203 protein-coding genes, 1 tRNA gene, 3 rRNA genes, 3 pseudogenes and 1 riboswitch (2 of these 211 running past the window's edge) are annotated in these 230,686 nt (G+C 70.7%); of the genes and pseudogenes, 62 read left to right on the top strand and 148 right to left on the bottom strand.

What is annotated here, in order from left to right; all coding sequences use genetic code 11:
• The 6 genes from IW249_RS21775 to IW249_RS21750 all read left to right on the top strand — a co-directional run.
• Window positions 1-338, top strand: the 3' portion of a protein-coding gene (locus IW249_RS21775) for an ABC transporter ATP-binding protein (protein WP_196922443.1). It extends 739 nt beyond the left edge of the window; only the last 338 of its 1,077 coding nucleotides appear in the window; its start codon lies off the left edge, out of view; it ends in the stop codon at window positions 336-338.
• A 197-nt stretch (window positions 339-535) separates the two neighbouring features.
• On the top strand, window positions 536-1,996 hold the full coding sequence (locus IW249_RS21770) for an NAD-dependent succinate-semialdehyde dehydrogenase (protein ID WP_196922442.1): 1,461 nt from the start codon (window positions 536-538) through the stop codon (window positions 1,994-1,996).
• Entirely contained in the window at window positions 1,993-2,133 is a 141-nt protein-coding gene (locus IW249_RS21765; RefSeq protein ID WP_196922441.1) for a hypothetical protein, read from the top strand. Before IW249_RS21770 ends, IW249_RS21765 begins: the two co-directional genes overlap by 4 nt.
• A gap of 1 nt (window position 2,134) precedes the next feature.
• Window positions 2,135-3,343, top strand: coding sequence for an iron-containing alcohol dehydrogenase (locus tag IW249_RS21760; RefSeq protein ID WP_196922440.1), 1,209 nt, complete (start codon window positions 2,135-2,137; stop codon window positions 3,341-3,343).
• Window positions 3,344-3,405: 62 nt separating this feature from the next.
• Window positions 3,406-4,191 (top strand): hypothetical protein, encoded by a 786-nt coding sequence (locus tag IW249_RS21755; RefSeq protein ID WP_196922439.1) that lies wholly within the window; start codon window positions 3,406-3,408, stop codon window positions 4,189-4,191.
• A 401-nt stretch (window positions 4,192-4,592) separates the two neighbouring features.
• Complete coding sequence (locus IW249_RS21750) at window positions 4,593-5,297, top strand: hypothetical protein (RefSeq protein ID WP_196922438.1); 705 nt, start codon at window positions 4,593-4,595, stop codon at window positions 5,295-5,297.
• 212 nt (window positions 5,298-5,509) lie between these two features.
• On the opposite strand, the gene IW249_RS21745 is transcribed toward IW249_RS21750, so the two are convergent.
• Complete coding sequence (locus IW249_RS21745) at window positions 5,510-6,049, bottom strand: DinB family protein (RefSeq protein WP_307788663.1); 540 nt, start codon at window positions 6,047-6,049, stop codon at window positions 5,510-5,512.
• Between the two features lie 213 nt (window positions 6,050-6,262).
• Between IW249_RS21745 and IW249_RS21740 the strand changes: the two genes are divergently transcribed.
• Window positions 6,263-6,763, top strand: a complete 501-nt coding sequence (locus tag IW249_RS21740) for a hypothetical protein (RefSeq protein WP_196922437.1) — start codon at window positions 6,263-6,265, stop codon at window positions 6,761-6,763.
• Between the two features lie 506 nt (window positions 6,764-7,269).
• Window positions 7,270-8,259 (top strand): hypothetical protein, encoded by a 990-nt coding sequence (locus tag IW249_RS21735; RefSeq protein WP_196922436.1) that lies wholly within the window; start codon window positions 7,270-7,272, stop codon window positions 8,257-8,259.
• A 104-nt stretch (window positions 8,260-8,363) separates the two neighbouring features.
• Here IW249_RS21735 and IW249_RS21730 read toward each other — a convergent pair whose 3' ends face one another.
• Window positions 8,364-9,290 carry a hypothetical protein gene (locus IW249_RS21730; protein ID WP_196922435.1) on the bottom strand — a complete coding sequence of 309 codons (927 nt, stop codon included), beginning with the start codon at window positions 9,288-9,290 and terminating at the stop codon, window positions 8,364-8,366.
• Between the two features lie 222 nt (window positions 9,291-9,512).
• On the opposite strand from IW249_RS21730, the gene IW249_RS21725 reads away from it, so the two are divergent.
• The gene (locus tag IW249_RS21725; protein ID WP_196922434.1) at window positions 9,513-10,190 is read left to right on the top strand and encodes an SDR family oxidoreductase; all 678 of its coding nucleotides are present in this window, start codon (window positions 9,513-9,515) and stop codon (window positions 10,188-10,190) included.
• A gap of 327 nt (window positions 10,191-10,517) precedes the next feature.
• Here the strand turns inward: IW249_RS21725 and IW249_RS21720 are convergent, their stop codons facing one another.
• Entirely contained in the window at window positions 10,518-11,057 is a 540-nt protein-coding gene (locus IW249_RS21720; protein WP_196922433.1) for a GNAT family N-acetyltransferase, read from the bottom strand.
• Window positions 11,058-11,201: 144 nt separating this feature from the next.
• On the bottom strand, window positions 11,202-12,155 hold the full coding sequence (locus IW249_RS21715) for an EamA family transporter (protein ID WP_196922432.1): 954 nt from the start codon (window positions 12,153-12,155) through the stop codon (window positions 11,202-11,204).
• Window positions 12,156-12,227: 72 nt separating this feature from the next.
• Here IW249_RS21715 and IW249_RS21710 point away from each other — a divergent pair, with 72 nt between their 5' ends.
• Window positions 12,228-13,157, top strand: a complete 930-nt coding sequence (locus IW249_RS21710; RefSeq protein WP_196922431.1) for a LysR family transcriptional regulator — start codon at window positions 12,228-12,230, stop codon at window positions 13,155-13,157.
• Window positions 13,158-13,367: 210 nt separating this feature from the next.
• Here IW249_RS21710 and IW249_RS21705 read toward each other — a convergent pair whose 3' ends face one another.
• The 4 genes and pseudogenes from IW249_RS21705 to IW249_RS21690 all read right to left on the bottom strand — a co-directional run bounded on the left by IW249_RS21705 (window position 13,368) and on the right by IW249_RS21690 (window position 17,348).
• Entirely contained in the window at window positions 13,368-14,237 is an 870-nt protein-coding gene (locus IW249_RS21705; RefSeq protein WP_196922430.1) for an NAD(P)H-binding protein, read from the bottom strand.
• A gap of 421 nt (window positions 14,238-14,658) precedes the next feature.
• A complete protein-coding gene (locus IW249_RS21700) occupies window positions 14,659-15,807 on the bottom strand; it encodes a hypothetical protein (RefSeq protein WP_196922429.1) in 1,149 nt (382 codons plus the stop codon).
• Window positions 15,808-16,224: 417 nt separating this feature from the next.
• Window positions 16,225-16,379: pseudogene (locus tag IW249_RS34795) on the bottom strand (IS256 family transposase); the annotation flags it as partial.
• A 384-nt stretch (window positions 16,380-16,763) separates the two neighbouring features.
• Window positions 16,764-17,348 carry a transglutaminase-like domain-containing protein gene (locus tag IW249_RS21690; protein ID WP_196922428.1) on the bottom strand — a complete coding sequence of 195 codons (585 nt, stop codon included), beginning with the start codon at window positions 17,346-17,348 and terminating at the stop codon, window positions 16,764-16,766.
• Between the two features lie 374 nt (window positions 17,349-17,722).
• Between IW249_RS21690 and IW249_RS21685 the strand changes: the two genes are divergently transcribed.
• The 4 genes and pseudogenes from IW249_RS21685 to IW249_RS35245 all read left to right on the top strand — a co-directional run bounded on the left by IW249_RS21685 (window position 17,723) and on the right by IW249_RS35245 (window position 22,524).
• A complete protein-coding gene (locus IW249_RS21685; protein ID WP_196922427.1) occupies window positions 17,723-18,478 on the top strand; it encodes a formylglycine-generating enzyme family protein in 756 nt (251 codons plus the stop codon).
• Between the two features lie 536 nt (window positions 18,479-19,014).
• Window positions 19,015-19,899: pseudogene (locus IW249_RS35255) on the top strand (HsdM family class I SAM-dependent methyltransferase); the annotation flags it as partial.
• A gap of 133 nt (window positions 19,900-20,032) precedes the next feature.
• Complete coding sequence (locus IW249_RS35250) at window positions 20,033-20,380, top strand: N-6 DNA methylase (protein WP_372433044.1); 348 nt, start codon at window positions 20,033-20,035, stop codon at window positions 20,378-20,380.
• A 1,970-nt stretch (window positions 20,381-22,350) separates the two neighbouring features.
• Entirely contained in the window at window positions 22,351-22,524 is a 174-nt protein-coding gene (locus IW249_RS35245; RefSeq protein ID WP_196922425.1) for a transposase, read from the top strand.
• Window positions 22,525-23,106: 582 nt separating this feature from the next.
• Here IW249_RS35245 and IW249_RS21670 read toward each other — a convergent pair.
• Window positions 23,107-23,469 (bottom strand): VOC family protein, encoded by a 363-nt coding sequence (locus IW249_RS21670; RefSeq protein WP_307788661.1) that lies wholly within the window; start codon window positions 23,467-23,469, stop codon window positions 23,107-23,109.
• A 154-nt stretch (window positions 23,470-23,623) separates the two neighbouring features.
• Between IW249_RS21670 and IW249_RS21665 the strand changes: the two genes are divergently transcribed.
• Window positions 23,624-23,887 carry a hypothetical protein gene (locus tag IW249_RS21665; RefSeq protein ID WP_196922423.1) on the top strand — a complete coding sequence of 88 codons (264 nt, stop codon included), beginning with the start codon at window positions 23,624-23,626 and terminating at the stop codon, window positions 23,885-23,887.
• Between the two features lie 128 nt (window positions 23,888-24,015).
• On the opposite strand, the gene IW249_RS21660 is transcribed toward IW249_RS21665, so the two are convergent.
• Complete coding sequence (locus IW249_RS21660; protein ID WP_196922422.1) at window positions 24,016-28,716, bottom strand: outer membrane protein assembly factor BamB family protein; 4,701 nt, start codon at window positions 28,714-28,716, stop codon at window positions 24,016-24,018.
• A 33-nt stretch (window positions 28,717-28,749) separates the two neighbouring features.
• On the bottom strand, window positions 28,750-29,892 hold the full coding sequence (locus IW249_RS21655; RefSeq protein ID WP_196922421.1) for a HupE/UreJ family protein: 1,143 nt from the start codon (window positions 29,890-29,892) through the stop codon (window positions 28,750-28,752).
• A gap of 997 nt (window positions 29,893-30,889) precedes the next feature.
• Between IW249_RS21655 and IW249_RS21650 the strand changes: the two genes are divergently transcribed.
• The gene (locus tag IW249_RS21650; protein ID WP_196922420.1) at window positions 30,890-32,038 is read left to right on the top strand and encodes a TolB-like translocation protein; all 1,149 of its coding nucleotides are present in this window, start codon (window positions 30,890-30,892) and stop codon (window positions 32,036-32,038) included.
• Between the two features lie 613 nt (window positions 32,039-32,651).
• On the opposite strand, the gene IW249_RS21645 is transcribed toward IW249_RS21650, so the two are convergent.
• Entirely contained in the window at window positions 32,652-33,380 is a 729-nt protein-coding gene (locus IW249_RS21645) for a hypothetical protein (protein ID WP_231392605.1), read from the bottom strand.
• 43 nt (window positions 33,381-33,423) lie between these two features.
• On the opposite strand from IW249_RS21645, the gene IW249_RS21640 reads away from it, so the two are divergent.
• A complete protein-coding gene (locus IW249_RS21640) occupies window positions 33,424-34,050 on the top strand; it encodes a TetR/AcrR family transcriptional regulator (RefSeq protein WP_196922419.1) in 627 nt (208 codons plus the stop codon).
• Between the two features lie 242 nt (window positions 34,051-34,292).
• Here IW249_RS21640 and IW249_RS21635 read toward each other — a convergent pair whose 3' ends face one another.
• On the bottom strand, window positions 34,293-34,748 hold the full coding sequence (locus IW249_RS21635) for an anthrone oxygenase family protein (protein WP_196922418.1): 456 nt from the start codon (window positions 34,746-34,748) through the stop codon (window positions 34,293-34,295).
• A gap of 194 nt (window positions 34,749-34,942) precedes the next feature.
• On the opposite strand from IW249_RS21635, the gene IW249_RS21630 reads away from it, so the two are divergent.
• The 5 genes from IW249_RS21630 to IW249_RS21610 all read left to right on the top strand — a co-directional run bounded on the left by IW249_RS21630 (window position 34,943) and on the right by IW249_RS21610 (window position 39,944).
• A complete protein-coding gene (locus IW249_RS21630; protein WP_196922417.1) occupies window positions 34,943-35,563 on the top strand; it encodes a TetR/AcrR family transcriptional regulator in 621 nt (206 codons plus the stop codon).
• Between the two features lie 710 nt (window positions 35,564-36,273).
• Entirely contained in the window at window positions 36,274-36,861 is a 588-nt protein-coding gene (locus tag IW249_RS35050; RefSeq protein ID WP_196922416.1) for a helix-turn-helix transcriptional regulator, read from the top strand.
• Between the two features lie 34 nt (window positions 36,862-36,895).
• Window positions 36,896-37,642 (top strand): SGNH/GDSL hydrolase family protein, encoded by a 747-nt coding sequence (locus tag IW249_RS21620; protein ID WP_196922415.1) that lies wholly within the window; start codon window positions 36,896-36,898, stop codon window positions 37,640-37,642.
• Window positions 37,639-38,316 (top strand): TetR/AcrR family transcriptional regulator, encoded by a 678-nt coding sequence (locus tag IW249_RS21615; protein ID WP_196922414.1) that lies wholly within the window; start codon window positions 37,639-37,641, stop codon window positions 38,314-38,316. Before IW249_RS21620 ends, IW249_RS21615 begins: the two co-directional genes overlap by 4 nt.
• A gap of 638 nt (window positions 38,317-38,954) precedes the next feature.
• Window positions 38,955-39,944, top strand: a complete 990-nt coding sequence (locus IW249_RS21610; RefSeq protein WP_196922413.1) for a hypothetical protein — start codon at window positions 38,955-38,957, stop codon at window positions 39,942-39,944.
• Here IW249_RS21610 and IW249_RS21605 read toward each other — a convergent pair.
• Window positions 39,859-40,824 (bottom strand): GntR family transcriptional regulator, encoded by a 966-nt coding sequence (locus IW249_RS21605; RefSeq protein WP_196922412.1) that lies wholly within the window; start codon window positions 40,822-40,824, stop codon window positions 39,859-39,861. The genes IW249_RS21610 and IW249_RS21605 overlap by 86 nt on opposite strands.
• 137 nt (window positions 40,825-40,961) lie before the next feature.
• Here IW249_RS21605 and IW249_RS21600 point away from each other — a divergent pair, with 137 nt between their 5' ends.
• Window positions 40,962-41,573 (top strand): GNAT family N-acetyltransferase, encoded by a 612-nt coding sequence (locus IW249_RS21600; protein WP_196922411.1) that lies wholly within the window; start codon window positions 40,962-40,964, stop codon window positions 41,571-41,573.
• Between the two features lie 38 nt (window positions 41,574-41,611).
• Window positions 41,612-42,490, top strand: coding sequence for an alpha/beta fold hydrolase (locus IW249_RS21595; protein WP_196922410.1), 879 nt, complete (start codon window positions 41,612-41,614; stop codon window positions 42,488-42,490).
• 422 nt (window positions 42,491-42,912) lie between these two features.
• Here the strand turns inward: IW249_RS21595 and IW249_RS21590 are convergent, their stop codons facing one another.
• Window positions 42,913-43,809, bottom strand: a complete 897-nt coding sequence (locus IW249_RS21590) for a hypothetical protein (protein ID WP_196922409.1) — start codon at window positions 43,807-43,809, stop codon at window positions 42,913-42,915.
• Window positions 43,810-44,223: 414 nt separating this feature from the next.
• Between IW249_RS21590 and IW249_RS21585 the strand changes: the two genes are divergently transcribed.
• A complete protein-coding gene (locus tag IW249_RS21585) occupies window positions 44,224-44,448 on the top strand; it encodes a hypothetical protein (protein WP_196922408.1) in 225 nt (74 codons plus the stop codon).
• Window positions 44,449-44,647: 199 nt separating this feature from the next.
• Here the strand turns inward: IW249_RS21585 and IW249_RS21580 are convergent, their stop codons facing one another.
• Complete coding sequence (locus IW249_RS21580; RefSeq protein ID WP_196922407.1) at window positions 44,648-45,580, bottom strand: hypothetical protein; 933 nt, start codon at window positions 45,578-45,580, stop codon at window positions 44,648-44,650.
• Window positions 45,581-46,533: 953 nt separating this feature from the next.
• On the opposite strand from IW249_RS21580, the gene IW249_RS21575 reads away from it, so the two are divergent.
• Window positions 46,534-46,959 (top strand): DUF6924 domain-containing protein, encoded by a 426-nt coding sequence (locus IW249_RS21575; protein WP_196922406.1) that lies wholly within the window; start codon window positions 46,534-46,536, stop codon window positions 46,957-46,959.
• A 315-nt stretch (window positions 46,960-47,274) separates the two neighbouring features.
• Here the strand turns inward: IW249_RS21575 and IW249_RS21570 are convergent, their stop codons facing one another.
• The 4 genes from IW249_RS21570 to IW249_RS21555 all read right to left on the bottom strand — a co-directional run bounded on the left by IW249_RS21570 (window position 47,275) and on the right by IW249_RS21555 (window position 49,661).
• On the bottom strand, window positions 47,275-47,568 hold the full coding sequence (locus IW249_RS21570) for a hypothetical protein (protein ID WP_196922405.1): 294 nt from the start codon (window positions 47,566-47,568) through the stop codon (window positions 47,275-47,277).
• A gap of 740 nt (window positions 47,569-48,308) precedes the next feature.
• Window positions 48,309-48,896: a hypothetical protein gene (locus tag IW249_RS21565; protein WP_231392603.1), complete on the bottom strand. Its 588-nt coding sequence runs from the start codon at window positions 48,894-48,896 to the stop codon at window positions 48,309-48,311.
• Between the two features lie 175 nt (window positions 48,897-49,071).
• On the bottom strand, window positions 49,072-49,269 hold the full coding sequence (locus tag IW249_RS21560; RefSeq protein WP_196922404.1) for a hypothetical protein: 198 nt from the start codon (window positions 49,267-49,269) through the stop codon (window positions 49,072-49,074).
• Window positions 49,270-49,463: 194 nt separating this feature from the next.
• A complete protein-coding gene (locus tag IW249_RS21555) occupies window positions 49,464-49,661 on the bottom strand; it encodes a hypothetical protein (protein ID WP_196922403.1) in 198 nt (65 codons plus the stop codon).
• Between the two features lie 144 nt (window positions 49,662-49,805).
• Here IW249_RS21555 and IW249_RS21550 point away from each other — a divergent pair.
• Window positions 49,806-50,042 (top strand): annotated as a pseudogene (locus IW249_RS21550) (tyrosine-type recombinase/integrase); the annotation flags it as partial.
• Window positions 50,043-50,308: 266 nt separating this feature from the next.
• Here IW249_RS21550 and IW249_RS21545 read toward each other — a convergent pair.
• Entirely contained in the window at window positions 50,309-50,530 is a 222-nt protein-coding gene (locus IW249_RS21545; RefSeq protein ID WP_196922401.1) for a hypothetical protein, read from the bottom strand.
• Between IW249_RS21545 and IW249_RS21540 the strand changes: the two genes are divergently transcribed.
• The 4 genes from IW249_RS21540 (at window position 50,520) to IW249_RS21525 (ending at window position 56,429) form a co-directional block, all read left to right on the top strand.
• Window positions 50,520-51,665, top strand: a complete 1,146-nt coding sequence (locus tag IW249_RS21540) for an AAA family ATPase (protein ID WP_196922400.1) — start codon at window positions 50,520-50,522, stop codon at window positions 51,663-51,665. The genes IW249_RS21545 and IW249_RS21540 overlap by 11 nt on opposite strands.
• Complete coding sequence (locus IW249_RS21535) at window positions 51,662-52,072, top strand: bpX5 domain-containing protein (protein ID WP_196922399.1); 411 nt, start codon at window positions 51,662-51,664, stop codon at window positions 52,070-52,072. Before IW249_RS21540 ends, IW249_RS21535 begins: the two co-directional genes overlap by 4 nt.
• Window positions 52,073-52,182: 110 nt before the next feature.
• Entirely contained in the window at window positions 52,183-53,736 is a 1,554-nt protein-coding gene (locus IW249_RS21530; protein ID WP_196922398.1) for a hypothetical protein, read from the top strand.
• Window positions 53,733-56,429: a bpX6 domain-containing protein gene (locus tag IW249_RS21525; RefSeq protein ID WP_196922397.1), complete on the top strand. Its 2,697-nt coding sequence runs from the start codon at window positions 53,733-53,735 to the stop codon at window positions 56,427-56,429. The genes IW249_RS21530 and IW249_RS21525 overlap by 4 nt, the downstream gene beginning before the upstream one ends.
• A 73-nt stretch (window positions 56,430-56,502) precedes the next feature.
• Here IW249_RS21525 and IW249_RS21520 read toward each other — a convergent pair whose 3' ends face one another.
• Together IW249_RS21520 and IW249_RS21515 are read right to left on the bottom strand one after the other, a co-directional pair.
• Window positions 56,503-57,141 (bottom strand): hypothetical protein, encoded by a 639-nt coding sequence (locus IW249_RS21520; protein WP_196922396.1) that lies wholly within the window; start codon window positions 57,139-57,141, stop codon window positions 56,503-56,505.
• Between the two features lie 210 nt (window positions 57,142-57,351).
• The gene (locus IW249_RS21515) at window positions 57,352-58,350 is read right to left on the bottom strand and encodes an IS481 family transposase (RefSeq protein ID WP_196922395.1); all 999 of its coding nucleotides are present in this window, start codon (window positions 58,348-58,350) and stop codon (window positions 57,352-57,354) included.
• 118 nt (window positions 58,351-58,468) lie between these two features.
• Between IW249_RS21515 and IW249_RS21510 the strand changes: the two genes are divergently transcribed.
• Together IW249_RS21510 and IW249_RS21505 are read left to right on the top strand one after the other, a co-directional pair.
• Window positions 58,469-59,709 (top strand): IS3 family transposase gene (locus IW249_RS21510; protein ID WP_196922394.1). Its coding sequence is split into 2 segments (ribosomal slippage): window positions 58,469-58,745 and window positions 58,745-59,709, totalling 1,242 coding nucleotides; the frame shifts between segments, so codons are not numbered across the junction.
• Window positions 59,710-60,299: 590 nt separating this feature from the next.
• Window positions 60,300-60,548, top strand: coding sequence for a hypothetical protein (locus IW249_RS21505; protein WP_196922393.1), 249 nt, complete (start codon window positions 60,300-60,302; stop codon window positions 60,546-60,548).
• 51 nt (window positions 60,549-60,599) lie between these two features.
• Here IW249_RS21505 and IW249_RS21500 read toward each other — a convergent pair whose 3' ends face one another.
• The gene (locus IW249_RS21500; protein ID WP_196922392.1) at window positions 60,600-62,552 is read right to left on the bottom strand and encodes a DUF262 domain-containing protein; all 1,953 of its coding nucleotides are present in this window, start codon (window positions 62,550-62,552) and stop codon (window positions 60,600-60,602) included.
• Complete coding sequence (locus IW249_RS21495) at window positions 62,549-62,890, bottom strand: transposase (protein ID WP_196922391.1); 342 nt, start codon at window positions 62,888-62,890, stop codon at window positions 62,549-62,551. Before IW249_RS21495 ends, IW249_RS21500 begins: the two co-directional genes overlap by 4 nt.
• A gap of 232 nt (window positions 62,891-63,122) precedes the next feature.
• On the opposite strand from IW249_RS21495, the gene IW249_RS21490 reads away from it, so the two are divergent.
• Together IW249_RS21490 and IW249_RS21485 are read left to right on the top strand one after the other, a co-directional pair.
• Window positions 63,123-63,596: a hypothetical protein gene (locus IW249_RS21490; RefSeq protein WP_145796082.1), complete on the top strand. Its 474-nt coding sequence runs from the start codon at window positions 63,123-63,125 to the stop codon at window positions 63,594-63,596.
• Window positions 63,593-66,874: a tetratricopeptide repeat protein gene (locus tag IW249_RS21485; protein WP_196922390.1), complete on the top strand. Its 3,282-nt coding sequence runs from the start codon at window positions 63,593-63,595 to the stop codon at window positions 66,872-66,874. The genes IW249_RS21490 and IW249_RS21485 overlap by 4 nt, the downstream gene beginning before the upstream one ends.
• Before the next feature lie 1,343 nt (window positions 66,875-68,217).
• Here IW249_RS21485 and IW249_RS21480 read toward each other — a convergent pair.
• Window positions 68,218-69,597 carry a CbrC family protein gene (locus tag IW249_RS21480; protein WP_196922389.1) on the bottom strand — a complete coding sequence of 460 codons (1,380 nt, stop codon included), beginning with the start codon at window positions 69,595-69,597 and terminating at the stop codon, window positions 68,218-68,220.
• Window positions 69,598-69,695: 98 nt separating this feature from the next.
• Window positions 69,696-70,862 carry a PucR family transcriptional regulator gene (locus IW249_RS21475; RefSeq protein ID WP_196922388.1) on the bottom strand — a complete coding sequence of 389 codons (1,167 nt, stop codon included), beginning with the start codon at window positions 70,860-70,862 and terminating at the stop codon, window positions 69,696-69,698.
• A 315-nt stretch (window positions 70,863-71,177) separates the two neighbouring features.
• Between IW249_RS21475 and IW249_RS21470 the strand changes: the two genes are divergently transcribed.
• The gene (locus IW249_RS21470; protein WP_196922387.1) at window positions 71,178-71,582 is read left to right on the top strand and encodes a hypothetical protein; all 405 of its coding nucleotides are present in this window, start codon (window positions 71,178-71,180) and stop codon (window positions 71,580-71,582) included.
• 53 nt (window positions 71,583-71,635) lie between these two features.
• On the opposite strand, the gene IW249_RS34790 is transcribed toward IW249_RS21470, so the two are convergent.
• The 3 genes from IW249_RS34790 to IW249_RS21460 all read right to left on the bottom strand — a co-directional run bounded on the left by IW249_RS34790 (window position 71,636) and on the right by IW249_RS21460 (window position 73,480).
• The gene (locus IW249_RS34790; protein ID WP_269215519.1) at window positions 71,636-71,770 is read right to left on the bottom strand and encodes a hypothetical protein; all 135 of its coding nucleotides are present in this window, start codon (window positions 71,768-71,770) and stop codon (window positions 71,636-71,638) included.
• Window positions 71,771-71,803: 33 nt separating this feature from the next.
• Window positions 71,804-72,094: a hypothetical protein gene (locus IW249_RS21465; protein WP_196922386.1), complete on the bottom strand. Its 291-nt coding sequence runs from the start codon at window positions 72,092-72,094 to the stop codon at window positions 71,804-71,806.
• 822 nt (window positions 72,095-72,916) lie between these two features.
• Window positions 72,917-73,480, bottom strand: a complete 564-nt coding sequence (locus IW249_RS21460; protein WP_196922385.1) for a TetR/AcrR family transcriptional regulator — start codon at window positions 73,478-73,480, stop codon at window positions 72,917-72,919.
• A 76-nt stretch (window positions 73,481-73,556) separates the two neighbouring features.
• Here IW249_RS21460 and IW249_RS21455 point away from each other — a divergent pair, with 76 nt between their 5' ends.
• Both IW249_RS21455 and IW249_RS21450 read left to right on the top strand, forming a co-directional pair.
• Complete coding sequence (locus IW249_RS21455; RefSeq protein ID WP_196924896.1) at window positions 73,557-74,252, top strand: alpha/beta hydrolase; 696 nt, start codon at window positions 73,557-73,559, stop codon at window positions 74,250-74,252.
• Complete coding sequence (locus IW249_RS21450) at window positions 74,249-74,599, top strand: transposase (protein ID WP_307788658.1); 351 nt, start codon at window positions 74,249-74,251, stop codon at window positions 74,597-74,599. The genes IW249_RS21455 and IW249_RS21450 overlap by 4 nt, the downstream gene beginning before the upstream one ends.
• Here the strand turns inward: IW249_RS21450 and IW249_RS21445 are convergent.
• From IW249_RS21445 to ald, 10 genes are all read right to left on the bottom strand, one after another.
• Window positions 74,587-74,880 (bottom strand): Arm DNA-binding domain-containing protein, encoded by a 294-nt coding sequence (locus IW249_RS21445; protein ID WP_196922384.1) that lies wholly within the window; start codon window positions 74,878-74,880, stop codon window positions 74,587-74,589. The two genes, IW249_RS21450 and IW249_RS21445, sit on opposite strands and share 13 nt — an antisense overlap.
• Before the next feature lie 119 nt (window positions 74,881-74,999).
• Window positions 75,000-75,073: transfer RNA gene (locus IW249_RS21440), tRNA-Pro, on the bottom strand.
• 210 nt (window positions 75,074-75,283) lie between these two features.
• Window positions 75,284-76,687, bottom strand: a complete 1,404-nt coding sequence (gene der, locus IW249_RS21435) for a ribosome biogenesis GTPase Der (protein ID WP_196922383.1) — start codon at window positions 76,685-76,687, stop codon at window positions 75,284-75,286.
• Window positions 76,684-77,364 (bottom strand): (d)CMP kinase, encoded by a 681-nt coding sequence (gene cmk, locus IW249_RS21430; protein WP_196922382.1) that lies wholly within the window; start codon window positions 77,362-77,364, stop codon window positions 76,684-76,686. Before cmk ends, der begins: the two co-directional genes overlap by 4 nt.
• A gap of 195 nt (window positions 77,365-77,559) precedes the next feature.
• Window positions 77,560-78,330 carry a pseudouridine synthase gene (locus tag IW249_RS21425; RefSeq protein ID WP_196922381.1) on the bottom strand — a complete coding sequence of 257 codons (771 nt, stop codon included), beginning with the start codon at window positions 78,328-78,330 and terminating at the stop codon, window positions 77,560-77,562.
• A complete protein-coding gene (scpB, locus tag IW249_RS21420) occupies window positions 78,317-79,222 on the bottom strand; it encodes an SMC-Scp complex subunit ScpB (protein ID WP_196922380.1) in 906 nt (301 codons plus the stop codon). The genes IW249_RS21425 and scpB overlap by 14 nt, the downstream gene beginning before the upstream one ends.
• The gene (locus tag IW249_RS21415; protein ID WP_307788657.1) at window positions 79,215-80,252 is read right to left on the bottom strand and encodes a segregation and condensation protein A; all 1,038 of its coding nucleotides are present in this window, start codon (window positions 80,250-80,252) and stop codon (window positions 79,215-79,217) included. The genes scpB and IW249_RS21415 overlap by 8 nt, the downstream gene beginning before the upstream one ends.
• Before the next feature lie 41 nt (window positions 80,253-80,293).
• On the bottom strand, window positions 80,294-81,217 hold the full coding sequence (locus IW249_RS21410; RefSeq protein WP_030487987.1) for a ParA family protein: 924 nt from the start codon (window positions 81,215-81,217) through the stop codon (window positions 80,294-80,296).
• A gap of 180 nt (window positions 81,218-81,397) precedes the next feature.
• The gene (locus tag IW249_RS21405) at window positions 81,398-82,363 is read right to left on the bottom strand and encodes a site-specific tyrosine recombinase XerD (protein ID WP_196922378.1); all 966 of its coding nucleotides are present in this window, start codon (window positions 82,361-82,363) and stop codon (window positions 81,398-81,400) included.
• A 38-nt stretch (window positions 82,364-82,401) separates the two neighbouring features.
• Window positions 82,402-83,517 carry an alanine dehydrogenase gene (gene ald / locus IW249_RS21400; protein ID WP_196922377.1) on the bottom strand — a complete coding sequence of 372 codons (1,116 nt, stop codon included), beginning with the start codon at window positions 83,515-83,517 and terminating at the stop codon, window positions 82,402-82,404.
• 293 nt (window positions 83,518-83,810) lie between these two features.
• Between ald and IW249_RS21395 the strand changes: the two genes are divergently transcribed.
• Complete coding sequence (locus tag IW249_RS21395) at window positions 83,811-84,086, top strand: TM2 domain-containing protein (protein ID WP_196922376.1); 276 nt, start codon at window positions 83,811-83,813, stop codon at window positions 84,084-84,086.
• Between the two features lie 83 nt (window positions 84,087-84,169).
• Here the strand turns inward: IW249_RS21395 and IW249_RS21390 are convergent, their stop codons facing one another.
• From IW249_RS21390 to recN, 9 genes are all read right to left on the bottom strand, one after another.
• Window positions 84,170-84,775 (bottom strand): NUDIX domain-containing protein, encoded by a 606-nt coding sequence (locus IW249_RS21390; protein ID WP_196922375.1) that lies wholly within the window; start codon window positions 84,773-84,775, stop codon window positions 84,170-84,172.
• A 76-nt stretch (window positions 84,776-84,851) separates the two neighbouring features.
• Window positions 84,852-86,603, bottom strand: a complete 1,752-nt coding sequence (gene pyrG / locus IW249_RS21385) for a CTP synthase (protein ID WP_112697923.1) — start codon at window positions 86,601-86,603, stop codon at window positions 84,852-84,854.
• 163 nt (window positions 86,604-86,766) lie between these two features.
• Entirely contained in the window at window positions 86,767-89,172 is a 2,406-nt protein-coding gene (locus IW249_RS21380) for a hypothetical protein (RefSeq protein WP_231392601.1), read from the bottom strand.
• Window positions 89,172-90,350, bottom strand: coding sequence for a glycosyltransferase family 4 protein (locus tag IW249_RS21375; protein ID WP_372432987.1), 1,179 nt, complete (start codon window positions 90,348-90,350; stop codon window positions 89,172-89,174). Before IW249_RS21375 ends, IW249_RS21380 begins: the two co-directional genes overlap by 1 nt.
• The gene (gene murJ, locus IW249_RS21370) at window positions 90,347-92,029 is read right to left on the bottom strand and encodes a murein biosynthesis integral membrane protein MurJ (RefSeq protein ID WP_196922374.1); all 1,683 of its coding nucleotides are present in this window, start codon (window positions 92,027-92,029) and stop codon (window positions 90,347-90,349) included. Before murJ ends, IW249_RS21375 begins: the two co-directional genes overlap by 4 nt.
• A 1-nt stretch (window position 92,030) precedes the next feature.
• The gene (locus IW249_RS21365; RefSeq protein WP_196922373.1) at window positions 92,031-92,897 is read right to left on the bottom strand and encodes a hypothetical protein; all 867 of its coding nucleotides are present in this window, start codon (window positions 92,895-92,897) and stop codon (window positions 92,031-92,033) included.
• A 67-nt stretch (window positions 92,898-92,964) separates the two neighbouring features.
• On the bottom strand, window positions 92,965-93,906 hold the full coding sequence (locus IW249_RS21360; RefSeq protein WP_196922372.1) for a copper transporter: 942 nt from the start codon (window positions 93,904-93,906) through the stop codon (window positions 92,965-92,967).
• A 27-nt stretch (window positions 93,907-93,933) separates the two neighbouring features.
• On the bottom strand, window positions 93,934-95,112 hold the full coding sequence (gene steA / locus IW249_RS21355; RefSeq protein ID WP_124773929.1) for a putative cytokinetic ring protein SteA: 1,179 nt from the start codon (window positions 95,110-95,112) through the stop codon (window positions 93,934-93,936).
• A 119-nt stretch (window positions 95,113-95,231) separates the two neighbouring features.
• A complete protein-coding gene (gene recN, locus IW249_RS21350) occupies window positions 95,232-96,989 on the bottom strand; it encodes a DNA repair protein RecN (RefSeq protein WP_196922371.1) in 1,758 nt (585 codons plus the stop codon).
• 89 nt (window positions 96,990-97,078) lie between these two features.
• Here recN and IW249_RS21345 point away from each other — a divergent pair, with 89 nt between their 5' ends.
• Window positions 97,079-98,098: a helix-turn-helix domain-containing protein gene (locus IW249_RS21345; RefSeq protein ID WP_196922370.1), complete on the top strand. Its 1,020-nt coding sequence runs from the start codon at window positions 97,079-97,081 to the stop codon at window positions 98,096-98,098.
• An 82-nt stretch (window positions 98,099-98,180) separates the two neighbouring features.
• Here the strand turns inward: IW249_RS21345 and IW249_RS21340 are convergent, their stop codons facing one another.
• From IW249_RS21340 to IW249_RS21320, 5 genes are all read right to left on the bottom strand, one after another.
• Window positions 98,181-101,903 (bottom strand): S8 family serine peptidase, encoded by a 3,723-nt coding sequence (locus IW249_RS21340; RefSeq protein WP_196922369.1) that lies wholly within the window; start codon window positions 101,901-101,903, stop codon window positions 98,181-98,183.
• Between the two features lie 158 nt (window positions 101,904-102,061).
• Window positions 102,062-102,946, bottom strand: a complete 885-nt coding sequence (locus tag IW249_RS21335; RefSeq protein WP_091407282.1) for an NAD kinase — start codon at window positions 102,944-102,946, stop codon at window positions 102,062-102,064.
• 103 nt (window positions 102,947-103,049) lie between these two features.
• Window positions 103,050-103,910 carry a TlyA family RNA methyltransferase gene (locus IW249_RS21330; protein WP_196922368.1) on the bottom strand — a complete coding sequence of 287 codons (861 nt, stop codon included), beginning with the start codon at window positions 103,908-103,910 and terminating at the stop codon, window positions 103,050-103,052.
• Window positions 103,911-103,950: 40 nt separating this feature from the next.
• Window positions 103,951-104,133 (bottom strand): hypothetical protein, encoded by a 183-nt coding sequence (locus tag IW249_RS35045; protein WP_196924894.1) that lies wholly within the window; start codon window positions 104,131-104,133, stop codon window positions 103,951-103,953.
• A gap of 119 nt (window positions 104,134-104,252) precedes the next feature.
• The gene (locus IW249_RS21320) at window positions 104,253-104,840 is read right to left on the bottom strand and encodes a phasin family protein (RefSeq protein WP_196922367.1); all 588 of its coding nucleotides are present in this window, start codon (window positions 104,838-104,840) and stop codon (window positions 104,253-104,255) included.
• Between the two features lie 111 nt (window positions 104,841-104,951).
• Between IW249_RS21320 and IW249_RS21315 the strand changes: the two genes are divergently transcribed.
• Window positions 104,952-105,290 (top strand): SCP2 sterol-binding domain-containing protein, encoded by a 339-nt coding sequence (locus IW249_RS21315; RefSeq protein WP_030334914.1) that lies wholly within the window; start codon window positions 104,952-104,954, stop codon window positions 105,288-105,290.
• A gap of 17 nt (window positions 105,291-105,307) precedes the next feature.
• Here the strand turns inward: IW249_RS21315 and IW249_RS21310 are convergent, their stop codons facing one another.
• Both IW249_RS21310 and IW249_RS21305 read right to left on the bottom strand, forming a co-directional pair.
• Complete coding sequence (locus IW249_RS21310) at window positions 105,308-106,339, bottom strand: HAD-IIA family hydrolase (protein ID WP_196922366.1); 1,032 nt, start codon at window positions 106,337-106,339, stop codon at window positions 105,308-105,310.
• The gene (locus IW249_RS21305) at window positions 106,336-107,331 is read right to left on the bottom strand and encodes a tetratricopeptide repeat protein (RefSeq protein WP_307788656.1); all 996 of its coding nucleotides are present in this window, start codon (window positions 107,329-107,331) and stop codon (window positions 106,336-106,338) included. Before IW249_RS21305 ends, IW249_RS21310 begins: the two co-directional genes overlap by 4 nt.
• On the opposite strand from IW249_RS21305, the gene IW249_RS21300 reads away from it, so the two are divergent.
• On the top strand, window positions 107,320-109,242 hold the full coding sequence (locus IW249_RS21300; protein WP_196925112.1) for a hypothetical protein: 1,923 nt from the start codon (window positions 107,320-107,322) through the stop codon (window positions 109,240-109,242). The genes IW249_RS21305 and IW249_RS21300 overlap by 12 nt on opposite strands.
• Window positions 109,243-109,332: 90 nt before the next feature.
• On the opposite strand, the gene rrf is transcribed toward IW249_RS21300, so the two are convergent.
• From rrf to tyrS, 4 genes are all read right to left on the bottom strand, one after another.
• Window positions 109,333-109,449: ribosomal RNA gene (gene rrf, locus IW249_RS21295) — 5S ribosomal RNA — on the bottom strand.
• Between the two features lie 86 nt (window positions 109,450-109,535).
• A 23S ribosomal RNA gene (locus tag IW249_RS21290) occupies window positions 109,536-112,645 on the bottom strand.
• Between the two features lie 391 nt (window positions 112,646-113,036).
• Window positions 113,037-114,551: ribosomal RNA gene (locus IW249_RS21285) — 16S ribosomal RNA — on the bottom strand.
• The 16S, 23S and 5S rRNA genes sit together here, the layout of an rRNA operon.
• A 641-nt stretch (window positions 114,552-115,192) precedes the next feature.
• The gene (tyrS, locus tag IW249_RS21280) at window positions 115,193-116,485 is read right to left on the bottom strand and encodes a tyrosine--tRNA ligase (RefSeq protein ID WP_196924892.1); all 1,293 of its coding nucleotides are present in this window, start codon (window positions 116,483-116,485) and stop codon (window positions 115,193-115,195) included.
• A gap of 82 nt (window positions 116,486-116,567) precedes the next feature.
• Between tyrS and IW249_RS21275 the strand changes: the two genes are divergently transcribed.
• Entirely contained in the window at window positions 116,568-116,975 is a 408-nt protein-coding gene (locus IW249_RS21275; RefSeq protein ID WP_196924891.1) for a PaaI family thioesterase, read from the top strand.
• Window positions 116,976-116,997: 22 nt separating this feature from the next.
• Here the strand turns inward: IW249_RS21275 and IW249_RS21270 are convergent, their stop codons facing one another.
• The 5 genes from IW249_RS21270 to IW249_RS21250 form a co-directional block, all read right to left on the bottom strand.
• Window positions 116,998-118,335, bottom strand: coding sequence for a hemolysin family protein (locus tag IW249_RS21270; RefSeq protein ID WP_196922365.1), 1,338 nt, complete (start codon window positions 118,333-118,335; stop codon window positions 116,998-117,000).
• Window positions 118,336-118,461: 126 nt separating this feature from the next.
• A complete protein-coding gene (locus IW249_RS21265) occupies window positions 118,462-119,103 on the bottom strand; it encodes a YgjV family protein (RefSeq protein WP_196922364.1) in 642 nt (213 codons plus the stop codon).
• A gap of 9 nt (window positions 119,104-119,112) precedes the next feature.
• Complete coding sequence (locus IW249_RS21260; protein WP_196922363.1) at window positions 119,113-119,613, bottom strand: GNAT family N-acetyltransferase; 501 nt, start codon at window positions 119,611-119,613, stop codon at window positions 119,113-119,115.
• Window positions 119,614-119,659: 46 nt separating this feature from the next.
• Entirely contained in the window at window positions 119,660-121,132 is a 1,473-nt protein-coding gene (locus IW249_RS21255) for a serine hydrolase domain-containing protein (protein WP_196922362.1), read from the bottom strand.
• Between the two features lie 49 nt (window positions 121,133-121,181).
• Window positions 121,182-121,685: an ArsR/SmtB family transcription factor gene (locus IW249_RS21250; RefSeq protein ID WP_231392597.1), complete on the bottom strand. Its 504-nt coding sequence runs from the start codon at window positions 121,683-121,685 to the stop codon at window positions 121,182-121,184.
• 181 nt (window positions 121,686-121,866) lie between these two features.
• Between IW249_RS21250 and IW249_RS21245 the strand changes: the two genes are divergently transcribed.
• The 3 genes from IW249_RS21245 to IW249_RS21235 all read left to right on the top strand — a co-directional run bounded on the left by IW249_RS21245 (window position 121,867) and on the right by IW249_RS21235 (window position 126,416).
• Window positions 121,867-124,458 (top strand): cation-translocating P-type ATPase, encoded by a 2,592-nt coding sequence (locus IW249_RS21245; protein ID WP_307788655.1) that lies wholly within the window; start codon window positions 121,867-121,869, stop codon window positions 124,456-124,458.
• A 96-nt stretch (window positions 124,459-124,554) separates the two neighbouring features.
• A complete protein-coding gene (locus IW249_RS21240; protein WP_196922361.1) occupies window positions 124,555-125,442 on the top strand; it encodes a universal stress protein in 888 nt (295 codons plus the stop codon).
• 101 nt (window positions 125,443-125,543) lie between these two features.
• Window positions 125,544-126,416, top strand: coding sequence for a universal stress protein (locus IW249_RS21235; RefSeq protein ID WP_196922360.1), 873 nt, complete (start codon window positions 125,544-125,546; stop codon window positions 126,414-126,416).
• Between the two features lie 22 nt (window positions 126,417-126,438).
• Here the strand turns inward: IW249_RS21235 and IW249_RS21230 are convergent, their stop codons facing one another.
• From IW249_RS21230 to IW249_RS21210, 5 genes are all read right to left on the bottom strand, one after another.
• On the bottom strand, window positions 126,439-127,074 hold the full coding sequence (locus IW249_RS21230; RefSeq protein ID WP_196922359.1) for an FMN reductase: 636 nt from the start codon (window positions 127,072-127,074) through the stop codon (window positions 126,439-126,441).
• Window positions 127,071-128,213, bottom strand: coding sequence for an LLM class flavin-dependent oxidoreductase (locus IW249_RS21225; RefSeq protein WP_196922358.1), 1,143 nt, complete (start codon window positions 128,211-128,213; stop codon window positions 127,071-127,073). The genes IW249_RS21230 and IW249_RS21225 overlap by 4 nt, the downstream gene beginning before the upstream one ends.
• 164 nt (window positions 128,214-128,377) lie before the next feature.
• A complete protein-coding gene (locus IW249_RS21220; protein WP_196922357.1) occupies window positions 128,378-128,653 on the bottom strand; it encodes a ubiquitin-like small modifier protein 1 in 276 nt (91 codons plus the stop codon).
• Between the two features lie 2 nt (window positions 128,654-128,655).
• Window positions 128,656-129,741, bottom strand: coding sequence for a WD40/YVTN/BNR-like repeat-containing protein (locus IW249_RS21215; RefSeq protein WP_196922356.1), 1,086 nt, complete (start codon window positions 129,739-129,741; stop codon window positions 128,656-128,658).
• Window positions 129,742-129,829: 88 nt separating this feature from the next.
• Window positions 129,830-130,465 carry a DNA-3-methyladenine glycosylase gene (locus tag IW249_RS21210; protein ID WP_196922355.1) on the bottom strand — a complete coding sequence of 212 codons (636 nt, stop codon included), beginning with the start codon at window positions 130,463-130,465 and terminating at the stop codon, window positions 129,830-129,832.
• A 175-nt stretch (window positions 130,466-130,640) separates the two neighbouring features.
• Here IW249_RS21210 and IW249_RS21205 point away from each other — a divergent pair, with 175 nt between their 5' ends.
• The 3 genes from IW249_RS21205 (at window position 130,641) to IW249_RS21195 (ending at window position 132,059) form a co-directional block, all read left to right on the top strand.
• Window positions 130,641-131,096 (top strand): hypothetical protein, encoded by a 456-nt coding sequence (locus IW249_RS21205; RefSeq protein WP_196922354.1) that lies wholly within the window; start codon window positions 130,641-130,643, stop codon window positions 131,094-131,096.
• Between the two features lie 91 nt (window positions 131,097-131,187).
• Window positions 131,188-131,613, top strand: coding sequence for a DNA-binding protein (locus tag IW249_RS21200; RefSeq protein ID WP_196922353.1), 426 nt, complete (start codon window positions 131,188-131,190; stop codon window positions 131,611-131,613).
• Between the two features lie 92 nt (window positions 131,614-131,705).
• Entirely contained in the window at window positions 131,706-132,059 is a 354-nt protein-coding gene (locus tag IW249_RS21195) for an MmcQ/YjbR family DNA-binding protein (RefSeq protein WP_196922352.1), read from the top strand.
• 43 nt (window positions 132,060-132,102) lie between these two features.
• On the opposite strand, the gene argH is transcribed toward IW249_RS21195, so the two are convergent.
• The 17 genes from argH to IW249_RS21110 form a co-directional block, all read right to left on the bottom strand.
• Window positions 132,103-133,566 (bottom strand): argininosuccinate lyase, encoded by a 1,464-nt coding sequence (gene argH, locus IW249_RS21190; protein WP_196924888.1) that lies wholly within the window; start codon window positions 133,564-133,566, stop codon window positions 132,103-132,105.
• Window positions 133,567-133,580: 14 nt separating this feature from the next.
• Window positions 133,581-134,786, bottom strand: coding sequence for an argininosuccinate synthase (locus IW249_RS21185; protein WP_196922351.1), 1,206 nt, complete (start codon window positions 134,784-134,786; stop codon window positions 133,581-133,583).
• Window positions 134,783-135,298 (bottom strand): arginine repressor, encoded by a 516-nt coding sequence (locus IW249_RS21180; protein ID WP_196922350.1) that lies wholly within the window; start codon window positions 135,296-135,298, stop codon window positions 134,783-134,785. Before IW249_RS21180 ends, IW249_RS21185 begins: the two co-directional genes overlap by 4 nt.
• On the bottom strand, window positions 135,295-136,263 hold the full coding sequence (argF, locus tag IW249_RS21175) for an ornithine carbamoyltransferase (protein ID WP_196922349.1): 969 nt from the start codon (window positions 136,261-136,263) through the stop codon (window positions 135,295-135,297). The genes IW249_RS21180 and argF overlap by 4 nt, the downstream gene beginning before the upstream one ends.
• Window positions 136,260-137,537, bottom strand: a complete 1,278-nt coding sequence (locus IW249_RS21170; RefSeq protein WP_196922348.1) for an acetylornithine transaminase — start codon at window positions 137,535-137,537, stop codon at window positions 136,260-136,262. Before IW249_RS21170 ends, argF begins: the two co-directional genes overlap by 4 nt.
• Complete coding sequence (gene argB, locus IW249_RS21165) at window positions 137,534-138,439, bottom strand: acetylglutamate kinase (RefSeq protein ID WP_196922347.1); 906 nt, start codon at window positions 138,437-138,439, stop codon at window positions 137,534-137,536. The genes IW249_RS21170 and argB overlap by 4 nt, the downstream gene beginning before the upstream one ends.
• 114 nt (window positions 138,440-138,553) lie before the next feature.
• Window positions 138,554-139,726, bottom strand: coding sequence for a bifunctional glutamate N-acetyltransferase/amino-acid acetyltransferase ArgJ (gene argJ / locus IW249_RS21160; protein ID WP_196922346.1), 1,173 nt, complete (start codon window positions 139,724-139,726; stop codon window positions 138,554-138,556).
• Entirely contained in the window at window positions 139,723-140,724 is a 1,002-nt protein-coding gene (gene argC / locus IW249_RS21155; protein ID WP_196922345.1) for an N-acetyl-gamma-glutamyl-phosphate reductase, read from the bottom strand. Before argC ends, argJ begins: the two co-directional genes overlap by 4 nt.
• Window positions 140,725-140,911: 187 nt before the next feature.
• A complete protein-coding gene (pheT, locus tag IW249_RS21150; protein WP_196922344.1) occupies window positions 140,912-143,458 on the bottom strand; it encodes a phenylalanine--tRNA ligase subunit beta in 2,547 nt (848 codons plus the stop codon).
• Window positions 143,459-143,498: 40 nt separating this feature from the next.
• Window positions 143,499-144,566, bottom strand: coding sequence for a phenylalanine--tRNA ligase subunit alpha (gene pheS, locus IW249_RS21145; RefSeq protein WP_196922343.1), 1,068 nt, complete (start codon window positions 144,564-144,566; stop codon window positions 143,499-143,501).
• A 218-nt stretch (window positions 144,567-144,784) separates the two neighbouring features.
• Window positions 144,785-145,582, bottom strand: a complete 798-nt coding sequence (locus IW249_RS21140; protein WP_196922342.1) for a TrmH family RNA methyltransferase — start codon at window positions 145,580-145,582, stop codon at window positions 144,785-144,787.
• A gap of 83 nt (window positions 145,583-145,665) precedes the next feature.
• A complete protein-coding gene (rplT, locus tag IW249_RS21135) occupies window positions 145,666-146,058 on the bottom strand; it encodes a 50S ribosomal protein L20 (protein ID WP_091087503.1) in 393 nt (130 codons plus the stop codon).
• Window positions 146,059-146,090: 32 nt separating this feature from the next.
• Entirely contained in the window at window positions 146,091-146,285 is a 195-nt protein-coding gene (gene rpmI, locus IW249_RS21130; RefSeq protein ID WP_007458415.1) for a 50S ribosomal protein L35, read from the bottom strand.
• 20 nt (window positions 146,286-146,305) lie between these two features.
• Window positions 146,306-146,950: a translation initiation factor IF-3 gene (infC, locus tag IW249_RS21125; RefSeq protein ID WP_196922341.1), complete on the bottom strand. Its 645-nt coding sequence runs from the start codon at window positions 146,948-146,950 to the stop codon at window positions 146,306-146,308.
• Between the two features lie 496 nt (window positions 146,951-147,446).
• On the bottom strand, window positions 147,447-147,920 hold the full coding sequence (locus tag IW249_RS21120; RefSeq protein WP_181549307.1) for a PH domain-containing protein: 474 nt from the start codon (window positions 147,918-147,920) through the stop codon (window positions 147,447-147,449).
• A gap of 334 nt (window positions 147,921-148,254) precedes the next feature.
• Window positions 148,255-149,100 (bottom strand): ATP phosphoribosyltransferase, encoded by an 846-nt coding sequence (gene hisG, locus IW249_RS21115; RefSeq protein WP_030488425.1) that lies wholly within the window; start codon window positions 149,098-149,100, stop codon window positions 148,255-148,257.
• A gap of 49 nt (window positions 149,101-149,149) precedes the next feature.
• Entirely contained in the window at window positions 149,150-149,413 is a 264-nt protein-coding gene (locus IW249_RS21110) for a phosphoribosyl-ATP diphosphatase (RefSeq protein WP_030335709.1), read from the bottom strand.
• Window positions 149,414-149,546: 133 nt separating this feature from the next.
• Between IW249_RS21110 and IW249_RS21105 the strand changes: the two genes are divergently transcribed.
• The 3 genes from IW249_RS21105 to IW249_RS21095 are packed head-to-tail and all read left to right on the top strand — an operon-like array spanning window position 149,547 to window position 151,999.
• Window positions 149,547-150,410 carry an ABC transporter substrate-binding protein gene (locus tag IW249_RS21105; protein WP_196922340.1) on the top strand — a complete coding sequence of 288 codons (864 nt, stop codon included), beginning with the start codon at window positions 149,547-149,549 and terminating at the stop codon, window positions 150,408-150,410.
• A complete protein-coding gene (locus IW249_RS21100) occupies window positions 150,407-151,252 on the top strand; it encodes an amino acid ABC transporter permease (protein WP_196922339.1) in 846 nt (281 codons plus the stop codon). Before IW249_RS21105 ends, IW249_RS21100 begins: the two co-directional genes overlap by 4 nt.
• Before the next feature lie 3 nt (window positions 151,253-151,255).
• On the top strand, window positions 151,256-151,999 hold the full coding sequence (locus IW249_RS21095; protein ID WP_307788653.1) for an amino acid ABC transporter ATP-binding protein: 744 nt from the start codon (window positions 151,256-151,258) through the stop codon (window positions 151,997-151,999).
• A 19-nt stretch (window positions 152,000-152,018) separates the two neighbouring features.
• On the opposite strand, the gene ribH is transcribed toward IW249_RS21095, so the two are convergent.
• From ribH to rpe, 7 genes are all read right to left on the bottom strand, one after another.
• Entirely contained in the window at window positions 152,019-152,519 is a 501-nt protein-coding gene (gene ribH, locus IW249_RS21090) for a 6,7-dimethyl-8-ribityllumazine synthase (RefSeq protein ID WP_091401939.1), read from the bottom strand.
• Between the two features lie 2 nt (window positions 152,520-152,521).
• Window positions 152,522-153,787, bottom strand: a complete 1,266-nt coding sequence (locus IW249_RS21085) for a bifunctional 3,4-dihydroxy-2-butanone-4-phosphate synthase/GTP cyclohydrolase II (protein ID WP_196922338.1) — start codon at window positions 153,785-153,787, stop codon at window positions 152,522-152,524.
• Window positions 153,784-154,473, bottom strand: coding sequence for a nicotinamide riboside transporter PnuC (pnuC, locus tag IW249_RS21080; RefSeq protein WP_196922337.1), 690 nt, complete (start codon window positions 154,471-154,473; stop codon window positions 153,784-153,786). Before pnuC ends, IW249_RS21085 begins: the two co-directional genes overlap by 4 nt.
• Window positions 154,473-155,111: a riboflavin synthase gene (locus tag IW249_RS21075; protein ID WP_196922336.1), complete on the bottom strand. Its 639-nt coding sequence runs from the start codon at window positions 155,109-155,111 to the stop codon at window positions 154,473-154,475. The genes pnuC and IW249_RS21075 overlap by 1 nt, the downstream gene beginning before the upstream one ends.
• 1 nt (window position 155,112) lies before the next feature.
• Window positions 155,113-156,174, bottom strand: a complete 1,062-nt coding sequence (gene ribD / locus IW249_RS21070; RefSeq protein WP_196922335.1) for a bifunctional diaminohydroxyphosphoribosylaminopyrimidine deaminase/5-amino-6-(5-phosphoribosylamino)uracil reductase RibD — start codon at window positions 156,172-156,174, stop codon at window positions 155,113-155,115.
• 166 nt (window positions 156,175-156,340) lie between these two features.
• Window positions 156,341-156,511, bottom strand: a riboswitch (FMN riboswitch).
• 78 nt (window positions 156,512-156,589) lie between these two features.
• Entirely contained in the window at window positions 156,590-157,546 is a 957-nt protein-coding gene (locus IW249_RS21065; protein ID WP_196922334.1) for a response regulator, read from the bottom strand.
• Window position 157,547: 1 nt separating this feature from the next.
• Window positions 157,548-158,228, bottom strand: coding sequence for a ribulose-phosphate 3-epimerase (rpe, locus tag IW249_RS21060; protein ID WP_030335689.1), 681 nt, complete (start codon window positions 158,226-158,228; stop codon window positions 157,548-157,550).
• Window positions 158,229-158,481: 253 nt separating this feature from the next.
• On the opposite strand from rpe, the gene IW249_RS21055 reads away from it, so the two are divergent.
• Both IW249_RS21055 and IW249_RS21050 read left to right on the top strand, forming a co-directional pair.
• Entirely contained in the window at window positions 158,482-159,372 is an 891-nt protein-coding gene (locus tag IW249_RS21055; RefSeq protein ID WP_196922333.1) for a septum formation family protein, read from the top strand.
• A gap of 82 nt (window positions 159,373-159,454) precedes the next feature.
• Complete coding sequence (locus tag IW249_RS21050; protein ID WP_196922332.1) at window positions 159,455-160,345, top strand: septum formation family protein; 891 nt, start codon at window positions 159,455-159,457, stop codon at window positions 160,343-160,345.
• A 46-nt stretch (window positions 160,346-160,391) separates the two neighbouring features.
• Here IW249_RS21050 and IW249_RS21045 read toward each other — a convergent pair whose 3' ends face one another.
• The 4 genes from IW249_RS21045 to IW249_RS21030 all read right to left on the bottom strand — a co-directional run bounded on the left by IW249_RS21045 (window position 160,392) and on the right by IW249_RS21030 (window position 165,892).
• Window positions 160,392-161,828 carry an RsmB/NOP family class I SAM-dependent RNA methyltransferase gene (locus IW249_RS21045; protein ID WP_196922331.1) on the bottom strand — a complete coding sequence of 479 codons (1,437 nt, stop codon included), beginning with the start codon at window positions 161,826-161,828 and terminating at the stop codon, window positions 160,392-160,394.
• Window positions 161,825-162,751: a methionyl-tRNA formyltransferase gene (gene fmt / locus IW249_RS21040; protein ID WP_196922330.1), complete on the bottom strand. Its 927-nt coding sequence runs from the start codon at window positions 162,749-162,751 to the stop codon at window positions 161,825-161,827. Before fmt ends, IW249_RS21045 begins: the two co-directional genes overlap by 4 nt.
• A 5-nt stretch (window positions 162,752-162,756) precedes the next feature.
• Window positions 162,757-163,314: a peptide deformylase gene (def, locus tag IW249_RS21035; RefSeq protein ID WP_030335682.1), complete on the bottom strand. Its 558-nt coding sequence runs from the start codon at window positions 163,312-163,314 to the stop codon at window positions 162,757-162,759.
• Between the two features lie 85 nt (window positions 163,315-163,399).
• Window positions 163,400-165,892 (bottom strand): ATP-binding protein, encoded by a 2,493-nt coding sequence (locus IW249_RS21030; protein WP_196922329.1) that lies wholly within the window; start codon window positions 165,890-165,892, stop codon window positions 163,400-163,402.
• 240 nt (window positions 165,893-166,132) lie between these two features.
• On the opposite strand from IW249_RS21030, the gene IW249_RS21025 reads away from it, so the two are divergent.
• Window positions 166,133-167,413, top strand: coding sequence for a chymotrypsin family serine protease (locus IW249_RS21025; protein ID WP_196922328.1), 1,281 nt, complete (start codon window positions 166,133-166,135; stop codon window positions 167,411-167,413).
• A 79-nt stretch (window positions 167,414-167,492) separates the two neighbouring features.
• On the opposite strand, the gene IW249_RS21020 is transcribed toward IW249_RS21025, so the two are convergent.
• The 15 genes from IW249_RS21020 to pyrR form a co-directional block, all read right to left on the bottom strand.
• Entirely contained in the window at window positions 167,493-168,476 is a 984-nt protein-coding gene (locus tag IW249_RS21020) for an AAA family ATPase (RefSeq protein WP_196922327.1), read from the bottom strand.
• Window positions 168,477-168,733: 257 nt separating this feature from the next.
• Window positions 168,734-170,707 carry a primosomal protein N' gene (locus tag IW249_RS21015; RefSeq protein ID WP_196924886.1) on the bottom strand — a complete coding sequence of 658 codons (1,974 nt, stop codon included), beginning with the start codon at window positions 170,705-170,707 and terminating at the stop codon, window positions 168,734-168,736.
• Complete coding sequence (metK, locus tag IW249_RS21010; RefSeq protein ID WP_196922326.1) at window positions 170,704-171,897, bottom strand: methionine adenosyltransferase; 1,194 nt, start codon at window positions 171,895-171,897, stop codon at window positions 170,704-170,706. Before metK ends, IW249_RS21015 begins: the two co-directional genes overlap by 4 nt.
• A gap of 86 nt (window positions 171,898-171,983) precedes the next feature.
• Window positions 171,984-173,192, bottom strand: coding sequence for a bifunctional phosphopantothenoylcysteine decarboxylase/phosphopantothenate--cysteine ligase CoaBC (coaBC, locus tag IW249_RS21005; RefSeq protein ID WP_196922325.1), 1,209 nt, complete (start codon window positions 173,190-173,192; stop codon window positions 171,984-171,986).
• A 14-nt stretch (window positions 173,193-173,206) separates the two neighbouring features.
• A complete protein-coding gene (gene rpoZ, locus IW249_RS21000; RefSeq protein WP_030335666.1) occupies window positions 173,207-173,470 on the bottom strand; it encodes a DNA-directed RNA polymerase subunit omega in 264 nt (87 codons plus the stop codon).
• Window positions 173,471-173,534: 64 nt separating this feature from the next.
• A complete protein-coding gene (locus IW249_RS20995) occupies window positions 173,535-174,068 on the bottom strand; it encodes a nucleoside/nucleotide kinase family protein (RefSeq protein WP_196922324.1) in 534 nt (177 codons plus the stop codon).
• Between the two features lie 25 nt (window positions 174,069-174,093).
• The gene (mihF, locus tag IW249_RS20990) at window positions 174,094-174,411 is read right to left on the bottom strand and encodes an integration host factor, actinobacterial type (protein WP_030335662.1); all 318 of its coding nucleotides are present in this window, start codon (window positions 174,409-174,411) and stop codon (window positions 174,094-174,096) included.
• 178 nt (window positions 174,412-174,589) lie between these two features.
• Complete coding sequence (pyrF, locus tag IW249_RS20985; RefSeq protein ID WP_196922323.1) at window positions 174,590-175,426, bottom strand: orotidine-5'-phosphate decarboxylase; 837 nt, start codon at window positions 175,424-175,426, stop codon at window positions 174,590-174,592.
• A gap of 73 nt (window positions 175,427-175,499) precedes the next feature.
• Window positions 175,500-176,774 carry an adenosylmethionine--8-amino-7-oxononanoate transaminase gene (locus IW249_RS20980; RefSeq protein ID WP_196922322.1) on the bottom strand — a complete coding sequence of 425 codons (1,275 nt, stop codon included), beginning with the start codon at window positions 176,772-176,774 and terminating at the stop codon, window positions 175,500-175,502.
• A gap of 271 nt (window positions 176,775-177,045) precedes the next feature.
• Window positions 177,046-178,092 carry a quinone-dependent dihydroorotate dehydrogenase gene (locus IW249_RS20975; RefSeq protein ID WP_196922321.1) on the bottom strand — a complete coding sequence of 349 codons (1,047 nt, stop codon included), beginning with the start codon at window positions 178,090-178,092 and terminating at the stop codon, window positions 177,046-177,048.
• A complete protein-coding gene (gene carB, locus IW249_RS20970; RefSeq protein WP_196922320.1) occupies window positions 178,089-181,436 on the bottom strand; it encodes a carbamoyl-phosphate synthase large subunit in 3,348 nt (1,115 codons plus the stop codon). Before carB ends, IW249_RS20975 begins: the two co-directional genes overlap by 4 nt.
• Window positions 181,429-182,592: a glutamine-hydrolyzing carbamoyl-phosphate synthase small subunit gene (gene carA / locus IW249_RS20965; RefSeq protein WP_196922319.1), complete on the bottom strand. Its 1,164-nt coding sequence runs from the start codon at window positions 182,590-182,592 to the stop codon at window positions 181,429-181,431. The genes carB and carA overlap by 8 nt, the downstream gene beginning before the upstream one ends.
• Window positions 182,589-183,866, bottom strand: a complete 1,278-nt coding sequence (locus IW249_RS20960) for a dihydroorotase (RefSeq protein ID WP_196922318.1) — start codon at window positions 183,864-183,866, stop codon at window positions 182,589-182,591. Before IW249_RS20960 ends, carA begins: the two co-directional genes overlap by 4 nt.
• Window positions 183,863-184,789: an aspartate carbamoyltransferase catalytic subunit gene (locus IW249_RS20955; protein ID WP_030335650.1), complete on the bottom strand. Its 927-nt coding sequence runs from the start codon at window positions 184,787-184,789 to the stop codon at window positions 183,863-183,865. The genes IW249_RS20960 and IW249_RS20955 overlap by 4 nt, the downstream gene beginning before the upstream one ends.
• Window positions 184,786-185,370 (bottom strand): bifunctional pyr operon transcriptional regulator/uracil phosphoribosyltransferase PyrR, encoded by a 585-nt coding sequence (pyrR, locus tag IW249_RS20950; protein ID WP_196922317.1) that lies wholly within the window; start codon window positions 185,368-185,370, stop codon window positions 184,786-184,788. The genes IW249_RS20955 and pyrR overlap by 4 nt, the downstream gene beginning before the upstream one ends.
• A gap of 288 nt (window positions 185,371-185,658) precedes the next feature.
• On the opposite strand from pyrR, the gene bldD reads away from it, so the two are divergent.
• Window positions 185,659-186,147, top strand: a complete 489-nt coding sequence (gene bldD, locus IW249_RS20945; RefSeq protein ID WP_007458348.1) for a transcriptional regulator BldD — start codon at window positions 185,659-185,661, stop codon at window positions 186,145-186,147.
• 90 nt (window positions 186,148-186,237) lie between these two features.
• On the opposite strand, the gene nusB is transcribed toward bldD, so the two are convergent.
• From nusB to IW249_RS20920, 5 genes are all read right to left on the bottom strand, one after another.
• On the bottom strand, window positions 186,238-186,648 hold the full coding sequence (gene nusB, locus IW249_RS20940; RefSeq protein ID WP_184188983.1) for a transcription antitermination factor NusB: 411 nt from the start codon (window positions 186,646-186,648) through the stop codon (window positions 186,238-186,240).
• Window positions 186,649-186,671: 23 nt separating this feature from the next.
• The gene (gene efp, locus IW249_RS20935; protein ID WP_007458344.1) at window positions 186,672-187,229 is read right to left on the bottom strand and encodes an elongation factor P; all 558 of its coding nucleotides are present in this window, start codon (window positions 187,227-187,229) and stop codon (window positions 186,672-186,674) included.
• 86 nt (window positions 187,230-187,315) lie between these two features.
• On the bottom strand, window positions 187,316-187,741 hold the full coding sequence (aroQ, locus tag IW249_RS20930) for a type II 3-dehydroquinate dehydratase (protein WP_196922316.1): 426 nt from the start codon (window positions 187,739-187,741) through the stop codon (window positions 187,316-187,318).
• Window positions 187,738-188,817, bottom strand: coding sequence for a 3-dehydroquinate synthase (aroB, locus tag IW249_RS20925; protein WP_196922315.1), 1,080 nt, complete (start codon window positions 188,815-188,817; stop codon window positions 187,738-187,740). Before aroB ends, aroQ begins: the two co-directional genes overlap by 4 nt.
• Window positions 188,818-188,827: 10 nt before the next feature.
• Window positions 188,828-189,826 carry a helix-turn-helix transcriptional regulator gene (locus IW249_RS20920; protein ID WP_196922314.1) on the bottom strand — a complete coding sequence of 333 codons (999 nt, stop codon included), beginning with the start codon at window positions 189,824-189,826 and terminating at the stop codon, window positions 188,828-188,830.
• Window positions 189,827-189,905: 79 nt separating this feature from the next.
• On the opposite strand from IW249_RS20920, the gene IW249_RS20915 reads away from it, so the two are divergent.
• Together IW249_RS20915 and IW249_RS20910 are read left to right on the top strand one after the other, a co-directional pair.
• Entirely contained in the window at window positions 189,906-190,634 is a 729-nt protein-coding gene (locus tag IW249_RS20915) for an alpha/beta fold hydrolase (protein ID WP_196922313.1), read from the top strand.
• 367 nt (window positions 190,635-191,001) lie between these two features.
• The gene (locus IW249_RS20910; protein ID WP_196920513.1) at window positions 191,002-192,081 is read left to right on the top strand and encodes an IS110 family RNA-guided transposase; all 1,080 of its coding nucleotides are present in this window, start codon (window positions 191,002-191,004) and stop codon (window positions 192,079-192,081) included.
• A gap of 38 nt (window positions 192,082-192,119) precedes the next feature.
• On the opposite strand, the gene IW249_RS20905 is transcribed toward IW249_RS20910, so the two are convergent.
• The 23 genes from IW249_RS20905 to IW249_RS20795 form a co-directional block, all read right to left on the bottom strand.
• On the bottom strand, window positions 192,120-192,623 hold the full coding sequence (locus IW249_RS20905; RefSeq protein ID WP_196922312.1) for a shikimate kinase: 504 nt from the start codon (window positions 192,621-192,623) through the stop codon (window positions 192,120-192,122).
• Window positions 192,623-193,801 (bottom strand): chorismate synthase, encoded by a 1,179-nt coding sequence (gene aroC / locus IW249_RS20900; protein WP_196922311.1) that lies wholly within the window; start codon window positions 193,799-193,801, stop codon window positions 192,623-192,625. Before aroC ends, IW249_RS20905 begins: the two co-directional genes overlap by 1 nt.
• Window positions 193,802-193,895: 94 nt before the next feature.
• Window positions 193,896-194,819 carry a glycosyltransferase family 2 protein gene (locus tag IW249_RS20895; protein ID WP_196922310.1) on the bottom strand — a complete coding sequence of 308 codons (924 nt, stop codon included), beginning with the start codon at window positions 194,817-194,819 and terminating at the stop codon, window positions 193,896-193,898.
• The gene (locus tag IW249_RS20890; protein WP_196922309.1) at window positions 194,816-195,490 is read right to left on the bottom strand and encodes a glycosyltransferase; all 675 of its coding nucleotides are present in this window, start codon (window positions 195,488-195,490) and stop codon (window positions 194,816-194,818) included. Before IW249_RS20890 ends, IW249_RS20895 begins: the two co-directional genes overlap by 4 nt.
• Window positions 195,487-195,966: a glycosyltransferase family 28 protein gene (locus IW249_RS20885; RefSeq protein ID WP_196922308.1), complete on the bottom strand. Its 480-nt coding sequence runs from the start codon at window positions 195,964-195,966 to the stop codon at window positions 195,487-195,489. The genes IW249_RS20890 and IW249_RS20885 overlap by 4 nt, the downstream gene beginning before the upstream one ends.
• Window positions 195,967-196,180: 214 nt before the next feature.
• Complete coding sequence (locus IW249_RS20880; protein ID WP_196922307.1) at window positions 196,181-197,443, bottom strand: hypothetical protein; 1,263 nt, start codon at window positions 197,441-197,443, stop codon at window positions 196,181-196,183.
• Window positions 197,440-198,342, bottom strand: coding sequence for a sulfotransferase domain-containing protein (locus IW249_RS20875; protein ID WP_196924885.1), 903 nt, complete (start codon window positions 198,340-198,342; stop codon window positions 197,440-197,442). The genes IW249_RS20880 and IW249_RS20875 overlap by 4 nt, the downstream gene beginning before the upstream one ends.
• Window positions 198,343-198,350: 8 nt before the next feature.
• On the bottom strand, window positions 198,351-199,988 hold the full coding sequence (locus IW249_RS20870; RefSeq protein ID WP_307788650.1) for a lipopolysaccharide biosynthesis protein: 1,638 nt from the start codon (window positions 199,986-199,988) through the stop codon (window positions 198,351-198,353).
• Entirely contained in the window at window positions 199,985-201,277 is a 1,293-nt protein-coding gene (locus IW249_RS20865; RefSeq protein WP_307788833.1) for an O-antigen ligase family protein, read from the bottom strand. The genes IW249_RS20870 and IW249_RS20865 overlap by 4 nt, the downstream gene beginning before the upstream one ends.
• A gap of 68 nt (window positions 201,278-201,345) precedes the next feature.
• Window positions 201,346-202,944, bottom strand: coding sequence for a lipopolysaccharide biosynthesis protein (locus IW249_RS20860; protein ID WP_196922306.1), 1,599 nt, complete (start codon window positions 202,942-202,944; stop codon window positions 201,346-201,348).
• Complete coding sequence (locus tag IW249_RS20855) at window positions 202,937-203,455, bottom strand: acyltransferase (RefSeq protein ID WP_181518689.1); 519 nt, start codon at window positions 203,453-203,455, stop codon at window positions 202,937-202,939. The genes IW249_RS20860 and IW249_RS20855 overlap by 8 nt, the downstream gene beginning before the upstream one ends.
• Before the next feature lie 128 nt (window positions 203,456-203,583).
• Window positions 203,584-205,521: a hypothetical protein gene (locus tag IW249_RS20850; protein WP_196922305.1), complete on the bottom strand. Its 1,938-nt coding sequence runs from the start codon at window positions 205,519-205,521 to the stop codon at window positions 203,584-203,586.
• A gap of 221 nt (window positions 205,522-205,742) precedes the next feature.
• Window positions 205,743-207,446: a glycoside hydrolase gene (locus IW249_RS20845; protein ID WP_196922304.1), complete on the bottom strand. Its 1,704-nt coding sequence runs from the start codon at window positions 207,444-207,446 to the stop codon at window positions 205,743-205,745.
• A gap of 283 nt (window positions 207,447-207,729) precedes the next feature.
• Entirely contained in the window at window positions 207,730-208,557 is an 828-nt protein-coding gene (locus IW249_RS20840; RefSeq protein ID WP_196924883.1) for a shikimate dehydrogenase, read from the bottom strand.
• Window positions 208,558-209,015: 458 nt separating this feature from the next.
• A complete protein-coding gene (locus IW249_RS20835) occupies window positions 209,016-209,324 on the bottom strand; it encodes a hypothetical protein (protein ID WP_231392593.1) in 309 nt (102 codons plus the stop codon).
• A 192-nt stretch (window positions 209,325-209,516) separates the two neighbouring features.
• A complete protein-coding gene (gene mltG / locus IW249_RS20830) occupies window positions 209,517-210,710 on the bottom strand; it encodes an endolytic transglycosylase MltG (RefSeq protein WP_196922302.1) in 1,194 nt (397 codons plus the stop codon).
• A complete protein-coding gene (gene ruvX / locus IW249_RS20825) occupies window positions 210,710-211,168 on the bottom strand; it encodes a Holliday junction resolvase RuvX (RefSeq protein ID WP_184184558.1) in 459 nt (152 codons plus the stop codon). Before ruvX ends, mltG begins: the two co-directional genes overlap by 1 nt.
• A 72-nt stretch (window positions 211,169-211,240) precedes the next feature.
• Window positions 211,241-213,919 carry an alanine--tRNA ligase gene (gene alaS / locus IW249_RS20820; protein WP_196922301.1) on the bottom strand — a complete coding sequence of 893 codons (2,679 nt, stop codon included), beginning with the start codon at window positions 213,917-213,919 and terminating at the stop codon, window positions 211,241-211,243.
• Window positions 213,916-214,221 carry a hypothetical protein gene (locus tag IW249_RS20815; protein WP_091401860.1) on the bottom strand — a complete coding sequence of 102 codons (306 nt, stop codon included), beginning with the start codon at window positions 214,219-214,221 and terminating at the stop codon, window positions 213,916-213,918. The genes alaS and IW249_RS20815 overlap by 4 nt, the downstream gene beginning before the upstream one ends.
• A gap of 29 nt (window positions 214,222-214,250) precedes the next feature.
• A complete protein-coding gene (locus IW249_RS20810; protein ID WP_196922300.1) occupies window positions 214,251-214,715 on the bottom strand; it encodes a DUF948 domain-containing protein in 465 nt (154 codons plus the stop codon).
• A gap of 148 nt (window positions 214,716-214,863) precedes the next feature.
• Window positions 214,864-215,583, bottom strand: a complete 720-nt coding sequence (locus tag IW249_RS20805; protein WP_196924882.1) for a hypothetical protein — start codon at window positions 215,581-215,583, stop codon at window positions 214,864-214,866.
• A 2,510-nt stretch (window positions 215,584-218,093) separates the two neighbouring features.
• Window positions 218,094-219,632 carry a replication-associated recombination protein A gene (locus IW249_RS20800; RefSeq protein ID WP_196922299.1) on the bottom strand — a complete coding sequence of 513 codons (1,539 nt, stop codon included), beginning with the start codon at window positions 219,630-219,632 and terminating at the stop codon, window positions 218,094-218,096.
• 74 nt (window positions 219,633-219,706) lie between these two features.
• Window positions 219,707-219,928, bottom strand: a complete 222-nt coding sequence (locus IW249_RS20795) for a hypothetical protein (protein ID WP_030335598.1) — start codon at window positions 219,926-219,928, stop codon at window positions 219,707-219,709.
• Between the two features lie 140 nt (window positions 219,929-220,068).
• On the opposite strand from IW249_RS20795, the gene IW249_RS20790 reads away from it, so the two are divergent.
• Window positions 220,069-220,809 carry a GNAT family N-acetyltransferase gene (locus IW249_RS20790; protein ID WP_196922298.1) on the top strand — a complete coding sequence of 247 codons (741 nt, stop codon included), beginning with the start codon at window positions 220,069-220,071 and terminating at the stop codon, window positions 220,807-220,809.
• Window positions 220,810-220,848: 39 nt separating this feature from the next.
• Here the strand turns inward: IW249_RS20790 and IW249_RS20785 are convergent, their stop codons facing one another.
• From IW249_RS20785 to aspS, 4 genes are all read right to left on the bottom strand, one after another.
• Window positions 220,849-222,135, bottom strand: coding sequence for an MFS transporter (locus IW249_RS20785; RefSeq protein ID WP_196922297.1), 1,287 nt, complete (start codon window positions 222,133-222,135; stop codon window positions 220,849-220,851).
• 175 nt (window positions 222,136-222,310) lie between these two features.
• Window positions 222,311-222,919, bottom strand: coding sequence for an ArsR/SmtB family transcription factor (locus IW249_RS20780; protein WP_196922296.1), 609 nt, complete (start codon window positions 222,917-222,919; stop codon window positions 222,311-222,313).
• Between the two features lie 68 nt (window positions 222,920-222,987).
• The gene (locus IW249_RS20775) at window positions 222,988-223,800 is read right to left on the bottom strand and encodes a sugar nucleotide-binding protein (protein ID WP_196924881.1); all 813 of its coding nucleotides are present in this window, start codon (window positions 223,798-223,800) and stop codon (window positions 222,988-222,990) included.
• A 107-nt stretch (window positions 223,801-223,907) separates the two neighbouring features.
• The gene (aspS, locus tag IW249_RS20770; protein WP_196922295.1) at window positions 223,908-225,713 is read right to left on the bottom strand and encodes an aspartate--tRNA ligase; all 1,806 of its coding nucleotides are present in this window, start codon (window positions 225,711-225,713) and stop codon (window positions 223,908-223,910) included.
• A gap of 154 nt (window positions 225,714-225,867) precedes the next feature.
• Between aspS and IW249_RS20765 the strand changes: the two genes are divergently transcribed.
• Window positions 225,868-226,602 carry a DUF998 domain-containing protein gene (locus tag IW249_RS20765; RefSeq protein WP_196922294.1) on the top strand — a complete coding sequence of 245 codons (735 nt, stop codon included), beginning with the start codon at window positions 225,868-225,870 and terminating at the stop codon, window positions 226,600-226,602.
• A gap of 56 nt (window positions 226,603-226,658) precedes the next feature.
• Window positions 226,659-227,282, top strand: a complete 624-nt coding sequence (locus IW249_RS20760; RefSeq protein WP_196922293.1) for a DUF998 domain-containing protein — start codon at window positions 226,659-226,661, stop codon at window positions 227,280-227,282.
• 86 nt (window positions 227,283-227,368) lie between these two features.
• Here IW249_RS20760 and IW249_RS20755 read toward each other — a convergent pair whose 3' ends face one another.
• The gene (locus IW249_RS20755) at window positions 227,369-228,415 is read right to left on the bottom strand and encodes a S1 family peptidase (RefSeq protein WP_196922292.1); all 1,047 of its coding nucleotides are present in this window, start codon (window positions 228,413-228,415) and stop codon (window positions 227,369-227,371) included.
• Window positions 228,416-228,633: 218 nt separating this feature from the next.
• Window positions 228,634-229,110: a winged helix-turn-helix transcriptional regulator gene (locus IW249_RS20750; RefSeq protein ID WP_196922291.1), complete on the bottom strand. Its 477-nt coding sequence runs from the start codon at window positions 229,108-229,110 to the stop codon at window positions 228,634-228,636.
• A gap of 55 nt (window positions 229,111-229,165) precedes the next feature.
• Here IW249_RS20750 and IW249_RS20745 point away from each other — a divergent pair, with 55 nt between their 5' ends.
• Window positions 229,166-229,705 carry a PaaI family thioesterase gene (locus tag IW249_RS20745; RefSeq protein WP_196922290.1) on the top strand — a complete coding sequence of 180 codons (540 nt, stop codon included), beginning with the start codon at window positions 229,166-229,168 and terminating at the stop codon, window positions 229,703-229,705.
• A gap of 87 nt (window positions 229,706-229,792) precedes the next feature.
• On the opposite strand, the gene IW249_RS20740 is transcribed toward IW249_RS20745, so the two are convergent.
• On the bottom strand, window positions 229,793-230,686 hold the 3' portion of the coding sequence (locus IW249_RS20740; protein WP_181518646.1) for an acyl-ACP desaturase. Its footprint extends 48 nt past the window's final position; 894 of the gene's 942 nt are visible here — the last part of the coding sequence; its start codon lies off the right edge, out of view; its stop codon occupies window positions 229,793-229,795.

Genomic DNA, 230,686 nt, shown 5'->3' with positions numbered 1-230,686 from the left:
AGGGAGATCGTCTGATCGGTGCGGAAGGCTGGACGCTGCCGCGGCCCCGCTGGACCACGGCTGAGGACGGTCGTGCGCTGCTGCTGGGCCTGCGCGCGGAGGACCTGTCCGTCGAGCAGCGTGGGAACGCGTCGTTGTCGGGTGAGCTCTACGGGCTTGAGCCGCTCGGTGACCGGACGGTGGTCGACGTCCGGGTGGGGACGGAGATCCTCAAGGTCAAGGCACGCCCCACCGTCACCGGTACGCCGGGCGAGCAGCTGCATGTCACGGTCGACCTGGATCGTGCGCACCTGTTCGATGCGGGCACCGGGCTGTCGCTGTCCGAGGCTGGGCGGTAAACGAACCGGGCGGCGACGGCACCATGCGCCCGCACGTGGCAATCAAGCCTCGGCGGACCGTCACCAGTGGACACGGCCTGACGACGCTGAGACGGCCGTGGCCCGAGAAGGCGATCGGTGGCGCCCTCCGTTCACGCGCACAGCGCGTTTGTTGAGGCACGCCGGACATCACCAGAAAGATCACAGGAGGCGACGCGATGAGTGACCCGATGAACGTCCTGGCCCCCGAGCACCGGCGGCTCCGGATCGGCGACGCCTGGCGCGACGCCGCAAGCGGAGCCACCTTCGCCGTCGAGGACCCGGCCACCGGCAAGACCATCGCCGAGGTGGCGGACGCCGACGTCGTTGACGGGCTCGCCGCTCTGGACGCTGCGAGCACGGCAATGGCGCAGTGGGCGGCCACCCCGCCGCGGAAACGGTCAGAGTTGTTGACCGCGACGTACCGGGCGTTGACCGAGCGATCCGAGGAGGTCGCCCGGCTGATAACGCTCGAGATGGGCAAGCCGCTCGCCGAGGCTCGGGGTGAGGTGGCCTACGGCGCCGAGTTCTTCCGGTGGTTCGCCGAGGAAGCGGTGCGCGTCGAGGGGCGCTACAGCATTGCTCCCGCGGGTGGATACCGCATCCTCACCGTGCCGAAGCCGGTCGGACCGTGCGTCTTCGTGACGCCCTGGAACTTTCCGTTGGCCATGGGTGCCCGCAAGATCGCTCCTGCGCTGGCCGCGGGCTGCACGACGATCACCAAGCCAGCAGGCCAGACGCCACTCACCATGCTGTTCCTGGCCCGCATCATGGAGGAGGTCGGCGTTCCCCCGGGCGTCGTGAACGTGGTGACCACCAAGCGTTCCGGCGACGTGGTCTCCGCACTGCTGGCCGACAGTCGGACCCGCAAGCTTTCGTTCACCGGGTCGACCGAGGTCGGGCGCGTACTGCTCCGACAGGCTGCCGACAACGTGCTGCGCACCTCCATGGAACTGGGCGGCAACGCGGCCCTGATCGTGTGTGCCGACGCCGACCTGGACGTCGCGGTCGACGGTGCCATGGTGGCCAAGATGCGCAACATCGGGGAGTCCTGCATCGCGGCCAACCGGATCTACGTCGAGGAGCCGGTGCGCGAGGAGTTCACGGCGCGCTTCGCCGAGCGGATGGGCGCGCTTTCGATGGGCCATGGCCTCGACGACGGCGTGAACGTCGGGGCGTTGATCGACGAGGCCTCGGTCACCAAGATCGACGAGCTCGTCGCCGACGCGGTGGATCGCGGCGCCCGGGTCGTGGTGGGCGGTGAGCGTCCGGACGGGCCGGGCCACTTCTACCCGCCTACGGTCCTCGTCGACGTGCCCGAAGACGCGCGGATGCTGGAGGCGGAGATCTTCGGTCCGGTGGCGCCGATCATCTCGTTCACGTCCGACGACGAGGTGATGGCGAAGGCCAACGACACCGAGCACGGCCTGGCCGGATACATCTTCACCCGTGACCTCCAGCGGGCGCTCCGGTTCACCGAAGGGCTGGATACGGGGATGCTCGGCATCAACCGTGGCCTGATCTCGGACCCGTCTGCTCCGTTCGGAGGCGTGAAGCAGTCCGGGATCGGCAAGGAGGGGTCGCACGAGGGCATCCAGGAGTACCTCGACCTCACCTACGTGGCGATCGACCTACCATGACCGGCCTGCTGCTCCGGGCGTCCGGCGTGCGCGCCTGCGTCACCCGGGCGGCCAACCTCGCCGACGCCGTCCCGGTCCCGCAGGTGACCTGGACGTCCGCCCAGCACATCGCCGCCGACGCTCCGGAGAGGCACTGACATGCTTGAGACCGTCCGCGGACCACGCCAGCTGATAGTGGGCGAAGGGGTCGCGCAGAACATCCCACGAGTGGTGGCCGAGAGTGGCTCGCGAGTCCTCATCGTGACCGACCAGGTTCTACTGGGGCAGCCGGGCGTGGCCGGGATCGTGGCCGCGGTGCGGGAGAAGGTCGAGGCCGTCGAGGTGTTTTCCGACGCGACTCCAGACGTGCCACTCGCCGATGTCGCCCTGGCCGTCGCGGTCGCCGCCAAGGTGGACGCCGACGTGATCCTCGCCATCGGGGGCGGCACGGTGATCGACCTCGCGAAAATCGTCGGCGTCATCCGCCGTCACGGCGGGACGCCGCGCGACTACTACGGCGAGTCGAAGGTGCCGGGCCCGACGTTCCCTCTCGTCGCGGTCCCGACGACGTCAGGCACCGGTTCCGAGCTCACACCCGTCTCGGTGTTGACCGACCCGGACCGCGCACTGAAGGTGGGGGTTTCCAGCGTCCACATCGTGCCCGACTTCGCCATCGTCGACCCCGAACTCACCTACACCTGCCCTGCGAGCGTCACCGCCCACTCCGGCATCGACGCGTTTTGTCACGCTGTGGAGAGCTACACCGCGCGAGCCCGGGCCCACGGGCCGCGCGACCCGGTGGAGCAGGTGTTCCTCGGCCGCAACCCGATCACCGACCACTACGCGCTCCTGGCCGCCGAGCGGATCGCCCGTAGCCTGCGTCGTGCTGTCAGGGACGGAGGCGACACTGACGCCCGCGCGGACATGTCCTACGGGTCCATGCTCGCCGGGCTCGCCTTTTCCCACGCGGGCAACGCGGCCCCGCACGCTCTTCAATACCCGATCGGCGCGGCCACGCACACGCCGCACGGCCTGGGCGTCGGGCTGCTACTGCCCTACGCACTCGACGCGGCCAAAGATGCCATCGGCGACCGGTTGGCCATCCTCGCCAGAGTGTGCGGGCTCGACGTGACCGACGCCTCGGATACCGAGGCCGCAGACACGTTCCTCACCTGGCTCGACGGGCTCCTCGCCGACATCGGCATCCCTCCCACATTGGCGGACATCGGCGTGGCGCGCGCCGACCTCCCGCGCTTCGCGGAGATGGCCAGTGGCGTCACCCGCTTGATCCAGAACCATCCGGGCCCGACCGACACCGCCAGTCTGACCGCGATCCTCGAAGCGGCCTGGACCGGGGACCGGACCTGACACGTCCTGACTCCGAGCAGAGATAGTGGCCGGCGGATGGGTCCCGCGAGACTGGGCGCTCGGTGTCGCACGGACCGTTGATTGAAGAGATCACCTGCGGCACCATGATCGCGATGATTAAGCACCTGGACTGGGTTGACCGCTACGTCGCCGGGCAACAAGATCGGGTATGGCATGAGATGCGGCAGCTTGGCAGCCGCGTCCGTGAGCCAGCCTTCGCCCCTGAGGCGCAGGCGGTGTGCGACGAGATGGCGCGCCGGGTCCGGAGCAACATCGAAACCCTGGTCGCGCGTCTGAGCGAGCAGGGCTACCGATTCCACGAGAACGACGACGACCAGACCCCGACGGAGCCATACACGCCACCCGACCCGAAGGCGGAAGAGCTCCTTCACTGGCTGGAACAGCGTCTCGGCCCCCTCCCGATGGTGCTGTCGTCGTGGGTCCGCATCGTGGGCGACGTGTGGCTGGTCGGAACACATCCGCAATGGCCCAGTTCCGCAGCGGCCGACCCGCTCGTGTTGGAGTTGGCGGGTTCCCGCTACCCGAACAGCGACATCCGCGAGTACTTCGCGGAAGAGATCGAGGCGTGGCAGGAAGACCAGGACGAGCCATTCCTACTGCCCGTCGCGCCCGACCACTTCCACAAGGACAACGTCAGCGGCGGTGGCCCCTACGGCATCATCCTCCCCGACGCATCCGCCGACGCGTACTTCGTGGGCGAGGCCCGCATGCCCCTGGTGGCCTACCTGAACTGGACCTTCAGGCACGGCGGCTTTCCCCGACCCACCGCCGACCAAGCACAGTGGCAAGTCATCCACCAGCTGAGAAAAGGCCTCCACCGCCTCTGACGAACGCAGGCGACGCCTTCCCGAGCGCAACCCGAACCACAGACGGCACAAGTGCTGGGTGGCTCCCCGGCGCTTCGTGGCCGCTCGCAGCCATCGGCGCACCAGTTGCCCTGCCCCGCTGATCAGCCCCGCCTCCTCGACTGCACCACCGAGCCTCAGCATCGGTTGTCCAACTCGATAGTGGCTCTCGTTCAAGGCGCAGTTGGCCGATGTGCTGGCTGGTCTGCTTCACGAGGGCGGCGAAGCGGCGGCTGGATTCGGACCGACGACCCTTGACCCCCAGGACGACTCGCCACACGTCCACACACACCGGGGCACCGGCTACTTCCACATAGCTGTGGCGGCCGTTGGCGTCATGCGGGGGTCAGGCTGGGCTCAGAGATCTGTGCCAGAATCGGCCGATGCCCCTGATTCCAGGCCATGAGGACGACCCCTTGGTCGATGGGGCGTACCTGATAGACGAGCCACTTTTCTGGGCGAGCCACTTGTTGCAATGCACCAACGGCGTCGAAGAGCCGCTGTGTGCGGGATTTGGGGTCAGCAAGGCCGACCTGTTGCAGTTTTTCGAACGGGTCAGCGCTGAGCGCCAGTGGCCAGCGCTGTCAGTCCCGCTCCCGGCAGGGCACGTGCTTCATGTCTTGTACCGCAACCTTCCCGGGGAAGGAGGGTACGACTATCTGCTGCACCATCCTGACTGGAAGGCGACGGTTCCCCTGGCAAGGGTCGAAGGTTGCTTCAGGGGGCCCGGACTGTGCTGGCCAGAGTTGCTCGCCGTCGCGCATAAGGCGGCCGAAGCCGGATCGGCGCCGCGCCTTGACCCTCACACTTTCCTTCTGTTGTTGCCGATCATGAGTGACGCGGACCTCCCCTTGGACGCGGACGACGTCCTCGCTGCGATGTTGACCGCCTGCGGCGCCGCTGGAGAGACCGGGGTGCTCGCTCGGATCCTCCTTGAGGAGCAGGGCTGCTGGGGTCCGCAGCACTGGACTCTGACCCCGGCCGGGCGGATCAGCGAGACCAGGTACGCGTTCCGCCGCCCTGGGGCCATGTCGTCAGACATGCTGGCTCAGGTCAGTTTGCTGCTGGAGCCCAGTGGCAACGCCTGACAACCGCGCTGCTGCGGCGGATCTCTGAGGAAGGCCGGGATTCGGGGTGGAGCCCCAGATCTTTGACCGTGTCGTCCACGGGTGTCCGTCGTGATCGTCACCCGGTCTGTCACTCACTGGCTCCGGGCCGCCCCGGTTCTGCTGTCCGCCGTTCCTCACGGTGTGGTTGCATGCTGGGGGCGGTCCTTATGCTGACCCACCGCCCCGGTGGGTCACAGGCCGGTTCGCCCGTCGATGCACTCGCGCAGGAGGTCGGCGTGGCCAGCGTGCCGCGCATACTCCTCGATCACGTGGACAAGCACGTCGCGCGTGGCGTGGCTGCCACCGTCGACCGACACCTCGCGGCCCAGGTCGGCCTCCTCCAGGGCGTCGAGCCATTCGTCCGCCTTGGCGATCTCGGCCTTCCAGGTTGCGAAGGCGTCCTTCACCAGGGCTGGGTCGGAAACCGCGCCCCCGAAGTCCCAATCCGGCTCGTCCTCACGCTGGTAAAGGCGCGGTGCGTCGGTCCGCCCTTGCAGCACACGCTGGAACCAGTCGTTCTCCATCTGAGCCAGGTGGCGGATCAGGCCGAGCAAGCTCAGGGTGCTGGGCGGTACCGAGCGTCGGCCGAGCTGCTCGGCGTCCAGTCCGTCGCACTTCATCTCTACGGTCAGACGGTAGTTGCCGAGGTATTCCCTGTAGGTCGCCTTTTCGCCGACGGGCTGACCGAAGGTCCTGGGGTCGTCCCCGGGGGCGGTCCACAGTTTGCTCACGGCGCCACCCAATCGCGGGCGGAGCGCACCAGTCAAGCGAGTTGCGGTGCCCCAACTTCGACGGCCGCTCTCACAACGCCGCACTGATTCCACCGTGCCATCCCGTCGCAGTCACGACGCGCCTCGCATCCAGCTCCAGGCCCAGGGCTCGGTGCTCGTCGGCCAAATAACTGGTCCCACCCGTTCGACCGGGGCTGGTAGCGTGCGCCGGACATGAAGATCATGGGGGAAACATCGATGAACCGAACTCGACTTGTCCTGACTGGCATGGCCGTTGCGGCGGCGATCGCGATGTCCGGCTGCGATCCGCAGCCCGAATCTGAGAGCACCGCAACCTCGCCGTCCCCGGCAGCCTTGAGCGCCGCCCCGACCAGCGCTGCGGCCACCGCCGCAACCAGCGACGCGGCCACAGTGAAGGCCTGCACCGACATCAAGAAGGACATCAAGGACAACGCGGCCAAGGTCACCAAGGCCGAGAAAATCGGCCCGCCAGCCGGGCATTTCGCGGTCAGCGCCCAATGGGCCGCCGGCTCGGTCGCGATCCTGGCGCACTCGCTGGGCGCCAACGAGGCAGTCACCGCCGCCTCCGAAAAAATCCAGAACGAGATGATGGGCCTGAGCGACGCGTACAACAAGTCCGCCGACGCCAAGCCCAGCAAGAAGACCCTTGAAGCTGCCATCAAGGAGCTGGACACCGCCTGCTCGGCCGCCTGACCGGTTCGACCACGCAATCGGCGGTGACCCTCACCTGGAGGGTCACCGCCGATTCGCATGTCCGTGCGGCCTGGGGCACCTGGGTGAGCCTCTGAAGCAACCCACGGTCAGCCTGCGCGACGCCCAGCGAGCGACCGCGAAGAGCGGCGCGTCCTCCGGCGAGCAGACACGCCACCGGCTCTCCCGCGCCGGCAACCGGCAACCGGGTGCTGCACATCATGACCACCGTCCAACCACGCAACCCCAACCGAAGGACGCGCCTACGTCGACCCGACGAAGACCACCGGCAAGACATCGATGGAGGCGATGCGCGCGCTGAAACGACGCCTGTCCGACATCGTCTACCGGTGCATGATCAGCGACGCGGTGGCCACGGCGGCGGGCTCCACGCGACTTGCACCACTTCGCGCATGGCGGATACAGCGGAATCCCGACGATCCGGCTGAGCCGGGACCGTAGCTGCTCAGCAAGTCAGGACCAGCACGAGGGCCATAAGATTCACTTCTATGGTCCGCACCACGCCTCCGCGTCCCCTGGACATCACCGCGTTATTCCCCGAACTGCGGGAACATTCCACCACGGCTACCCGCCTGCATCCCCGACCTGGCGCTCCGACCGTTACGGATAGCTCCGTCGGCGGACCGCTACTGTGGCCGGCCGACGAGGTATGGCCGGTCTGCGACGACGCCGGGGCGCACGAGCCATGGGGCCTGACGACCCTGGCCGCCCTGCACCGCAGGCGGGAGATCCTCGCGACCGCAGAAGCCCGGGAGCCGTTGCCGGGCGGGGACTTCTTGACTGTGGAGGAGCGGGCCGAGCTCGATGCGGCCGATGCTCTGGACTTAGACGACCTGATCGAGGACCCCATCCCGTTGGTCCCGGTCGCGCAACTGTACCGACGCGATATCCCGGACTACGCCGGTCCGGACGGCACCGACCTGCTCCAGGTGCTGTGGTGCCCGGTGGACCACTCGGACCGGCACTACAGCCCTCGCGTCTTCCTCTACTGGCGCGACAGTTCCGCCGTCGGCCCGCTACTCGAAGCTCCTCCCGAGCCGCCGGTGATCAGCGACATGTACCTGCCGGTTCCGTGCGTGGTGCATCCCGAGCAGGTCCGCGAGTACCAATACTCCGATCTGTTCCCCGATGACCTACGCGAACGGCTCGACGAGTGGGATGACGGCCAAGGCGATAGCCGTCCCCACTACCAGAGCGACTTGTCGCTGGCGCCGGGATGGAAGGTCGGCGGGTACGCGAACTGGTCACTGACCGATCCGTACCCGATGGACTGTGCTGGCTGCGGCACCACGATGACCTTGATTCTCACCGTGGATTCGGGCGACTGGAACGGCATGCATTGCAGCTGGCGCCCGTCCGAGGAGAACCCGACCGCGTCGCCAGACATCGTCGGTGTGCAAATTGGGCGCGGCTACTCGCTGTACGCCTTTCGCTGCCCCGAATCATTCGATCATCCCCCGGCCACGGCTGTGCAGTGACGCGGCCCCTCCCGCCCACCATCCAGTGGGGAGTCGCTCGCCCTCAAGGGCGAGGATCCACAACACCCCACCGGCCCACCCGGGGAACGTTAGTGGACACCGCACTAGGGGTCGACGCAGTACTCCGCGACCGGGGGCGTCCGACGGTTCGCCGACACCACCCTGCCGATCCACTGGAAGGGACTGAGTTGCATCCCCCGGGGCCTGAGCTGGCAGATCCGGCCGCCTGCCAGCTCACTCGGGGCCATGCTCTCCATCCTGGGTGGATAGCCGGTCGAGGCGACGATCGCGTAGCCGTCGTTGACGCTCACCACGAGCACGGAGCGTTCCGTCTTCGTGCCGGCGTCTTCGAGGTTCATCCGCGTCAGACCGTCCACCACACGCCCGACGGCGATCCGGGACAAGCTGTAGCGGGGCCAACCGGACGCGGCTAGCCCTTCCTCGACGACCAGAGCCGCGAGCACGATGGCCGCGACGATCGCGATGCCCCGGCGATGCGGCGCCAGCCGGCGCCGGGCCCAGATCCACCCGAGACTCACCAGGAAGGCGATGAGCTGCAACAGCAGGTAGTTCAACGGAACGAAGATCGCGAAGCCGGCGGCGAGGCCGGCCGCCGCCCAGTTGGTGGCACGGAGGGTCCAGCCCAGCCAGCCGCGTTGCCGGGCGAGGTAGACGAGCGACGCCGCGATGGTCGGCAGGAACAGCGGCAGCAGCAGCGCCATCAGGCCGAGCGGGTTCCCCTCCTGCACGATCGAACGGAGGAGGACGTGCTGACCGGTCAACGACAGCAGGAGCAGCACCAGCAGCAGCGGGAGCGCCGTCAGTACGGCCGGCATCAGGTCGTCGGCCACGCTCGTCCGATCCGGGCCGTAGCTGACGGTACTGCTGCTGACGCTGCTCCTGTTGCTGATGCTGCTGTCGACGTACACGTCACCGGCGGCGTGGACGTGCATCGTCCTGGGCGCGTCGCCGCCCGCCTGAGCCGTGGATCCGGCTCGGCGTCGCCTGCGCCGTGGCCTGGGAGCTGGCATCACGCGAAGGTACCGAGCTTCGCCGGCGCCGTTCCTGTTGTGTCGTCCATGCGATCCATGCCGGGCGGACTCGCCGGCCGGCGGAACAGCCAGCGGGCTTAGGATCGCACGTCGAGCCGGGCCTGATCCACGGCCGGGGTGAGCAGTTCCGCGTCTAGGCTCCTTCGACCTGAGTGGAGTGCCAGGCACCCCTGTGCAAAGATCGACCAGATGGCGAGAACCATGCTGGTCACGGGTGCGACCGGTGGCGTCGGCGCGGCAGTGGTACGGGCCGCGGCCGACCGCGGTTACGATGTGACGGCCGCCGGCCGCAACGACGTGTTGCTCGACCGGTTGTGCGCGAGGACACCGCGGACCAGTCCGGTGCTGCTCGACCTTCAACATCCCGTCGACCTGCCGGCTCCGCTGGTCGAACTGGATCGCCTCGACGCGCTCGTGCATTGCGCCGGCATCGCCGAGGTCGCCAGCGTGGACGAAACCCCGTACGCGTTGTGGCTGGAGACGTTGACTGTCAACGTGGCGGCCGCCGCGGAGATCACGCGGGCGTTGCTGCCCGCGCTACGCAGAGCGGACGGCCACGTCGTGTTCATCAACGCCGCGCCCGGGCTGCACGCGGTGCCACGATGGTCAGCCTACGCGGCAAGCAAGGCTGCGCTGCGCGAGTTGGCCGATTCGCTGCGCGAGGAGGAAGCGCGCCACGGGCTTCGTGTGACCACCGTCTACCCCGGCGGTACGGCGACCGAGTTGCTTCGCAAGGTCCGGGGACAGTTCGGCCGGCCGTTCGATGCAGCCGACTGCATCCGGCCAGAGACGCTGGCGTCGGTAGTGCTGACCGCCCTCGACCTGCGCGACGACGCATACCTACCCGAAGTGTCGGTGCTGCCAGCACCTCGCAAATGATCAGCCGCGCCTGCATCGGGCCGCCGACGACTGCTCGCGCACCCGACTCATCGGCAGTAGTAGCGCACCGTCCCGCCCGCGATCAACTGGCAGTGGAGCAGGGCCGGGCTTGTTGGCACTCTCCGACGCACTGTCATCGACAGATCCGGACGCCTGTACCTCGGGGCACCGAGCACCGAAGGTGACGGCTCGTCGTCTGCCTGTGCGCACGACCAGCGGCCGATCCGTATACATCGAGCCGAAAACCCTTCGCCTTGCTCGACGTGGCACCAGCGCGATGCCGACCGCGAGGCTTTCCGGCATCGGGAGAGACGCCGAACCGGCCGGCTACGGCGTCCAGTCTCGCCGGAGCAGACCGTAGATCACCATATCCACGAAGCCATCGCCGTCGTACTCGCGCTCCCGCTGGGTGCCTTCGTGCGTGAAGCCGCACGTCTCCGCGGTCCGCCTCATGGCCGTATTGCTGGCCAGCGTCTCCAATTCCAGGCGGCGTAGGTTGCGGTTGCGGAAGCCGTACCGGCAGAGCAGCCGGATCACCTCGGTCCCATACCCCTGGCCGCGCGCCTCGGGCAGCAGGGAGATGCCGAGGTGGGCGTACTGATTGAACGCGTTGATCCCCCACAACGTGCCGCCACCGAGGAAAACGCCGTCGGCCACGGTTTCGGCCAGCAGCGAAACCATCGTCTGGCCGTCGGGCGGCTCGGTGACCTGCTTCTCCAGCCGGGCCCGAATCTGGCCGACGTGACGCGGCAGGAATGGCTCGCCGTCTGTGATCAGGTGCAGCTCGGGATCACCGTACAGAAGGAACATGTTCGGCGCGTCGTCGGGCGTGGGCGGACGCAGTCGGACCCGGTCGGTGGCGAACATGCCGCGACGCTAACAGCCGGTATGGAGTTCCACGATCGGATTATGCAGGGTCGCCCGGACCGCGCGGCGTTCCAGAGTCCGCCGTGACGACGACAAACGTGCGCGTTGATGCCGGCGGTCGGTGAGCCGGCATCGGGATCCCGATCAGCGCGCGGAGGTGTCGTAGCTGCGGATTAGGCGGCCGCGGCCGGGACGTACTCGGGGCTTGCGGCCCTCGCTCGCGGCCGTGGTGTTCTTGCCGTCCGCTGTGGAGCGCCGGACCACCAGCGCCAGCCCGGCGAGGATGATGGCGGCCGCGGCAAGCTCGGTCGCGCCGACGGGCTCGTCGAGCAGTAGCCACGCCGCGCTGAGCCCGAAGACCGGCACCAGGAGGCTGAACGGCGCCACCCGCGCGACCGAATACTGGGCGATCAGCCGGTTCCAGATCCCGAAGCCGACGAGTGTCGACACGTACGCGACGTACGCCACTGCTAGCAGCCCGCGCCACGACAGGCCGGTGATCGCATCCAGCACCGCCTGTCCCCCGTCGACCACGCCGGCCAGGCCGAGCAACGGCAACGGCGGCACCAGGCTCGACCAGACCAGCAGCGAGAGCGGCCGCGTCTCGCCGCTGGCCCGCATGACCAGGTTCGCCGTGGCCCAGCTGGCCGCCGCGAACAGAGTCAGCACGAAACCGATCACCGTGGCGTGGCCGCCGCTGCCGATCGCCAGCAAGCCGATCCCGACCGATCCGACCAGCACGCCGGCCACCTGCGCCCGCGCCGGCCGCTCGCCCAGCACCGCCGCCGCCAGCAGCACCGACATCAGGGCCTGTGCCTGCAGCACCAGCGAGGCCAGACCGGCCGACATGCCAGCCGCAAGCGCCGTGAACAGCGCGCCGAACTTCAGGACGCCGAGCACCAGGCCGTAGGCGACCACGTAGCGGAGCCGGGCGCTGGGGCGCGGCACCAGGAAGACCAGCGGCACCGCCGCCGCGACGAAGCGCAGCGCGGTCAGCACGAGCGGCGGCAGGTCGCGCAGGCCCAGCTCGATGGCGACGAAGTTGACGCCCCAGATAGCGGCGACGAGCAGGGCGAGAAGTCGGTGTGATGCTTTCATGCCGGCTACGCTGCCCGAGGCAACGCTTAAGGACCAGTTCAACGTTCTTCATTGTTGCTGTAGCGTGGCTACATGAATCTTGACGTACGCCGGCTCCGCGTGCTGCACGAGGTCGCGCTGCGCGGCAGCGTCACCGCCGCTGCCGCAGCGCTGCACGTCACTCCGTCGGCGGTCTCCCAGCAGCTCGTCCAGCTGTCCCGAGAGGCCGGGCACGAGCTTGTCGAGCGGGCCGGGCGCGGAATCGTCCTCACCCCGGCCGGCCAGGTTCTGGCCAGCCACGCGAAGGACGTGCTGGGCGCGGTGGAGCAGGCGGTGGCCGGACTCGCCGCGCTTCGCCACGGCGTCAGCGGTACGGTGCGGGTCGGCGCGTTCGCGTCCGCAGCCGGCGCGCTGGTGGCACCCGCCGCCGCCCGCCTGCGGGCGAAACACCCGGAGCTGGACGTGCGGGTGATCGAGGCCGAAGACCAGCAGAGCCGCCTCGACCTGCGCTCCGGCACCCTCGACGTAGCGGTGCTGCAGGAGTACGACCACGTGCCCGTGCCACTGGTCGACGACCTGGACCGACATCCGGTCACCACCGACCCGATGCACCTGATCACCCCGGTCGAATGGCGCCGTCGCACCGGCCGGCTGAGCGAGCTGCGTGACATGCCATGGATCGCCAGCGCCGAACACACGCCGTGCCTTCGGTCCACATTGCACGCTTGCCGGCTCGCCGGCTTCGAGCCGGACATCCGGCACCGTGCCGTCGACTTCGCGCTCACGCTGGACCTCGTCGCGGCCGGGCTGGGCGCCGCGCTCGTGCCGGAGCTGGCGCTACGCCACGTGCCACCCGGGGTGCACGTAGAGCCACTGGTCGAGCCGACCATCGAGCGACGCATCTTCGCGGTCACCCGTGCCCTCGGCGGCACACCGCAACGGCCCGCGGTGGACGCCCTCCTGGCCGAGCTGAACAGCCCGCCCGACCTCCCCCACGGACAGCTTCCGCCGATCAGCGCCTGACGTACGTGCTTCGACCCCCGGTCGACGACCATGCGGCCATGAGCAGCGGTGACCCGCGCATTGTCGAGTGCGCGGTAATCGACAGTTGCGGGTGGTCTCGTGATAGCAGTCTCATCGCCTGGCGGCCGGCTGAACAATGTCCGGGCCGCCGGTGTGCGGCGTCGGGAGGTAGCCGGGGTACGCCTGCGGCAGTGCCGCCACGCAGGCCTATCACAGTTGGGTGCGCAGGACGTTGTATGCCCAGGCGGCGAGGGTGGTGGGTGTCGTGGTTCGTATGGTGCGCGGTTGTTCGGGGACGAAATCGTCGCGCAGACCGCTGGACATTCCTATCACGGCGTCGGTGAGGCCTGCCGTCATCCCGCTGGCACGCAGGTTCTCGCGCATGGTTTCGTCGGAATTTCGGTCGGCGGTGCACGGTTGCCCGGTGGCCGCGCTGACGATCTCGGCCGCTTGTGCCCAGGTGAGTTCGGTAGGTCCGTGTACAGCTTGCACGACGCGGCCGGACCATGCCGGCGACAGCAGTCGGGTGACAGCGACCTCGGCGATGTCGCGTGGAGCTACCCACGCCATTGGCTGATCGACGGGCAGGATGATCGGGATTCGTCCGCCGCGGATCGCGTCGAGTTGAAGCAGGAGGTTTGTGAAGAAGAATCCGCAGCGTAGGTGTGCGACGGTGGTGCCGGTGGCGTCCAGGGCGACCTCGGTCGCGGCGAGGCCGTCTATCTCTCCGGCCCCGTGCCGGCGCTCGGCACCGACGCTGCTCTGGAACACGGTCCGGCGGAGCTGGTTCTCGGTGACCGCGCGAACCACGGCGGTGGTGGCCCGGGCATAGTCGCCGAGCGGGTCCTCACTGTCTGTGGTCGGGTCGACCCAGTAGAGGGCGTCCACGCCCCGAGTCGCGGCGACCACGCCGTCCGCGTCGTACAGGTCGACGGCCGCCACGTCGGCTTCGGCTCGCACTGACGGCGGCAGCCGGTCCGGGTGGCGGGCGAGCACCAGCGGCCGTACGCCGGCTCGGATCAGCATGGCAACCACGTGGCGTCCAACGTTGCCGTTCGGAGTGGTGACGGCGATCCGCACAGGGCCCTCCTCAGCGTCGGTAACCGCTGACCACGCTACAGAGGTCGAACGGTTGAGGCTTGATTGATCATGGCGGTTCCGGGTCGAGCGTCATTCCGGTCTGGCCGAGGAACCCGCGAACGGGTCGGCCGACATTGGATGGCCCGCAGCCGGTGCGCAAGGGCCCCGGCGAGGTGGTCGACGCCGCGTACGTCGGAATTGGCCAAGCCTCGTTTCGCGAGTCCCCAGACGCGTTCGGTCGGCCTGAGGTCCGGGGCATAGGGCGATGCTGGATTACGGTCCGCCAGTCCGGAGCGTCGATCAGCGTGCGCGTCGCGCCGCCGACGTGAGTGCAAGTCGGCTGCCTGGTCTCTCGGCACCGCACCGGCTCGCGCGGGTGGTGGCTTGCCCGCGCGAGTCCGGCGCGCACTGGGCTACGCGGTCAGGCGTCGCCGATCGACGACAGTGGGATGCCGAACACGCTGCGCTGCCCGTTGTACTCGGTGAGTGTCCACATCCGCTTGCCCTGCGGCTGGTAGGTCAGGTCCTCGGGTCCTCCCGCTGCGACGCTGGTGTACTGCCGCGAGGTGCCCACGGTGGCGCGGTGGATCCAGGCGGGCTTGCGGTCGAACTCGCTGCTGGTCAGCACGAACTCGTCTCGGTGTGTGATCGCGCCGTTGACGTTCGCCCGTGACGTCACGTACACCGCATCGGAGCTGACCAGGCCATCGGACGCCGCGAGTTTGCCCTTACCGTCGAGGTTCCACCGGACGATCCGCGCGTCGGCGGGTTTCGGCGAGTGGACCCCGTCGCGGTCCTCCTTGTACTCCGCGGTGACGAGCGAGTTCGGCGAACTGCTGCGGTCGAGGCTGATCGAGGAAATGCGCAGCGGCAACCGCGTCGGGTCCGGTTGCGGCGTGTAGTAGCCGACCTGCGGGATCGCGTAGCGGTAGTCTGCCGCGTACGCCTTTCCGCCGATCATCCCGATCCGCTTGTGCGAACGGTCGGGAATTGTGCGCCAGATGTTGTGCAGGTCGAACAGGCGGATCGCATTGGTATCGGCGACGTAGAGCCGGTAGCCGGCCCAGGCGACACCGCCGGCGTGCGACACCGCGGCGTGGAAACTGCCCTTGCGGTCCGGAACGACAAGCAGGACGTGCCGGTACTCGGGCTTGTCCGGGTCGTCGTAGTTGACGAACGTGATCCGGCTGCCCCGGTTGGTGCCGTCGAGGCCCTCGGCGTCGTACCAGGTCGCCGCGATGACGTGATGCTCGCCGAACCGGCCGTCATCGTCGGCGTCCCAGGAACCGGTGAGCCCTTGCGGGATCCACGTGGTGCCTTCGTTGTCCTCGTCGTTCCAACAGAACTGCACCGAGTCCGGGGTCGGCGGCTTGCCGCACGAGGCCTTCGCACTATGGTTCACGTCGCGGATGACATCGACCAGATGCACGTTCGGGATCTTGGCGTTGAGGTCCGCGACCGACTTCGCGAAGGTTTCCGAACGGTCCTCCAGCGTGTAGGTCAGAGTCGACGGCGTGATTTCGGTCGGCTGGAACTCCAGCAGGTTCGTGGTTGCTGCCTGATGGTTCATGAGACCCTCCCTTGCGGGACGGTCGCCGGCCGGACGGCCGGAACGGGAAGGACGGATCGGCTCGCGGGCCGCTGAGCCCCACGGATCCGGCCGCCGCCGGCGACAACTTGCCTACCAGTTCACCGTCTCCTGCTACGACGTTCGATGCGGTATGCGATCGTCGCGACGAGGAGGATGGCGATGATCGAAATGATCCATCCCGCTCGGTCCATGGCTCCACCTCCTTCGCGGGCCGCTTCTTGCACGCCTCAGCCCTAACCGTTACCCCAGGCTGACGGCATCATGCATCGGTGGCCGTGGTTCCTCGCTCGGCGACTCGTCGGCCGTGGTCGGACGCGAGAGCGTCGAGCGAGCGGTGACGATTGACCAAGCCCGTCAACGCCGATCGCAGCGCAGGAAGGCCGGTGCATACAACGACACCGTCTTGGTCAACTGCCTCAGCAGCCCATCCGGCCGGTCAGCGACAGGCCCTGCTCCTTGGCCGCCCGGACCAGCCCGGCGGCGGCCTTCGCCTCCGCCGACGGCTCTGCCCGCTTCTTACGTCCAGTCTGGTCGTTCAGTGCCACGGTCATCACGGCATCCTCTTCACCAGGCACAACGCCCGATGAGTCAGGCCGGAAACACCTTTAGTTCCACAGACCCGTCCGCAGCCGGGCGTGAGTCGATGCCGGGCACCTGCTCCTTGACCTCGCTGCCTGACCTTTCCCGTTGTTACAGAAGGGCTACGGCAAGCGGGCTCCGGGGTGCTGGTCGCGAGCGTCACCGCAGCCAGACCTTCGCCCGCGTGATCCGCAAGATCAGCCCACCTTGACGGGTCCCGAGGCAGGCGTTCGGGACCCGTCTTTGTCACGAGCCCTCTCAGCCGGACGCGCCTCCACGACCCGACGCGGTGCGCGCTCATGCCGAGGAGAGTGTGTTGCCGCGAATTTCCCATGGCCGGCATCCGCTGTCCCGACTCAGGGCGTAGCGGGCAACCCGGCGCGGCACAGTTCAAGAGCGTCTCGAGCACCGCGCAGGGCTGCGATCACGTTGGGCGAGGGTCGCACGTGCACTTCAGGAAAGTTGAGACCGGCCGATCCGTTGCTGATCGGGTAGGCCAGTTGCTCACGCCCGAGCCGGAATTGGGCGTCGATGCCGGTGCGGTTGCCGCGCGGGTCCTGGCGATGCCAGCGGCCCGCGAGGTATACGGCAACGAGGCCGTGCAGGAAGGGCTCTCCCCCGTCGGTCAGCCGTTGGTAGCACAACCCGGCCGGAACGCCGGCGGCCCGGGCCACGGCCACCAGCAGGTGCGACTTGGCATAGCAGAGGCCGACGCCGGCACTGAGCACCTCGCCAGCGGTGACGGTGATCCGCGGATCCTGGGCGTCCACGGAGTGCCGGATCCGGTCGCGAACCCATGCGAAGGCGGCCCGCATGAAGTCGACGTCGTCCGGATGCGCCGCGCGTATTTCACCAGCTAACGCCCGCACTGCCGGATGGTCCACCTCGACGACCATGTCACCGCCCAGGTACTCCATCGGTTCGCCCGCGACCAGTTGCATAGCTGTCCCTTTCCCCGCCGCCTGTTCAGTCGGGTTCGAGGCTGCTCCATCGCGCCATGACCCATCGCGTTACGGTAACGGCGCTATCTCACCGCCGCCCGCTTCGCCTGTCACCCTTAAGACCTGCCCTACTCCCCCAGCCAGAGGGCTCACCGGTCGAGTCGCTGTCCGTGCACAACCGGAGGAGCCTGTTGGAGTCATCTTGGCAACCAACACCTCGAAACCGGGCTTGACCTGGAGTGTTGGGATTGGGTGTGTGTTGGGGTCGACATGACCCTTTGCCCCGATACCGCCCCGCCGATGACACTCAGCGCACGAGAGCTGCGGGTCATCGGGAGAGACCGCTGGGCGGCTGGCTGCTAGCGTTCGCCGCCATGTGGACCGAGGAGATCGTGGCCGGGCGCCCTGCATGGCGGCACATCCCGTCGACGGTCGTGTTTCGGAAGGTTCCGGGCGGCACGTTCCGGATGGGACTGTCCGAGGCGGCGCTGGACGCGGTACGCGCGATCGAGCGCAGCGGTGGGGTCGAGGACACCATCGACCCGTTCCTCGCCAGCGCCAAGGACGCACAGCCGGTACGCGAGGTGCGGGTCGAGCCGTTCCTGCTCGCCCGGCACCCGCTCACCGTGGCGCAGGTCCAGCACTGGCTGCCTGAATACGAAGACGACTACGCCGAGGCGGACACCGGCACGGCCCGGCTCGAAGGCGACCTGGACGACCTGCTCAAGCTGTTGCCGTTCCAGCTGCCCAGCGAGGCGCAGTGGGAATACGCGGCCCGGGCCGGAACCACCACGTTGACGTTCCGCGGTGACGGGAAGCCTGACGAGGACCAACTCCTCGACGACTTCGGCGACGAGACACGGACGGCCGCCAGCGAGAACGCGTTCGGGCTGGCGGCGATGGGATCGGCGAACGAGCTCTGCGCCGACGTGTGGATCCCCGGGTTCGACGGCGCACCGTCAGACGCGCGACCACGGACCGGAGACGGGCCCCGGACCGTACGCGGCGGAGCCGCCGACCTGTACCCGTGGCAGGGCTGTGACGAGTGGCTGCTGCTGCTGTCCGCCACCCGATACGGACACGCCGACTTCACGGCGGTACGCCCAGCCGCACCACTGCCACCTCAGTGAGGGTCGTCCAAGCGGATCCCATCTCGAGCCGGCAAGCAGACCGACGGTAGCCCGAACAGGGCTGCGACGTCACCCGTCGGCCTCACCGCCCGAAGGACCGCTTGGTCCCCAGCAGCACCGTAGCCCGGCCGACACCTACCCGTTCAGGCCCGCCCCGGCGAGAAGCCGAGCCAGGACGTCACCGAGGCCGACATCGAGATGCTAATCGACTGGCCGCTGACGGAGGGTCGGCAACGCCCCGCTCTGGGTCCAACCGCACCGGCAGTGGCTAGGCCAAGCTGCTGTCCGGCACGGTTCCCGGGAACTGGCCCGGAAGGAACTCGCCGTTCGCCAAATTCATCCGTATCAGCGGACATGGCGTCCTCGCCACCACGTCACGGTGAGGCGATAGATAGTGCAGTTGCTCGGCTCATCGGCAGCGATCCTCAGTGGAAGCCCGCGTGAGAATCCGCCAGCGGAAGTGTCGGATCCCGGTGGTGAGACTGTCGGACAAGTCCAGCGATCCACGCTGACACCAGCCACCATGGCGTGCGGCAGTGAGAGACAGCTCGCAGGATCTGGCCAGCCTCATCTGGTCTACCGCCGACCTTCTGCGGGGCCCCTTCCGCGCGAGTGAGTATGGTTCGGTTCTCCTCCCCTTCACCGTGCTCCGCCGCCTCGAGTGCCGCAATCTGCTCGGCGGGCAGAGCCTCGTCTTCCAGGTGCACGCCGCCACCGACCCACTTGAAGCCCTCCGCGCCGCGCACGACCACGCCGCGGCTGAGCTAGCCGACCTGCTGGCCCGGCTCGACCTGCACGCCATCGCCTCGCAACTCGCCGAGGCCGGCCTCCGCCCCTTGGTGATCGCTCGGTTCGCCGCCCTCAACCTCAGCGAGCAGGCCGTCTCCGACGCCGAGATGGGCTCGGTCTTCGACGCGCTGGTCCGCCGTTCCGCCGAGACCACAGCCGACCTTGGGGGAGAGCACTTCACCGCGCCGGATGTGACCGCCCTACTTGCCATGCTGATCGTCGCGCCGGGCGCCGCCCGACTGGCTCGCCACCCCGCCCCGATCCGCGTCTACGACCCGGTCTGCGGAGCCGGCGGCTCCCTCATGGCGCTCTGGGCCGCCGCCGGTCAGCTGAGCCCGGTGGAGTTGTTCGGCCAGGATCTCAACCACGCGTCGTCCGCGCTGACCTCCGCCACCCTGCTGATGCACCGGCTCGACCCCGGCGGCATCGCCCAGGGCGACACTCTCAGCCACGACGCCCATCCCGACGCCACCTTCGACTACACGGTCGCTGCCCCGCCCTTCGGCATGGATTGGAAGAAAGTCCAGGGGGAGGTCAAGAAAGAGGCCGCGCTCGGCGACGCTGGTCGCTTCGGCGCCGGCCTGCCGCGCATCAACGACTCCTCGCTGCTCTTCCTCCAGCACATGCTGGCCAAGATGCGCCCGCCGGAAGACGGCGGCAGCCGCCTCACCGTCCACTTCAACAGCAGCCCCTGTTCAAGGGGCGCCAGGCAGCGGCGAGTCCGAGATCCGCCGTTGGATCCTCGAGAACGACGTTCTCGAAACCGTGGTGGCCCTGCCCGAGCGGCTCCTCTACAACACACGCATCCCGACGTACATCTGGGTTTTGACCAATCGCAAGGAGCCCAGCCGCGCCGGCAACATCATCCTGATGGACTGCCGACAGCACTTCGCGGCGATGCGCCGCTCGATCGCCGACAAGAGCAGATATCTGACGACCGAGCAGATCTCCGAGATCATCGCGATCCGGCGGTCGGCCACCGCGACCGATACCAGCGCGCCCGACATCGCCAAAATCGTGCCGGTCGCCGACTTCCGCTACGAACGGCTCGTCGGCGGCGTCACCCGCGTCGGCTACGAGATCCGCAAGGCCCGGCTACCGCAACGACATTGATTGATGTCTTGACTCTATGCGCCGCCCTGCTCATGATTTACTGCGGCGGTTCAACAGTGAGGGTCAATGTGATGACGCAGGTAGAGCCACCGGCAGGAGGCCCCACATCAGCCGTCACTCTCAGCGAGCCTGGAAAAAATGGCCGACTCGCGCGTGCCAGGTCAGGCACGAGGGATTGGCTGACACGTGGGGCCCATCGGCGGGAATTGAGCATCGCGAGCCTCGGTTCGGTGCTCCTCGCTGTCGCGATGATCTGGCTGATTCCGCCGTACGCGATTCGCGTGATGACTGCCGGCGCCAGGACTGTGCCGATCGCCGACCCGGCCCACACCATCGTCGGTGACGCGGGTGACCCGACGGCCCAAGCATGGCTGGTGGGATGGGGTGGCCACGCTCTCACCCACGGCCTGCGTGGCCTGTGGGATACCAACGCTTTTTATCCCGACAAGTACGGCCTAGCCCTGAACGACAGCCTGCTCGGCTATGCCCCGGCAGGGCTGATAGGCAGCGGTGTAGTCGGCGCCGTACTGCGCTACAACATCCTGTTCGTGCTGGCTTTCGCGCTCGCCTTCCTCGGCGGCTACGCGCTCCTGCGCCAACTTGGCGCGAACAAGGTCGCCGCCGCGGTAGCCGGGGCCGCCCTCGCCTACGCGCCCTGGCGCTACGGCCACGACGGCCATTTGAATATTCTCTCCACCGGTGGTATCACACTGGCCCTGGCGATGCTGGCGCGCGGTCACGGACTCTCGCTCACCCGCGGCTACCTTGCCGAACGAGTCCGGCCGGGATGGGCGTTCGCTGGCTGGCTGGTCGCGGCCTGGCAGGTCAGCCTAGGCTTCGGCGTGGGGCTGGGATTCGTATACGTCCTCGCCGCCCTCTGCCTGATCACACTGACAGCCTGGCTGATCCACCGCCCACGCCTTGGCCGCCGGCTGATCGTCGGTGATCTGATCGGCGGGCTGGTCTTCACCGCGGTGACCGGATACTTCGCGTACGCGTACCAACACGTGCGCGAGCTCAACCCAGCTGTCACCCGGGACTGGGACTACGTTGCGCACTTCTCCCCGACACTGCGCGGACTTCTCGTGGCGCCGCAGTCCTCGCTGCCCTGGGGCACCCTGCACAACGGCGCCCGCACCGCTCTTGGTGGCGTACCGACTGAGAAAGTGCTGCTATGCGGGTATGCACTGTATCTACTGGCCTTCGCCGGCCTGTTCCTATCCCGCTGGTCACCGGTGCAACGGCTTCTGCTGCTGTTTGGGGCGGTCGTCGGAGTGTTGTTCGCGCTGGGCACGAACGGGCCGATCTACCGCCTGCTCTATCTTTACGTGCCCGGGTTCGATGGATCCCGTACACCAGGCCGGTTGATCTTGTGGCCCACTCTCTGCCTGGCCATCCTCGCGGCCGGCCTGGTTACCCACCTGGCCGAGGTGGCTCGCAGGGGCGCCAAGCCGGAATGGTCGGTGGGAGCGGCACGGCTACTGACCGTTCCGTTGCTGGTCCTCGTGCTAGCTGAGGGCCTGCCTGACCTGAACCACCCCCAAACCCCAGCCAAACCGGCCGCGATGGCGCTAGCCTCCGCGCACGCTCCGATCATGGTATTGCCGTCCGACGACGGCAGTGACCTCCACGTCCTACTTTGGTCGACCGACGGTTTTCCCGCCATGGTCAACGGTGCGGCCAGCTACACCACACCCAACCGTCAGGCGACCCGCGACGTTATGACGACCTTCCCCAGCGAGCCGGCCTTGGATCGGTTGCACCAGCTCGGCATCCGCAGCGTCGTCCTGCTGCGCAACCGGGTCCAAGGCACCCCCTACGAACCACTGCTTGACATCCCCGACGTACCCGGCATCACCCGCCATGACGTCGGGCCAGACGTGGTCTACACCATCGACACCAACACCAAGAACCCCTAACGAATCGATGTTGGGCGTGCCCTCGGGACACGAGGACCGTTCTGTCTGAACGTGAGGAGGGGTGAGCAGCCGCCGTGGATCGTCTCGGACGAACTCTGGGCCGAGATCGAACCACTGTTGCCACCCCGACCACCACGCCGGCACCGGTTCCCCGGGCGTAAGCGCCTCGACGACCGCAGAGTGTTGTGCGGAATCCTGTTCATGCTTCACACCGCGATTCCGTGAAGGTTCCTGCCCCAGGAGTTGGGGTTCGGCTTTGGGGAGACCTGCTGGCGCAGGTTGCGGGGCTGGAACGACGCCGGCGCATGGCAACGACTGCACGAGATCCTGCTCGGCAGGCTGCGGGCCACCGATCAGCTGGCATGTCGAGGGCGGTGATCGACGGCTCCCACATCCGGGCGCCCTGGACGTCAGCGCAACACGCCGTCCATGCCGTCGCCGTCCGCGCCCAGACGTCCTCGTCTCCTCTGAGCCAGGTCCCGTGTAAAGGCTCCACCTCGCCGTTGCCCAAATGGCTCGCGCTCGACGAGGAGGGGATTCAATCTCCGATGGACTGCGTTCGGCAGCCCAAGACGCCGTAGAAGCTGATACCGAACATGCGGGACGACGACACGCGACGCATCCTGGATACGTGTCGCGGCAGAGCGTTCGTCGACCGTCGAGACAAGCCTGCAGCGCGCAGACAGCGGCAGAAGAGTGTGTCGACGGCTCCACGCTCTCGCGGCCGCTTGTGATCAGTGTGCAACGACGACGGTGCGTACGACACCATCAGCAGGTCTCGGATGCTCGGTCGAAAGCCTAACCAGATCACACCCGGTAGTACTGCACGACGCAGAACTCGTTGTCCTCCGGGTCGGTCATGACGAGGACTGCGCCCTCTTGGTAGTCATGCCGTTCACCTGTCCACCGCCCGCCCAACATCCCGATCCGATCGACCGCTTCGTCAACGTCGCTAACGGCGATGTCGAGGTGTAGTCGCGTCTTGCCGGCCTTGGGCTCCGGGACCGGCTGGAATGTCAGCACCGGGCCGCCCCCGGCGACAGTGACGCGCCGCCAGCCGGGAAGAGACTCCGTCACGCGTCCTCCAAGCACCACGGACCAGAAGTCAGCCAGTCGCTGCGGATCCCGGCAGTCGACCGTGACTCCGGCAAGTCGGCCCAGTGTTTCCACGACACCGACCATAGCGACGATGTGCAGCCCGCTCCCACTGGGACGCACTCATCTCGGCAGCTCCGGCCGCCCCCCGCGGGCGGCGGCCAGCGTGGCGTCCGCCGCTTCCAGGGCGGCAAGGACCACCTCGGCGTACCGCTGGGTCATCTGCGACGTGATCCGCGAGCTCGACCTGGCACGCGCCGAGCTCGACGCCCTGACGAAGCTCGCCGCCCAGCCCGGCCTGCCGTTCTTCCTCGATACGAACGTCTTCCACACCTGGCAGCGGCCTGACCGCATCGATTGGCTCGCCGTGCTGCGTGGATGGACGGAGACCGCGAGGACGGCACGACTCGTTGTGCCGTTGCGGGCCGTTGACGAGCTCGCAGGGGTACAACGTGATCACCTCCGATACCGGTCCTACCGCGTCCAGCCCTGACAGCGTATGGGCTGCCTAACGGACCGACCCGTCCACCGCCAGGACATGCCGCCAGGATCGTCGGCTCGGCGCACGGGGCCGGCCCGGTTGGATTCCGGGCCGGCCCCGTGTGGTGGGGTGCGTGTGCGTTACGGCGTGGGGACGCCGTCGAGGATTCCCACCGCGTCGGTGCCCGGGGTGACGACCAGTTTGCGAGTGAGGGTGTACGAACCACCCGCCGGCACGTCGACGTTGAACCGACTCATCACCCAGTTGCCCGCGGCGTAGACGTCGAAGGCGCTGGCCGGTGTGCCGTAGACGAGACCGAAGACCTGCGGGTCGGTCCCGGTCATGCCGATGTACGGCTTGCTCGGGGAGTACGCCGCCGTCGCACCCGGCGTCACGATGCCGGCACCCGGGATGACACTGGCCTGGCCGGCCGCGTCGTGGTCCATCGCGTCGCCGGTCCACACGCTGAGGGGAGCCGAGCCGGAGTTGCTCAGCTCCGTCGAGACCGTGGCGAAGTTGTCGCCCGGCTTCAGCGTGTACGTCGTCGTCGCCGTCAGACCCGTGATGCCTTTGACCGGCCCGGAGACCCGGACGACGGCCTTGTCGCCGGTCGCCTGCACGATCTGGACGTCGGTCGCCGCCACCGACCGGTTGTCCCACGCGCTATCGCCGGTCGGCTGGGTCGCCGAGACGTAGGGCAGGTTGATCCAGTCGAACTGGTCGGCCATGCCGCGGACCGCGATGTCGACCGGCTTGCCGCGGGTGCCACCGGAGAGCTGCGAGTCGTTGTAGGCGTCGGCGATCGCCATCGAGAGCTTGTCGTTCTCGAGCATGACGTCGCCGTAGCCCGCCTCGACCAGACCCGAGCCGATCTGCTTGCCGTAGCTCGCCTCGACCGTGACCGGGCTCAGCGCGACGTCGGCGACGCCGCTGCCCACCGCCGGCACGGTGACCGTGCCGGCGGCTGCCTGGTAGCCCAGCTTGGACACCCGGACGTCGTACTGACCGGTCGGGGCCTTGACGAGGTACTTGCCCTGGGCGTCGGTGCTCGTGGTCGCGACCACCGTGCCGGCCTGCTCGAGGGCGACGCGGGCACCGGAGACGGCGGCGCCGCCGGCGGTGATGGCGCCGGACGCACGAGCGGCATCCGGGACAGCTGCGTCGTGCAGGTCGATCTCGTCAGCCCAATTCGCGATGTTGCGCGTGGGGTCGCCACCGGCGGTCGCGTAGTCGGTCAGGTGGTAGAAGCTGAACTGCTTCGTCGCACCGGGCGCCATCGTGGCGTCGTAGTAGAGGCCCTCGACGTAGCCGTATGCACCGACCGCGGTCGGCATGTCCAGTGCCCACGCGAGACCGTGGGCGGCCTGGCCGTTCGTGGTGGCCGCGTCAGCACCGACGTAGACGTAGTTCCCGGTCCAGCCCGAGGTCTTCAGACCCGGGTTGGTACCGCTGAACCCGGGGATCCGGCCGTTGTCGACCGAGCTGTCGGGGTCGATCATGTAGTTGAAGTAGCCTTGGTAGCCCGTCGTGCCGGTGTTGGTCAGCTTGACCGTCATCTTCACGATCGGAGCGTCGGGCAGAGTCTCGTAGCGGACCTGCGCCTTGATGGCCGGGTTCGCCCGGTACTGACCGTCGCCGACCACGGCAGCGCCGTCGACCGCGAGGCCGGGCAGATCGAGCTGGTCGTTCGGCCGGTCCCACGAGTCGGGCGGCGTGAGGCTCGGACGCAGCAGCATCTCGCCCCAGTCGAGGGTCTCGGCGCCGTTGGCGTCGTTGAGCATGAGGTCCGACAGCGCCCCCTGGCCCAGACCGCCGATGCCGTTGTTGCCGGCGGCGTACGGCGTCACGGAGGCCCGGATCTTATTGTTGGCCAGGTAGTAGTACTCCGTGCCCGTGACGACGTCCGTGCGCGTGCTGCCGTTGCCGTAGTCCGGCGCGTACGTCGACGTGCCGGCGGTCGGGTGGATCACCTTGATCAGCTTGAGGTCAGCGGTCGCGTTGCCGGTGGTGCGGACCGTGACGCTGGCCGCCGAGCGGTCGTCGGCGATCAGGCCGCGCTTGGCCGCCGTGACGGTCCAGGTCGACGCCGGCAGACCGATCCGGTACTGGCCCCGGGCGTCAGTGCTGGTTACTGCGGTGTCCTGACCGGTGGCAACGGCGGTGACCTTCGCGCCGGCGATCGGAGCGCCCGTCTCCGGATCGCTGACCGTGCCGGTCACGGTCGCCCAGCGCTGCGCGGACTCGCCGCCCGGCACGTAGGCGTAGAGGTTGCCGTCCCAGGCGCCCGTCACGACGGTGTTGCCGCTGACGGCCGGACCGGCGCCCACCCAGGTGCCGATTTCGTGGCTCCACAGGATCTGGCCGGTGTCGGTGGCCAGGGCGTAGAACCTGCCGTTGTTGGCGCCGACGAAGAGCGTGTCGCCAGCCACGACCGGGCTGGACATGACACCACCGTGGTAGATGTCGCCGGGCAGCGCCCGCTCCCAGAGAACGTTGCCGTTCTGGGCGTCGAGGGCGACGACGGCGCCGCTCGGGAAGCCCATGTAGACGACGCCGTCCTTGACGGCCGCGGCGCTCGGGGTCGAGCCGCTCGAGACGAGCGAGGAGCGCGAGCTCCGGTAGGTCCACAGCGTCGCGCCGGTCTTGGCGTCACGGGCGGCGATGCCGTTGTTGGCGCCGATGAAGACCTTTCCCTCGGCCGCGGTCGGTACGCCGTCCTGCCAGCTGCCGAGCGACTCGGTTCCGGTCCACTTGCGGGCACCGGTGGCCAGGTCGTAGGCGAGCACGCGGTCGGCGGTCTCGTTGCCGACGTACACGGTGCCGTCCATGACGGCGGGCGTACCGTCGCTCATGGTCGCGCCGGACATCGGGGAGGCCCAGATCTGCCGCCCGGTGCGGGTGTCGAGCGCCTTGAGGACGCCCTGGCTGCCGATGCCGAAGCGGGTCTGGTAGGGCCAGAGCACGGTGTGGCCGGAGACGGCCGGCGAGTAGTAGCCGTAGGTGCGCTGGTTGTTCGGGGCCGGTGCCTGCTCGGGCAGGGCCTTCCAGCGCAGCTTGCCGGTCCTCGCGTCGACGGCGTAGAGCTCCGAGCCGAGGGTCGGCGCGAAGATCAAGCCGTCGCCGTAGGCGAGGCTGCCGTGGATCGACTGCGGCACCTCGAAGTTCCACAGCTCCTTGCCGTCCTTGAGCTGGACGGCGTGGATCCGGCTGTTACCGTCTCCGTTCTCGTCGCGGGTGCCTGCGTAGACGACGCCGTCGTGGATGACCGGCGACCCGGTGAGGAAGGTGCCGTCGGTGCGGAAGCTCCAGGCCAGGCGGCGGCCGGCCTCCTGTGCTGGCGCGACACCGGAGTGGGCCTCGTTGCCGTGGTGCTGGTTCCAGTCACCGCCGGCGACCGGCTTGAGCGCCGGCTCGCGGGTGAGGGTGAAGTCCGCCGATTTGGTCCAGGTTTTGCCCGCCGCGTCGACCACCATCACGTCGATGCGGTGCTTACCGACCTTCTGCAGGCTGTTGGGCAGGTTGCTCTGCCAGGTGAACTCGCCGCTGTGGTGCAGCGGCATCCAGTTCTTGGCGCCGTCGATCCGGTAGCGCGCCGAGACCACCTCGTCGCCGGTGTCGTAGGCGTTGACCTGGATGCCCGGGAACTTCGCGGCTGGCACCTTCGAGTCGGGCGCGGGGCTGACGATGGTGAGGTGCTCATTCTCGCCGTACATCCGGAACGGGTTGTCGAAGTCCGGACCGGCCATGTGGATGTAGCGGAAGCCGCGGGGCGCGTTGTCGATTGTGTAGGAGCTCGACACGGTCTGGATGTGCTTGGCGGTCGAGGCGAACGCCGAGTTGTTCTCGACGTGGTTGGAGTGCTCGTGGCCGACCAGAATCAGCTGCGCCTTGTACTGTTCGAGCACGTCACCAAAGGCGTCGTACGTCGATGGCGAGCCGAACGGGACGTTCATCGGCTGGTGGGTGAGGACGACAACTTCAATGTCGTTGCGCGGGTCGCGGTCGAGCGGAACGTTCGCGGCGAGGTCGTCCTTGAGCCAGTTCAGCTCCTCGTCGAACGGCGCCGAGCCGTTGTTCTCGAGCACCACGAAGTGCCGATTGCCGTAGTTGAACGAGTACCACTCCGGACCGACGTTCTTGCGATAGTTGTCGATCTTGGCCGCGTACTCCGACCCGCCCGCGTACTCGTGGTTGCCCACGGCCGGCCACACGCCGACGCCCGACTGCTGGGTACCGCGACGATACGTGTCGAACTGCCCCTGGCTGGCGTCGTTGGTGAGGTCACCACTGACCGCGATGAAGCGCAGGTCCGTGCCCGTAGAGTTGATCTCGCGGATCTGGTCGGGCAGCTGTGCGTTGACGTGCGGGTCGGCGATGTTCGCCCAGGAGAAGTTGTCCCCGTCGGAGAACCGGTCGCGCTCGAGGGCGAAGTCCGCCGCGGGCGTCGCGCCATCGACGAGCTGGCCGAGGTTGGCCCAGAACCTGGGCTCCTTGAACTCGTCGAGGCCGAATTGGTAGCCGCGGGGCTGGGTGGCCCACACGATGTCGGTCGTGCGGCGGTCGGTCGAGATTGTCAGAGAGTAGGTGCCGTCGGCTGCGGTCGTGGTGGCGACGACGCCGTCGGAGACGCGGACGCCGGCCAGACCGGCCTCGCCGTCGTTCCGAACGCCGTCGCCGTTGGCGTCGACGTACACGACGCCACTGACGGTGGCTTCCGGCGGGTCGATCGCGTACGCCACGTATGACGTGAGCGGGCCCGCCACGACGCTGGCGGCGAGCCCCAGCGTCGTGGTGTACAGGACGACGCGCAGGCGCGCGCGTGTCCAGCTGAACGTGGACATCGGGATCCTTCGGATGGGGGTGGGAACGGGGTGTCAGGTCAGGATCGGCGACCGTTCGACGAACCAGACCAGACCGGCACCAGCGACGGCGACGGTCGCCGCGACGGTGCCGAGCGTGAGGACGCGAGCGGCGACCGGCGTGGTCGCCGCCCTGCGCAGGAACAGCAGTCCCGGGAAGGCGAGCCCGATGATCGTCAACTGGACGAGTTCGATGCCGACGTTGAAGGAGACCAGGTCGGCCAGCGTCGAGGCCGACAGCGGGCCGTCAACGCTGATCGCGCCCGCGAAGCCGAGCCCGTGCAGCAGCCCGAAGCCGAAGACCACGGGCAGCCGGTGGCTCGTCCTCGGCGACAGCAGGTTGTCGACCGCGACGAACGCGATCGACAGCGCGATGAGCGGCTCGACGATCCACCCGGGCACGCTGACCCAGCCGACCGCGGCCAGCACCAGGGTCACCGAGTGTGCGACCGTGAAGGCCGTGGCGACCTCGACGACGTCGCGCAGCCGCTTCGCGCCCAGCAGCAGCGCCAGCAGGAACAGCACGTGGTCGAGCCCGAAGAGCAGGTGCTCCGCCCCAAGCCGGACGAACCGCGGGATCTCGCTGAGTAGGTCGGTGCGCCCCACCGTGACGCTGGTGCGGGCACTGTCGAGCAACATCGCACCGCGGCGGCCGCCGATGTCGTAGGCCACCATCGTGGTCGTGTCGTCAATGACGCCGTCGGAGACGCGGAAGATGTCGCTGCGGACGGTCAACGCGCCGGACGCCGGACAGTCGTAGGCGAGCGCGACCCGCACCGCACCGGAGTCGGCAAGTTCAACGCGGGCGTCGTCCTTAGCGGTACACCCGATCGAGCTGCGGCTCAGCCGCAGCCGCTCGCCGACGTACGTCGCCACGTCGCTCGCGTGCGCGTCCAGCGCACTGCGCCGCGCCTCGGTCGGCACCTCGGCGGCCGCGCCGTCCACGCCGACCGCGTCCGGGCTCAGCGCACCGTCGAGGCTCAACAGCCGGGCGAGGACGTCGTACTCCACGTCGACGACAGCCGTGACGCCGTCGCCCTGGCTGCGCAGGTCGACCGCAACCGAGGTCGCGCGGACGTGCGCCTGCACCTGCGCCGGAGCGGCGACGAGGAACACGGCAACAAGGGCGGCGAGGAACGCCAGCAGACGCACAGGCATGCACTTCCGTGGTTGGGGGGAACCGCAGTCGGTCCCCAACCCTGCGGTGCTCGCTCCACACTCGGCAACCCGAGACGACCCAATTCACCGAACCTTCCGCTGCTGATCATCCACCGGCCGAAAGCCGGGCTTCTGAGCGCCGAAAGCCGGGTGCCGAGGTCACGAACGTACGGTCCGCCCGGCCCACTTTCCGTCTGTAGCCAGGCGGGAGGAGCACCGGGTGGACTCGTGAAGTTGAGCGTGACGGGCCGGCTTCTCGTTCGGCCAGGGCTTGTCCGGTCGATCGTGGAACGGTGGCCGCCACCCCGGCCACAGGGCTCGGCCCGTGGCTCTCGGACGAACGTGACACCGGCCTCGGCCATCCGCCGCTAAGCGGCATGACGTGTCGGGGGCATTGATCGATGGCCCCGAATTCGTGTGCCCAGATGCGGCCCAGATCGGTGCGGAGTCCGGTCGACTGCCGCGCACCAAGCTCCAAACACCACTTCATCACTGACGTGGCGGCGCCCCTCGCCGAAACTCCGGCCGGTGGATCGACCGTGCCTCCAGCCAACCACCGCCCGTGGTCGAGAACGACCTGGCGACGCCGCGCCCTCAGCGACGGCAGGGCGATTGGTATTGCTTACTTCCAAACCCAGCTACGACTACGAACGCCGCAGGGAGCATCGAGGTCCCAGACGACTGCACGGCCCACGCCCCTTGACGGCAGCCGCCGGAAGGCTGTTGGCGGGTTGGCGGTAAGCCCTGCGAACACAGCACTTAGGCACTGGCCGACGCACTCGGTGTCACACCGACGATGCTCCTTCGCAGTCACGTTCGCTTCGGTCAGGGCCCGCCGGCTTCACCGCCCGGCTGCGCAAGGTGCTCATCAAGGGCCGAACTCCGCCAAGATCACGATTGGATGTCGGGTCTGACCGGGCCGTTGACCCTCCGGTGCAACTCCCGTGAGCTGTGCGGCGGGCAGGACGCCCGGATCGGGGGAACGACAATGGAAACCATGGCACCGGGACCTGCACCCGTCACGCCGCCGCGACCGCACCGACGCCGGGCATGGCTCGCGATCGCGCTGGCCGGGGCACTGGCCAGCGGGGCCGCCGGAGTGGCAGTCTGGCGGACAACGGCCACCCCGTCACCGGCATCCGCCGAGGTCACTACCCCCGATACGGCCCGGGAACTCTTCGCCGGGCTACCCGACCGACTGCTGCCACCAGCCAACCCGACCGCCCTACCCACCGACCGGGCCGTCGGACGGGGAGCCCTGCTCTACCAGATCAACGATCCCGACAGCTTCACCGCCGGAAGCGGTGGCCTGCCTCGGCTACCGATCTACCTGGTGACCGCCACCGGTGACCAATTCGCCATCGGTACGGTCACCACAGTCGAGTTCAACCACGCGCTCTCCCCGGACGGACGGTGGCTAGCCCAACGCCGAGACCGGCAGTGGTGGATCCGCGACCTCACCGGGACCACCGCCGTCCCGCCCGGGTACGAACTGCGGCAGTGGTCCACCGACGGGCAGGCGCTGCTGCTCGGGCAAACCACCGGCACCAGCGAGACGTACACGGCATTCACCCTGCCCAGCGGGGAGCTGCGCCCGCTGGCGTTACCCGCGATGCCGGCCCGTCGAATGCTGGCATTCCTCGACGGGCGCGAACTGGCCACCGCGGAGTTCAACCTCGGCGCGAACCTCCGACCGCGCCGCCAGCTCACCATCGCCATCCAAGACGTCGACGGCGGCAACGCCCGCTCGGTGTCGATCCCCACCACCCAGCAGGTAGGCCCCGGCGACATCCGCAACGCGGTCGTCCCGATCATCCGCGGCGGAGGCAATCCACCGAGCGTATGGGCTCTGGTCACCCGCCCAGAGCCCACCCCGACCGGCCAGGCGGAACAGACGGACGAAGTAACCCCCTGGACATTGGTCGGAGTAGACCTGCGGTCCGGCCAACCAGCCGGCCGGATCGACCTCGTGATGCCCAAGAATGACCAAGGTGAGCAATTCCTCGGTCTCGCCGGCACCGAAATCCTCCTGCAACGCTGGACCGCCCACGCCGCTGAACTGGTCGCCGTCGACCCCGCCACCGGCCAGCGCCGAGTACTGACCTCACTACCCGACCATGCGCGGCTGACCGTCCCCGGCAACTAGAACTGTTCGAGCCAGCACCAGCACGGCCCAGCGCTCGAGAACAACGAGGGATTCGAACCCACGACAGCCTCATGTCGAGCCTCGTTCAAGGCTTGTCATTGCTTGTCAAAAATAGGCGTTGAGCTGCACAGACACGATCAAATGCTGGTCGCTCCTTGTCACTGATTGTCAACGGCAGACGGGGGTTTTCGGGGGGTAAACGGGGGCCTGGCAGACATGACAGTGCTGGGTCCCACCGCGCCCCACTCCCCCGCCATCGGGGACGTGCCGTCACCAGAAAACAGCGTGCGCCCGCCCGTCGCGACTGGCCTACCCCGGGCAAGGGGTTCGTCTCGGTGGACCGCCACGGACCGATGCCCGACGTGGGATACGCCTTATCGGCGCCATCCCGCTCAGCTGAAGATCAGCCCACCTAGGTCCCGCGCCAGGCGTTCGGCACCCGTCTTTGTCACGAGCCCTCTCAGCCGGACGCGCCTCCACGACCCGACGCGGTGCGCGCTCATGCGATGAGGGATGTCTATGCCTGCGCGCTCTTCGGCGGTTCGACGCGCTGCTGTGCTGGATGGCGACGCTGGCCATTGGGTAGATCGGCCTGCCGATGGCCTGATCGAAATCACTCAACGGGACCGGTGCGTCGGTTATTCGGTATCGCCTGGATGGGAACGGATGTCGGGCGGATCAGGGTGATGCCGTAGGCGACGATCCACACGACCCAGATTAGCCAGCCGACAAGGCCGAGGAGAGCGACCGTACCGGGGTCGTCGATGGCCAGAGGGCTCAGCACGGCCGAGCCGAACTGGAGTGCGGCGGCAAGCAAACCGATCCCGCTGTGCCAGCGGCGGATCAGGCCGGCGCGTCGGCCGCTGATGGACAGGCCGGTCATGGCCAGTGCCAGGAAGGTGCCATTGAAGATGAACAGCGCGTTGTGTAGTGCCCAGAGCCCGGCGATCGTGCTGCTGTCCTGCGCGGTCGTTGACGCGAGCGCGAGCCGGGTGGCCATCACGCCGGTGAAGGTGATGTTCTGCATGATCACCCCGGCGAACCCGACCAGGGACCAGGCTGTGCCTTGCTCGCGGTCGGTTCGCCACAGCACGGAGACCGCGCCGGCGCCGAAGAGGGTGGCCAGCACCCAGGCGATCGGTGCGAGTGCTGACGCGAGGCCGACGGTGTTCTGTTGGGTGGTGAAAAACTGGACAACGTCGTTGGTCTCAGCGCCGGTGTGGGGCAGGCCGGCTGGCACCAGGAAGGCGTTGGTGGAGGCGATCAGGATGGCGAAGCCGAGTCCGGCCAGTCCGGCGATCCGCGAGAACGTCCAGGTGCTTCCGACGCCGAGTTTACGCAACATATATTCAATATAAGGCCCGAAAACTGAAGGAGGCAAGCCATTGACCGCCGAGACAGGTAGGCGGAGGTACGAATCACTGCGCCGGGCGGCGCAAGCGGCAGAGACCAGGGGTGAGATCGCCAGCGCCGCTCGTCGACTGTTCCTCTCCCGGGGCTGGGCGGCGACCACGGTACGTGACGTGGCACGGGAGGCGGGGGTCTCGGTGCCGACCGTCTACGCGGTGTACGGGAACAAGACCGGGCTGATCCAAGCCCTGGCCGATGCGGCAGACATCGCCGCAAATCCATCGCAGTCGCTCGCCGAACTGGAAGGGGCCGAGAACGATCCGGTGCGGCAGCTCGCGGCGATGGCCGGCTACGACCGGCGCCTCTTCGAGCGCGCCGGTGACATCATCGCGCTCGTACGCGAGGCGGGCCGCACCGAGCCCGAGCTGGCGAGCGTCTACCGCGACGGCCGTCAGCGGGGGGACGAAACCAGGATCCAGGTGTTCTCGTCGTGGCCGGGCGGCGTTCTCCGGCAAGGATTGGACATTCCATCGGCCGTCGATATCTACGCGGCGATCTGCAACATCGACGTCTACACCACACTCACCGACGAACGCGGCTGGCAACCCGATCAAGTCGAACGCTGGTGGACCGAGGCCCTGGCCCGCGAACTCCTGACCTGAAGTGTCATGAGGCGCCTCATGACAGGCCGTCCGGGTACGGAAGATTACGAGGTAGACGACGACCACGAAGGCCACGCCACCTCGTCCCACGGGCACCGCGTCCAAAGCCAAGCGGGTACTGGCCGCGACTGACCGTCGGCAAGCCGGTCGCACCTGATCCGGTATCCGCTTCTGTAATCCCTTACACCACAACGGATCCCATCAACTCACTTCACGTGGTCAACGGGTAACCCAACACTCTCTCAGTCGACCGTGGCGACCGAGAGAGCGACGAGCAGGAAGGCCGCGAGATAGGCCCACGAACGGTATCCCTGAAACCACTCCCAGCGGTTACGGCGCTCTTGCCAGCGCTCCGGAGGGAAATCCTTGTCCCAGCGCAGTGTGGACAGGTTGATCGGCACGTTCACGACGACGGTCGTGACGATGCCCGTGGCCCAGGTCGCGGCCGCAACCCAACGCAACACCTCGGGCAACCCCGTCCCATCAGGGCGGGCCGCGTAGCTGATAGCCAGCACGAGCGAGGCCGTCATCAGCACCGGCATCACAATCCCGAAGGTACGCAGCAGACCCTGTTCGACCAGGATGTGGTCGCGCGGCGCCAGACGCTTGACCACCGGATGCACAAAAGCATAGGAGCCGAACTCGGCGCAGGCCGTGAACCCCAGCACGGCGACGGTGGCGAACATCAGCACGTCCATACCCGGTCCTCTCATCGTGCCGGACTGCACAGTGTCACGCCCCATCGGCGAGCTGTGGCGCAGCATCCGCGACGTGACACCGCACACGAGAAAGCACGGCTGGAGCCGATCGCCGCGATCGCCGTTGCTCCCGCCGAGGTGGCCGATCGGCAGCGCATCGCAGAGGTTATTGATTGATTGATAACATGTCAACCATGGGCCAGAAACGAGTCTCCTCGTCCCAGCGACGCGCTTCCGTGCTCGCTGCGGCGATCCGGATCTTCGGCAGCAAGGGCTTCGCCGCAACCACCACGGCAGACATCGCCCGCGAGGCCGCCGTGAGCCAGCCCTACGTGGTGTCCCTGTTCGGCAGCAAAGACGCGCTCATCCGAGCCGCGATCGAGCACGCGCTCGACAGAGTGGTCGAGGTGTTCGAGCAGACGATCGACGACGACGCACCTGGCGACCTCGCACCGCGTATCGGTGTCGCCTACCTTCAACTGTTCAAGGAGCAGGGGTTGCAACTCTGCCTCGCGCACGCCTTCACCGCCGGCACCGATCCGGAGATCGGGCCACTCGCCAGAGACGGCTTCCTCCGCGTCTACCGAGTGCTCGTCAACCGCGGCGATCTCACACCCGAACAAGCCAGTCAGACCCTCGCCGCCGGCATGATGGCCAACGTCATCCTCGGCTTACGTCTGGCCGACGACTATGACCGTGAACCCGCAATACGCGAACTCCTCTCGGCGACCTACCCGAGCAACGTCGAGCTCCTCAGGACCGTCACCAGTGCCTACGATGGCCTCGCCCCTCTACAAGGTGGGGCCGGCGTTTGATCCGCTGGTGGGTCAGGTCAACGGCGGGACGGTCGGACCGTTGGGCTGCAACTGCAGCGCCCAACCCGAAAGCATGGACCATCGCCGACGACTGGTCTGATCATCAAGGCGTTGCACGCACGCACAGCTGAAGGCGAATTCCCGTGGTCGGGTGTGCTTGGCCGCAGGGGCGCGAGACACAGAATGGATGCGGCAATGTGGTCCGAGGGGAGTCGAACCTCCCGTGCGGAATCAGTGCATCGTTCAAGGTGCATGCGCAGATGGATTACGGGCGCGCTGAGCGCCCGATTCGGGGGCATTGCCACCCGACAGCGATTCCGCTTGGCGACCTAGGCAACGATGGCACGGACTTCAGGAAGCGGATCGTGGAATTGAAGTGGTGCTTATCTGGAGACTGGGAGTCAGAGAATAATGGGTCAGCGCTCGACCTCACTCTCGAAGGGCGACCTGGATCGGATTCGTCGCTGCCGGATCAGGTATTGGTTGTTGAAATTGGCCGGCGATCACAGCTACATTACATACGGAAATGGGCCGACGACGTGGCACACGCCTGGATTCTTTGTCGTGTCATCGTGCGCAACACAGTAGCCGGAGGATGGAAAACCGGCTGAGATACAACTGCTCTGAGAGAACTCCCGTCCATAGTCCGCGCCGGCGTCGCCGCGGCCCTGCGTAACGAGCCGGACACCATCCTCGCCGACGACGGCGTGGTGACCACTGTGCACCCGCGCGCGCCCGAGGTGATTGTGATCGACCTGATGCAACGCACGCTCGACGACCGGCCGGACGGCCCGGGCGACGGCACCGCCGAGCCGCACATCGTCGCCCTGTGCTCCGGCGCCGAGCACGCGAGCGCCCTGCAGGCGATCCACCACGGAGTGCGGGCGGTGGTCCACCGGGACGACCCGGTCGGCCACATCGCGATGGCGATCCGGGCGGTCGCCGCCGGCGAGGCGTTCCTGTCCCCGCCGCCCACCCGCTACCTGCTCGAAGGGGTCCGGATCGACCGGCCCGGGCCGCGCCGAAGGCCGGTGGCCGCCAGCCTGAGCCGCCGGGAGCTCGAAGTGATCGCCCTGCTGTGCGACGGCGTCGCCAACCCGGAGATCGCGCGCAGGCTCTCCATCTCGGCGACCACGGTGCGCCCACAGATCCACCACATCGCCACCAAGTTCGGGCTGCGGGACCGCACTCAGGTCGTGGTGTACGTCTTCCGGCACGGGTTGGCGGCACCGGACCCGGGCGAGGGGCCTTCCGTTGCCTCGGTCCGGCCCTGGCTGTTAAGGTCCACTGTGTCATAACGATGTTATTTGCACGGCGAACGAGGTGGTCGGCATGGCGGCGAACCGGTGGTTGCCCCGTTTCCTGCGGCAGATGCCCCGACTGCCCGACGCCGCCGGCGACCATCTCGGCGAAGCCTCCGGCGACGGACCCGTCATCCGGATGGTGATCGTCGGCGACTCGGCCGTCACCGGCGTCGGAGCCGACCACCTGGACGGCGCCCTGGCCGGTCAGCTCGCCACCGCGGTGGCCGGGCTGACTGGCCGGCGCGTCTGCTGGCGGGTACTGGGGCGCACCGGGGCCCGCGCGCGCACCCTCGACACCTACTTCCTGCGGCACCTCAGCGACCCGTGCACGCAGTGGCGCCCCGACCTGGTGGTCGTGTCCATCGGGGTCAACGACGTGACCCGGCTGCTCCCGCCGTGGCTCTGGGAGCGCGACTTGCTCGCCCTGATCGACCGGATCCGCCACCGGCTCGACCGCTCGGTGCCGATCCTGTTCATCCAGCTCCCACCGGTCCGGCAGTTCATCGGGCTGCCGGCGCCGCTGCGGCGGTCGCTGGGCCTGCTGGCCGAGCGGTACAACCGGCGCCTGCGGTTGCTGGCCCGGCGCGACCCCGACGTCTACCGCCTGCCGGCCGATGACCTGCTCGTGCCGCTGGCCGACTTCTTCGCCTCCGACGGCTTCCACCCGTCGCAGATCGGCTACCGGGCCTGGGCCCGGTCGATCGCCTCGCAGATCGCCACCGTCGTGGACCTGCGGGCCGGCCGGTCGCCGGCAACCGCCCGGAGTGGCCGGTGACGCCGGCCCGCCGGACGACGCCGGCCCGCGGGCGGGGCGCCCCGTCGGCCACCGCCGAGGTACGGGAGGCGCTGATGACCGTCGGGTGCCGCCTGCTCAGCTCGGACGGCCCGGCCGCGCTCTCGGCGCGCCGGCTGGCGGCCGAGGTCGGCACCTCCACGATGGCCATCTACACCCATTTCGGGGGTGTCCCCGACCTGGTCGAGGCGATCGTGCAGATGGGGCTCGACCGGCTCGCCGAGCGGCTGGCGGCGGTCCGCCCGACCGACGATCCGGTCACCGATCTGGCCCGCCTCGCCCGGGCGTACCGAGACAGCGCACTGGCCGACCCCCATCTGTACGCCGTCATGCTGGGCGGCGTCGCGCAAGCCCACTTCGGCCTGAAGCCTCGCGATCTCGAACTCGATTCGCTCACCCTCGGCGCCGCCGACGTGCACGTCCGCCGAAGCATCGAGGCGGGCCGGTTCCGGGCCGGCCCGCACTGGGATCTGACCGTCCAGGTCTGGGCGATGATGCACGGTTGGGTGATGTTGGAAATCGCCGGTTACGGGATCGGAGCCAGCGTTGACGACTATCTTCTCCACGTTCTCGTCGGGGCCGGCGACAGCCTTGCCGACGCCACCCGGTCGGTGCGGCGATCGGGTGGCGTCGGCCTGACGGCTGGGCCTAGCTGAGTGAGCGGATCCAGCAGTGGCCGCGGCCTCGGGCGCGCGAACGCTTCATTTTTTCGTCGAGCCGCTGGCTGCCGCCGGGGCCGACCGACGGCGGAGTCCCCGCGCGCACGGGTGATTGTTCCGACATTGAGGTATGCCTGAGCCGTATTCGGCTCCACCGGGTATTCCGGGCCTTCGCTCAGTACCGGACGACGCAGGACCGGCTACCACCGCCTGTACCCGTACGGCAGAATCGGCTAGTGAAGTTCAACTTTGACGTCGGTGTCCAAGAGCGACACGAGGTGACATTCTCGTTCAGCAATTCTGGGGAGGCCTGTCGATCCTGGTAGACGACCAGCCCGTCCGCCAGGAGCTGCGGGTCCTGTCGGCCGAGTTAGTCAAGCGGTACGAGTTTGTGGTCGGCCAGGAGGAACGTCACTCCGTGCTCATCGAGAAGGCGCGCAAGCTTCTCTTCGCCGGCTTCCGGCCGCAGCAGATCAGGGCCTATGTCGACGGGCATCTGGTCGCCGAGCACGCCGCCTGAGCAAGGCCACTTGCCTCCAACACGCCGCCCCCACAGAAGTTGGCGGCTGCAGCACGATGTGTGAGCCGGTTTCGGTGACGGGGGCCATCGGTCGGCGTACACGGGGGCTTGTGCCATGGGTTTTGCAGTCGATGTGGCCGCGCTGCGCGGCCTTCCGCCGTTGTTCGACCGGCTCGGGGATGACGCCCGGGCCGGGTTGACCTACGTCGATTCGAACACTGTGTTGGAGTACGGGCCGGGTTTCATCAACCGGATCAGCGCCAAGCACGAGAACGCCATGCTGGCCATTCGAGACCTTGTCGAGGACGTCGCGAAGTACACGGCGGCCGACACCGGCGGAACGTTGCGGCAGTCGCTCGACTACTACGAACGGACCGACGCTGCGGCCGCTGAGCGATTGGACCAGGCCTTCCGGCGTGACTGGGCGCTGGACCGCTCCGAGTACGCGGGCTTCTACCGGGACACCGCCCTACCGGCGCCGTTCGCCGACCGGACCGACCCGCAGCAGCTCCTGCGCGCTGTACCTGACTACGACAAGGACGACGCGTTCCAGTTCGAGCCGCAACTGTGGGACACGGCCAGCCCCACGTCAGTGAGCCGGGACGTGATCTGGGGCGCCACCTGGCTCGCCGCCAAGCTGGGCATTTGTGACCGCGCCTACGACCCGTACGAATCGCTACTGAAGCCGGTCGCCGGTGACTGGGCCGGGGTGCGGGGCTGTGCGGACGTGTTTGGCAACCTCGCCGCAGCCTTGGCGGGCATGGCAGACAACGTGCGGTGGGGTGCCCTCAGCTCCGAACAGGATTGGCAGGGCAAGGCCGCCACCGCCTTCCAGGCACACCTGGTCGACTCGGCCCGCAAGCTCGACACCGCCGCGGGACCGTTGCTCGCGCTCGCTGCCGAGTACCGCAGGACGGCCGAGGCGATAAGACTACCGACCCCACCCGACCGGGACCGAGAACGCGAAGGCGACCAACAGCATCGGAAGCGGGCCCCTCAGACGACGGTCCGTCGCGCCCTCATGACCGCGCTCGGGCAGCATCCTCCACCAGGGTGGCGAACCCATCGAGATGGCGTGCGAGACCGTACTCGAACAGTCCATTGAGGTCCGACACCGTCTCGGTCGGGATCGTCGACAGCAGTGGGAATCTTCCACTGTCGAGCGTCTGGTTGGCTCGCTTCTGCTGTGCCAGCAACCACCCGTCGAGCGTGACACCGGTCTCCTGCTCCGATTCGACCTCGGCCGCCATGGACAGCGCGACGGTGGCGACCAGTCCGTGGAGCGTGAGCGCCTCGCGGAGCCGTGTCGTCATGGGCAGCCCAAGTCCGTCGAGCGCGCGCAGGATCCACTCGGTGTGCGCCATCATGTTGGGCACAAGCGCCGGACGGGTGAACGAGACGGCTCTGGGCAGCCAGAGGTGTCGCCGGCACAGTTCCCACTGTTGGTGGGCGACGAGTTCGAGCTTCGCCCGCCAGCCGGGTGGTCCTGGGTCGGGTAGTTCGGATTCGCCGAAGACCTCGTCGACCATCTGCGTCACCAGATCGTCCTTGTTCGCCACGTGCCGGTAGAGCGACATCGGGCCGACGCCGAGGTCGACCGCGAGACGTCGCATCGACACTGCGTCGAGTCCCTCGGCGTCGGCGATCGCGATGGCGGCGCGCAGGACGTGCATCCGGCCCAGTGGCTGCTTGAACGCGCGGGCCTGCCGTGGCCACTGCGACGCGGCCGGGCCGACCGGGTGCTTGCGGCGGGCGTCGTTGCTGACCACCGTACCGGAACCGACCGTCGTTTCGACCAGCCCGCTGTCACGGAGAGTCGCCATCGCTCTGGTCGCGGTCGCTACCGCGACGCCCCACCGCTGCGCGATTTGCCGGACGGAGGGTAGCCGGTCCCCCGGCCGCAGGTCGCCGGACAAGATTCGGCCGCGAAGCTCCTCCACGATGCGCCGGTACGGCGGATCCGGGCGCGGCGTCGGCGAAGGCATGACTGCCCTCCGATCTACTGGTGCCGTTGTCGTCCGACTGCAATGTACTAGGTCAATCTTTCTCTGGCTAGTACACTTACTCGGCTTCCCTAGGCGGCAGGGACCCGGTTTTGCCGGAGCGAAGATACGTTGTACGCATGACGAAAGATACACCGTACGCACTCGTGCGGCAGACGGATGTCGCAGACCGGCAGGCGGTTTTGGACGTCCTCACCGAGGCGTTCACGGACGATCCGGTCGCCTGTTGGCTCTTCCCCGCATCGGATGAGCGCGGCCGTCTCCAGTCGTACTTCTACGGTCAACTACTGGATCAGGGCGCCGCCGAGGCATACCTGATCGGTCGTGGCGAGGGTGCCTCGGTATGGCTGGCGTTGCCTGCGGGCCAGGCACCCGACGAGGAACATCCGAACGCGCCCGACATGGACCAGAGCTCGATCTTCGGCGGGAACGGCGTGCGGTTACGGACTCTCGGGCGGGCACTGGCCGAGCGGCATCCCCGTCGCGAACCGCACCTCTACCTCTCGTGCATGGGGGTGGTGGGCGGGCGGCAGGGCGCCGGACTCGGCTCGGCGATGCTGCGCCACCGGTTGGAGCGAGCGGACGCCGACGGGCTCGCCGCGTACCTGGAGGCAAGCTCACCGCGGAGCCGGGCCCTCTACCTGCGACACGGCTTCGCGGACCTCGGCGAACCGGTTCACGTGGCGGACAGCCCACTCCTATGGCCAATGTGGCGCCAACCGAGCCGTTGACCACCCCACCAATTCCACACCGACAAGGGAGAATCTCGATGACGACGAAAGACACCACCGGCGATCGTCGACCGCCGACGCTGGTCTTTGTACACGGCACCAACTCCTCGTCGTACTTCTGCTCGGGACTGATCACCGAACTCACCCTGCGGGGGCACCGGTGCGTGGCCGTCGACCTTCCGGGACACGGGGCTGAAGGGTTCTTCCCCCGCTCGTACCAAGCCCCGCAGGACCTCGAAGGGCTGGCAACCGAGCCGTCGCCCCTCGCCAAGATCACCATCGACGACTACGTCGAGCGCGTCGTGGACGTGGTGCGCCGCGCTCGCCGCCACGGGCCCGTGATCCTGGCCGGCGCCAGCCAGGGCGGCGTCACCGTGAGTAGAGTCGGCAACGCCATCCCCGAACTGCTCGACCGGGTCGTCTACATGGCGGCGTACTGCTGCGTCGACCTGCCGAACTTGGCGGCCTACCTTGCCACGCCAGAGAACAGTGACAGCCTGCTCCCCCTGGTGACCCAGGCAGTGGTCGCCGATCCGACGATCCTGGGGGTGGCCCGAATCAACTGGCGCTCGGCCGACCCTTCGGTGTTCGACGGCATCAAGCAGTGCCTCGCCGGCGACTTCACCGACGAGGCGGTGAGCCGGCTGCTCAACACGCTCGAGCCTGACGAACCCGCCAGCATCCCCCTGGCCGACGCCCGCGGCGAAGCGGGCACGTGGGGCCGGATTCCCCGGACGTACGTGCGCTTCACCCACGACCGGCTGATCCCACCTGCGCTACAGGACCGGTTCATCACCGAGGCCGACCGCCTCACCCCGGACAACCCGACCGACGTACGAAGCATCGCGGCACCCCACGTCGGCCCGTTCGACCGACCCGAACTGGTGGCGATCTTCGCCGAACTCGCCAGCCGCTGACCAGACACACAATTCGGCGTCGCTGAAGCGGGCAGGAATGAGGTATTCAGACACTGGCCCTACTGGTGGGGACTGTTGTCGGCTTGTTGTGTTGTGTTGTGTTGTGTTGTGTTAGCACCGTACTGCGGCTCCGGGGCCTGCGGTCGCACCCGGGCACCGGCCTCATCAATCTCGGCCCGCCGTCCGAGGTGTGCGTCACCGCGACCGATGCCAACGTCCGGGCAGCCTTCCGGTCACTGATCACCCGTGGCTACGTAGCGTGTCGCGGCACACGGACTGAAGGTGTTGGACGGCGTTTCACTCGAACTCACAACGGCGCCGTGCCGACAATCCCGGGTCAGGATCGTCGGCACGGCGTCGTGAGTTCGGACGAGTCCGTCCGAGCACAGCTAGTCTCGGACGAACTCACGGAGGTCCTCCCGCTACTGACCGTAAGCTTTCGCGGTCCAGCCGAGCGAGCCGAGGGAGCCACCCTTGATGTCCGTGCCGACTCCGTCCGTCTTCAGGGCGTCGAAGTGCACGGAGGCCGAACCGGCGGCGGTGATCCCGAGCAGCGGCCGGCCGTTGGGGTGCGCGTCACAGTAGCCCGTGCTGAGGCTGGTGAAGGGCCCCCAGCCGCTCGCCCGCAGTACCTTCGAGGTGATCGTTGTCGGGGTGGCCCGGTTGACTCGCCACTCCTTGAGCTCCCCGTTGGCCTTGGTGCCGATCAGCACGTCCACGGCGGCGCTGCCCGTTCCGCCGCTGCGCTCGTAGGTCAGTGTGTTGACCGCGTCCCAGCCGGTGGTGGTCAGCCTCACCGGCGCGGAGAGCGTGAACACGTCATCCACGTAGGTCTCCGTGTAGCGGTAGAGCGAAGTGCCCGCCACGCGGTAGAGGTACGGCGACGCCGATGCAAGGATGCGGGTATCGGCGAACCCGTTCTTGAAGCGGCTGGCGGTGATCGCCGTGACTCTCCAGGTGCCGTCGACCAACTCGCCCTGGCGGCTCACCTTGTAGAGCCAGCCGTCGGTCGGATGGGCGGCGTACTCGGTGCTGCGGAAGCTGGTGTCGTCACCAGAGGCACCGATCTGCTGATGCGCCGACGGCACCCAGCCAAGGTTGTCGTTGGCGTAGGCCTTGGTGCTGGTCGTCCTGTCGGAGTACACGTAGCTGAGACGCTGCCCATCGGAACGGTACGCCGCGGCGGAGACGCTACAGTCCGCTGGAACGTCACTGAGCGCCGCAGCCGCCGGCCCGGCGGGCACGACGACTCCAGCCACGGCGAGACCGGTCGCGACAACGCTCAGCGCCGTCGCGGCGGCCACGATGGATTTACGCATGAGGCAAGATCCTCCAGTAGTACGACTGTGGGGCGAGGGTCGCCGCGCGCGGGGTGTGGATAAACGGTCCCGCTTGGGCGTCGTGCGTTGCCGCACATCCAGGGCGCACGGGGGTGCTCCCCGATGGGCCAGTCTGGACAGCAGAACGGTACGGCGTGGCCCGTACAATCGCCGTACAACCGGCGTATAGACCCCCCACTCGCCCCCCGTCATCCGAGTGTGGGCCACCTGGTGACAGCGCCGACATTACGTCGACCGGCTCGACCGCCGGCACAAGGTTCGAGCGCCGTTCCCGATGCGGTTGGTGGGACGTTACCTCTGGCGGCTTGATCGTCCAGCAAGACGCTCATGTCTAAATTGGCAAGATCACGATTACAGTCGCAGCGTGTGGGCTCCGTCCGAAGGGGAGTTCCGATGAGCCGCTATTCGATGGACGAGCGCGAGGCATTCGTGGCCATGTCCCGGTTCGTGTGGCAGTTCGCGAACCGCGCCGGGGACGACCTGCTCACGCTCCTGGGAGACATCGGCATCGAGGCAGACGGCGGGACAACGGATCCCGCCGCGTGGAGCGACTGGCTGGCCTGCGTTCGCTCCGTAGTAGACGGCGCAGAAAACCCGGCCAGCGGCTCGGCCGGATAGAGACCAGCCCAGGGAGCATCAACTCCACCAGGAGAAGATTTCTCGACTGGCCCCGACAGCAACGATCACGATCTACGGCTGGAGTACTAGACACCCTCGCCCGTCGAGTCTGGGTCGGTGGTGCGCGAGAGGCGGCCCGCGTTGACGATCGAGTGGCTCACGACCGCATCGATTGTCGGTACCCCAACGGGACGCTGGATCAGATGCCGAGCGCTGCCCGCAGCCGGTGAACGCGATAGACGGCCATGGGGTTGGCGCCCACGTCGTTCCAGGGCCATCGGGTCGCCCGGCCCCGGATCAAGGCAAGGTGTGGCCTGGCTGATTTCCGGTCGCCGATGACGCTGAACCAGGCGGCGGCGTAGTTGTGAGCGAGTATCTCGCCGGGCCGCTCGCAGCTTGCCAGGTTCATCCGGGTCGACGCCTGCCGGGCGCGTTCGAGAGCGTCGATGTCCTTCCGCAGGGGCGTGCCGGTGTTGTCGCGGCGCCAGCGTTCGAAATTTGCGATGTGGATCAACGCGTGAGTCGGGGAACCGATGGGATGGCCGTCGGTCCACTCTCGCGCGCACTGTGCCGTGAAGGCGGCGGAATATCCCCAGTGCGGAGTGACGGACATGACTGCTTGATAGTGCCCGCGAAAGTGGTAGGGACTGCGCTTGGCCAGCTCTTCGCGGCGTTCACCGGTACGCTGCGGGCCGATTTCCAGCCCTCGCGCCAGCTGCAGTAGCCACACCCAGGGCGATGCGTCCGCCGGCGCCAGCGCGGCCGACGCCTGCAGCAACTCCTCGGCACAGTGCAGACCTTGGTGGAAGCTCGACATCTGCTCGGCGCCGGTGTAGCGGGCAAGAGCCCCGCCGCGTAACAGCCAAGCCCGTGCGACTTCCAGCGCGCCCCGCAGCAGGTACGCGGTAGCGTCTGCTCCGAGCGAGGCGATGTACTGCTCGAACTGGGCCGGGACAACGGCCTTCCATCGCCCGATCAAGGTCTGCACGGCAACTTCGACGCGGTCTGACCGATCTTCGTCATCGGATACGCCAGCCTTGATCGCATCCATCAGGCTGGGCCAGTCACCCTTCCGGGCCGCATTACGCACCGCCAGCAAATCAGGTCGGCCGTAAGTGATGTCGAGTGCCATGTCACCTTGCCCCAGATAGATCCACGCCCGGGATCGTGCCACACCGAACGTGGGCCGCCGAGGCCCTACCGGGCTGATTGGGGTTCGACGGGCAGACGCCGCTCGCGAACTCGGGCTTGCCGATTTCCAGTCCACTCCGCCGCCAACCATGATCAACAGCGCGTTCTCCTTCGACGCGAGACACGCACCGACCCAAGCACCCACCGACAGCCCCCGTGATCCTCAACTCGACCGGGTGACCGTAGAGAGCCTGCGAATCCGGTGTGAAGCACCGTTACCAGTTGATTCAACAGAGCGGTCATCGGAGTAGCAAAAGGGCCGATCGTTCACGGTCAGCTACCGCGGCGGCCAGCGTGCGCGAGCGAGTAGGGGTCAACCCGCCCGTCCTGGCGGGTCTCGTTGCCGAACTGTCCATCGGCCCCGACGCTGCGTCAACTGTTCCACCGGCACGGCGGCCGACACCGTCCAGTAACCGTCGAACATTCGCGTCGGCGGACCGCTCGTTGACGCAGATGCGCGGCCGTCCCGCGGCGAAGAAAACAATGCCCTATCTGTCCAAAATCGCCTGCCGTTAAGAAGTCCAGCAGCGAAGAAAACTAAGCCGATGCAGTACGCCTACCAGGCGATTGACCGCAGAGGCAACCAAGATCGGGTCGCAAAACCGCCCGAGTTAAGGGCTCCAGCAGCGCCTCACACGCCACTTCACCGAGCTAGAACAAAAGACTGAGGGTTCCGCAAGTCACTGACCTGCGGAAACCCTCTCGCTGTCGGGACGGCCGGATTCGAACGGACGACCCCTTGACCCCCAGGCAACCAACACGAGGTGCTGACCTGCCGTTCCACATGGGTTGGCCTGCCGAAGCCATCCACCAAGGTCCCTGCTCGTCCGCTGGCGTCTGTCCCGATCGTCACCCGGTTAGTCACCCAACGGAGGGCTAGGGAGGATTGTCATCGTGATCTCTCTACCTCAACCCAACGACCTCACATCGCTGGTGCTCCGTACGGACTTCACCGACGACACTGCCTGGGAAGCCGTGAAGGCGGCCTTGCGCACCTCGGAGGGCGAAGACAGCGCCACCTTCGTCAGCGACCCGAAGTACATGGGCGTGAGCCTCCATGAGCTGGTCGACGCCGACAACGCGGCGAGCTACGAAGATAGGCTGACGTACCTCTTCCTTGCCGACGCGACCACGATGACGGACGTCGAACGCCCGCTTCTCGCACTCGATCTAGCGGACGAGCCCGGCCGCACCTTCCGGGTGCCGCCCCGCTGGTACGCGGACGTCTCGACCAACCTCACCATTGCGAACATGGACTTTGCCGAGTTCGCCAACACCATGGATAGGTCGGACACCTACCGGGGCTTCGACCGGGACTGACGTCCTGATCTGGCGCCTACTTGCAAAGCCGGTGACGGAGATCGAACCACACTGTCAGCTTGGGAGTCGGGTTGAGTCGCCGGCCCCGGCCTGGTGCCCCCTGGTCGTTGAAGCATGTGCGACTCGGCCAAGCTCTGCGACGGACCGCCGCTGGCCGATGTTGACCGCTGCATCGGGCACGGATCGGGCGCGAGCTCAGGTGAGGCTGAGGCTGAGGCTCGAAACCCTACGCCGCGATACGGCGAATGATCGACAGAAATCGGTCCGATTGGCGGCATGACCTCACCTTGATGACGGACTTACACAGCGCAGCCGCTACCACAGGTGGGTAACCTCCTCGCGGCTTCGCTGATCGGCAATCGCGACCCGCACATCCCCGCTGGTGGGCCGCCAAAAGGCCAAGCCGGCCTTGTACATCACGAGATGGATTTCCTGCGGCTCGGCAGTGTCGAAGGTGACTGTCAAGTGGTCGCCCGGCGCGATGAACCGCTCTCCGCCTTCCGGTTCGAAGAACGTGGTGAACCCGGGCGCGTCTTGCGCCGCTTGGAGCTGGACCACCGTGACGTGTCGCTGTCCAAGGCCATCAGCCTTGCCCTGCTTATTGCTCACGAACACATGGTCGCAAACCCCAACCCTTCCACGCGAACACCATGATCACTTCTTAGTGATAGTAGCGAGGCTAAGAGTTCTTCCGTTCTGCCGTCGACCCGCCCTCATGGGAGCAGGTCGCCGTCTGGCCATCACGTCAAGCGGACCTTGACGTCCCGGGGTGACCGGCGACGAGTCGGGGTCGGGGCTGGCGGCGCGCTCCATATGAGGGCAGGCCATCGGCCTGCCCACGACTCCTGCCCGACGGTCGCAGAGGCTCCGAGGTCAAGGGCGGCCCGCAGGGCCGTCGCTTGCGACGCGTAGCGCCCTTGAGCTTGGAGGGGCGGCCCGGCACACTCGCGCCGCCAGCCCCGACCCCGACGGCCGTGACCTGCGGCGCGGACCCAGCGTGCCATTTCCTGCGCCGCGTCGCTCGGGCGCGGCGCGGCGCGGCCGGCTGCCGGCGACGAACCTCCACCACTCCCAGACCGATCCGTCTGCGGCGGCCCCCGGGCTTTCCGCTTTTCCGCGCCAGCCGCCGGGCGTCTTGCGTGGCCGGCGTGGAGCGACAGCGGAGCGACGGACGCGCGCCCAGGCGGCGGCGCGTGCGGCCCGTCAAGGGCCGCCTTGAAGACGTACAGAACTTCTCACCAGTTCGCCGGCAGGCCGCTGTCGTACTCCGCTTGATGCGTGACAAGTTGACTTCAGATGATGCGTGACAACCCGCCGAAGTGCGTCGCTACGTGCCGTGACGTAGGCGGTCAGGCGAACCCGGGGCGGACGATGAGTGTCACGTCGCTGCTGGTTGCGATCACCAGGGTGCGGCCGGACGGAGAGAAGCCGGCGGCGCGCAGCTCGGAGTAGTCGGCGTGGAAAACGTGCCACCAGGTCGTGCCTGGTGGGCCGTTATAGGCACCGCCGTCGGCGGACAACAGGATGCGATGGTTCGGCCACTCGGGCGCCGCCACGTCGATGGTCCAGCCGTCGTCGGTCGTGGCGTGCAGCCCTCCGCCGAACAGCCCGGCGATGTGTACCCGGGTGCCCGCCAGCACGCCGATGCCCGGACAAGCCAGGTCTGGTCCGGACGGTGACGCGTCGTCGGGGTCGGGGTGACGGTCCCGGGCGACCTTCGCACCCGTCGTCGCGTCGATCAGGCCAAAGCCGTCCATCGAGACGACCATCAGCAGGTCGACGCCGGTCTGCGGGTGGACACCGAAGCCGATGCCTTGCAGTCCGCCCACCGGTATGTTGCGCCACGTCTGGTCGAGGTGCCGCCATGGCTCTGGCGGCGCGACGACCGGGGCGGCCAGGAACTTCGCCCGCAGCTGCTGTTGGTAGTCCGAAAGCATCCCGTTGTCCTCCGGCGCCGGAGGCCGGGCGGCCTGCGGCCTTCTATAGATCTGATCGCGCTGAGTGACGGCCTGGCGCTACACGCTGCCATCGGTGTCACGCATCATCTGACGCTGATCCCTAACGGATCAACTGGAGCCCGACATCGCCGGCAGGCCGCATCCCATGCCTAAATCAGCGGCGGTGGGACCCGCACTTCGCGCGCAGCTGTGCTGCCTCGCCACGGGCAGCTTCCGCTTCCGCGCGAGCACCGTTGCGATCCGCCTCGAACAGCAGCACCCGGGCCAGACCGTCCAGCGCCTCAGCCATGGCTTCCCGCCACTCGGCCAGATCGCACGGATCCACAGGATCAGCGGGGCGCATCGAGCGCACTCGGCGAAGCTCCCGCGTGGCGTCCTTCAACAGACCACGACCCAACAAGGGCTTCTCTCGCCGCAACAGCGACCTCCCGCAAGGTCGTGCCAACAACCTAGACCAACCGTCAAGCATGTCCTAGGACGGGTTCGTCAAGCATGTGGTGGGACTAGACACGCGGCAGCCGGCGGCCCTGCTCGCGGATTCGCTGCTCAGGCCGCGTAGACGGCGGTAGCGTCGTCGCTGCGCTTGTTGCGTGCCCACTTCATACAGGACGGGTCGGCGGCTTCGATGGCGCGGACTCGGCTGATCAGCTCGGTCGGTCCGTCCTGGGCTAGGACGTCGAGCACGTCGGGCCAGTCGAGTAGGCCGAACAGGGCCACCAGGCGGGCTGCTCCGTCGGTCAGCACGGCGACTCGTCGGATGCTGTCGAGTGGGACTTCTCCCATGATGGCGTGTCGAGCGGCGGACGGGTCGGACGCCGCCACCCAGTACCCGCCGCAGCCGCAGTACCGCTGTGGCGGCCGATGGTGCCCCTGGGGTGGCTGAGGTCGCGGGTGTCACGGCGCTGGTCGGCCGCGGGCCTCGACCCGCGCGACTGGACTCCTCGCGAACTGCGGCACAGCTTCGTGTCCCTGCTGTCGGACAGCGGCATGAGCCTCGAACAGATTGCGGACCTCTGCGGCCACTCCGGTACGACGGTCACCGAGAGCGTCTACCGGCACCAACTACGGCCGGTGCTCCTGGGCGGCGCAGTCGCCATGGACCGGATCTTCGACGCTGAGGCATAGTCACTCAGTTAGTCATCCAGGTACGACAAAGGGGCCGTCTCGATCTTCCGAGATGGCCCCTCACCTGCGTCGGAACGGCCGGATTCGAACCGACGACCCCTTGACCCCCAGTTCTACAACGATTGTGTCACGGCGTGCCAGAATTTATTCATACGTCCTCCAATCCGGACAGAGCGATATCTCCCCATGACGGCCCCTGACATCCGGTGTCGGGCACGTCGCCACCCACACACCCTCGTCGTTACCGGTCCCGTTACCGCGAACAGTCAAGGACCGTTGGTGCCGCCAGGTTCGGGTGGCTTCGTCGCGAAGACGCAGCCAGGCAGATCGTCACCACCCAGCGCGGTTCTGCAGGACTCCAAGCCCAGCGTGCGCGGCACATCTGGGAACGCCGATCGGAACGCCTCGTCGCACAGCATCTGGCAAAGATTGTGGTACTCGGTGAAGGCTCTGATTTCGTAGACTTCGCCGGTGCAAATGATCTCCATGCAGCCGGCCCCCTTGTCGACGGACGCCGTCGTCCTTCGGGAAGCCATCGCGCGGGCACGAAGCGGTCTTGTCGACCGGGAGGTGGTCGCCGAGGTTGTGGTGCTGTGTGCCGTTGCCGGCGAGCATGTGCTCGTCATCGGTGCACCGGGCACCGCCAAGTCTGAGGCCGTACGGCGAACGGCTGACCAACTCGGCGGCCGGTACTTCGAGTACCTGCTGGGACGGTTCACTGAGCCGAACGAGATTTTCGGCCCGGTCAACCTCCGCCGGCTACGTGAGGGGTCAGTGGAGTTCGAGACCTCGGGCATGCTGCCCGAGGCGGAGGTGGCGTTCCTCGACGAGGTCTTCCTCGGTTCGACGGCGGTCCTCAACACACTGCTGGGGATTCTGAACGAACGAGTGTTTCGGCGCGGATCGACTGTCCTGTCGTGCCCGCTGCGGGTCTGCGTCGGCGCGGCCAACAGCCTGCCCGATGATCCCGCTCTTGCAGCGTTCGCGGACCGGTTTCTGGCTCGCGTCTTCGTCTCTCCGGTCCCGGACGTGCGACTCGACGAGCTGTTGGAGGTTGGGTGGAGCGCGAATTCTCGGCCGTCCGATCCGGCGGGATCGCTGCTACCGGCGTTGGATCGGCTTTCCCAGGCGGCTCGTGAATGTGACCTTAAGGGTGTGCGCGGCCTGCTGGCATCCGCGATCCGTCAGTTGCGCCAAGCGGGCGTACCACTCAGTGACCGCCGGGTGGTGCGTTCGCAGCGCCTGGTGGCCGCTGCGGCGACCCTTGACGGGCGCAGTGCGGCGACCGCTGACGATCTCTGGGTGCTTGCGTTGATCGCGCCGACACTCGACGCTCAAGCCACGGCCCGGGAGGCGCTGTCAAACCTGGTGGCGCAGGGACGAAACGCCAGTCTGGTGTACGCGGCGGAGGAGTTCGCCCGGGGCCAGCAGGCCCGCGCAGCCCGGCTGGTCGAGGCTGGCCGGCGCCTGCTCGACGAGTTGGGCACCGGGCCGCTGACGCATGACGGCCGGCTGCGCTACGAAGCGACGCTACGGGAGATCGACGCGGGGTTCGTCCGGGCTGATGCCCCGCAGGCGCTGCAGGACATGCGCGGCCTCCTGGTCACCGCGATCCAGCGGTGAGCGCGCCTCCGCTGGCCCTGCAGTGGCGTCGGCGCGACACCCCGCTGCCCGCTGCGGCTGTGGCCGCGTCGGGTGCGGTGGTGGCGGAGTTGCGCGCGGACGCGCTGATGCGGGTAACTGCAGGCGCCCACCTGCGTGCCTGCGCCGGCCGGGAGCAGAGCTGGTTGATCGTGCTTGGCGATCGGGCAGAGCTGCCGTGGGCCGACGGGGCCGTCTACCTCGGTTGGGACGATGGTGTGCTGGTACCGACGCTCGCCCAGCCGTGGCCGTGCGCGGATCTCTTGCGCGAGCCGCTGCGCCGCCTCACCGGCCAGCAGACCGGACTGATCGCACTGTTGCCTGGACTGGTCCTGGCCGGTCCGCTGCCGCGGGAACCACTCGACCCCGCACGGCTGGCGCCCTCATGACCGACCACCTGCCCCTCCCGGCAGCGCTGACTCCCTGGGCGCCGGCGTTGTCCGCGTTGACCAGCGATGTGGCACTTGCCATGGGCCCACTGGTACGACAGATCGATGACTTGTTTTCTGTGACGGAGGGCGGCTCGACGGAAGACGGCCAGCCAGACGGGTACGACGGCCTGGCGGCCCGTGGCACCATCGAGCGGCTACTCCCGTCGCAGTTGCTGCTGATGCAGGAGCTACCGGACGAATTCATCCGCCGCGCCGCCGGCGGGGAGCTTCTGTACCTGGCACCGGCCAATCGATCGACTGCGGTGCGTGGACGGGTGGCCGTCCTCGTCGACACCGGCCCAGGGCAGCTTGGTGCCGCCCGGCTGGTCCAGCTCGCCGCGCTCATCGTTCTGCATCGCCGGGCCGCCGGCCAGGGGCGGTCGATGGTGTTCGGAGTGCTGGGTGAACGGCCGGGCAGCTGGCGGGGCGGTGATCTAGGTAAACAGCTCGCCGGTTGGCTGGTCGCCCGCAAAGTTGCCGAACCGAACCCGTCGACCGTATGGGAGTGGAGGGAGCAGCTGGATGCGGCCGATCAAGCCTGGCTGCTGACCGGGCCGCGACTGGCCAGTCACCTGCCCGACAGGAGCCGGGTGCTGGTGAGTAACGAGCAGGAGTGGGGTGTCGACGGAGCGACCGTTGTACGAGTCGTCGTCGGCGAGCGGCATCTCGATCTCCCGTTGCCTCGCGGTGAGGTCGCCCTGCGGGTCCTGCGCGGCACCGGCTTCCGTGACGCCTCCGTCGGTGTCAGCGCCGGCACCGGTCCCCTGCGGATGCCGATGTTCCCGAGCGCCGCGCCGTACCTGATCGCCCGCGGCGACGGGCCCGCTGAGGTCGTCTCGGTCCGGGTGCCAACCGGGCGACCGCGACGACACCAACTGCCCGGTCCAGCGCTGGCCGCCTCCTGGTTCGGTCGCCGGCTCGTGGTCCTGACCTGCGTCGACGAGACGCTACGGGCGGTCGTAACTGGTAAGCCGCTGGGCCGGCTGCAGGAGCTCGCGGTACCACTGGCCGCGATCGGCATGACGGTCAGCGAGGTCGAGGCAGCCACGGAGGGGGCGCTGTCGCCACTCTATTTCCAGGGGGGTGTCCTGCTGTGCCAGCTCGGTGGCAACTGGTGGAGTCTGTCCACCGAGGGCAGCCACCAGCTGTCGTCGTATGTGACGGTTGCCCCCGGCAGGCAGATGGATGACCCGCGCATGGCCTGGCGGGCCGGCACCCACATCGGGGTCACGGGCGTGGCCGGTGGGGCGCGGATCCCCGCTAATGCTCAGGTCGTCCTCGGAGCCGGGACGAGGACGGCCTGGTCGCTGGGCGGCACCGCCTGGCGCATCCACGCTGCGGCCGGTCTCGTCGGCGACGTCACAGTCACGAAGGAGACAACGGTCATCGGCATGGTCGACATCGACGGCCCGCAACTGGTGACGCTGTCGAGCGGCGGACTGATCGTCCGTCTGGTCTCGCCGGCTCGAACCCAGACGCTCACTCGCTGGTCGGGTGGTATCGCCGAGCCGGCTCTGCATCCGAGCGAGCCATGGCTGGCGGTGCCACGCCCGGAAGGGCTGATCGAAGTCGTCGACCTGGCCGCGAACCAAATCCTGCGCACCGTCCGGAGCACCGGATGAGCGCGTTCCGCGGCAGGCTTCCGGCCCGCGCCCTCCTGATCGACGTATGCCTGATCGGGGAGGTCGAGGCGCGCCAGCGGGTCGTCGAGGCCTGGCAGCCCGCTGCCGCACTGTTCGAGCTGCCCGGCGGGACGTGGCTGCTGGAGTTCGACAAGGCGGTCGAGGTGCGCGCGGAACTGGCTCCCGGCCTCGTTCTCGTCGACAGCGGCGGCGTCTTACACCCCAGCGGCACACCCGTCGAGGGCGCCGCGCCTGGCGACGTGCTGATCCCGCGCGCCGGTGCGACGACGCGGGTAAGCCGGGCTGCGCTGACCTTCGTCGACCGGGACTCCTGGACCGACCTGACCGCCCTGCGGATCGAGCCGCTCGCGGCATTGGACGGCCCGGTTGTCGCGGCGGTGGCACCATCGCCCTGGCAGCCGCTTCCACCCGCGCCCGGCTTGCGCGCGGTGGCCGGTGTCGCGCCGCCGCCGCGGCGGATCCGCCGGCTGCTGGCTGCGTCTAACCGTCCGCACCGTCGGATGCGGCTCTCTCCCAGCGCTTCCGGGAAGCTCGCTGCGGTCGGCGCGGCCGTTCTCGTGTATGGGCTTGCCGCGCTCGTCGCAGCGCCGCTCCGGATGCTGGTTATTGGCATCGGCGCGGGCCTGCTATTCGGCCTGAGCAGGGTGATCGCTTCAGGCGCCGCCGCTTCGGCGAACAATGGCTCAACGCAGACTGGCCGCGGCACGTTATCGGGTGGCTGGTGGAACGCGCTGCTCGCTCGACTCGTGCTGACCAGCCGGGCTGCCTGGTTGGCTGTCAGCGCGCAGCAGCGTTACCTACGGCGGCTCGACGCCGCATTCGAGCGTCGTGACTGGGACAAGGCGCTGCGTGAGGCGATCGCTGTTGGTGGTTCCATTGGGCCCCCGACACTTCGGCTTCCCCGACCACGCACCGGGGACCTGGTGCCGCACCCGCAGCTCGAGGGCGGGTCGGCGGTCCCGCTCGGCTTCGGGGCCGAGCAACACCTGCGGACGCTCTACCGGCAGGCGGCCACCGAGCTCGACCGCGCCGGACGCGTCGAGGAATCCGCGTTCGTCCTCGCAGACCTGCTTGGTCTACCACGCGAGGCGGTCGCGGTGCTGGAGCGACACCACAAGTACCGGCTCGCCGCCATGCTCGCCGAGGGACGTGAACTCGATCCGGACCTAGCGGTGAGACTGTGGTGGCGGTCCGGCGATCGCGACCGCGCGCTGCAGGTGGCGCGGGCCCGGGGCGCATTTACCGGAGCCGTCGAGCGACTGACCCGGGTCGACGCAGTGGCGGCCCGACAGTTACGGGCCGAGTGGGTGCGCGCACGGCAGGCCGCCGACGATCATGTCGGTGCCGTTGACGCGGCATGGCCGGACACCGAGCTGCGCCCGCTGGTGGTGACGAACCTCCAAGCCGGCATGGCGCTCAGCGGCCACACCGCGGGGTACCTGTTCGCACACCTCGTAACCTGGCGCCCGACCACCGACACGGTGACCACCGCAAACGCGCTGCTCGACAGTCATGACCACGAGTTGGCGCCGGCCCAACGCGGCTTCCTGGCGGCGCTGTCCGAGCTGCGCTGCGCCGACATGGCACAGGACCGCCGGCTTTGCACCACCGCGCTGCGTCTCATGGTCCGCATTGCGGGAGGTGATCCCCTCGGAGATGCCGACGAGCGCAGGCGGATCGCCGGCAGGCTCCGGCCCCGGGCTGACCGACTGGCCGCCGCCGACCTGCCACCGCTGCCGGCCGGACGAGCGCCCGCCCCGGGCACCCAGATTGACATCACGTCGACCGACGAGGCCGGACAACTACCGATCCATGACGCGGTCCTGCTATCCGGCCGCACCATCCTGACCGCACACGGCGAATTCGGTGTACGCCTGATCGGCCTGGATGGCCGGACCCGCGCCAGCTGGGACACGCCTGCACACCAGCTTGTCGTCGCCGACCACGGTGCCAATGTCCTGCTCGTAGCGCAGCGCGGTCCCTCCTGCGAAATCCGCAGCCTGAACCTGAGCACGCGCCGGCTGCGGCCGCCCGTCGTCATCACCGCGCACCACGTGCTGCCCAGCTACGACGGTGCGTTGCTCACCGTGGTCGACGACGACGGCATCGCATTCATCGACCTGACCGCCGCCACCCCCCGCATCACCTGGCGTGAACTGGACCCCACCAGCGCGGTTATCGACATCGCCCGGAGCCCGACCAGCCTCGCCGCACTGGTCCGGGTCAACCATCAACTGGGCTCCGGCGCAGCCCGCACCGAGGTGTGGCGCTGGGACTTACCCTCACTCATGCTGCGGACGCGCCGAACGGTCCACCTCGACGACCTCGCCAGCGTCGCGCTGCTCGCGTCCTCGACGCTGACGACCACCAGCCACGACGAGCACACCGACACCTACCACGTGGTTGGGCACGGATCAGAGGCCCGGACCGTGGATACGAAGCCGACTCCGTTGGCCAGCGGCGAGACGTCCGCTCTACGCATCGACCGTCCAGACCACACCGCTGTGGAAGTCGTCGACGGCAATCTACGCGTCGTCTTTCCGCCAATTGTCGGCGCGATCGGTATTCGACGCCACGCTAACACCCTCACAGTGTGGGAGCCGAACGGCAGGTTGGTCGTCATCGACCTCACGCTTTGCCAGGCCGTCGCTAGCCTGCGGACCCGTCTCTAGGCGGAAAACTTCACCGGGCCAGGCTCGTCCTGTTCGCTGCGACCATCGCGCTTCCACGATCGGGGCGAGCCCTCTAGATGCCGAACCGCTGGGTGAAGTTGTGGATAAACGTCTCGGTTGGACCCCCCGCGAACACCTGGCGTGCCGCACCAAACTGCGCAAGCATGGCGCGGGCCTTGGGCAGGTCGCCCAACATTGCCAGGCAGACAGCCAGAGGGCCGTACTCGACCTGTGACTTAGGCTGTCCGAGCAGCGTGTCAACCACGGCCGACAACGTCTGATGCCTGGCCAAGAACGGCTCACCGTAAGACCACAAGTCAGCAACCAGTTGGGCAACGGCCTCGTCTACCTGCTCAGGCGACGCGACCCACCAGCGAGACGGCGCGACGTTCGTTGGCTCCTGGCCGCGGATCAAATCGATCATGCTTGCGCCCACCTGGCACACAGTGCCCCTTCGACCATAGAGGCACCTCTGCAACTCCGCAGCGGCGACGTGTTCGACGCCTGCGGTGGAGTCGAGCGAGACAATGTGGCGTCCTGCGAGGTTGACTCCGAAGTGGAAGACAACCCCGTTGAAGGGCTTACGCACAAAGGCAACCTCATCATCGGGCACGAAACGATGACGCCGCCATCCACCTGCTTCCAGCCGGTCGTTCAATCGGTCGGCTACCCGGACCGCAATCGGGGTGGCCGGCTCTGGTCCTGACGTCATCCGGGAATCGTGGCACGCGACGTGATGGCTCTTGCAGCGGCACGGGCGAGGTGCCGACTTGGGGCCGAGAGCCGCGAGCACGCGACCAGGCCACGCCTTCACGTCATCCACAGGACAGGGCATCGGCACCTGCGACCGTCGCCTTACTGAGGCCAGGAGCCGGGCCAACCGGAGATCCTGCTGCGCCGAGGGCTCCTGGGACCGCCCGACCTAGCTGTACTGCCCAGGGACGTTGGTCAACCTGGTGATGGGTGGTTGGCCTTTGGTGGCGGTGTGGGGTCGGTGGTGGTTGTAGTGGTGGAGCCAGGCGGGTAGGGCTGCTCGGCGGGCGTGTTCTGAGCTGTAGAAACGTCGTTTCGCCCAGCCGTCGGTCATGGTGCGGTGGAAGCGTTCGACCTTGCCGTTGGTTTGGGGCCGGTAGGGGCGGGTCTTCTTCGGGCGGATGCCGAGTTGGTGGCAGGCGTCGCGCCAGGCGTGTGATTTGTAGGCCGAGCCGTTGTCGGACAGGACGCGTTCGGTGGTGATGCCTCGCTCGGCGAACCAGGCGACGGCGTTTTGGAGTACGTCGACCGCGGTCAGGGCGGTCTCGTCGTCGCGGATCTCGGCGTAGGCGACGCGGGAGTGATCGTCGATGACGGTGTGCACGAATGCAGTGCCGATGCGCGGGTCGTAGTGGGTGTTGCGGGCGCCGGTGCGGTGCGCGGTGCTTCGCCGATGGCGTTCGCCCTGGGCTCGGCCGACGTAGCGCCAGCCGCCGCCATCGGGGATGTTGCCGTACTTCTTCACGTCGACGTGCAGCATCGCGCCGGGCCGGTCGTGTTCATAGCGGCGGATCGGCTCGCCGGTGGCGCGGTCGATGTGTGTCAGCCGGTTGATCCGGCAGCGGGTCAGAACGGCGTGCACGGTCGAAGCTGGCATGGCCAGCTGGCCGGCGATCTGCACGGGCCCGAGGCGTTGTTTCCACCGCAGGTGCACGATCTTGCGCACCACGGGCTGGGCTGTCCTCGTGGGGCTGTGGTGCGGGCGCGACGACCGGTCATCCATTGCGGCGGGCCCGTGCTCGGCATACCGCACCGCCCAACGTTTCGCAGTCGGCCAGGACACGTCATAACGTTCAGCCGCCCGGGCGACCGGCCAGCCCTCATCAACGATCAGACGCGCCAGGCGCAGACGTGCACGAGGAGTCAAAGCGGCGTTAGCGTGGGACACGAAGGCCTCCTGTTGCCGGAGCGGTTCCTAGACAGCTCCACTCCACAACCGGAGGCCTTCACCTACCTGAACCGCCCCGGCGCTGGTAGAGACCTCTTTTCTTGAGAGGATCCCTGTCATGCCGAAGCAGTACCCGAAGGATCTACGTGATCGTGCGGTGCGTCTGGTTCGTGAGCATCGTGGCGATTACGGCACCGAGTGGGAGGCGATCGGGTCGATCGCTGCGAAGCTCGGGATCGGGTCGGCGGAGACGCTGCGGAAGTGGGTGCGCCAGGCCGAGGTCGACCAGGGGACGCGCCCGGGTGTGACCAGCGAGGAGTCAGTCGAGTTGCGGCGGCTGCGGCGGGAGAACGCCGAGCTGAAACGCGCCAATGAGATCTTGAAAGCCGCGTCGGCTTTCTTCGCGGCCGAGCTCGACCGGCCACACACACGCTCGTGAGGTTCATCGACGAGCACAAGGCCCGCTTCGGCGGAGTCGAGCCGATCTGCCGAGCCCTGACCGGGCACGGGTTGAAGATCGCGGCCAGCACCTACTACAAGGCCAAGGCGGTGCCGCCATCGGCGCGGTCGGTCCAGGACGCCCGGTTGCTCGACGAGATCCGCCGGGTTCACGTGGCAAACTACGGCGTCTACGGCGCCCGGAAGGTGTGGCGGCAGCTGCGCCGTGACGGTGTCGAGGTAGCCCGCTGCACCGTGGAGCGGCTGATGCGCGACGCGGGCCTGCGCGGAGTCGTGCGGGGCAAGAAGATCCGCACCACGGTCGCCGATCCTGGCCATGAACGCGCCGGTGACCTCGTCGCCCGGGACTTTAGCGCCGCAGCACCGAATCGCTGCTGGGTGGCCGACTTCACGCACGTGGCCACCTTCGCCGGCGTCGTCTACGTCGCCTTCGTCGTGGACGTCTACTCCCGAGCGATCGTGGGCTGGTCGGCGGCGACCAACAAACGCACACCCCTCGTCCTCGACGCGGTGGACATGGGCCTGTGGCGCCGCGACCGCGACGGCCGAACCGTGACACGAGGCTTGATCCACCACAGCGACGCCGGTTCGCAGTACACGTCGTTCCGATTCACTACCCACCTCGTCGCAGCCGGCATCGACGCGTCCATCGGCACCGTCGGCGACGCCCTCGACAACGCGCTCATGGAATCCACCATCGGCCTGTACAAGACCGAACTGATCAAGCCCCGCGGGCCGTGGCGCAGCCTCGCCCAGGTCGAACTGGCCACCGCGGAATGGATCGACTGGTACAACCACCACCGCCTCCACTCCGCGATCGGGCACCGCCCGCCCGCGGAGAAAGAATCGATGTTCTACGCTCACCACCTGCCCGACCAGCCGGAGCTGGCCACAGTCTGAGGACTCCACCAGACTCGGGGCGGTTCAACCTACGACATCAGATCGTGTCGTCACACAATCTCGACCAACGTCCCTGGGCAGTACACCTAGCTAGACAGGTGGCAACATCTGCAGCGCTTGACGCGGAATCAAGAACCAAAATGCCGCTCCATCCAGAACGCAGATGAAGCGGCAGGTCAGAGCGTTCTACAGGGCGCACACCGACGGCCAACCACCCACGTGGCTACCGCCAACAATGATCATCCGTTACAGGATGTTACCGCCGTTACCTGAGAAGATCTTCATCTCCCCAGGTCAATCGGTCGGGACGGCCGGATTCGAACCGACGACCCCTTGTTACCAACAGTAACCGGACCAAGCTTGGTGTTGCTTGCCATAAGTGGTCGCTGAGCTGCGGATACACCGACATACGCTCACCGTCCCTTGTCACCCTTCGTCAACGATTGGGCGGGGTTTTCGGGGGGTAAACGGGGGTCCCAAACAGAACCCGCCAGGTCCGATCGCCCTCACTGGGCCCTGCCCCCGTATCGCGCCCGCCTTACGGCATGCGTGCTGACTGCCGCCGGGCGGTCGCCCTTCAGGAGGCGGGAATGAGCCGCGCCGCGATCGGCCAGGATCTGGGAGTGGGCTCCGAATCGGCGAAGGCTCCTCTGCGGGACGGAAAGTTCTACGAAGCCCCGACTCCGATCCCGAACGTCGGCGACTGGCAGCCGACGCGTACGCGGCCCAGCGCCGAGGCATTGCCAAAGACCAGTCCCGGCAGGCGCGGGCTCTCAGCCCCGAAGGCACACGGGTGCTGGAAGGACGCCAACGTTCTGTTCGAGCGCCACGAGGGCTGATGTCGTGTGGATGGCGGGTCCGGCCGCCTTCCGCTGGGAACAGCCGCCGAGTCAGGTCCGGTCGTGGACCGCGTTCGTTGGCACTTCACCCCAGGTCGGTTGGGAAGGTATCGAAGAGCCGCCTGGCTGGGCCGTCTCCCCTGCGTGCGTGCCGACGGAGGGTCCGGTCCACACCTGGCAAATGTGTTCCGTCAGTTCCGCTGCCCGCGCCTCGATATCGGCATCACACCAGAGGTCGGGATGATCCTTGATCAAGTCCTTCGACAGCACCAGCAGGCTGTACTTCTCTAGGAGACTGCGCTTGCCCAAGCCGGCCTCACCACCGGAGGTCATGCCCACAGCCTCCGTGTCCGTCCACGGCCGATTCGACAGGGCGCCGTTGAGGCTTTTCGCCACTAGGGTGAGGTTACCAAGAGTCTGGATGCGGCGGTTACGGTCCGCCGCCTGCTCGGGCGTGAGCCTCGGCTCGGGGTTCCAGTGGGTCTGCCACGACTGGGGCATGACGTGTTCGATCTCAAGCTTGGCCGGAAGCGCGATGTTCTCGTGGTACTTGGTGCGAAGCTTCTTTTCAACCGCCTCTAGGACGACGCGCAAGCGCGTTTGACGGAGGTATCCGTAGAGCTTGAGCGAGGGAAGCTCGGCCTTCATCGTCGCGTCGGTAGGCCACAGACGCGCATCTGCCCGTTGAGTGGCCAAGAAGTTCCGGACGGCGTCGCCCGCCGTGTCGATCGGCGAGCGGTCGAGGAGCTTGAGGATGGAGACCATTGTCTTGTTAACGTCCTTCATGGTCATCCGAAGCAACGTCCGGCGCATGACCCAGCTCTCCAGCGCCCCGAGGGCGATCTCTATCTGCTTCTCGGGCACCTTGTGGTTGTCCGACAACAGCCACAGCAGTAGCGGGCTGGTCGCGGCCAGGCCCATCGTTTCGATGACCCGGGAGTAGAACGATCCCTGGACCGTGTCCTCGGGGAGATTCGCCAAGGCGCGGTAGGTGTCAGCGTCCTTGCGGAATTCGCTCAAAAACTTGTCGGCGTTTTCAGGGCTGGACATGAAGGGCCCGGCGTGCTCAGTGAACACCCGGAATACCTGCTCGGTCTTCACCTCGTCTCGCAACCGCATGGTGAGCCAGTACTGCACGAAGATGTCGATGCGGGAGCGCTGGTGACGGCCTTGGACGATCTCGGCCCGCCACCAGTCATCGTCGAAGTCGACCCAGTGTGTCTCCGACCAGTCCTCGACGTCGGCGCCAGCCTTCACGCCCCGCTGGAACACCCAGTTCTTGATCAGGTCAGCCTTGAGAAGCGGGGTCCCTCGGTCGTTGAGTGTCTCGAAGATCAGTTGGGAGTCGTCGTGGCCCGTCAGATTGATCGCGACGATGTAGAGCCCATCCCTCAGCGTTGCCGACAGCACCGCCGCACGCGCCTGTTCGGATCCCGGCGGGATGTTGCCATCGTCGTCGGGCGTTCCGGTGAGCCAGGCGTGAGCCTCGTTGGAGAAAAACTCGTGTGCAGAGATGATCCGGTGCTCCCCTGCCCAGCCGGGCTTGGGATCCATCGCTTGGGCGAACGCAGGTCGGTCATGCTTGGACGGCCATAGCTTGAAACGCTCGGGCTTGCCCTTGAAGGCCGACGAGCGGTTGAAAATGAGCTCTTCGAGGTCTTCAGCGAGGAGGTCGTGCCCACGCTCGGCGACTGCCGCCTGGACGGCATCGATCATCAGTTGGATCGTGGTCATGCGCTGCTGCCCGTCGATCACCATGTGTCGAGTGACATCCCCGACGACCGGAGGCTTCGACTCGTAGACAACCGCGCCTAAGAAGTGGTGCGGCACTTGTGGCTCAGCGCCGGCGGCGACGACACGACTCTCGGCGACCCGAACCACGTCGGCCCACAGCGGCGCCCACTGATCTTCCTCGTTCCAGACATACGGCCGCTGGAACGGCGGGATCTCGTAGTGCATCTTGCCATCGAACAACTGACGAGGACTCAGCGCGTCTGCCTTCACCGGTGCCACTCCACCCACTCGACCACCACGGGGACAGACGCCATCGTGCCAAAGAGCACCGCGTGCGAAGAAGACCGCGGCTTTTTCAGGATCTCTTTCTCCAGCTCCAACTGGGCGACCTGCCGCCGCAGCCGCACCAGCTCGGCCCGCTCGTCCACGGCCAGGTCGTTGGGCCGGCCGCCGTCGCGATCCTGCCGCATCCGGTCGACCCAGTTGCGCAGCGTCTCGTGGTTGACACCCAGCTCCCGGCCCACGTCACGGATCGTGCGACCGGAGTCGAGCACCAACGCCGCGGCCTGGCGCCGGAACTCCTCGGGGTACTTGCTCTGTCCAGCCACAGCGTTTCCTCCTCCTCGGCAGGATGCCAAGTCAGGAGGTGTCCGGTCTCAGGGGGTCACTTCACCCGCACGCGCCGGAAACCCCAGCCGATCGGCTGGGGTTTCCGGCCTCGGCAGCCGGCACGGCGCGCCGACCGATTCCCGACTCATCCCGGAGCCCGAGCCCGGACCCCGCGTCGCGCAGGCTTGCTAGCGTGGAAATGCCTCGATTCCTTCGGATGAGGAGGAGAACGTGGATCTCGGTTGGCTGGCGGGGTTGGGCGCGTCCGCGGCGGCGGTCCTGGTGCAGGCGGCCGCGACGGACGTGTGGCAGGGGGCACGCTCCGGGTTCGCCCGGCTCCTCGGCCGCGGTGACCCGCGACGGGAGACCGCCGCGGTCCGGCGGCTGGACGCCCTGGCCGCGGAGGTGGAACAAGCCCCGCCCGCCCAGCGTGACCAGGTACGCGCACGGCTGTTGCCGGCCTGGCAGACGCGGCTGTCAGACCTGGTCGAGGAAGACCCGGTCACCGCCGACGGCGTGCGTGACCTGCGTGACGAGTTGGTGACCCGGCTACCCACCGCGCAGCAGCAGTGGATCCAGCACATCACCGCGACAGCCTCCGGCGCGACCGCTCAGGGAGTGATGTTCGGCAGCATAGTCAACCACCCCACCCCGCCGGAAGCTGACCCGAGCGGCCCGGTGCCCGACCCGGGTCAGCCCCGATGACCGTCGACCCCCTCCTCGTCCAGCAGCAGGTTTCCGCCGTCGCCGGCACCGCGTACGGGGTGATCGGCGCCGACCTGCACGTCTTCGGTGACGGGACGCCGCTGTATCTGTTGGAGGAGCACCGCCGGCCCGACCCGCCGGACTGGAGCTGGCTGCGCGAGATGCCCTCCCGGATGCTCAACGCGCACTCCCGCGTGGTCCCGTTCACCGGCCGCGAGTCCGAACGGGACGAGCTGCGCACCTGGCGGGAGACCGGGCCGCGACTGGCGGTGCGCTGGCTGCACGCCCCGGGCGGTCGGGGCAAGACCCGGCTGGCCGGCCACCTCGCCGCCCAGGCCGCCGACGAGGGCTGGAAGGTCGTCACGGCGCTGCCCCACGTGGGCACGCCCAGCGCCCTGCTGGGCAGCCAGGACCTGCGGCCGGACCGCCACCGGGGAGTGCTGCTGATCGTCGACTACGCCGACCGGTACCCGCTGTCCAGCCTGCTCTGGCTGCTGCGCAACGCCCTGCTCCACCGGGCCGACAAACCGGCACGGGTGTTGATGGTGGCACGCAGCGCGTCCACGTGGCCGGCACTGCGCGCCAACCTGGACGATCCCCGCGTCCAGGCCGGCACGTCCGAGCAGTACCTGGCCCCGCTGCCCGACGACGAGGACGCTCGGCGGGCCATGTTCACCGCCGCCCACGACAGCTTCGCCGCCGTCTACGGTCTCTCCGGTCCGGACGCCGTCCCCCGACTCCCCAACCTTGGTCATCCGGAGTTCGGGCTCACCCTCACCGTGCACGTCGCCGCGCTGGTCGCCGTCGACACCCGCGCGACCGGCGCCCAGCCGCCCACCCAGGTCACGTTGCTGACCCGCTACCTGCTCGACCGCGAACGTCAACACTGGACCCGGCTGTACGAGGGCCGCGCCCGCGGGCTGAACCACGGCACGCCCGACGATGTCATGGCCCGTACCGTCTTCACCGCCGCCCTCGCCGGCCCGCTCCCGCACCCCGAGGCCGCAGGGCTCCTGCGCCGCGTCGAGCGGGAACTGCCCGCCGAACGGATCATCAGCGACCACAGCCACTGCTACCCGGCCGCCGACCCCCATCGGGCCACCGTGCTCGAACCGCTGTACCCGGACCGGCTGGCCGAGGACTTCATCGCTCACACCCTGCCCGGCTCCGATCACCCGGCCGACCCGTGGGCCCCCACCCGGCTGCACGACCTGCTGCACGAGCAACCGTCACCAGCCTCGGACAGCCCCCGGCCGCCGGCGACAGCCGCGACGTACACCGCGCGGGCGGTCACCTTCCTGACCGCCGCCGCGGCCCGCTGGCCCCACCTCGGGCCCGCCCACCTGTTCCCACTCCTGCGCGACCGGCCACAGCTCGCGATCATCGCCGGCAGCGCCACCCTCAGCACCCTGGCCGGCATGACCGACGTCGACGTCACCGCGCTGGAAGCGGTCGAGGCGCTGCTGCCCGGCGACCGACACGTCGACCTCGACGTCGGCGCCGCCGCGGTCGTCGACGTCCTCATCACGCGCCGGCTCACCAAGTCCGACGATCCGGCGGAACAGGCCCGCCTGCACGCCACCCGCTCCTGGCGACTGGCCAACGCGGGCCGCTACGCCGACGCCCTGGCACCCATCTCCGAAGCCGTGGCGATCCGCCGGCGACTGGCCGACGCCGACCCCGCCACCCACCTGCCCGCCCTGGCGAGATCGCTGCACAACCTCGGGCAGGTGCTGTCCGAACTGGGCCGGCCGGAAGAGGCCCTCGCCCACAGCCAGGAAGCCGGGGACACATATCGCCGGCTGGCCCGGTCCGATCCCGCCACCTACCTGTCGCACCTGTCGAGAACCCTGCACAACCTCGGCACGGTGCAGGGCAGCCTGGGCCGGTGGGACGAGGCCCTGGACCACGCCCAGGAGGCGGTGACCATCGGCCGGCTGTTGGCCGACATTGACCCGACCGGCTACCTCCCCGACCTCCCCGGGCTGTTGAACAACGCCATCAAGCTCCTGGCGGAGCTAGGCCGCCACGCGGCGACACTCGCGCTCGCCGAGGAGGCCGTGACCATCGGCCGCCGTCTGACCGACACCGACCGCGCCGCCCACGGGCCCGAACTCGCCCGATCGTTGCAGAACCTCGGGAACAGCCTGGTCCACCTGCACCGGCCCGAGGAGGCCCTCGCCCACAGCCAGGAAGCCGCGGACACGTTCCGACAACTGGCCGACGCCAACCCGACCGCGTACCTGCCTGAACTCGCCAGGTCGTTGACCGCGCTCGGCAACACCCTGGTCGAACTGGGCCGGCCGACGGCGGCCCTCGCCCCCAGCCAGGAAGCCGCGGAGGTGTTCCGACAACTGGCCGACACCAAACCGACCGCGTACCTGCCCGAACTCGCCAGGTCGCTGAACGCCCTCGGTCAGGTCCACGCCGCGCTGGGTCGGTGGACGGAGGCCCTCGCACTCTGCGGGGAAGCCGCGGCCATCGGCCGACGGCTGGTCGAGGCCGGCGCCGCCGCCTACCTGGGGCACTTCGCGAAGCAGGTGGGCAACCTCGGTCTGGCGCAGACGGAGCTGGGCCGGCAGGAACAGGCCCTCGTCCACCTTCAGGAAGCCGTGGACGCGCACCGACGGCTCGCCGCGGCCAACCCCACCGCGCACCGGGGAGACCTCGGCAAGGCGCTGCACAACCTCGGCCTGGTGTGGGACAGGCTGGGCCAGCCGGAGCGGGCCCTGGCCTGCGCCGAGGAAGCCGTGTCCATCGCCCGGCAACTGGCCCGGGCCGAGCCCGCCAGCCACCTGCCCGACCTAGCCCAGTCGCTGAACAACCTCGCCGGCTTCCTGGCCCTGGTGGGGCGCGGCGAGGAGGCCATCGGGTTCGCCGAGGAAGCCGTGGCCGTCACCCGAAAGCTGGCCGGCGCACCTCCCACCGCGTACCTACCCGAACTGGCGCAGTCACTGAACAACGTGGGTGTCTACCTGTCGATGGTGGACCGGCACGAAGACGCTCTCGCCGCCTGCCGGGAAGCCGCGGACCTGTACCGGCACCTGGCCGAAGCCGACCCGGCCGTCTACCTGCCCGCCACCGCGCAGGCGCTGTGCAACCTCAGTCTCCGGCTGACCGAGCTGGGACGGCGCACGGAGGCCCTGGCTCCGGCCGAGGAGTCGGTCGGCATCTACCGGGAGTTGGCCCGCACGAATCCGGCGATCCAGCGGGATCGCCGGTTCTCGATGGCGCTGATGGTGTACGCCCGGGCGAGGAGCGGAGCCCGGCCCGGATGACCTCCCCGCACACCACCGTCCGCCGCGCAGACCTCCGTCATCCGCCGGCAACCGCGGCGGACGGCCCCCGGTCAGCTCGACGCCGGTGAGCGCGCGCCATCTAAGCTGGGCCGCGGCGTTCGCTCGCTGCAGTGCGCTGCGGCCGAGCTCGTCGCGACGCGCCTTCCGCGGCGCCGACCCGGCATCAAGCGCTCAGGGAAACGAGTGACTTGAACCCAAGACAACCTCATGTCGAGCCTCGTTCAGGTCTTGTCATTACTTGTCAAAACCCCTTGTTACCGACAGTGATCGGCCGAAGCTTGTCATTGCCTGCCGAAAGTGAGCGCTGAGCTGCGGAAACATCGACGGACGTTCATCGCTACTTGTCACGCTTCGTCAACGACTGGGCGAGTTTATCGGGGGGTAAACCGGGGGTCCCCACACAGAATCCCGCCAAGGTCTGATCGCTCCTCTGGTCCTGTCACCGTGTCGCGCCCGCCTCACGGCATGGGCGCTGACCGAATCTGTGGCAGCCCTTCCGCCGTCAGCGCGACCGTCACCGGAACCTCACGTGGCAGCGCATTCTCGATGCTGTCCCGCAACGACCGGTGCACAGGGCATTCGCACGACGACTGCAGCGGATCCGAACACTGGGCAAGAGCAGCCGTCAACCGTTGGACCCCGTCGGCGGCGACCGGCCAGGACCAGTCCATGTCCCACGGCTCCTCCCAGGGCTGGTGGAAGCAATCATGATCGAAGTACACGAGAAGGCCAGCCCCACACCGCGGGCAGGCGAACAGGCTCCTCCAGCGATAGTTGACCTGATGCCCGGGAGCACCGTGCGGCACGCCCCAACTGCCGATACGAACAACGGTGCGCTGGTCCGCTCGACACCCGACGCAGATGCGCATGGCTAACCCTCCTCCACCATCCGGCGACATCCACCGCAGCAGAGATCGACGCGACCGCCAACGCCGTCAACCAGCACCGCACAGCGTGTCAAGAAAGGCAAGACATCGACGCGATCATGCACCGATACGGGTACCAGTAGCGGGTGGTCGAAATGATGGCTAACCCGCCTCGATCACGTACGTCCTGTTCACCTTTCGGGAGAATCGGGCCTCGACTCCATGACCGCTTGCCGGGGGTGGTGGGCACGGCTCACGCTGACGCATCTTCAACAGTTTGTTGACGGCCCGCCCATCTGGAGCATGGCCCTGACACGCTCGGCCCCCAGCACAGCCGTGACGGTCCTCTGCTGTCGGAGTGAACTTAGACCAAGCGGGGGGTGCGGCTCCTCGATCCCAACGCGGTGCGTGCCCATGTCGAAGCGAGTGCGTCCGTGTCTCGGCGTGGGGGTGCGGTTAACCGATATCCCAGGACGCGAGGTGAGTCCCGCATCGCAGGCATTGGAACAGATACGCGGTTGGCTCGCCGTGGCGGTCGAGCCGGTGGAGGAACTCCTCGCCTTCCTCGGGTGACCAGCCGAGTCGCCGGTGGCTCGCGCGAAGCATGTTCAGCGCGCTCGGATGAGGTTCGAGATCGGGGTAGCCGGCCGGGCCGAGAAAAGCCGCGCCATCACCGCAGTGGTAGAGCCATGATTCCTGCTGCCAACCGGTGAAGCCGGGGGTCCGGCGAGTGATCTCCTCGACGATGTGCAGCGGCACGCCGTCGGGTACGTCGACTGCGTCGCTGAACTCGGCAGGCATCTCCAGGATGTCGCTGCCATCCGTCGCGGGGGCAACGCCGCCGAGCGCCCTGGAAGCCGCACCCGAGTAGATGCAGTGCAGGCAGAGACTGTCGGGTTGCCTGCCGTAGATTGGTCCCTTGTAGCGTGTTTGCCGTAGCTGACCGCAGACGCTGCATTCGTGCTGAATTCGGACCGCCGAGCCCGTTGCCAAGGGATCAGGGTGGTAACGAAATACCGGCTCGGTCACCGGCCCATCATGCCAACTAATGGCTCCAGCCCGACGACGACTGTTGCTTCCTAGTGCCTCTCGCTCGACCTCAGGCAGAACTGGAGCACGGTCGATCCGACGAGTGCGATGCCCTTCGGCTCGATCGGTTGCTACTGCCGAATTCCTTAGAAGGCGTTTCACATCTGTGTCAGTCGGGCGGGTTGAACGTGCGGCGTTGTTGGCGGGTGGCGGATGCGCCTCGGGTGAGGCGGTGCAGCATGCCGCCGATGACCGCCAGCGGATCATTGCCTCTGACGTGCCGGGATGGGTTTCGTAGTCGCGGGCCAGGCGGCGGTGGGCGGTGCGCCAGGCCAGGGTCCGCTCCACGACCCAGCGGCGGGGGTGCACGACGAAGCCTCGCTGGTTAGCGGGTTTGCGGACGATCTCCAGGGTGGTGCGCAGCAGGTCCCGGGTCCAGTCCACCAGGCGGCCGGCGAAGCCGGTGTTGCCGATGATGTACCGGATCGGGGTGGCCGCGTAGGTAGCGAGCAGGGCCCCTTTGGCGCCGTCGCGGTCCTGCCAGGAGGCGGCCAGGACCCAGACGGTGACCAGCAGGCCGAGGGTGTCGGTGACGATGAACCGCTCGCGGCCGTTGATCTTCTTGCCGGCGTCGTAGCCGCGGGTGGCGCGGGGCACGGTGTCCGCGCCCTTGACGCTCTGCGAGTCGATGATCCCCGCCGTCGGCTCCGGCTGCGGGCCATGCGCCAAGCGCACCTGCTCGCGCAACTCGGTCAGGATCCGCTCGGTCACACCCCGCTCGTCCAGCCGCTTGAAGTGCGCGTACACCGTCTGTGCATGATCAGCTCGCGACAGGTTTCGATGCGTTTCGGTATCAAGCTGAGCTAAATCAGTATGAAGAACATGGAGCTCACTCGGCTGCTGATCTAGCCGGCGAGGATCCGGGCGACGGCGGTGCTCAGCACGCGTACGCCGCGGGTCGAGCCCGCCTCCAGCCCGGTCAGGTCGCGCACCCGGGTCAGGCGGTAGTCGAGCGTGCGCGGGTGGATGCACAGCGCGGCCGCGGTGTCGAGCCGGTTCATGTCGTGTTGGTAGTAGGCGTCCAGCGTGGCGACCAGGTCGGGGCCGGCGTCGAGTTGCGCCGCCACCACCTGGAGCCACTGCCCGACCTCCGCCAGTCGGGCGGCGCCCAGCTCGGCGAAGACGTCGGTGACCGTGTAGGCGTGGCGCGGCACGGCCCGCACCGGTGCGACCTCGCTGACCTGCCGGGCCAGCGCCACGGCGTCGCCGAACGCGCGCACCCGCCCAGGCGCGGTGCCGGCCGCGCACGGCCGGCCGGTCATCGAGGCCACGTCGCGGGCCAGCGCGAGCCCGCGCTCGACCGCCGGCTGCCGGCCGCCCGGTGAGCTGGGGATCAGCGCGACCACCTCGTGCGGCTCCGGCCAGCTCAGCGGCATCCAGTGCGTCTTCAGCAGCGCGCCGGCGAACTCGTCCCGCGCCGCCTGGTCCGGCCCGGGCGACCCGCCGGCCACCCGGACCACCGTCGCGACGACGTGGTCGGGGACCGGCATGTGCAGGCTGCGCGCCAGGTCGGTCGCGCTGTCGTCGCCGGCCAGCAGCATCACCGTCAGCAGCCGCACCTGGGCGGCGGTCGCCAGCGTGCGCCGCTGCCCCTCGATCCAGCCCCGGGTGTACGCGCCCTGGGCGGCCAGTCCCGCGGGAGCCAGCCAGGCGAGCGTGTGCATCGTCGCGGCGATGTCGTTCGGGCCGGCCGCCTCGTACACCTCGCGCAGCGTCAGCCGGGTGTGCACGAGCAGCACCTGCCGCTGCGCGGTCAGGGTGAGTCCCTTCTCGCCGCGCTGGCGGCCCATCGCGGCCATCAGGTCCAGATCCTGCACGTGGAACGGCGCGCTGTCCGCCGCGAGGTCGACCGTGCGCTGACGGAGGAAGACCGCGAAATCGAGCATCTCCGACCGCACCCGCGGCATGGCCGCGAGGTTGCGGTATTCCAGCAGCTCCTCCTGGTAGGCGTCCACCGCCCGGCGGGCGTTGTCGGCCACTCGCTGCCGCCAGAGGCTGAACAGACCGCCCATGCCGGTCAACGGTAATCGATGCGTTCCGGCCACTCCGCCCGGTTGACGCGGACCGGACAGCCTTGCGGACATTCGCAAGAACCGGGGTACGCCGGCGACCCGGTTCTCGCAATATCACGAAGACCCGGCCACCGGCACCTTGGAACGCTTCGCCATGGACGTCGGACGACGGCCCGGCCGGGTCGGGCGCGACCAGGTACGCGCCCCGGCATCCGCAGATCGCACAGCAATCGAGAGGTGGTTCTGGTTATGACATGGCGTAGTCGACCCTCCGCCGGAGCACGATCCGGCATTCTCCGCGCATCCAGTCTGCTGTTGGCCGCGACGGCGATGCTCGCCGCGTTCATGGCCGCACCATCCGCGGCGGTCGCGGCACCCGCGCCGAGCGGCGACGCGGCTGTCGCCGCCATCGGAGCCGAGCGGGCATCGGCGAGCTCCGCCGGCACGTTGAGCGTCACGACGTCGACGGCGGCCGCCGCCTCACCGGCGAAGGGCGGCGGTTTCTCGGTGATGTCGGGCTCCTGCCCGTACGCCGGGCAGTACGTCGACCCGTGGCTGATCGTGTTCCAGGGCTGCACCCTCACCGGCCAGCCGACGACCGCGGTCAGCGCCCGGTGCTCCAACGGGGCCACCCTGGGCCCCGTGCACGTGCCGCCCGGCGTCTACGACATCTATGTCGACTGCTACCCGGCGTTCTTCAGCTCGCTCGCGTTCATCTGATCGGCCCACCCGGCACGGATCCCGTTGCGGGATCCGTGCCGGCGGTGCCGGTCTCAGGGCAGCGCGTCCAGGTGCGGGCCGACCGTGTTGGCGAAGCGGTTGCCGTTCGTCACGTCCCAGTTGACCGACCAGGTCATCGCGCCGCGCGGGCAGACGCGGCGGCCGACCTCGTCACGTGTGAAGGTCAACAACCGCTGTTTCCGCCGGTCGACCGGCGGCTCTCATTTGACACCCAGCCTGCGGGCGAACTCCTGCCCCCTCGCGTTGGCTTCCGCAACGTGTGCGGCCAATTGCTGCGGGGTACGTGACGGCAGCACGATCGAGCACCAAGCGGGTGGCACCGCCTGCAACTGCCAGCCCAGCTGGTCGGCGAGCTGGGGGGCCTCGGCGCGGACCCGGAGCAAGGAGGCGCTCATATCGCGGCGTACGAGGCGCTGCAGCGGCCTGTCGTAGAGGTCCTCACCTTGGTCAGGAAGACGGGCGTCGGATAGACCGACTTCCTTGACGCTCAACTTGTCGTGGAGTTTTTCTTCGGCCCAGAGCCGGTCCCAGGCATGGGTGGGCGTGATAGCCGAAGGCTGAGGGGCCCGAGTGATGGCCGAAGGTTGAGGCGAAGCTGATGCTGGACTGGCCACCGAGGACATGACGGGTGCGGCAGGGTGCTCCGCAGCCGAAGAGCTGTACCCGGTCAGGACTACCGCACAAACAAGCACGGCGGATCCGGTTTCGTGGTAGCGGGGCAGCTCATGTCTGGTCGCTCTTGTCTCTGCCCGTTCGTCTCGATGGCTTGGCGTACCCCACATTCAGCCAAGCTTCCTTGATGATCGGTGAGCCGTAGCTGGAGCAGGGTTCCGGTGGCGTGAATATCGCTATCCGCTGTTCGGTACGGACGTCTGCCATGGTGGCGCTGGGAGGCAGGCTGTCTAACGGTGGAAGCTCACGAATTTGCTGCTTGACGTCGGTGGAGGCAAGCAATGCCTCACGACCGCATCGAGGACTCGCTCCGCCAACTCGTCCGATGTGGCCCGGCGTCCTCCATCGATCTCGTAGCGACCGCAGAGCACGAGGTCGCGCATCTTGTCATGGGGCGCCGGGGCCAGCTGTCCACTGACATTAGTGAGCCATTTTCATCGTGCGGAGCGGTTCGTTTCGACGTGGTGCAGGACCCAGGGCCCCGGCAAAGTCGTTAGGTGAGTGGTCGACGACGATGTCGACCAACTTGTCGCTGCGGGCCATGGCCGGCTGGGCTTGCACCTCCGCCCGAAATCCCGACTCGGGGGGGTCCGCGTAGCCCTCTGTCGGCGTACGGGTTGGTGTCCCCAGCTGGGTACGGATCAACGGTTGGGGACGATCTGTTGATCGAGTGTGCTGAGGAAACCGGAGAACGCCCTATCTGTTCGGGTGCTGTCGGCAGTGGCATCGAGGTCCATGAGGAGACCGCGAATGACCGCGAGGACGAGGGTAGCGAGCTCTGGCCGATCGATGCTGCTCAAGCCTTTTTCGAGCGGCCCGAGCCAGTTAGTCGTCGCCATCCGGCGAAAATCGGGCAATAGTTGCTGCGCGGCGCTTTCCCGCCACTGCCCGAACATTCCCAAGTAAGGCTGCCCTTCGGGACCGGTTATGAACCTCCAGGCGTTCGCCAGCGTGGCGGTGTAGGGCTGATCGGGTCGTACGCGCAGCAGGTCACCGAAAGTGATGAGCTGGCGTTGCCGCGCGTGCTCAAGAACGGCGCGCAGGAGAACGTCGCGGGTGCCGAAATGATAGATCAGCATGCGGGTGGAGGTGCCTGCGGCGGAGGCCAGTGGTTCGAGCCTGTCGGGCAGGCCGTGCTCGAGCGCGTAGTCGGTGCACGCGTCGAGCAGCCGCTTCTTGATCTCGGGTTGAGGTCGCCGTCCCACCGGCACACTTTTTCACGTAACTGCCGATACGTCTACTGTGGGTGGGACGGCAGTAACAGTGAACGCGGAGGTGGCGATGAGGGTCGTATTCGTGCACGGGGCGTGCGTGCGGGATGGCTGGTGGTGGTGGCACCGCATGACCGGATTGCTGGAGGAGCGGGGGGTGGCGAGCGTGGCCCCGGCGCTCCCGAGTTGCGGAGAGGCCGGCGCGCCGGGAGGTGCCGGTGGCCCGGGGTTGACCGAAGACGTCGGCGCCGTGCGGCAGGTGCTGCAGGACAGCGACGAGCCGACCATCGTGGTCGCTCACAGCTATGGCGGCATCGTGACGGCGGCGGCGGCCGCGGGCGTTGGATCGGTGCGCCACCTGCTGCTGATCTCCAGCTACCTGCCTGAGGTTGGGCAGAGCTTGTCAGACTTCGGCGACGGCACCCCCGCACCATTCCTCAACATCGACACCAACGCCGGGACGTTCGGAGTCCGCCCCGAGCTGCTTGTGGGCACATTCCTGCAGGACTGCGACGATGACGCCCAGTCCCAGGCGGCTGATCATCTCGCCCGTCAGAGCGTGCAGGTGATCGGGGAGCCGGTCGGGGCGGCCGCATGGAAGGACGTGCCCTCGACGTACCTCGTGTGCACCCGAGACGCAGGCACCCCGGTCCGATTGCAGCGCGAGTTCGCTCGCCGGGCCGGCCGTGTCGTCGAGCTCGACGCGGGCCACCACCCGTTCCTGTCTCAGCCCGTCGCGGTCCGCGACCTGCTGCTGAGACTGTGAGCCGCACATTGAAGAGTGAACTGTTCGACGCGATCGTCGACGACGCTCTGCGACGCGGCCGACAAAGGCCCGTCCCGTTCCTCGACTACGACCTGGAGATCCGCACCGTCATCTGCTCTACGAACGCGATCGAATCGTTGAACGCCCGCTACCGGCGGGCGATCAAGGCTCGCGGCCACTTCCCGAACGAGCTGGCCGCGTTGAAGTGTCTGTATCTGGTGACCCGGTCCGTGGACCCCACCGGAGCAGGCAGAACCCGATGGACGATGCGCTGGAAACCCGCCTTGAACGCCTCCGCCATCACCTTCAGCGACCGCTTCCCAGCCGCTGGAACCTACACCACGTAGCAGCGCATGATGTCCCGGTAGTTGCTGAGCGTCGTCTCCTGGACGTCCAGTTCGCGCTCGTTGAGCCAGCTCTCCAACTCGGCAGCGACGGTGCCGTCGGCCCCGAGGCCTGCTCCGCCGTAGGCGGCTTGTGCGTCCTGCTCCGCCTTGAGGGCAGCGGCCTGATTGGGGAACCCCTGCCGCTTGTGCTGGCGGCGCCGCCCGTTCACGTCGGGCGGGAGGTCGATGATGAAGAACCAGCGGGTCTGGCCGTTGGCGAGGCGGTAGTTGTAGACAGCCATGAGGCTGCACCTCCGCAGTAACGGGATCGAGGGATGCAACCCACGTTAAGCGATCTCCGTTACCGCCAGCGTTACCGCAAGACCACACATGATCTTCTATATCCGCTGGTGAATACCAGTCGGGACGGCCGGATTCGAACCGACGACCCCTTGACCCCCAGTCAAGTGCGCTACCAAGCTGCGCCACGTCCCGCCCCCGCGTGGTTTCCCCCGCGGCAGCCGGTACAGCTTAGCGCAGCAGCTCTGAGTCGTCCGCACAGGCCCCACCGGCATCGCGAGGTAGCCGAACCATCCCACAACGAGCTACCGCACACTCCCCAAAGCGTCCTAGGAGGGTGGGGTTGGACAGGGAAATGCCGGATGGGCGGGGTCGCCCATCCGGCATCAGGAGTGCTGGACCGCGTCAGCCGTGCGCCTTGCCTCTGCCGCCGGGGCCGAGCTTCTTACGCGGGCGGACCGAGATCTCGATCGGGCTGCCCTCGTACCCGAATTCCTCGCGGAGCTTGCGCTCGACGAAGCGCTGGTAGCCGGCGTCCAGCGGGCCGGTGGTGAAGAGCACGAACCGTGGCGGCGCCACACCGGCCTGCGTCGCGAACAGGATCCGCGGCGCCCGCCCACCACGTACCGGGTGGGGGGTGGCCTGCACCAGCGCGGTCAGCCACTGGTTGAGGTGCGCGGTCGGCACGCGGGTTTCCCAGCTGGCCAACGCCTTGTTCAGGGCGGGGGCCAGCTTGTCCACGGCACGGCCGGTCATCGCCGACAGGTTCAGCCGGATCGCCCAGGGGATGCGGCGCAACTCCCGGTCGATCTCCTTGTCCAGGTAGTACCGACGGTCGGCGTCGACCAGGTCCCACTTGTTGAACGCGATGACCAGCGCCCGGCCCGACTCGGTCACCATCGACAGGATCCGCTGGTCCTGCTCGCTGATCGGCTCGCTGGAGTCCAGCAGCACCACGGCCACCTCGGCGGCCTCGATCGCGCCGGCGGTACGCAGGCTGGCGTAGTACTCGGTGCCGCTGGCCTTGCCGACCCGCTTGCGCAGTCCGGCGGTGTCCACCAGCTGCCAGGTCTGACCGCCGATCTCGACAAGGCTGTCCACCGGGTCCACAGTGGTGCCCGCCACCGAGTCGACGACCGCCCGCTCCTCACCGGAGAACCGGTTGAGCAGGCTGGACTTGCCGACGTTCGGCCGGCCGACCAGCGCCACCCGGCGCGGCCCGCGCGGACGGTTCTCCACGATCGCCGGTGCCTCCGGCAGCGCGGCGAGGATGGCGTCCAGCAGGTCGCCGGAGCCGCGTCCGTGCAGCGCGGACACCGGGAACGGCTCACCGAGACCGAGCGACCACAGCGAGGTGGCCTCCATCTCGATGGAGTTGTTGTCGGCCTTGTTGGCCACCAGGATCACCGGCTTGGCGCTGCGCCGCAGCATCTTCACCGCTGCCTCGTCGACGTCGGTGGAGCCCACCATCGCGTCGACCACGAAGAGCACCACGTCGGCGGTGACGACCGCCGTCTCGGCCTGCGCGGCGATGGCCGCGGCCCGGTCCTTCGCGTCCGGTTCCCAACCGCCGGTGTCCACCACTGTGAACGCCCGGCCGTTCCACTGCGCGTCGTACGGGACCCGGTCGCGGGTCACGCCAGGAACGTCCTCGACGACCGCCTGCCGGCGGCCGATGATCCGGTTGACCAGGGTCGACTTGCCCACGTTGGGGCGGCCGACCACAGCCACCACCGGCTGCGGGCCGCTCGGTTCCTCGACGACGAGTTCGGGCTCACGAAGCTCGACCCACCCTGCACCCTCGCTCATGCCACGCCCCGCTCGGTGAGCAGGTCGCGCATCCGCGCCACGACCTCGTCGATGCCCAGCTCGGTGGTGTCCAGCACCACCGCGTCGGGCGCCTGGGCCAGCGGGTTGACCTTGCGGGTCGAGTCGAGACGGTCCCGCCGCGCCAGGTCGGCGGCCGTGGCCGCCACGTCGGCGGCGTCCTCGGCGCTGCGCCGGGCTGCACGGGCCGCCTCGGAGGCGGTCAGGAAGACCTTCAGGTCGGCGTCCGGCGCCACGATCGAGCCGATGTCACGACCCTCGACCACCATCCGACCAGCGTTGGCGATCATCTCGCGCTGCCGGGTGACGAGCAGCTCACGAACAGCCGGCACGGCGGCGACGGCGGAAACCGCGCCGGTCACCTCGGCGCCACGGATCTCCGCGTCCACGCCCACACCGTCGACGGTCACGGCGTACCCCTGCGGGTGGGTGCCGATGCGCAGGTTGACCTCGCCGGCGACCTTCGCCACCGACGCGCTGTCGGTGAGGTCCACGCCGGAGCGCAGCACGGCCCACGTGATCGCCCGGTACATCGCCCCGGTGTCGAGGTATCGCGCACCGATGCTCGCGGCGAGCCGCCGCGACACGGTGGACTTACCCGACCCGGACGGCCCGTCCACAGCGACCACACATCGCCCGAACCGTACGTTTTCCTCCACCGTGTCCTCCTCAGCCCGTACCTCACGGATCGCCCGGTGAGCTGGCGCCGCAAGCGGTTGTCAATCGTCATCAATCATGCCCGGGTGCGTTGACGAACCCGCGCGCGACGCCGCCGGAGGCGACCCACGCCACCCGGGCGGCCGCGTCCCGGCCATCGGTGGAGCCTACCGGCTGCCGTACCCCGAACTCGGGGGTCAGTCACCCACCGCGTTGAACAGGGCGGCGACCTCGGCGTTGGTCAACCGCCGGAGCCGTCCGGTCCGCAGTTCACCGAGCCGGATAGGACCGATCGAGGTACGCACCAGCCGGGTGACCGGGTGGCCGACCTCGTCCATCAGCCGTCGGACGATGTGCTTGCGGCCCTCGTGCAGACTCAGCTCCACCTGGGCGGATTTGCCCAGAGTGTCCACCACCTTGAACGAGTCGACCTTGACCGGCCCGTCCTCCAACTCGACGCCGGCCAACAGGCGCTTGCTCAGGTTGCGTGGGATCGGCCCGACCACCTCGGCGAGGTAGGTCTTCAGCACCTCGTACGAGGGGTGCATGAGCTTGTGCGCGAGGGTGCCGTCGTTGGTGAGCAGCAGCAGGCCCTCACTGTCCGCGTCGAGCCGCCCCACGTGGTAGACCCGCTGCTCCAGCCGGGCGCCGATGAAGTCGGCCAGCTCGTTGCGTCCCTTGTCGTCCGCCATGGAGGTGACCACCCCACGCGGCTTGTTCATCGCCACGTAGACCAGGCGGATGTCGACCTGGAGGCGCTCACCGTCCACGTGGATCACGGAGGTGGCCGGGTCGACCTTGTCGCCGAGCTTGGCGACCCGCCCGTCCACGGTGACCCGGCGGCGGAAGATCAGGTCCTCACAGGCGCGCCGGGAACCCACGCCGGCGGCGGCGAGCACCTTCTGCAGGCGCTCAGCCCCCTCGTAGACGGGCGCGTCGGGTTTCGGGGAACGGTTATCGGGTCGCATCAGCAAGCTCTTCTACGTCGTCGGGCAGGAAGGGTGCGAGGGGCGGCAGCTCGTCGACGGTGTTCAGCCCGAGCTTCTCCAGGAACAGCGTGGTGGTCTTGTACAGGAACGCCCCGCTGTCCGTTTCGGTGCCGCACTCCTCGATGAGGCCGCGGGTGACCAGCGTACGGATGACCCCGTCGCAGTTCACACCCCGGATGGCTGAGATTCGCGAACGGGTCACCGGCTGCTTGTACGCAACCACGGCGAGCGTCTCCAACGCCGCCTGGGTCAGTCGTACGGACTGCCCGTCCAACACGAACCGCTCGACGTACGTAGCGTATTCCGGCCGGGTGTACAGCCGCCACCCACCGGCCGCCCGGCGCAGCTCGAACCCGTGCCCTGCCGTTGTGTAACCGGCAGCGATCTCGTCGAGCATCGGCCCGACCCGCTCGGCCGGCTGCTCCAGCACCTGGGCCAGCACCAGCTCGCTGACCGGCTCGTCGACGACCAGCAGGATCGCCTCCAACGCGCCGCGCAGCTCGGTGTCGGACAGCTCGGGCGCGGGCTCCGGCGCAGCCGTCACCCGCCGCCGCCCCGCCTGCTGCCGCCGGGGTACGTCCCCAGCGTCACCCGACTCCCCCGCCGTGCCCTTCGTCACCCCACCGAGGTCCGGCCCCGCCGAGGTCACCTCCTCCGAGGCCGCCTCCTCCGAGGTCGAGGCTGCTTCCTCCGAGGCCACCTCGACATGCTGTGGCTCATCGGCACCAGGTTCTTCGGTGTCCGGTGGTGCGGCTGACTCGTCCAGTGGCGTGGGGGTGTCCTCGGTGGCGGGCGGGCGGGGGCGGTCCCACGGGGGCACCCAGGCGGCAGCCTGGTCGGCCAGCGAGTCCCGGCGTTGCTCGTCAGTCATCCCGCGCACCCTCCGTCATTCCCGTCCCATCCGGCCCGCCGGCCTCCCCCACCGGCTCAGAGCCGGGCTCCACCGACGCAGGCTCGGGCCCCGCCGCCGGCTCAGACCCAGCCCCCGCCGGCTCAGCCCCCGGCGGCTCAGGCCCACCAGGCCCCGGCGGCTCCAGGTCGGCCGGGGTGCCGGCGTACTCGTCGACGTGCAGCTCGGTGTCGCCGTCGGCCGGGCCGGTCCAGCGCACTGTGAGCTCCTCCAGTGCCTGCTCCTGAACGAAGGAGACGAGGCCCTCCCGGTACAGCTCCAGCAGGGCGAGGAACCGGGCCACCACCTCCAGGGTGGCCTCGCAGTCGGCGCAGAGCAGCGAGAACGTGGCGGTGCCGGCCCGGCGCAGCCGGGCGGCGAGGATGGCCGCGTGTTCCCGGACACTGACCCGCACCATGTGCACGTGGGCGATGGAGACCTCCGGCACCGGCTTCGGGGTCATCGCCTTCACTGCCAGCTTCAGCAGCCGCTGGGGGCCGATGCCGAGCACCAGGTCGGGTAGCGCCTCGGCGTAGCGGGGTTCCAGGCTGACCGCGCGCGGGTAGCGCCGGCCGCCGACGGCCTCCAGCTCGGCGATGTGCGCCGCCGCCTCCTTGTACGCCTTGTACTGCAACAGCCGGGCGAAGAGCAGGTCCCGTGCCTCCAGCAGGGCGAGGTCGGCTTCGTCCTCCACCTCGGCGGCGGGCAGCAGTCGGGCCGCCTTCAGGTCGAGCAGGGTCGCGGCGATCAGCAGGAACTCGCTGGCCTCGTCCAGGTCCCAGTCGTCGCCCATCGCCCTGATGTAGGCGATGAACTCGTCGGTGACCGTGTGCAGGGCCACCTCGGTGACGTCGAGTTTGTGCTTGCCGATCAGTTGCAGCAGCAGGTCGAACGGGCCGGTGAAGTTGGCCAGTCGAACAGTGAAGCCACTGGCAGTGGGATCGACGGGCGGCACACCGTCGACCACTGCCGCGTCGGCGGTCTCGGGCGGGTCGAGGGGTGGCGCGGTCACCGGACGACCGTAGTCCACGAGTCGGGCACCGGGCGTTCCGGCTACCGCTCCGACTGGGCGGCGATCACCTCGCGGGCCAGTTGACGGTAGTTACGTGCCCCGGAGGAGGCCGGGTCCATCGTCGTGATGGGGGCACCGGCCACGGTGGACTCGGGGAACTTCACCGTCTTGGTGATGACGGTCTGGTAGACCTTGTCGCCGAACGCTTCCACCACCCGCTGGAGGACCTGGCGGCAGTGCGTGGTGCGGCTGTCGTACATGGTGGCGAGGATGCCTTCGAGTTCCAGGTCGAAGTTGAGCCGCTCGCGCACCTTGTCGATGGTGTCCAGCAGCAGTGCCACACCGCGCAGGCTGAAGAACTCGCACTCCAGCGGGATGAGCACGCCGTGTGCGACGGTCAGCGCGTTGATCGCCAGCAGGCCGAGCGACGGCTGACAGTCGATCAGGATGTAGTCGTACTCCTTGCGCACCGTGCGCAGGACCCGGGCCAGGGCCATCTCCCGGGCGACCTCGTTGACGAGCTGGATCTCGGCGGCGGAGAGGTCGATGTTGGCCGGCAGCAGGTGCAGGCCCGCCACGTCGGTCTTGATGACGACGTCCTCGGCGATGATGTCGTCCTGCATGAGCAGGTTGTAGATGGACAGGTCGAGGTTGTGCGGGTTGACGCCCAGGCCCACCGAGAGCGCGCCCTGCGGGTCGAAGTCGACCAGCAGCACCTTGCGGCCGTACTCGGCGAGCGCCGCGCCCAGGTTGATGGTGGTGGTCGTCTTGCCGACGCCACCCTTCTGGTTGGCCATCGCGATGATGCGCGCGGGGCCGTGCCGATCGGTGGGCATCGGCTCGGGAATGGGCTTACGCATCGTGTAGGCAGCCGGGTCCGCAGGACCCAGGTCCGCGCCGAGCGTGGCCTGCTGCTCGCGGAGCTCCGACGTCCAGGTCTCGGCACGGTCACCGTTGCCAGCCATGTGCTCGTTGCCCCCTCCCGACGACCCCACCCGGCGTCGGAGCCGTCCGACGTCCTTCGCGGCGCCGCTGCGCACCCCGGTCGTGTCGCCCCAGGAGGTCCGCGCCGATGCCGACTGTACGCCACCGACCAGCAGGGGGTTCGGCACCGGCCCGGCGTGTCGGCGTCGACAGCGACCGGTTCAGCCCAGGGCGCGCGGATGCGCGGTGGCGTACACCTCGCGCAACCGCTCCACGGTGACCAACGTGTAGACCTGGGTGGTGGTCACCGACGCGTGGCCGAGCAGTTCCTGGACCACCCGGACGTCGGCGCCGCCGTCGAGCAGGTGGGTGGCGTACGAGTGGCGCAGGGTGTGCGGGGAGACGGCGGCGGGCCCGTCGACGGGCAGCCCGGCCCGGTCGGCGGCGCGGCGCAAGATGCCCCAGGCGCCCTGGCGGGACAGCGCGCCGCCCCGGGCGTTGAGGAACACCGCCGGGGTGCCCCGGCCGGCGGCGGCCAGCCCGGGGCGCGCCCGGACCAGGTAGGCGCGGACCGCGTCGACGGCGTACCCGCCGATGGGCACCAGCCGCACCCGGCCGCCCTTGCCGCGCAGCAGCACCGTGCCCTCGTCGGTGTCGAGGTCGTCCACGGCGGCGCCGACCGCCTCGGAGATGCGCGCGCCGGTGCCGTACAGGAACTCCAGCAGCGCCCTGTCGCGCAGCGCGAGGGGCGCGTCGTCGCCGGTCGCGGTGATCGGAGCGGCCGTCTCCAGCAGCCGGACCACGTCGTCGACCGGAAGCGCCCGGGGCAGCCGCCGGGGCGGCGTGGGCGGGCGGACGTCGCGGCTCGGATCGGCGCCGGCCAACCCCTCGCGCAGCGCGAAGCGGTGCAGGCCGCGTACCGCGCTGGCCGCGCGGGCGGCGGAGGACACCGCCAGCGGCGGGTGGACGTCGTCGCCGGCGCGCAGCCGCGCCAGGTGCGACTCGACGAGGCCGGCGCCGACCGACGCGAGGTCGGTGACGCCGGCCTCGGCCAGGGTCGCGAGATAGCGGTCCAGATCCCGACGGTACGAGGCGAGCGTGTTCGCGGAGAGGCCACGTTCGACGGTCAGGTGGTCGAGGTAACCGCGAACGGCACGGCGCAGCGCCGGCGTGGGTGGAGCACCCACGCCGGCGGTGTCCGTGCCGCCGGTCAGCCCGCCACCGTTCAGGCCAGCGCGTCGGCCAGCGGGAGCACGTCCATGCCGTGCGCCTCGGCCACCGGGCCGTAGGTGACCTGACCGGCGTGGGTGTTGAGGCCCAGCGCCAGCGCCGGGTCGTTGCGCAGCGCCTCGCGCCAGCCCTGGTTGGCCAGTTCAAGGGCGTACGGCAGGGTGACGTTGGTCAGCGCGTAGGTGCTGGTGTTCGGCACCGCGCCGGGCATGTTCGCGACGCAGTAGAAGATCGACTCGTGCACCTTGTAGACCGGGTCGGCGTGCGTGGTGGGGCGCGAGTCCTCGAAGCAGCCGCCCTGGTCGATGGCGATGTCGACAAGCACGCTGCCCGGCTTCATCCGGGAGACCAGCTCGTTGGAGATCAGTGTCGGGGCCTTCGCGCCGGGCACCAGCACCGCGCCGATGACCAGGTCGGCGTCGAGCACGGCCCGCTCGACCTCGTACGCGTTGGAGGCGACGGTCTGCAGGTGGCCCCGGTAGATCGCGTCGGCCTGCCGCAGCCGGGCGACGTTCTTGTCCAGCAGCAGCACCTCGGACTGCAGGCCCAGCGCGATCGCGGCGGCGTTCATGCCGGAGACGCCGGCGCCGATGACCACGGTCTTGGCCGCGTACACGCCGGAGACACCGCCGGGCAGCACACCACGCCCACCGCCGGTGCGCATCATGTAGAAGGCGCCCACCTGCGGGGCGAGCCGGCCGGCGACCTCGGACATCGGGGCGAGCAGCGGCAGCGACCGGTCGGGCAGCTCGACGGTCTCGTAGGCGATGCCGGTGACCCGGCGGTCGATCAGCGCGTCGGTGCACTCCTTGGAGGCGGCCAGGTGCAGGTAGGTGAAGAGCACCTGCCCCTCGCGCATCCGGTGGTACTCCTCGGCGATCGGCTCCTTGACCTTGAGCACCAGTTCGGCGGTCTCCCACACCTCGTCGGCGGTGGCGAGGATCGTCGCGCCGGCGGTGGCGAACTCCTCGTCGGTGATGCTGGAGCCAACCCCGGCGCCGGACTCGACGAAGACCTGGTGGCCACTGCGGGTGAACTCGTTGACGCCCGCTGGCGTGATCGCCACGCGGTACTCGTGGTTCTTGACCTCGCGTGGGATTCCGACCTTCACGATGCAGACACCTCTCTTCGGGGCTGCTCTCCCCCGACTGCTCGGTGCCGCGACGGCCCCTTTGCCATCGCGGTACACCGGTCCCGCGGCGGCAGTCTAGGCGCGCCCGGCGCCGCCGCGAGCCAGCACAGTGGCATCCGGTGCCCGGGTGTCCTGACGAAGTGTCAGGGCACCGCCGGGATTCGGCGATCGCGCATCACCCTCAGCCGACAGGACAGTGTTTCACCATTATCGTCCCATCTGCCGGGTGGCGGTGCGGACAGCCGGCGAGTGGATCACTAATGTGTCCGCCCATGACCACTCCTCCTTACCAGCCCGGTTACCCCCAGCCGGGGTACCCACAGGGCGTCTCCGACAAGAGCAAGATCGTCGCGGGCATCCTCGGCATCCTGCTCGGCACCTTCGGTGCCGGTCGGTTCTACACCGGACACACCAAGATCGCCGTTCTCCAGCTCGTCGTGAGCGTGGTGACCTGCGGCGTCGGCGCTCTCTGGGGCGTCATCGACGGCATCCTCATCCTGGTCAACGGCGGTACGGACGCGCAGGGCCGTCCGCTGCGCGACTCCTAGACCAGACAGCGAAAGGGGCCCCGCGGTTGACCGCGGGGCCCCTTTGGCGCGTACTCCCCCACCGGCTGGACCGGCGGCGACGCTCAGCGCGGCAGCGGCGCGTCCGCCCGGCGCAGCTGCGTGAAGCCGGTGTCCCGGGCGCGGGCCGCGGCCAGCAGCCCGGCCACCGCGGCCGCGTTGGTGACCTCACCGGCCAGGACCATGGCGACCGCCTCGTCCAGGTCGATCCGGACGACCTGGAGGTCGGCCTCCTCGTCGTGGCGCTCGTGCCGCTCGTCGGCCGGCACGTCGCCGAGGTCGCGGGCCAGGAACACCCGGACGATCTCGTTGGTGAACCCCGGCGAGCTGTGCAGGTCCACCAGCACGTCGACCCGCCCGGCGGTGAGGTCGGCCTCCTCGGCCAGCTCCCGCAGCGCCGCGGCCGGCAACTCCTCGCCGGAGACGTCCATCAGGCCGGCCGGCAGCTCCCACAGGTGCCGGCCGACCGCGTGCCGGTACTGCCGGATCAGCACCACCTGGCCGGCGTCGTCGAGCGCCACCACGGCCACCGCCCCCACGTGCCGGACGAGGTCACGCAGCCCGGTGCCGCCGCCCGGCATGGTCACCTCCTCGGTGACCACGTCGAAGATCCGCCCCCGGTACCGCTCCTGCCGGGAACGCACCTCGTAGCGGTGCTCGACGGCGCTCACGCCGTCGACTCGCTACGCTCGACGACGGCGCGAGACGCCACGCTGCTGAGCCTGCTGGTTCGCTCGCTGCGCTCGCTCACGAGGCCGACGACGCCTTGGTCGCGGCGCCGTTGCGGGCGGCCTTGCGCGTCGTCGGGGCCTCCGCCGCCGCGTCCAGGTCGACCGGCAGCTGGTCGGCCTGCGAGTACGCCACCGCGGCCTTGACGAACGAGGCGAACAGCGGGTGCGGACGGGTCGGACGGCTCTTCAACTCGGGGTGCGCCTGGGTGGCCACGAAGAACGGGTGCAGGCTCCGGTCCAGCTCGATGAACTCGACCAGCCGGCCGTCCGGCGACGTGCCGGAGATGTGCAGGCCCGCCTTCGTCAGCGCGTCCCGGTAGGCGTTGTTCACCTCGTACCGGTGCCGGTGCCGCTCGCTGATCTCGGTGCTGCCGTACGCCTCGGCGACGATCGAGCCCTCGGTCAGCGTCGCCGGGTACGCGCCCAGCCGCATGGTGCCGCCCAGGTCGCCCCGGCCGGCGACGATGTCCTCCTGGTCGGCCATCGTGGCGATGACCGGGTGGGCCGCCTGCTCGTCGAACTCCAACGAGTTGGCGCCGTCCAGGTCGGCCAGGTGCCGGGCCACCTCGATGGTCATGCACTGCAGGCCGAGGCAGAGGCCGAGCAGCGGGATGCCGGCCTCGCGGGCGTACCGGGCGGTGCCGATCTTGCCCTCGATGCCGCGTACGCCGAAGCCGCCGGGGATGAGGATGCCGTCCACGCCGGCCAACGCCGCCGCGGCGCCGGCCGGGGTGACGCACTCGTCGCTGGGCACCCAGCGCAGCTGCACCCGGGCCCGGTGGCCGAAGCCCGCCGCCCGGATCGCCTCACTGACCGACAGGTACGCGTCGGGCAGGTCGACGTACTTGCCGACCACCGCGACGGTGACCGTGTGCCGGGGGCGGTGCACCCGCTCCAGCAGGTCGTCCCAGCTGGCCCAGTCCACGTCCCGGAAGGAGAGGCCGAGCCGGCGCACCACGTACGCGTCGAGCCCCTCCCGGTGCAGCACCTTCGGGATGTCGTAGATGCTCGGGGCGTCCGGGGCGGCGACGACCGCCTCGGCGTCCACGTCGCAGTAGAGCGACAGCTTCTCCTTGAGCTTCACCGGGATCTCCCGGTCGCAGCGGAGCACAATCGCGTCCGGCTGGATACCGATGTTGCGCAGCTGCGCCACCGAGTGCTGGGTCGGCTTGGTCTTCAGCTCACCCGACGGCGCCAGGTACGGCACCAGCGAGACGTGCAGGTAGAAACAGTTGTCGCGGCCCAGGTCGTGGCGGACCTGACGGATCGCCTCCAGGAACGGCAGCGACTCGATGTCGCCGACCGTGCCACCGACCTCGGTGATCACCACGTCGGGGAGCTGGCCGTCCTCGTCCGGGTCGGCCATCGCCAGGATCCGCGACTTGATCTCGTTGGTGATGTGCGGGATGACCTGGACGGTGTCGCCCAGGTACTCGCCGCGCCGCTCCTTGGCGATCACGTCGGAGTAGATCTGGCCGGTGGTGACGTTCGCCTTGCCGGACAGCGCCCGGTCGAGGAACCGCTCGTAGTGCCCGACGTCGAGGTCGGTCTCGGCGCCGTCCTCGGTGACGAAGACCTCACCGTGCTGGAACGGGTTCATCGTCCCCGGGTCGACGTTCAGGTAGGGGTCGAGCTTCTGCATCACCACGCGCAGCCCGCGCGCGGTCAGCAGGTTGCCGAGGCTGGAGGCGGTGAGGCCCTTACCCAGCGAGGAGGCGACGCCCCCGGTGACGAAAATGTGCCTGGTCGTCCGTGCTGATGGGGCCAAGGCCTGCTCCCGTGTCGTCTGTCGCGGTCATGCAGACCGCCGTGCTTGATCAGCAAAGTGATCACGCGATCCACGGGATTCGACGGTAACACCTCCCGGGCGGGTACCCGCAGGCCGCACCCCGGCTGCGACACCTCCGGGCCATCCAGACGAGGTCCGGCGCTCAGGGCGCGGCAACCTCCGTCGATGACCGGGAGACCTGCCGGGGCGGTACGGGCACCGTCGGCGCGGAGTCCGGAGTCGACCCGCTCGCGGTCGGGTCGACCGGCTCGTCGGCGTCCTCACGGCGGTCGCCCGGAGGGTCCGACGCCGGTTGGGTGACCTTCGCCGGCACGCTCGCGGGCGGGCCGCTGATCGGGCGGGGGTGCACCGCGCCCAGTGGCCCACCACCGCCGGACGGGCCGTCACCCCCACCGACCGGGCCGACCCCGCCGGGCCCGGAGTCGTCGTCGGCGCGGGGGCGGCCCGTTGCCGGCCGGGTCCGGTCCGCGGCGTGCCCGAGCACCCGCAGCGACGCCAGGGCGGCCATCGGCACCACCAGGGCGGCGGCAGCGCCCATCAGGTCCAGTGCCGCGCCGTCGAGCACGCCACCGAGCACCGCGGCGACCACGGTGCCGGCCAGCGCGGCCCGGACCGCCGGGTAGATGCCGAACAGCCGCATCAGGCCACCCCACGGCTGCAACAGGGCGAACCACACCAGCAACCCGCCGGCCAGCGCCAGCACGGTCAGCGGACTGTTGACCAACGTCTCGAAGTTCTCCGTGCTGGACCGGTGCACGGCGAACCCGCCGGTGCCGTCACCGAGCGCGGAGAGGAACCGGCCCAGGCTGCCCCGCTCCCCCGGAGGGCGCCGCAGGTCCACCACGGCGAACCCGATGCCGACCGCCAGCGCGGCCATGGTGGCCCAGGCCAGCCGGCTGATCGTCAACCAGCCGCCGGCACTGATCACGGCGGCGACGCTCACCCCCGCGGTGAGCGCGATCGCGCCGACCGGGTCGGCACCCAGGTACGGGCTGCCGACCACCACCACGGCGAGACCACCCACCGCCACCATCACCGCCGGCCGCCAGCCCCGGTGCACCCGTTGGGCGAACCAGCCGCCGGTGAGCAACGCGCCGGCGAGGAACACCCCCAACCCCACAGTGCTCAGCCCGGCGTACCGGCCGCCCTGCAACGCGGAGTAGCCGACCACGCCGTTGAGCTGGAGGCGGGCCCCGGTGAGCACGTCCAGCCCGACCACGAGCGTGGTGAGGCCGGCCACCGCGCCGAGGGGTCCCAGGGTGCCCGCGTACCCGGGGGCGAACCGCACCGCCGCGGTGCCGGCGGCCACCAGCAGCGCTGTCACCCCGGCGAAGATCCACCCGGGGTGCTCACCGCGCCACCAGGGCACCGCGTCGGCCAGCAGCGCCGCCGGCACCGTCAACGCCGCGGCGACCAGCAGCAGCTCCACCACCGCCACGACCCGCCCGGAGACGGGCGTCGGGCCGGCCGGGCCGGCGTGCGGACGGGCCCGGCGCAGCAGCGGCAGGATGGCGAGCGCCAGCAGCACCTGCACCCCGGCGAGCAGCGCGAAGAACACACCGGAGACGGAGCGCTGGGCCGCCGCCTCCCGGTCGGCGTTCGCCGGAGCGTCGATGGCCTCGGCCAGGTCGGCCGGACGGCCGCCGGTGCTGATCGCCGGACGGCCGAGGAAGAGCCGCTCCGGCATGGGCCGGCCCAACGCGGCGAGGGCGGTCGGCGCGAGGTCGACAAGTTGCAGGTACCCGTCTCGGCCGGTGCTGGCCGAGGTGAGCCACCCCCGCTCCCAGCCCGGCCCGTCGGCGACCGCCACGTGCAGCCGTGCCGGCTGGGTGGTGTCGGAGATCCCCGCGACCAGCACCAACGACCTCGGCGGTCGCGCCGCCAGCACCCGGGCCAGCTCGGCGTCCGCCGCGCGGGCCTCCTCGGCGCGGGTCGCCGGATCCTCCCCCTCGACAGTGCCGAGGTCGACGATGCTCAGCACACACGAGCCGAGCAGCGGCCGCGGGTCGGCCGGCAGCCCGGACGCGTACCGGTCGACGCGGCCGAACGGTCGGGCGGCGGCCACCGCCGCGCCCGGGCCCACGGCGACGGAGCACCGCACCGACTCGGACAACGAGCCGGGCATTGCGCCCCAGGGCAGTCGCTGCTGGTTGTACTGGACCACGCTCTCCTGGTCGGGCAGGTTCGCGCCGATGCCGTCCGGCTGTTCGACAGTCACCCCCGCCGACGGGCAACCGTCGACCGACCGGCTGCCGTTCCACGCGGCGAAGCTGCCCGCGCCGAGGGTCAACCAGCCGTCCACCGGGCAGGTGGGCCGGTGCGCGGAACGCACCGACAGGGAGCCGATCGACCCGTCCTGGGCCATCCGCCACAGCGTCGGGGTGCTCTGCGGATCCACGTCCTCCCAGCGCAGCCCGGCGATCCCGGCGAGCACCACGAAGTCGGCGGTGCGTTGCGGTGTGCCCTGGGGTGGGCGGGCGGCGAGCGCGGTGACGCCCAGCGCCACCACGAGCACTGTCAACAGGGCGGGGGCGATTCGGCGCAACATCACCGGTGTCCCGTTCTCGGGGCGTCGGAGCCCGGGGCGGTCGCCGGGCCACCGGGATCCCCGGCCAGCTCGACGTAGAGGGCGACGAGCGTGGCGACGGTGTCCTCCTCGGTCGGCCAGGTCGCCGCCCGTTCGGCGCCACGCCGGCCCAGCTCCGCCCGCGCCGCCGGGTCGTCCAGCAACGCGCGTACGGCCGCGTCGACAGCGTCCACGTCACCGGCGGGCACCCACGTGGCGGCGTCGCCGACCAGCTCCGGGAGGCCGCCCACCTGAGTGGCCACCAGCGGCACACCGGCGCGCAGCGCCTCCTGGGCGAAGAGCTGCCGCGCCTCCCAGTCGCTGGTCACCACCGCCAGGTCGGCGCCGGCGAGGAGGTCGGCCACGTCGGTGCGGTGCCCCAGCAGGGTCACCGGGGCACGGGCCGCCGAGGTCCGCGCGGCGAGCGGCAGATACGCCGGCCCACTGCCCGCGATCACCACGACCGGCGGCGGGGTACGCGTACGCCAGCGGGCCGCCGCGTCGATCAGCACGTCGTAACGCTTCTGCGGGTGCAGCCGGCCGACCGAGAGGATCAGCGGCTGGTCCGGGCGGACACCGAACTCGGCGCGTACCGCCGCCGGGCGTCGACGCGGCGCGGGCAGCGTCGGCGCGGCGACCGGGGCGAGCCGGGCGTCGGCGGCGCCCACCTCGGCGGCCCGTCGCACCAGGTCCGAGGAAGCCCCGAGCGCCACCCGGACGCCCCGGGCCACCACCCGTTCGACGAGCCGGGACACCCCGCCCCGCAGCCCTCCCGCGAGCACCGCGTTGTGCCAGGTGACGACCAGCGGGGCGGTCGGACGGGCCAGCACGGCGACCAACCCGGCCCGCAGGCCGTGCGCGTGCACCACGTCGACGTGAGCGGCGGCGAGCACCCGACGCAGCGCGAGCACCGCCCGGGCGTCGGCCGGAGTCGGGCTGGCCGGGATCTCCACCGGCGCGAACCGGGCACCGACACCGGTGAAGTCGAACTGTTCCTGTGTGGCGGCCGGCCCGCACACCAGGACGGTGGCGCCGCCCGCGACGAGGCCACGGGCCACCGAGCGGACGTGCTGGCCGACCCCACCGGTGCTGGACGCGAGCACCAACGCGACGGTGCCCGACCACCCGGCGGGCAGAGCTGGATCATGTCCCGCGCTCACTGGCCCACCGTCTCCTTCCCGTCGCCCCGCTGCGGGGAGCCCGTGTCCGGCGGCGCACCGCCGGACGACCCCCGCCGGCCCAGACGCCGCACCGCCCCGGCGAGCAGTGGCGCTACGTCCCGCCGGTCGACGAACCAGACCACGGCGAGGAACACCACCCCAACCAGAACCCCGGACAGCATGCCCTGACCCAACGCCGCCGCGATCGTCGGGGTGCCGTCGTCCGACCCGTTGAGCCAACGGGTGAGGCCCAGCCCGGCGAGCCCGGCGAGCACTCCGGCGAGGCCACCGGCCGCCCCGGCCCGGGCCGCACCCGCGAGGGCGGGGCGGCCGGCGCCGCACCGCACCGCCACGAGCAGCAACGCGCCGAGCACCAGCATCCCCACCGAGTTGGCGGACGTCACCGCGAGCACCCGGTCGGCGGTGGGCAGCAGCACCGTCAACGGCACCGCCACGGCCGGAACGGCCAGCCAGCCGAGGGTGATCGCCACCGTCGCCGACCGGGTGTCGCCGCGCGCGTACAGCGCCCGGGACAGCACCGCGAACAGGCCGTAGCCGAGCAGTCCCGGCGCGAACCCGCTGATGGCCGCCGCGGTGGACGCCGGATTGTCCGGGTAGAAGAGGGCGGCGATCGGCTGCGCGGTACCGATCAACGCCGCGACGCCCAGGCAGCTGAAGAGCAGCACGCCCCGCGTCGCGCCGGACAGGGTCCGTCGGTAACCGTCCTCGTCCCCGGCGGCGCTGGCGGCGGCCAGGGTGGGATAGGACGCCACCGCCAACGGCACGGCGAGGACCGCCCACGGCAGCAGATAGATCGCCTGGGCCAGGTTGAACACCTGCGGGGAGCCGGTGGGGCCCCCGGAGACCCGGTTCAGGACCACCAGGAGCGCGATCTGCTGTGCCGCCACCGTCACCGCGCCGGCCGTGGCGAGCCCGCCGATCCGCGCCCGCGCGTCGGCGGTGAAGGCGTACCCGAACCGGGGCCGCAGCCGCAGCCGCCGCAGCGGGATCAGCAGCGAGAGCGACAGCACGACCACGCCCAGCGTGGTGCCGCCGGAGAGGAGCAGTTCGCCGCTGCGGCCCACCTGGGCCACCGACACGCCCCGCCCCTGGGCGGCGCCGAAGGCCACGTAGACGACGACCACTGTGAGGCTGGACAGCAGCGGCGCGATGACCGGCCAGGCGAAGCGTCGGTGTGCCTGCAGGACGCCGGTGAGCACGATGCCGATCCCGTAGAGCGGCAACTGCGGGGCGAACACGCGCAGCATCCGGGCGCCGGCGGCGAGTTCCGCCGCCGATCGTCCCTCGCTGATCAGCGAGATGATCGGGTCGGCGAACAGGACGACGAGCACGGCGAGGGGAACCAGCAGGCTCACCGTCCAGGTGAGCAGGGCGCCGGTGGTGGCCGCCACCGCCCGCCGGTCCTCGGCCGCGACTGCCCCGGCCAGCAGGGGCACGACCAGGCTGGCCAACGCCCCGCCCGCGACGATCTCGAAGACGATGTTCGGCACCGTGTTCGCGATGACGTACATGCCGCCGAGGTCGCTCTGCTCGACCACCCAGGTGAACACGGCGGTGCGGCCGAACCCGGCGAGTCGGCTGGCCACGGTGAGGACGGCGATGAGCGCGGCTGCCCCGGCCAGCCGGCCGGCGCCGGCGAGGGGTGCCGGTCTGGTCACGTCAGTCGGCGCGTCGGCCCAGTGCGTCGAGTTCGCGCAGCCCCGGGGTCCGCTGGATCACCGCCGTGAAGCTGACCTTCTCGCTGGCGGCGGTGAGCCCGGCGAGGACGGCGAGCAGACCGGCCCGGCCGAGCGGGCCGGTACGGGCGGCGAGCGCGACGCCGAGCAGCGCCCCGAGCGCGTTCGCGCCACTGTCGCCGAGCATCACGTCCTCGGCCAGGTCGTCGCGGAGCAGGCCGGCGGCGGCGCCGGCCGCGCCCGCGGCGATTCCGCCCTGCGGGCCACCGGTCAGCGGCGCGGCGAGCAGCAGCCCGGACTTGAGGGCGCGGCCCGGCCGCAGGTCGAGCAGATTCAGCAGGTTGGCCGTGCCGGCGATCACGCCGGCGCCGAGCAGCACGTCGACACCCCGACCGAACGCGCCGTGCCGCTGCCGGCGCGGGTGCGCGGCGACCCGGGGGTCGGCGGCGAGCAGCGCGGCGGCGCCCAGCCCGGCGGCACCCACCCCGACGACCTTGACCAGACCGGCGGTGACCCGCCCCTCGCGCAGCGCGGCGAGGTGCCCGGCGAAGCCCTTGGCCGCCTTCTGCTCCGGCCGCGCGCCGACCACGTCGTCGTACAGGCCGACGCTGCCCGCGCCGAGACCGGCGACCAGGGCGGCTCCACCGGCCGCGCCGCCGGTGGCACCGAACGCGCCAGCGGCAGCCGCGCCGGCGGCCAGCGCCGGCCCGGCGGCCAGGCTCACCGTGCGGCCACGGAAGTTGGTGCGCTCCAACGCGGGCCCGGCCGGCGAGGTGCGTGCCTCACGCAGCGCGTACCGGGCCGCCGCGGCTCCCGCGCCGGCGATCAGCAGCCGGCCCAGCGCGCTCACGCCGCCACCTCGCTGGCGCGGCAACACGCCACCTGGTCGGATCCGGACACGGGGGTACGTCGTTCGCTCACTGGGGCAGTCTAGGCAGCAGCGACGGGGCATTGTCGCCGACGCCGTACTGCCCTGCCTTCTTCTCGGTGAGTTGCTGCACCAGGGCGAGGGTGGTGACCACCTGGCCCTGCACGGTGTTGGCGTTGTCGACCGTGGAGATGGTCTGGGCGAGCACCGGGTCGCCGCGCACCACGCCGACCAGGTTGCCGCCGACGGAACCGTTGCCGGCCACCACGATCGACCCGGTGCGGTCGAACTGTTCGGCGATCTTGACGACCGACTCGTCCCGCTTGTCGGAGTCCTTGTCGACGTACGGCTGACCGCTGACCACGACGACCGCCTCCGCCGAGGCGGTGACCTTGTTGCTGTCGGTGGTCAGGTAGCCGGCGTTGTTGTAGGCGGCGAGCACCGCCCGCCGGTCGGCGTCGCTCACCGGCGTGACGCCCTGGGCACGGTCCAGCAGGACGCTGGCCAGCAGCGCGCTGGAGGTCTCCACGCCGTGCCCGTTGCCCGGCAGGCCGGTGGTCTGCGCGGTCGGGCGGGCCGCGGTGACGGCCAACTCCAGCAGGTTGGAGTTGTTGTCCGGGTTGATGAACTTGTCCTGCAGGTCGACCTGGCCGGTGATGGTGGCCCCGGCCAGCTGGAGCTTCTTCAGCACGCCCTCGGTGTGGTCACGCCCGTTGGGCAGGCTGAGCACCACGACCCGACGCCCGGCGAGGGTGCCGGGCAGGACGACCTGGGAGATCTCCTCGGCGAACTCCTCTTCCAGCGCGAGTTGCTTCTCCATGTTGCTGACCGTCTGGCGCCAGTGTTGGTTGTCCTTGCGCAGCCCGGTGACCTGCCCCTCGAGCGAGTCGGCGACCGGGCCGTTGAGGGCGGCTGTGCCGACCACCAGACCGATCGCCAGAGCCAGGAAGACCGCGGTGAGGGACACCACGTGGTAGCGGAAGTTGATCACGCTTGCAGCCTCTTGATCGGTCGGGAACTAGAAGAGCCGGTACAGCTGGAACACGAAATTGTCCCACCACTCGGCGACGACGCCCAGGTACGCCTTCCCGACGGTTGACACGGCCACCGCGGACGCCATCGCCGCGATCGCCGACAGCACCAGCAGCAGCAGCGACGAGCCGGAGATGCTCTGCCGGTAGAGCCGGCTCACCCCCTTGGCGTCGACCAGCTTGCCGCCGACCTTCAGCCGGGTCAGGAACGTCGAGGCCATCCCGCCACGGCCCTTGTCGAGGAACTCGACGAGGGTGGCATGGGTGCCGACCGCAACAAGCAGCGAGGCACCCTTCTCGTCGGCGAGAAGCATGGCCAGGTCCTCGCTGGTCGCCGCCGCCGGGAAGGTGATCGCCGGCACACCGAGGCCGTTGACCCGGGGCAGGCCGGGCGCGCGCCCGTCCGGGTACGCGTGCACGATCACCTCGGCGCCGCAGCGCAGCACGTCGTCGGTGACCGAATCCATGTCCCCGATGATCATGTCCGGGGTGTAGCCGGCCTCGACCAGGGCGTCCGCGCCGCCGTCGACGCCGATGAGCACCGGCTTGAACTCCCGGATGTACGGGCGCAGCACATCCAGGTCGGCCTTGTAGTCGTAGCCGCGCACCACGATCAGGCAGTGCCGACCCTGGATCTGGGTCTCGATGTCCGGCACCCCGACACCGTCGAGCAGCAGGTCGCGTTCCTGGCGCAGGTAGTCCATCGTGTTGGCGGCGAACGCCTCCAACTGCACCGACAGGCCCTCCCGGGCGTCGGCCATCGCCTTGCCGACCGACTCGGCGTCCTGGAGGCTGCCGTGCGCCACCGGCTCGTCACCGGCGAAGACAGTGTTGCCCTCGATGCGCACCTGGTCGCCCTCGCGGATCCGCTCGAAGACGCCCTCACCCAGGTCGTCGAGGAGCGGAATGCCGGCGGCGATCAACACCTCCGGGCCGAGGTTCGGGTAACGACCGGAGACCGAGGGCTTGGCGTTGAGCACCGCCGCGACCCCGACGGCGACGAGCGAGTCGGCCGCCACCCGGTCCAGGTCGACGTGGTCGATGACCGCGATGTCACCGGGGCGCAGCCGACCGACCAGGCGTTTCGTCCGGCGGTCAAGGCGCGCGGTGCCGAGGACTCTGCCCGGTTCGGAGTTCCGGTTCCGGCGCAACGTGGGTAGACGCATCGTGACCATCCTGGCATGTGAGGCAGGCTTTTCTGTCGCGACATGCCTGAGCAGGGCCGCCTACCCAGGGAAGCACACACCGGCACAAGCCGGTGTGCTTGCGCTCACAATACGCGGCGTCACAACCGCCTTTCCTTGGCGGCCACTGCCAGAAGCTCCTCGGCATGGGCGATACCCAGATCTGAATCGGGCAAACCCGCCAGCATGCGCGCCAACTCCCGGGCCCGCTCGGTGTCCTCCACCACCCGCACCCCGCTGGTCGTCACCGCACCGCCGGTGTCCTTCGCCACCACCAGGTGCCGGTCGGCGAACGCGGCCACCTGCGGCAGGTGTGTGACCACCAACACCTGGTGGCTGCGGGCCAGCCGGGCCAACCGGCGGCCGATCTCCACCGCCGCCTGACCCCCGACCCCCGCGTCGACCTCGTCGAAGACCAACGTGGGCGGGCCACCCGAGCCGGCGAACACGACCTCGATGGCGAGCATCACCCGGGACAGCTCACCGCCGGAGGCACCGCGCTGCAACGGCAGCGACGGCGCGCCCGGGTGGGCCAGCAACCGCAGCTCCACCTCGTCACCGCCGTCCGCTGTGACACCCACCTCGACGCCGTTGACCGCCAACGTCGGCTCGGCGCGCCCGGCCGGACGGGGCAGCACCGCCACCTCGATCCGCGCGTGCGGCATGGCCAACCCGGCCAGCTCGACGGTGACCTGGTCGGCGAAGCGGACCGCCGCCTCCTGCCGGGAGGTGGACACCCGCCCGGCGAGGTCGGCCACCTCGACGGCGAGGCGCTGGCCCTCCCGCTCCAACTCGTCGAGCACGTCGTCGGACATGTCCAGGTCGGACAGTCGGGTGCGCGCCCGGTCGGCCCAGGCGATCACCCCGTCGACGTCGTCGGCGTACTTACGGGTCAACGCGCGCAGCGCCGCCCGCCGCTCGTAGACGTGCTGCAACCGGGCCGGGTCGGCGTCCAACGTCGCCAGGTACGCCGACAGCTCCGCGGACACGTCGGTGACCAGCGTGGCCGCCTCCTCCAGGCGGGCCGCCAGCTCACCGAGCGCCGGATCGGTGCCGGACTGCGCCTCCAGGGTCCGCCGGGCGGTGCCGAGCAGCGCCGCCGCGTCCGGTGTCTCGTCGGAGGCCTCCACGCCACCGGCCACGCACTGCTGGGCGATCTGCGCGGCCGTGCGCAGGCCCTCGGCGTGCTCCAGCCGCTGCGCCTCGGTCTTCAGCTCGTCGTCCTCACCGGGCTGCGGATCGACCCGGGTGATCTCGTCGAGGCCCAACCGCAGCAGGTCGGCCTCCTGGTTACGCTCGCGGGCGTTGCGCCGCCGGTCGGCCAGGTCGTCGACGACCCGACGCCATCCCGTGTACGCCTCGCGCAACGCGTCGAGCAGCTTCTCGTGCGCGGGGCCGGCGAACCGGTCCAGCGCGGCCCGCTGCTCGGCCGGGCGCAGCAGCCGCAGCTGGTCGGACTGGCCGTGCACGGCGACCGCCTGCTCGCCGACCTCACCGAGCATCGACACCGGCATGCTCCGGCCGCCGACGTGCGCGCGCGAGCGCCCCTCCACCGTCACCGTGCGGCTCAGCAGCACCGAGCCGTCCTCGTCGGGTTCGCCACCGGCCTCGATGATCCGCGCGTGCACGGCGTCGCCGACCCGCCCGTGCAGCCGCAGCCGCCCCTCCACCACCGCCCGGCCGGGTTGGGCGCGGACCCGCCCGGCGTCGGCCCGGCCGCCGAAGAGCAGGCCGAGGCCGGTGACCACCATCGTCTTGCCCGCACCGGTCTCGCCGGTGATGACGTTCATGCCGCCGGTCAACGGCAGCGTGGTGTCTTCGATGACGCCCAGTCCGGTGATGCGCAGCTCTTCCAGCACAGCCACCGACAGTAGACGCGAGGCCCGACACTTGACCAGCCGACGGGCCCGGGTACGGCCCGTACCCGGCCGACGTACAGTTCTGCCCCGTGTGGGACGTGATCGGCCTGACCTCGGCTGAGGAGGAGCTCTACCGCTGCCTGCTCCAGCTCACCACGGCCCGCATCGACGAGTTGGCCGTTCGCCTGCACCGGCCCCGTGAGCAGGTCGTCGCCCAGGTCGAGGCGTTGCGCGGCAAGGGCCTCGTACAGCCCACCGACAACGACCCGGACGCCCCGCTGCGCCCGACCGCCCCGGACGTCGCCCTCGGCGGGACGCTGCTGCGCCGCCAGGAGGACCTGGAGTCGGCCCGCCGACTGGTCACCCAGTTGGCCGAGGAGTACCGCTCCGGGCTGCGCCGACACCACGTCGACCACCTGGTGGAGGTGATCACCGGCGCCCGGGTTCTTCGCGACCGCCTACGCGATCTGCAGAACTCGGCGCGGACCGAGGTGCTCTGGTTCTGCCGGGCCAATCCCCTGGCCATGGCCGGCCCGGAGAACGTCGAGGAGTTCGACGCGCTGGCCCGTGGGGTGAACTACCGGGCCATCTACGAACGGGACCTGCTGCTGGAGCCGGGCGCGTTGGCCGACCTGGCCAAGGGGGTCGCCGCCGGTGAGCAGGCCCGCGTCCTGGACCGGCTGCCGGTCCGACTGGCCATCGTGGACGCCCGCACGGCCATCTGCCCGTTGGTGCCGGACCGCGACGGCGGCGAACCGAGCGCCGCCGTGATCGGCCGCAGCCAACTGCTCGACGCCCTGCTCGCCCTCTTCGAAAGTCACTGGCGGGTGGCAACCCGGCTGCGGCTGGACGACCCGCTCGCCGTCGCGACGCCGGAGGCGCGACGGCCGGAGCCGGAGAACCAGCCGGGCGACGGTTACCAGCCCGACGCCGACGAGGCCCGGTTGCTGTCGCTGTTCGTGGCGGGCGTACCGGACAAGTCCATCGCCTCCCAGCTCGGGGTGAGCCGGCGCACCGTGCAACGACGGATCGCCGACCTGATGGCCGCCGCCGGCGTGGACACCCGGCCCGGGTTGGCGTTCCAGGTGGCCCGCCGCGGCTGGCTCTGACGCGGAGAGGGTCCGCCGTCGACCGACGGCGGACCCCCTCAACCGCAAGGGCGGGACGGCCGGGCCGTCCCGCCATGCCCGATCAGCGCAGCCCGTACGCCTGGAGCACCGTCTGGTCGACGGTGTTCCCGGCCCGGTCGGCGGCGTGCACCCGCAGCGACACCGTTCCGCGCCCCGCCGGCACGGTAGCGGTGTACCGGGTGCCCGACCCCGTGGTCGGCGCGTTGCGCCAGGTGACGCCCCCGTCGAAGGAGACCTGCACCCGGACGCTGGCGCCGGTCGGCGCCGGCACTCCGGCCGGCTGCCGCAGGGTCAGCCCGAGCTGGTGCGACCGGTTGCCGCGTACCGTGCCGAGCAGGTCGGCCGGCACCCGGTAGTCGACCTGGAGCAGCGACAACGGCGTGGCGGCGTCGCCCGCCGGTCGGGCCGAGGTGAACTCCCAGGCCGTGTCGGTCCGCGTGCCGTAGCGCCACTCGTCCGAGGAGCGCTGGGTGGTCACGTCCAGGCGGTAGCGGGCCGCCCCGGCGGTGGTGGGCACGGGCGCCCAGCCGTCGGAGAGGTCCGCGATCTGCTGCCCGTCGCGGCTGACCCGCGCCGCGACGGTGTCCGACTCCTCGCTCTCGCCGGCCACGCTGTAGTGGCCCTGCGCGTCGACGAATTCGGCCACCCGCAGATCCAGGTTGTCACCGGTGCGCGTGGGCACCGGCGCACCGCTGGCCGGAACGGCCGGGCGGATCACCGGCGCGTGCCAGGTCTCGGTCACCCGGTCGTCGGCGGCGTAGCGGCGGGGCTGCTCGGTCAGACCACCGGCCAACTGCCCCCACTGCATGAACATCTGCTTGTGCAGCACCCGATGCTGCCACCAGTTGTCGCCGGCGCTGACGAACTCCTGACGGGTGGTGCCGTTGCGGACCATGCGCTGGTCGTCGTTCCAGGCGTACTCCTGCCACGGACGCCAGCCGAACCGCTCCTCGGTTGCCCAGCCCGCACCCACGTCGCCGTAGCTCGCGGTCACCTCGGCGGTGTTCTTCGAGGTCACCGCGTGCACGACACGCTCCGGCACCCGACCCTTCGACACCTGCCACACGTCGTACAGGTAGGGGCTGTCCACGGTCAGCGTCAGGTCCAGCGTCGCCCGGCCCCTGCGCGCTGCCGCGATCAGCCGCTGCCCGTCGTCGTACGCCACTGCCATCGACGGGATCGGCAGCCGCTCTCCGGTGGGCCGCCAGACCGTCCACGCGCTCTGGTCCTCCGGCCGGACGATCAGGACCGCGGCGGCGCCGGCTGCCGCGGCGGCGGTCACCTGCTCCTCCTCGGAGCGGTTCGGGTCGGCGCTGAGCAGCACGGCGGCGCCCCGCACCCGGGTCAGCTCGGCGGGGGTGCCGGTGCCGGCCCAGACCAGCGGCAGCTTCCGCCGACCGGTCGGCGCCGGTGACGTGCCCAGCAGGTTGATGTCCGACGGACCGGACACCCCGCTGATCGTCGCGTCCACCATGGGCGCGACGAGCTGCCACCGTGAGGCGAACTCGAACTCGCCCCGGCGCACCTGGCGGGTCGGCGTCACGTTGACCTGCTGAACGGTGCTGTAGGCCATCACACCGTGGTCAATCTGCCGGCCGTTGCCCAGAACCCGGTGCACGTAGTAGCTGAGCGTGGCCCGCTGCTCGCTGGGCTTCGGCGTCTCGATCCGCACCGGCGTGCCCTTACGCGCGTCGAGCACCACGGTGATATCCCGGTCGACGGTCACCTCCGGCTCGATGATCTGCGTCATCTGCTCGTCCAGGGGGACGCCGTGCGTGAGCAGCGCGGTCAGCACGTACGGGCCCTCCTCGACCTGCAGGGTGCCCTCGCCACCCCACATGCCCCAGAAGTCCGACTCGGGCTGCTCACCGAAGACGGTCAACCCCGGCGAGAGGCCCGGCTGACCCTCCCGGTCGAGCAGCTTGATGGTGAGTTGGTGCACAGGACCGCTGACGGTGAGCCCGACCGGGGTGCGCACGGCGACGCCGTCCGTGCCGGTCGCCACCAGCCAGCCACCGTGCGGGCCCCGGCCCAACTTCGCCGGGTCGGCGCGCAGCGGCACGGCCACGCTGCCGCCCGCCGGCACTGTCACCTCGCCGGAGGTCACGGCGACCCCGTCGGGCTCGGCCGCTCCGGTGTCCAGGTTGCGGAGTTCCAGGGCCAGCCGCAGTGTCTGCGCGGTCTTCGTGCCGTTGGTGTACGTCACGGTCCGCTCGACCGCGGTACCGCCGGTGGAGATCCGGCCGAAGTCCGCGGTGGCCGAGGCGTACACCTGCTGCCCGAGCGCCCGCGCCACGTCGACCCGACCGCCACCCTGCTCGAAGACGGTGAGTGCCGGGTTCGCCTTCGTGGTGCTGACAAGCGCGTCCTTGAGTTTCGCGGCGGGCCAGTCTGGGTGTTCCTGGGCGAGGATCGCCGCCGCTCCAGCCACGTGCGGAGTGGCCATCGACGTGCCCGACGCGGTCGTGTAGGCGTCGTCCACCGGCGTACCCATTGTGGTGCCGGCGGCCCGCGCGGCGACAATGCCGACGCCCGGCGCGGTGATCTCGGGCTTGAGGCCGTTGTCGCCGAGGCGCGGGCCCCGGCTGGAGAACTCCGCCAGGTTGTCGGCGCGGTCCACCGCGCCGACGGTGAGCGCCGCCGCGGCCGCGCCGGGCGCGCCGACGGTACGCGCGGCGCCCGAGTTGCCGGCGGCGACCACGAAGAGCGCGCCGGTCTCGGCGGTCAGGTCGTTCACCGCCTGGCTCATCGGGTCGGTGCCGTCGGTGGGGTCGCCACCGAGGCTCATGCTGACCACCTTCGCGCCGGAGTGGGCGGCCCACTCCATGCCCGCGATGATGGACGAGCTGAAGCCGGAGCCACCGTCGTCGAGCACCTTGCCGACCAGCAGCTGCGCACCCGGGGCGACGCCCTTGCGTCTCCCGTCGGACGCCGCCCCGCTGCCGGCGATGGTGGCGGCCACGTGGGTGCCGTGGCCGTGCCCGTCACGGGCGCTGCCGCTGCCGGAGAAGTCCTGCGCCTCAGCGATTCGACCGGCCAGGTCGGGGTGGGTGGCGTCGACACCGGTGTCGAGCACCGCCACCTTCACGCCGGCACCGTCCCGCCCGGCGGCCCAGGCGGTCGGGGCGCCGATCTGCGGCACGCTGTGCTCCAGCGTCGGGCGGACCCGCCCGTCCAGCCAGACACGGGCGATGCCAGCACCCAGCCGGGGCGCGGCGGCAGTCGTGGTCCGGCTGGCCGGCGTACCGGCGAGCGTGGTCCACAGGCCCCCGAGGGCGCCCTTGCCGACCCGCAGCGCGGCGCCGTTGATGCTCTCCAGCGGCCGGGCGTCAGTGGCACCGGCAAGCGGCTTGACCCGCCCGGCCGCCTGCTCCTGGTAGCGAACGATCAGCGGCAACGCGCCCTGCGCAGCGTCGCCGTATCCGTCGGCGGCCAACTCCTGCACGTCGAACAGGTTGGCGTCGAGGACCCCGCTCGAGACGTAGGGCAGGGCGTCGCTGGGCAGCACCCGCAGCCGGCCGTCGACCTCCAGGGTCTGGAAGATGACCCGCTCGCGCCCGGGTCCCGGACGGACGGTGGCGGCGACCCGGCCCGGCGCCGCGGGCGCGAGCTCGACCTGGTCGCCGGTGATCAGGGTGACGCGGACGGGTGCCGCGTGCGGGGTGGGCGTGCCCGATGTGGGGCCGGTGGGCCGGGCGGGCGGGTCGGCGGACGCCGGTGCGGCGACGCCGACCACCAACGCGCCGATCGCGCCGACGGCGAGCCAGCGTGGGGACCAGTGCATGCGATGCGCTCCTCTACTCCTCCAGGCCCGCCATCCGTAGATGAGGGCCGATCGGAGTCTGCGTCGGAGCGTGTCACCAGGTCACTAGTCGCCCGCCGCCGCAGCGGCGACATGTCGTCAGGTGGACAACTCACATCCACCGACTGTGTGCGCCACGGTCACCGGCGGCTGCCGCGCCACCCGTGCACGGGGAGGCCGAACTTGGCCACCAGCCGGTCGGTGAACGGGCGGGGGCGCAGCCGCACGATGCGTACCGGCAGGGCGCCCCGTCGCACCGTCACCCGCGCGCCGGGTGGCAGGTCGTAGACGCGCCGGCCGTCGCAGGAGAGCACGGCGAGGGTGGTGAACGGGTCCACGGTGATCACGAAGGTGGACGTCGGGGCCGTGACCAGCGGGCGGCTGAACAGCGCGTGCGCGCTGATCGGCACCAGCAGCAGCGCTTCCACCTCCGGCCAGACCACCGGGCCGCCACCGGAGAACGCGTACGCGGTGGAGCCGGTGGGGGTGGCGCAGACGACACCGTCGCAGCCGTAGCGCGACAGTGGCCGCCCGTCCACGTCGACGAGAAGCTCGAGCATCTGGGCCCGCTCGCCCTTCTCGATGCTGATCTCGTTGAGCGCCCAGGACTCGATGGTCGGCCCACCGTCGAACTCGGCGGTGACGTCCAGTGTGAGCCGCTCGTCGACCGTGTAGTTGCGGCCGACGACGTCCCGGACCGCGGTGTCCAGGTCGTCGATCTCCGCCTCCGCCAGGAAGCCCACCTTGCCGAGGTTGATGCCGAGCAGCGGCGCCTTCGCGGGCCGGGCCAGCTCGGCGGCGCGCAGAAAGGTGCCGTCTCCACCGAGCGCGAAGACGATCTCGGCGCCCTCGGCGGCCTGCGGGCCGGCGACCGGCACCACGCCGGGCAGGTCGAGGTCGTCGGCCTCGTCGGCGACCACCCGTACCTCGAAACCCGCGTCGATCAGGTCGGCGGCGACCGACCGGGCGTGTTCCGTGCTGCGCCGACGGCCGGTGTGCGTCACCAGCAGCGCGGTCCGGCTCATCGCGCCACCGGCCCACGCCGGAGCGGGCGGCGTCGCGCCAGCGGCGCCTCGGCGCGCCCGCCTGTCAGCGCGCGGCCCGTTGTGACGTCCTCGCTGCGCGTGTTCACCCTGCGACCTCCTCCGCCGCCACGTCCGGCACGTCGCCGGCCGTCGTCGAGCCGTCCGGCCCGGCCGCCACCACGGCCCGCACCCGCTGCGGGTCGGCCGCTGGTGCGCCCCGGCGCAACCATACGAAGAACTCCACGTTGCCGCTCGGCCCGGGCAGCGGGCTGGCCGCCACGTCGGCCAGCCCGAGGCCGAGCCGCTCGGCCGTCGCGGCCACGTCCAGCACCGCTTCGGCGCGCAACTCCGGATCGCGGACCACACCGCCGGCGCCGACCCGGTCCTTGCCGACCTCGAACTGCGGCTTGACCATCAGCGCCAGGTCACCGTCGTCGCGGGTGCAGCCGGCCAGCGCCGGCAGCACCAACCGCAGCGAGATGAACGACAGGTCGGCGACAGTGAGGTCGACCGGGCCACCGATCGCGTCGGCGTCGAGGGTACGGACGTTGGTGCGCTCCAGGACGCGGACCCGCTCGTTCGTGCGCAGCGGCCAGGCGAGCTGCCCGTAGCCGACGTCCACGGCCACCACCTCGGCCGCGTCGGCGCGCAGCAGCACGTCGGTGAACCCACCGGTCGACGCTCCCGCGTCCAGGCAACGCCGCCCGGCGACGTGCAGCCCACCGGGGGCGAACGCGGCCAGCGCGCCGGCGAGCTTGTGCCCGCCCCGGGAGACGTACTCCTCGGCCGGGTCCGCGCCGGTCACCAGGAGCGGGTCGGCGGGGTCGACCATCGCGGCCGCCTTACGGGCGACCACGCCCCGCAGTTGGACCCGGCCGGCCTCCACCAACGCGGCGGCCTGCTCACGGGAGCGGGCCAGACCGCGGCGGACGAGTTCGGCGTCCAGCCGGTTACGACGTGCCATGCGTGTGGTTCTCCGGTCTGCTCAGGCCTGGTCGTCCCGCTCAGGTCTGGTCGATGGTGGCGAGGGTTTCCCGCAGCGTCTCGTAGGCCGCCTCGTACTGGGCGATCTGGTCGGCCGGAGCAAGTGTCGCCGCGTTGGCGAGGGACTGCACGGCGGCGTCCACCGCCGGATGCCGCGCTTCATCGTCCCCGAGGTCCGGTGGCGGCCCGGGGCGGGCACCCACCGGCGGGCCAGGCCGGGGCGGGCCGCCGGCCTGGGGGCCGGGGCGGGCCGGGAACGAGCTGCCGGCCGGCGGACCGGGCCGGGCCGGGAAGGACCCGCCGGGCGGTGGACCGGGCCGGGTCATTCGGCGTCGTCCGACCGCGGCTTGCGGACCGCCTTCTTGGCGGGCATCACGGCCGGCGTCGGGACGTCCTCGTCGGCGGTCCGGCTGATCGTCGCCGGCGGCTTCCTGGCAATGGCCTTCTTGGCGACCGCCTTCTTCGCCACGGCCTTCTTCGCCACCGGCGCGGAGACCGGGGCACCGGCCGAGGAGTCGGACGGCACGAGCCCGGCGTCGGGCCGCGCGGCGACGGTCGGATCGGGTTGCGGCGTCGGGCCGGCGGTCGGCCCGCCGGCCGGCTCGGCGGACCGCGCCTCCCGTAGCTGCCGTTCCAGGTCGTGCACCCGCCGGGTCAGCTCGGCGACCTCGTCGGCGGTGGCCAGCCCGACCGCACCGAGGGCCCGGTCGACCTCGAAACGGACCAGCTTGGTCAGCGCCTCCCGGTTGGCGGCGCCGGTGGTGACAAGCTCCTCGCCGAGGGCCTGGAGTTGGGCGGCGGTCGCACCGCCGGAGCCGACCAGGCGACGAGCCACGTCCTGGGCCTTCTTCCGGGGCGCCTCCGCAAGGCCCATGGCCAGCTCGAGGTAGGCGCGCCACGCGTCCTGCATGCCTGAGTCCTTCCACGGGGCGGGGTGTGCAGGTGTCACGCTACCGGGCACCCCGGACCAACCCGTGCGGTACGGTGCCGAGGACGGCGTGGCGATCAGCGAGGGGGAGATGTGGCCAGCGTGGACGAGTGCCGGCAGGCGTTGCAGGAGCTGGCCGCCCGGTTGGATCGCAACGCCGAGACAGTACGCGAACGAATCGACCTGGACCGCACGTTGGCCTGCCGGATCACCGACCTGGACACCGCGTTCCACGGCCGGATCACCGGTGGTCGGCTGGTCGAGCTGACCGACGGCGACGACCCCAAGGCCAAGATCGCGCTGAGCACGTCCAGCGACGACCTGCTCGCCCTGGTCCGAGGCGACCTGGACGTCACCAACGCGGTGACCTCCCGCCGGGTGTCGATCAAGGCCAACCCGTTCGACCTGCTCAAGTTGCGCAAGCTGCTCTGACTGTGAGGCTGGCCGGGTCACGCCGCCGCGGTCAGACCGAAACTCTCCAACGCGTGGGCCGCGTCCGGGCCCACCGGGCGGATCTTCGGCAGCGCCGGCACCGTCGCCGACCAGGCCACCGCGCAGAGCGCGGCCAGGGCGTCCAGCGGTCGGCCGGCCCCGGCCAGCTCCAGCGTGCCGTCCCGGTCGGTCACGGACCAGCCGCCAGCGTCCGCCGGGCCCGGGACCCGCACCGCGGCAGCCGGGTCGAAGAGCCCCGCCAGGTCCCTCGCCACGTACGTGGGACGGCGCCGCGGCTCGGCGGCCAGCAGCTCCGGTACGCCGCTGACGCCGGTGAGCACGAGCAGGCTGTCCAGCCTCGCCCGGCGGGCGCCCTCGATGTCGGTGTCCAGCCGGTCACCCACCACCAGGCTCCGCCCGCCACCACTGCGCCGAGCGGCCGTCTCGAACAACGCCGACTCCGGCTTGCCGACCACCACGTCGGGGTCCCGCTCCAGCGCCGTCCGCAGCACGGCGACCAGCGAACCGTTGCCGGGCAGTGGTCCCCGCCCACTGGGCAGGGTGCGATCGGTGTTGGTGGCGATCCAGATCGCACCCGCCCGCACCGCGATCGACGCCTCGGCCAACTCGGCCCAGCCGACCTGCGGGCCGTACCCCTGCACCACCGCCGCCGGCTTCTCGTCGGCCTGGGTGACCGGGGTGAGACCGACAGCGCGCAGCTCCGCGCGCAGCGCCTCCGCACCGACCACCAGCACCGACGCGCCGGCGGGCAGCCGGTCGCGCAGCAACTCGGCCGAGGCGGCGGCGGAGGTGAGGACCTCCTCCGGCCGGGCCGGCACACCCATCCCGGTCAGCAGGTCAGCGACCTCGCTGGACCGGCGGGACGCGTTGTTGGTGGCATACGCCACCGCCCGTCCCTCGGCGTGCAGCCGGGCCACCGCCTCGACGGCGCCGGGGATCGGCCGGTCGATCAGGTAGATCACGCCGTCCAGATCGAAGACGACCAGGGTGTACCCGTCGACCAGCCGCTCCCCCACGCCCGCGCTCACCGCTGCGTCGAACCCGACTCGTCGTCCCGGACCGGCACGGTCCCGTCGGCGTCCGCCGCGTCGACGTCCGACGTCACGCCGCTGTCGCCAGCGGTGTCCACGTCGGCGTTGCCGCTCTCGGTGGGGTGACGGTCCTCGTCCTCGCCGTCGAAGCCTTCGTCGTCGACGGGACGGCCGACAGCGGCGTCCTCCTCGTCGTCGTCGAAGTCCTCGTCATCGTCATCGTCGTCGTCGTCGTCATCGTCGTCGTCGTCGACATCATCGTCGTCATCGTCATCGTCATCGTCGTCGTCGTCGTCGACATCGTCATCGTCGTCGTCGTCGTCGGTCAGGTCGGCGTCGGGTCGGGCCGGCACCGCGCCAGGAGTGCCCGGGCCTGCGGCGATCTCCTCGGCGGCCTCGTCCTCGTCGTCACCCTCGATGACCACGCCGTCGAGCTCGAGCAGGCGCTCGGCGGCGTCCGTCTCGCCCTCGGTGTCCACGTCGGCAGCGCGGGAGAACCATTCGCGGGCCTCCTCACGCCGACCCACCGCGAGCAGCGCGTCGGCGTACGCGTACCGCAGCCGGGCCGTCCACGGCACTGTGGCTTCGCTGGTGAGGTCCGGGACCTGGAGCATCGCGACCGCAGCGTCCTTCTGCCCGAGGTCGCCCCGCGCGCCGGCAGCGACGATCAGCAGCTCGATCGCCACGGCCTGGTCCAGCTTCTCCCGATCCGCGCCACGGAACAGGTCGATGGCCCGCTCCGGCCGGCCGAGGGCCCGCTCGCAGTCCGCGAGTACGGCCAGGTGGCTCTGCAACCCGCTCATCCGGTGGTACGTGCGCAGCTCGGCGATCGCCGACTGCCACTCCCCCGCGTGGTACGCGGCCAGACCGACCGCCTCGCGGACAGCGGAGATGCGCGACGCGAGCCGCCGGGCGGCCAGCGCGTGCGCCAACGCCTCGGCCGGGTCCTCGTCGATCAGCTGCCCGGTGGCGACCAGGTGTCGGGCCACCGTCTCGGCGACCGGCTTGTTCAGCGAGAGCAGCTCAGCGCGGACGTCCTTGTCGAGGTCGGTCGCGACGATGTCGTCCGGCAGCGCCGGGGCCGAACTACGCCCGCCCTCGAACGACTCGGAGCCACCCGCCCGGTCGTCGCGACGGAACTCCCCCTCGCGACGCGGCCGCTCGTCGGCCCGGAAACCCCCGGTGCGCTCTCCACCCCGGTGGCCGCCCTCGCGGTCACCGCCACGGAAACCACCCTCACGGGGAGCGCTGGAACGCGAACCATCCCGGTCGCCACCACGGAAGCCGCCCTCACGGCGGTCGCCGCCCCGGAAGCCGCCCTCGCGGGGAGCGCCCGAGCGCGAACCGTCGCGGTCGCCGCCCCGGAAGCCGCCCTCGCGGGGGGCGCTGGAACGCGAGCTGTCGCGGTCGCCGCCACGGAAACCACCCTCACGGCGGTCGCCGCCACGGAAGCCACCGTCGCGGTCACCACCACGGAAGCCACCCTCGCGCGGCGGGCCGGAGCGAGTGCGGTCGCCACCCTGGTAACCGCCCTCACGACGGTCACCCCCACGGAAACCACCCTCACGGTCACCACCGCGGAAGCCACCCTCGTGGGGAGCACCCGAGCGCGAACCGTCGCGGTCCCCACCGCGGAAGCCACCCTCGCGGGGGGCGCTGGAACGCGAGCCATCGCGGTCGCCGCCACGGAAACCACCCTCACGGCGGTCGCCGCCACGGAAGCCACCGTCGCGGTCACCACCACGGAAGCCACCCTCGCGCGGCGGGCCGGAGCGAGTGCGGTCGCCACCCTGGTAACCGCCCTCACGACGGTCACCCCCACGGAAACCACCCTCACGGTCGCCGCCGCGGAAGCCGCCGTCACGGGGAGCGCCCGAACGCGAACCGTCGCGGTCACCACCACGGAAACCACCCTCACGGCGGTCGCCACCACGGAAACCACCGTCGCGGTCACCACCGCGGAAGCCACCCTCGCGCGGAGCGCCCGAACGCGAACCGTCCCGATCGCCGCCCCGGAAGCCACCCTCACGGTCGCCACCGCGGAAACCGCCCTCACGACGGTCGCCGCCACGGAAACCACCGTCGCGATCTCCACCGCGGAAGCCACCCTCACGGGGGGCGCTGGAACGCGAGCCATCGCGGTCGCCACCACGGAAACCACCCTCACGGCGGTCGCCACCACGGAAACCACCGTCACGGTCACCGCCACGGAAGCCACCCTCGCGCGGCGGGCCGGAACGAGTGCGGTCACCGCCCTGGTAACCGCCCTCACGACGGTCACCCCCACGGAAGCCACCCTCACGCGGGGCGCTGGAACGCGAACCGTCCCGGTCGCCACCCCGGAAACCACCCTCACGGGGGGCGCTGGAGCGCGAGCTGTCCCGGTCGCCACCACGGAAGCCACCCTCGCGGCGGTCGCCGCCACGGAAGCCACCATCGCGGTCACCGCCACGGAAGCCACCTTCGCGGGGGGCACTGGAGCGCGAGCTGTCACGATCGCCGCCACGGAAGCCGCCCTCGCGGGGCGCACCGGACCGGAAACCACCCTCGCGGGGAGCACCCGAGCGCGAACCGTCCCGGTCACCGCCGCGGTAGCCGCCCTCACGGGGGGCACTGGAACGCGAGCCATCGCGGTCGCCGCCACGGAAACCACCCTCACGGCGGTCGCCGCCACGGTAGCCGCCCTCACGGGGGGCGCTGGAGCGCGAGCTGTCCCGGTCACCACCACGGGAGCCAGAATCGCGGCCGCCGGCGTATCCGCCTCGGGCGCCGCCGCTGTCGCGGTCTCCCCGGTATGGGGGCCGGCCTTGGTCATCGCGGCGCGGGCCGCGGTCGCGTCCGCCCGCACCGTCAGTACGGTCTTCGTAACGACGGGGACGGTCTCCGCCCTGCGGTCCTGAACTCACAGGTACATCCTTCCTGATTGCGCCACCAATGGCGCTACGCAGTCGAGGGCCGACCCGGATGGGGCGGCCCTCGACTGGAAGATTGTCCGGCGGCGTCCTACTCTCCCACACCCTCACGAGTGCAGTACCATCGGCGCTGGAGGGCTTAGCTTCCGGGTTCGGAATGTAACCGGGCGTTTCCCCTCCGCCATGACCGCCGTAACTCTATGAACATATCAAACAACCCCGGCACAAAATTCACGGGTGTTCGCTTGTTCAGAGTTGCACAGTGGACGCGTAGCAGCTTAGTAGTCAAGTCCTCGGCCTATTAGTACCGGTCAACTGAACCCGTTACCGGGCTTACATTTCCGGCCTATCAACCCAGTCGTCTAGCTGGGGGCCTTACCCCACCAAGGTGGGTGGGATACCTCATCTTGAAGCAGGCTTCCCGCTTAGATGCTTTCAGCGGTTATCCCTTCCGAACGTAGCTAACCAGCCGTGCCCTTGGCAGGACAACTGGCACACCAGAGGTTCGTCCGTCCCGGTCCTCTCGTACTAGGGACAGCCCTTCTCAAGTATCCTACGCGCACGGCGGATAGGGACCGAACTGTCTCACGACGTTCTAAACCCAGCTCGCGTACCGCTTTAATGGGCGAACAGCCCAACCCTTGGGACCTGCTACAGCCCCAGGATGCGACGAGCCGACATCGAGGTGCCAAACCATCCCGTCGATATGGACTCTTGGGGAAGATCAGCCTGTTATCCCCGGGGTACCTTTTATCCGTTGAGCGACACCGCTTCCACTCGCAAGTGCCGGATCACTAGTCCCGACTTTCGTCCCTGCTCGACCTGTCAGTCTCACAGTCAAGCTCCCTTGTGTACTTGCACTCAACACCTGATTGCCAACCAGGCTGAGGGAACCTTTGGGCGCCTCCGTTACCTTTTAGGAGGCAACCGCCCCAGTTAAACTACCCACCAGACACTGTCCCTGAACCGGATAACGGTCCGAAGTTAGATACCCAAATCAACCAGAGTGGTATTTCAAGATTGCCTCCACCCATACTGGCGTATGGACTTCACCGGCTCCCACCTATCCTACACAAGCTAATTCGAGTACCAATGTCAAGCTATAGTAAAGGTCCCGGGGTCTTTCCGTCCTGCCGCGCGTAACGAGCATCTTTACTCGTACTGCAATTTCGCCGGGCCTGTGGTTGAGACAGTGGGGAAGTCGTTACGCCATTCGTGCAGGTCGGAACTTACCCGACAAGGAATTTCGCTACCTTAGGATGGTTATAGTTACCACCGCCGTTTACTGGCGCTTAAGTTCTCCGCTTCGCCCCGAAGAGCTAACAGGTCCCCTTAACGTTCCAGCACCGGGCAGGCGTCAGTCCATATACATCGAATTACTTCTTCGCATGGACCTGTGTTTTTAGTAAACAGTCGCTTCCCCCTGCTCTCTGCGGCCATACAACGCTCCACCCGCGCGGGGCTTCACGTCTCCGGCCCCCCTTCTCCCTAAGTTACGGGGGCAATTTGCCGAGTTCCTTAACCACAGTTCGCCCGATCGCCTCGGTATTCTCTACCTGACCACCTGTGTCGGTTTGGGGTACGGGCCGCTAAGAACTCGCTAGAGGCTTTTCTCGGCAGCATAGGATCACTGACTTCACCTGAATCGGCTCGGCATCACGTCTCAGCCTTCATGTGTTGCGGATTTGCCTACAACACGGCCTACACGCTTACCCCGGCACAACCACCGGCCGGGCTCAGCTACCTTCCTGCGTCACCCCATCGCTTGACTACTACCCATCAGGTTCCCACGCTCCCTCAACTCAGTCCGAAGACCTCACCAAGTTCGGATGGTTAGCACAACGAGGTTCATCAGGGACGCTCTTTCGCGGGTACGGGAATATCAACCCGTTGTCCATCGACTACGCCTCTCGGCCTCGCCTTAGGTCCCGACTCACCCAGGGCGGATTAGCCTGGCCCTGGAACCCTTGGTCATCCGGCGGAAGGGTTTCTCACCCTTCTTTCGCTACTCATGCCTGCATTCTCACTCGTGCCGCGTCCACAACTGGGTCACCCCGCTGCTTCACTCGCGGCACGACGCTCCCCTACCCATCCACACACCTGCACAAGGAATCAAGTCCAAGCGAGGATAAAATGTGAATGCCACAGCTTCGGCGGTGTGCTTGAGCCCCGCTACATTGTCGGCGCGGAACCACTTGACCAGTGAGCTATTACGCACTCTTTAAAGGGTGGCTGCTTCTAAGCCAACCTCCTGGTTGTCTATGCGACCCCACATCCTTTTCCACTTAGCACACGCTTAGGGGCCTTAGCTGGTGATCTGGGCTGTTTCCCTCTCGACTACGAAGCTTATCCCCCGCAGTCTCACTGCCGCGCTCTCACTTACCGGCATTCGGAGTTTGGCTGATTTCGGTAAGCTTGTGGGCCCCCTAGACCATCCAGTGCTCTACCTCCGGCAAGAAACACGCGACGCTGCACCTAAATGCATTTCGGGGAGAACCAGCTATCACGGAGTTTGATTGGCCTTTCACCCCTAACCACAGGTCATCCCCCAATTTTTCAACATTGGTGGGTTCGGCCCTCCACGCGGTCTTACCCGCGCTTCAGCCTGCCCATGGCTAGATCACTCCGCTTCGGGTCTAGGACACGCGACTGAATCGCCCTATTCAGACTCGCTTTCGCTACGGCTCCCCCACACGGGTTAACCTCGCCACATGCCACTAACTCGCAGGCTCATTCTTCAAAAGGCACGCCGTCACCCCGCAAGGCTCCGACGGATTGTAGGCGAACGGTTTCAGGTACTATTTCACTCCCCTCCCGGGGTACTTTTCACCATTCCCTCACGGTACTTGTCCGCTATCGGTCACCAGGAAGTATTTAGGCTTACCAGGTGGTCCTGGCAGATTCACGGCAGATTTCAGGGGTCCGCCGCTACTCGGGAACACCCACAGAAGGTCAGCAACTTTCACCTACCGGACTCTCACCGTCTACGGTCAGCCATTCCAGACTGTTCGACTAGCCACTGACTTTGTAACTCCTCGAACAAGTGTCAGCTTGTTCAGCGGGGTCCCACAACCCCGACCACGCAACCCCTGACAGGTATCACACGCAGCCGGTTTAGCCTCGATCCGCTTTCGCTCGCCACTACTCACGGAATCACTAAATTGTTTTCTCTTCCTACGGGTACTGAGATGTTTCACTTCCCCGCGTTCCCTCCACACACCCTATGTGTTCAGGTGTGGGTGACACCACATGACTGGTGCCAGGTTTCCCCATTCGGACACCCTGGGATCACAGCTTGGTTGACAGCTCCCCCAGGCCTATCGCGGCCTCCCACGTCCTTCATCGGCTCCTGGTGCCAAGGCATTCACCGTTCGCCCTTGACAACTTGACCACAAAGATGCTCGCGTCCACTGTGCAATTCTCAACAAACGACCAACCCACAACCCGATCCGCCCCACACCAAAACCCAGCCCCTCTCAGGACCAGCGGTATGTGGGGCCAGGCCATGCCTGGCAGACTGCCAGCCCCCACACAGGAGGCCGGCCACGTCTCTGAAACAACAACCACACGGGTTGTTCCTTCAGGACCCAACAGGGTGCCTACATCTCCCCCCAGCCGCACCAGAAGCAACCATTCCCACCATCCCCGAAGGGTGGCTGTACTAGGCGCCGCCGGCCGTTGCCAGGGCAAAACTTGCCAGTGTCTCCGCCATCTGAGCACCCCGACCCAACATTCGTAGGCCGCGGGCTCCTTGCACCCTTTCAGGTGAAGGTGCTCCTTAGAAAGGAGGTGATCCAGCCGCACCTTCCGGTACGGCTACCTTGTTACGACTTCGTCCCAATCGCCAGCCCCACCTTCGACGGCTCCCTCCACAAGGGTTGGGCCACCGGCTTCGGGTGTTGCCGACTTTCGTGACGTGACGGGCGGTGTGTACAAGGCCCGGGAACGTATTCACCGCAGCGTTGCTGATCTGCGATTACTAGCGACTCCGACTTCACGGGGTCGAGTTGCAGACCCCGATCCGAACTGAGACCGGCTTTTTGGGATTCGCTCCACCTCGCGGTATCGCAGCCCATTGTACCGGCCATTGTAGCATGCGTGAAGCCCTGGACATAAGGGGCATGATGACTTGACGTCATCCCCACCTTCCTCCGAGTTGACCCCGGCAGTCTTCGATGAGTCCCCGCCATAACGCGCTGGCAACATCGAACGAGGGTTGCGCTCGTTGCGGGACTTAACCCAACATCTCACGACACGAGCTGACGACAGCCATGCACCACCTGTGACCGCCCCCGAAGGACCTCACATCTCTGCGAGTTTTGCGGCCATGTCAAACCCAGGTAAGGTTCTTCGCGTTGCATCGAATTAATCCGCATGCTCCGCCGCTTGTGCGGGCCCCCGTCAATTCCTTTGAGTTTTAGCCTTGCGGCCGTACTCCCCAGGCGGGGCGCTTAATGCGTTAGCTGCGGCACAGGGAACCGGAGAGGCCCCCCACACCTAGCGCCCAACGTTTACAGCGTGGACTACCAGGGTATCTAATCCTGTTCGCTCCCCACGCTTTCGCTCCTCAGCGTCAGTATCGGCCCAGAGACCCGCCTTCGCCACCGGTGTTCCTCCTGATATCTGCGCATTTCACCGCTACACCAGGAATTCCAGTCTCCCCTACCGAACTCTAGCCTGCCCGTATCGACCGCAGGCTTGGGGTTGAGCCCCAAGTTTTCACGGTCGACGCGACAAGCCGCCTACGAGCTCTTTACGCCCAATAAATCCGGACAACGCTCGCACCCTACGTCTTACCGCGGCTGCTGGCACGTAGTTGGCCGGTGCTTCTTCTGCAGGTACCGTCACTCTCGCTTCGTCCCTGCTGAAAGAGGTTTACAACCCGAAGGCCGTCATCCCTCACGCGGCGTCGCTGCATCAGGCTTCCGCCCATTGTGCAATATTCCCCACTGCTGCCTCCCGTAGGAGTCTGGGCCGTGTCTCAGTCCCAGTGTGGCCGGTCGCCCTCTCAGGCCGGCTACCCGTCGTCGCCTTGGTAGGCCATCACCCCACCAACAAGCTGATAGGCCGCGAGCCCATCCCAAGCCGAAAAACTTTCCACCACCAGCCATGCGGCCAGCAGTCCTATTCGGTATTAGCCCCCGTTTCCGAGGGTTATCCCAAAGCTTGGGGCAGGTTGCTCACGTGTTACTCACCCGTTCGCCGCTCGAGTACCCCGAAGGGCCTTTCCGCTCGACTTGCATGTGTTAAGCACGCCGCCAGCGTTCGTCCTGAGCCAGGATCAAACTCTCCAACAAAAAATTAGTTGAACAGCTATCCCGGCAACAAACAAATGTTGCCAAAGGAATCCCAACCAGCCAGCAAAAACTGACCAGTCCGGGGTATAAATCATAATTGGCACTGGCTTTACAAGCACCCTGTTGAGTTCTCAAAGAACAACCACACACCGACCAGAAGCCCCACCCAAGTGGAACCCCAACCGGGGTTTTCCGTACCGTGACCGGCGCTTTCAGCGCCAGGCACTTTTACTACGTTACCCGCTCGTTTCCGCCGTGTCAAACCGATATTTCGCGGTTCGTCGTGCTTCACCCGAGAATGCGGGCACCATGTCGCAACCGGCTTGCGCCGCTCTCGTCATGGATTCGGCAGGCCGGCCGTCGCGATTTCCCGCGACCCGCCCGGTGCCCTGCCGGTTCGTAACCATACCCGGTCGGTTTCGCCGCGCCAAATCCGCCTCGCGGCGTTTCTGGGGGCACCTCCCGGTTGGGGCTCCGGTGGGCAATGCCCGCCCGACCCCCTGGCCGTTGGCCGGCGCTCCGGCCGTCTCAGGCTTTCGCCTGTTTCGTCCGTTCCGCGCTGACAGAGAGAAAGTTACGCGTCCGGCAGGATGATCGTCAAATCCGCCGGACGCGTCCCCCGTCACATGGTCGACAGTGGGCTATTCGCCCAGCTCAACGCCCGCGAACGACCGCTTGCCGCGGCGCAGCACCAGGTAACGCCCGTGCAGCAGGTCGGTCGCCGAGACCCGAGCGTCCACCTCGGTCACCCGGTTGTTGTTGACGTAGGCGCCACCCTCGGCGATCACCCGTCGGGCCTCCTTGAGGCCGCTCACCAGACCGGAGTCACGCAGCAGACCCGCCACATCCGGCAATTCGCCGGTGAGGCGAACGAGACCGGCCTCGGTCAGGGCCGCGCGCAGGGTCTCCGGTGCCAACTCGTCCAGCGATCCGCGGCCGAAGAGCGCCTGGCTCGCGGCGATCGCCTGCCGGGTCTCGTCGGCGCCGTGCACCAGGGTGGTCAGCTCCTCGGCGAGCGCCCGCTGCGCCAGCCGGGCCGCCGGCCGTTCGGCGGTCGCCTTCGCCAACTCCTCCAGCTCGTCGCGGGTCCGGAAGCTGAAGTACCGCAGGTAGCGGTCCACCTCCTGGTCCTCGACGTTGAGCCAGAACTGGTAGAACGCGTACGGGCTGGTCATCGTGGGGTCGAGCCAGACGGTGCCGCCCTCGGTCTTGCCGAACTTCGTGCCGTCGGACTTGGTGACGAGCGGCGTGGTGAACGCCTGCACCGGCCCCGCACCCCGTCGGCGTACGTAGTCGACGCCGGCGGTGATGTTGCCCCACTGGTCGGAGCCGCCGAACTGGAGCTGACAGCCGTGCCGGCGGTGCAGCTCGAAGAAGTCGTTGGCCTGTAGCAGTTGGTAGCTGAACTCGGTGAAGCTGATGCCGGTCTCCAGGCGGGCCCGCACCACCTCCCGCGCGAGCATCTTGTTCACCGGGAAGTGTTTGCCCACGTCGCGGAGGAACTCGACGATCGACATCTCGCCGGTCCAGTCCAGGTTGTTGACCAACTGCGCCGCGTTGTCCCCGGTGTACGACACGAACGGCGCCAACTGCTCGCGGATGCGCTCGACCCAGCCGGCGATCACGTCGGGCGGGTTGAGGGTCCGCTCGGCGCTCTCCTTCGGGTCGCCGATCTGCCCGGTCGCCCCGCCGACCAGCAGCAACGGGCGATGGCCCGCGAGTTGCAGCCGGCGGGCCATGGTGACCTGCATCAGCGAGCCGACGTGCAGGCTCGGCGCGGTGGGGTCGAAACCCACGTAGTACGTGGTGGACTTCCCACCGTCGAGCAGCTCGCGCAGCTCGTCGAGGCCGGTCGAGTCCTGTATCAGGCCACGCCAGAGCAGGTCGTCGATCAGGGAGTCCCGCCCAGGCGGCGGAGGGCTGCTGTCGGTCACGGTCACCGATTCTCCCCCATCGTCGGCGTCGACCCGTACCGGGTTTGCCGCAACCCACCCCGGCTAGGCTTGCGCCCCGTTGATCGAGGAGGGCTTTGCCGTGGAGATTCCGGATCTGACGGGCGGTTTCGCCGCCCTGCTCGGCCTCAAGTTCGAGGAGGCCAGCGCCGACCGGGTGGTCATCAGCTGGCAGGTCCACCCGGGGCTGCACCAGCCGTTCGGCATCCAGCACGGCGGTGTGTACTGCTCGGTGGTGGAGACCGCGGCCAGCGTGGGCGGGGCCCTCTGGCTCGCCGACCGGGGCACTGTCGTGGGGGTGTCGAACCAGACCGACTTCCTGCGGGCCGTGCGGGACGGCGAGCTGACCGCGGTCGGTACCCCGGTGCACCGCGGCCGCAGCCAGCAGCTCTGGCAGGTGGAGATCACCGACGCCGACGACCGGCTGGTCGCCCGTGGTCAGGTCCGGCTGCAGAACCTCTCGCCCGCCTGAGCAACGGCGTGCGCCGGACTTGTCACCTGCGGGCCTCGTCCAGCACCGGTTCCGGGGCCTGGTCGGTGTCGGCGTCGCCGTCGGCTTCATCGGGTACGCGGCTGAGCCGTACCTCGGTGATCGCCCGGTGGTCGATGCCGGCCACCATCAGCACCCAGCCGTCCAGCGTGACGTCCTCCCCGGCGACGGTGGGGATGTGCCCGAGCCGGGTCAGCACCAGCCCGGCGACTGTGGTGTAGTCGCCATCCGGGCGCGACGGCAGCTCGACGCCGATGTCCGGCAGGTCGTGGACCGGGAAGGTGCCGGGCAGCAGCAGCGCGCCGTCGGGGTCGCGTCGTACCGAGCGCACATCCCGGTCGGTCTCGTCGTAGATCTCGCCGACGATCTCCTCCAGGATGTCCTCCAGCGTCACGATGCCGTCGACGGCGCCGCGCTCGTCCACGACGAGCGCGATGTGCTGACGCTCGGCCTTGAACTGGCGCAGCGCGTCCACCACGGGCAGTGAGTCGGGCAGCAGCATCGGCGGCCGGGCGATCTCGTCGACCGGGCGATCGTCGGGCACGCCCACCAGGTCACGCAGGTGGATCATTCCGGCGGTGTCGTCCAGGCCGCCGTGGCGCACGACCGGAGCCCGGGAGTGCCCGGTGGCGGCCAGCACGAGCCGCGCGGCCTCCGCGGTGGTCCCGCTGTCGAGCGTGAAGACCTGCAACCGGGGTACGAGGACAGCCCGCAACCGCCGGTCGGCGATCTCCACGGCGCCCGCGATGATGGTCCGCTGTTCCTTGGTGAAGCCGTGGTTGCCGGCGACGATGTCGCGCAGCTCGTCCGGGCCGATCTCGTCCGGCTGGTGTTTGGGGTTGAGCCCGACCAGGCGGACCACCACGTCGCTGGTGGCGCCGAGCGCCCAGACGGCCGGCCGGGTGAAGCTGGCCAGCAGGTCGAGTGGGCGGGCCACCAGCAGTGCCCAGCGCTCGGCGGACTGCATGGCGATCCGCTTGGGCGCCAACTCGCCGAAGACCAGGGTGACGAAGGTCAGCGCGAGGGTGACCGCCACGATCGCCACCGTCTCGGCGGCGCCGCCGAACATCCCAAGCAGTGGCACCAGGGGTTTGGCCAGCGAGACCGCCGCAGCGGCGGAGGCCAGGAAGCCGGCGAGGGTGATGCCGATCTGGATGGTGGCCAGGAAGCGGTTGGGGTCCTTGGCGAGCCGGGCCAACACCCGCCCGGCCCGGCTGGTGCGCTCCAACCGCTGGATCTGGCTGTCTCGCAGCGACACCAACGCCATCTCGCTACCCGCGAAGAGCGCGTTGATCACGACCAGGACTCCGACCAGGGCCAGTTGGCTCCCGTAGCTCTGCACGCCCGGTTCGCTCCCTCGTGGTGGTGGCACCGGCCGCTACGCGCGGCACCCGCCGGTCGGCGAGCCCGCCCGGCGTAGGCCTGTCTTTGCCCCGTCCGGCGCCGGCCGAATCCTGCCCCGGCGACGCTACGCCGACTGGGCCGTCGATGACGCCGGCAGGTCGAGGATGTACGAGTCGCCCTCCGGGCGGAAGCCGAGCCGGTGGTAGTAGGGGGCGACCATCCGGGGCGGGCTGACCACCCGGTGGAAGCCCCGTTCGGTGAACAGGTGGCTGCGCCGGTAGACGAACTCGCCCGGGGTGAAGTCCCGGAACTTCGGGGTCACGTAGTCCAGGTCGATCTGGGCGACGCCGGGCGCCTCGGCGTGCGACAGCACCACCCCGACCACCTCGTCGGCCGTGACCACGAGGAACGCCGAGCGCCCCGAGGCGTCCGGGTCCCAGTGGAAGCCGGGGTTGAACCGGGCGATGTCGGCGGCGTGCACCCGCAGCGTGTGCGCGAGGAACTGGTCGCCGACACCGACCTCGACCACCTGGTAGGTCTTCTCGTCGTGCCGGGTGGCGAGCATCCCGCGCAGGTACCAGATGTTGATCACCGCGAGCACGACGTTGAGCCCGACGCCGGGCCAGACCTCGATCGCGGCGTTGTAGCCGATCAACACGAAGCAGCCGACGAGGTTGAGCGCCCGCAACCGCAGGATGCGCGACTGCAGCAGCGACCAGACCAGCACCGCGGAGCCGGCCCAGCCGACGAGATCCAACCAGTTCACGCCGCGAGACTAGTGCCCGCCCAGGTCAGGACCATCGGCGGGCAGCTCCAGCAGCCACTCTTCGACGTCCTCGCCGCGGCCGTTGGCGTACCCCGAGTCTTCGCCGACCACAGCGAACCCGCACTTGCGGAGCACCGCGAGGGAGGCGGCGTTGTCCTTGGCGGCGCGGGCGTGCACCGGCCGGGGCAGCTCGCGCAGCAGGGCGGCCAGGGCCGCCGTGGCGTGGCCCCGGCCCCAGCGCGCCGGGTCGATCCAGTAGCTGACCTCGGTCTGCCCTTCGACCGGGAACGCGCTCACGTAGCCGACCACCTTGCCGTCGGCCTCGACGGTGCGGACCCGGTTCGCCGGGTTGGTGAGCACCCGGGCCCAGTGTGCGGCGAACTCCCGACGGTCGGTCGGGTCCTTGGGGCCGAACGCGGCCATCCGGTTGGCCTCCGGGTCCTGCTGGTGCAGGAAGAACTCGACGAGGTCGTCCTCGCGGACCGGGCGCAGCAGCACATCGGAGGTCATCGGCCGAGGGTACGCAACCGCTGTGACACGCAGCGGCGGCGCGACGTCAGCCGGCGAGGGCCACGACCGCCAGCACGGCGGCCACCACGGAACTCGCCACCGACAGCAGCCGACGCCACGGCACCCGCGCGTCGACCAGCGGCAGGGCACGCCACCGGGTCGTCGCCAGTGCCACCCCCGCCGCCGACAGGCCGGCCCCGAGCGGCCACAGCCAGGCCGGCACCACCGACCAGTCCCCCAACTGGTGCCCCAACCCCAGATAGGCGAACGCCCAGACCGCCGCCGCCAGCACTGTCACCTGGTCCAGTCGGCGGCGGCGGGCGGTGCCGAGCAGGGAGACGCCGCCGAGGAAGGTGAAGGCCACCGCGAGGCCGGCGCCGATCCACGGCAGCACCACCGACGTCGCCGAGTCGGCAGTCTTCTGCGGCACCCCGAGCAGCCGCAGTCCGATCGGCTCGACGCCCTTGTCGGTGTTGCCGAGCACCACCACCGCCCGGCCGGTGGCTCGCTCGAAACCGACGTAGGACCGGAACCCACCGGTCGCGCCGTTGTGCCAGACCACCTCGTGGTCGCCGTGTCGGGTGGTGAACCAGCCGTACCCGATGCGGGTGTCGTCGTCCTCGCGGAAGCGGGCGGTGGCGGCGTCGGCGCCGGGCGCGGTGCCGGCCAGGGTCGCGGCGAGCAACAGGCCCAGGTCCTCGGCGGTCGACCAGGGGCCGGCGCCGGCAGGGGCGTAGCCGGACCCCGCCCACGGGTCGAGCGGCCTGCCGCCGGCCCGGCTGCCCTGGGCGCGACCGGCCGGCAGGTCGTCGTCGCGGGTGGCGACGACGGTGGCCGTCATGCCGAGCGGCCCGAGCACGCGGGCCCGCAGCAGCTCCGGGTACGCGACGCCGGCCTTCGCGGCGAGCGCGTGGCCGAGCACTGACGGCCCGAGATTGGAGTAGTGGACCTCGCCGCGGTCGTCGTCGGGACTGACCCGGTCGGCGGTGTCGCGGATGGTGTCGACGCCCTGCCCGGCGTAGGGGTTGCCGCCGGAGACGTTGGACCAGAGGATGCGTGCCCAGCCCAGCGGGGAGCCGGGGGCGAGCCGGGGCAGGCCGGCGCGGTGGCTGGCGAGTTCGTCGAGCGTGACGTCGCGGGCCGGGCCGGTCACTTCGGGCCAGGTGGCGCCGAGCCGGTCGTCGGGGCCGACGACACCGGCGGCGACCTGGTCGGCGAGGAGCATGCCGGTGAGGGCCTTGGCGACCGAGCCGATCTCGAACGGGGTGCCGGGCTCGACGGGTCGACCGGCGGGGTCCCGGTCGCCCAGGCCGGCGGTGCGGATCTGGCCGTTCTCGACCACTGCGACGGCGAGCCCGCGGTGCCCCGACGGGTCGGGCGCGGCGGACCGTGCGGCTGCGGCCAGGTCGCGATCGCCGGTGGTCTGCGCGCCGAGTCGGGGCGCCCGGGGCATCAGCGCCACCCCGACCAGACCGGCGATCAGCGCGACGACGAGGGCGGTGACTGTCGCCCGGCTCATGGTGGCTCCTCCGTGTGGGTGGTCGGATGCGCGGTCGAGCTACGGCTGGTCAGCGGCCGGCGGCGGTGAGGATGGCCAGCAGTGGCACCACTCGTTCGGCCGGGACCGCGTAGCGTCCTCGGCCGGCGCTGCGCAGCCAACCGGCGGCGGTGATCTGGCGCAGGTGGTGATGCAGTTGGCCGGTGGTGCCCAACTCGTCGATCTCGGCCAGCTCGCTGGTGCTCTGCCGGCCGCCGAGGATCTCCCGCAGCAGCCGCAGCCGCACGGGGTGGGCCAACGCGGAGAGGGTGCTGGCCAGTTCGGTCCAGTCGTTGGCGAGCAGGTCGTCGACGGTGCGGCCGTACTGCCAGTCGTAGTGCTGGCCGGCGACGCGGACGGTGCCGGTGTAGAGGACCGCGCCTGTGCCGTCGGCCGGCAGTCGTTGCTTGAGGCCGTCGAGAGCCCAGAAGGTGCCCTCGGATGCGGGCGGCGCTGGTGGCTCCGCCGTCAGGCGTTCGCTCAACGCGGCGACCTGCGTCTCCAACGCGGCGAGCCGCGACTCCATGGTGGTCATGCATCGATAGTACGCACTAACGTATTTACGTACTACCCGGGGTCCGGGATGTCCATGTCCAGCGCGGGTCTTTGGTCCCGAGCCCCTCGGGCGCAACGCCTCTGCCCGGCGTGATCACGCAGCGGGATGGTGAGACGGACGGCGTGCCGGTGACGCGCCGCGCGGGACGGGGAGGTCACTGGTGGCGAAGACCGGCGGTCCGGGCGGGACGCTGGAGGGCGCGATCGATGTGCCCGTCGCGGGAGGGCTCAACGCGGCAGAGGCCGCCGCCCGGCTGCGGGCGAACGGACCCAACGCGGTGGCGCCGCCGCCGCGCCGGCATGCGGCCGTACGGGTGCTGCACCAGCTCACCGACCCACTGGTGGCCCTGCTACTCGCCGCCGCGGTGGTGACCACGGTCCTCGGCGACTACCCGGACACCGCGGTGATCGTCCTGGTCGTGCTGGTGAACACGATCATCGGTGTCGTGCAGGAGATCCGCGCGGACCGTGCCATCGCAGCCCTGGGCCAGCTCGCCGCCCCCACCGCGCGGGTGGTCCGTGACGGCCGTGACCTGGCCGTCCCCGCCGCAGACCTGGTCCACGGCGACCTCGTCCGGATCGAGGCCGGCGACATCGTGCCGGCAGACCTGCTGCTGGTCGAGGCGAACCGGCTGCAACTGGATGAATCCGCGTTGAGTGGAGAATCGGTACCGGTGGGGCGGACCGTCAGTCAGGAGGCGCTGGCCGGGACGGTGGTCACCACCGGACGCGCGGACGGCACCGTGCTCCGGACGGGGCCGGCGAGCGCGTTGGGCCGGATCAGCACCCTGGTGGCGGGCACGCGGCCCGCAGCCACGCCCCTGCAACGCCGGCTCTCCGCCCTGGGCCGCACGCTCGGAGTGGTCGCGGTCGGGCTGTCGGGGCTGGTCTTCGTGATCGGAGTGCTCAGCGGTCGGCCGGTGGTCGACATGGCCATCACGGCGGTGAGCCTGGTCGTCGCGGCGGTACCCGAGTCGCTGCCGGCGGTGGTGACCCTGGCGCTGGCGCTGGGCGCGCGCCGGATGGCCGCCGCGCACGCCATCCCGCGCCAACTGCACGCGGTCGAGACGCTCGGCTCGGTGACCGTGATCGCCTCCGACAAGACGGGCACCCTCACGGAGGGGCGCATGGCGGTACAGCAGGTGGTCACGTCCGACGGTGCCCGCTATGGAGTCACCGGCACCGGATACGCCCCGTACGGCACAGTGCACCGGGACGGCGCGCCGGTGGCCGTACCGGAGGGGCTGCGCCGACTGGCGCGAGCCGGGCTGCTCTGCAACGACGCCGCCCTGTCACCCCCGGATGACGAACGATCCGACTGGGCTGCTGTCGGTGACCCCCTGGAAGCGGCGCTGGTCGCCTTCGCGGCCCGCTGCGGCCTCGACCCACAGACCACCCGCGCCGCCTGGCCCCGGATCGCTGAGCACCCCTTCGACCAGGCACAACGCCGGATGATCACTGTGCACCGCTCCTGCGACCAGCGTTACCTGGTGGTCTGCAAGGGCGCACCGGAGAGCATCCTCGGCGCGCCCCTGGTCGACGCCACCGCCGAAGAGGTCGCCGAACTGACCACCACCGCGCAGCGGCTGGCGGCCGAAGGGCTGCGGGTGCTCGCCGTCGCGACCGCCCTGGTGGACCGGATGCCCAACCTCGCCGCACCCACCGGGCTGCGTCCGGTGGGGCTGGTCGCTGTCGGCGACCCCCTGCGCGTCGGTGCCCCGGAGATCGCCGACAGCTTCGACACCGCCGGCGTACGGCTACTGCTGATCACCGGAGACCACCCGGCCACGGCCGCGGCGATCGGTGGTCAGCTCGGCCTCTGGCGCGTTGGCGACCCCCTCGCCAGCGGCGACGACGACCAGACGGCGCACCCGGACACCCGGGTCTTCGCCCGGACCCAGCCAGAACAGAAACTCGACATCATCGCCGGCCTACAGGCCCGCGGCGAGGTGGTGGCGATGACCGGTGACGGGGTGAACGACGCCCCGGCGCTCCGGCGCGCCGACATCGGGGTGGCCATGGGTGGTGGCACCGAGGTCGCCCGGCAGGCTGCTGACCTGGTGCTGGTCGACGACGAGCTGTCCACAGTGGCCACCGCGATCGGCGAGGGCCGCCGGATCTACGACAACATCCGCCGCTTCCTGCGGTACGCCCTCTCCGGCGGGGTGGCCGAAATCCTGGTGATGCTCATCGGCCCGCTGTTCGGGTTGGCCGTACCGCTGCTGCCGGCCCAGATCCTCTGGGTCAACCTGCTGACCCACGGGGTGCCCGGCGTGGCGCTCGGCGCCGAGCCGGCCGAACCCGGCACCCTGCGCCGCGCGCCGCGTTCGCCCCAGGAGTCGGTGCTCGGCGCCGGGCTGGGTCGGGACGTCCTGGTCACCGGCGCGATGATCGCCGCGGTGGTGCTCGGCGCCGGCGTGTTCGCCGCACACCGGGGCCTGCCGTGGCAGTCGGTGGTCTTCGTGGTGCTCGGGCTCGCCCAGCTCGGTGTGGCGCTGGCGGTCCGAGCGCCCCGGCTGCCGGGAGCCCGGCACGGCAACCCCGGCCTCCTCGTCGCGGTGGCGGCGTCAGCGCTGCTCCAGGTCGGTGGGGTGCTGTTCGCTCCGTTGCGGGAGCTGCTCGGCACCGACCCGCTGGGGCCGGGCGTGCTGCTGGCCTGCGCGGCGGTCAGCGTCGTACCCGGGCTGGCGCTGCGGCTGACCCGTCGCCGGCCGGCGCTGGCGTCGTCCCGCCGTGACGCTGACGCGACGTGACGAGTGACGGGACCAACGGCCCCCGGTCCGTTGCCGTACGCCCCTGATCGCCGGGCCCACCTCGCACGAGGATGAAGACGGATGAAGGAGGACATGATGACCATCAGATCCGGTGCTCCCGTGGTGGTGGCGGTGGACGGTTCGACCTCGGCGCTGGAGGCGGTGCGGGTCGCCGCCAAGGAAGCGACGGTGCGACAGCGCCCCCTGCGGGTGGTGCACGCGTTCATCTGGCCGCTCTACGACGTACCACTGATTCCCGGGCCGGGCGCTCCCGTCGACGCCGGGCTTCGCCACCAGGCTGAGCGGACCGTCGCCGAGGCGGTGACCGAGGCCGGCAAGACCGCGCCGGAACTCGCCGTCACCGGCGTGGTGATCGACGGCGCGGCCACGCCGGTGCTCCTGGACCAGTCCCGGGACGCGGCGCTGCTGGTGCTCGGCAGTCGGGGCCTGGGAGGTTTCGCCGAGCTGCTGATCGGCTCGGTGGCCGTGCAGGTCTCCGCCCGCGCCGAGTGCCCGGTGCTGGTGGTCAAGGGTGAGGCGCGCGCCGACGGTCCGGTGCTGGTCGGCGTCGACGGCTCGGACCTGTCCACGGAGGCACTGGCATTCGCCTTCGAGGAGGCCGCGCTGCGCGGCACCGACCTGGTGGCCGTGCACGCCTGGCTCACCCCCACGCCGACCGGCCCCGGCGACATCCTGCCGCTGGTGTACGACGTCGACGCGCTGGCCGCCGACGAGAGGCGGGTGCTCGCGGAATCACTGGCCGGTTGGTCGCAGCGGTACCCCGAGGTGCCGGTTCGCCAGTGTGTGGCATACGGCGCGGCGGCTCGGGTGCTGGTGCAGCAGTCCGCCACCGCGCAGCTCACCGTGGTCGGAGCACACGGCCGGGGCGCCCTCGCCGGTGCTCTGCTCGGCTCGGTGAGCCACGCGGTGCTGCACCACTCGCACAGCCCACTGGCGATCGTCCGGCACCGCCGGGACGCCTGAACGCCGTGCCCCGTCCGCGCCGGCCACCTCTCGGCCGGCGCGTTCGGCGGCGCAGCGCGGGTGCGCGGTCGACAATGGCCTGACCAACCCAGGGAGTCCCGATGAATCGACCTGTCGTGGTGGGCGTCGACGGATCGCCGTCCAGCCTCGTCGCCGCCGAACACGCGGCGCGAGCCGCACTGCTCCGGTCCCGACCGCTGCTCCTGGTACACGGTTACCTGCACCCGTCCGGCTACGGCGTGCCGCTCAACCCGTACGACCTCGGGGTGCCGGTGCCCCCCGAGGAGGCGCAGCAGATGTTGGAGCGCACGGCGACCGAGCTGACCGGCCGGTGGCCCGGCCTGGTCGTCGAGGTGCGTCAGGTCGCCGGCGGCCCCGGCATCACCATGATCGAGGAGTCCCGCCGGGCAGAGCTGGTCGTGGTGGGCAGCCGTGGCCGGGGCGGCTTCACCGGGCTGCTACTCGGCTCGGTCGGCGCGCAGGTGGCCGCGCACGCCCACTGCCCGGTGCTGGTGGTCCGCCCGGACGAGCAGCCGATCCCGGTGGACGGCCCGGTGCTGGTCGGCGTCGACGGGTCCGAGTCGTCCCGGCTCGCCGTCGGTTTGGGTGCCGACGAGGCGGCGCTGCGGGACGTACCGCTGGTGCTGGTGCACGTCGGCCCTCCGGACGGAGGCCGGACGGTGCCGGAGGAGATCGAGGAGTCGCAGGCCGCGTACCAGGCCGAGGCGGTGCGGCTGCTGGCCGACGCCTCCGCCCTGGCGCGCGCCGAGCACCCCGACCTGGTGGTGCGGGAGCATCCGGTCCGCGCGGCCGGCGCGGCCCAGGGGCTCATCGAGGCCAGCGGCACGGGGTCGCTGCTGGTCGTGGGCACCCGGGGCCGGGCCGGGTTCACCGGTCTGCTGCTCGGGTCGGTCAGTCAGGCGGCGATCCAGCACGCGCACTGCCCGGTGCTGGTTGCCCACCCGGTCAGCTGACCGGCGCTGGTTGCCCACCCGGTCAGCTGACCGGCGCGTCGTCACCTCGGCCGAGCATCTGCAGGAAGTCGGTGGTGAGGGCGAACGGGTCGGCCGGCCCGGTGGCCGGTGGCCGGCGATCGATCTGGTCGGCCAACTCCCCGGCGGCGCGCCGGATCCGAGCGCGCAACGCGCCGTCGGCGGTGCCGTCGGACCAGTCCTCCGGAGCGGCGAAGACGGCGGTCGGAACCACCACCGACCGGAGGTAGGCGAACATCGGACGGACGGCGTGCTCCAGAGCGAGGGAGTGCCGGGCGGTGCCGCCGGTCGCACCGATCAGCACCGGCCGGTCGACAAGCGACTCGGAATCCAACACGTCGAAGAAGGACTTGAACAGCCCGTTGTACGACGCGCTGAAGATCGGGGTGACGGCGATGAGCCCGTCCGCCCCGGTCACCGTGTCGACGACCTCGCGCAGCGCCGCCGGCGCGAACCCGGTGAGCAGGTTGTTCACCACGTCGTGGGCGTACTCCCGCAGGTCGACGACGTGCAGCTCCACCTCGGAGCCGCGCCGGACCAACTCGTCGCGGGTGGCCGCGGCGAGCTGGTCGGCGAGCAGCCGGGTCGACGAGGGCTGACTCAGCCCCGCCGAGACGACGGCCAGGGTGCGGCGGGTCATCGGGTCGCCCCCTCCGGTGCCTTGCCCGTCACGTCGTCCACGGCGTGCACTGTGCTGTCCTTGGCGCCACCCGCGGCGGCGACCAGCGAGGCGTGCGTCGGCGCCGCCGGCACGTGCGCCGGACGCAGCGTGTCGAACTCCTTGCGCAGCACCGGCACGACCTCCTCGCCGAGCAGGTCGAGCTGCTCCAGCACGGTCTTCAGCGGCAACCCCGCGTGGTCCATCAGGAACAGCTGACGCTGGTAGTCACCGACGTACTCCCGGAAGCCGAGCGTGCGGTCGATGACCTGCTGCGGGCTGCCCACTGTCAGCGGGGTCTCCCGGGTGAACTCCTCCAGCGACGGCCCGTGCCCGTAGACCGGGGCGTTGTCGAAGTACGGCCGGAACTCCCGGACCGCGTCCTGCGAATTGCGGCGCATGAACACCTGCCCGCCGAGGCCGACGATGGCCTGGTCGGCGGAGCCGTGGCCGTAGTGCGCGAACCGCTGGCGGTAGAGCGCGATCATCCGCTGGGTGTGCTCCTTGGGCCAGAAGATGTGGTTGGCGAAGAAGCCGTCGCCGTAGTACGCGGCCTGCTCGGCGATCTCCGGGCTGCGGATCGAGCCGTGCCAGACGAACGGGGGCACGCCGTCGAGCGGGCGCGGCGTCGAGGTGAACGACTGCAACGGGGTGCGGTACTTGCCCTTCCAGTCGACCACGTCCTCGCGCCACAGCCGGTGCAGCAGGTCGTAGTTCTCGATGGCCAGGGGGATGCCGGCGCGGATGTCCTTGCCGAACCACGGGTAGACCGGGCCGGTGTTGCCGCGGCCCATCATGAGGTCCACCCGGCCATCGGAGAGGTGCTGGAGCATCGCGTAGTCCTCGGCGATCTTCACCGGGTCGTTGGTGGTGATCAGCGTGGTGGCGGTGGACAGCAGCAGCCGCTCGGTGCGCGCCGCGATGTAGCCGAGCATGGTGGTCGGTGACGACGGCACGAACGGCGGGTTGTGGTGCTCGCCGGTGGCGAAGACGTCCAGACCGACCTCCTCGGCCTTCAACGCGATCGCGACCATCGCCTTGATCCGCTCATGCTCGGTCGGCTCCCGACCGGTGGTCGGATCGACAGTGACGTCACCGACGGTGAAGATTCCGAACTGCATGACCAGCTCCTCGCGTGTCAACCGGATGCCGTCGTGGTACCCGGACGCAGCTCACAACTTATTTGACGACGCAACTATTCCGTCGGCGGGACGCCCCGCAGTGGCGCCGGTCACCCTCCACAACCGGACAAGCGGGTCGGGAACTCCCCTCGGTGTCGGCCCGCTCAGCCGCCCGCCACCGAGGGCAGCACCTGCACCTCCGCGCCGTCCTCGACCGGGGTGGCCAGACCGCCGGAGTGCCGGCAGTCTTCCCCGTCGACGAAGACGTTGACGTAGCGGCGCAGTTCGCCGCGCTCGTCGCGGATGCGCCGGGCCAGCCGGGGATGCGCGACGGCCATCTCGTCGAGGACCGCCCGCAGCGTCCCGGCGGCGGTGACGTTCAGCCGACTCGCGCCCCCGGCCTCGCCGCGCAGCGGGCCGGGCAGCAGCACGGTGACCACGCTCAGACCTCCGCGGCGCGAACGCAGAGCACGTCGGGCAGGTGCGCCGCGACCGACGACCAGGAGTCGCCCTCGTCGCGGCTGGCGAAGACCGAGCCGGAGCGGGTGCCGAAGTAGACCCCACCGGGGGTCGCGTCGTCGGCGCACATCGCGTCGCGCAGCACCGCCGGATAGAACGGACCCTCCGGCAACCCGACCGAGAGCGGCTCCCACTTGCCACCGGCGTCGGACGAACGGAACACCCGGCAGCGGTGGTCGGTCGGGAACCGCTCGCCGTCGGCCACCAACGGGAAGGTCCACACCACGCCGCCGCGCCCCGGGTGGGCCACCATCGGGAAGCCGAAGTCGCTGGGAAGCCCATCGGCGATCGAGGACCAGGTGCGGCCGTCGTCATCGGAGCGGTAGACGCCGTGGTGGTTCTGCGCGTACAACCGCTCGGGGTTGCCGGCGTCGCGGGCGACCTTGTGCACGCACTGGCCGAACTCCGGCCACTCGTCGGGCATGAAGTAGGCGCGGATGCCGGTGTTGCCCGGCGCCCAACTCGCCCCGGCGTCCTCCGAGCGGTAGACCCCACCGGTGGACATGGCGACCAGCAGCCGAGCGGGGTCACGCGGGTGGGGCAGCACGGTGTGCACGGCCTGACCACCGAAGCCGGCCTCCCACTGCGGGCGGTGCGGGTGGTCCCAGAGGGAACGGACCAGCTCGAAGCTGCGGCCACCGTCGGTGGACTTGAACAACGCCGAGGGCTCGGTGCCAGCCCAGATGACGTCCGGCTCGTCGGGGCCGGCCGGCATCAACTGCCAGACCCGGCCGAGGGAGACGCCGGTGTCGGCCGGAAACGCGACCGGCGCCTCCTCGGGCTCGTCCCAGGAAGCGCCGAGGTCGTCGCTGGTGGCGACGCTGGGGCCGAAGTGTGAGCTGGTCATGCCGGCGAGCAGCCGCGGGGTGGAACGACGGGTGTCGACAGCCACCGCGTAGACACCGGTCATCGGAAAGTGCGGGCCGGTGATCTCCCAACTGCGCCGGTCGTCGGTGCTGGTGGCGAGAAACAATCCCTTGGCTGTGCCGATCGCGAGCAGTGTTGCCATGACGTCCTCCGAACCGTCGGTGAGCAGGTCCGGTGATTATGGCCACACCCCCCGACAGACTCCCCCGCCCACACGCCGGGTGGCGTGCTCAGCGCCGGACGCGCGGCACGTGCCGGCGGTACGCGCTGACCGTGGGATCGCCGTCCAACCAGAACCGCCAAGGCAGGTCGTGCGCGCCGGTCACCCCGACCCGGGGACCCGCCACCACCGTCTCCGGCGGCACCGGCAGCACGGGGGGCCGCAGGCGGACCGGGCCGTCGCCGAGCAGGTACGCCCCGTACGCCTCGCGGTCGATGCCGAGCGCGGAGCAGAGCCGGGCGGGCCCGCGGGCCAGGTCCACGTCCCGCCGGATGGCCGGCCGGCGCTCCCGTGCCGTGGCGAGCCCGTCGACCACCTCCCCGGCGCGCAGCAGCACGGCGGAAGCCTCCCCCTCGACGCCGGTGACCACGTTCATGCACCAGTGCATCCCGTAGGTGAAGTAGACGTAGGCGTACCCGGCGGGGCCGAACATCACGGCGTTGCGCGGGGTGCGGCCCCGATGGGCGTGCGAGGCGGGGTCGCCGCCACTTCCCGCGTACGCCTCGACCTCGGTGATCCGGACGGTGACCCCGCCGACGTGCAGGCGGCAGCCCAGCAGTCCGCGCGCCGCTGGTAGCAGTGGGCCGGCGAGCAGGTCCGCCAGCGCCGCCAGGTCGGCGGAGCGGTCGTCCGACACGAGATCCATGGCCCCGACGGTACCCAGCCTTCCGCCTGACCATCCCGCCGCCGGATCAGGCCGGCACCCGGAAGCCCTCCGGTGTTCATCCGTTCGTCGTCCACCCGCGGAAACCCGATCCGCGACCGGCGGGTGTAACGAGTGTCGTCGCAGGGCGCGACGGCGCATCCGGAGAGGAACCACCATGAACGTACGCAGAATCCGTCGACCTCTCGTCGCCATCGTCCTGGCCGCGGCAGGCGCCACGCTTGCTCTCGCCCCGTCGGCCAGTGCCAACGCCCCGCTGCGGGCGGGTGCCGCGGTCGACGGCGCCCCGCTGACCGCGGTCGTGCTCAGCGGCACCGGCAAGATCGACGCCAGCGGCGCGGCGGTCTTCGTCCCGGTCACCCTGACCTGCTCGCAGCGCACCTCGGTCGACCTGACCGTCAAGGTCGCCCAGGCGATCGGGGACACGATGCGGACCGGCACGACCATTCGGAAGGTGGTCTGCGACGCGACCACGCAGAAGGTCCGGATCGCCGTGACCGCGACGGAGCGCCCGTTCGCCCCGGGCGTGGCGTTCGGCGTGGTGACCGGCAACTCCTGCGACGCGTTGTGCAACTCCCTCACCGACGAGCACCGCTTCGAACTGTCCCTCTGAGCCATGGCGGGGCGGGGCGGTACTCCACGACCGCGCCGCCCCGCTTCAACATCTTGTTGACAATGCATCGTTGATGGGGTGTGCTCGGAGTATGACGACCGAGAACCTCTTCACCGCGCCGGACCCGGGCCGGGCCCGTGCCCACCGCACCCACGAGGCGCTACAGCGGATCAGCGAACGGCACGCCGGCACCGACACCCGGCGAGGCCGTTGGGCCCACCCGTACGTGCTCGACCCGTGGGAGGCCGTCGCCCTGGTCACCGCACTCGCCGCCGGCGGGGCCGAACGCGAACCCGCGGAGGAGCCGATCGACGCCGCCGACCTGACCGCCGCGCTGACCCTGCTCCCACACGTCCGCGCCGAGCTGGACGCCCTGGAGGCCGGCCTGCTGACGCTGGCCCGCGACCGGGGGCTCACCTGGCAGGCCATCGCGTACGGGCTGGGTCTGGGCAGCGCACAGGCGGCCCGACAGCGCTACGAACGGGTCGCCGCCCGCTCCGCCGAGCAGACCGCCTGATCCGACGCGTCCCGAGCCGACGCCCGGATCGGCACGCCGCGCCTAAGACTGCTGCCGGCCGGGCACACTGTGCGCACGACGAGGAGGCACCCATGGAGCGCGCGGAGATGTTGGCGTACTGCCTGGCCAAGCCGGGAGCGTGGCTGGACCAACCGTGGGAGGGCGACGAGGTGGTGAAGGTCGGCGGCCGGATCTTCGCGTTCCTCGGCAGCGCCGGGGGCAAACCGACTGTCGGCATCAAGTGCGGGCCGACCCGGGAGGTGGCCGACGAGTGGCTGCACCGGCACCCGGACGACGCCAGCGTGATGCCCTACATCGGCAGGTCCGGGTGGAACACGCTGCGCCTGGACGGCGGGATCGACGACGAGGAGCTGACCGAGGCGGTCGACTCGTCGTACGACATGGTGGTGGCCAAGCTCCCCAAGCGGGAGCGCCCGACGGCCTGAACCGCCGCGGCGCCGGCGGCCAGCGCCGACGCCACGGCACAGCTCAGCGCGGAACGACAGGCTCGGCGGCCCACTCCCGCCAGCTGGCCAGCCGGTCCGCAGCGGCGGCGAGCTGGTCGGCGACCGGGCCGGGGCCGGTGGAGCCGGGGGTGGTCCGGGCGGCGAGAGCCGAACGGACCGAGAGCACGTCCCGCACCGACGGGTCGAGGTGCCCGCTGATCGCGACCAGGTCCGCGTCGGAGACGTCGTTCAGCTCGCACTCCCGAGCGGCGCAGAGCGCCACCAACTGGCCGGTGATCTCGTGCGCGTCGCGGAACGGCACGTTGCGTCGGACCAGCCAGTCGGCGACCTCGGTGGCGAGGGAGAAGCCGACCGGGGCGGCGGCGACCAGGCGGTCCACCCGGACCGTCATCGTGGAGATCATTCCCGCCAGGGCCGGAAGCAGCAGCTCCAGGGTGTCGACAGCGTCGAAGGCCGGCTCCTTGTCCTCCTGCATGTCCCGGTCGTAGGTCATCGGCAGGCCCTTGAGCATGGTGAGCACTGTCATCAGGCCGCCGACCAGACGCCCGGACTTGCCCCGGGCCAGCTCGGCGATGTCCGCGTTCTTCTTCTGCGGCATGATCGACGAGCCGGTGGCGAACGAGTCGTCCAGCTCCACCCAGCCGAACTCGTGCGAGGTCCAGAGCACCACCTCCTCGCCGAGCCGGGACAGGTGCACCCCGATCAGGGCGGTGGTGAAGAGGAACTCGGCCACGAAGTCCCGGTCGGCGACGGCGTCCATCGAGTTGGCGAACGACGTACGGAAGCCCAGCTCCTTGGCCACCGCCACCGGGTCCAGCGGGAGCCCGGAACCGGCCAGGGCACCCGCGCCGAGCGGACTGATCGCCGCCCGGTGGTCCCAGTCACGCAGCCGCTCCAGGTCACGCAGCAGCGGCTGCACGTGGGCCAGCAGCCAGTGCCCGAAGGTGACCGGCTGGGCGTGCTGAAGGTGGGTCATGCCCGGCGCGGCGGTGTCGATGTGCCGCTCGGCCTGCTCGACCAGCGCCTCCGCCAGCTCCACCAGGCGGCTGGCCACGCCCCGGGCGTGGTCGCGCAGGTAGAGCCGCAGGTCGGTGGCGACCTGGTCGTTGCGGGACCGGCCGGCGCGCAGCTTGCCACCGAGGCTGCCGAGACGCTCCAGCAGACCGCGCTCCAGCGCGGTGTGCACGTCCTCGTCGTCGATGGTGGGGCGGAACGTTCCGGAGGCGCAGGCGGCCTCCAGGTCGTCCAGCGCCGCCAGCATCCGGCCCAACTCCTCCGGATCGAGCAGGCCGGCGCCGGCGAGGACCCGGGCGTGCGCCCGGGAACCCGCGATGTCGTACGGGGCCAGGCGCCAGTCGAACTGCACGCTCACCGACAGTCGGGCGAGCGCCTCGGCGGGGCCGCCCGCGAACCGACCACCCCAGAGGCTCGTCCGGTTGGTAGCGGCGCTGTTCTCGGTCAGGCTCTTGTCGTCCACCCCGCCCATTGTGGTCCCCATGGTCAGTGGCCTCCCAGCCGGGCGTCCCGAGCGGCGGCCATCCGACTCGGCAACCCCCACAGCTGCACGAAGCCCTTCGCCAGGGACTGGTCGAAAGTGTCGCCGGTGTCGTAGGTGGCCATCCCGAAGTCGTAGAGGCTCGCCTCGGAGCGCCGGCCGGTCACCGTGGCCCGGCCGCCGTGCAGGATCATCCGTACCTCGCCGCTCACGTGCCGCTGCGCGTCGTCGATGAACGCGTCCAGCGACGCCTTCAGCGGCGAGAACCACAGCCCGTCGTAGACGAGTTCGCCCCAGCGCTGGTCGACGCCCCTCTTGAACCGGGCCAGGTCCCGCTCGACTGTCACCGCCTCCAACTCCTGGTGGGCGGTGATCAGCGCGATCGCGCCGGGCGCCTCGTACACCTCGCGGCTCTTGATGCCGACCAGGCGGTCCTCGACCATGTCGAGCCGGCCCACGCCCTGAGCGCCGGCGCGCCGGTTCAGCTCCAGGATCGCCTGGTACGGGGTGACCGTCTCACCGTCGATCGCCACCGGGACGCCGCCGTCGAAGGTGAGCACGATCTCGTCGGGGTCGCGCTCCTGCGTCGGATCGGCGGTGTACGAGTAGAGGTCCTCGACGGGGGCGTTCCAGATGTCCTCCAGGAAGCCGGTCTCCACCGCGCGGCCCCACAGGTTCTGGTCGATCGAGTAGGGCGACCTGGCCGACACGTCGATCGGCAGCCCCTTCTCCTCGGCGAAGGCGATCGCCTTGTCGCGGGTCCAGGCGAAGTCCCGGGCCGGCGCGATGATCTTCAGGTCGGGGGCGAGCGCGTTCAGGCCCACCTCGAACCGGACCTGGTCGTTGCCCTTGCCGGTGCAGCCGTGCGACACGATCGTGCCGCCGTGCTTGCGCGCCGCGGCCACCAGGTGCTTGACGATCAGCGGCCGGGACAGCGCCGACACCAGGGGGTAGCGGTCCATGTAGAGGGCGTTGGCGCGGATGGCCGGCAGGCAGTAGTCGGCGGCGAACTCGTCGCGCGCGTCCACCACCTCGGACTCGGCGGCACCGCAGTCCAGGGCGCGCTGCCGGATGGCGTCGAGGTCCTCGCCGCCCTGCCCGACGTCGACAGCGACAGCGATCACCTCGGCGCCGGTCTGCTCGGACAGGTACGGAATGGCGACGGAGGTGTCCAACCCCCCGGAGTACGCGAGCACGACCCGTTCGGTCATGACGTGGTGTTCCCTTCAACGGTGTCGTCCCGGCGGGCCCAGCCGGCGAGTTTGTCCCCGAGGGCGGCCCCGCCGACGGCCTCCCGGGCCACGACGAGGATGGTGTCGTCACCGGCGATGGTGCCGACGATCTCGGGCAGGCCCGCCCGGTCCAACGCGCTGGCCAGGTACTGGGCTGCGCCCGGCGGTGTCCGCAGCACGGCGATGTTGCCACTGGAGTCGACCCCGTTGAGCAGCTCGCGCAGCAGCCGTACCAGCCGGGCCGGCGCGGCCTCGGCGTCGCGCAACGGTCGCTGCCCATCCTCGGGGATCAGGTAGACGGCCGGGCCGTCGCCGCCGCGCACCTTGACCGCGCCCAACTCCTCCAGGTCCCGCGAGAGGGTGGCCTGGGTGACTCCGACGCCGTCGGCGGCGAGCAGGTCGGCCAGCTCGGTCTGCGACCGGATCGCCCGGTCGCGGATCAGCTCCACGATCCGGGCGTGCCGGGCCGCGCGGGTCAGCGGTGCGGTCATCGCGGGCCCCCGGTGGCGGCGTCGCCGGTCGCGGCGCCCCCCGTCGCGGTTCCCAGCAGGAACGTCAGCAGCGCCTTCTGCGCGTGCAGCCGGTTCTCCGCCTGGTCGAAGACCGCGCTCTGCGGGCCGTCGAGCACCTCGTCGGTGATCTCCTCGCCGCGGTGTGCGGGCAGGCAGTGCAGCACTATCGCGTCCGGTGCCGCCTGCCCGAGCAGCTCCTTGTTGACCTGGTACGGCAGGAACGGGGTGATCCGGTCCAACCCGTCGGACTCCTGCCCCATCGACGTCCAGGTGTCGGTGGCCAGCACGTCGGCGTCGCGTACCGCCTGGGCCGGGTCGGTCAGCACCCGCACCGACCCGCCGGTCTCCGCCGCGATCTGGGCGGCCTGCTCCACCACTGCCGCGTCCGGCGCGAACCCGGCCGGGCCGGCGATCCGCACGTGCATCCCGGCGGTCGCCCCGGCCAGCAGGTACGACTGCGCCATGTTGTTCGCGCCGTCCCCCACGTACGCAAGGGTGCGGCCGGTCGTGCCGCCGCACCGCTCCCTGATGGTGAGCAGGTCGGCCAGCAGCTGGCACGGGTGGAAACCGTCGGTGAGCGCGTTGACCACGGGCACGGTGGCGCCCGCCGCCACCTCGGCGATCCGCTCGTCACCGTGGGTCCGCAGCACGATCGCCGCGACGTAGCGGGACAGCACCCGACCCGCGTCGGCGAGGGCCTCACCGCGACCGAAGTGGGTGACCTGCGTGTCCACCACGAGGGGGTGGCCGCCCAACTCGGCGATCCCGGCGTCGAACGAGATCCTGGTCCGCAGGCTCTGCTTGTCGAAGAGCACCGCCACCGAGCGGGGGCCGACCAACGGCCGGTGGCCGAACCGGTCCGCCTTCATCCGTGCCGCCAGGTCGAGGACCGCTGACTGTTCGGCGGGCGAGAGGTCGTCATCGCGAAGGAAGTGCCGGGTCATCGAATCGTCCCCGTCGTGGTCGTGGGTGTCGGCGTCGAGATCGTGGAAGATTTCGACCCCTGGAGGGGCGCTTTCCCTCCAAGATCTGCGTCGGTTCCGGCGGCGGCAACGGCCGTCGCGTCCAGGGCGGCGGGTAGGGCCGCGAGGAAGGTGTCCGCCTGGGCGGCGGTGAGGATCAGCGGCGGCGCCAGCCGGATCGCACCCGGCTGCACCGGGTTGACCAGGAAGCCGGCCTCCCGCAGCGCCTCGGCCAGCACCGACGACACCGGCGCGGTGAGCGCCACGCCGAGCAGCAGACCGGCGCCGCGTACCTCGGCGATGAGCGGGTGGTCCAGCGCCTCGATGCCGCGACGCAGCCGCTCACCGACCCGCTTGACGTTGTCGAGAAGGCCCTCGTTGGCGATGGTCGCCACCACGGCGAGCGCCGCCGCGCAGCTGACCGGGTTGCCGCCGAACGTGGTGCCGTGCGAGCCGGGGGTGAGCAGGTCCGCGGCGGGGCCGAAGGCCAGCGTGGCGCCGATGGGCAGCCCGCCACCGAGCCCCTTGGCCAGGGTGACCACATCCGGCTCCACGCCCTCGGCCTGGTGGGCGAACCAGTGCCCGGTACGCCCGATGCCGGTCTGCACCTCGTCGAGGACCAGCAGCGCGCCGTGCCGGGCGGTGATCCGCCGGGCCGCGGCGAGGTAGCCGGCCGGCGGAACGAGCACGCCGTTCTCACCCTGGATGGGTTCCAGGATCACCATGGCGGTGGCGTCGGAGACTGCGGCTTCGAGGGCCGCGACATCGCCGTAGTCGACGTGGGTCACCTCGCCGGGCAGCGGCCGGAACGGATCGGCCTTCGCCGGTTGGCCGGTCAACGCGAGGGCACCCATGGTGCGGCCGTGGAAGCCGCCCCTGGTGGCCACCACGTGGGTACGGCCGGTGCGCCGGGACAGCTTGAACGCCGCCTCGTTGGCCTCCGCGCCCGAGTTGGCGAAGAACACCCGGCCCGGTCGGCCGGCGAGCGCCAACAGCAGCTCGGCGAGGGCCACCGGCGGCTCGGCCACATAGAGGTTGGAGACGTGCCCGAGGGTGGCGACCTGCTTCGACACCGCCGCTACCACCGCCGGGTGGGCGTGACCGAGGGCGTTGACCGCGATGCCACCCACCAGGTCGAGGTACTCCCGACCGGCGTCGTCGACCACCACCGCACCGGCGCCGGCGACCAACGCCATCGGCGGCGTGCCGTAGTTGTCCATCATGGACTGCTTCCACCGCTGCGCCAACGTGCTCATGTCTCGTCCGTCCCGTCTCCCGGCACCACCATCGTTCCGAACCCTTCCGAGGTGAACACCTCAAGCAACGTCGAGTGCGCCACCCGGCCGTCGACGACGTGCGCGGCGGGCACTCCCCCACGCACCGCCCGCAGGCAGGCCTCCATCTTCGGCACCATGCCCGACTCCAGGCTGGGCAGCAGCTTGGCCAGGTCGTCGGCGGCGATCTCGGAGACGAGGCTGGTGGTGTCCGGCCAGTCGGCGTACAGCCCGGCCACGTCGGTGAGCACCACCAGCTTGCGGGCCCGCAACGCGATGGCCAGCGCCGCGGCGGCGGTGTCCGCGTTGAGGTTGTGCAACACCCCGTCCGCGTCCGGCGCCACCGTGGAGATCACCGGGATCCGGCCGGCATCGATCAGGTCGGTCACCGCTGACACGTCGACCGACTCGACGTCCCCGACCTGGCCCACGTCGACCGGCACCCCGTCCACGTACGCCGGACGGCGCACCGCGGTGAACAGCCGGGCGTCCTCCCCGGAGAGACCGACGGCGTACGGACCGTGCGAGTTGATCAAACCCACCAGTTCCCGGCCCACCTGACCGACCAGCACCATCCGGACCACGTCCATCGCCTCGGCGCTGGTCACCCGCAGACCACCCCGGAACTCGCTGGCGATGCCGAGGCGACCCAGCATCGCGGAGATCTGCGGACCACCGCCGTGCACCACCACGGGCTTCAGGCCCGCGTAGCGCAGGAAGACCATGTCGGCCGCGAACGCCCGCTGCAACTCCGGATCGGTCATCGCGTTGCCGCCGTACTTCACCACGACCGTCGAGCCGGAGAAACGCGCCAACCAGGGCAGCGCCTCGATCAGCGTCTCCGCCTTGACCTGGGCGCGAGCCAGATCGCTGCTGAGACTCACCGCGCCGGCCTTTCGTACGCGACCTCGGGACTCCGCTGCGCTGCGTTCCTCGCGCTCACGTCGCTGGCCTTTCGTTCGCGACTGCGGGACTCCGCTGCGCTGCGTTCCTCGCGCTCACGTTGAGTACGCCGAGTTCTCGTGGACATACGCGTGGGACAGATCGTTGGTCCAGATCGTGGCGGCCGACGTACCCGCGTGCAGGTCGATCCGGATGGTCACGTCCCGCCCGGTCAGGTCGACCTTCGAGCGGTCCTCGGCGGCGGCGCCGCCCCGGCACACCCACACCCCGTTGACCGCCACGTCCACCTCGTCCGGCTCGAACGCGGCGGCGGTCGTGCCGACGGCGGCGAGGATCCGACCCCAGTTGGGGTCGTTGCCGAACAGCGCCGTCTTGACCAGGTTGTTGCGGGCCACCGTACGACCCACCTCGACCGCCTCGTCCTCGTCCGCCGCGCCGACCACGTCGATGGCGACCTGCTTGGTGGCGCCCTCGGCGTCGGCCACCAACTGCTGGGCCAGGTCGTGACAGGCCGCAGTGACAGCGGCGGCCAACTCGGCCGGCGTCGGCTCGATGCCGCTCGCGCCGCTGGACAGCAGCAGCACCGTGTCGTTGGTGGACATGCAACCGTCGGAGTCGACCCGGTCGAAGGTGACCCGGGTCGCCGCGCGCAACGCCTCGTCCAGCGTCGCCGGCCCGGCCACCGCGTCGGTGGTCAGCACGCAGAGCATGGTGGCCATCCCCGGCGCGAGCATCCCGGAGCCCTTGGCCATGCCGCCGACCGTCCAGCCGCTCCCCCGGGCCACAGTGGTCTTCGGCCGGGTGTCCGTGGTCATGATCGCCTCGGCGGCGGCCGGGCCACCGTCACGGGACAGCCCGCGGATCGCCGAGCGGACGCCCGGCAGCAGTTTCGGCATCGGCAGCCGCTCACCGATCAGGCCGGTCGAGCAGACCGCGACCTCACCGGCACCGAGGATCAACCGTGGGCTGACCGAGGTCAACGCGGCGGCGGTGTGCTCGGCGGTGGCGTGCGTGTCCTGGAAACCGGCCGGGCCGGTGCAGGCGTTGGCGCCACCGGAGTTGAGCACCACGGCGCGGACCACACCGCCCTGCACGACCTGCTGGCTCCAGAGCACCGGCGCGGCCTTGACCCGGTTGGTGGTGAAGACGCCGGCCACGCCGGCGTCCGGACCGTCGTTGACCACCAGGGCGACATCCGCGCCGCCGCTGGTCTTCAGGCCGGCGGCCACACCGGCCGCCCGGAACCCCCGCGGGGTGGTGACACTCATGGTGCGGTCCCCCAGATCGACAGGCCCGTCGTCTCCGGCAGGCCGAGCATCAGGTTGGCGTTCTGGACGGCCTGACCGGCGGCGCCCTTGCCCAGGTTGTCCAGCGCGCTGAGCACGATCAGACGACCCGAGTCGACGTCGACGGTGGCCTGCAGGTGGCACGAGTTGGAGCCCAGGGTGGCGGCGGTGTGCGGCCAGCGGCCCTCCGGCAGCACGTGCACGAACGGCGCGTCCGCGTACGCCCGCGCCAGCACGTCCTGCGGGTCGACGCCGCGCGCCGGCAGCGCGGTGACAGTGGCCAGGATGCCGCGCGGCATGGGTGCCAGGACCGGGGTGAATGACAGGCCGGTAGCGCCGGTGGCCTGCTTGATTTCCGGGACGTGCTGGTGGGTTCCCACCCGGTACGGCGACAGGTCGCCCATCACCTCGCTGGCCAACAGGTGCGGCTTCGCCGCCCGGCCGGCGCCGGAGGTGCCGGAGGCGGCGACCACCACCACGTCGGCGGGGTTCGCCGCGCCGTCGGCGATCAGCGGCGCGAGCGCCAGCGTGATCGCGGCGGCGTAGCAGCCGGTGTTCGCCACCCGGGTGGCGCCAGCGATCAGCTCCCGCTGACCGGGCAGCTCCGGCAGGCCGTAGGTCCACTGCCCGGCGTGCGTGCCGCCGTAGTACTGCGCCCAGGCGTACGGGTCGGCGAGCCGGTGGTCGGCGCCCAGGTCGACGATGCGCACCTCGGCCGGAAGCTGGGCCGCGAGGGCCGCCGACTGGCCGTGCGGCAGAGCCAGGAAGACCAGGTCCGCGTCCGCCAGGGTCGCCGGATCGGTCTCGCCGAGCACCAGGTCGAGCCCGGTGAGCTGCGGGTGCACCACGTCGACGCGGTGCCCGGCCTGGCTGTGCGCCGTGGCGGCGACCAGGTCGAACTCCGGGTGCCCGGCGATCAGGCGCAGCAGCTCACCCCCGGCGTACCCGCTCGCTCCGGCGACCGCGACTCGGATCCCCATACTCACCTCCGCATGACTATGCAGCGAAGATTAACAAGGGCGACTCACGAGTGCAAGTTAATACAGAGCACTGCATGATGATGTGGAGCCCGCCTCACCCCCGCGATCTTGCACTTACTGTGCCCGCGAAGCCGGCCAAAGGTGCGTATCGGCAACACGAACTGCAAGATCGCGGGGAGTGGGGCCGTCAGGCGCCGCGCAGGGTGGCGCCCAGGCGCTCCGCCGCAACGGCGACCGCCGCGTCCCGTGCCGCTACCGCCTCCTCGACGGTGAGCGTCCGATCCGGTGCGCGGAAGGTGAGCTTGTACGCCAGCGACCGGCGACCCTCGCCGAGCTGCGCGCCGGAATACACGTCGAACAGTCGCACGTCCTCCAGCAGCTCACCGGCGCCCGCCTCCAGCGCCCGGCGCACCTGCTCCGCCGGCACCGAGTCGTCCACCACCAGGGCCACGTCGATCAGCGCCGGAGGGAAGCCGGAGACCGTCGGCGCGGGCGTCACAGGGGTCGCCGGCAGCGCGTCGAGGTTCAGCTCCATCGCGCTGGTGCGGCGGGGCAGCTCCAGCGTCGCGACCACCGTCGGGTGCAGCTCGCCGGCGTGGCCGACGACCGAGCCGTCGACCCGCAGCTCGGCGCAGCGGCCCGGGTGCCACGGGGCGTACTCGGCGGCGCGCACCTCGACCTGCTCGTCGGGGATCCCGGCGGCGGCCAGTACGTCACGGGCCGCCTCGATCGCGTCCGCCCAGCCGGCCGGTCGACCCGGCCCCCACCAGCCGGCCGGGTCGAGGTCGCCGGAGAGCACCACCGCGACGTGCACCGGCTGCGCCGGCACCACCGCGTCGGCGGCTGCGAACTCCTCGTCGGTGGGGCGCCGATCCACGCCCATCGCCGGCGGGCTGCCGGCGCCGACGCGCGGGTGGAAGACCGCACCGATCTCGTAGAGGGCGAGGTCGCGGTGACCCCGGCCGAGGTTGCGCTTGAGGATGCCGAGCAGCGGGCCGAGCAGCGTGGTGCGCAGCAGCGGCTCCTCCTCGGACAGTGGGTTGGCCAGCCGCACCGCGGGCCGACGCGTGTCGTCGGCCGGCAGGCCGAGCTGGTCGGCCAGTTCCGGCGACACGAACGGGTGCGCGAGCACCTCCACGTACCCCCGCTCGGCCAGCGACCAGGCGACGGCCCGGCGGCGACGCTGCCGCGGGGTCAGACCGCGCCCCGGAGGCGCGGTCGGCAGCACCGACGGCACCCTGTCGTACCCGTCGAGGCGGACCACCTCCTCGACCAGGTCGGCCGGGTCGGTCAGGTCGGGCCGCCAGGTCGGCGGGGTCACGCTCAGCACCGTCCCGACGCCGCTGGCCACGCCGACCGCGCCCGGGTCCTCGGACAGCCGGTCCGCGCCCTGCGCGACGGTGCAGCCCACCCGCTCCAGCAGGGCGACCACCCGCGCCGGCGGGTACTCCACACCGACCCGCCGGGTCGGCAGGTCCGCCGGAAGGCTGATCGGGGTACGCGGCCGAACGTGGTCGATGTCCAGGATTTCCGCGCTCGGCGTGCCCCCGCCGTGCTCGGTGAGCAGCCGCACGGCACGCTCCAGCGCGACCAGCGCCACGGCCGGGTCGACGCCCCGCTCCCAACGCTTCGCGGCCTCGCTGAACAGCTTGTGCCGGCGGGCGGTGCGCCCGACCATCGCCGGATCCCAGTGCGCCGCCTCGAAGAGCACCGTGGTGGTGCCGGCGACGACCTCGCTGGTCTCGCCGCCCATCACCGCCGCGAGCGAGATCGGCCCCGTGTCGTCGCAGATGACCATGTCGTCGCTGGTGAGCACCCGGTTGACGCCGTCGAGGGTGGTCAGCTTCTCCCCCGCCTCGGCGCGGCGGACCACCAGCTGCCCGGCGATCCGGTCGGCGTCGAAGGCGTGCATCGGCTGACCCAGCTCCAACATCACGTAGTTGGTGATGTCGACGGGCAGCGAGATGCTGCGGATGCCGGCGGTGACGAGCCGCTGCTGCATCCAGGACGGCGTGGGCGCGGTCGGGTCTACCCCACGGACCAGGCGGGCCGTGAACCGGTCGCAGCCGACAGTGTCACGAACCTCCACCGGGTACGCCGGCGTCTCGGTGCCGCCCGGGGCCGGCGCCAGGGCCGGGTCGCGCAGCGGCACGTCGAACGCGTGCGACAACTCCCGGGCCAGGCCGCGCAGGCTCAGCGCGTACCCCCGGTCGGGGGTGATCTCCAGATCGAGCACGACGTCGTCGAGACCGACCACCGGGCGCGCGTCGTCGCCGGGCTTCGCCGTCACGTCCGGCCCCAGCACGATGATGCCGGAGTGGTCGTCGCCGAGGCCCAGCTCCTTGGCCGAGCAGATCATGCCCGCCGAGTTGTGCCCGTACGTCTTGCGGGCGCCGATCGCGAAACCGCCGGGCAGCACGCCGCCGGGCAGGATCACCACCACCCGGTCGCCCGGGGCGAAGTTACGGGCCCCGCAGACGATCTCCTGCGGTTCGCCGGTGCCGTTGGCGGCACCCACGTCGACCCGGCAGAACCGGATCGGCTTCTTGAAGCCCGTGAGCTCCTCGATCTCGCGGACCTCACCGACGACCAGCTGGCCGGTGACGGTCTCGGCCAGGTCCACCACGGACTCGACCTCGATGCCGAGGTCGACCAGGGCCTGCTCCAGGTCACCGGTGGGCAGGTCGGCGGGGAGGTCGACGTACTCCCGCAGCCAACTGACAGAAACTCGCATGACTTCAGACCACCGTTCCCGTGTCTCGTACCCGCATCGCCTACGCCCCGGTCCCGAGCGCGCGGCTGAACCGCACGTCGCCCTCGAAGAGATGGCGGATGTCGCTGACCCCGTGCCGGACCATCAGGGTCCGGTCGATGCCCATGCCGAAGGCGAATCCGGAGTAGACCTCCGGGTCGACGCCGCAGGCGCGCAGCACCCGCGGGTTGACCATGCCGCAGCCACCCCACTCGACCCACTGTGGGCCGTCACGGTGCTCCGGGAACCACACGTCGAACTCCGCCGACGGCTCGGTGAACGGGAAGTAGTGCGGCCGCCACCGGGTCTTCGCCTCCGGACCGAACATCGCCCGGGCGAAGTGGTCAAGCGTGCCCCGCAGGTGCGCCATCGTGATGCCCTTGTCGACCACCAGACCCTCGGCCTGGTGGAACACCGGGCTGTGGGTGGCGTCGATCTCGTCGGTGCGGTAGACGCGGCCGGGCACGATCACGTAGATCGGCGGCTTGCGGCTGAGCATCGTGCGGGTCTGCACCGTCGAGGTGTGCGTGCGGAGAACAAGGCCGGAGCCCTCGGGTGCGATGTGGAAGGTGTCCATCAACCCGCGCGCCGGGTGGTCGGCGGGGATGTTCAACGCGTCGAAGTTGACCCACTCCAGGTCGACCTCGGGCCCCTCGGCCACCTCGTAGCCCATCCCGACGAAGAGGTCGCTGATCGACTCCATCAGGGTGCTCAACGGGTGCCGAGCGCCACGTGGACGCCGGTCGTAGGGCAGGGTGACGTCCACCCGCTCCTCGACCAGCACCCGCTCGGCCTGCTCGCGCTCCAGCACTTCGGCGCGGTCGGCGTACGCGGTCTCGATCGCCCGGCGGGCCTCGTTGACCCGCTTGCCGGCGTCGGACTTCGCGGCCGGCGGCAGCGCCCCGATCTCCCGGCGCGCGAGGGAGACCGGTGACCGGTCACCCAGGTGCACCGAGCGCAGCGCGGTCAGCGCGTCCGGGTCGGCGGCCGCCGTGAACGCCTTCGTGGCGTCCGCGACGGCCTCGTCCAGGGCGGCGGGGTCGAGCAGGGCGACCTGCTTCGGGTCGTACGGATCGTTGCGGTAGCTCATGGCGTACGGGCACTCCCTCACGGCGGCGCCAGCCCTCACCGGGGCGGCTAGGCGAGTCTACGGACGCGCGGCTGTGCCGCAGCCCGCCGGTAGGAGTTGTGCAGGGAGCAGGTCAGGCCCGCCGCCCGCCGACACCGGCGGGCTGGCTAAACGAACGCCGTGTCGCGTTCATGGACGGACGCTCTCCCCTGCTGTCAGTCGCGCCTGGCACGATCACCTCAGCGCTGTGCTCTCGCTGAAGCGTACAGGCAGACCGCGGCGGCGGCAGCCAGGTTAAGGCTCTCCGCGCGCCCGTACAGCGGCACCCGCACGCGGGCGTCGGCGGCGGCGGTCAACTCCTCGGGCAGCCCGTGCGCCTCGGAGCCGAACAACCAGGCGGTGGGCCCGACGAGCCGACCGTAGTCGGTCAGGTCGTCCAGGTCGCTGTCGCCGTACCCCGTGGTGGCGAAGATCGACAACCCGGCGGCGCGCAGCGCCTCGACCACCGCGATCGGGTCGGTGGCGCGCACCACGTCGACGTGGAAGAGGCTGCCGGCCGAGGCCCGCACACACTTACCGTTGTACGGGTCGACGGCGTCTCCGGCGAAGATCACCGCACCCGCGCCGGCCGCGTCGGCGGTGCGCAGCACCGTGCCGGCGTTGCCCGGGTCGCGGATCTCGGCGAGCACCGCCACCAGCCGGGGCGCACCCGCGAGGGCCTGCTCCAGCGACACGTCGAGGTGCCGGCAGACGGCGACGAGGCCCTGCGGGGCGACGGTCTCGGCCAGCGCCGCGATGGCATCGTCGGTCACCTCGGAGACCGGCACGTCGGCGCGGGCCGCCGTGGCGGCCAACTCCGGATACCGGTCGAGCGCGGTGGTCGTACCGAACAGTTCGGTGACCACCCCCGGCCGCGCGAGGGCCTCGCGGACCGCCTGCGGGCCCTCGGCCAGGAAACGGCCGGTGGCGTCGCGGTCCCGGCGGCGTTGCAGGCGGCGGGCGGCGACAACCCTGGGGGTACGCGGGGTGAAGGCCATGGTGTGCGTTCCTCCGACACGATTGAGGCGCCCCCCGGACGGCGGTGCCGACACGGGAGACGCCTCGCTCTGGTGCGTGGGGATCAGGCGGCCTGAGCCGCCGCGCCGCCGGTGCCCTCGGCCGCGACCGCGGCCCGGGCCAGCTCGACGATCGCCGCGAAAGAGGCGGCGTCGTTGACAGCCATGTCGGCCAGGATCTTGCGGTCGACCTCGATGCCGGCCAGACGCAGGCCCTGGATCAGACGGTTGTAGGTCATCCCGTTGGCCCGGGCGCCTGCGTTGATCCGCTGAATCCACAGCTGCCGGAAGTCGCCCTTGCGGTCGCGACGGTCCCGGTAGGCGTACTGCATCGAGTGCAGCACCTGCTCCTTGGCCTTGCGGTACAGGCGGGAGCGCTGACCACGGTAACCGCTCGCGGTCTCCAGCAGGGTACGACGCTTCTTCTGGGCGTTTACAGCCCGCTTGACGCGTGCCATCTCAACTCCTTATTACGTAAAGGTGGCGCGCGTCAGCGGCCGAGCAGCTTCTTGATGCGCTTGACGTCGGCCTTGGCCAGCACGACCGTGCCGGTCAGCCGGCGGGTCTGGGTGGAGGGCTTCTTCTCCAGGTTGTGGCGGAGGCCGGCCTGCTGGGCAACGATCTTGCCCTTGCCGGTCACCTTGACCCGCTTACCCATACCCGTGTGGCTCTTCATCTTCGGCATGTGGAACGTCTTCTCCCCTGTTACTCGCCGCTGGTGTCGGCGGCGAGGCCGGTGTCACCGGCTGCTGCGGTCTCGCCGACCGCCGCGGTCTCATCGGCTGCCGGAGCGGACTCGTCCGCCCGGTCCCGAGGTGCACCGCGAGACGCCGTAGCGGCGACCGCGGAGGCCTTGACGGCCCGATGCGGGGCGAGAACCATGATCATGTTTCGGCCGTCCTGCTTCGGAGCGGCCTCGACGTATCCCAGGTCCGTGATCTCGGACTCGAGCCGGCGCAGGAGCCGGTAACCCAGCTCCGGGCGGCTCTGCTCGCGACCGCGGAACATGATCGTCACCTTGACCTTGTCGCCCGCCTTGAGGAACCGCACCACGTGACCCTTCTTGGTCTCGTAGTCGTGCGGGTCGATCTTCGGTCGAAGCTTCATTTCCTTGATGACGGTCTGCTGCTGATTACGCCGCGCTTCGCGCGCCTTGAGTGCACTCTCGTACTTGAACTTGCCGAAGTCCATGAGCTTGCACACCGGCGGGCGCGCCATCGGCGCAACCTCGACCAGGTCCAGATCGACGTCCGCGGCCAGCTGAAGAGCGCGCTCCAGCGGGACGATGCCCACCTGCTCACCCTCTGGGCCGACCAGTCGGACCTCACGTGCCCGGATCTGCTCGTTCACGCGTGGTTCGACGCTGATGGGGCCTCCTCGAGTCGTTTCTGCTCAGTCGCCGACCCCTGCGGCTCCCAGGAGGGAACCGACCCGAAAAGCAGAAGGCCCCGGCGCATGCCAGGGCCCGCTCGACCGGTCAGCACGATCACAAGGATCGCGCATCCGGCTCCGGGACATGCCCGAAACCGGTGACCGGACCCGGCCACCGTAGCGGCGACTCGGGTGGGAGCAGGCGCTCCGCTTTCAAGGCTGTCTGCTCGCACGCGGAGACAGCCTGGTCGACTCGACAACAGTACACCGGCGCCCCGGCCACCCCCAAACCGGGCACCACCTGCGGTCAAGGAGCCGGCGCGGCGGCCCGCCAAGATCCGCGCATGTTCCCTGAAACTGCTGCCTCAGCGTGCCGGGAGGCAGCAGTTTCAGAGAAGTTGTCCAGATCTTGGCGAGGGGCGCACGGCCTGGCGGGTGGGCAGCGTCGGGACGGGCGGTGGGTGATGTGGCTGGATCAGCGGCCGACGGCGCGTTCGGCGAGGCGGGCCTGGTGGGCCTCGTGCAGCCGACGCAGCGCGCGGACCCCGTCGACGGCCAACTCCTTGTCGGCGGCCTGCAACGCGACCATCGGCAGCAGGTCGTCGTCGTGCAGCTCCAGGCTGGCCCACGGCGCGCCCCGGTCGAAGCGGACGCCCCGGACAACCTCCCAGGGCAGCTCGTAGGAGCTGATGACGTTCCGCACCCGGATGCTCCGCGCGTCCGCCTCCACCCGGGGGCGGGTGAACAGCAGGAAGCCCAACGCCCCGAAGATGCCCAGGCCGATCATGGCGATCTGGTCGCCGCGCTGGAAGCTGCCGTAACCATCGCCGGTCGGGCCACTCAGCGAGGTGGCGACCAGACCGAACACCACCACCAGGGCAGCCGCCGCCGACCAGCAGACCACGCGGATGCGGCGGGGCTTCAGGCGGACCAGTTCGGTTTCACTCACCCCACCAGTCTGCCATCCGTAATCGTCCACCAAACGCACCACCCGCCGAGCCGCCACCCCCGAACCGCGAGTCCTGTGCCCCCTGGCGAGCGGAAGGGTCGCCGATCTTGCGGTTTCGGTTGTCGATACAGGGTGATATGCGCCTTGTGTCGGTGCAGAAAGTGCAAGATCGCCGCGGAGCAGGGTCAGGTTGGGCTTGGCGATCATGGAGTTGTGGTGCCTGGTTTGGGGTTCTGCGGGCGCTTTGTCGCCCACCACAACTCCATGATCGACGAGCTAGCAGTGGAACGGGCGCGCGGACACCCGGTCCAGCCGCGCTCGGGACGGGGGACGGTCAGAGGCGGCAGGCGTGGATGTTGGTGACGAGGATGGCGCGGGCGCCCAGCTCGTACAGCTCGTCCATGATGCGGTGCACGTCGTCGCGGAGCACCATCGCCTGCACCGCCACCCAGCCCTCGCGGTGCAGCGGCGACACGGTGGGCGACTCGATGCCCGGGGTGAGCCCGCTGGCCCGGTCCAGCAGACCGGCCGGCACGTCGTAGGCGAGCATCACGTAGCGGCGGGCCACCAGCACACCGTGCAGGCGGCGCAGCAACTGCTCGGCCTGCGGTTGCGCAGGTGCGCCGGCGCGCCGGACCAGCACCGCCGAGGAGCGCAGCAGCGGCTCACCGAAGACCACCAGGCCCGCCTGGCGCAGGGTCGCGCCGGTCTCCACGACGTCCGCGATCACGTCGGCGACGCCGAGGCGTACGGCGTTCTCCACGGCACCGTCGAGGCGGATGACGTCGGCCTTGACCCCCACCTCGCCGAGGTGCCGCTCGACCAGCCCCGGGTACGCGGTGGCGATCCGGTGACCGCCCAGCTCCTGGACGGAGGCGATGTCGTCGGGGCGGGCGGCGAAGCGGAAGGTGGCCCGGCCGAAGGCGAGGTCGACGACCTCCTCGGCCGGCGCGGCCGAGTCGATCAGCAGGTCGCGGCCGGTGATGCCGAGGTCGAGGTCACCGGAGCCGACGTAGGTGGCGATGTCCTTCGGGCGCAGGTAGAAGAATTCGACGTCGTTGGCCTCGTCCCGGCAGACGAGGTCCTTGGGGTCGGTGCGCTGGCGGTAGCCCGCCTCGCGCAGCATCTGGGCGGCCGGTTCGGCCAGGGTGCCCTTGTTGGGAATGGCGACACGCAGCATGACGGAGTGCTCCTTCGATCCGGATGGCGATCAACGGGGTGGGGGGCACTCACAGATGTCGGTAGACGTCCTTGAGCTCGAGACCACTGGCGAGCATCAGCACCTGGACCTGGTAGAGCAGCTGGGAGATCTCCTCGGCGGTGCGCTCCGGCCCCTCGTGCTCGGCGGCCATCCACGACTCGGCCGCCTCTTCGACGACCTTCTTGCCGATGAAGTGCACGCCCTTGTCCAGCGCGGCGACGGTGCCCGAGCCCGGGGTGCCGGCGGCGGCCTTGGCCTGCAGCTCGGCGAACAACTCCTCGAACGTCTTCACGAGGAACGATTCTTCCAGCCACCCGGGCGACGCCCCGCGTCCGGGTCCGCCGGAATCCAGCAAGCGGACAATTCCCTATCAACATGGTGGGACAATTGTCGATCGATGCCCGTGGAGCTCTACGCTGTCCGCCATGGCCAGCAGCTCACGTCTCCTCGCGCTCACAGTCGCCGGCGCCGTCGTCGTAGCGACCGCCGGATGCGCGCCGCAGGACGAGAATCCCACCCCCACTGTCACCGCAGCGGCGTCCTGCGCCAAGGACAGCCTGCCCACGCGTACGCCGGGCAAGCTGACCATCGCCACCGACCAGCCCGCGTACGAGCCGTGGTTCTCCGACGACACACCGGACAACGGTGAGGGCTTCGAGTCCGCCGTCGCGTACGCGGTGGCCGAGAAGCTCGGTTACGCCCGCGCCGACGTCACCTGGACCCGGGTCAAGTTCGACACCGCGATCGCGCCGGGGCCGAAGGACTTCGACTTCGACATCAACCAGTTCTCCATCACGGAGGAGCGCAAGCAGGCGGTCGACTTCTCCGCGCCGTACTACCTGGTGCGGCAGACAGTCATCGCGCTGAAGTCCTCGAAGATCGCCAACAGGACGTCGCTGGCCGAGCTCCGCGACGCCCGGCTCGGCGCGCAGGTCGGCACCACCAGCTACCAGGCGATCACCGAGGTGATCAAGCCGACCGCCAAGCCGCAGGTCTACAACAGCAACGACGACGCCAAGAAGGCGCTCCAGAACGGGCAGCTCGACGGCATCGTGGTGGACCTGCCGACCGCCTTCTACATCACCGGCGCGGAGATCACCGACGCGACGATCGTCGGGCAGGTGCCGCAGGTCGGTACGCCCGAGGCGTTCGGGTTGCTGCTGGACAAGAACTCCCCACTGACGTCCTGCGTGAGCGGGGCGGTCGGTCAACTCGCCACGGCGGGCACGCTGAAGCAGCTGGAGCAGAAGTGGCTCGCCCAGGTGGCGGGGGCGGCCGAGCTGCGGTGACGCTTCTGGATCATGTGCCGTCCGAGGCGCAGCTGCGGCGCTCGGCGTACCGGCGTCGGCAGACCGTCTACAGCGTGGTGGTCGCGGCGGCCTCGACGGCGGCGCTCGGCACCCTGCTGGTGATCGCGGTGACCGGAGCGCCGGGCTGGGACCGGGTCCGACTGTCGTTCCTGGATCCGGAGATCGCCCGCGACGCGCTGCCGACGGTGCTGAGCGGGCTCTGGCTCAACGTACGGCTGCTGGTGTGCTGTGCGATCGGCGCGCTGCTGCTCGGGCTGGTGATCGCCGTGCTGCGGACGCTGCGCGGGCCGGTCTTCTTCCCGGTCCGCGCGCTGGCCGCCGGCTACACCTACACCTTCCGCGGCCTACCACTGATCATCGTGCTCTACCTGCTCACCCTCGGCGTGCCGGGGCTGCGGTTGCAGGGCATGCCGCCGGTGCTGGTGCTGGGTGGGATCGCGTTGGTCCTCACCTACGGCGGCTACCTCGCCGAGGTGTTCCGGGCCGGCATCGAGTCGGTGCACTCCAGCCAACTCGCGGCGGCCCGCTCGTTGGGCCTGACCTACCGGCAGACGATGCGGCACGTGGTCCTGCCGCAGGCCGTCCGCCGGGTGGCGCCTCCCCTGCTCAACGACGTGGTGGCGTTGCAGAAGGACGTCGGGCTGGTCTCGCTCGCGGGGCCGATCGACGCGGTCCGCGCCGCCCAGATCGCCACCGCCCAGACCTTCAACTACACGCCGTACATCGTGGCGGGGGTGCTCTTCGTGCTGCTCGCGATCCCGCTGATCGCGGTCACCGACTGGGTGACGCTGCGCGCGGCCCGCCGACAGTCGGGAGGCTGAGCCGTGGCGTTGTTGCGCTGTCGAGGGCTGCGCAAGGAGTTCGGCGGGCACGTCGTGCTCGACCAGCTCGATCTGACCGTCGCCGAGCACCAGGTGGTGGCTCTGATCGGCGCGTCCGGGTCCGGTAAGTCGACACTGCTGCGCTGCGTCAACCTGCTGGACGACCTCGACGACGGCACCATCGAGTTGGACGGGGAGGACATCTCCGACCCCCGGGTGGACCCGGACCGGGTCCGGCGGCGGATCGGCATGGTGTTCCAGGCGTACAACCTCTTTCCGCACCTGAGCGTGTTGGACAACATCACCCTCGCGCCGCGCCGCGTACACGGGCGGGGCCGGGCGGAGGCCGAGGCGCAGGCCCGGGAGCTGCTCGACCGGGTGGGACTGGGCGCCAAGGCGGACGCCTATCCGGACCGGCTCTCCGGCGGTCAGCAGCAGCGGGTGGCGATCGTCCGGGCGCTGGCCAACTCACCCCGACTGATGCTGCTCGACGAGGTCACCTCCGCGCTGGACCCGGAGCTGGTCGGCGAGGTGCTGGCGATGATCCGCGACCTGAAGGCCGACGGGATGACCATGGTGCTGGCCACCCACGAGATGGGTTTCGCCCGGGAGGTCGCCGACGAGGTGTGTTTCCTCGACGCCGGGCGGGTCGTCGAGAGCGGCCCGCCCGAGCAGGTGCTCGGCGAGCCGACGCAGCCTCGTACCCGGCAGTTCCTGCGCCGGATCATCGAGGCCGGTCGGCTCTGAGCGAGGGTCGGCGGAGGCGTCAGCCGCCGAAGCCGACCCGCTGGGCGTTGCCCGCCGCCACGGTCCGCACGGCCAGCGCGGCGTCGAGCGCCGCGACGGTGGCCGCCCAGCCCTTGTCCTCCGCCGAGCCGGGCAGACCGGCGCGGTCGCGGGCCTGCTCGATGGTCTCCACTGTCAACACTCCGTGCGCCACCGGCTTGCCCTCGTCCAACGCCACCCGGGTCAGCCCATCGGTGACCGAACGGCAGACGTAGTCGAAGTGGGCGGTGGACCCGCGGACCACCACGCCGAGGGCGACCACCACGTCGCAGCGGCGGGCGAGGGCCTGCGCGACCACCGGCAGCTCGACCGACCCGGCGACCCGGGCGACGACGGAACGAGCGCCGCACGCCTCGGCGGCGGCCACCGCACGCTCCAGCATGTGGTCGGTCAGCTCGCCGTGCCAGCGGGCGGCAACGACCCCGACGGTCAGCCCCGCGGCGTCGACCGCCTCGACTCCCGGCTCACCGAAACCCGCCATCGTCATGCTCCGATCTCGTCATTGGCGACCGGACGCCCCAACGGCGCCTCGGACACCTCGTCCAACTCGTCCAGCAGGTGACCCATCCGGTCCCGCTTGGTGCGCAGGTAGCGCATGTTCTCCGGGTGCGCGCCGACCGGAAGCCCTTCGCGGCCGGTGATGGTCAACCCGTACCCCTCCAGCCCGGCCCGCTTGGCCGGGTTGTTGGTCAGCAGCCGCATCGAGCGCACGCCCAGGTCGTAGAGGATCTGCGCGCCGGTGCCGTAGTCGCGGGCGTCGGCCGGCAGGCCCAGGTCGAGGTTGGCGTCGACGGTGTCGCGGCCCAGGTCCTGCAACTGGTACGCCTGCAACTTGTGCAGCAGGCCGATGCCGCGCCCCTCGTGCCCCCGGACGTAGAGCACCACGCCCCGGCCCTCCTGCCCGACCCGAGCCAGCGCGGCGTCCAGCTGCGGCCCACAGTCGCAGCGCAGCGAGCCGAACACGTCCCCGGTCAGGCACTCGGAGTGCACCCGGACCAGCACGTCCTGGCCGTCACCGAGGTCACCGAGCACCATCGCGACGTGTTCGGCCGGGTCGTGCTCGGCGCGGTAGCCGAGCGCCCGGAACACCCCGTGCTTCGTCGGCATCCGGGCGTCGGCGACCAGCTCGACCTGCTTTTCGGTACGCCGCCGGTAGGCGATCAGGTCGGCGATGGTGACCAGCGTGAGGCCGTGCTCGGCGGAGAACTTCTCCAGGTCCGGCAGGCGCATCATGGTGCCGTCGTCGTTGACCAGCTCGCAGAGCACGCCGGCCGGACGCAGCCCGGCCAGCCGGGTCAGGTCGATCCCCGCCTCGGTGTGCCCCGGCCGGCGCAGCACCCCGCCCTCACGGGCGCGCAGCGGCACCACGTGCCCGGGGCGGGCCAGATCGGTCGGGTCGGTCGCCGCGCCGGCGAGCAGCCGGCTGGTGTGCGCGCGGTCGGCCGCCGAGATGCCGGTGCCGACGCCCTCGCGGGCGTCCACTGTCACCGTGTACGCGGTGCCGCGCCGGTCCTGGTTGGTGTGGTGCATCGGCGGCAGGTCGAGCCGGTCGGCTTCGCTCTCGGTCAGCGCCACGCAGACGTATCCGGAGGTGTAGCGCACCATGAACGCCATCAGCTCCGGCGTGGCCAACTCGGCCGCGAAGATCAGGTCGCCCTCGTTCTCCCGGTCCGCGTCGTCGACCACGACGACCGGCCGCCCGGCCGCGATGTCCGCGATCGCCTGCTCGATGCTTCCGAAGCTGGTCATGCGATGGCCTCCGTGTAGGTGGGCGTGCGGGCGGCAGCCGGCCGGGTGGCGCGGGACGTGCGCCACCAGGCGGCGAAGCCCCAGACGCAGAGGGCGCCGTAGATCAGGTACATGACGGCCGACGGGTAGAACCCGCCCCGCAGCAGCAGCGGCACGCCGACCGCGTCGACCGCGATCCAGAGCAGCCAGAACTCCACCCAGCCGCGGGCCATGCCGTAGGTGGCCAGCAGGCTGCCGGTGAGGATCCAGGCGTCGGGCAGCGGGCCCCACGAGCCCAGGGCCTTGAGCAGCGGGTACGCCGCGGCGGTGCCGAGCACGGCGGCCACCAGCAGCATCAGGCGCTCCCGTCCGGTGGCCCAGCGCGGGACGACCGCGGCCTGCCCGCCGTCGGCGCGACGGTTGCGCTGCCAGCGCCACCAGCCGTAGACGCTGACGGCGAAGAAGAACACCTGCCGGCCGGCCTGCCCGTACAGGTCGTGCGCCTGCGGGGTGGCGAACACCCCGCCGAGGAAGACGGTGAGGAGCAGCGCGTTACCGATCATGCCGACCGGCCACGCCCAGACCAGGCGGCGCAGCCCGAGCAGCGCCGAGACCAGACCGAACGCGTTGCCGACGATCTCCCGGGCCAGCACCGGCGAGCCGGCGACCTGCACCTGGGCGTCCAGCAGCCAGCTGAGCGGGCCCATCAGGCCACTCCGCCCGGGTTCGAGGCCACCCCGCGAGCGTCGGTGAGCCGGTCGCCGAGCAGCCGCTCGACGTACTTGGCCAGCACGTCGACCTCCAGGTTGACCGGGTCGCCGACGCCCTTCGCGCCGAGCGTGGTCAGCTTGAGCGTGGTCGGGATCAGCCCGACGGCGAACTCGTCCGCGCCGACGGCGGCCACCGTCAACGAGACACCGTCGATGGTGATCGAGCCCTTCTCCACCACGTACCGGGACAGGGCGGCGGGCAGTCGGAACCGGACGGTCTCCCACTGCTCGGCCGGCTCGCGGGAGATCAGTTCGCCGACGCCGTCGACGTGGCCCTGCACCAGGTGCCCGCCGAGCCGGCTGCCGAGCGCTGCGGCCCGCTCCAGGTTGACCGGGTCGCCGGGGCGCAGCGCGCCCAGCGCGGAGCGACGCAGCGTCTCCCCCATCACGTCGGCGGTGAAGACCCCGTCGGCCACCTCCACGACGGTCAGGCAGACACCGTTGACGGCGATCGAGTCGCCGTGCCGGGCGTCGGACGTGACCAGCGGGCCGCGTACGCCGAGCAGCGCCGAATCGCCCGCCGTCGGCGCGACCCGGACAATCTCGCCCAATTCCTCGATGATGCCAGTGAACATCTCAGCCCTCCCGTTTGCGGGGCAAAGCGGTGATCCGGATATCCGGACCGATCTGCGTAACGTCGACGAACTCCAGATCGATTGCCTCGGCGATGGTGGTCACTCCCGCGTCGACCAGAGCGGTCGGACCGGCGCCGAGCAATCGCGGCGCGACGTACCCGACGATCTTGTCGACCAGGCCGGCCTCCAGGAACGCGCCGGCCAGCCGGGGGCCGCCCTCCAGCAGCACCGCGCGGACCCCGCGCTGGTGCAGCGCCGCGAGCAGCGCCGACAGGTCGACCCGGCCGTCCGGGTCGGCGCCGACCTCGTCGGCGGTCGCGATCCACGTCCGCGCGGCGCCGTCGCGGACCTTGGCGTCAGCCGGGGTACGCCCCGAGCTGTCCACCACCACCCGCAGCGGCTGCCGGATGGCCAGGCTGCCGTCGCGCAGGTTGCGGGCTGTCAACCGGGGGTCGTCGGCGAGCACGGTGCCCACCCCGGCGATGACCGCGTCGACAGTGCCGCGCAGCGCGTGCACGTCGATCCGTGCCGCCTCCGAGGTGATCCACATGCTGGTGCCGTCCGCCGCGGCGGAGCGCCCGTCGAGGGTGGCGGCGTACTTCCAGATCACGTACGGCCAGCCCCGGCGCATCGAGGTCAGCCACGCGACGTTGCCGGCCTCGGCCTCCTCGCCGCGTACCCCCAGGTCGACCCGGACCCCGGCGGCGCGCAGGGTGGCGGCGCCACCGGAGGCGACCGGGTTGGGATCGGGCACGGCGATGACCACCCGGCCCACCCCCGCCTGGACCAGCGCGGAACTGCAGGGACCGGTGCGGCCGGTGTGGTCGCAGGGCTCCAGAGTGACGACAGCCGTGCCACCCTTGGCCCGCCGCCCGGCCTGTGCCAGCGCGACGATCTCGGCGTGCGGCCCGCCGGCGTACGCGTGGAAACCCTCGCCCACGACCTCGCCGTCCTCGTCGAGCAGCACGCACCCGACCACCGGGTTGGGGCTGGTGGTGCCGAGCCCGCGCGCCGCCAACTCGATCGCACGCCGCATCGCCTCATCAACGGAGACGCTGGCCATCGCCCTGCCCCTGCCCTCTCACTCGCCGGTCCGCGCGCGGGCGGTCAGGGAGGCGGTGGCCATGGGGCCACGGGCAGGCGGTGGCGGATTCCGGGAACGGCGGAGCCGCCCCGGGGGGTCGGCACGGCACGCTGAAGCCAGCGGCCGGCTCGGACCCGTCCGTCCCGCGCGCTGTCTCCCATCCGGACTGTCTGGGCGCGGACGAACCGCCCCCAACCGTCGGCCCCGGATTTTCACCAGGTCCACCGGACGGCAGAGCCGTCCGGGTCGCGGGCTGACCACGGTTGGACCGTGGATCACCGCCGGTTCGGAATTTCACCGAGTCCCGCCAGCGCGTGGTGGGTACACGGGAAGTCTTACACGCCGATCCGGCTCCGCCGCCACCTAGGCGAGCTACTTCACAGCGCTATCACGCTCAGGTGACGCCGCGACGCCGGTCCACCGCCACGTACGAGCCCGGTTGGCTCTTGGCGACCGTCTTCATCTCCGAGGCCATCGCGATCGCTTCGAGGGGGTCGGAGAACCGCTTGCCGGCGTCGGAGAGCGAGACCCCGATGGAGAGCGTGACCAGGGCCGCGCGCCGGATGTTGCCGCGGCGGTCCTTCAACTCGACGAAGCCCCGCTCCCGGTCGGTCGGGTCGTAGAGCGTGTCGGCGGTGTTCTCGAAGTCGACCACCGCCTGGGAGGTCAGCGGGCGCACCTGGTCCGGGGCGCAGACGATGACGAAGTCGTCACCGCCGACGTGGCCGAGGAAGGCCGGTGGCAGTCCGACGCCCACCACCGCCCGGTGCAGGCTGCGGGCCAGCGCGGAGATGAAGTCGTCGCCACGGACGAAGCCGTACCGGTCGTTGACGCTCTTGAACCGGTCGATGTCGACGTAGCCGACCGCGTAGTCCACGCCCTGCCGGACCCGGTCGCTGATCTCCCGGCGGATCCGGCTGTTGCCGGGCAGCCCGGTCAGCGGCGAGACCTCCCGGAACTCCTTGTTGCGGCGCAGCGTGGACGAGACCCGGGCCACCAGTTCGGCGGTGTCGAACGGCTTGACCAGGTAGTCGTCCGCGCCGGCGCTGAGCCCGTGCACCTTGTCGACGGTCATCCCCTTGGCCGTCAGCATGATCACCGGAAGGGCCGAGGTCATCGGGTCGGCGCGTAGCCGCCGGGTCAGCTCAAGCCCGTCGATCCGGGGCATCATGAGGTCGACCACGGCGAGGTCCGGTCGCTGGCGCTCGATGACCTCCAGCGCCTCCTGGCCGTCGCTGGCGTGGATCACCTCGAAGCCGTGCAGCCGCAGGTTGAACTCGACGAAACGAGCGATGTCCTCGTCGTCGTCCACGACGAGAATGATGTCCTTGCGGTCGGCCTCGGGCTCCACCTCAGGCCCCGGGAGCCGCGCGTTCCGCCAGTGCCCGCAGGTGCCGTACCGCCTCCGCCGGGTCGGCGGCCCCGTACACGGCGGTGCCGGCCACGAACGCGTCGGCGCCCGCGGCGGCCGCCTGTTCGATGGTGTCGGCGGCGATCCCACCGTCGACCTCGATGCGCAGTTCCAGGTGCCCGGCCGACACGTGCCGCCGGGCCGTCCGGACCTTCTCCAGCAGCTGCGGAATGAACCGCTGCCCACCGAAGCCCGCCTTGATCGTCATGATCAGCAGGGTGTCGAAGCTGGGCAGCAGGTCCAGGTAGGGCTCGATCGGGGTGTCCCGGTCGATGGCCAGGCCCGCCTTCGCGCCGGCCGAGCGCAGGTCCTTGGCCAACGCCACCGGGTCGTCGGACGCCTCCGCGTGGAAGGTGACGTTGTACGCCCCGGCGTCGGCGTAGCCGGGGGCCCACCGGCGCGGGTCCTCGATCATCAGGTGGACGTCGAAGGGCATCGCCGTGACAGCCCGCAGGCTCTGCACCACGGGCAGCCCAATGGTCAGGTTCGGCACGAAGTGGTTGTCCATCACGTCGACGTGCAACCAGTCCGCGGCGTCCTCGACGGCACGGACCTCTTCGGCGAGGCGGGCGAAATCGGCGGCCAGGATGCTCGGCGCGACGATTGGCGGCGGTACGGTCACGGGGCCAGTGTACGAACGTGGCCACCCGCCACCCGCATCGCGCCACCTTCGGGGACGCGCTGTGATCCAGCAGTGACCAGTGGTGCAGAATTGGACGCTCCGGACCCCCGAATCCGGACGAACAGACATCAGCGACTGGCCGATCGACGGAAACGCGACGACACTCCAACCGGGACGGTGCGTAGGCTGCACGCCCGCCGGGGTCTCGCCGCGGGGCGCGGTGACCGGCCGCCAGCTCACGGGAGGGCGGACGATGCGACGGTGGCTTCCAGCGCTGGTGCTGGCCGGCGTCACCACGATGCTGCTGGCCGGCTGCGCGCCAGCGCGGGGCGCGGACGGCGATCTCACCGACGACTGGCCGACGCTGCGGGTGCCGAAGCCGTTCACCCCCGCCACCGACACCTGTCTGCCGCGGATCGCCGCTGTGGTGCAGGCCAGCACGTACGAGACGGTGGACTGCGCGCGTAACCACCTGGCCGAGACCATCCACGTCGGCACCTTCGTCGGGCCCGACGCGCTGACCGAGGCCCGACCGGAGCCCGGGTCGTCGGCGCTGCGCACGGCTCGCGCCGAGTGCGACCAGCGGGCCCGGCAGGTGCTCGGCGGCGACTGGCACACCGCCCGACTCGCGCTCTCCCTCGCGCTGCCGTCCGCGCCCGCCTGGGCTGGCGGCGCCCGCTGGTTCCGCTGCGACCTCAGCGAGACCGGCAGCATCGACAACACCCGCCCGGTGAACCGCACCGGCAGCCTGCGCGGCGCGCTGATCGGCGACTCGCCGCTGACCCACCGCTGCTTCGACCCCAAGCTGATCGGCGACAACCTCAACTACATGGCGCCGGTGCTCTGCACCGAGCCGCACCGCGCCGAGTTCGTGGGCGTCTACGAGGAGCGGGACATGAGCTGGGCGGAGTTCGCCAAGTCCGCCGAGCAGGCGCACCAGCGCTGCATGGCGCTGATCGCCGAGTACGCGGCGGTGCCCAACAACAGCGAGCTGCCGTACCGGGCCGGGTCCATCTACTACCCGCCGTCCCAACGGGAGTGGGAGGAGGGCGACCGTGGAGTGCGCTGTTTCCTGTGGAGCGACGACCGCAAACTCACCCGCTCGATGCGCGGCGCCGGCCCCGAGGGACTGCCCGCGATCTGAGCCTCGGTGCCGTATGCTGCTGCGCCGTGGCGCTACCGACCGGCGGGGTCCGGTCGGGGGCCACCAGCGGCGGGAGGTCGGGATGCGACGGTGGTTGGCGGCGTTGGCCGGGGGTGGGGCGCTGGTCCTGGCGCTGGCCGGGTGCGGCGCACCCGCCGGAGTCGACCGTGACCTCATCGACGACTGGCCGGCGCCCGTCGCGGCGCAGCAGTTCGTCCCCGCCGCCGACGTCTGCCACCACAGCTCCCAGCAGGTCGGCTTCCTGACCGGCTACAACCCGACGGCGTGCACCGAGGCGCACCGGGTGGAGACCATGCACGTCGGCACCCTCACCGGCCGGGGCGCCGAGGGCGGCACTCCCCCGCAGCCCGGCTCGGCCGGCATGCGGGCCGCGCAGGCCGGATGCGACACGGCGGTGAACAAGGCGGTGGGCGCCGACTGGCGGTCCGGGCGGCTCGGCCTGACCGTCGTGCTGCCGTCGCCGCCGGCCTGGTCGGGCGGGGCACGCTGGTACCGCTGCGACGTCACCGAGATCTCCAGCATCGACGACACCGCTGTCGACCTGCGCACCGGCAGCCTCCGGGGCGCGTTGTCCGGCGCCGCCCCGCTGGCGTACCGCTGTTTCAACCCGAAGATGGTCAAGGACAACATCGACGAGATGGTGCCGGTCTCCTGCACCGCCAAGCACCACGCCGAGTTCGTCGGCGTCTGGCAGGCACCGGACACCAGCTACGCCGAGTTCACCCGCGGCACCAAGCGGACCCACCAGGCCTGCCAGACGATGATCGCCAGGTACGCCAAGGTCCCGGACAACTCGCAGCTCGACTTCCGCGCCGGCACGATCTACTACCAGCCGTACGAGGAGGAGTGGCGCAACGGCAACCGGGGCGTGCAGTGCTTCCTCTGGATCTCCGACCGGAACCTGACCCGCTCGATGAAGAACGCCGGCACCAAGGGGCTCCCCGTCACCTGATCGAACGTCCGGCCGGTCGGGTGACCGGCCGGACGCGCGGGTCGGATCAGCCTCGGCGCAGGACGGCGAGGAACATCGCGTCGGTGCCGTGGCGGTGTGGCCAGAGCTGCACGGTCGGCCCGTCACCGAGACCGGGCATGCCGGCCGGCAGCAGCGGCCGGGCGTCCACGAAGTCCACCGAAACCCCGCTGCGGCGGGCCGCCTCGGTGACCGTCACGTGCGTCTCGACGGTGTGCGGCGAGCAGGTGACGTAGGCGACCAGGCCGCCCGGGCGGACCGCCCGCAGTGCCGCGCCGAGCAACTCCCGTTGCAGCCGGGTCAGCGGCGGCAGGTCGGACGGCTGGCGACGCCAGCGCGACTCCGGCCGACGACGCAGCGAGCCCAGCCCCGTGCACGGCGCGTCCACCAGCACCCGGTCGAAGTGCTGCTCGGGCAGCTTCGGGTCGCCGCCGACCTCACGGCCGTCCATGGTCAGCACGGCCACCGGCAGGTCCCGGGTCGCCAGGGAGACCAGCCGAGCCCGGTGCTCGGCCACCTCGACCGCTGTCACCCGGGCACCCCGCTGCGCGGCCAGCGCGCCGAGCAGGCCGGCCTTGCCACCCGGGCCGGCGCACAGGTCCAGCCAACGCCCGTCCGGGCCGTCCAACGGCGCGTCGGCGAGTGCGGCGGCCACCAGCTGGGAGCCCTCGTCCTGCACGTGGGCACGGCCGTCGACCACCGCCGGGATGTCGCCCGGCGCGCCACCGGGCAGATAGACGGCGTACGGCGAGAAGGCACCGGGCGCACCGCCGACCTGGTCGGCCAGCTCGACCGGGTCGATCAGCCCGGGCCGGGCGCAGAGGTGCACCGGCGGACGCTCATTGTCCTCGATCAGGAGGCGGGCCGTCTCACCCAGATCGCCGTCGAGCGCCTCGGAGAAGGCCCGCACGATCCACTGGGGATGGCTGTACGCCAACGCGAGGTGACCGACCGGGTCGGTCTCCATCGGTGGGGCGAGCTTCGCCACCCAGGCGTCCGCGTCACGGCTGGACACCTCGCGCAGCACCGCGTTGGCGAAGCCGGTGGCGCCCGGTGCGACCGAACGGACCAGGTCGACAGTCGACGAGACCGCGGCGTGCGCTGGCACCCGGGTGTGCAGCAGTTGGTACGCCCCGAGCCGCAGCGCGTCGCGTACCGGCGGGTCGATCCGGGCCACGTCCCGGCCCGCCGCGTCGGTCAGGATCGCGTCCAACGTGCCCACGTGGCGCAGGGTGCCGTAGGTCAGCTCGGTGGCGAAGGCAGCGTCCCGACCGAACAGCCCCTCCTCGCGCAGGATGATGGGCAGCACCAGGTTGGCGAACGCGTCGTCGCGGTGCACCGCCGCCACCGCCTCGTACGCGGCGCGGCGCGGTCGGTCCATCGGTGGCCGGACCGGGCGGCGGTCCCCGCCACGGCCGGTCGACGGGCCGGAGCGCGTCGGTCGGGTTCCCTCCGGTGCCGTCACGCGAATTCCTCTCCAGTGCCGACCCGGACGCCGCGCGCCCAGTCGGTGGCGCTCATGGCCCGCTTGCCCGCGGCGCGGACCTCGCCGAGACGCACCGGCACAGTCGCCGTGCCGGCCAGCACCCGGGACTTCTCCACCAGCAACTCCCCCGGCTTCAGCTCGGGGCCGTCGGGCACCGGAACGACCGGGCCGAGCTTCACCCGCTCGTCGCGGAAGGTCGTCCAGCCGCCCGGTGCGGGCGTGCAGGCCCGGATCCGCCGGTCCACGGCGAAGGCCGGGTCACTCCAGCGCACCCGCGCGTCGTCCACTGTCAGCTTCGGCGCCAGCGACACCCCGTCGGCCGGCTGCGGCTCGGCCCGGGCGGTGCCGTCGTCGATCGCGTCGAGCACCGCCACCAGCAGCCCGGCGCCGGAATCGGCGAGCCGCCCCAGCAGGTCACCGGAGGTGTCGGCGGCGCGGATCTCGTCGGTCAGCGTGCCGTAGACCGGGCCGGTGTCCAGGCCCTCCTCCAACTGGAAGACGCTGGCACCGGTCAGCTCGTCCCCGTGCAGCACGGCGTGCTGCACGGGTGCGGCGCCCCGCCACGCGGGCAGCAGGGAGAAGTGCAGGTTGATCCAGCCGTGCCGGGGGATCTCCAGGGCCGCCGGCGGCACCAGCGCGCCGTAGGCGACCACCGGCACGCAGTCCGGCTCCAGCTCGCGCAGCCGGTCGAGGAACTCCGGGTCGCGGGGACGGGCGGGCGTGAGCACCTCGACGCCGTGCTCGTCGGCCCACTCGCCGACCGGGGAGCGGGACAGACCCCGCCCACGCCCGGCGGGCGCGTCGGGCCGGGTGACCACGGCCACCAGCTCGTGTCGGGACGCGGCGACGGCGGCCAGGGCGGGCACGGCGACAGCCGGCGTGCCGGCGAAGATCACGCGCATCCGGGTCAGCGCCCCAGACCGAAGGGGTCGCTGATGTGCGGGCTGAGCTTGACAGTGGGCGGGGCCGCCGCGTCGTACCACTCGGCCTGGCGGATCGCCTTCATGGCCTCCTTGCGGCCCTCCGGGTCCAGTCGGTCCAGGAAGAGCACCCCGTCGAGGTGGTCGGTCTCGTGCTGCACGCAGCGCGCCATCAGGCCGGTGCCGACGATCTGCACGGGGTCGCCGAACGAGCTGAAGCCCTTGGCGACGACGTTCTGCCGACGCTTGGTGTCGAAGTAGAGCCCGGGGATCGACAGGCAGCCCTCCGGGCCGTCCTGCTCCTCCTCGTCGGGGAACTCCAACACCGGGTTGATCAGATGCCCGAGGACGTCGTCGACGTCGAAGGTGAACACCCGCAGGCTCACACCGAGTTGCGGCGCGGCCAGGCCGGCGCCGTTCTGCTCACGCATCGTGTCGGTGAGGTCGGCGACGAGCCGACGTAGCTCGGCGTCGAAGTCGACGACCGGATCGGCCGGCGTGCGCAGCACCGGATCCCCAAACAGACGGATGGGCTGGACGGTCACGCGGGACGGCTCCTTCTTCGGGCGGACGAGCGGTGCCGTACCAGTCTACGGAGTGCCCGGCAGAACACCGTCCGGCGCACCTCGATCAACCACCGCCGGTGTGCCCAGCGTCACCGGCGCACTCCCCGGCCAACAGGTCCCGCACCCGCTCGGCGTCCGGATGACCGAGATCGTCGAGGATGCCCACAGCACGACGCCAGGTACGCGCGGCGCCGGCCGCATCCCCCACGGCCCGCCGGCTCTCGCCGAGCCGGGACAGGGTGTCCGCCTCGTCGTAGCGGTCGCTGACCCGCCGGTACAGCCCGAGCGCCCGCTGGAAACAGCGGATCGCCGCACGGTGGTCACCCAACTGGGCGTGGATGAAGCCGAGGCTGTCCCAGGTGTTCGCCTCACCGTGCCGGTCGCCTGTCGTCCGCAGCAGCGCCAACGCCGCCCGGCAGTGCCCGAGCGCCGGCGCGTACTGGCCGAGTTGGGCGTGCGCCCACCCCACCGCGTTGCGGGCGCTGGCCTCCCCGGCGATGTGCCCGGCGGCCCGGTACAGCGCCAGGGCGCGCTCGCTCTGCTCCAGCGACTCGGCGTGCCGGCCGAGCCCGTCGAACATCGCCCCGAACGCCCGGTGGGTACGCGCCTGCCCGGTGTGGTCACCCAGCTCCGCGAAGATCACCAGGGCCTGGCGGTAGCTCCTCGCCGCCTCGTTCACCCGACCCAGCCGGGACAGCACCCGGGCGAGGTCGCGGTGGGCGTTCGCCTGCCCGGGTCGGTCGCCGGCCCGCTGCGCCCCGGCCAGGGCGTTCCGCTGGGCCACGGCCAGGTCCGGCCACCGCCCCCGGCGTTGCAGGAAGTCCACGAGTGTCCAGGCCAGCTGCCACGCATGGCTGTCGAACCCGGACCGCCTCGCGTGGGCGACCGCAGCCAGCAGCACCGGATACTCGACGCTGAACCAGGCCAGCGCCTGACCGAGGTCGGCGATCTCCTCGGGCACCACACCCGGTGCGACGGCGGCGAGGGTGACCGGGTCCCGGCCCGGTTGCAGCAGCAGCGCCGCCGCGTGCGCGGTGTGCAGGTAGTGGTCCAACCCGCGCCGGATCGCGGCCCGTCGGGCCTGCGCCGGTTCGAGACGTTCGACCTGCTCGGCCGCGTACGCCCGGAGCAGGTCGTGCGCGCCGAACCGGCCGGGGGTGTGCTCGGTGACGAGGTGCGCGTGAGCCAGTTCCGCCAGCAGTCGGGGCACCTGGGCCCGGGGCAGCCCGGCCAGACTGGCCGCTGCCGCGAAGCCCATGTCCGGTCCGGGATGGCAGCCGAAGAGCCGGAACACGCGTGCCGCCTGCGGCGTCAGGCTCCGGTACGACCAGGAGAAGACGGCCTGCACGTCGGTCCCGGCATCCCCACCGTCGAACGAGTCGAGCGGTCGCGGTGCCGCCCGCAGTTCTGCCGCGAGGGCGGCCAGTGGGAACGCCGGCTTCTCCGCGCCTCTGGCGGCGAGCACGGCCAGCGCCAGCGGCAGCCGCGCACACCGCTCGATGATCTCGTCGACCGCCTGCGGCTCGGCGGCCAACCGGTCCGCGCCGAGCCGCCGGGCCAACAGTTGCCAGGCCTCGGCGGTGCTGAGCAGGTCGACGCCGATCGGCCGGGCACCCTCGGTGGCGACCAGGCCGGCGAGCCGGTTGCGGCTGGTGACCAGGACCAGGCAGCTCGAGCTGCCGACCAGCAGGGGCCGGACCTGGTCGGCGTCGCGGGCGTTGTCCAGCAGCACCAGCATCCGGCGTCCGGCGAGCAGGCTGCGGTAGAGGCCCACCTGCGCGGGCAGGTGGGTGGGGATGCGTTCGGGTGGCACCTCAAGTGCCTCCAGGAAGCCTCGAACCGCCTCGACCGCCGTCACCACCGTTCCGGTGGAGTCGAACCCGCGCAGGTCGACGTAGAGCTGGCCGTCCGGGAAGCGATCAGCGACCCGGTGTGCCCAGGTGACGGCGAGGGTCGTCTTGCCGACTCCCGCCGTACCGGACAGCGTCATGAGGGTGACCGACGCCACGCCGTCGCCCTCGGGCGTCACGGCGCCGGCGCACTCCGCATCGAGCTGCGCGAGTTGGGTCGCGCGTCCGACGAACCCGGGCAGCGCCGGGGGCAGTTGGCGGGGCACCGGGAAACGGGGGTACGGCGTACCGGTGCGCGGGCCGCCGGCCCTGGCCCGAACGACCGCCCGCCCGGTGCTCGCGTGGTCCCGGTTAGGGCGTCGACGTCGTTCCTCGACCCGGTCCCGCGCGGTGGCCAGCACCCCCTGCTCGGCGGGGGTCGCCCCGAGCAGTCGGATGAGGGCGTCGAACCGCTCCGGTGGCGGCAGGATGTTGCCGGCGAAGTACTCCCCGATGATCCCGCGCGACCAGCCGGTCTTCGCGGCCAGCTGCCGGTACGTCAGCAGGGTCTCGCCCTGCTGACGGGCTTCGCGGCGGCGCAGCTGGCGCAGCAACCCGGCCAACTCGGGCAGTGTCTGCGCCTCGGTGGCGGCGCGGGCCAGCTCGAACGCTGCGGGCAGCCCGTGTGACGTCTGATGAGTGCCGGAAGGTACCCACTGCTCAGACATGCGACCCCCACCCCCGGTCATCCGGCCCCCCGGATCACGCAGGGGCAGGGTAATTCCGGGCCAGCGTCGCTCGATAGACGGTTGCCAATGTAAGACAGTTCCACTGCGGACCGTTCCCCGTCCGGCGGTGTCCAGCGGTGTCCAGCCCCGTCCAGGATCCGCCCCGCGTAGCCGATGCCCCTGCCACCGTCCTGGTGCGGGCCCGGCCCGCTCCACGATCCCTGGGGGAAGAGGTACCCGATGATCCGTCCACACCCGACCACCCGCCGCACCGTGACGATGCTGCGTCGCGTCGCCGTCACCGCGATCGGTCTCACGCTGCTCGCCGCGGGCATGACCGCCACCCCGGCCACCGCCGCACCGGCCGGCAAGGCCGCCACCACCGGATCCTTCGTCGACAGCACACCGGTCCCCGGCGGCTTCGCCTCCTGGTCGGAACTGCTCCGGTTGCAGCAGCGCATGAACACCGCCGCCGCCCGGATCACGAACGCGGCACAGCGCAGCGCGAACTCCGGCTTCGCCGGAATCGTCGCCGACCCCACCACCCGCCAGCTCCAGGTCTACTGGAAGGGTGAGCCGCCGGCCAGTCTGGTGGCCACCGCCCAGGCCACCGTCACCACCCAGGTGCTGCCCGCCGCGTACTCACAGCGGGAACTCATGGTCGCGGCCGACCGGCTGCGGGCCGCAGCCGGCAACAAGATCACCACGGTCGGGCCGCGCGCCGACGGCGCCGGCCTGCTCGTCGGCACCCAGGACGGGCTGCTCGGCGCGACGGCTCTCGCCGGCGTACCGGTGACAGTGCAGACCGGGGTCGCCGCCGCGCCCGCCACCCGGTGGGACGACACGGCGCCGTGGTGGGGTGGCGCCGCGTGGCGTAACACCGCCACCGGCGGTGGCTGCTCGACCGGCTTCGGGGTCTTCCAGGGCGGGGTGGCGCGGATGCTCTCCGCCGCGCACTGCGCCAACCTCAACGTCCTCGCGACCGACCCGACCGGGCAGACGATCGGGATCGTCGGCACCCGCAACACCGGCACCGACACCCTGCTCCTCGCGGGCAGCTCGGGCGGCCGGGTCTTCAACAACAGCACCAATGCCGCCGGCGCGGTGGTCAGCGAGTTCAGCAACCAGGTGATCGGCGCTTCGGCCAGCCAGGTCGGCAACTTCGTGTGCACCTCCGGCGCGTACTCCGGCACCCGCTGCTCGATTCAGGTGAAGGCCCGCAACCTCTGCATCAACGTCCGCAACTTCGGGACGGTCTGCGGTCAGGTGCAGGCGGAGAACACCACCCGCACCAACGCCGTCGGTCAGGGTGACAGCGGCGGCCCGGTGGAGATCGTGAACGCGGCGAACACACTCCAGGTCTGGGCGACCGGCACCAACACCGCCATCGACGACACCAACACAGCGGTCGCCTGTACCGGCTACGTGACCACCGGTCGGGTCTGCGCCTGGCGGATGTACTACGAGGACATCTTCTCCGGCATGGCCGGAGTAGGCGCTTCAGGCGTCATCCTCGGCTGAGCCGCCTCGGCGATCGCCGTACGACTCGGTGGTCGGGCCGGCGCGCGTACCCCGCGCGTCGGCCCGGCCCTTCGCTGGGTCAGACGCTGGCGCCCGGGTCCCCCGCGAGCACCGCGTCGCCACGGAGCAGCGCGGGCTCGGGCAGCGGCAGCTGGATCTTGTGAGCCGCCTCCCAGTCGTAGATCAGGCCGGGACGCACCTGGGCGGCGAAGTAGTCGATCGCCGTCATCCCGCCCACGACCGGCTCGTCGACCTCGGCGACCAACTGGGCGGGGACCAGGGAGAACCCGTTCTGCAGCGCGGCGCTGAGGCGGCGGTGACCGTTGACGACGAAGAAGTACTCGCCGGTGAACCCGATCTTCAGCGGTTCGAGGGCCTCGTCGCCGGCCTTGGCCACCCCACCGACGAAGTCGGTGTCCCACAGACCCCGCAGGGTGGCGATGTCCTCGGTCGGGTAGACCCGGGCCGGGTCCAGCAGCAGCAGCGGCGGCGCGTCGCGCAGCACCTCGGCGCCGAGCGTGCCCTCGTACGCGGCCACGATGTGCTCGATCACCTCGGCGGCGGACGCCCGGGTGGTGTCGCAGATCAGGTCGTAGTTGCGCAGCCGGGCCTTGTCCACCCCGTAACGGATGATGAACCGGCTGCGCTCGCTCGCGCTGCGCTCCCGGAGCTTGGCCTTCGCCTCCTCCAGGGAGGCGTAGCTCTCCGCCGGCCCGGACGGTCGGGCGAGCACCCGCCGGGCCGCCTCGCCCGGCTCGGTGATCATGTGGACCTTGAGCGCGTCGGTGAAGAAGTGCCAGGCCAGCCGGGAGTCCATGACGAGGCGCTCACCGGAGGCGGCGATGTCCCGCTGAAGCTGGTCGACGTAGCCGTCGACTGCCTGGTCGAGCTCGGCGTGCAGGTTGAGCTGAAGCGCGGTCATCTGCCGCTGCTGCGCCATCTCCCGGTAGAGGTCCCCCACGCTGACCCGGCGCATGCCGAGCCGCTTGGCGATCTCGACCGACACGGTGCTCTTGCCGCTGCCGAGGTCGCCGTTGAAGACGATCGATTGTCCAACGGTCACGACTGGTCCACCCCTGATCACCGGCTCATTGACATCATCGACCTCGCGCCCGACGGACGCGCTCCCGCCATCGTCGCGCCATCCCGCGGCGACCCCAGCTCGGCGCGGCTGACGCTCCGTCGCGACCTGGAGCCCGTCGTACGCCTTGGCATGACGGGCGATGCTACCACTCGGGCGCCACCGCTTTGCCGGACGCGGTGTGCGAGCGGCACCGCAGCGGGGCGAGGTTCGTCACCGTCGGCAGCGGCCCAAACGCCTCAGAACAGGCTGAGTGGATCGACCTGGAGACGAACCGGATCGGCGGCCTTACGGGCGGCCCGAGCGCCAGCGGCCGAGTGCAACGCCTCGGCGAGAGCGGCAGCCCGCGCCCGGGGCACCCGGACCAACATCCGCTCCCGGCCCTCCTCGGCCGGCACCGGCCCGAGCACCTCGGCGTCGTCCGGCAGTCGGGCCGCCGCCAGCAGGTCCGCCACCGCCTCGGCCGCGCCGGTGACGCTCGCCATCCGCACGGCCGGTGGGAAGCCCAGCTCGCGGCGCTCGGCCAGCTCCCGACCGGCGAACCAGCCGGCGTCCCAGCGCAGCAGCGCCTGCACGGGGGCGAGCGCGCCGTCGGCGACCACCACCACCCGACCCTCCGGCGCCGGGCGGGCCAGCGCCGCCGCCGCCAGCCAGCGGCGCAGCGCCTCCTCCCCGGCACGCAGGTCGGCCCGGGTCAGCAGGGCCCACGAGTCGAGCAGCAGCACCGCGCCGTAGCCGCCCTCGGCGACCGGCTCGGCGCCCGGGGTGGCCACCACCAGGGCCGCGCCGCCGGGCACGTCGGTCAGCACCTCCTCGCGCCCCGAGGTGCGCACCGTCACGCCGGGGAACGCCCGGCCCAGTTCCTCGGCGGTCCGCCGCGCGCCGGTCACCGCGGCCCGCAGCCGCCGCCCACCGCACTCCGGGCAGGCGTACGCGGCCGCCACCCGGGCGCACCACCGGCAGGCCGGTATGCCGCCGGCCGAGGGCAGCGCGAGCGGACCGGCACAGTGCGCGCACCGGGCCGGGGTGCGGCACTCGGCGCAGGAGATCGACGGCAGGTAGCCACGCCGGGGCACCTGCACCAGCACCGGGAGGTCCTGCCGGAGCGCGTCGCGGGCAGCCGTCCAGGCCAGGCTGGGCAGCCGGGCGGTGGCGGCCCCGGGGTCACGGGCCAGTTGCGGGTCGTCTCCGGTCGGCGCGATGGCCGGGATCCGCGCCCGCACGGTGCTCCGGTCGGCGACCACCTCCGGGGCCCAGCCGGTCTCCACCAGCAGCTGCGCCTCGGCCGTCCGGGCGTACCCGCCGACCAGCGCGCCGGCCTCGGCGAGGTGGGCGCGGGTGAGCAGCACGTCGCGGGCGTGCGGGTAGGGCGCCCGGGGCTCGGAGTGCAGGTCGTCACCGTCGTCCCAGATGGCCACGAGGCCGAGCCGGGCCACCGGGGCGAACATCGCCGCCCGGGTGCCGATCACCACCGGCACCTGTCCCCGGCGAGCGGCGAGGAAGGCCCGGTAACGCCGGGCCGGGCCGAGCGCGGCGGAGAGGCTGACGTGTCGCCCCGGGCCGAGCACACCGGTGAGCTCGGCGTCGAGGCGGTCGAGGTCACGCGCGTCGGGCACCACGACCACAGCGCCGCGCCCACCGGCGACGGTGGCCGCCACCGCGTCGGCGTAGCGGGCCGCCCAGTCCTCACCGGGCAGGGCCGACCAGACCGCGTGGGGCGCCCGGCCGTCGACGAGGGCCCGCAGCAGGGCCGGGCCGGTCGGGTAGTCGCGCCACCCGCGCGGGTCGACCGCCCCGGAGGGGGCAACCGGGGTGGGCTCGTCGTCGCGGGGCTCCTTCTCCACCCGCGCGTGCCGGGGCGGCACGGCGAGCCGGAGCACGTCGGCGAGGCTGCCCGCGTACCGGTCGGCGACCGCCCGGGCCAGCCGGGCGATCTCGGGGGCCAGCACCGGCTCCGGCGAGACCACCTTCTCCAGGTACGCGAGGCGGCCGGTGTGCCCGGAGTCGTCGGCACGCGACAGCAGCCACCCGTCGACCAGTTGCCCGGCGAAGCGCACCTTCACCCGGGTGCCGGGCACCGCGACCTCGTCCAGCTCCGCCGGCACCAGGTAGTCGAACGGCCGGTCCAGGTGCGCCAGCCCGACGTCCACACAGACGCGTGCGACCGGCGACCCATCCGCGGGTCGCCGGTCGCTGCGCTTGGTGGCGGTCAGGCTCCCGCGGCCGACTTGAGGTCGGCGGCCCGGTCGGTGCTCTCCCAGGTCAGGTCCGGCAGTTCCCGGCCGAAGTGGCCGTACGCGGCGGTCTGCTGGTAGATCGGGCGGAGCAGGTTGAGGTCCCGGATGATCGCGGCCGGGCGCAGGTCGAACACCTCGGAGACGGCCTTCTCGATCGAGGAGACGGGCACGGTCTCGGTGCCGAACGTCTCGATGAAGAGGCTCACCGGGTGGGCCTTGCCGATGGCGTAGGCGACCTGCGCCTCGCACCGCTCGGCCAGGCCGGCGGCGACCACGTTCTTGGCCACCCAGCGCATCGCGTACGCGGCCGACCGGTCCACCTTGGACGGGTCCTTGCCGGAGAACGCGCCGCCACCGTGGCGGGCGTACCCGCCGTAGGTGTCGACGATGATCTTGCGACCGGTCAGCCCGGCGTCACCCATCGGGCCGCCGATCTCGAACCGGCCGGTCGGGTTGACCAGCAGCCGGTAGCCCTCGGTGTCGAGGCCGAGGCTCTCCAGCTCCGGGGCGATCACGTGGTCGCGCACGTCCGGGGTGAGCAGCGAGTCCAGCGAGATGTCGGCGGCGTGCTGGCTGGACACCACAACGGTGTTCAACCGGACCGGGCGCAGCCCCTCGTACTCGATGGTGACCTGGGTCTTGCCGTCCGGCCGCAGGTACGGGATCGTGCCGTCCTTGCGCACCGCGGAGAGGCGGCGGGCCAGCCGGTGGGCGAGGGCGATCGGCAACGGCATCAGCTCGGGAGTCTCCGAGCAGGCGAAGCCGAACATCATGCCCTGGTCGCCGGCGCCCTGCGCGTCCAGCGCGCTCTCCGACGCACCGGTCCGCAACTCGAAGGCGTTGTCAACGCCCTGCGCGATGTCCTCGGACTGGGCGCCGATGGAGACGCTGACGCCGCAGGAGGCGCCGTCGAAGCCCTTCTTCGACGAGTCGTAGCCGATGTCGAGGATGGTCCGGCGGACGATCGTCGGGATGTCGGCGTACGCCTTGGTGGTCACCTCGCCGGCGATGTGCACCTGACCGGTGGTGATCAAGGTTTCCACCGCCACGCGGCTGTGGGGGTCCTCGGTCAGCAGCGCATCGAGGATGCCATCGCTGATCTGGTCAGCGATCTTGTCCGGGTGGCCTTCCGTGACCGATTCGGACGTGAAGAGACGGCGTGTCACGGCACTCCTAAGCGTGTGAGGTCGTTCCGCGGCAGTGTAATCACCACTGCGGCCGGTGTCGGGATCGGTCACGCCCTGTCCACCCGTCAGGAACGGCCGGGGAGCCGCGCCACGACGAGATCCCAGACGGCGTCGGCCACATCTTCCTTGGCCTGCTCGGGCAATCGGCTGACCGAACCGTCCGCGCCGATGACCGTCACCGTGTTGGTGTCGGCGCCGAAGACCAGGTCCGGGCCGACCTCGTTGACCACGATCAGGTCGGCCCGCTTCCGGGCGAGCTTCGCCCGGCCGTTGGCCTCTGCATCGCCGGTCTCGGCGGCGAACACCACCAGCACCTGCTCTGATCGTTTGCGCTGGCCGAGCTCCGCCGCGATGTCCGGGTTCGTGACGAGCTCGATGGTGGGCGCGACGCCGTCGTCCGACTTCTTGATTTTGCCAGGCGCGTACGTCGCGGGCCGGAAATCGGCCGGAGCCGCCGCCATCACCACCGCATCGGCCTCGACGGCGGCCTTGACGGTCGCCTCCCGCAGCTCGGCGGTGGTGCCCACCCGGATCAGGTCGACGCCGGCCGGGTCGGCGAGGCCGACGTTGGCCGCGATCACTGTCACCCGGGCGCCCCGGGCGACCGCCGCGCGGGCGAACGCGTACCCCTGCTTGCCCGACGAGCGGTTACCCAGGAAACGGACCGGGTCCAGGGGCTCGCGGGTGCCACCGGCGGTGATGACCACCCGGCGGCCGGCCAGGTCGGCCGGGGCGGAGTCGCCGCGGGCCAGGAGCCGGCCGGCGACGGCGAAGATCTCCGCGGGGTCGGGCAGCCGGCCCTTGCCGGTGTCGGCGCCGGTGAGTCGACCGACGGCCGGCTCGATGACCCGCACACCGCGGGAGCGCAGCGTGGCGACGTTGGCCACGGTGGCGGGGTGCTCCCACATCTCGGTGTGCATGGCCGGGGCCAGCAGGACCGGGCAGCGGGCGGTCAGCAGGGTGTTGGTCAGCAGGTCGTCCGCGAGGCCGTGCGCGGCCTTGGCGAGCAGGTCGGTGGTGGTCGGCGCGACCACCACCAGGTCGGCCTGCTTACCGAGCCGGACGTGCGGCACCTCGTGGACGTCGGTCCAGACGTCGTCGGCGACCGGTTGACCGGAGAGCGCGGCCCAGGTCGGCGCTCCAACGAAGCGGAGCGCCGACGCGGTTGGCACGACCCGAACCCGGTGACCCGATTCGGTGAAGAGTCGCAGCAGCTCGCACGCCTTGTAGGCGGCGATGCCGCCACCGACCCCGAGGACGATCGAGGCGGACATCGGCCAGCGGGGGCTTACGGCTGGTCGGTCGGCTCGGCGGTGAGCAGGCCCGAGTTGATCTCGCGCATGGCGATCGAGAGGGGCTTCTCCTGCGGGGTGGTCTCGACGAGCGGGCCGACGTACTCCAGCAGACCCTCACCGAGCTGGCTGTAGTAGGCGTTGACCTGGCGCGCGCGCTTGGCGGCGAAGATGACCAGCGCGTACTTCGACGTCGTCTTCTCGAGGAGCTCGTCGATCGGCGGGTTGGTGATGCCTTCGGGGTTGGCGATGGATCCCACGAATTAACCTCTGCGTCTTTCGAGCCGCGCGGACGCGGTGCTGAGTCTCAACGGCGGCCGACCGTCAGCCACGCACGCGCGACCAGGCCGGATCCGGATAAGAAGAACCGAGTAAGCCTACCAGCTCGTCGACCACCCGTTCGGTGTGGTCGTGGGTGAGCGTGTGCTCGGCGGCGGCGGCCACCGTTGCGCCGGGGGCGTACCCGGGTGGGCTCAGCAGCACCAGTCGGGCATCGGGAAGACGCGCGCGGACCAGGGGGACGCCGCGCAGGTCGAGCGGGAGCAGCACCGGCTGCCCGGCGTCGAGCCGGGCGCGCAGCGGTGGGTACGGGGTGCCGCGGCGGTGCGGCCCGATCCGGGACCACTCCAGCAGCTCGCCGTCGGCGATCCAACGATCGAACTCGGCGGGGGCGAGGAAGACGCGGTCCACCCCGTCGATCTCCGTTTCCCGGCGCGGCCTGGTGGTCGCCGCGACCGGGATCCACACGGACGGAGAACGCGCCCGGACGAGCTCGACGACACTCTCCCTGCCGGAACCCGAAGGTCCAGCCAGGACAGTGAGCCGAGCCGCCGGGCGCGCCTCGTCATCCGTGCTCACTGCTTGTTTCTACACGCTGCCAGGTTCAGTTGGCGGCGAACTCTCCAAGCAGTGCCTTGCGCTGCTGCTCGCCGAGGCCACGCAGGCGACGGCTGTCGGCGATCTTGAGCTTCTCCATGATCTGGGTAGCCCGGATCTTGCCGATGCCCGGCATGGCCTGCAGGACGGCCGACACCTTGAGCTTGCCAACGACGTCGTCGCTCTCGGCCCGCTCGAGGACGGCACCGAGGGTGGTCTTGCCCTGCTTGAGCTGCTCCTTCAGCTGAGCACGGGCCTTGCGGATCTCCGCGGCCTTCTCGAGCGCGGCAGCGCGTTGTTCGGGGGTCAGTGACGGGAGCGGCACCAGTTCTCCTCAGGTCCCTATCGCGGCGGGCGGGGCGCACCGCCGCATCTGTGAAACGTGGTGTCGCTGTGAACCAAGGGGTCCATGGTTCCCAGCGCGGGGAAAACTAGCGGCCAACGACGCTTTCGGCAACGTGGGGGCCGCATGATCACCGTAGAGTGACCGACCCGTCAGTCAGTCACCGGGCAGGCAGGACGGCCCGGCAGTCGACCAGAACGCGGTCCGCGGCGGCCCGCAGCGCGGCCACATCGGGGCCCGCCGAGAGCACTTCCCGGGAGCACGACGGGAGCACCGAGGCGAGACTCGAACCGAAGACGGTACGCAGATCGGCTGCGCCGGCACCCTGCGCGCCGAGCCCCGGAGCGAGCAGTGGGCCCCCCACACCGGAGAGGTCGTGACCGGTGTCACCGATGGTCGCGCCGACCACCAGACCGAAGCTCCCCAGCGGGGTCGCACCCCGGTTGAGCTGGGAAATCTCGTCGATCACGGTCTGCGCCACGGTGCGGCCGTCGGCCGTGACGGCCCGCTGCACGGCAGCGCCCTCGGGGTTGGAGGTGAGGGCCAGCACGAACACCCCGCCGCCGTGCTCGGCGGCCAGCTCGAACATCGGCGCCAGCGAACCGACCCCGAGGTAGGGGCTCGCGGTGACCGCGTCGACATACACGGGGCTGGATGGATCAAGGTACGCCGCGGCGTACGCGCTCACCGTCGAGCCGATGTCGCCGCGCTTGACGTCGAGCAGAACGAGCGAGCCGGCATCTCGTAACTGTCGGATAGTTGACTCAAGAATCGCCACACCTCGGGACCCGAACCGCTCGAAAAAGGCCGACTGAGGCTTGACTACCGCAACCCGGTCACCGAGGGCTTCCACGACGGTCCGGCTGAACCGGTCGAGCCCCTCAACGTCGTCCGGGAGGCCCCACTGGGCCAGCAGACCGGGATGCGGGTCGATGCCCACACACAGTGGGCCCCGCTCGGTGATCGCCCGGTGCAGCCGGGTACCGAAGCTCTCCATCGGAGTGTTCCCCTCTTCTCGTCCGGGCGGTCGCCCCGCCCGGATAACCCGTCGACCCGGTGACCGGGCCGACTCAGCCGGCCGCCACCGCCGCCGCCACCCCGGTCGCGATCCGGGCCAGATCGGCGTCGTCGGTGACGTACGGCGGCATCGTGTAGATCAGGTCGCGGAACGGACGCAGCCACACCCCCTGCTCGACCGCTGCCGCGGTCGCCGCGCCGAGGTCGACCTCGTGATCGAGCTGGACCACGCCGATCGCGCCGAGCACCCGTACGTCGGTCACGCCCGGCGTGCCGCGCAGGGGCTCCAGGCCGGCGCGCAGGCCGGCGCCGACCCTGGCGACCTGTCCGGCCCAGTCTCCGGCCCGCAGCAGCCCGATGGAGGCGTTCGCCACCGCGCAGGCCAGCGGGTTGCCCATGAACGTGGGCCCGTGCGCCAGCACCCCGGTCGCCGAGATGCCCCGGGCGACCTCCGGGGTGCACAGGGTCGCCGCGAGGGTCAGGTACCCGCCGGTCAGCGCCTTGCCCACGCACAGCACGTCCGGCGTCACCCCCGCGTGCTCGGCGGCGAACATCTCGCCGGTACGGCCGAACCCGGTGGCGATCTCGTCGAAGATCAGCAGAATCCCGTGCGCGCGGGTCACCTCGCGCAGCACCCGCAGGTAACCCGGGTGGTGGAAGCGCATCCCACCGGCGCCCTGGACGACGGGCTCGACGATCACGGCGGCCAGTTCGTCGGCGTGCCGCTCGACCGTGTCCACCAGCGCCGCCAGGTACGCGTCGTCGGGCGGATCGTTGAAGCCGCCCGGGGGCACCGGGGCGAACACCTGCCGGGGCAGCACGTCGCCCCAGAGGTGGTGCATTCCGCCCTCCGGGTCGCAGACGCTCATCGGGTGGAACGTGTCGCCGTGGTAGCCACCCCGCCAGGTCGCCAGCCGGCGCCGCTGGGGCCGCCCGACGGCCCGCTGGTACTGCAGGCACATCTTCACCGCCACCTCGACGCTCACCGAGCCCGAATCGGCCAGGAACACGTGCTCCAGGCCATCCGGGGTCAGCTCGACAAGCGTCCGAGCCAGCCGCACGGCCGGCTCGTGGGTGAGCCCGCCGAACATCACGTGGCTCATCCGGCCGAGCTGGTCGGTCACCGCCGCGTCCAGCACCGGGTGCCGGTAGCCGTGGATCGCCGCCCACCAGGACGACATCCCGTCCACCAACTCCCGCCCGTCGGCGAGGGTCAGCCGTACCCCCTCGGCGCCGCGCACCACGTACGGCGGGTTGGCCGGCGGCAGCGCGGCGTACGGGTGCCAGACGTGCGCCCGGTCGGCGGCCAGGATCTTCTCGGGTGTCACGCGTACTCCTTCGTGCCTGAAGCGGCCCGGACGGCGGACGTCCTGCGGCCGGGTCGAACCTGTCCGCCGCCGCCTCTCCCGCTGCCGCCGCCGCTTCTATTTCCGCGACCTTTGCTCTGCACCCGCGGACGCGACACCCGGTGGCCGGGCACCGCGCTCCGGGTGGTGCATCCACGGGTGCAGAGCAAAGGGGTAACAGCGGGAGTGGGCTCCTCGGCGCGGACCGGGCTCGGCACCCGGTTGCGCCGGGCCGGCACCGGACCGCGGGCGGTCACCGGCCCGCGACGGGGTCCGATGCCGCCGTGGTGGCCGCCGCGCGGGCGGCGGCGCGGACCAGGGCAGGTCCCCGGTAGATGAAGCCGGTGTAGAGCTGCACCAGGGCGGCACCGGCGTCGAACATCCGCGCCGCGTCGTCCGGGTCCAGCACCCCGCCGACGCCGATGATCGGCAGCCGGCCGCCGGTCTCCCGGTGGACGAAGGCGACCACCTCGCGGGCCCGCACGGTCAGCGGCCGGCCGGAGAGGCCACCGGCCTGCGCGCCACGCTCGACGTCACCGCCGGCGAGCCCGTCCCGGGACAGCGTGGTGTTGGTGGCGATCACCCCGGCGGCGCCCCGGGCCACACAGACCTCCAGCAGCTCGGCGATCGCCGCCTCGGTCAGGTCCGGCGCGATCTTGACCAGCACCGGCTTCTCCCCCACCAGCGCGCCGAGCAGCGCGTCCAGGTGGGCGCGATCCTGCAACGACCGCAGGCCCGGGGTGTTCGGTGAGGACACGTTCACCGCGAAGTAGTCGCCGTGCCCGCGCAGCGCCCGGTACGAGGCGAGGTAGTCCTCGACCGCCTCGTCCAGCGGGGTCACCTTGGACTTGCCCAGCGAGATGCCCAGCGGCACCCCGAGCGGGCGGGGCAACGCCGCCAGCCGGGCGGCCAGCGCGGCGGCCCCGGCGTTGTTGAAGCCCATCCGGTTGACCACCGCCTCGCTGGCCGGCAGCCGGAACAGCCGCGGCCGGGGATTGCCCGGCTGGGCGTGCGCGGTGACAGTGCCGACCTCCACGAAACCGAAGCCGAGCGCCGGCCAGGCCGGCAGCGCCGCCCCGTCCTTGTCCATGCCGGCGGCCAACCCGACCGGGTTGGGGAACCGCACCCCGAACACGGTGCGCGGCGCGTCGACCGCGTACCGGGCCCGCAGCGCGGCGAGCGCGGCCGGCCGCCGCGACAGGGCCGCCAACCGCCGCAGTGTCCACTCGTGCGCCGCCTCGGCGTCGCCGCCACCGAGCCGGAACAACCACGGCCGTACCGCCTGCTCGAACACTGTCACTGGGCCGCCCGCAGGGTGGCGTGCAGGTCCTGCAGGGGGCGGACCTGCATGTCGCCGCGGATCCGCGCCTCGATGCCCATCACCGCCGCGGCGGCGCCGGGGACCGTGGTGATGCAGGGGATGTCCGCGGTGACGGCCGCGCTGCGGATCTCGTAGCCGTCGGAGCGGGCACTGGCACCCGAGCCCTGCGGCGTGTTGATCACCAGCGCCACGTGGCCGCCGCCGATCAGCGACACCGCGTCGTCGCCCGCACCGGCCTGGTAGTGCTTACGGATCTGCTCGCAGGCGATGCCGTGCCGGCGCAGCACCTCGGCCGTGCCGGCGGTGGCGACGATCTCGAAGCCCAGATCGGCCAGCCGCTTGATCGGGAAGATCATGCCGCGCTTGTCCCGGTTGGCCACCGAGACGAAGATCTTCCCGGCGGTCGGCAGCGACCCGTACGCGGCCGACTGGCTCTTGGCGAAGGCGTGCCCGAAGTTGGTGTCGATGCCCATCACCTCGCCGGTCGACTTCATCTCCGGCCCGAGCAGCGAGTCGATCCCCTTGCCCGCGCGGGTCCGGAAACGCTTGAACGGCAGCACCGCCTCCTTGACCGCGACCGGAGCGTCGGCGGGCATCGTGCCCCCGTCCCCCGTCGCCGGCAACAGGCCCTCGGCGCGCAGCTCGGCGATGCTCGCCCCGAGCGCGATCCGGGCCGCCGCCTTGGCCAGCGGCACCGCCGTGGCCTTGGAGACGAACGGGACGGTCCGCGACGCCCGCGGGTTGGCCTCCAGCACGTAGAGCACGTCGTCCTTGAGGGCGTACTGCACGTTGAGCAGGCCGCGCACGCCGACGCCACGGGCGATGGCCTCGGTGTAGCGGCGCACCTCGACCAGGTGCGAGCCCGCCAGGGTGATCGGCGGGAGCGCGCAGGACGAGTCGCCGGAGTGGATGCCGGCCTCCTCGATGTGCTCCATCACGCCGCCGATGTAGACCTCACCGTCGGCGTCGCACAGCGCGTCCACGTCGATCTCGATGGCGTCGTCGAGGAACCGGTCCACCAGCACCGGGTGGTCCGGGGAGATGTCGGTGGCCCGACCGATGTAGTCGCGCAGCGTCGGGTCGTCGTAGACGATCTCCATGCCCCGCCCGCCCAGCACGTACGACGGCCGGACCAGCACCGGGTAGCCGATCTCGTCGGCGATCGTCTTGGCCTCGTCGTACGAGGTGGCCATGCCGTGCGCCGGCGCGCGCAACCCGGCGCGGGCCAGCACCGCGCCGAACGCGCCCCGCTCCTCGGCCAGGTGGATCGACTCCGGGGAGGTGCCGACGATCGGCACGCCGGCGTTCTTGAGTCGCTGCGCCAGCCCCAGCGGGGTCTGCCCGCCGAGCTGGACGACCACTCCGACCACGCCCGGCCCGCCGGCCGCCCGGCCGGACGAGTCCTCGGCGTGCCAGACCTCCAGGACGTCCTCGAAGGTCAGCGGCTCGAAGTACAGCCGGTCGGCGGTGTCGTAGTCGGTGGAAACCGTCTCCGGGTTGCAGTTGACCATGACGGTCTCGTAACCGGCCGTCCGCAACGCCTGCACCGCGTGCACGCAGGAGTAGTCGAACTCGATGCCCTGCCCGATCCGGTTCGGGCCGGAGCCCAGGATCAGCACCTTCGGCCGGTCCGACGGCACGACCTCGGTCTCCAGGTCGTACGTCGAGTAGTGGTACGGCGTGGTCGCCTCGAACTCGGCCGCGCAGGTGTCCACCGTCTTGTAGACCGGGCGCACGTCGAGGCGGTGCCGCAGGGTCCGTACGCCGTCCTCGGCGGCCAGCTCCGGGCGCAGCGCGGCGAGCTGCCGGTCGGACAGACCGGCCCGCTTGGCGCGGCGCAGCAGGTCGGCGTCGAGCACCGGCGCGTCGACGATCTCGTCGCGCAGCTCGATCAGCGCGGCGATCTGGTCCAGGAACCACGGGTCGATCCCACCGGACGCCTCGGCGACCTCGGCGATCGACGCGCCCAGGCGTAGCGCCCGCTCCACCGTGTACAACCGGCCGTCGTGCGGGATCCGCAGCGCGGCGAGGGTGTCCGTCAGGGTGACGCCCGCCGGGTCTGGAGTGGTCCAGAAACCAGATGATCGGGTCTCCATCGAGCGCATCGCCTTGTTCAGCGCCTCGGTGAAGTTACGCCCCAGGCTCATGGCCTCGCCCACCGACTTCATGGTGGTGGTCAGCTCCGGGTCCGCGCCGGGGAACTTCTCGAACGCGAACCGGGGGATCTTCACCACCACGTAGTCGAGGGTCGGCTCGAACGCCGCCGGGGTCTTCAGGGTGATGTCGTTGGGGATCTCGTCGAGGGTGTAACCGATGGCCAGCTTGGCGGCGATCTTCGCGATCGGGAAGCCGGTCGCCTTGGAGGCCAGCGCGGAGGAGCGCGACACCCGGGGGTTCATCTCGATCACGACGATTCGGCCGTCGACCGGGTTGACCGCGAACTGGATGTTGCAGCCGCCGGTGTCGACCCCGACCTCACGCAGTACGGCGATGCCCAGGTCACGCAGGCGCTGGTACTCCCGGTCGGTGAGCGTCATGGCCGGCGCCACGGTCACGCTGTCGCCGGTGTGCACGCCCATCGGGTCGATGTTCTCGATGGAGCAGACCACCACCACGTTGTCGTGCCGGTCGCGCATCAGCTCGAGCTCGTACTCCTTCCAGCCGAGCACGCTCTCCTCGATGAGCACCTCGTGCACCGGGCTGGCGGACAGGCCGTCACCGGCGATGCGGGCCAGGTCCTCCGGGGTGTGCGCCATGCCGGAGCCCAGGCCGCCCATGGTGAACGACGGCCGGATCACCACCGGCAGGCCCAACTCGGCGACGGTCGCCTCGACCTCGTCCATCGAGTGGCAGACCCGCGAGCGGGGCACCAGCCCGGTCGGGTCGTCGACACCCAGCCGTACGCCGGCCTTCGCCACGATCTCCTTGAACAGCTGCCGGTCCTCGCCCCGGTTGATGGCGTCGATGTTCGCGCCGATCAGCTCCACGCCGTACTTCTCCAGGACGCCGGCCTCGTGCAGGGCGACGGCCGTGTTCAGCGCGGTCTGCCCGCCGAGAGTCGCGAGGATCGCGTCCGGGCGCTCCTTGGCGATGACCAGCTCCACGAACTCCGGGGTGATCGGCTCGACGTAGGTCGCGTCGGCGAACTCCGGGTCCGTCATGATCGTCGCCGGGTTGGAGTTGACCAGGCTGACCCGGATCCCCTCACTGCGCAGCACCCGGCACGCCTGGGTGCCGGAGTAGTCGAACTCGCAGGCCTGCCCGATGACGATCGGCCCGGAGCCGATCACGAGGATGTGCTTGAGATCGGTCCGCTTAGGCATTGCTGCGCCCCTTGCTGTGGGTCCGGCCCTCGATGAGATCAGCGAATCGGTCGAAGAGGTAGTCCGCGTCGTGCGGGCCGGCCGCCGCCTCCGGGTGGTACTGGACGGTGAAAGCGGGCAGGTCCACGGCCCGCAGCCCCTCGACCACGTTGTCATTGAGGCAGACGTGGGACACCCGCACCCCACCAAAGTCGGTGTCGATCACCTGGTCGGGGACGACCGCGCCGGCGCCCACACCGGGCACCTCGACCGCGAAGCCGTGGTTGTGGCTGGTCACCTCGACCTTGCCGGTGACCCGGTCGAGCACCGGCTGGTTGATCCCCCGGTGGCCGTAGCCCAGCTTGTAGGTGCCGAAGCCGAGCGCCCGACCGAGGATCTGGCTGCCGAAGCAGATGCCGAACAGCGGCACCTCCCGCCGCAGCGCCTCCCGGGCCAGCTCCACCGGGGCGTCGGCGGTGGCCGGGTCGCCCGGGCCCGGCGACAGGAAGATCGCGTCGGCGCCGGTGGCGAGCATCTGGTCGATGCTCGACGACGCCGGCAGCACGTGGGTGGTCACCCCGCGGGTGGCTAGCCGCCGCGGCACGTTGCGCTTGATGCCCAGGTCCAGTGCGGCGACTGTGAACCGGTGCTCGCCCAGGGCCTCGACGACGTACGGCTCGGGGGTGCTCACCTCGGCGGACAGGTCCGCGCCGACCATCTGCGGCGCCTGACGGACCCGGGCCAGCAGGCTCTGCGGGTCGGTGTCGACGCTGGAGATGCCCACCCGCATGGCGCCCCGCTCGCGCAGGTGCCGGGTCAGCGCCCGGGTGTCCACCCCGCTGATGCCCACCACGCCCTCGGTGGCGAGGCGGTCCTCGAGACCACCGGTGGCCCGCCAGTTCGAGCCGATCCGGGCCGGGTCGCGCACGACGTAGCCGGCCACCCAGATCCGACCGGACTCGTCGTCCTCGCCGTTGACGCCGGTGTTGCCGATGTGCGGCGCGGTCTGCACCACCACCTGACGGTGGTACGACGGGTCGGTCAGGGTCTCCTGGTAGCCGGTCATGCCGGTGTTGAAGACCGCCTCGCCGAAGGTCTCCCCGACGCTGCCGTACGCCTCACCGGGGAACGTGCGCCCGTCCTCGAGCACCAGGATTGCGGAACGTCTACGGGTCACTTGACTGCCTTTCCGTCCAGGACCGTCGGCTCGCCACGCAGGAAGGTCGCCACGATGCGACCCGGCAGCGTCATGCGGGCGTACGGGGTGTTGCGACTGCGACTGGCCAGCTCCGCCGGCTCGATGGTGCGGCGGGCGGCCGGGTCGATCAGGGTCAGGTTGGCCGGCACACCCGGCGCGGGGTCGACGCCGTGCCCGGTGAGGCCGGCGATCCGGGCCGGGGTGCGGGACATCCGCTCGGCGATCAGGTCCCACTCGGGGCCGAGCACCTCCAGCGCGATGGAGAGCGCCGTCTCCAGACCGAGCATCCCCGGCCGGGCGTACGCCCACTCACACTCCTTGTCCTCCACGGCGTGCGGGGCGTGGTCGGTGGCGATCACGTCGATCACCCCGTCGGCGAGGGCGGCGCGCAGCGCGGTGACGTCGGAGGCGGTGCGCAACGGCGGGTTCACCTTGAAGACCGGGTCGTAGCTCTCCGCACGCTCGTCGGTGAGCAGCAGGTGGTGCGGGGTCACCTCGGCGGTGACGCGTACCCCGCGTGCCTTTGCCTGGCGCAGCACCTCGACGCTGCCGGCGGTGGAGACGTGGCAGACGTGCAGTCGGCTGCCCACGTGCTCGGCGAGCAGCACGTCCCGGGCGATGATCGCCTCCTCGGCGACCGCCGGCCAACCGATCAGGCCGAGCCGGGTGGAGACCTCACCCTCGTGCATCTGGGCGCCCTCGGTGAGCCGGGGCTCCTCGGCGTGCTGGGCGATGATCCCGTCGAACGCCTTGACGTACTCCAGGGCTCGGCGCATCAACTTCGGGTCGGCGACGCAGTGCCCGTCGTCGGAGAAGATCCGCACCCGGGCCGCCGAGTCGGCCATCGCGCCCAGCTCGGCCAGCCGCTCGCCGGCCAGCCCGACGGTGACCGCGCCGATCGGCTGCACGTCGACCAGGCTGGCCTCCCGGCCGAGCCGCCAGACCTGCTCGACCACGCCGGCGGTGTCCGCCACCGGGGAGGTGTTGGCCATCGCGCAGACCGCCGTGTAGCCGCCGAGCGCCGCCGCCCGGGAACCGGACTCGACGGTCTCGGCGTCCTCCCGACCGGGCTCGCGCAGGTGGGTGTGCAGGTCGACGAGGCCGGGCAGGGCGACCAGGCCGGTGCCGTCGACGACTGTGGCGTCCGGCGCGGTGAGGCCGGGACCGACAGCGGCGATCACGCCGTCGCGGATCAGCAGGTCGGTCGGCGCGCCGCCGACGACACTCACGCTGGTGATCAGGTACGCGGTCACCGGTTGTTCCCTCCGAGCAGCAGGTAAAGGACAGCCATCCGCACGGAGACCCCGTTGGTGACCTGTTCGACGATGGTGGAGCGGGGTGAGTCGGCGACCTCGGGGGTGATCTCCATCCCCCGGTTCATCGGGCCGGGGTGCATGACGATCGCGTGCTCGGGCAGCCGGCGCATCCGCGGCCCGTCCAGCCCGTAGCGGCGGGCGTACTCGCGCGCGGAGGGGAAGTAGGAGTCGTTCATCCGCTCCCGCTGCACGCGCAGCATCATCACCACGTCCACGTTGGGCAGGACGGAGTCGAGGTCGTAGGAGACGTCGGTGCCGGGCGCGAGGGCGCCCGCGATGTCGACCGGGATGAGGGTCGGCGGGCCGACCAGGGTGACCTTGGCGCCGAGGGTGGAGAGCAGCAGCACGTTGGAGCGGGCCACCCGGGAGTGCAGCACGTCCCCGACCACCGCTACCGACAGGCCGGCGAGCCGGCCCAGCCGGGCCCGCATCGTGTACGCGTCCAGCAGCGCCTGGGTGGGGTGCTCGTGGGTGCCGTCACCGGCGTTGACCACCGACCCGTCCACCCAGTTGGCCAGGCGGTGCGGCGCACCGGAGGCGGGGTGTCGGACGACCACGGCGTCCGCGCCCATGGCCTGCAGGGTCAACGCGGTGTCCTTCAGGCTCTCACCCTTGGTGACGCTGGACCCCTTCGCGGAAAAGTTGATCACGTCGGCGCTGAGCCGCTTCGCCGCCGCCTCGAACGAGATCCGGGTACGCGTGGAGTCCTCGTAGAAGAGGTTCACCACGGTCCGGCCCCGCAGCGCGGGAAGCTTCTTGATCTCCCGGCCGGCGACGGTGGCCATCTCGGCGGCGGTGTCCAGGATCTCGGTGGCGGTGTCGGCGTCCAGGTCCCCGCCGGAGAGCAGATGTTTGATCATGAGGCCGTTCCCCCGTACAGCTTGACCTCGTCCGTCCCGTCGATCTCGGCGAGCGTCACCTTGACGCTCTCGGCGAGCGAGGTCGGAATGTTCTTGCCGACGTAGTCGGCGCGGATCGGCAGCTCCCGGTGACCCCTGTCGACCAGGACGGCGAGCTGCACCGACGCCGGGCGGCCCACGTCGTTGAGCGCGTCGAGCGCGGCCCGGACGGTGCGGCCGGAGAAGAGGACGTCGTCGACGAGGATGACCCGCTTGCCGTCGATCCCGCCGGACGGCAGCTCGGTCGGGCCCACCGCGCGGGTGGCGTGCCGACGGAGGTCGTCGCGGTACAGGGTGATGTCGAGCACACCGACCGGGACGGCGACGTCCTCGAAGGTGCTGATCCGGTCGGCGAGCCGCCGGGCGAGGGGGGTGCCCCGGGTGGGAATCCCCAGCAGCACCGTGTTGGCGGCGCCCTGGGTCTTCTCCAGGATCTGGTGGGCGATGCGGTCGACCACGCGTTGCACGTCGGCGCTGGCGAGGATCACCTTCACCGAGGGTTGTCGCGGTGGTGACGAGCGGGCAGCCGGTGGGTATGCCACGGCGGACCTCCTTCCCCGCCTCACGGGACGGGTCGTTAAAGGATGTCGGGCACCTCCGGCCGGACCGCTCAGCGGACCTGGGCCGGGGCTTCCGCCACGTTACCAGTGGTCACCGGGGTGATGGACGGCGGCTGCTGACCACCGGATCAGGTACCGGAAAAGGGGATAACTTCCCGGACGCTCCCCAACGGTAGGGTCACGACCACTTGACCACGTGTCGCATTCCCCGTACCGTCACGCTCCGTAGCGATCGACGGGAGAACCCCGAGCAGCACTGGGAGTGTCCGAATGCCCTCTGAATACGCCAAGTCTCTGGGCGCCCGCCTGCGCTCCATCCGCCAGCAGCAGGGTCTTTCCCTGCAGGGGGTGGAGGAGAAGTCGAACGGGCGGTGGAAGGCCGTGGTGGTCGGCTCGTACGAGCGTGGCGACCGGGCCGTGACGGTGTCCCGTCTGGCCGAGTTGGCCGAGTTCTACCGCGTACCCGTCTCGGAGTTGCTGCCTGACGGCAGTGGCGTCCGTCACGAGCCCACCAGCAAGATTGTCCTGGACCTGGAGCGGCTCTACGACGAGGCCTCCGAGGACCTGGCCTACGTCGCCCGCTACGCCCGCGCCATCCAGCAGCAGCGCGGCGACTACAACGGCCGGGTGCTCTCCATCCGCGCCGACGACCTGCGGGCGCTCGCGATCGTCTACGACGCCTCACCGTCGGGTCTGATCGAGCGGCTCACCGAGCACGGCGTGCTGGTGGCCGACCCCCGGGCGTTCTTCGCCTCCTGATCTGCCGCTCCACCTGATCTGCCGCTCCACCGAAAGGGCCCGTGCCGACTGGCACGGGCCCTTTCGGATTGCGGCGTTCGGTGGGGACGCTCAGCGGGTGGCGTACTCGGCGATCCGGCCGAGCACCCCGTTGAGGAAGCGCGGCGAATCGTCGGTCGACATCTGTCGGGCCAACTCCACTGCCTCGCTGATCGCCACCGCGTCGTCGATCTCGTCGACGTAGAGCAACTCGTAGACGGCGATCCGGGCCAGATTCCGGTCGACGACCGGCATCCGCTCCAGCGTCCAACCCTCGGCGTAGCTGGCGATCAGCTCGTCGATCCGGTTGAGGTGCTCGGCGACACCCTCGACCAGGCCCACCGCGTAACCCAGATGCTCCGGTCGGGGCTGCTCGATCCGCTGCACGTAGCCGGCGAGCACCTCCACCGGAGGCTTGTCCCGTAGGTCGGCCTCGTAAAGGACATCCAGCGCCCGCTTGCGCGCCTTGCGGCGCGCCGGCATCTGCTGCTTGGAACCCTCAGCCATCAGGCGCGGCCGAGGTAACGGCCGTCGCGGGTGTCGACCTTGATCTTCTCGCCGGTGGTGATGAACAGCGGAACCGGCACGGTGGCACCGGTCTCCACGGTCGCCGGCTTGGTGCCGCCGGTCGAACGGTCGCCCTGCAGGCCCGGCTCGGTGTAGGTGACCTCCAGCACGACGCTGGTGGGCAGCTCAATGTAGAGCGGCACACCCTCGTGCTGGGCGACTGTCGCCTCCGCCTCGGGCAGCAGGTAGTTGGCTGCCTCGCCGACGGTGCCACCGGGCACGGTGATCTGGTCGAAGGTCTCCAGATCCATGAAGACGAAGTCCTCGCCGTCGGCGTACAGGTACTGCATCGTGCGCTTGTCAACGGTCGCGGTTTCGACCTTGGTGCCCGCGTTGAAGGTCTTGTCGACCACCTTCCCGGACAGCACGTTCTTCAGCGTGGTGCGCACAAAGGCACCACCCTTACCGGGCTTGACGTGCTGGAACTCGACGACGGCCCAGAGCTCGCCGTCCAGGTTGAGTACCAGGCCGTTTTTGAGGTCGTTGGTGGAGGCCATTTCCTGCCTTGATCATCAATTGGCGGACAGACCCTACGAGTCTACTAGCTGCGTCGAATCGCCCGGTCCCCGCTCGGGGCGGGCGCTCAGCGGGTGGCCAGATGGTGCAGAGCGAGACGATAGCCGTCGATGCCCAGACCGCAGATCACCCCGGTCGCCACCGCCGACACCACCGAGTGGTGCCGGAACTCCTCGCGGGTGTGGATGTTGGAGATGTGCACCTCCACCAGCGGCCCCCGCAGCATGGCGCAGGCGTCCCGCACCGCGTACGAGTAGTGCGACCAGGCGGCCGGGTTGAGCACCACGGCGGCGCCCTCGTCGGCCGCCGCGTGCAGCCATCCGAGCAGCTCGTGCTCCGCGTCGGTCTGCCGGACCGTGACGTCCAGCCCCAGCTCCCGACCGGTGCTCTCGCAGAGCGCCACCAGGTCGGCGTAGCTGGTCGCGCCGTACACGTCGGGCTCGCGGGTGCCCAGCCGCCCCAGGTTCGGCCCGTTCAGGACGTGAACCTTCATGGGGTTGCCACCTCGCGGTAGGCGGCTTCCAGCAACGCGTCGTCCGGGCCCTCCAGCATCGCCGGGCGGGCCAGCCCGTCGAGCACCACGAAGCGCAACCGACTGCCCCGGGTCTTCTTGTCCACCCGCATCGCGGCCAGCAGTTGCGGCCAGGCGTCCGCCGGGTAGCTCACCGGCAGGCCCAGCGCGCTCAACGTGACCCGGTGCCGGTCCGCGGTTTGCGTGTCCAGCCGCCCGGCGAGCCTGGCGAGGGCGGCCGCGTACACCAGACCGACGGCGACGGCGTGGCCGTGCCGCCAGCGGTAACCCTCGTTCTGCTCGATGGCGTGGGCCAGGGTGTGCCCGTAGTTGAGCACCTCCCGCAGGCCCGACTCGCGCAGGTCGCCGGCGACCACGTCGGCCTTCACCCGGATCGCCCGTTCGATCAGCTCCCGGCTGACCGGCCCCCGGGGGTCGGTGGCGGCCTCCGGGTCGTTCTCGATGAGATCCAGGATCGTCGGGTCGGCGATGAAACCGCACTTGACGACCTCGGCCAGGCCGGCCGCCAGGTCGACAGCGGGCAGGCTGTCCAGCGTGGCCAGGTCGGCCAGCACCCCGACCGGCGGGTGGAACGCGCCCACCAGGTTCTTGCCGGCGGCCGTGTTGATGCCCGTCTTGCCGCCCACCGCGGCGTCGACCATGCCCAGCAGCGAGGTCGCCACCGGCACCCAGCGCACCCCCCGCAACCAGCAGGCCGCGACGAAGCCAGCCAGGTCGGTCACCGCGCCGCCGCCCACTCCGACCACCGCGTCGGTACGGGTGAAGCCCGCCGCTCCGAGTCGGTCCCAGCAGGCGGAGGCCACGTCGATGTGTTTGCCCGACTCGGCGTCGGGCACCTCGATCGGCAGCGGCTCGACGCCGGCGGCGCGCAGGCGCTCACCGAGCGCGTCCGCGAGGGCCTTGAGCGGAGGCGCGTGCAGCACCGCCGCCCGGGTCGCCCCGGGCAGCAGGCCGGGCAGCGCGCCCAGCAGGTCACGTCCCACCAAGACGTCGTACGGCCGCTCGCCGCCGACCGGAATCCGGGTCACCTCGTCCATCGCCGGCAGCCTAGTCCAGCGGGCGGCGCGGCGACGGCGGCTGTCCACCTGCTGGCCGGGTGGCCCACTCCGCCAACCGGCGGGCGTGCTCGGCCACCTCGGCGCGCAGCGCGGCCGGATGTCGCACCGTGAACGGACAGCCCAGCCCGGCGAGCAGCGCCGCCATCCCGGGCAGGCTCTCCGCCCGGGCCCGCAGCAGCACCCCGTCGGTGGTGGCGGTCAACTCGGCCACGCTGGGCGGGATGCGGCGGCGGGCGGCGACCAGGTCGGTCTCCAGCACGACCTCCACCTCGTGCGTGTACGGCACCCCGGCCAGCGACCGGGTCACCCAGGCCACCGCCTCGAAGTCGTCCGGCACTGTGAACGTCGCCACGCCGGGCGTCACGGCGCCGATCCGGTCCAGTCGGAAGGTGCGGACCTCCCCGCGCCGGTGGTCGTGGCCGGTGACGTACCAACGGCCGGCGTGGAAGACCAGCCCGTACGGGTCGAGCTCGCGGTGCGACTGCTCGCCCCGCCAGGAGCGGTAGTCCAGTGCCACCCGCTGCCGGTGCCGGGCGGCCGAGGCCAGCGCGAGCAGGGTGCCCGACGCCGGTCCGCGCTCCGGCTCCGGCCGACGCAGGGTGAAGCCCAGGTGCTCCTGGACGGCGGCGAGCCGGTCGGCGAGCGCCGCCGGCAGCACCCGGCGGATCTTCGCCAGCGCGGTGGCGGTGGCGGGCTGCTCGGTGGCCAGCCCGACCCGTTCGGCGACGACGAGGCCGAGCAGGACGGCCACCGCCTCGTCGTCGGTGAGCATCAGCGGCGGCAGTTTGTAGCCGGAGTGCAGCCGGTAGCCGCCGTAGCGGCCCCGGTCTGCGGTGACGGGGATGCCCAGCTCGACCAGCGTGGTCGCGTAGCGGCGCACGGTCCGCTCGTCCACCCCGAGCTGGCCGGCGAGTTCGGCGGCCGTCGACCGGTGCCGGGTCTGCAGCAGTTCGAGCAGGGCCAGCACCCGCCCCGCGGGATGTGACACGGGCCACTCCTTCAAAGCGGGCGGATCCTGTCCGGATTCGATCGTACGGTCTGTCGGTAACCGAGAGAAGGAGCGACAGATGGCGACATTCGTGCTGGTACCGGGATTCTGGCTGGGTGCCTGGGCGTGGCGGGACGTGACCGTCGCGCTGCGGTCGCAGGGGCACGAGGTCCATCCGATGACACTGACCGGGGTGGCCGAACGCGACCACCTCGCCGGGCCGGAGGTCAGCCTCGACACGCACACCACCGACATCGTCCGGTTGCTCGAGGTCGAGGACCTGCGCGACGTCCTGCTGGTCGGACACTCCGGCGGCGGGATGCCGGCCGCCCAGGCGGCGGACCGCGCCCCGGACCGGATCGCCCGGGTCGTCTACGTGGAGAGTGGGCCGTTGCCGGACGGCACGGCGCAGTTCGACACGCTGCCGCCGGAGGAGCAGCAGCGGTTGCGCGCCGCGATCGGCACCGGGCACCTGCTGCCGCCGCCGGCCTGGGACCCGGCCGCCGACCCGACCAACCTGGCCGGCCTGGACGAGCCCACGCTCGCGTTGCTGCGCAGCCGGACCACCCCGCATCCGCTGCGGGCCGCCACCGACCCGGTGCGACGCACCGGTGGACGCCCGGTGCCGACCGCGCTGGTCGCCAGTACCTTCCCGCTGGACGTGGTGCGACAGATGATCCGACAGGAGCATCCGTTCTTCACCGGCCTGGCCGACGGCCAACTGCACGAACTGCCCACCGGGCACTGGCCGATGCTCAGCGAGCCGAAGGCGCTGGCCGACGTCCTCGACCTGATCGCCCGCAGCTGAGGACACCACTGCGCCGATCTTGCAGTTCCGGTTGCCGAGATGCGCTGAATGCCCCTTAGGCCGGGACAGCAAGTGCAAGACGCTTCTATGTATGTGGTGATCGGTTCGGCTGGTTGCCGCTAGGTTCGGCGTCGATGATCGCTTGGGTGGCTCATTGCCGATCCGGCCGCTCGGAGTGCGGGTGTGCCTTGTGCAAGACCTGTCCCCAGGTGGTCGTCGGCGCCGGCCCGGCCCACCTTGCTGGCCTGATCAGAAGCCTGCCCGTGCGAGCACACGTGGCCCATCACAGATTTGCCGCCGAGGTGACTGCATCCCGAGCCGACGCCGACTGTCCCGGTCGTCACTGGCAAAGGAGCAACAACCCGAGATGGCACAGATCGTAGAGCGGGTCACGGATCGCTATGACGTGGTGGTGGGGGTGGACACCCATACCGACACGCACACCGCTGCCGTGCTCGACCGGTTCGGGGCGGTGCTGGCGCAGGTCACCGTGTCCACCGACCCGGACGGGTTGAGCCAGCTGGTGGCCTTCGCCGCCGCGCACACCCCGCCGGACGGGCGCCGGTTGTGGGCGGTAGAGGGCACCCGGGCGCACGGTCAGGGACTGTGCCGGCTGTTGAGCGCTGCCGGTGAACCGGTCTGCGAGGCACCCAAACCCGCCCCGGCGGCCCGCCGCCGGGGCGGGAAGTCCGATCAACTCGACGCGGTCGCCGCCGCCCACGCGGTGCTGGCACTGTCCACCGACCATATCGCTGTGCCCCGCAGCGACGGACCACGCGAAGCGCTGCGTCTGCTGCTGGTCTGCCGCCGCCACCACAGCGACACGCGCACCGCCACGGTCAACCTGGTCAAAGCGCTGATCCTGACCGCCGACGACGCCCTGCGCCACGCCCTACGCGGGCTGAGCACCACCCACCAGATCGCCCGCCTGGCCGCCCTCGACCTACCCGAGAGCACCCACCTGCCCACCGAGGAACACACCCGCCGCCGCGAACTGGGCACCCTCGCCCGTCACATCCACACCCTCGACGCCGCACTGGCCGACAACCACCGACGCCTCCGCGCCCTCGTCACCGAACTCTGCCCACCCCTGCTCGACCAACCCGGAGTCGGACCCGTCACCGCCGCGATCGCCCTCACCGCCTGGTCACACCCCGGCCGCGTCCGCTCCGAAGCCGCCTACGCCACCCTCGCCGGCGCCGCCCCCATACCCGTCGCCAGCGGCCGCACCGACCGACACCGCCTCAACCGCGGCGGCGACAGAACCCTCAACAGCGCCCTACACACCATCGCCCTGACCCGCCGCCGCATCCACCCCGAAACCCGCGACTACATCAACCGACGCCGCGCCCAAGGCCGCACCACCAGAGAAATCAACCGCTGCCTCAAGCGCTACATCGCCCGACAGCTCTACCGCACCATCACCACCCACCACCGCACCCCTTGACAACCCCCACTCACAGATCGGCGCGGCAGGTGTCCGCGTCAGCGCGGGAGCAGGGCGGCGATCTCGGCGACGACCTGTGCCGGGGCCCGTCCGTCGGTGACCACCGTCTCGGTGGCCACCTCGGCGTAGAGCGGCCGGCGCTGATCCATCAGGTGCTTGAGGGTGGCCCGGGGGTTGATCGCCAGCAGCGGCCGGCCGGCGCCGAGCCCGACCCGCCACACCGCGTCGGGCAACTCGACCGAGAGGTGCACCACCCGGTGCCCGATCAGGGCCGCCCGGGTCTCCTCGGCCAGCACCGCGCCGCCGCCGAGGGCGAGCACGCCCGTGCCGGCGGCCAGCGCCGCAGCCACGGCAGCCCGTTCCAAGGTACGGAAGTGCGCCTCACCCTCGTCGATGAAGATCTCCGGGATCGGCTTCCCGGCCATCTGCTCGATGTCGGTGTCGGTGTCGCGGAACTCCACGCCGAGGGTGGCGGCGAGCGCCCGCCCCACTGTGGTCTTGCCGCAGCCGGGCGCGCCGACCAGCACGACGACCGGTGCCATCAGCGGATGACCAGCGCGTCGAGGTACCCGGCCAGGTTGCGACGGATCTCGGCGATCGAGTCCCCACCGAACTTCTCGGTGGCCGCCTCGGCGAGCACCAGCGCCACCATCGCCTCGGCGACGACCGCCGCGGCGGGCACCGCGCAGACGTCGGAACGCTGGTTGATGGCGGTGGCCGGCTCGCCGGTGGTGACGTCCACCGTGGCCAGTGCCCGGTTCAGCGAGGAGATCGGCTTCATCGCGGCGCGGACCCGCAGCGGCTCGCCGGTGGTGATGCCACCCTCCAGCCCGCCGGCCCGGTCGGTGACCCGGCGGACGCCGGTGGCCGACGGGATGATCTCGTCGTGCGCCTCGGAGCCGCGGGACCGGGCCTGCTGCCAGCCGTCGCCGATCTCCACGCCCTTGATCGCCTGGATGGACATCAGCGCGGTGGCCAGCCGGGCGTCGAGCTTGCGGTCCCACTGCACGTGGCTGCCCAGCCCCGGTGGCACCCCGTACGCCAGCACCTCGACCACGCCGCCGAGGGTGTCGGCGGCCTTCTTCGCGGCATCGACCTCGGCGACCATCAGGGCGCTGGCCTCCGGGTCGAGGCAGCGCAGCGGGTCGGCGTCGATCCGGGCGGCGTCGGACGGCGTCGGACGCAGCCCGGGCTTCGCGGCCACCGGGCCCAGCTCGATGACGTGCGAGACGATCTCGATGCCGAGCGCCTGGCGGATCAGCGCCTTGGCGACGGTGCCGACGGCCACCCGGGCGGCGGTCTCCCGGGCGCTGGCGCGTTCCAGGATGGGCCGGGCGTCGGTGTGGCCGTACTTCTGCATGCCGGCCAGGTCCGCGTGGCCCGGCCGGGGGCGGGTCAGCGGGGCGTTGCGGGCCTGCCGGGCCAGCTCGTCGGGGTCGACCGGGTCGGCGGCCATCACGGTCTGCCACTTCGGCCACTCGGAGTTGCCGACCCGGATCGCCACCGGGCTGCCCAGTGTCACGCCGTGCCGCAGGCCGCCGAGAAGCTCGACCTCGTCCCGCTCGAACGACATCCGGGCACCCCGGCCGTAGCCCAGTCGCCGACGGGCCAGCTCGTCGGCGATCTCGGTGGTGGTCACCTCGATGCCGGCCGGCACCCCCTCCATCATCGCGACGAGGGCGGGACCATGCGATTCACCTGCAGTCAGCCAGCGCAACACAGCGGTCAGTCTGTCACGGCGGGCCACCGACGCGACGCGGTCCCCGGCGCGTCCCGCCCAGCGGACGCCGCCGCCCGCTCGTGCGGGCGGCGGCTCAGATCCCTCGGCCGCGCTTGTGCAGGGTGCGCAGCACCGCGTCGGCCCGGACCACCCGACCCGCGACGGCGAGGGCCAGGTAGGCGCGCGGCTCGCGGGGGTTGCTCCGCAGGGTGCGCCGGGCCCAGCGCAGCGCGCCCCGGCGGTCGCCGGAGGCGGCCTGGGCGAACGCGATCTGCCCGGCGACCCGGGCCTCGCCGGCCGGTTGGCTGGCGAACTCCGGGTAGCGCTGCAGCAACCACTGCAACGCCTCGGAGATGGTGTCCCAGCGTTGCGCGAAGTACGAGCGCTTGTGCCAGCGGACCAGCACCGACGGCGTGCGCAGGTTGATCAGCGGCGCGCTGCGGGCGGCCCGGAGCAGGAACTCGTAGTCCTCCGCGTAGCTGCCCGGAATCTCCTCGTCGACCAGCCCGAACCCGTTGCGCAGTGCGGTGGCGCGGATCAGGAAGGTCGACGGGTGCAACTCCGTCATCCGGTCGCGGAGCAGGTCGTCCAGGGTGATCCGGTCCTTGTCGAGCACCCGGTCGACGGTGTTCCCGTCGTAGTTCACGCGAATGCCGCAGCAGACGAACTCGGCGGCCGGATCGCCGGCCAGCGCGTCGACCTGGGCGGCCAGCTTGCCGGGCAGCCACTCGTCGTCGTCGTCGCAGAACGCGACCAGCTCACCCTCGGCGGCGAGCGTGCCGCTGTTGCGCGCTCCGGCCAACCCGGGGGTACGGGCGTTGCGGATCACCCGGACCACACGGGCCGGGCCGCCGCCGAGCTCGGTCAGCGACTCGTCCGGCGCGGACTGGTCGAACACCACGACGACCTCGATCAGGCCCGGGTAGTCCTGGGCCAGGATCGCGCGCACCGCGGCCCGCAGCAGCTCCGGGCGGTCCCGGGTGGGGACCACGACGCTGACGCTCGGCTGCTGGGTCATCGAGTCTCCTTCGTACCCGGGCGCGGCCGGGGCCAGGCCCGCCACCGGGGTGGGCGCGGGGTCGAGCGGGCCACCAGGTCGTCGATGATCTGCCCGACCCGGGCCACCGCCGCCCGTTGCGCCTCGTGTGCCTCCGGGTCGGCGGCCACCGCGTACCGGGACGGGTCGGCCACCCCGGCGGCCAGCGCGTCGTGCAGCGCCTCCCGGGTCTCGCAGAGCGCCACCAGCCCGGCGGCGCCGAGCCGGCGGGCGAAGAGAAGCTGGTGGTTGTCGACGTGCTCACCGCGAGCCGGATCGCGGGGCACCACGATGGGCAGGTGGCCGTGCCGGCGGGCCTCCAGGATGGTCGCCGGACCGCCGTGGCAGACCACCAGATCCGCGTCGATCATCGCCTGCTGCAAGGCGTCGTGGCCGAGGAACGGCACCGCGCCGGGCAACTGGGGTGCGGTGGTGTGCCCGTGCTGCACTGTCAACCCGATCGGGCCGGCGGCCCGCGCGTGCCACTGCGCCAACCAGTCGACGAGCCGGTCGAAGGGGTGCTTGTCGGTGCCCACCGCGACCAGCAGTCGGAGCTGGGCGACCGCCGAGCTGTCCCGCTGCCGGGGCAGGCGGGCCGCCTCGGCCGCCGGCCGGGACTGCGGACGCCAGGCGGTGCCCGTCTCCCCGGTCACAGCAGCGTCCCGACGACTGTCGCCTCGGGGTACTGCCGGCGCTGCTCGTCCCACTGCACGAGCATCGCGGACAGGAACGGCCGGCAGAGCCGAGCGGTCAACGTCGGGGTGTCGATCCGGTCGTACACCTCGATGTAGACGGTCGGGATGCGCCGCAGCCGGGCCAGCACCACGAACGGCACCGCCACCCCGGCCCCGGTGGTGACCACCGCGGCGACCCGCCGTGCCCGCAGCACCCGCCAGGCCAGCAGCGCGTTGCGCAGCAGGTTCGGCACGTTGCGGGTGGTCGGGTGGTGCGCCGGGACCAGGTCCTCGCCGGCCAGCAGCGAGATCGCCTCCGGGGTGTCGAAGGTGACCCAGCAGCGCCGCCACTGTTCGTACCAGGGCCGCAGGGCCAGTAGTTGGGCCAGATGGCCGCCGCTGGAGCCGACCAGCAGCAGCACCGGCGCCCCACTGTCGTCGTTCTTCGTGTCCACGCGACTCCCCACAAGTTCGCTTGGAATTTCAGTTCACGCCACGCAGAAGCAGATCACACGATTCCCGGTCGTTGAATAGCGCGACCGGCCGACATGACGATCTCCACAGCAGGCGGTCCGGTACGCCGAACGTCCGAGGTCCATCGATCGTCATCACCACCTGCGATTTTGTCGTCACTCTGCGGCGCGCCGTCGCCGCCGCGATTCCTCCAGATCAGCCGCTATGTCTTTTCTCGATGACGTCCAAGAGTGCGGGATGCAGGGCGGCGTTCCAGCCCGCGCCCGCGTCGGCCAGCCGCCAGGTCCGCAACCACATCTCCACCAGGTACGCGTCGGCCACGAGCCGGCGCTGCGCCGCGTCGAGGCCGAGCCGCTCGCCGTGCCGGCCCAGATATCCGTCCACGGCCGCCGCGGCGGCGTCGGCCGGCTCCCCGCGCAGCACGAGGGCCCGCTGGAACGCGTCGTGCGCCAGGTCGAAGCCGACCGGCACGTCCGGCCCGCTGTGCTCCCAGTCCCAGGCGACCAACCGGCCGGCGTGCCAGCCCAGGTTCCACGGCACCCAGTCACCATGCCAGTGACCGAACTCGACGCTGGTGCCGCCGTGCCGACGGGCCAGCGCGGAAACCGCGGCGACGGCCCGCGCACCGGCCGGCTCGGTCGCGGCGGACCGGCCGGCCTGCTCGGCCAGCCGGTGCAGGAAGGTCGAGTCGACCAGCGGTCGAGGTGTGCCCGCCGGGCGGCCCCGCCGGGCGACCGCGAGCAGCGCGGCGATCCGGGGTGGGTCGTCCACCGGCACGCCGCGTACCGCCGGGGGCAACGGCTCGATCACCGCGACCACCTGGCCCGCCCACGACGTCTCGGTGAGCAGCCGCGGTGGCGTCGGGTGGTCGGCGACGCCGACCACCGCACGCAACGCCCGCAGCGCCGCCGCCTCCGCGCTGACCAGCGCGCGGGTCGCGTCGTTCCAGCCGATCTTCGCGTAGCCACGCGGACGCCCGTCGGCGCTGAAGAGTTGCAGGGTGGGCTTGCCGTTGGGGTCGGGTGGGCGGACCCCGAACGCGGCCAGCAGCGGCGTGTCACCCAGGTCGGCGGAGAGCCGCTCGCTCAACAACAGCTCCGCGGCCGGCACTCCGGCCGGCACCGAGACGGTCAACGTCGGAAACGGCGCGAGCCCCACCCGACCGAACCGGGCCAGCCCGCCGAGCACAGCCCGCAGCGCGCGCACCTTCGGTGGCCGCAGGGCGTTGTACGCCAACAGGGACGCCGCCCCGGCCCGGGGCGCACCCAACGGCACCAGGAACCGGGCCCGGGCGACCGACGGCACCACCGCGTACCGGGCCACCGCCCGGTGACCGGCCGGCGGGTCGCCCGCCACGGTCAGGCCGACCCGGTCGTCCGGGAAGACCGCGCGGCTCACCCAACCCAGGCCGTCCACCCGGGAACGCGGGTCGGCGGCCGGGCCCACCAGGGTCGTCACGCCGACCGGTCCGCCCAGTCGAGGTCCAACCCGAGCCGCTGGCGCAACGCGTCGTTGTACGGCCGGTAGTAGTCGGTCAGCTCAGCACGCACGGTCGGCTCCAGAGGTGCCGAGCGCCGATCGTTGTAGACCTTGAAGTTGGGCAGGTCGTACGCCGGCAGACCGAGGAAGTCCAGGGTGCGCCCGTAGGTCGCGCGCGAGTCGCGGTACAGGTCCTCGCTGGGCAGGAAGAGGATCTGCTGGCGGTCGAAGCGCTCCAGCCACGGCTCCAGGTGCTCCAGATAGCGCCCCCGGGCCCGGTACGTGTACCAGTCGTACGGCTCGCTGAACGACTCCGGCTCGGCGATCAACCGTTCCCGCTCCCCCGCCGTACGCTCCGGCTCGGCCGCCAGCGCGGCGGCGAAGTCCAGTGGTTCGATGCCGTGGGTGCGGCGTTCCTTCCAGTGCGAGTACGCCCGCTCCACCGGGTCCCGCAGCAGCACGATGAGCTTCACCGTCGGCATCAGCGCGGCGACCCGCTGCGCGGCCAGCGGGTGGAACATGTACAGCGGGGCGGCCTCACCGACCCGGGCCGGCCCGCCGTGCCGCTTGGAAAGGGCCTCGCGCTGCCGCTCGGTCGGGAAGTGCGAGCGGTACCAGGATTCGCCGCGCCCCCAGTGCTCCTCGAAGTAGTGCGCCGACTTGGTGTTCCACGCGGGAAAGAGCCGGGGCACCAACGGGTGCTGGATGAGGTAGTTCCACAGGGAGGTGGTGCCACCCCGTTTGGTCCCGATGATCAGGAAGTCCGGTAGCGGCCGGCGGTCGCTGGTGCGAACGCCGTAGTCGACAAGCGACTCCTTCACCCGGGTGGTCACCTGGGTCGGAACCAACTGCTTGACCCGGTCACGGATGGACACCACGACGAACCTCACCTGCCTCTCGTCGATGCCGAGGTGGGCTCCGCGGCCGCGGCCGCGTTGTCTCCTCCACGGATCTGCCTCATGGTCCCCCGGATGCCGGCGCGCACCCGGGGCAACGTCAACATGCCGACGCAGCCGGCCACCAGCACCGCGAGCGCCAGCGCGAGGCCGGGCAGGCCGCGACCTCCGACCAGCACGCCGACGCCGGCGGCCAGGCCCACACCGGCGATGGTGGCCACCGCGGCACGCACCATCGCGGCGTCGAAGAGCGGCTCCCGAACCACCGACCGGGCGAACGCGGCGGCGGTGAGGTTCTCGGTGGCGATGCCGGCCGCCCAGGCCACCGCGGCGCCCGTCGCGCCGTGGCGGGGGATCAGCCAGAGCCCCAGCGAGACGGTCACCGTCAACCCGGCCACTGTGGCGACCAGGTGCAGCCCGCTGCGCCCGCCCATCAGGAGCAGGCTCTGCACGTTGCCCACCCCGGTGTTGACCAGCATCGCCAGCGCGAGCACCGTCATCGCCGGCACACCCGCGGTGAACTCCGGCCCGAACAGCTGGAGGAAGGCCAGCGCGAAGACCGCCAGCAGCAGGTAGACCGGCCAGGACAGCACCAGCCCCCAGGTGGTCAACTGCCGGTGCACGGCCGCCGCCGCGGCCCGCTCGCCCCGCCCGAGCAGCCGGGACAACTGCGGAGACACCGCCACCCGCAACCCCTGCATGGCCAGCTGGCCGGCCAGCACGTACCGGCCGACGGCGCCGAACACACCGGCGTCCGCCGGCCCGGCCAGCACCGAGGTGAGCAGCACCCCGACCCACATGCTGCCGGCGTCGATGGCCGCCGAGGCGGCCCGGGGCAGCGCGAAGCGCCAGAACGTCGACCAGTCCGCGCGGCGCGGCCGCAGCGTCGCGCCCCGGCCCAGCCCGAGCGGGCCGGCGACGAGGGTGAGGCAGGCCAGCAGCGCCAACGCCGCCGGCACCAACCACCCGGTCATGCCTGCGAGCAGACCACCACCCGCCAGCGCGGCGGCGCCGACCAGCACCGGGCGGGCGATCGGCAGCAGCAGGAACTGCACCCCGACGTACGCCCGGATGGGCCGCACGCAGCGCAGCGCGGCCAGCAGCAGGGTCATCGCGACCACCACCGGCACCGCGGCGAACGTGACGGTGAGCAGCGCGTCACCGCTCGCGCCGGAGCCGCGCAGCAGCCGGGGCGCGAGCGCGTCGGCGGCCAGCACTCCCGCGCCGGCGACCAGCAGCCCGGTCAGCAGCGGCGGGATCAGCGCCACCGGGAGCACCCGGGCCGCGTCACCGCGCACACCGGCACTGCGGCGCGGCAGCGCCCACATCAGACCGGTCTCCGCGCCGAGCGTGCAGATCGCGGTCGCCACGGTGACGACCCCGATCGCGGCGAAGAACGCGCCCGCGCCGGCCGTGCCGTACCCCCGGGTGATCACGACGGCCAGCACGAACCCGAACAAGCCACTGGTGGCCGCGCCGAGCAGTCCGGCCACGCCGCTGCGCGCGCTGCGGCGGGTCTCGGCCGAGCCGGTGTCCCCGGCGGGTGACGGCGCGGCCTGATCCTCGGCTAGGGCGGGCGTCGGCCGGCCCTCGTCGGCACCGGTCGGCGGCCGGGTCGCGGCGGTCACGCGGGCACCGGCGCGGTCCGCGCGGGCGTCGGCGACGACCCGGTCAACCGGGTCAGCCGTTCGCGTTCGGTCAGCGCCATCGCGAAGGCGACGGCGAAGAACGCGACAGCGAGGTTCTGGTTGGCCATTCCGTAGAACGGGACCTGCACGAGGCAGACCACCGGCACCACCGCCAGCCACTGCCCGGCCGCCGACGTCGCCCGCGCGCAGATCACCGCGGCGGCGACGAACCACGCCAGGAAACAGATGAGCGCGGGTACGCCGTGACTGAACAGCACCATCCACAGCTGCCCCTGGGTGCCGATCGGCGCGGCCGCCGACACGGTGTCGACGTTCACCGGGGCGCCGTAACCCAGCCACGGTGACTCCTGCACCCGGCGGATCACCTCGGTGTAGAGCGAGAGCCGGTCGGTGTTGGTGTCGCTGGAGTCGACCCGTCTGCTGATCAGCTCGGTGATCGGGATGAAGAGCGTGGCCAACGCGCCGATCACCACCACCCCGACGATGGACGCGGCCACCCGGACGTTGCCGCGCAGGCTGGCCCGCACCCCGAGCACCGCCAGCCCGGCACCGAGGCTGAGGAACATCGCCCGGTTGAGGGTGAGGAACGCCGGCGCCAACGACAGCGGCAGCGACGCCAGCAGCGCCCACCGCAGCAGCCCCTGCCGGCGCAGCATCGCGAAGGCCACCACGCAGGGCAGGGTCATGGCGTACGCGCTGCCGTAGTTGTTGGTGTACGCGAACGGCGCGGCCGGCCGATAGATCGGGTTGAGCGAACGGGCACTGTATTCAGCGGTGGTGAGGTGCACCATGTCCTGGATGAACGGGGTGCTGGCCACCCCGCCGGGCAGCAGCATCTCCATCGGGGTCGTCATGGCCAGCCGGGGCATCAGCACCCCGAGCCAGCCCAGCGCCACCAGCCCGAACCAGAACGCGCAGAGCGGGGTGAGCACCGCCACCAGGCTGGCGCGTTCCCGGGCGGCGGCGTAGACGTAGACGCCGACCACCAACGCGGTCAGGTAGAAGGCCAGCCGCAGGGCGAACGTGAGCAACGAGGCGGGCGACGACAGTTGGGTGGCGCTGACCACCACGATGGCGAGGAAGAGAAGCCAGATGCCGACCGCCGGCGGCAGCGGCACGCGTCCCCGGGTGAGCAGCAACGCGAACAGCAGCGCACCCAGCAGCGGCCAGCCGAGGTAGAACGCACCGAGCAGCCACCAGAGCGGCACCAGGCCGAACATCATCGACAGTGGCCAGAGCGGCAGTAGCGGCGGCGCGGACGGCGGCACCGGCGCGGCCTCCTCCGGTGCGCCTCCGGGCGGTGGTTCGGTCGCCGGGGCGCGGGTCACCGACACGCTCAGACCCGGCCGTTCCGGGTGAGCACGAAGCCCAGCGGGGTGACCCCGGCGGCGCGCAGCCGCTCCACCAGGCGGCGCAGGTCGCTCTGCCGGGTTCGGTCCCGCTCGACGACCACCACCGCGCTGCCCTGCCGGGCCACTGCCACGCCACGCTCGTCGGACTCAGCCGGCGGGGCGTTGAAGAGGACCAGGCCGTGGTCCGCGCCCTGTCGCCACGTGCCGAACCGGACACTGCCCACCCCGACGGCAACCTCGTCCGGGGCGACGACGCGACCGTTCTCGGGGCGGGCTGACGACACCCGCGGCAACGTCAGCGTGGCGTCCGGGTCGGTGGACGGGCGGGCGCCGGGCGGGTGCGGGGAGGGTCGGCGGGCGGACGGGCTGTCGGTGGCGGCAGCGGCGGCCGGTGTGCTTCCGGCCGGCCGGGGCTTGGGCACCAGCGGCCGGGACGGGTCGATGGGCAGCCGACCCCGGTCGGCGAGCACGCTGGCGCGGAGCCGCTCGATCCGTCCGCTGTCGTCGGCCACGAAGACCTCCCGGCCGTCCACGGCGAGCGCCACCGCGAGCCCTGCGGTGAGCGCCGTGGCGTCCTCCCGGGCGGTCACCAGCGCCACCCGGGCCGGCTGCCGGACCCGCTCGGCGACGGCCATCGCCACGTACCGGACGTCGGCGTCGACCGCCCGGGGACTGCCGCGGAACGCCGGTCGACGCACCGTGCCGAGCAGGGGAAGACCGGAGGCCTCCCGACCGTCGGCGACCGAGCGGACCCGCCGGTCGGTCGACTCCCAGAGGTACGCCAGCACGATGCCGACCAGCGCGCCACCGAGCAGGCCGGCGACCAGGTAGAGCGGCCGGTGCCCGGCGGACGTGACCAGCGCCTTCTCGGCGGTCTGGGTGACCCAGCCGGGGTTGACGTCGACCGCCGCGATCTCGGTACGGGCGGCGTTGAGCTGGGTGAGCTGGTTGTTGATCCCGGCCAGCTCGGCCACCAGCGCGTCACCGGCGGCGGTGTCCTTGGCGGTGTTCGCCCGCTTCTGCAACGCGGTCTGCTGAGCGGCGACCTTGGTGATACTGGCGTCGTAGGAGCGCAGCATCTCGGCGCGCTGCTGCTCGTACATGGTCCGGCGCACGCTCAGGTAGGCCTCGGCGGCCATGTTGGCGCTCTGCACGGCCTGGTGCGCCTCGCGCGCCTGGTAGGTGAAGCGCAGGATCTGCCCGCCGGTGGGCACCTCGACCTCGAGGGCGTCACGGATGTCACGCGGGTCGCCGCCGGCCGATTCGGCGAGCCGCTGCACCACCTCGGTGCCGGTGGCGATGCCGCTTTCCACGTTCATGTTGACCGCACGGTCGGCGCCCGCGCCGCTGGGGGTGAAGGCGTCGGTCACCACCGGCCGGACCGCGACCACGGCGCTCGCGGACTGCGCCGCAGGCACCAGCAGCACGTAGCCGAGCGCGACGAGCAGACCGACCATGGCGACCGCCGCCACCAACCGCAACCGGTGCATCGGCACCCGCAGCAGGTCGGTCAGTGTCACGGAACGGGAGGTGCCGGAGGACGGGCCGTCCGTGGGCCAGGGGGCGGGCGCTGCATCAGTCATGGAACTTCTTCACCGTCTGTTGAGGATTGCCGACGACCACGACGCCGGGTGGTACGTCGGTCCGGACCACAGTCGCCGCGCCGACGACGCTGTCCCGGCCGACCCGTACGCCCTTCAGGACCAGGGCGTGGGCACCGACCCAGACGTTGTCCTCGAGAACGATGGGGGCACGGGTGAGCGGGCCGGGCGGAGCGTGCCGCTGCTCGGGGGGCAGGTTGTGGAAGTCGTTGTCGAGCAGTTCGCAGTCCGACAGGAGGCACCGGTCCCCCACCGTCACCGACGTCCAGGTGCCGATCCAGGTGGCATTGAGCAGACAGTCCGCGCCGACGCGAACCTCGCCGGGGCCGGCAAAGCGGACGAGCTTGTTCAGCCGGGTGCGGTCCCCGATGGTCACCCGCACGCCGCGCCGCAACCGGATGCGGCCACGGATCTCCACGTCCCGACCGAGCGTCAACCGTCGGTAACGGAGCTGATACCAGCCGCGTTTGACCGCGAAGACCAGACGCACCAAGCGTCTCGTTCGGATGCCAGCGGCGCCGAGCAACGACCCTCCCCCACCGTCGCGGGCCGGCGGCGGTGGTACCCGCCACCGGCCCAACGTGAACAATCTACCGATGCTCCGTTACGAACGGTTGACCCTTACTGTACGGAGAAGAATGTCGATGGGGTAGACCAGGACAACTCGGGCGTCGCGCTGCTGACGACGGTCGCCGTGGTGCCGTTGACCACCGCGCTCGGCGCGGCCGTCGGGTCGAACGGCACACTCCGCAGCGCGCCGTCGGTGGAGCCGTAGACGATCCGGCCGCCCACCCAGGCCATGCCCCGCACCGCGGACCAGGTCACACCCGTGGTGGGGAGGGCGAACTCGGTGGCACCGAGATAGTTGCCGTCGATCTCGAAGTAGCGGTAGTAGAGGCTGTTCGCCCCGGTACGGGTGTAGTAGAGCCGGCCGTCGAGGAAGAAGGCGCCGGTCAGCAACGCCGGGTTGTACCAGTCGTTGTAGCCGGACGCCTCCCACGGCGAGCCGATCGCGCCCCCGTTGAAGAGCGAGACGTCGATCCGACTACCGGTGGGGGTGCCGGCCACCGTGTGCGACCAGTAGATCCGGTCGTCCACCCGCCAGGTCGCGCCGGCCGCCGTGTACGCGGGCTGGCTGACGCTGGTCGCGGTGCCCAACGCGGTCCCGTCGAACGGCACCTTCGCCACGGTGCCCGAGGCGGTGCCCAGGTAGAGGTTGCCGGTGGTGGCCGACGGCGGGTTCTTCGGAGTGAAGGTGCGACCACCGGCGAGCGGGAACATACCGAGCCGACCGTGGTACTCCTCGCCCATGCCGTCGGAGTTGTGCCCGAAGTACAGGCCGTCCGAGCCGCGCCAGAGCACCGGCACCGAGGAGCCCCAGTTGCTGGTGCCCGACGGCATCGAGGCGCTGCCGCTGCGACGCGGGTTCCAGTTCACCGGCATGCCGGTCGCCGGCGAGACGGCGGCGATGCCGAGCCTGTCGACAGCGCCCGGGCCGGCGTTGTCGCTGGCGTTCGGGTTGTTGACCCAGCGGAAGTGCCCGCCCAGGTAGATGACGTTGTCCGCCACCTCGACCGCTGTGATGGTGTCGTTGCCGGTGTAGTCGACCCAGGTGGCGAGCAGGCCACTGCCCCGCGCGGCGGTCTCGAAGCGGACCAGGGCGTCGCAGTACGCGGTCGGCCAGCCGGCGCCGCCGTTGGTGCCGACCACGAACCAGCTGCCGTCGCCGCCGAACTTCACGTCCTGCACGTAGTGCACGAAGGTCGTCGGCGCCGCGCACGGCGGCACGAACTTGTCGGTGCTCCAGTCGAGCACCGTGGGGGTCCCGGAGACGTCCACCAACGCCATCTGGTTGCGCGGCAGGTCGTTGACGAGCGTGAAGTTGCCGCCGACGACAAGGGTGTCGCCGTCCGGCGCGACGTCGATGGTCCAGACGTACGACGTGGTGCTGTGCCGCCCGACCGTGGCGTTGATGTTGAAGCTCGGGTCGATCGCGCCGGTGGTCGCGTTGAGCCGACCGAGACCGGAGTGCGCGGTGCCGTTGAGCCAGTTGAACGCACCGGCCACGTACAGCCAGTTGCCGTCCAACGCCAGGTCACGGACGGTGCCGCCGTCGGAGCGCCCGACCCAGCTGTCGATGATCGCGCCGGTGGACGGGTTGAGCGCCACCAGGTTCTTCCGGGAGACGCCGTTGACGTTCTTGAAGGTGCCGCCGACGATCAGCGTGCCGCCGGGGCCGGCGAGCAGGGTGTTGACCGCGCCGTCGAGCACCGGCAGGAAGGTCGTCGACATGGTGCCGGTGGTCCGGTCGTACGCGAAGAGGTAGCGCTGCGTGATCCACGCGGAACTGGCGGTCTGCCGCAGCTGGGTGAAGCTGCCGCCGACGAAGACCGTGTTGCCCACCTGCGCAAAGGCACGGGTCTCACCGTCTCGCGCGTGCGGGGTCGCGTCGGCGGGGTTCGCCGACACCAGGGTCGCCGTGACCGGGACCGGCACCACCGCGGCCGACGCGGTCGTGGGCACGCCCAGAGCTGCGGCGATGATCGCCAACGCGACCATCCCCGCCCGAGTACGACGTCGTCCTGCAAAACGCCACAAGTGCGAGAGTTTGGGCACGCTGCGCCTCCAGATTGGATGAGAACCCGAGGTAGCGTGCCTCGTCCAGCCTGGTTAACAAAATCCGCCGATTGGGCGGTGCATGAATCCGCAAGCCGACAGAACGCCGGAGGATCGGATGCCCGACCTCCGGCGAACGCCGTGTTGTCAGCCCGTTTCGAACGTCAGCGGCTACCTCCGGTGGGTTGCCGCAGGTAGGGGTCCTGCCCGGCCTGCTTGAAGCCGGCCACCGCCGAGGCGTCGTGATTCATCGTCATGTCGCAGGTCGACGTACGGCTGGTCATTCCGGCCGAGTTGAAGTAGATCGCCGCCTTGATCTTCGGGTGTGCCTTCAACGCGGCCGGGAACTCCTGGAACCAGCGCTGCTTGGCGCCCAGGTCGGCGGAGTTGAAGTTGGTGCCGAACTCGGCGAGCATCCGGGGCTTGCCGGCGCCGATGCCGTTCTCGTCCAGCCACCGGTAGAAGCCACCGACAGTGGTGCTCGGGCTCTTCCACACAGTGCTGCCGTTGCAGACGTGGAAGTTGTACGGGTCGTAGGCCACCCAGTCGACGTACCGGTCACCGGGGTACAGGCCGGCGTACCGGGAGTAGTGCCCGGACCAACCCATCATCGTCCAGACCCAGACCGCGTTTGTCGCACCCGCGCTGGCGAACCGCTCGTGGACATAGCGCCAGGCCCGGACGAAGTCGGCGTCGCTGCCCTTGGCCGGCTCGTCCTCTGGCTCGTGGTCGAAGCCGATGAAGACGGGCACACCGGCGGCGCGGATCCGGCCCGCCACCGCGTCGATGGTGTCGTCCTGCTTGCCGCCGTAGACATCCGACCACTTGAGGGTGGTGCCGGCGGAGAAGTCACGGGACTCCCAGGCGAAGAACATCAACCGGCCTTCGCGCATCTGCTGCGACTCGTACACGTCGGGGAAGGCGCCGTTGCTGCCGGCGTTGGAGAAGTCGTGGTAGCGGTGCACGATGTCGAACTTGCGCCCGACCTGCGTCTCCACGTCGGCGACGGCCTTGCCGTGGTCCCAGCCGCCGGCCGCTCCGGCGGGCGAGTACATGCCCCACCAGGCGCCGCAGGACGGGACGAGCTTGTCCGAGACGGACCCGCACTTGCCGGACGGGAGGGTGCCGCTGGCGCTCGGGGTGGCCGTCCGGGTCGGGGCGATGGTCGGCGACGGCTTCGGCGAGGTGGTCGGCGACGCGCTCGGCGACGGCGGCGGCGCCGGCCGGGTGGGGGTCACCGGCGACGGCCGGGCCCCGAGGTCGTAGCTGATCAGCAGGCTGGGCCGCAGGTCCGGGTTGCGGTTCTCGACCGACGCCCAGTAGATCCGGCTCTCCAGGCCACTCTGTGCCAACGACACCGTCCAGGTGCCGTTGCCAGTGACCAGCTTGGAGACGTCCCACTCGTTGAAGCCCTTGGACACACTGGTCACGCTGTCCAGTGCGGCACCGGCCGACGTCAGGGGAGGCCGCGACTCGCGGGCGCTCAGCGGCGAGGCGTGCGCCGTCACCGTCGCGGCGAACTGCTGCCAGGCGTGCACCCGCAGCGTCGCCCGGACGTTGACCGCTGTGGCCGGCACCGTGGTCACCGCGAACTCGATGACCGCCTCGCGGCCACCGCGCGGGTTGCCGTCGCAGCGCGTCGCGCAGGTGGCCAGCGTCGACTTGGCCGCGTTGTCACCGTCCTGCGACACCGCGGTGGCGGTGGTGTCCGCCGCCGCCCGGATCGACAGGTCGTCGCTGGCCAGCAGCGGCATCATGGTCGCCACGATGCCGGCCACCACCGAGCCGCCGACCACGCCGATGGCAATCGCCTTACGCCGGGGTCCAGAACGGAACCGGGTGATGCGGTGCAGTCCGTGCCTGGTCAAGGAAACTCCCTGTGTCTGCGTCCGTAACGGTGAGCAGCGTATCGATGACCAGGAGATGTGGCAGGTAGGACAGTTTCCCGTAAGCGCGTCTTAACCATCAGCTAAGAAACGGCCCCGGGGACATCAGCGGGCTCTGGCCGCAGATGCGACCGAAGCCCGCCCTCCACCTTGCCCGCGGAGCACGCGTGGAGTCAACGGGACGGGTGGGGAGAGCTACCGGGACGTGTCACGGCACATGCGACCGTCACGGGTCCGTCTGTTCCGGGTGTGTCTGTTCGGTCCGTCAGGCGGCGCGAGCGGCAGTCAGCGCGGCGGCCATCGCCGCCCTCGGCGCGGCCACGCCGGTGAACTGCTCGAACTGCCCGACCGCCTGGGCCAGCAGCAGATCCAGACCGGAGACGATCCGGCAGCCTGCCGCGTCGGCGGCCGTCGCCAGCGGTGTCGGCCACGGGTCGTAGAGCGCGTCGAAGAACACCGCGCCCGGCCGCCAGGCCACCGCGCCGGCCAACGGGTCGGCGACCCCCTTCGGCACCGTGGACACGACCACGTCGGCGGCGGCGAACTGCCGGGGCGCGTCGTCCCATGGCGCGGGCGTCAGCGCGACACCCAGCGCGTCGGCCACCGGGCGCAACTCGTCGACCGCCTCCGGTCGGCGGGCCACCACGGTCACCGACGAGCACGCGAGCTGCGCGGCGGCGGCGAGCGCGGCGCGGGCCGTCCCGCCGGCACCGAGCACCGCCACGGCGGCACCGGCGGTCACGCCGGCGTCGGTGAGCACCAGCACCATGCCGGCGACGTCGGTGTTGTCCGCGTACCAGGAGCCGTCCGGACGGCGTACCAACGTGTTGGCCGCGCCGACCGCGGCGGCGACCGGCGACGCGGCGTCGGCCACGGCGAGCGCCGCCTCCTTGCCCGGCATGGTCACCGACAACCCGGCCCACTCCGGGCCCAGGCCGGCGACCAGATCCGGCAGCTCCGCCGCCGCGCACTCGATCCGGGTGTACGACCACCCGGTCAGCCCGGCGGCGACGTAACCCGCAGTGTGGATCACCGGGGAGAGGGAGTGCGCGATCGGCTTGCCCAGCACCGCGGCCCTACGAATCGACACGATCACCGCCGGTCGCAGCCGGCGGCCCGGTCACTGTCGACATCACGTCCCCGCTCTCCCCCGCACGTCGGGATCGACAGTACCCAGCGCCCTGGCCCGGACACCAGGGAACGGGTTCTGCGGCCACCCTGCGCGACCGGGTCATCGCTTGACCCCATCGACGTTGGCGAAACCGCCGGCACCAGCTTCATCGACGGGGAGTTCGGCTCCAACGCCGCCGCCAAGACCCGGACCTGGCGGGACCGCGCACCGGCACGTGGACCGGTACGAGTCACTGACACTGACACTGACACTGACGCGGCAATTGCGCATCAGGGTCGACGCATAAAGGCTCCCTTCCCGATTGCGATCGCATCATCGATCGCCGTTGGGAAGGGAGCCTTTATGTTGTCAAGGCAGACTTACTCCGCCAGCTGTTGAGCCCTGCTCATCGACCGGGTCCGGCCAGCCCTTCGCCGGTATCAGGGAAGAGTGGCCACGGAGGAGCAGTTGCCGATGCCGGTGCGGCAGATCCGGTAGGAGTAACCCGACCGCGCGAAGGCTGCCCAGCCCTCCGATGAGGTACAGATCGAGTTGCCCTTCCACGACCACGAACTGCTGCCCGGTGCGCGCTCCTGCCAGCGAGCGCAGTGGCCGTCGGTCAGCGGGTCCCGCGCGAAGAGGTCCCAGTCACCATTCTTGATGTACACGGCCCGCCCAGCGGCGCCGGTGGTGCTCTTGCTAATCACCGCTGCCTGGGCCGGCACCGCCGCGAACGCAAGTACGACCATAGCCGTCGAGGCAACTGCTCCGACTCGCGCCGTCCATCTCTTCGTAGTCACGACCACTCCCCGTTCTCATGGCTGTCGATTAGGACAGCAGCAGTCTAGGGGGGAAGGACGGCGTTGATCAATGCGTTATCGTCAACCAACCCAGCGTGACAGTTGGTCACGACGTTCGACAGGCCAACTCGACCGACACGGTCAGATGACCCCAGCCTCCTTGGCCTTGGCCTCGTTGCGCTTCTGCTCCTCGTACGTCTCGGCGAAGGCAGAGTGGCCCTGCTTGTCGATCGCCACGAAGTAGAGCCACTTGCCGGACGGCGGGTCCATCGCCCCCTCCAGGGCCTGCTTGCCCGGGTTGTTGATCGGGGTGGGGATCATGCCGCGCAGCTTGCGACTGTAAGGGCTCGTGGTGTCGAGCAGCTCCGACTGGTTCATCTCGGCCGAGGTCTTGGTCGGTTTTCCGGTCGCCTCCAACCAGTAGTTGACCGTGACGTCCATCTCCAGGCAGTTACAGGGGAACTCGCCGTACACCCTGTTGTACGCCACCCTGGCGACCTTGCCCAGGTCGTCCTTGTTGCCCGCCTCGGCCTGTGCAAGCGACGCAACGATCAGCGCCTCGTACGGGCTGACCTTGCGCTCCTCCTGCACCCGGTCGGCGAACTTCATCTCGCCGCTCACCGAGAGGAAGCGGTTCACCATCAGCTTGAGGATGCTCTCGGCCGTGGACTTCGGCGGGATCTCGTAGGTGTCCGGAAACAGGAAGCCCTCGATGGACTTGACGGACTTCTTGCCGTCGTCGCGCTTGAACCACCACTCCGGCACGCCGAGCGCCTCCGGGTCCTTCGCGGCGGCCTGGAAGTTCTTCACCGGGATCTTGGTCTTCTCGGAGAGCAGTTTGTAGATGTTGAAGCTCGTGCGGCCCTCGGGGATCGTCAGCCCGTTGACGATCTTGTTCTTCAGGTCGAGCATCGCTGTCACCGCGCTCGCGCCGCTCATCTGCTTGCGCAGCTTGTACGTGCCCGGCTGGATGTTCTTGCTGCGCGAGTTGGCCTCGGCCGCCTCGATGAAGGCCTTCTGGCTCTTCACCACGTCGGCAGCTACCAGGGCGTCGGCCATGTCGGCGAGCAGCGCGCCGTTCTTGATCTCGACGGTGATCTCACCGGCCCCGCTGCCGTCGTAGTCGGGGGTGACGAAGTAGTTCTGGATGCGGTCGAAGCCGTAGAACGCGCCGCCGCCGATGCCGCCCAGCAGGAGCAGGGCCATCAGCAGGGCCAGGAATGTCTTGCCCCGTCCGCCGCCGGACCCGCCCTTGCGCTTGCGGAAGCCGCGCCGGTGCCGACCCTTCTCCCCCCGCTCCGGCTCGTCGAACCCAAGATCCAGATCGTCGATCATTACGTCCGCCTCCGCTGCGCGTCCAGCCAGCTCTGCAGGATCTCCACCGCGGCCGCCTGATCGACAACCGCACGTTGACGTTTACCTCGGACGCCACGCTCGGCAAGCCTACGAGAAGCGACCACGGTCGACATCCTCTCGTCAGTGAGCGTTACCGGGACAGGCGCTATCACATCGACCAGTCGGTCAGCGTACGCCTTCACATGGACGGCCGCAGGGCCGTGCTTGCCGGCGAGATTGACCGGAAGACCGACGACAACCCCGACGGCCTCGTGCTCAGCCACCAACGCGGCCAGCTCGGCGAGGTCGCTCGGCACCGCGTCCGGCGCCGCCGTGAGATCGCGCGCCAGCGTGACCAGCGGCGTTGCCAGGATCCCGTCCGGATCCGAGCGCGAGATGCCCACCCGGACCTGACCAACGTCCACGCCGATTCGCACACCACGCGTCAGCTCAGCCACCGAACGTCACCACCGCTCGGGTACGAACCAGGGCGGACCAATTGGCCCACCCTGACTCACGGTGATGATCCATCACGCTTCAGTGATCGCCTTCTCGACGGTGAGCAGCAGGTTCGGCGCCTCGGCCGCGGGTAGACCGCCGCCCTGGGCCAGATCGGGGCTGCCACCGCCGCGCCCGGAGAACGCCGCCTTCACCAGATCCGACGCGGCCAGGCCACGGCTCCGCGCCGCCGCGTTGACCGCGACCACCAGGGACGCCTTGCCGTTCGACCGCGCCGCCACCGCGACGACCGCCGGCCGCGCCGGGTCGATCTTGCCGCGGATCTCCTGGGCCAGGGTGCGCACGTCGTTGCCGGCCGCGCCCTCCGGCGCCTCGGTGCCCACGTACGCGACCCCGCGTACGTCCTTGGCCTGCGCCGCGAGCGCCGCCGCACCGCCCAGCACCAGCTGGGCGCGCAGCTTCTCCAACTCCTTCTCGGCGTCGCGAAGCTGGGTGACTGTCTGCTCCACCCGGTCGGCGACCTGATCGTTGGGCACCCGGTAAAGCTCGGCCAGCCGGGAGACCAACAGGTGCTCCTTGGCCAGGAAGCCGAAGGCGTCCATGCCGACCAGCGCCTCGACCCGGCGGACACCGGAACCGATGGACGACTCGGAGAGGATCTTCACGAGGCCGAGCTGGGCCGAGCGGGCCACGTGCGTGCCGCCGCACAGCTCCCGGGCGTAGTCACCCACCTCGACGACCCGCACCTCCTCGCCGTACTTCTCGCCGAAGAGCGCCATCGCGCCGATCCGCCGCGCCTCGTCCAACGAGGTGATGAAGGCGTGCACCTCCAGGTCGGCCAGGAGCACCTCGTTGACCTGCTGCTCCACGTCGCGCAACACGCTCGGCGACACCCCGGTCGGGGTGTTGAAGTCGAACCGGAGCCGACCGGGGGCGTTCAGCGACCCGGCCTGCGTCGCCGACTCACCGAGGAAGTTACGCATGGTCTGGTGCACCAGGTGCGTGGCGGTGTGCGACCGGGAGATCGCCCGACGCCGGGTCGTGTCGATCTCGGCGAAGCCGGCCTCACCAGCGCGCACCTCACCCCGGATCACCCGGGCGCGGTGCACGATCAGACCGGGCACCGGCTGCTGCACGTCGAGCACCTCGACCTGCCCGCCGCCAACCGTGATCATGCCCTGGTCAGGCTGCTGGCCACCGCCCTCGGCGTAGAACGGCGTGGTGTCCAGCACCAGCTCGATGGTGTCGCCCTCGGTCGCCGCCTGGCGCGGGCCGTCGGCGCCGAGCAACGCCCGCACCGTCGACTCGCGGGACACCTCGCTGTACCCGGTGAACGTCACCGGCCCACCCGCGTCGAGCACCGACCGGTACGCCGACAGGTCGACGTGCCCCGTCTTGCGGGCCTGCGCGTCCGCCTTCGCCCGGGTCCGCTGGTCGGCCATCAGCCGCCGGAACCCCTCGTCGTCGACAGTGAGGCCCTGCTCCGCGGCGATCTCCAGGGTCAGATCGATCGGGAAGCCGTACGTGTCGTGCAGCTGGAACGCCTTCGCGCCCGACAGCGCGGAGCCGCCCGCCGTGCGGGTCTCCGCGATCGCGGTGTCCAGGATCGTCGTGCCGGCCCGCAGGGTCGACAGGAACGCCTCCTCCTCCGCGTACGCGTAGTCCGCGATCCGGTCGAAGTCGGTCGCCAGCTCCGGGTACGACGGCGCCATGCAGTCCCGGGCCACCGGCAGCAGCTCGGGCAGCGCCCGATCCTGCCAGCCCAGCAGCCGGATCGACCGGATCGCCCGGCGCATGATCCGGCGCAGCACGTACCCGCGACCCTCGTTCGACGGGGTCACACCGTCGCCGATCAGCATCAACGCCGTGCGCACGTGATCCGCGATCACCCGCAGCCGGACGTCGTCCGGGTGCGACTCGCTGGCCACGTGCCCGGAGTGCGCGCCGTAGCGCTTACCGGTCAGCTCGGCCGCCCGGGCCAGGATCGGCCGGACCTCGTCGATCTCGTACAGGTTGTCCACACCCTGCAGGATCGAGGCCATCCGCTCCAGGCCCATGCCGGTGTCGATGTTCTTCGCCGGCAGGTCACCCAGGATCGGGTAGTCGTCCTTCGTCGTGCCCGGACCCCGCTCGAACTGCATGAAGACGAGGTTCCAGAACTCCATGTAGCGGTCCTCGTCGACCGCCGGGCCGCCCTCACGGCCGTACTCCGGGCCCCTGTCGTAGAACAGCTCGGAGCACGGACCGCACGGCCCGGGAATGCCCATCGACCAGAAGTTGTCCGCCTTGCCCCGGCGCACGATCCGCTCGGCGGGAACCCCCACCGACCGCCAGATCTCGTACGCCTCGTCGTCGTCGAGGTACACCGTCGGCCAGACCCGCTCCGGGTCCAGCCCGAACCCGCCGTCGGCCTGCGACTTGGTGACCAGGTCCCAGGCGAGCGGAATCGCGCCGGCCTTGAAGTAGTCCCCGAAGGAGAAGTTGCCGTTCATCTGGAAGAACGTGCCGTGCCGGCTGGTCTTGCCGACCTCGTCGATGTCCGGGGTACGGATGCACTTCTGCACGCTGACCGCCCGCTGGTACGGGGGCGTCTGCTGACCCAGGAAGTACGGGACGAACTGCACCATGCCGGCGTTGACGAACAGCAGGTTCGGGTCGCTGATGGCGGGCAGCGGAGCGGACGGCACCACGGTGTGGCCATTCGCCTCGAAGTGCGCGAGGTACCGCCGCTTGATCTCCGCCGTCTTCATCGCTGGTGTTCCTCCGGAAAGATTTCTCGATCGCCGATTCGCGGGTCTTCCCGCAGGTCGGCGAACTTATCGTCGAACGCCTCGCCCTGGGCGAACGCGTGGTGGATCTCCTGCTCGCGTTCGGCCATCCCGACCCGGACGTCCTCCACGAAACTACGCAGCGACTCGACGAGCCCGCCAGCGGATTCCGTCAGTGAGCTGGCGATGCCCGCCGGCGTGTACGCCTGCGCGGTCCGGGTCGCCTTGCGGACCACGATCACCCCGACGGCGACCCCGATACCGAGCCAGAACAAGCGCCTCATGTCCGCTACCTCCTGCTGCGCCGGGCCGGTCAGCTGTTGCCGCGTCGCGCGGCCCGTCGCTGCTGCTTGATGGTGTCGCGTACCTCGCGCTCGGTCTCGGCGTGCCGGCGGCCGGCGGCGGCCTTACGCACGCCATAGCCGAACGCGGCCACCTTGACCAGGGGGTTGGCGGCAGCGGCGGAGACGACGGTGGCCAGGTTGGCGACGTTGGCGGTGACGTTCTGCGCGTGGCTGGTCATGGTGTCGACCTTCGCCAGCTGGAGGTTCACACCGTCGAGCGAGGTCTGCACCTGCTCCAGCGCGACGTTGACGTTCTTCACAGTGGTGTTCACGTCACCGAGCAGCGGTGCGGTCCGATCGTTGAGGTCGTTGATCATGCGGGTGGTGGCGTCAACCGTGTGCCGCAGCCGCAGGATGGGCAGCGTCAGGATGAGCACCAGCACCGCGAACGCGCTTGCCGCGATCAGCGCCGCGATCGCTCCAATGTCGCCCACGCCTGTCCTCCTCAAGCAGAGTTCCGCAGGACCCGACGTCCCCGGAACACACAACCATGGCACCCGTACCGGCCGCCGAGCCGTCGGCTGTCACCGGTGGCGGGCGTGCCGCCAGCCCCAGACCCTACCGTCCGTGATGGAGACCGGCTCAGGACGGTGAGGGTGTCAGCTCGCCCAGCGGATCCGCACTGACAGTTGGGAACGGGTCCTCACCGGTCAGTGACGGGTCGGTGGTCGGCTGCGGCCTGGTCCGCTCGTCGTCGATCGCATTGCGCACCTTCACCGACACCAACGAGCCGGTGCACTCGGTCGCAGCGGCCGACGGGTCGGCGGACGGGTCGGCCGACGGGTCGGCGGACGGCACGACCGCCGGCTCACCGTCGACCGGCGGCGGCACGCAGGTCGGCTCGCGTACCCACAGGTCGAGGGTCAACTCGTCGCGACGCCAGCAGGTGTAGCTGCCCTTCGTCTGCTGCTCCGGGCAGCGGCTCACCTTCCACGGCTGCCACCCGTCCTGGCGCAGCGCGTCCTCGTAGACCTGCGCCGTCTCCTTGGGCGCCTTCTCCGAGGTCACGGTGCGCTCCCGCAGCCGGCAGTCGAGCAGGCACCAGCGGCTGCCGCTGACGTCGTCGACAGTCTTCGCGGCCGCCCACCCGGGCACGTTGAGCTGGTCCAGGTTGTCGAAGACCGGGTCACGGCTCAGCGTCCGGATGCCGAAGAAGAGCGGCACCGCGCCGAGCAGCACGACGCTGACCAGCGCCAACACCGCCGCGCGCAGGCGGCGCCGTTCACGGGTCTGCCGGCGTTCCTCGGAACGGGCACCCGGTGCGGCGTCGTCGTCCGGCGCGTCCTGTCCGGCCGAACGCAGCGCCGGCTCGTCGGAGGGCTCCGGTGCCGGCCGGTCCACCGGAGCGGACGCCGAGGGCACCGCGGCGGCGGCGCGGGCCACGCCGACCGGCTCGCCGCCGCGTCCGGGCGGCGGCACTGGCGCGACCCCGCTCGGCTCGGCACGACCGGGCTCCCGATTCGGTGGCAGGGCGCGTCCGGCGGCACGGTCGGCCGGCGTAGGCCGACCGACCGGCGCACCAGCACGGGCCGTCCCCGGTTCACCGGTAGTCCGCTCGTCGGTGGGCGGCTGCCCGCCGGGTGGGCGGACGGCGGCGCGAGCCGGGCCATCCGGACGTGACCGTGGCGGACCATCCACACCCGGCGGCACCGCCGCACGAGCCGGGCCGTCCGGACGTGAACGTGGCGGACCATCCACGCCCTGCGGCACCGCCGCACGAGCCGGACCGTCCGGTCGGGTCGCGTCCCGGGGTGCCGCCTCGCCACCCGGGCCGGCGCGCAGTGGGCCGTCAGCGCCACGGTGCCCGGGGCCGGGTGCCGGCGCGTCGCCGGGCACGGGCCGGGCCCGGCCGGGTGGGGCGGAGCGGGCGGCGCCCCGAGCCGCGGGACCGGCGCCGGGGGCGGCTCGGCCAGCGGCGTAGGGATCGTCGCCGTGGTCGCCGGCGGGGCCGGGTCGACCGGGGCCGGCCGTACCGTCGGGGCCGGGCTCGGCTGCTGGACGACGCCGTCGGCCCGTCGGGTCCGGGGCGGGCGGTGCGTCCGGGCCGGGGCCTGCCACGGCACGGCCACGCCGGCCGGTGGGGTCCGGAGGGGGTACTGCCGCAGCGCCCCGCCCACGGGCGGGCCGTTCGCCGGGCGGCGGCGGATAGGGCAGCGCCTGCTCGCCGGTGGATCCCGAACCGTCGGGTCGGGCGGCGCGACGACCGGTCGGTGTGTCCGCGCCCGGGTCGACCGGCGGGCCGGCGGGCCGGCGGGCGGCGGTCTGCTCCGCGGCCGGGTCCGGCACGGCGAGCCGACCGGACGCCTGGTCGGCGAGGTCTGCCGGCCCGGTGGGCGGCGCCGGACGGCGTCCCCCGGCCGGCGGGCTGCCGTCTCGGCGGTTGACGACCGGCAGGCCAGGGTCGGTGTGTGGCAGTCGGCCGGCCTGGCGGAGCCAGTCCGCGGGCCGCTCCGGGCGGTCCGGCCGGTCCGGGCGGGGTTCGCCACCGGGGGGCGTTCGACGTTCCGGTTCGTCGGAGACGACACGGCGGCGACCGGTGCCGTCGGCGGGGCCGGTGGTGGGCAGGGCGCCGCTGTGCGCACCGGTCGCCTCGGGCACCGACGACGCGTTGCCCGAGCGGGGCACGGATGGGGCGTTGCCCGCACGGGGCACGGGTGGGGCGTTGCCCGAGCGGGGCACCACCGGCTCGTCGGGTTCGGCGGCGCGGCGACGCCCGCCGGCCGCCGGAGCGGGGCGCTCGGAAGCGCGCCGCCCGGTGGGCTCGGGTGCACCGGGGTCGGCCGGGCCCGGGCGACGCCGGCCGGTACGCGAATCACGCTCGATGGCGGGGTCGGGCCGCAGGCCGTCCGCGGGCGGCGGCACGACGCCAGCCGGTGCGCCGTCGAAGCGGGCCGGCCCGGGGGCGGCAGGTGCTCCGGCGGCCCGCGCCGGGTCGGTCGGGCCGGCGGCGCGCCGACCGGCGGGCGTGCCGTCGGCGGGCGGCACGGCACGGCCGGGCGGGACCGGCTGATCGGGGCCGGGTCGGCGGCCCGCCGGACCAGCGTCCGGACGGCGCAGCGGCGGCATCGCGTCGGGATGCCCGCCGGGTGCGGCGGGGTCCTGATGACGGCCCGGTGGAACAGCGGCGTCCGGGCGACGGCCGGTCGGGGCGCCTGAGGTCGGTGGGCCAACGGGTGGGCCGGGAGGGACCGCCGTACCACGGGAACGGGCCGGGCCGCCAGGCCCGTCGGGTGTCGGCCGAGGCCCCTGCGGGCCGGCCGGGTCACCCCCGCCCGGGCGGGCGGTGGGTGCCGGCGGTGGTACGGCGGCGCGGGCGCCGGGCACCGGCTGCACTCCTCGGCGCGGCGGCTGCCCGGGGGCGCCGGGGCCGACTGCGGGTGGCCCGTCGTCCGGGCGACGGCCCGCTGGCGGCGCCTCCCCCGGCCAGGGGCCGTCGACCGGTCGACGGGCGGCGGCACCGCCCGGTCCACTCTGGCGCGGGGCTGGCGGCGTCGAGGACTCCGGGCCGCTGCCGCGCGCACCAGGCGGCTCCGCCGGCGTACGCGGGGCGGGTTGTGTCGGCGGCCCGGGCGGGTCTGCCGGCGGCATGCCCCCGCGGGGTCGGTTCGGCTCCGCCGGTGCGCCGTCCGGGCCCAGCTCGGTGCGTTGCTGCTTGGCCGAACGCAGGTCGTCGATCCAGCCGAACTCCTCGCCGGCGACCGGCTCCTCCGGCTCGGGCTCGGCGGCCCGACCGCGACCCCAACGGCGGGTCTTGGCGCGGGGATCGCGCCCCTCGTCCGGGCCCTCGTCCGGGCGGTCCCCACCACGCGATCTCACTGTTGACCCTCTCCTGCGGCGTCGGTGCCGCTGTCCTGCATCGTGCCGGGGGCACCCGTGCCCGTCGTCGGGCGGGTGACCCCCGGGGATAGCGCTGGCGCGGTCTGCGCCGTTACGGACGGCTCGGATGCCGGCGTCTCCGGGCGGGCGGCCGGGGCCGCCAGACCACGCACGATCCGGCGCAGCAGCGGCAGCCGGCTGGCCACCGACCGCTCGGCGCCGTGCGGGCTGGGCTGGTAGTAGTCGGTGCCCACGAGGTCGTCCGGGACGTACTGCTGGGTGACCACGCCGCGCTGGTCGTCGTGCGGGTAGCGGTAGCCGGTCCCGTGGCCCAACCCTCGGGCGCCGGCGTAGTGCGCGTCGCGCAGCCCTCGCGGCACCGGGCCGCCGCGACCGGCCCGGACGTCGGCGATCGCGGCGCCGATGGCGGTGGTGGCCGAGTTCGACTTGGGCGCGGTGGCCAGGTGGATCACCGCCTGGGCGAGGTTGAGCTGCGCTTCGGGCAGCCCGACGTACTCGACAGCGTGCGCGGCGGCGGTCGCGACGCTCAGCGCACCGGGATCGGCCATCCCCACGTCCTCGCTGGCGAAGATGACCAGACGGCGGGCGATGAACCGGGCGTCCTCACCGGCGACGAGCATGCGGGCCAGCCAGTGCACCGCCGCGTCCACGTCCGAGCCACGCATGCTCTTGATGAAGGCGCTGACCACGTCGTAGTGGGCGTCGCCGTCGCGGTCGTAGCGCACCGCCGCCACGTCGACTGCCTGCTCGGCGGTGGCGAGGTCGATCCGCCCGCTGCCGAGGGCGGTGGCGGAGGCCGCCGCCGCCTCCAGGGCGGTGAGGGCCTTGCGGACGTCACCGGCGGCCAGCCGGACCAGGTGATCCTCGGCCTCGGTGGTCAGGGCGAGTGCGCCGCCCAGGCCACGCTTGTCGGCGACCGCGCGGCGCAGCAGACCCCGCACCGCCTCGTCGTCCAACGGCTGCAGGGTGAGCAGCACGCACCGCGACAGCAGCGGTGAGATGACCGAGAAGTACGGGTTCTCGGTGGTCGCCGCCAGCAGGGTGACCGTACGGTCCTCGACGGCGGCGAGCAGCGAATCCTGTTGGGTCTTGCTGAACCGGTGCACCTCGTCGATGAAGAGCACTGTCTGCGGGCCGCCGGAGCGACGCTGACGGCGAGCCGCCTCGATCACGGCCCGGACGTCCTTCACGCCGGCGGAGAGCGCCGACATGGCGACGAAGCGGCGGTCGGTCGCCCCGGCCACCAGGTGCGCGATGGTGGTCTTGCCGCTGCCCGGCGGGCCCCAGAGGATCACCGACATCGGAGCCCCGCCGGAGACCAGTTGCCGCAGGGGCGCGCCGGGGGCGAGCAGGTGCTCCTGCCCGACCAACTCGTCGAGGGTCACCGGGCGCATCCGGACGGGCAGGGGCGAATCGTCGGCCACCGCGGTGAAGCCGTCGACACCGGCGGGACCGTCGGGCGCGCTGCGCGACCCGGCGGGTTCACCGAGGGAGAAGAGGGCGTCGGACTCCATCACGAAGACAGTACCGGGCCGGGCCCGCGACGCCGGAATCGCGCCGCGGGCCCGCCACCGGTGATCGGTTCCGGTCAGCCACGCCCGGGGCGACGACCCCGGTACCAGCGGCCGCCGCCACCGCCGCCACCGCCGCGCGGGCCACTGCCCACGCCGGCCAGGTAGAGCGAGAGGAGGAGCAGTCCGATGAGCACGAGGGTGTTCCAGTTGAACAGGTCGGGTGCGCCGAAGTTGGTGTCGAGCAGGTCGAGCAGCAGAGCGAAGCCAAAGACGATGGCCGCGAGAATGGCGAGCATGTCGGTCCTCCGGTGGGGGTTCCCAGTAGGTCGGCGCGTGATGTACCCAATCGGTCGACTCGCCAATCTCCACGGTGGAGGTGGCCGCCCCGCGCCGGCCCGGCGCGGGCGTTCCACCCCCGGCTCCTAGGCTGAACCGCATGATCATCGACGACCGGGTGCTCCAGGACCGGAGCGCCATCCTGGCCGCCGTCGGCCATCACCCGTTCGCCCGGCACGCGCTCGGGCGGGCCGTGCCGGCGCACGCGTACCGGCGCGATGGCGCGGTGCTGTGGCTGGTCCCGCCCGAGCACGGACCGGCCGGCTGCGCGATCGGCCCGGCCCAACCGGCGCTGGAGATCTGTGTCGCGCTCGCCGCCGACGGGATGCTCCAGCCCGGACAACGGCTGCACCTGCCTCGATACGATCGCGGTCTACTGGCCGACCGGTTGACGGTGGCCGAGCACAGCGACTGGGACTTCCACTGGACCGACACGTCGCCACCGACGCAGCCGGACGAGCAGTCGGTGGTACGCCTCACCGACGCCGACCAGCCGGCGCTGGCCGCACTGGTCGACGAGTCGTTCCCCACCAGCACCTCCCGCCCGGGCGACCCACGGGTGGTCGACTGGTACGGCATCCGGGCCGGCGACCGGTTGGTGGCGTGCGGCGCGGACCGCAGCCAGGGCGACATCGGCTTCCTCGCCGGCCTGACCGTCGCCCCCGACCAACGAGGTCGAGGGCTGGGCGCGGCCCTGACCGCAGGGATGACCCGGGCGCTGCTGGCGCGCCACGACACCGTGGGGCTCGGCGTCTACACGCACAATGTCGGTGCGGCGCGGCTCTACCGTCGGCTCGGCTACACCAACACTCTCCCGCTCAGCTCGATCCGCCTCGCCTGACCCGCAGCAGGGGCCCCTCGCGGACGAGGGACCCCTTCCTCAGCGGTCGGCGGCGGGTACCGGAACCGCGGTCGGCTCGACAGCCGGGACGGCTCGGCGGCCGGCCAGCCAGGCGGGCAGGTAGAGCGGTGCGGCGACGGCCAGCACCACAGCGCCGACCACCATCGCGGTACTGATGCTGGTGGCGGCGGCGAGCGCGGTCAGCACCACCCCACCGAGCGCGCCGGCCGGCTGCGCCATCATCGAGTTCAGCGAGAGCACGCTGGTCCGGTACGGGCCGTCGACCTGCCGGTGCAGCAGCCCACTGTGCAGCGGGTTGGACGCGCCGTGCACGGCGTAGCAGGCCAGATACGCCACCAGCACGCCGACCGGTCCGGCGAACAACCCCATTCCGACCACCGTCACGCCCTGGAGGATGCGCAGCAGGGCCGCACCCGGGGCGGCGCCGAACCAGCGCAGCAGCAGTGGAGTCAGTGCCGCGCCGGCCGCCGAGGCGAGCCAGGCGGCCGAGTTCGCCGGCCCGAGCAGCGCCGCCGCGCGTTCCGGATCACCGATCACCTCGGCGAGCCGGACCGGCAGCAGCGACTCGAAGGTGACCATGCCGAAGCCCCAGAACAGTTCGACGGCCACCAACGCCAGCAGCACCCGGGAGCGACGCAGCAGCCCGACGGCCTGACCGATCATCCGGGGCGCCTGGACCACCGAGGATCTCAGCGCCGCGAACCCGGTGGCCGGCCGCTCTTCGACCAGCAGCACGACCAGCGCGACGAGCGCCGCCGCCTGCGCGACGATGGCGGCCAACACGGGCACCGTGAGCGCGCTGACCGGCCCGATCGGGCCGAGCGCGATGAGACCACCGCTGAGCAGCGCGCCACCGCCGATCGCCCCGCCGATGACGGTGCCGGCGTACCCGAGGCCGCGCTCGTACTCGGCCTCCGGGTCGGCGGCCAGGGTGGCGTCGACGTACCAGGACTCCAACGGGCCGCTGTCCAACGCCCGGTAGACGCCCTGCAGAGCCCAGACCACGAAGAACAGCCAGAACGAGTCGGCCACCGCGAACAGCGCCAGCGAGGCGAGGTTGAGCACGCCGGCGGCGAGCAGCACCGGTCGACGACCGAGAGCGTCGGCGAGCCCACCGGTGGGCAACTCCAGCGCCAGCACCAGCAGCCCCTGCGCCGTGCCGACCAGCCCGATCTGCGGCAACGACAGGCCGCGCTCCTGCATCAGCAGGATCATCACCGGGATCATCAGACCCGTGGGCAGCCAGCGCAGGCCGTACAGCGTGAGGTAACGACGCCGAACCTGGCGTACGGTCAGCGCGCTCACGATGGCACCTCCGTTCGCGACTGCGGGGCTCGCAGACCCGGCTCACTCCTCGCGCTCACTGGGCCGCCTTTCGTTCGCGACTGCGGGGCTCGCAACCCCGGCTCACTCCTCGCGCTCACTGGGCCGCCTTTCGTTCGCGACTGCGGGGCTCGCAGACCCGGCTCACTCCTCGCGCTCACTGGAGGCCCTCGCGCAACGGGTAGGCAGCCAGGAACACCTGCACCGGGCGGGCTTCCGGGTCGGTGGAGGCGGTGGGCTCGGCCTCGCGGTGGTACCGCTCCAGCACCTGCCACACCTCCGCCTTGAGTTCTTCCAGCCGATCCGGCGGAATGGTCATGAAGATGTCGCCCATGCCGAATCCGTCCCGCCAGGCGGCCGACCACTCGTGCTGGGTGGCGAACCAGCGGTCGGCGGTTTCGGCGAGGAGACGCACCTGGTCGCCCTGGATCCACTCGATCGCGGCCCGGGCGTCGGGGTCGTCGTCGAAGTCAGACGGCTCCCAGTTGGTGACGTCGTGGGCGGCCTGCCACCAGCGCTGCCGCCCGCTGCCCCGGTCGGGATCCTCAATGACCAGCCCGACCTCGGCGAGCTGTCGCAGGTGGTAGCTGGTTGCGCCGGTGTTGGTGCCGAGCAGCTCGGCGAGGGTGGTCGCGGTAGCGGGCCCCTTCACGCGCAGCGCTCCGACCAGCCGCATTCGCAGCGGATGCGCCAGCACCCGGACCTGCCGTTTGTCGATCCGCACTTCACGCAGCGCCGGCCGCGAGACGCCTTCGTCGTTCACCATGACTGCACACTATCTCTGCACACTTTCTATGCACAAGAGTTGTGCATAGAAAGTGTGGACGCGCCCATTCAGGCGGCGAGGACCTCGCGGACGCCGCGCAGCCGGGTGCGCAGCAGGCCGGCGGCGCGGGTGGAGTCGAGGCGAACGTCCGTCGGGCGAACCAGGCCGGCCGCCGCGCTGGTCGTGGTCTTCAGCCCGGCCGCGTCCAGGCCGTACCGCTCGGCGACCAGCAGGCCCAGCTCCGCCCGGCTGACCGCGTCCGGACCGGCCACGTTCAGCAGACCGGCGTACGCCGAGGCGACCAACTCCAGCACGGCGTCGGCCAGGTCGGCGACGTCGATCGGACAGCGCAGCTCGTCGCTGAACAGGGTGGCCCGGCCGGCGAGCGCGTCCCGGCAGAGCTGGATCTGCTTGCTGCCCTCCCCCACGATCAGGGAGGTCCGCACCAGGGCCGCGCCCGGGTCGATCGCCCGCACGGCGGTCTCGGCCGCCGCCTTCGCGGCACCGTACGCGTGCACCGGTGTGGGTGGTTCGTCGTCGGCGTACGGCACGGGTCGTCCGGCGTGCAGCGCGTCGCTGGACACGTGCACCAGCCGGGCACCCGCCTCGGCGGCGGCGAGCGCCACGTTCGCGGCCCCGTCGGCGGTGACCGTCCAGTCCCCGTACCGGTAGGGGGTTCCGACCACGGCGTCCGGCCGCACCTCGGCGACCAGCGTGCGCACGGCGGATCGGTCGGTCACGTCCAGCCGACGTGCCGCGACTCCCGGCACGGCGATCTCACCGGAGTGGAACGTCCCAACAACCGACCAGCCAAGCCCGAGGCCCCGCCGACAAACCGACCGCCCGAGTAACCCACTACCCCCGACGACAAGCACCCGCATCCCAGCCCACTCCCCCACCTAGGTCGATCATGAGGTTAACGAGCGACACGCCGACGCGTGGGCCCGCCAACCCCATGATCAACGAGGCGAGAGGGAGGAGATGCGGGTCAGACCGGGTCTGCTACCGGGGCTGCGGGGCCGGCCGTCCCCGTGTGGGCCGTTGCGGCGGGCTTGGGCTTGGCGTCGATGCCGGCCTCGGCGCGCTGCTGGGCGGTGATCGGGGTGGGGGCGCTGGTCAGCGGGTCGAAGCCACCCCGGGTCTTCGGGAAGGCGATGACCTCACGGATGGAGTCCGCGCCGGCGAGCAGCATGCAGACCCGGTCCCAGCCGAAGGCGATGCCGCCGTGCGGCGGAGCGCCGTACTTGAACGCCTCCAGCAGGAAGCCGAACTTGTCCTGCGCCTCCTCCGGAGTGATGCCGAGCAGGTCGAAGACCCGCTTCTGCACGTCACCCCGGTGGATACGGATCGACCCGCCGCCGATCTCGTTGCCGTTGCAGACGATGTCGTACGCGTAGGCCAACGCGCGGTCCGGAGCCTCCTCGAACCGGTCGACCCACTCCGAGTTCGGCGAGGTGAACGGGTGGTGCACGGCCGTCCAACCGCCCTCGTCCGTGCGCTCGAACATCGGCGCGTCGACCACCCAGCAGAACGCCCAGGCGCTCTCGTCGATCAGGCCGGACCGCTTGGCGATCTCGACGCGGGCCGCCCCGAGCAGCTCCTGGGCCTCCCGGGTGGTGGCGCTCGCGGCGAAGAAGACCGCGTCACCCGGCTTGGCGCCGACCGCGTCGGCGAGCCCGCCCAGGTGCTCGGCGGAGAGGTTCTTCGCCACCGGGCCGCGCGCCTCACCGGTCTCGGCGTCCAGCACCACGTACGCCAGGCCACGGGCGCCACGCGCCTTCGCCCAGTCCTGCCAGCCGTCCAGCTCCTTGCGGCTCTGCGCCGCGCCGCCCGGCATCACCACCGCGCCGACGTAGCCGCCCGCGTCGATCGCCCCGGCGAAGACCCGGAACTCGGTGCCGCGCAGGTACTCGGTCAACTCGGTCAGCTCGACGCCGTAACGCAGGTCCGGCTTGTCCGAGCCGTACCGGGCCATCGCGTCGTGCCAGGTGATCCGCGGGATCGGTCGGGTGATCTCGTGCCCGGCCAGGTCCTTCCACAGCGCCGAGACGATCGCCTCACCGAGGTCGATCACGTCGTCCTCGGTGACGAAGGACATCTCGATGTCGAGCTGGGTGAACTCCGGCTGCCTGTCGGCGCGGAAGTCCTCGTCGCGGTAGCAACGGGCGATCTGGTAGTACCGCTCCATGCCGCCGACCATCAGCAGCTGCTTGAACAGCTGCGGCGACTGCGGCAGCGCGTACCAGCTGCCGGGCTGGAGGCGCACCGGCACCAGGAAGTCGCGGGCGCCCTCCGGCGTCGAGCGGGTCAGCGTCGGCGTCTCGATCTCCAGGAAGTCCCGCTCGTGCAGCACGCCCCGGGCGAGCTGGCTGGCGCGCGAGCGCAGCCGCAGCGCGTTCGCCGGGCCACTGCGGCGCAGGTCCAGGTAGCGGTACCGGAGTCGGATGTCGTCGCCGGCCTCGATCTGGTCGTCCACCGGCAGCGGCAGCGGCGCCGCCTCGGAGAGCACCTCCAGCTCGACGACGGTCACCTCGACCTCACCGGTGGGCAGCTCCGGGTTCTCGTTGCCGGCCGGGCGGCGGGTCACCTCACCGACGACCTTCACGCAGAACTCGTTGCGCAGCGCGTGCGCATCCTCCTCGCGGAACACCACCTGGACAACACCGGAACCGTCGCGCAGGTCGACGAAGATGACCCCGCCGTGGTCGCGGCGGCGGGCCACCCAGCCGGCGAGCGTCACCGTCGAGCCGGCGTCCGCGGCGCGCAGGCTTCCGGCATTGTGGGTACGGATCACGGCTGGCAACTCCTCATCGTGGAACAGTCCTCACCCGCATTCTGTCAGGGGTGGCCGCCCCGCCTCCGGGCACCCGGCAGGCCGGCACGATTCGCTGGTGGGGTGGACCGGCGAACCCCACTCCCCCGGCAGCCGCGCCGGTTAACGTGGCGAAATGCGGCCCGTACCGAACTGGGCCGTCGCCACGGCGGCGGCGGCGCCCGTGCTGCTGGTGGCCGGTTGGACGGTGGCGCAGGCCCAACAGCCCGTCGGGTACGACCCAGTCCGGGACACCATCAGCGAGCTGGCAGGGCAGGACGCCACCGACGCCTGGATCATGGTGGTGGCCCTGGTGCTGCTCGGCTGCTGTTACCTGTCCGTCGCCGCCGTCCTGCACGCCGCCGGGCTGCCCAGCCGCTTCCTGCTCGCGATCGGCGGGGTGGCCACCATCGCGCTGGTCGCCTTTCCCCGGCCGCCGGTCGGCGGCTCGCTCAGCCACGGCATCGCGGCGACGGTGGCCGTCCTCGCCCTGGTGCTCTGGCCGGCCGGCTCGGCACTGCGACTGCCGCGCGGTCACGACACCGAGCACCCCACCCGACCGGAGCCGCCCTGGGCGTTCCGTCGGGCGGTGGGGCTGAGCGCCACGCTCGTGCTGCTCGCCCTCTTCGGCTGGTGCGCGTTCGAGGTGACCAGCGGATCCCGCACCGGGCTGGCCGAGCGGGTGACGGCGGTGGCGGTCTCCCTCTGGCCGCTGCTGGCGGTCCTCTCCGCCCGACGGGCGCACCTCGCCTGGTCGGCCGGCGACACCGTCCGCGTCGGCCCGGACCTGCCGACCATCGGCGTCCTACCCCCGGATCCGCTCGGACCACCGAGCGGCCCCACTCCCGGGCGACCCGACGGGCTGCCCTGAGTCGTCGCCGAACGTGCGGCCCGGAAACGCGTCTGTCGCGACGTTACGATCGCCCGATGTCCGCCGTTCCCCGTTGGACCCTGCTGTCGGCCGGTGGCGCACCGCTGTTCCTCGTCGGTGGCTGGACCCTGGCGCAGGCCGCCCAGTCCGATGGATTCGACCCGGTGCGGCAGACCATCAGCGCGCTGGCCGCCACGGGTGCGGACCACCGCTGGATCATGACGGTCGGGCTGGCCGGCCTGGGCCTCTGTCACCTGGTGACCGCGCTCGGCCTGGTCAGCGCCGCGCCGGCGGGCCGAGCGCTGCTCGCGCTGGGCGGGCTGGCGACAGTGGTCCTGGTCGCGTTCCCGCAGCGCCCGGCCGGTGACTCGACGACGCACGCCGTGGCCGCCGGCGTCGCGTTCGGGGCGTTGGCCGTCTGGCCGGCCCTGGCGGTGCACCGTCGCGCGAGGCCGTTTTCCGACCGGGAGCACCGCCACCCGCCGGCATCCGTACGCGGGCTGGCGCTCGCGGCGGCAGCGGTCCTCCTCGGGCTGGTCGGTTGGTTCGCCGTCGAGTTCTTCACCGACGGGGCATGGATCGGGCTGACCGAGCGGCTGGCGGCGGCCGCCGAGGCCTGCGTACCGCTGGCCGCGGTGCTGGTCTCCCGGCGGCGACCGGGACCGTCCGGGCCCGGCTGACCGTCGTCGCGGCCGGCGGGGTGCGGTGGCTGTCAACGCGACGCGGGCCGCCGGAATGTTCCGGCGGCCCGCGAGCGGTGCGTGGATCAGAAGACGCTGACGCCGTAGCGGCTGAGCGCCTCGGTGACCGGCTGGAAGAAGGTCGTGCCACCGGTGCGGCAGTTGCCGCTACCACCGGAGGTCAGACCCAGGGCGGTGCCGCCGGCGAACAGCGAGCCGCCGCTGTCGCCCGGCTCGGCGCAGACGTTGGTGCGGATCAGACCGGAGACCGAGCCCTCGGCGTAGTTCACAGTGGCGTTGGTCGCCGTCACCGAGCCGCTGCGCAGGCCGGTGGTGCTGCCGGAGCGCTGCACCGACTGGCCGACGGAGGCGTTGCCGGCGCCGGTGATGTCGCGGTAGCTGCCGTTGTAGAGGTAGACGTTGCCGGCGGCGTTGGCGGAGTTGTTGTGCCGCACGATGCCGTAGTCGTTGCCCGGGAAGCTGGTGCCGGTACGGCTGCCGAGCAGCGAGGTCTGGGCGGAGTTCGAGTACCAACTGGCCGAGATGTTGGTGCAGTGCCCGGCCGTCAGGAAGTAGTAGGTGCTGCCACTGCGAACGTTGAAGCCGAGCGAGCAGCGCCCGCCCCCGCCGGCGTAGATGGCCTGGCCGCCGGAGATCCGGGTGCTCAGCACGCCGGCCTCGGCCTCGACCCGGACCGCGCCGTTGGCCCGCGCGGCGGCGGCCTTGACCCGCTCCAGCTTGGCACCGGTGACGGTGCTGTCGACGGAGACGACGACCTGGTTGGTGACCGGGTCGCTCCACCAGGCAGTGCCAGGGATCTTGGCGGAGCGCTCCAGCTCGGCCGTGGCCCGGTTGAGCTCGGCGGCACCGCGGGTGACGTAACGGACGACGGCGCCGGCCTTGCTCGCCTTGCTGGCGGCGGCGGCGTCGGTCACCGTGACGACGGACTTGCCGCTGGCGTCGATGTACGAGCCGGCGGAGCGGTCGCCGAGTTCCGCGGAGATCGCGGCGGCGGTGTCGGGCGAGGCGGCGGGAGCGGCCTGAGCCGGCGCGCCGATGAGCGAGCCGACAACCAGGGATCCGGAAACGGCGACTGTAGCCGCAACGCGGAATGAGGACCTCGTGGGTCGCATGTAACAACCTCCTGGGCGGGGGAGCGGGTCTGGCCGGGGGCGGCTGACCCGAGGGCAACCCGGCCGATCTGGGGAAACCGGCCGACTGAGACTGAAGTATTCACATACTTAAGATCATTAACAAGGCTTGAATTCGCCCGGATCCGCCGACCTTGACCGGCCACATGGCCGCAACACCCCCGACACGCTGACGGACAAGCACCGTCACACCCGCAGCGTCAGGGGATGCGGCGACGGGCGCCGGGACCCGGACTGGGCATCACGTCGCGTGGCCGGGCCACGTCGTGCCCGTCGGCGCAGCGCAGCTCGGCGCGCACCTCGGCGCCGCAGTCGCGGTGCGTGACGCTGAGCGGCGGACCCTCCGCGTCGGCGAGGTACCGGTCACCCCACCCGAGGACGGCGACCAGCACGGGCCACAGATCCAGCCCCTTCTCGGTCAGTCGGTACTCGTGGCGCAGCCGACTGCCGGGCTCCCGGTACGGCTCGCGACTCAGCACGCCCTGCTCCACCAGGCTGGCGAGCCGGTTGGTCAGCACCTGGCGCGGGATGCCGGTGCGCACCCGCATGTCGTCGAAGCGGCGTACGCCGGTGAACACCTCGCGGAGGACCACAAGCGTCCACCGCTCACCGAGAACCTCCATCGCGCGGGCGATGGTGCAGTTCTCCACTGACCAGTCCAGAGCCGGAGGTCGCATCCGACCAGGCTAGATCTCGTTGACAGACTCAGCAACCGGCTGCCAGGCTGCGTCCATGACGCAGACGCAGGAACCAGCGCGCAGCCGTACCTTCACGTGGGCGGACCCGTCGGTCAACGCGGCCCAGGTCGGCCGACGCGGCGGCCTCGACATGTTGCGGGCGATGATCGCCGGCGAACTGGCCGCACCGCCGGTGATGCACCTTCTCGACATGACCCGGATGGAAGCCGACGAGGGGCGGGTAGTGGTCGAGCTGACCCCGCAGGAGTTCCACTACAACCCGCTCGGCAGCGTCCACGGTGGCGTGCTGTCGACCCTGCTGGACACCGCCGCGGGGTGCGCCGTGCACACCACCCTGCCCGCCGGCGTCGGCTACACCTCGCTGGACCTCAACGTGAAGTTCCTGCGCCCGGTCACCGTCGACAGCGGCACCCTGCGCTGCGAGGGCACCGTGCTGCAACGGGGCCGCCGCACTGCCCTGGCGGAGGCCCGCATCACCGACGCCACCGCCCGCCTGATAGCCCACGCCACCAGCACCTGCCTCATCCTCCCGCTCCCCCAACCCCACCCCACCCCGGACCACCCACTGCGTTGATCATGGGGTTAACGGGCGATTCGAAGATCGAACGACCCGCCAACCTCATGATCAACGAGAGTCAGGGGGGCGGTGGGTGGGTGGGGTTTAGCGGAGGGCTAGGCGGGCGGCTCTTGCGTCGCGCTTCTCCTCGAAGCGGCTGGCGGCGCGGTCCAGGTTCTCCAGCTGGGCGGCGAGCTGCTCGCGGGCGGCTTCGCCGTCGGCGTTGAGGCCGGTCACGTTGAAGACGTCCCACTGGCGCAGGACCGGCTGCAACACCTCGTCGCGGTGCTGGCGCAGGTCGTAGATGCCGGCCAGGGCGATCGCCACCGACTTACGGGCGAACCCGTCGATGCCGCTGCCCGGCATCTGGAAGTCGGCCACCACGTCGGCGACGGCCCGCATGGCCTGGCTCGGAGCCAGCTCGAACGCGGCCGCGAGCAGGTTGCGGTAGAAGACCATGTGCAGGTTCTCGTCGGCGGCCACCCGGGCCAGCAGCGCCTCGCAGGTGGGGTCGCCGGTGGCCTTGCCGGTGTTGCGGTGCGAGATCCGGGTGGCCAGCTCCTGGAACGAGACATACGCCAGTGAGTGCAGCACCTCGTCGCCGTGGGCGTTGGTGTAGCCCTCCGACATGTGCGTCATCCGGGCGCGCTCCAACGCCACCGGGTCGACCGCCCGGCTGACGGTCAGGTAGTCGCGGATCGCGACGCCGTGCCGCCCCTCCTCGGCGGTCCACCGGTGCACCCAGGTGCCCCACGCGCCGTCGCGACCGAACAGGGTGGCGATCTCGTGGTGGTACGAGGGCAGGTTGTCCTCGGTCAGCAGGTTCACGATCAGCGCGGTGCGGGCCACGTCCGGAATGGTGGAGTCGGTCGGTGACCACGCCTCGCCGCCGAGCGGCCCGTCGAAGGTCCGCCCCTCGCTCCACGGCACGTACTCGTGCGGGAACCACTCCTTGGCGAGCGAGAGGTGGCGGTCCAGGTTGCGCGCGACAACCGGCTC

This window comes from Micromonospora vinacea, from assembly GCF_015751785.1.
Taxonomy (GTDB): Bacteria; Actinomycetota; Actinomycetes; order Mycobacteriales; family Micromonosporaceae; genus Micromonospora; species Micromonospora vinacea.
This window is presented reverse-complemented; position numbering and strand designations above follow the sequence as displayed.

Bases quoted from the DNA above. Each gene is read 5' to 3' on its own strand.
- IW249_RS21770 (WP_196922442.1), top strand. From the start codon at position 536: ATGAGTGACCCGATGAACGTCCTGGCCCCCGAGCACCGGCGGCTCCGG.
- IW249_RS21765 (WP_196922441.1), top strand. From the start codon at position 1,993: ATGACCGGCCTGCTGCTCCGGGCGTCCGGCGTGCGCGCCTGCGTCACC.
- IW249_RS21760 (WP_196922440.1), top strand. From the start codon at position 2,135: ATGCTTGAGACCGTCCGCGGACCACGCCAGCTGATAGTGGGCGAAGGG.
- IW249_RS21750 (WP_196922438.1), top strand. From the start codon at position 4,593: ATGCCCCTGATTCCAGGCCATGAGGACGACCCCTTGGTCGATGGGGCG.
- IW249_RS21740 (WP_196922437.1), top strand. From the start codon at position 6,263: ATGAAGATCATGGGGGAAACATCGATGAACCGAACTCGACTTGTCCTG.
- IW249_RS21735 (WP_196922436.1), top strand. From the start codon at position 7,270: ATGGTCCGCACCACGCCTCCGCGTCCCCTGGACATCACCGCGTTATTC.
- IW249_RS21730 (WP_196922435.1), bottom strand. From the start codon at position 9,290: ATGCCAGCTCCCAGGCCACGGCGCAGGCGACGCCGAGCCGGATCCACG.
- IW249_RS21725 (WP_196922434.1), top strand. From the start codon at position 9,513: ATGCTGGTCACGGGTGCGACCGGTGGCGTCGGCGCGGCAGTGGTACGG.
- IW249_RS21720 (WP_196922433.1), bottom strand. From the start codon at position 11,057: ATGTTCGCCACCGACCGGGTCCGACTGCGTCCGCCCACGCCCGACGAC.
- IW249_RS21715 (WP_196922432.1), bottom strand. From the start codon at position 12,155: ATGAAAGCATCACACCGACTTCTCGCCCTGCTCGTCGCCGCTATCTGG.
- IW249_RS21710 (WP_196922431.1), top strand. From the start codon at position 12,228: ATGAATCTTGACGTACGCCGGCTCCGCGTGCTGCACGAGGTCGCGCTG.
- IW249_RS21700 (WP_196922429.1), bottom strand. From the start codon at position 15,807: ATGAACCATCAGGCAGCAACCACGAACCTGCTGGAGTTCCAGCCGACC.
- IW249_RS21690 (WP_196922428.1), bottom strand. From the start codon at position 17,348: ATGCAACTGGTCGCGGGCGAACCGATGGAGTACCTGGGCGGTGACATG.
- IW249_RS21685 (WP_196922427.1), top strand. From the start codon at position 17,723: ATGTGGACCGAGGAGATCGTGGCCGGGCGCCCTGCATGGCGGCACATC.
- IW249_RS21660 (WP_196922422.1), bottom strand. From the start codon at position 28,716: ATGTCCACGTTCAGCTGGACACGCGCGCGCCTGCGCGTCGTCCTGTAC.
- IW249_RS21655 (WP_196922421.1), bottom strand. From the start codon at position 29,892: ATGCCTGTGCGTCTGCTGGCGTTCCTCGCCGCCCTTGTTGCCGTGTTC.
- IW249_RS21650 (WP_196922420.1), top strand. From the start codon at position 30,890: ATGGCACCGGGACCTGCACCCGTCACGCCGCCGCGACCGCACCGACGC.
- IW249_RS21635 (WP_196922418.1), bottom strand. From the start codon at position 34,748: ATGGACGTGCTGATGTTCGCCACCGTCGCCGTGCTGGGGTTCACGGCC.
- IW249_RS21630 (WP_196922417.1), top strand. From the start codon at position 34,943: ATGGGCCAGAAACGAGTCTCCTCGTCCCAGCGACGCGCTTCCGTGCTC.
- IW249_RS21620 (WP_196922415.1), top strand. From the start codon at position 36,896: ATGGCGGCGAACCGGTGGTTGCCCCGTTTCCTGCGGCAGATGCCCCGA.
- IW249_RS21610 (WP_196922413.1), top strand. From the start codon at position 38,955: ATGGGTTTTGCAGTCGATGTGGCCGCGCTGCGCGGCCTTCCGCCGTTG.
- IW249_RS21605 (WP_196922412.1), bottom strand. From the start codon at position 40,824: ATGCCTTCGCCGACGCCGCGCCCGGATCCGCCGTACCGGCGCATCGTG.
- IW249_RS21600 (WP_196922411.1), top strand. From the start codon at position 40,962: ATGACGAAAGATACACCGTACGCACTCGTGCGGCAGACGGATGTCGCA.
- IW249_RS21595 (WP_196922410.1), top strand. From the start codon at position 41,612: ATGACGACGAAAGACACCACCGGCGATCGTCGACCGCCGACGCTGGTC.
- IW249_RS21590 (WP_196922409.1), bottom strand. From the start codon at position 43,809: ATGCGTAAATCCATCGTGGCCGCCGCGACGGCGCTGAGCGTTGTCGCG.
- IW249_RS21585 (WP_196922408.1), top strand. From the start codon at position 44,224: ATGAGCCGCTATTCGATGGACGAGCGCGAGGCATTCGTGGCCATGTCC.
- IW249_RS21580 (WP_196922407.1), bottom strand. From the start codon at position 45,580: ATGGCACTCGACATCACTTACGGCCGACCTGATTTGCTGGCGGTGCGT.
- IW249_RS21565 (WP_231392603.1), bottom strand. From the start codon at position 48,896: ATGCTTTCGGACTACCAACAGCAGCTGCGGGCGAAGTTCCTGGCCGCC.
- IW249_RS21540 (WP_196922400.1), top strand. From the start codon at position 50,520: ATGATCTCCATGCAGCCGGCCCCCTTGTCGACGGACGCCGTCGTCCTT.
- IW249_RS21545 (WP_196922401.1), bottom strand. From the start codon at position 50,530: ATGGAGATCATTTGCACCGGCGAAGTCTACGAAATCAGAGCCTTCACC.
- IW249_RS21525 (WP_196922397.1), top strand. From the start codon at position 53,733: ATGAGCGCGTTCCGCGGCAGGCTTCCGGCCCGCGCCCTCCTGATCGAC.
- IW249_RS21520 (WP_196922396.1), bottom strand. From the start codon at position 57,141: ATGACGTCAGGACCAGAGCCGGCCACCCCGATTGCGGTCCGGGTAGCC.
- IW249_RS21505 (WP_196922393.1), top strand. From the start codon at position 60,300: ATGAGCCGCGCCGCGATCGGCCAGGATCTGGGAGTGGGCTCCGAATCG.
- IW249_RS21485 (WP_196922390.1), top strand. From the start codon at position 63,593: ATGACCGTCGACCCCCTCCTCGTCCAGCAGCAGGTTTCCGCCGTCGCC.
- IW249_RS21475 (WP_196922388.1), bottom strand. From the start codon at position 70,862: ATGGGCGGTCTGTTCAGCCTCTGGCGGCAGCGAGTGGCCGACAACGCC.
- IW249_RS21455 (WP_196924896.1), top strand. From the start codon at position 73,557: ATGAGGGTCGTATTCGTGCACGGGGCGTGCGTGCGGGATGGCTGGTGG.
- IW249_RS21445 (WP_196922384.1), bottom strand. From the start codon at position 74,880: ATGGCTGTCTACAACTACCGCCTCGCCAACGGCCAGACCCGCTGGTTC.
- der (WP_196922383.1), bottom strand. From the start codon at position 76,687: ATGAGCGAGGGTGCAGGGTGGGTCGAGCTTCGTGAGCCCGAACTCGTC.
- IW249_RS21425 (WP_196922381.1), bottom strand. From the start codon at position 78,330: ATGCGACCCGATAACCGTTCCCCGAAACCCGACGCGCCCGTCTACGAG.
- scpB (WP_196922380.1), bottom strand. From the start codon at position 79,222: ATGACTGACGAGCAACGCCGGGACTCGCTGGCCGACCAGGCTGCCGCC.
- IW249_RS21410 (WP_030487987.1), bottom strand. From the start codon at position 81,217: ATGGCTGGCAACGGTGACCGTGCCGAGACCTGGACGTCGGAGCTCCGC.
- IW249_RS21395 (WP_196922376.1), top strand. From the start codon at position 83,811: ATGACCACTCCTCCTTACCAGCCCGGTTACCCCCAGCCGGGGTACCCA.
- IW249_RS21380 (WP_231392601.1), bottom strand. From the start codon at position 89,172: ATGTTGCGCCGAATCGCCCCCGCCCTGTTGACAGTGCTCGTGGTGGCG.
- steA (WP_124773929.1), bottom strand. From the start codon at position 95,112: ATGCGTCTACCCACGTTGCGCCGGAACCGGAACTCCGAACCGGGCAGA.
- IW249_RS21340 (WP_196922369.1), bottom strand. From the start codon at position 101,903: ATGCACTGGTCCCCACGCTGGCTCGCCGTCGGCGCGATCGGCGCGTTG.
- IW249_RS21335 (WP_091407282.1), bottom strand. From the start codon at position 102,946: ATGAGCCGGACCGCGCTGCTGGTGACGCACACCGGCCGTCGGCGCAGC.
- IW249_RS21330 (WP_196922368.1), bottom strand. From the start codon at position 103,910: ATGGCACGTCGTAACCGGCTGGACGCCGAACTCGTCCGCCGCGGTCTG.
- IW249_RS21320 (WP_196922367.1), bottom strand. From the start codon at position 104,840: ATGCAGGACGCGTGGCGCGCCTACCTCGAGCTGGCCATGGGCCTTGCG.
- IW249_RS21260 (WP_196922363.1), bottom strand. From the start codon at position 119,613: ATGACCTCCGATGTGCTGCTGCGCCCGGTCCGCGAGGACGACCTCGTC.
- IW249_RS21255 (WP_196922362.1), bottom strand. From the start codon at position 121,132: ATGAGCCGGGCGACAGTCACCGCCCTCGTCGTCGCGCTGATCGCCGGT.
- IW249_RS21250 (WP_231392597.1), bottom strand. From the start codon at position 121,685: ATGACCACCATGGAGTCGCGGCTCGCCGCGTTGGAGACGCAGGTCGCC.
- IW249_RS21240 (WP_196922361.1), top strand. From the start codon at position 124,555: ATGACCATCAGATCCGGTGCTCCCGTGGTGGTGGCGGTGGACGGTTCG.
- IW249_RS21235 (WP_196922360.1), top strand. From the start codon at position 125,544: ATGAATCGACCTGTCGTGGTGGGCGTCGACGGATCGCCGTCCAGCCTC.
- IW249_RS21230 (WP_196922359.1), bottom strand. From the start codon at position 127,074: ATGACCCGCCGCACCCTGGCCGTCGTCTCGGCGGGGCTGAGTCAGCCC.
- IW249_RS21225 (WP_196922358.1), bottom strand. From the start codon at position 128,213: ATGCAGTTCGGAATCTTCACCGTCGGTGACGTCACTGTCGATCCGACC.
- IW249_RS21215 (WP_196922356.1), bottom strand. From the start codon at position 129,741: ATGGCAACACTGCTCGCGATCGGCACAGCCAAGGGATTGTTTCTCGCC.
- IW249_RS21210 (WP_196922355.1), bottom strand. From the start codon at position 130,465: ATGGATCTCGTGTCGGACGACCGCTCCGCCGACCTGGCGGCGCTGGCG.
- IW249_RS21205 (WP_196922354.1), top strand. From the start codon at position 130,641: ATGAACGTACGCAGAATCCGTCGACCTCTCGTCGCCATCGTCCTGGCC.
- IW249_RS21200 (WP_196922353.1), top strand. From the start codon at position 131,188: ATGACGACCGAGAACCTCTTCACCGCGCCGGACCCGGGCCGGGCCCGT.
- IW249_RS21195 (WP_196922352.1), top strand. From the start codon at position 131,706: ATGGAGCGCGCGGAGATGTTGGCGTACTGCCTGGCCAAGCCGGGAGCG.
- argH (WP_196924888.1), bottom strand. From the start codon at position 133,566: ATGGGCGGGGTGGACGACAAGAGCCTGACCGAGAACAGCGCCGCTACC.
- IW249_RS21185 (WP_196922351.1), bottom strand. From the start codon at position 134,786: ATGACCGAACGGGTCGTGCTCGCGTACTCCGGGGGGTTGGACACCTCC.
- IW249_RS21180 (WP_196922350.1), bottom strand. From the start codon at position 135,298: ATGACCGCACCGCTGACCCGCGCGGCCCGGCACGCCCGGATCGTGGAG.
- argF (WP_196922349.1), bottom strand. From the start codon at position 136,263: ATGACCCGGCACTTCCTTCGCGATGACGACCTCTCGCCCGCCGAACAG.
- IW249_RS21170 (WP_196922348.1), bottom strand. From the start codon at position 137,537: ATGAGCACGTTGGCGCAGCGGTGGAAGCAGTCCATGATGGACAACTAC.
- argJ (WP_196922346.1), bottom strand. From the start codon at position 139,726: ATGAGTGTCACCACCCCGCGGGGGTTCCGGGCGGCCGGTGTGGCCGCC.
- argC (WP_196922345.1), bottom strand. From the start codon at position 140,724: ATGGGGATCCGAGTCGCGGTCGCCGGAGCGAGCGGGTACGCCGGGGGT.
- pheT (WP_196922344.1), bottom strand. From the start codon at position 143,458: ATGCGAGTTTCTGTCAGTTGGCTGCGGGAGTACGTCGACCTCCCCGCC.
- pheS (WP_196922343.1), bottom strand. From the start codon at position 144,566: ATGAGCTACCGCAACGATCCGTACGACCCGAAGCAGGTCGCCCTGCTC.
- IW249_RS21140 (WP_196922342.1), bottom strand. From the start codon at position 145,582: ATGGCCTTCACCCCGCGTACCCCCAGGGTTGTCGCCGCCCGCCGCCTG.
- rplT (WP_091087503.1), bottom strand. From the start codon at position 146,058: ATGGCACGCGTCAAGCGGGCTGTAAACGCCCAGAAGAAGCGTCGTACC.
- rpmI (WP_007458415.1), bottom strand. From the start codon at position 146,285: ATGCCGAAGATGAAGAGCCACACGGGTATGGGTAAGCGGGTCAAGGTG.
- hisG (WP_030488425.1), bottom strand. From the start codon at position 149,100: ATGCTGCGTGTCGCCATTCCCAACAAGGGCACCCTGGCCGAACCGGCC.
- IW249_RS21105 (WP_196922340.1), top strand. From the start codon at position 149,547: ATGGCCAGCAGCTCACGTCTCCTCGCGCTCACAGTCGCCGGCGCCGTC.
- ribH (WP_091401939.1), bottom strand. From the start codon at position 152,519: ATGGCGGGTTTCGGTGAGCCGGGAGTCGAGGCGGTCGACGCCGCGGGG.
- IW249_RS21085 (WP_196922338.1), bottom strand. From the start codon at position 153,787: ATGACCAGCTTCGGAAGCATCGAGCAGGCGATCGCGGACATCGCGGCC.
- pnuC (WP_196922337.1), bottom strand. From the start codon at position 154,473: ATGGGCCCGCTCAGCTGGCTGCTGGACGCCCAGGTGCAGGTCGCCGGC.
- IW249_RS21075 (WP_196922336.1), bottom strand. From the start codon at position 155,111: ATGTTCACTGGCATCATCGAGGAATTGGGCGAGATTGTCCGGGTCGCG.
- ribD (WP_196922335.1), bottom strand. From the start codon at position 156,174: ATGGCCAGCGTCTCCGTTGATGAGGCGATGCGGCGTGCGATCGAGTTG.
- IW249_RS21055 (WP_196922333.1), top strand. From the start codon at position 158,482: ATGCGACGGTGGCTTCCAGCGCTGGTGCTGGCCGGCGTCACCACGATG.
- IW249_RS21050 (WP_196922332.1), top strand. From the start codon at position 159,455: ATGCGACGGTGGTTGGCGGCGTTGGCCGGGGGTGGGGCGCTGGTCCTG.
- fmt (WP_196922330.1), bottom strand. From the start codon at position 162,751: ATGCGCGTGATCTTCGCCGGCACGCCGGCTGTCGCCGTGCCCGCCCTG.
- IW249_RS21030 (WP_196922329.1), bottom strand. From the start codon at position 165,892: ATGTCTGAGCAGTGGGTACCTTCCGGCACTCATCAGACGTCACACGGG.
- IW249_RS21025 (WP_196922328.1), top strand. From the start codon at position 166,133: ATGATCCGTCCACACCCGACCACCCGCCGCACCGTGACGATGCTGCGT.
- coaBC (WP_196922325.1), bottom strand. From the start codon at position 173,192: ATGTCCGCCTCGATCGTCCTCGGGGTCGGTGGCGGCATCGCCGCCTAC.
- pyrF (WP_196922323.1), bottom strand. From the start codon at position 175,426: ATGGAGAGCTTCGGTACCCGGCTGCACCGGGCGATCACCGAGCGGGGC.
- carB (WP_196922320.1), bottom strand. From the start codon at position 181,436: ATGCCTAAGCGGACCGATCTCAAGCACATCCTCGTGATCGGCTCCGGG.
- IW249_RS20955 (WP_030335650.1), bottom strand. From the start codon at position 184,789: ATGATCAAACATCTGCTCTCCGGCGGGGACCTGGACGCCGACACCGCC.
- bldD (WP_007458348.1), top strand. From the start codon at position 185,659: ATGCCCTCTGAATACGCCAAGTCTCTGGGCGCCCGCCTGCGCTCCATC.
- nusB (WP_184188983.1), bottom strand. From the start codon at position 186,648: ATGCCGGCGCGCCGCAAGGCGCGCAAGCGGGCGCTGGATGTCCTTTAC.
- efp (WP_007458344.1), bottom strand. From the start codon at position 187,229: ATGGCCTCCACCAACGACCTCAAAAACGGCCTGGTACTCAACCTGGAC.
- aroQ (WP_196922316.1), bottom strand. From the start codon at position 187,741: ATGAAGGTTCACGTCCTGAACGGGCCGAACCTGGGGCGGCTGGGCACC.
- aroB (WP_196922315.1), bottom strand. From the start codon at position 188,817: ATGGACGAGGTGACCCGGATTCCGGTCGGCGGCGAGCGGCCGTACGAC.
- IW249_RS20915 (WP_196922313.1), top strand. From the start codon at position 189,906: ATGGCGACATTCGTGCTGGTACCGGGATTCTGGCTGGGTGCCTGGGCG.
- IW249_RS20910 (WP_196920513.1), top strand. From the start codon at position 191,002: ATGGCACAGATCGTAGAGCGGGTCACGGATCGCTATGACGTGGTGGTG.
- IW249_RS20905 (WP_196922312.1), bottom strand. From the start codon at position 192,623: ATGGCACCGGTCGTCGTGCTGGTCGGCGCGCCCGGCTGCGGCAAGACC.
- IW249_RS20895 (WP_196922310.1), bottom strand. From the start codon at position 194,819: ATGACCCAGCAGCCGAGCGTCAGCGTCGTGGTCCCCACCCGGGACCGC.
- IW249_RS20860 (WP_196922306.1), bottom strand. From the start codon at position 202,944: ATGACTGATGCAGCGCCCGCCCCCTGGCCCACGGACGGCCCGTCCTCC.
- IW249_RS20850 (WP_196922305.1), bottom strand. From the start codon at position 205,521: ATGGTCGCGTTGGCGATCATCGCCGCAGCTCTGGGCGTGCCCACGACC.
- IW249_RS20835 (WP_231392593.1), bottom strand. From the start codon at position 209,324: ATGGTCGTACTTGCGTTCGCGGCGGTGCCGGCCCAGGCAGCGGTGATT.
- mltG (WP_196922302.1), bottom strand. From the start codon at position 210,710: ATGATCGACGATCTGGATCTTGGGTTCGACGAGCCGGAGCGGGGGGAG.
- alaS (WP_196922301.1), bottom strand. From the start codon at position 213,919: ATGAAGACGGCGGAGATCAAGCGGCGGTACCTCGCGCACTTCGAGGCG.
- IW249_RS20815 (WP_091401860.1), bottom strand. From the start codon at position 214,221: ATGAGGCGCTTGTTCTGGCTCGGTATCGGGGTCGCCGTCGGGGTGATC.
- IW249_RS20800 (WP_196922299.1), bottom strand. From the start codon at position 219,632: ATGGAGTCCGACGCCCTCTTCTCCCTCGGTGAACCCGCCGGGTCGCGC.
- IW249_RS20795 (WP_030335598.1), bottom strand. From the start codon at position 219,928: ATGCTCGCCATTCTCGCGGCCATCGTCTTTGGCTTCGCTCTGCTGCTC.
- IW249_RS20790 (WP_196922298.1), top strand. From the start codon at position 220,069: ATGATCATCGACGACCGGGTGCTCCAGGACCGGAGCGCCATCCTGGCC.
- IW249_RS20780 (WP_196922296.1), bottom strand. From the start codon at position 222,919: ATGGTGAACGACGAAGGCGTCTCGCGGCCGGCGCTGCGTGAAGTGCGG.
- IW249_RS20775 (WP_196924881.1), bottom strand. From the start codon at position 223,800: ATGCGGGTGCTTGTCGTCGGGGGTAGTGGGTTACTCGGGCGGTCGGTT.
- IW249_RS20765 (WP_196922294.1), top strand. From the start codon at position 225,868: ATGCGGCCCGTACCGAACTGGGCCGTCGCCACGGCGGCGGCGGCGCCC.
- IW249_RS20760 (WP_196922293.1), top strand. From the start codon at position 226,659: ATGTCCGCCGTTCCCCGTTGGACCCTGCTGTCGGCCGGTGGCGCACCG.
- IW249_RS20755 (WP_196922292.1), bottom strand. From the start codon at position 228,415: ATGCGACCCACGAGGTCCTCATTCCGCGTTGCGGCTACAGTCGCCGTT.
- IW249_RS20750 (WP_196922291.1), bottom strand. From the start codon at position 229,110: ATGCGACCTCCGGCTCTGGACTGGTCAGTGGAGAACTGCACCATCGCC.
- IW249_RS20745 (WP_196922290.1), top strand. From the start codon at position 229,166: ATGACGCAGACGCAGGAACCAGCGCGCAGCCGTACCTTCACGTGGGCG.